Annotated in this window: 179 protein-coding genes, 5 tRNA genes, 2 other RNA genes and 13 pseudogenes (1 of these 199 cut by a window edge); 100 read left to right on the top strand and 99 right to left on the bottom strand. The window is 61.7% G+C overall.

The window, feature by feature from the left end:
- The first annotated feature begins 82 nt into the window (after window positions 1-82).
- Window positions 83-577, top strand: a complete 495-nt coding sequence (locus E5E96_RS19875) for a hypothetical protein (protein WP_171282930.1) — start codon at window positions 83-85, stop codon at window positions 575-577.
- Here E5E96_RS19875 and E5E96_RS19870 read toward each other — a convergent pair.
- A complete protein-coding gene (locus tag E5E96_RS19870; protein ID WP_011706314.1) occupies window positions 540-2,180 on the bottom strand; it encodes an EAL domain-containing protein in 1,641 nt (546 codons plus the stop codon). The two genes, E5E96_RS19875 and E5E96_RS19870, sit on opposite strands and share 38 nt — an antisense overlap.
- 188 nt (window positions 2,181-2,368) lie before the next feature.
- On the opposite strand from E5E96_RS19870, the gene glgC reads away from it, so the two are divergent.
- Window positions 2,369-3,643, top strand: coding sequence for a glucose-1-phosphate adenylyltransferase (gene glgC, locus E5E96_RS19865; protein WP_011706313.1), 1,275 nt, complete (start codon window positions 2,369-2,371; stop codon window positions 3,641-3,643).
- A 77-nt stretch (window positions 3,644-3,720) separates the two neighbouring features.
- Here glgC and E5E96_RS19860 read toward each other — a convergent pair.
- Window positions 3,721-5,720: pseudogene (locus E5E96_RS19860) on the bottom strand (hypothetical protein).
- Window positions 5,721-5,865: 145 nt separating this feature from the next.
- Window positions 5,866-6,417, bottom strand: coding sequence for a lipoprotein (locus E5E96_RS19855; RefSeq protein ID WP_024944003.1), 552 nt, complete (start codon window positions 6,415-6,417; stop codon window positions 5,866-5,868).
- A 325-nt stretch (window positions 6,418-6,742) separates the two neighbouring features.
- On the opposite strand from E5E96_RS19855, the gene amoC reads away from it, so the two are divergent.
- From amoC to amoH, 7 genes and pseudogenes are all read left to right on the top strand, one after another.
- The gene (gene amoC / locus E5E96_RS19850) at window positions 6,743-7,936 is read left to right on the top strand and encodes an amonabactin biosynthesis isochorismate synthase AmoC (protein WP_216368098.1); all 1,194 of its coding nucleotides are present in this window, start codon (window positions 6,743-6,745) and stop codon (window positions 7,934-7,936) included.
- Between the two features lie 76 nt (window positions 7,937-8,012).
- The gene (gene amoE / locus E5E96_RS19845; RefSeq protein ID WP_171282929.1) at window positions 8,013-9,674 is read left to right on the top strand and encodes an amonabactin biosynthesis (2,3-dihydroxybenzoyl)adenylate synthase AmoE; all 1,662 of its coding nucleotides are present in this window, start codon (window positions 8,013-8,015) and stop codon (window positions 9,672-9,674) included.
- 23 nt (window positions 9,675-9,697) lie between these two features.
- Entirely contained in the window at window positions 9,698-10,621 is a 924-nt protein-coding gene (gene amoB / locus E5E96_RS19840; RefSeq protein WP_171282928.1) for an amonabactin biosynthesis bifunctional protein AmoB, read from the top strand.
- Window positions 10,618-13,722: an amonabactin biosynthesis non-ribosomal peptide synthetase AmoF gene (amoF, locus tag E5E96_RS19835; protein ID WP_171282927.1), complete on the top strand. Its 3,105-nt coding sequence runs from the start codon at window positions 10,618-10,620 to the stop codon at window positions 13,720-13,722. The genes amoB and amoF overlap by 4 nt, the downstream gene beginning before the upstream one ends.
- A 20-nt stretch (window positions 13,723-13,742) precedes the next feature.
- Window positions 13,743-14,492 (top strand): amonabactin biosynthesis protein AmoA, encoded by a 750-nt coding sequence (gene amoA / locus E5E96_RS19830; protein WP_171282926.1) that lies wholly within the window; start codon window positions 13,743-13,745, stop codon window positions 14,490-14,492.
- Window positions 14,493-14,506: 14 nt separating this feature from the next.
- Window positions 14,507-20,807: pseudogene (amoG, locus tag E5E96_RS19825) on the top strand (amonabactin biosynthesis non-ribosomal peptide synthetase AmoG).
- Window positions 20,804-22,348, top strand: coding sequence for an amonabactin biosynthesis glycine adenylation protein AmoH (gene amoH, locus E5E96_RS19820; protein ID WP_171282925.1), 1,545 nt, complete (start codon window positions 20,804-20,806; stop codon window positions 22,346-22,348). Before amoG ends, amoH begins: the two are co-directional and overlap by 4 nt.
- Window positions 22,349-22,423: 75 nt before the next feature.
- Here the strand turns inward: amoH and E5E96_RS19815 are convergent, their stop codons facing one another.
- Complete coding sequence (locus E5E96_RS19815; RefSeq protein ID WP_029302861.1) at window positions 22,424-23,368, bottom strand: amonabactin ABC transporter substrate-binding protein; 945 nt, start codon at window positions 23,366-23,368, stop codon at window positions 22,424-22,426.
- A gap of 156 nt (window positions 23,369-23,524) precedes the next feature.
- Here E5E96_RS19815 and amoD point away from each other — a divergent pair, with 156 nt between their 5' ends.
- On the top strand, window positions 23,525-24,310 hold the full coding sequence (gene amoD / locus E5E96_RS19810; protein WP_171283261.1) for an amonabactin biosynthesis phosphopantetheinyl transferase AmoD: 786 nt from the start codon (window positions 23,525-23,527) through the stop codon (window positions 24,308-24,310).
- Window positions 24,311-24,371: 61 nt separating this feature from the next.
- Here the strand turns inward: amoD and E5E96_RS19805 are convergent, their stop codons facing one another.
- The 5 genes from E5E96_RS19805 to E5E96_RS19785 form a co-directional block, all read right to left on the bottom strand.
- Complete coding sequence (locus tag E5E96_RS19805; RefSeq protein ID WP_016350955.1) at window positions 24,372-25,175, bottom strand: amonabactin ABC transporter ATP-binding protein; 804 nt, start codon at window positions 25,173-25,175, stop codon at window positions 24,372-24,374.
- Between the two features lie 43 nt (window positions 25,176-25,218).
- Window positions 25,219-26,286 carry an amonabactin ABC transporter permease subunit 1 gene (locus tag E5E96_RS19800; protein WP_171282924.1) on the bottom strand — a complete coding sequence of 356 codons (1,068 nt, stop codon included), beginning with the start codon at window positions 26,284-26,286 and terminating at the stop codon, window positions 25,219-25,221.
- A 13-nt stretch (window positions 26,287-26,299) separates the two neighbouring features.
- Window positions 26,300-27,316, bottom strand: coding sequence for an amonabactin ABC transporter permease subunit 2 (locus E5E96_RS19795; RefSeq protein WP_011705838.1), 1,017 nt, complete (start codon window positions 27,314-27,316; stop codon window positions 26,300-26,302).
- A gap of 67 nt (window positions 27,317-27,383) precedes the next feature.
- On the bottom strand, window positions 27,384-29,357 hold the full coding sequence (locus E5E96_RS19790; RefSeq protein ID WP_171282923.1) for a siderophore amonabactin TonB-dependent receptor: 1,974 nt from the start codon (window positions 29,355-29,357) through the stop codon (window positions 27,384-27,386).
- A 57-nt stretch (window positions 29,358-29,414) separates the two neighbouring features.
- Window positions 29,415-30,644 carry a siderophore amonabactin export MFS transporter gene (locus tag E5E96_RS19785; RefSeq protein ID WP_171282922.1) on the bottom strand — a complete coding sequence of 410 codons (1,230 nt, stop codon included), beginning with the start codon at window positions 30,642-30,644 and terminating at the stop codon, window positions 29,415-29,417.
- 251 nt (window positions 30,645-30,895) lie between these two features.
- Between E5E96_RS19785 and E5E96_RS19780 the strand changes: the two genes are divergently transcribed.
- Window positions 30,896-31,648: a hypothetical protein gene (locus E5E96_RS19780; protein WP_171282921.1), complete on the top strand. Its 753-nt coding sequence runs from the start codon at window positions 30,896-30,898 to the stop codon at window positions 31,646-31,648.
- 13 nt (window positions 31,649-31,661) lie between these two features.
- Here E5E96_RS19780 and E5E96_RS19775 read toward each other — a convergent pair whose 3' ends face one another.
- The 3 genes from E5E96_RS19775 to E5E96_RS19765 all read right to left on the bottom strand — a co-directional run bounded on the left by E5E96_RS19775 (window position 31,662) and on the right by E5E96_RS19765 (window position 35,278).
- Window positions 31,662-32,132 (bottom strand): DUF2919 domain-containing protein, encoded by a 471-nt coding sequence (locus E5E96_RS19775; RefSeq protein ID WP_041218541.1) that lies wholly within the window; start codon window positions 32,130-32,132, stop codon window positions 31,662-31,664.
- A 141-nt stretch (window positions 32,133-32,273) separates the two neighbouring features.
- Window positions 32,274-33,221, bottom strand: coding sequence for a magnesium/cobalt transporter CorA (corA, locus tag E5E96_RS19770; protein ID WP_011705843.1), 948 nt, complete (start codon window positions 33,219-33,221; stop codon window positions 32,274-32,276).
- A gap of 413 nt (window positions 33,222-33,634) precedes the next feature.
- Entirely contained in the window at window positions 33,635-35,278 is a 1,644-nt protein-coding gene (locus E5E96_RS19765; protein ID WP_171282920.1) for an electron transfer flavoprotein-ubiquinone oxidoreductase, read from the bottom strand.
- Between the two features lie 124 nt (window positions 35,279-35,402).
- Between E5E96_RS19765 and E5E96_RS19760 the strand changes: the two genes are divergently transcribed.
- The 5 genes from E5E96_RS19760 (at window position 35,403) to aroG (ending at window position 41,215) form a co-directional block, all read left to right on the top strand.
- Window positions 35,403-36,152 (top strand): electron transfer flavoprotein subunit beta/FixA family protein, encoded by a 750-nt coding sequence (locus E5E96_RS19760; RefSeq protein ID WP_171282919.1) that lies wholly within the window; start codon window positions 35,403-35,405, stop codon window positions 36,150-36,152.
- 100 nt (window positions 36,153-36,252) lie between these two features.
- Window positions 36,253-37,179 carry an electron transfer flavoprotein subunit alpha/FixB family protein gene (locus tag E5E96_RS19755; protein ID WP_171282918.1) on the top strand — a complete coding sequence of 309 codons (927 nt, stop codon included), beginning with the start codon at window positions 36,253-36,255 and terminating at the stop codon, window positions 37,177-37,179.
- A 223-nt stretch (window positions 37,180-37,402) separates the two neighbouring features.
- Window positions 37,403-38,491: a 3-phosphoserine/phosphohydroxythreonine transaminase gene (gene serC / locus E5E96_RS19750; RefSeq protein WP_171282917.1), complete on the top strand. Its 1,089-nt coding sequence runs from the start codon at window positions 37,403-37,405 to the stop codon at window positions 38,489-38,491.
- Between the two features lie 171 nt (window positions 38,492-38,662).
- The gene (gene aroA / locus E5E96_RS19745) at window positions 38,663-39,946 is read left to right on the top strand and encodes a 3-phosphoshikimate 1-carboxyvinyltransferase (RefSeq protein WP_010633771.1); all 1,284 of its coding nucleotides are present in this window, start codon (window positions 38,663-38,665) and stop codon (window positions 39,944-39,946) included.
- A gap of 213 nt (window positions 39,947-40,159) precedes the next feature.
- Window positions 40,160-41,215, top strand: a complete 1,056-nt coding sequence (aroG, locus tag E5E96_RS19740) for a 3-deoxy-7-phosphoheptulonate synthase AroG (RefSeq protein WP_171282916.1) — start codon at window positions 40,160-40,162, stop codon at window positions 41,213-41,215.
- Between the two features lie 104 nt (window positions 41,216-41,319).
- Here aroG and E5E96_RS19735 read toward each other — a convergent pair whose 3' ends face one another.
- Window positions 41,320-42,915, bottom strand: coding sequence for a methyl-accepting chemotaxis protein (locus tag E5E96_RS19735; protein WP_043123356.1), 1,596 nt, complete (start codon window positions 42,913-42,915; stop codon window positions 41,320-41,322).
- A 262-nt stretch (window positions 42,916-43,177) separates the two neighbouring features.
- Here E5E96_RS19735 and hutW point away from each other — a divergent pair, with 262 nt between their 5' ends.
- Window positions 43,178-44,548, top strand: a complete 1,371-nt coding sequence (hutW, locus tag E5E96_RS19730) for a heme anaerobic degradation radical SAM methyltransferase ChuW/HutW (protein WP_171282915.1) — start codon at window positions 43,178-43,180, stop codon at window positions 44,546-44,548.
- Between the two features lie 72 nt (window positions 44,549-44,620).
- Here the strand turns inward: hutW and xseA are convergent, their stop codons facing one another.
- From xseA to E5E96_RS19700, 6 genes are all read right to left on the bottom strand, one after another.
- A complete protein-coding gene (gene xseA / locus E5E96_RS19725) occupies window positions 44,621-45,985 on the bottom strand; it encodes an exodeoxyribonuclease VII large subunit (RefSeq protein ID WP_171282914.1) in 1,365 nt (454 codons plus the stop codon).
- Between the two features lie 107 nt (window positions 45,986-46,092).
- The gene (locus E5E96_RS19720) at window positions 46,093-47,022 is read right to left on the bottom strand and encodes a DMT family transporter (RefSeq protein ID WP_171282913.1); all 930 of its coding nucleotides are present in this window, start codon (window positions 47,020-47,022) and stop codon (window positions 46,093-46,095) included.
- Window positions 47,023-47,176: 154 nt separating this feature from the next.
- Complete coding sequence (locus tag E5E96_RS19715) at window positions 47,177-47,596, bottom strand: biopolymer transporter ExbD (protein WP_044800135.1); 420 nt, start codon at window positions 47,594-47,596, stop codon at window positions 47,177-47,179.
- Window positions 47,596-48,351: a MotA/TolQ/ExbB proton channel family protein gene (locus E5E96_RS19710; protein WP_171282912.1), complete on the bottom strand. Its 756-nt coding sequence runs from the start codon at window positions 48,349-48,351 to the stop codon at window positions 47,596-47,598. The genes E5E96_RS19715 and E5E96_RS19710 overlap by 1 nt, the downstream gene beginning before the upstream one ends.
- A 2-nt stretch (window positions 48,352-48,353) precedes the next feature.
- Window positions 48,354-49,157 (bottom strand): energy transducer TonB, encoded by an 804-nt coding sequence (locus E5E96_RS19705; protein ID WP_171282911.1) that lies wholly within the window; start codon window positions 49,155-49,157, stop codon window positions 48,354-48,356.
- Window positions 49,158-49,407: 250 nt separating this feature from the next.
- Window positions 49,408-51,276: a potassium transporter Kup gene (locus tag E5E96_RS19700; protein ID WP_216368097.1), complete on the bottom strand. Its 1,869-nt coding sequence runs from the start codon at window positions 51,274-51,276 to the stop codon at window positions 49,408-49,410.
- A 465-nt stretch (window positions 51,277-51,741) separates the two neighbouring features.
- Here E5E96_RS19700 and guaB point away from each other — a divergent pair, with 465 nt between their 5' ends.
- From guaB to E5E96_RS19670, 6 genes are all read left to right on the top strand, one after another.
- Entirely contained in the window at window positions 51,742-53,205 is a 1,464-nt protein-coding gene (gene guaB / locus E5E96_RS19695; protein ID WP_011705859.1) for an IMP dehydrogenase, read from the top strand.
- An 83-nt stretch (window positions 53,206-53,288) separates the two neighbouring features.
- The gene (guaA, locus tag E5E96_RS19690; protein ID WP_016350936.1) at window positions 53,289-54,878 is read left to right on the top strand and encodes a glutamine-hydrolyzing GMP synthase; all 1,590 of its coding nucleotides are present in this window, start codon (window positions 53,289-53,291) and stop codon (window positions 54,876-54,878) included.
- A gap of 378 nt (window positions 54,879-55,256) precedes the next feature.
- Window positions 55,257-55,529 carry a hypothetical protein gene (locus tag E5E96_RS19685; protein ID WP_010633780.1) on the top strand — a complete coding sequence of 91 codons (273 nt, stop codon included), beginning with the start codon at window positions 55,257-55,259 and terminating at the stop codon, window positions 55,527-55,529.
- A 580-nt stretch (window positions 55,530-56,109) separates the two neighbouring features.
- Complete coding sequence (locus tag E5E96_RS19680) at window positions 56,110-56,412, top strand: WYL domain-containing protein (protein WP_080602591.1); 303 nt, start codon at window positions 56,110-56,112, stop codon at window positions 56,410-56,412.
- A 235-nt stretch (window positions 56,413-56,647) separates the two neighbouring features.
- Window positions 56,648-57,289: a hypothetical protein gene (locus tag E5E96_RS19675; protein ID WP_171282909.1), complete on the top strand. Its 642-nt coding sequence runs from the start codon at window positions 56,648-56,650 to the stop codon at window positions 57,287-57,289.
- Window positions 57,290-57,446: 157 nt separating this feature from the next.
- On the top strand, window positions 57,447-58,247 hold the full coding sequence (locus tag E5E96_RS19670) for a DUF6602 domain-containing protein (RefSeq protein ID WP_171282908.1): 801 nt from the start codon (window positions 57,447-57,449) through the stop codon (window positions 58,245-58,247).
- A 487-nt stretch (window positions 58,248-58,734) separates the two neighbouring features.
- On the opposite strand, the gene E5E96_RS19665 is transcribed toward E5E96_RS19670, so the two are convergent.
- Together E5E96_RS19665 and E5E96_RS19660 are read right to left on the bottom strand one after the other, a co-directional pair.
- Window positions 58,735-59,562: a bifunctional transcriptional activator/DNA repair enzyme AdaA gene (locus E5E96_RS19665; RefSeq protein WP_171282907.1), complete on the bottom strand. Its 828-nt coding sequence runs from the start codon at window positions 59,560-59,562 to the stop codon at window positions 58,735-58,737.
- Between the two features lie 51 nt (window positions 59,563-59,613).
- On the bottom strand, window positions 59,614-60,378 hold the full coding sequence (locus E5E96_RS19660) for an SDR family oxidoreductase (protein ID WP_171282906.1): 765 nt from the start codon (window positions 60,376-60,378) through the stop codon (window positions 59,614-59,616).
- Between the two features lie 312 nt (window positions 60,379-60,690).
- Here E5E96_RS19660 and E5E96_RS19655 point away from each other — a divergent pair, with 312 nt between their 5' ends.
- The gene (locus tag E5E96_RS19655; RefSeq protein WP_171282905.1) at window positions 60,691-62,040 is read left to right on the top strand and encodes a leucine-rich repeat-containing protein kinase family protein; all 1,350 of its coding nucleotides are present in this window, start codon (window positions 60,691-60,693) and stop codon (window positions 62,038-62,040) included.
- Between the two features lie 215 nt (window positions 62,041-62,255).
- Complete coding sequence (locus E5E96_RS19650; RefSeq protein WP_171282904.1) at window positions 62,256-62,909, top strand: thiopurine S-methyltransferase; 654 nt, start codon at window positions 62,256-62,258, stop codon at window positions 62,907-62,909.
- Window positions 62,910-63,217: 308 nt separating this feature from the next.
- Here E5E96_RS19650 and E5E96_RS19645 read toward each other — a convergent pair whose 3' ends face one another.
- Window positions 63,218-65,992 (bottom strand): insulinase family protein, encoded by a 2,775-nt coding sequence (locus tag E5E96_RS19645; RefSeq protein ID WP_171282903.1) that lies wholly within the window; start codon window positions 65,990-65,992, stop codon window positions 63,218-63,220.
- Window positions 65,993-66,154: 162 nt separating this feature from the next.
- Between E5E96_RS19645 and sixA the strand changes: the two genes are divergently transcribed.
- The 3 genes from sixA to E5E96_RS19630 all read left to right on the top strand — a co-directional run bounded on the left by sixA (window position 66,155) and on the right by E5E96_RS19630 (window position 68,081).
- Complete coding sequence (sixA, locus tag E5E96_RS19640) at window positions 66,155-66,622, top strand: phosphohistidine phosphatase SixA (RefSeq protein ID WP_011705868.1); 468 nt, start codon at window positions 66,155-66,157, stop codon at window positions 66,620-66,622.
- A 133-nt stretch (window positions 66,623-66,755) separates the two neighbouring features.
- Entirely contained in the window at window positions 66,756-66,962 is a 207-nt protein-coding gene (locus tag E5E96_RS19635) for a DUF1107 domain-containing protein (RefSeq protein ID WP_016350921.1), read from the top strand.
- A gap of 201 nt (window positions 66,963-67,163) precedes the next feature.
- Window positions 67,164-68,081, top strand: coding sequence for a DMT family transporter (locus tag E5E96_RS19630; RefSeq protein ID WP_045789645.1), 918 nt, complete (start codon window positions 67,164-67,166; stop codon window positions 68,079-68,081).
- Between the two features lie 49 nt (window positions 68,082-68,130).
- Here E5E96_RS19630 and E5E96_RS19625 read toward each other — a convergent pair whose 3' ends face one another.
- Complete coding sequence (locus E5E96_RS19625; protein ID WP_171282902.1) at window positions 68,131-69,747, bottom strand: peptide ABC transporter substrate-binding protein; 1,617 nt, start codon at window positions 69,745-69,747, stop codon at window positions 68,131-68,133.
- A gap of 384 nt (window positions 69,748-70,131) precedes the next feature.
- Here E5E96_RS19625 and fbp point away from each other — a divergent pair, with 384 nt between their 5' ends.
- The gene (gene fbp, locus E5E96_RS19620; RefSeq protein WP_024943968.1) at window positions 70,132-71,166 is read left to right on the top strand and encodes a class 1 fructose-bisphosphatase; all 1,035 of its coding nucleotides are present in this window, start codon (window positions 70,132-70,134) and stop codon (window positions 71,164-71,166) included.
- Window positions 71,167-71,253: 87 nt separating this feature from the next.
- Here fbp and mfd read toward each other — a convergent pair.
- Both mfd and E5E96_RS19610 read right to left on the bottom strand, forming a co-directional pair.
- A pseudogene (gene mfd / locus E5E96_RS19615) lies at window positions 71,254-74,717 on the bottom strand (transcription-repair coupling factor).
- A 9-nt stretch (window positions 74,718-74,726) separates the two neighbouring features.
- Entirely contained in the window at window positions 74,727-75,302 is a 576-nt protein-coding gene (locus E5E96_RS19610; protein ID WP_011705874.1) for a hypothetical protein, read from the bottom strand.
- Between the two features lie 76 nt (window positions 75,303-75,378).
- Here E5E96_RS19610 and E5E96_RS19605 point away from each other — a divergent pair, with 76 nt between their 5' ends.
- The 3 genes from E5E96_RS19605 to lolE all read left to right on the top strand — a co-directional run bounded on the left by E5E96_RS19605 (window position 75,379) and on the right by lolE (window position 78,630).
- Window positions 75,379-76,614 carry a lipoprotein-releasing ABC transporter permease subunit gene (locus E5E96_RS19605; RefSeq protein WP_016350916.1) on the top strand — a complete coding sequence of 412 codons (1,236 nt, stop codon included), beginning with the start codon at window positions 75,379-75,381 and terminating at the stop codon, window positions 76,612-76,614.
- 76 nt (window positions 76,615-76,690) lie between these two features.
- Window positions 76,691-77,389, top strand: a complete 699-nt coding sequence (gene lolD, locus E5E96_RS19600) for a lipoprotein-releasing ABC transporter ATP-binding protein LolD (protein ID WP_020480138.1) — start codon at window positions 76,691-76,693, stop codon at window positions 77,387-77,389.
- Entirely contained in the window at window positions 77,389-78,630 is a 1,242-nt protein-coding gene (gene lolE, locus E5E96_RS19595) for a lipoprotein-releasing ABC transporter permease subunit LolE (RefSeq protein WP_171282901.1), read from the top strand. Before lolD ends, lolE begins: the two co-directional genes overlap by 1 nt.
- An 85-nt stretch (window positions 78,631-78,715) precedes the next feature.
- Here lolE and yfbR read toward each other — a convergent pair whose 3' ends face one another.
- Window positions 78,716-79,306, bottom strand: a complete 591-nt coding sequence (yfbR, locus tag E5E96_RS19590) for a 5'-deoxynucleotidase (RefSeq protein ID WP_011705878.1) — start codon at window positions 79,304-79,306, stop codon at window positions 78,716-78,718.
- Window positions 79,307-79,379: 73 nt separating this feature from the next.
- A complete protein-coding gene (locus E5E96_RS19585; RefSeq protein WP_011705879.1) occupies window positions 79,380-79,814 on the bottom strand; it encodes a YccF domain-containing protein in 435 nt (144 codons plus the stop codon).
- Between the two features lie 428 nt (window positions 79,815-80,242).
- Here E5E96_RS19585 and tig point away from each other — a divergent pair, with 428 nt between their 5' ends.
- The 6 genes from tig (at window position 80,243) to ppiD (ending at window position 88,758) form a co-directional block, all read left to right on the top strand.
- The gene (tig, locus tag E5E96_RS19580; protein WP_016350912.1) at window positions 80,243-81,553 is read left to right on the top strand and encodes a trigger factor; all 1,311 of its coding nucleotides are present in this window, start codon (window positions 80,243-80,245) and stop codon (window positions 81,551-81,553) included.
- A gap of 86 nt (window positions 81,554-81,639) precedes the next feature.
- Complete coding sequence (gene clpP / locus E5E96_RS19575; protein WP_171282900.1) at window positions 81,640-82,263, top strand: ATP-dependent Clp endopeptidase proteolytic subunit ClpP; 624 nt, start codon at window positions 81,640-81,642, stop codon at window positions 82,261-82,263.
- Between the two features lie 146 nt (window positions 82,264-82,409).
- Entirely contained in the window at window positions 82,410-83,684 is a 1,275-nt protein-coding gene (clpX, locus tag E5E96_RS19570) for an ATP-dependent protease ATP-binding subunit ClpX (RefSeq protein ID WP_005301524.1), read from the top strand.
- Between the two features lie 141 nt (window positions 83,685-83,825).
- Window positions 83,826-86,180, top strand: a complete 2,355-nt coding sequence (gene lon / locus E5E96_RS19565) for an endopeptidase La (RefSeq protein ID WP_011705882.1) — start codon at window positions 83,826-83,828, stop codon at window positions 86,178-86,180.
- A 240-nt stretch (window positions 86,181-86,420) separates the two neighbouring features.
- Window positions 86,421-86,693: a nucleoid-associated protein HU-beta gene (gene hupB, locus E5E96_RS19560; RefSeq protein WP_005315375.1), complete on the top strand. Its 273-nt coding sequence runs from the start codon at window positions 86,421-86,423 to the stop codon at window positions 86,691-86,693.
- Between the two features lie 151 nt (window positions 86,694-86,844).
- The gene (gene ppiD, locus E5E96_RS19555) at window positions 86,845-88,758 is read left to right on the top strand and encodes a peptidylprolyl isomerase (protein WP_043123304.1); all 1,914 of its coding nucleotides are present in this window, start codon (window positions 86,845-86,847) and stop codon (window positions 88,756-88,758) included.
- A gap of 227 nt (window positions 88,759-88,985) precedes the next feature.
- Here the strand turns inward: ppiD and E5E96_RS19550 are convergent, their stop codons facing one another.
- The 5 genes from E5E96_RS19550 to E5E96_RS19530 form a co-directional block, all read right to left on the bottom strand.
- A complete protein-coding gene (locus tag E5E96_RS19550; RefSeq protein WP_011705884.1) occupies window positions 88,986-90,578 on the bottom strand; it encodes an ABC-F family ATPase in 1,593 nt (530 codons plus the stop codon).
- 235 nt (window positions 90,579-90,813) lie between these two features.
- Entirely contained in the window at window positions 90,814-92,469 is a 1,656-nt protein-coding gene (locus E5E96_RS19545) for a cation acetate symporter (protein WP_017408234.1), read from the bottom strand.
- Window positions 92,466-92,777, bottom strand: coding sequence for a DUF485 domain-containing protein (locus E5E96_RS19540; RefSeq protein ID WP_011705924.1), 312 nt, complete (start codon window positions 92,775-92,777; stop codon window positions 92,466-92,468). The genes E5E96_RS19545 and E5E96_RS19540 overlap by 4 nt, the downstream gene beginning before the upstream one ends.
- Window positions 92,778-92,886: 109 nt before the next feature.
- Entirely contained in the window at window positions 92,887-93,513 is a 627-nt protein-coding gene (locus tag E5E96_RS19535) for a 3'-5' exonuclease (protein ID WP_171282899.1), read from the bottom strand.
- A 2-nt stretch (window positions 93,514-93,515) separates the two neighbouring features.
- Window positions 93,516-95,303, bottom strand: a complete 1,788-nt coding sequence (locus E5E96_RS19530; protein ID WP_171282898.1) for a putative nucleotidyltransferase substrate binding domain-containing protein — start codon at window positions 95,301-95,303, stop codon at window positions 93,516-93,518.
- A gap of 177 nt (window positions 95,304-95,480) precedes the next feature.
- Between E5E96_RS19530 and E5E96_RS19525 the strand changes: the two genes are divergently transcribed.
- Window positions 95,481-96,287 (top strand): crotonase/enoyl-CoA hydratase family protein, encoded by an 807-nt coding sequence (locus tag E5E96_RS19525; RefSeq protein ID WP_065477274.1) that lies wholly within the window; start codon window positions 95,481-95,483, stop codon window positions 96,285-96,287.
- A 165-nt stretch (window positions 96,288-96,452) separates the two neighbouring features.
- On the opposite strand, the pseudogene E5E96_RS22870 reads toward E5E96_RS19525, so the two are convergent.
- A pseudogene (locus E5E96_RS22870) lies at window positions 96,453-96,527 on the bottom strand (capsid protein); the annotation flags it as partial.
- Window positions 96,528-96,702: 175 nt separating this feature from the next.
- Between E5E96_RS22870 and E5E96_RS19515 the strand changes: the two are divergent.
- Window positions 96,703-96,953 (top strand): annotated as a pseudogene (locus tag E5E96_RS19515) (ogr/Delta-like zinc finger family protein).
- Window positions 96,954-97,092: 139 nt separating this feature from the next.
- Here E5E96_RS19515 and E5E96_RS19510 read toward each other — a convergent pair.
- The 6 genes and pseudogenes from E5E96_RS19510 to E5E96_RS19485 all read right to left on the bottom strand — a co-directional run bounded on the left by E5E96_RS19510 (window position 97,093) and on the right by E5E96_RS19485 (window position 102,587).
- Window positions 97,093-97,656 (bottom strand): DUF6680 family protein, encoded by a 564-nt coding sequence (locus E5E96_RS19510; RefSeq protein ID WP_171282897.1) that lies wholly within the window; start codon window positions 97,654-97,656, stop codon window positions 97,093-97,095.
- 77 nt (window positions 97,657-97,733) lie between these two features.
- Window positions 97,734-98,090, bottom strand: coding sequence for a hypothetical protein (locus tag E5E96_RS19505; protein WP_139740417.1), 357 nt, complete (start codon window positions 98,088-98,090; stop codon window positions 97,734-97,736).
- 72 nt (window positions 98,091-98,162) lie between these two features.
- Window positions 98,163-99,170, bottom strand: a complete 1,008-nt coding sequence (locus E5E96_RS19500) for a hypothetical protein (RefSeq protein ID WP_171282896.1) — start codon at window positions 99,168-99,170, stop codon at window positions 98,163-98,165.
- A gap of 252 nt (window positions 99,171-99,422) precedes the next feature.
- Window positions 99,423-99,800 (bottom strand): hypothetical protein, encoded by a 378-nt coding sequence (locus E5E96_RS19495; protein ID WP_253264669.1) that lies wholly within the window; start codon window positions 99,798-99,800, stop codon window positions 99,423-99,425.
- A 208-nt stretch (window positions 99,801-100,008) separates the two neighbouring features.
- A pseudogene (locus E5E96_RS19490) lies at window positions 100,009-100,995 on the bottom strand (replication endonuclease); the annotation flags it as partial.
- 92 nt (window positions 100,996-101,087) lie between these two features.
- Complete coding sequence (locus tag E5E96_RS19485; protein ID WP_011705934.1) at window positions 101,088-102,587, bottom strand: sodium:alanine symporter family protein; 1,500 nt, start codon at window positions 102,585-102,587, stop codon at window positions 101,088-101,090.
- A 314-nt stretch (window positions 102,588-102,901) separates the two neighbouring features.
- Here E5E96_RS19485 and E5E96_RS19480 point away from each other — a divergent pair, with 314 nt between their 5' ends.
- A complete protein-coding gene (locus tag E5E96_RS19480; protein WP_171282895.1) occupies window positions 102,902-103,339 on the top strand; it encodes a GNAT family N-acetyltransferase in 438 nt (145 codons plus the stop codon).
- Between the two features lie 18 nt (window positions 103,340-103,357).
- The gene (locus E5E96_RS19475) at window positions 103,358-104,167 is read left to right on the top strand and encodes a zinc-dependent peptidase (protein WP_065477287.1); all 810 of its coding nucleotides are present in this window, start codon (window positions 103,358-103,360) and stop codon (window positions 104,165-104,167) included.
- 82 nt (window positions 104,168-104,249) lie between these two features.
- Here E5E96_RS19475 and E5E96_RS19470 read toward each other — a convergent pair whose 3' ends face one another.
- The 9 genes from E5E96_RS19470 to E5E96_RS19430 all read right to left on the bottom strand — a co-directional run bounded on the left by E5E96_RS19470 (window position 104,250) and on the right by E5E96_RS19430 (window position 116,336).
- Window positions 104,250-104,846 carry a GPR1/FUN34/YaaH family transporter gene (locus E5E96_RS19470; protein WP_011705937.1) on the bottom strand — a complete coding sequence of 199 codons (597 nt, stop codon included), beginning with the start codon at window positions 104,844-104,846 and terminating at the stop codon, window positions 104,250-104,252.
- A 685-nt stretch (window positions 104,847-105,531) separates the two neighbouring features.
- Window positions 105,532-108,432: a DUF748 domain-containing protein gene (locus E5E96_RS19465; RefSeq protein ID WP_171282894.1), complete on the bottom strand. Its 2,901-nt coding sequence runs from the start codon at window positions 108,430-108,432 to the stop codon at window positions 105,532-105,534.
- 48 nt (window positions 108,433-108,480) lie between these two features.
- Entirely contained in the window at window positions 108,481-109,242 is a 762-nt protein-coding gene (locus E5E96_RS19460; RefSeq protein ID WP_171282893.1) for an ABC transporter substrate-binding protein, read from the bottom strand.
- Window positions 109,243-109,279: 37 nt separating this feature from the next.
- A complete protein-coding gene (locus tag E5E96_RS19455; protein WP_016350898.1) occupies window positions 109,280-109,702 on the bottom strand; it encodes a MerR family DNA-binding transcriptional regulator in 423 nt (140 codons plus the stop codon).
- Between the two features lie 11 nt (window positions 109,703-109,713).
- A complete protein-coding gene (locus tag E5E96_RS19450) occupies window positions 109,714-110,670 on the bottom strand; it encodes a hydroxymethylglutaryl-CoA lyase (RefSeq protein WP_124252547.1) in 957 nt (318 codons plus the stop codon).
- On the bottom strand, window positions 110,667-112,631 hold the full coding sequence (locus E5E96_RS19445) for a biotin carboxylase N-terminal domain-containing protein (protein WP_171282892.1): 1,965 nt from the start codon (window positions 112,629-112,631) through the stop codon (window positions 110,667-110,669). Before E5E96_RS19445 ends, E5E96_RS19450 begins: the two co-directional genes overlap by 4 nt.
- 109 nt (window positions 112,632-112,740) lie before the next feature.
- Window positions 112,741-113,580 (bottom strand): enoyl-CoA hydratase-related protein, encoded by an 840-nt coding sequence (locus tag E5E96_RS19440; RefSeq protein ID WP_171282891.1) that lies wholly within the window; start codon window positions 113,578-113,580, stop codon window positions 112,741-112,743.
- A gap of 9 nt (window positions 113,581-113,589) precedes the next feature.
- Window positions 113,590-115,191: a carboxyl transferase domain-containing protein gene (locus E5E96_RS19435; protein WP_171282890.1), complete on the bottom strand. Its 1,602-nt coding sequence runs from the start codon at window positions 115,189-115,191 to the stop codon at window positions 113,590-113,592.
- Window positions 115,188-116,336: an isovaleryl-CoA dehydrogenase gene (locus E5E96_RS19430; protein ID WP_171282889.1), complete on the bottom strand. Its 1,149-nt coding sequence runs from the start codon at window positions 116,334-116,336 to the stop codon at window positions 115,188-115,190. Before E5E96_RS19430 ends, E5E96_RS19435 begins: the two co-directional genes overlap by 4 nt.
- Window positions 116,337-116,582: 246 nt before the next feature.
- Here E5E96_RS19430 and E5E96_RS19425 point away from each other — a divergent pair, with 246 nt between their 5' ends.
- The 11 genes and pseudogenes from E5E96_RS19425 to E5E96_RS19375 all read left to right on the top strand — a co-directional run bounded on the left by E5E96_RS19425 (window position 116,583) and on the right by E5E96_RS19375 (window position 128,233).
- A complete protein-coding gene (locus E5E96_RS19425; RefSeq protein WP_171282888.1) occupies window positions 116,583-118,094 on the top strand; it encodes a CoA-acylating methylmalonate-semialdehyde dehydrogenase in 1,512 nt (503 codons plus the stop codon).
- A gap of 65 nt (window positions 118,095-118,159) precedes the next feature.
- On the top strand, window positions 118,160-119,317 hold the full coding sequence (locus E5E96_RS19420) for an acyl-CoA dehydrogenase family protein (RefSeq protein WP_171282887.1): 1,158 nt from the start codon (window positions 118,160-118,162) through the stop codon (window positions 119,315-119,317).
- 138 nt (window positions 119,318-119,455) lie between these two features.
- A pseudogene (locus E5E96_RS19415) lies at window positions 119,456-120,267 on the top strand (enoyl-CoA hydratase).
- Between the two features lie 59 nt (window positions 120,268-120,326).
- Entirely contained in the window at window positions 120,327-121,430 is a 1,104-nt protein-coding gene (locus E5E96_RS19410; protein WP_171282886.1) for an enoyl-CoA hydratase/isomerase family protein, read from the top strand.
- A gap of 27 nt (window positions 121,431-121,457) precedes the next feature.
- Complete coding sequence (gene mmsB, locus E5E96_RS19405) at window positions 121,458-122,378, top strand: 3-hydroxyisobutyrate dehydrogenase (RefSeq protein ID WP_171282885.1); 921 nt, start codon at window positions 121,458-121,460, stop codon at window positions 122,376-122,378.
- 56 nt (window positions 122,379-122,434) lie between these two features.
- Entirely contained in the window at window positions 122,435-123,196 is a 762-nt protein-coding gene (locus E5E96_RS19400; protein ID WP_171282884.1) for an SDR family oxidoreductase, read from the top strand.
- 389 nt (window positions 123,197-123,585) lie between these two features.
- Window positions 123,586-125,022, top strand: a complete 1,437-nt coding sequence (arcD, locus tag E5E96_RS19395; protein ID WP_011705952.1) for an arginine-ornithine antiporter — start codon at window positions 123,586-123,588, stop codon at window positions 125,020-125,022.
- 89 nt (window positions 125,023-125,111) lie between these two features.
- Window positions 125,112-125,900, top strand: a complete 789-nt coding sequence (locus tag E5E96_RS19390) for a sulfite exporter TauE/SafE family protein (protein ID WP_029300700.1) — start codon at window positions 125,112-125,114, stop codon at window positions 125,898-125,900.
- A 102-nt stretch (window positions 125,901-126,002) separates the two neighbouring features.
- Window positions 126,003-126,099, top strand: an RNA gene (gene ffs / locus E5E96_RS19385) — signal recognition particle sRNA small type.
- 84 nt (window positions 126,100-126,183) lie between these two features.
- Complete coding sequence (locus E5E96_RS19380) at window positions 126,184-127,302, top strand: site-specific integrase (protein ID WP_171282883.1); 1,119 nt, start codon at window positions 126,184-126,186, stop codon at window positions 127,300-127,302.
- 88 nt (window positions 127,303-127,390) lie between these two features.
- Complete coding sequence (locus E5E96_RS19375; RefSeq protein ID WP_171282882.1) at window positions 127,391-128,233, top strand: OST-HTH/LOTUS domain-containing protein; 843 nt, start codon at window positions 127,391-127,393, stop codon at window positions 128,231-128,233.
- Between the two features lie 159 nt (window positions 128,234-128,392).
- Here the strand turns inward: E5E96_RS19375 and E5E96_RS22640 are convergent, their stop codons facing one another.
- The gene (locus tag E5E96_RS22640) at window positions 128,393-129,973 is read right to left on the bottom strand and encodes a phage/plasmid primase, P4 family (protein WP_253264668.1); all 1,581 of its coding nucleotides are present in this window, start codon (window positions 129,971-129,973) and stop codon (window positions 128,393-128,395) included.
- A gap of 1 nt (window position 129,974) precedes the next feature.
- Entirely contained in the window at window positions 129,975-131,009 is a 1,035-nt protein-coding gene (locus E5E96_RS22635; protein ID WP_253264667.1) for a toprim domain-containing protein, read from the bottom strand.
- A gap of 815 nt (window positions 131,010-131,824) precedes the next feature.
- Here E5E96_RS22635 and E5E96_RS19365 point away from each other — a divergent pair.
- From E5E96_RS19365 to E5E96_RS19350, 4 genes are read left to right on the top strand one after another with little or no spacing between them, the layout of a single operon-like run.
- On the top strand, window positions 131,825-133,813 hold the full coding sequence (locus E5E96_RS19365; RefSeq protein WP_171282881.1) for a class I SAM-dependent DNA methyltransferase: 1,989 nt from the start codon (window positions 131,825-131,827) through the stop codon (window positions 133,811-133,813).
- On the top strand, window positions 133,810-135,207 hold the full coding sequence (locus E5E96_RS19360) for a restriction endonuclease subunit S (protein WP_171282880.1): 1,398 nt from the start codon (window positions 133,810-133,812) through the stop codon (window positions 135,205-135,207). Before E5E96_RS19365 ends, E5E96_RS19360 begins: the two co-directional genes overlap by 4 nt.
- Window positions 135,204-136,466: a PD-(D/E)XK nuclease family protein gene (locus tag E5E96_RS19355; RefSeq protein ID WP_171282879.1), complete on the top strand. Its 1,263-nt coding sequence runs from the start codon at window positions 135,204-135,206 to the stop codon at window positions 136,464-136,466. The genes E5E96_RS19360 and E5E96_RS19355 overlap by 4 nt, the downstream gene beginning before the upstream one ends.
- Window positions 136,467-136,471: 5 nt before the next feature.
- Window positions 136,472-139,657, top strand: a complete 3,186-nt coding sequence (locus E5E96_RS19350) for a type I restriction endonuclease subunit R (RefSeq protein WP_216368096.1) — start codon at window positions 136,472-136,474, stop codon at window positions 139,655-139,657.
- Window positions 139,658-139,919: 262 nt separating this feature from the next.
- Here the strand turns inward: E5E96_RS19350 and E5E96_RS19345 are convergent, their stop codons facing one another.
- Window positions 139,920-140,255: a hypothetical protein gene (locus tag E5E96_RS19345; RefSeq protein WP_171282878.1), complete on the bottom strand. Its 336-nt coding sequence runs from the start codon at window positions 140,253-140,255 to the stop codon at window positions 139,920-139,922.
- A gap of 271 nt (window positions 140,256-140,526) precedes the next feature.
- Here E5E96_RS19345 and radC point away from each other — a divergent pair, with 271 nt between their 5' ends.
- The 5 genes from radC (at window position 140,527) to E5E96_RS19320 (ending at window position 143,468) form a co-directional block, all read left to right on the top strand.
- On the top strand, window positions 140,527-140,994 hold the full coding sequence (radC, locus tag E5E96_RS19340) for a DNA repair protein RadC (protein ID WP_171282877.1): 468 nt from the start codon (window positions 140,527-140,529) through the stop codon (window positions 140,992-140,994).
- Window positions 140,991-141,359 (top strand): DUF2787 family protein, encoded by a 369-nt coding sequence (locus tag E5E96_RS19335; RefSeq protein WP_171282876.1) that lies wholly within the window; start codon window positions 140,991-140,993, stop codon window positions 141,357-141,359. The genes radC and E5E96_RS19335 overlap by 4 nt, the downstream gene beginning before the upstream one ends.
- 5 nt (window positions 141,360-141,364) lie before the next feature.
- A complete protein-coding gene (locus tag E5E96_RS19330) occupies window positions 141,365-141,505 on the top strand; it encodes a hypothetical protein (protein ID WP_164470740.1) in 141 nt (46 codons plus the stop codon).
- A 578-nt stretch (window positions 141,506-142,083) separates the two neighbouring features.
- Window positions 142,084-142,635, top strand: coding sequence for a recombinase family protein (locus tag E5E96_RS19325; protein ID WP_042650354.1), 552 nt, complete (start codon window positions 142,084-142,086; stop codon window positions 142,633-142,635).
- A 26-nt stretch (window positions 142,636-142,661) separates the two neighbouring features.
- Window positions 142,662-143,468, top strand: coding sequence for a hypothetical protein (locus E5E96_RS19320; RefSeq protein ID WP_171282875.1), 807 nt, complete (start codon window positions 142,662-142,664; stop codon window positions 143,466-143,468).
- Between the two features lie 278 nt (window positions 143,469-143,746).
- Here the strand turns inward: E5E96_RS19320 and E5E96_RS19315 are convergent, their stop codons facing one another.
- Window positions 143,747-143,929 carry a hypothetical protein gene (locus tag E5E96_RS19315; RefSeq protein WP_021230269.1) on the bottom strand — a complete coding sequence of 61 codons (183 nt, stop codon included), beginning with the start codon at window positions 143,927-143,929 and terminating at the stop codon, window positions 143,747-143,749.
- A 268-nt stretch (window positions 143,930-144,197) separates the two neighbouring features.
- Here E5E96_RS19315 and ffs (E5E96_RS19310) point away from each other — a divergent pair.
- Window positions 144,198-144,291: signal recognition particle sRNA small type (gene ffs, locus E5E96_RS19310), an RNA gene on the top strand.
- A gap of 766 nt (window positions 144,292-145,057) precedes the next feature.
- Window positions 145,058-145,225: pseudogene (locus E5E96_RS22630) on the top strand (aldo/keto reductase); the annotation flags it as partial.
- A 14-nt stretch (window positions 145,226-145,239) separates the two neighbouring features.
- On the opposite strand, the gene E5E96_RS19305 reads toward E5E96_RS22630, so the two are convergent.
- Window positions 145,240-146,754, bottom strand: coding sequence for a sensor domain-containing diguanylate cyclase (locus E5E96_RS19305; RefSeq protein ID WP_253264666.1), 1,515 nt, complete (start codon window positions 146,752-146,754; stop codon window positions 145,240-145,242).
- A 306-nt stretch (window positions 146,755-147,060) separates the two neighbouring features.
- Complete coding sequence (locus E5E96_RS19300; protein ID WP_171282874.1) at window positions 147,061-147,963, bottom strand: LysR family transcriptional regulator; 903 nt, start codon at window positions 147,961-147,963, stop codon at window positions 147,061-147,063.
- Window positions 147,964-148,120: 157 nt separating this feature from the next.
- On the opposite strand from E5E96_RS19300, the gene E5E96_RS19295 reads away from it, so the two are divergent.
- Window positions 148,121-149,554, top strand: coding sequence for a glycoside hydrolase family 1 protein (locus tag E5E96_RS19295; RefSeq protein WP_171282873.1), 1,434 nt, complete (start codon window positions 148,121-148,123; stop codon window positions 149,552-149,554).
- Window positions 149,555-149,664: 110 nt separating this feature from the next.
- Here E5E96_RS19295 and E5E96_RS19290 read toward each other — a convergent pair whose 3' ends face one another.
- Both E5E96_RS19290 and E5E96_RS19285 read right to left on the bottom strand, forming a co-directional pair.
- Complete coding sequence (locus E5E96_RS19290; protein ID WP_171282872.1) at window positions 149,665-151,587, bottom strand: bifunctional diguanylate cyclase/phosphodiesterase; 1,923 nt, start codon at window positions 151,585-151,587, stop codon at window positions 149,665-149,667.
- 2 nt (window positions 151,588-151,589) lie between these two features.
- A complete protein-coding gene (locus E5E96_RS19285) occupies window positions 151,590-152,075 on the bottom strand; it encodes a molybdopterin-dependent oxidoreductase (protein ID WP_024945295.1) in 486 nt (161 codons plus the stop codon).
- A gap of 302 nt (window positions 152,076-152,377) precedes the next feature.
- Between E5E96_RS19285 and E5E96_RS19280 the strand changes: the two genes are divergently transcribed.
- A complete protein-coding gene (locus tag E5E96_RS19280) occupies window positions 152,378-153,667 on the top strand; it encodes an HD-GYP domain-containing protein (RefSeq protein WP_171282871.1) in 1,290 nt (429 codons plus the stop codon).
- A 45-nt stretch (window positions 153,668-153,712) separates the two neighbouring features.
- On the opposite strand, the pseudogene E5E96_RS19275 reads toward E5E96_RS19280, so the two are convergent.
- A pseudogene (locus E5E96_RS19275) lies at window positions 153,713-154,467 on the bottom strand (SDR family NAD(P)-dependent oxidoreductase).
- A gap of 126 nt (window positions 154,468-154,593) precedes the next feature.
- Between E5E96_RS19275 and E5E96_RS19270 the strand changes: the two are divergent.
- From E5E96_RS19270 to E5E96_RS19260, 3 genes are all read left to right on the top strand, one after another.
- A complete protein-coding gene (locus E5E96_RS19270) occupies window positions 154,594-155,547 on the top strand; it encodes a LysR family transcriptional regulator (protein ID WP_171283259.1) in 954 nt (317 codons plus the stop codon).
- 164 nt (window positions 155,548-155,711) lie between these two features.
- A complete protein-coding gene (nfo, locus tag E5E96_RS19265; RefSeq protein ID WP_171282870.1) occupies window positions 155,712-156,557 on the top strand; it encodes a deoxyribonuclease IV in 846 nt (281 codons plus the stop codon).
- Between the two features lie 33 nt (window positions 156,558-156,590).
- Complete coding sequence (locus tag E5E96_RS19260; protein WP_171282869.1) at window positions 156,591-157,580, top strand: Gfo/Idh/MocA family protein; 990 nt, start codon at window positions 156,591-156,593, stop codon at window positions 157,578-157,580.
- A gap of 115 nt (window positions 157,581-157,695) precedes the next feature.
- Here E5E96_RS19260 and E5E96_RS19255 read toward each other — a convergent pair whose 3' ends face one another.
- Window positions 157,696-158,604: a LysR substrate-binding domain-containing protein gene (locus E5E96_RS19255; protein WP_065477327.1), complete on the bottom strand. Its 909-nt coding sequence runs from the start codon at window positions 158,602-158,604 to the stop codon at window positions 157,696-157,698.
- A 99-nt stretch (window positions 158,605-158,703) separates the two neighbouring features.
- Between E5E96_RS19255 and E5E96_RS19250 the strand changes: the two genes are divergently transcribed.
- The 4 genes from E5E96_RS19250 to E5E96_RS19235 all read left to right on the top strand — a co-directional run bounded on the left by E5E96_RS19250 (window position 158,704) and on the right by E5E96_RS19235 (window position 163,114).
- A complete protein-coding gene (locus tag E5E96_RS19250) occupies window positions 158,704-159,687 on the top strand; it encodes a TDT family transporter (RefSeq protein WP_171282868.1) in 984 nt (327 codons plus the stop codon).
- A 267-nt stretch (window positions 159,688-159,954) separates the two neighbouring features.
- Window positions 159,955-160,944 carry a lauroyl-Kdo(2)-lipid IV(A) myristoyltransferase gene (gene lpxM, locus E5E96_RS19245; RefSeq protein ID WP_171282867.1) on the top strand — a complete coding sequence of 330 codons (990 nt, stop codon included), beginning with the start codon at window positions 159,955-159,957 and terminating at the stop codon, window positions 160,942-160,944.
- 172 nt (window positions 160,945-161,116) lie between these two features.
- On the top strand, window positions 161,117-162,112 hold the full coding sequence (locus E5E96_RS19240) for a lipid A biosynthesis acyltransferase (RefSeq protein ID WP_060389247.1): 996 nt from the start codon (window positions 161,117-161,119) through the stop codon (window positions 162,110-162,112).
- Window positions 162,113-162,253: 141 nt separating this feature from the next.
- On the top strand, window positions 162,254-163,114 hold the full coding sequence (locus E5E96_RS19235) for a PA4780 family RIO1-like protein kinase (protein ID WP_043161761.1): 861 nt from the start codon (window positions 162,254-162,256) through the stop codon (window positions 163,112-163,114).
- Between the two features lie 55 nt (window positions 163,115-163,169).
- Here the strand turns inward: E5E96_RS19235 and E5E96_RS19230 are convergent, their stop codons facing one another.
- The 3 genes from E5E96_RS19230 to E5E96_RS19220 form a co-directional block, all read right to left on the bottom strand.
- A complete protein-coding gene (locus E5E96_RS19230) occupies window positions 163,170-163,688 on the bottom strand; it encodes a GNAT family N-acetyltransferase (RefSeq protein ID WP_171282866.1) in 519 nt (172 codons plus the stop codon).
- Entirely contained in the window at window positions 163,688-164,926 is a 1,239-nt protein-coding gene (locus tag E5E96_RS19225; RefSeq protein ID WP_171282865.1) for a GGDEF domain-containing protein, read from the bottom strand. The genes E5E96_RS19230 and E5E96_RS19225 overlap by 1 nt, the downstream gene beginning before the upstream one ends.
- Window positions 164,927-165,133: 207 nt before the next feature.
- A complete protein-coding gene (locus E5E96_RS19220) occupies window positions 165,134-165,625 on the bottom strand; it encodes a prolyl-tRNA synthetase associated domain-containing protein (protein ID WP_171282864.1) in 492 nt (163 codons plus the stop codon).
- A gap of 214 nt (window positions 165,626-165,839) precedes the next feature.
- On the opposite strand from E5E96_RS19220, the gene E5E96_RS19215 reads away from it, so the two are divergent.
- Complete coding sequence (locus E5E96_RS19215) at window positions 165,840-168,269, top strand: DNA polymerase II (protein WP_171282863.1); 2,430 nt, start codon at window positions 165,840-165,842, stop codon at window positions 168,267-168,269.
- Between the two features lie 134 nt (window positions 168,270-168,403).
- Here the strand turns inward: E5E96_RS19215 and E5E96_RS19210 are convergent.
- The 7 genes from E5E96_RS19210 to E5E96_RS19180 form a co-directional block, all read right to left on the bottom strand.
- Window positions 168,404-168,480, bottom strand: a tRNA-Val gene (locus E5E96_RS19210).
- A gap of 37 nt (window positions 168,481-168,517) precedes the next feature.
- A tRNA-Val gene (locus E5E96_RS19205) sits at window positions 168,518-168,594 on the bottom strand.
- 121 nt (window positions 168,595-168,715) lie between these two features.
- A tRNA-Val gene (locus E5E96_RS19200) sits at window positions 168,716-168,792 on the bottom strand.
- 17 nt (window positions 168,793-168,809) lie between these two features.
- Window positions 168,810-168,886, bottom strand: a tRNA-Val gene (locus E5E96_RS19195).
- 12 nt (window positions 168,887-168,898) lie between these two features.
- Window positions 168,899-168,975, bottom strand: a tRNA-Val gene (locus E5E96_RS19190).
- Window positions 168,976-169,135: 160 nt separating this feature from the next.
- Window positions 169,136-170,515, bottom strand: coding sequence for an MATE family efflux transporter (locus E5E96_RS19185; protein WP_139392196.1), 1,380 nt, complete (start codon window positions 170,513-170,515; stop codon window positions 169,136-169,138).
- A gap of 146 nt (window positions 170,516-170,661) precedes the next feature.
- The gene (locus E5E96_RS19180; protein WP_005301307.1) at window positions 170,662-170,868 is read right to left on the bottom strand and encodes a YaeP family protein; all 207 of its coding nucleotides are present in this window, start codon (window positions 170,866-170,868) and stop codon (window positions 170,662-170,664) included.
- A 130-nt stretch (window positions 170,869-170,998) separates the two neighbouring features.
- Between E5E96_RS19180 and E5E96_RS19175 the strand changes: the two genes are divergently transcribed.
- Complete coding sequence (locus E5E96_RS19175) at window positions 170,999-171,616, top strand: riboflavin synthase (protein WP_045526759.1); 618 nt, start codon at window positions 170,999-171,001, stop codon at window positions 171,614-171,616.
- 89 nt (window positions 171,617-171,705) lie between these two features.
- Here E5E96_RS19175 and E5E96_RS19170 read toward each other — a convergent pair whose 3' ends face one another.
- From E5E96_RS19170 to E5E96_RS19155, 4 genes are all read right to left on the bottom strand, one after another.
- A complete protein-coding gene (locus E5E96_RS19170) occupies window positions 171,706-171,909 on the bottom strand; it encodes a CPXCG motif-containing cysteine-rich protein (RefSeq protein ID WP_005301298.1) in 204 nt (67 codons plus the stop codon).
- Between the two features lie 138 nt (window positions 171,910-172,047).
- Window positions 172,048-172,707 carry a hexitol phosphatase HxpB gene (hxpB, locus tag E5E96_RS19165; protein WP_171282862.1) on the bottom strand — a complete coding sequence of 220 codons (660 nt, stop codon included), beginning with the start codon at window positions 172,705-172,707 and terminating at the stop codon, window positions 172,048-172,050.
- A 128-nt stretch (window positions 172,708-172,835) separates the two neighbouring features.
- Complete coding sequence (gene purT, locus E5E96_RS19160; RefSeq protein ID WP_171282861.1) at window positions 172,836-174,014, bottom strand: formate-dependent phosphoribosylglycinamide formyltransferase; 1,179 nt, start codon at window positions 174,012-174,014, stop codon at window positions 172,836-172,838.
- 85 nt (window positions 174,015-174,099) lie between these two features.
- A complete protein-coding gene (locus E5E96_RS19155) occupies window positions 174,100-174,990 on the bottom strand; it encodes a DMT family transporter (RefSeq protein WP_042006472.1) in 891 nt (296 codons plus the stop codon).
- A 225-nt stretch (window positions 174,991-175,215) separates the two neighbouring features.
- On the opposite strand from E5E96_RS19155, the gene E5E96_RS19150 reads away from it, so the two are divergent.
- Window positions 175,216-175,803, top strand: coding sequence for an FMN-dependent NADH-azoreductase (locus E5E96_RS19150; protein WP_171282860.1), 588 nt, complete (start codon window positions 175,216-175,218; stop codon window positions 175,801-175,803).
- A 96-nt stretch (window positions 175,804-175,899) separates the two neighbouring features.
- On the opposite strand, the gene E5E96_RS19145 is transcribed toward E5E96_RS19150, so the two are convergent.
- From E5E96_RS19145 to E5E96_RS19130, 4 genes are all read right to left on the bottom strand, one after another.
- The gene (locus tag E5E96_RS19145; RefSeq protein ID WP_017408281.1) at window positions 175,900-176,079 is read right to left on the bottom strand and encodes a hypothetical protein; all 180 of its coding nucleotides are present in this window, start codon (window positions 176,077-176,079) and stop codon (window positions 175,900-175,902) included.
- Window positions 176,080-176,242: 163 nt separating this feature from the next.
- Window positions 176,243-176,431, bottom strand: a complete 189-nt coding sequence (locus E5E96_RS19140; RefSeq protein WP_016350843.1) for a DUF4250 domain-containing protein — start codon at window positions 176,429-176,431, stop codon at window positions 176,243-176,245.
- Window positions 176,428-176,898 (bottom strand): MarR family winged helix-turn-helix transcriptional regulator, encoded by a 471-nt coding sequence (locus E5E96_RS19135; protein ID WP_016350842.1) that lies wholly within the window; start codon window positions 176,896-176,898, stop codon window positions 176,428-176,430. Before E5E96_RS19135 ends, E5E96_RS19140 begins: the two co-directional genes overlap by 4 nt.
- 168 nt (window positions 176,899-177,066) lie before the next feature.
- Window positions 177,067-178,281 (bottom strand): UPF0149 family protein, encoded by a 1,215-nt coding sequence (locus E5E96_RS19130; protein WP_171282859.1) that lies wholly within the window; start codon window positions 178,279-178,281, stop codon window positions 177,067-177,069.
- Between the two features lie 212 nt (window positions 178,282-178,493).
- On the opposite strand from E5E96_RS19130, the gene E5E96_RS19125 reads away from it, so the two are divergent.
- Entirely contained in the window at window positions 178,494-179,366 is an 873-nt protein-coding gene (locus tag E5E96_RS19125) for a S1 RNA-binding domain-containing protein (protein WP_253264664.1), read from the top strand.
- Window positions 179,367-179,678, top strand: coding sequence for a DUF1289 domain-containing protein (locus E5E96_RS19120; RefSeq protein ID WP_024945319.1), 312 nt, complete (start codon window positions 179,367-179,369; stop codon window positions 179,676-179,678).
- A 41-nt stretch (window positions 179,679-179,719) separates the two neighbouring features.
- Here E5E96_RS19120 and E5E96_RS19115 read toward each other — a convergent pair whose 3' ends face one another.
- Window positions 179,720-180,043, bottom strand: coding sequence for an HI1450 family dsDNA-mimic protein (locus E5E96_RS19115; RefSeq protein ID WP_016350838.1), 324 nt, complete (start codon window positions 180,041-180,043; stop codon window positions 179,720-179,722).
- 145 nt (window positions 180,044-180,188) lie between these two features.
- On the opposite strand from E5E96_RS19115, the gene E5E96_RS22780 reads away from it, so the two are divergent.
- Window positions 180,189-180,323 (top strand): hypothetical protein, encoded by a 135-nt coding sequence (locus tag E5E96_RS22780; RefSeq protein WP_257119698.1) that lies wholly within the window; start codon window positions 180,189-180,191, stop codon window positions 180,321-180,323.
- An 18-nt stretch (window positions 180,324-180,341) separates the two neighbouring features.
- Here the strand turns inward: E5E96_RS22780 and mtgA are convergent, their stop codons facing one another.
- The 5 genes and pseudogenes from mtgA to minC form a co-directional block, all read right to left on the bottom strand.
- The gene (gene mtgA, locus E5E96_RS19110; protein ID WP_171283258.1) at window positions 180,342-181,049 is read right to left on the bottom strand and encodes a monofunctional biosynthetic peptidoglycan transglycosylase; all 708 of its coding nucleotides are present in this window, start codon (window positions 181,047-181,049) and stop codon (window positions 180,342-180,344) included.
- A gap of 59 nt (window positions 181,050-181,108) precedes the next feature.
- The gene (locus E5E96_RS19105; protein WP_016350836.1) at window positions 181,109-181,435 is read right to left on the bottom strand and encodes an HI1450 family dsDNA-mimic protein; all 327 of its coding nucleotides are present in this window, start codon (window positions 181,433-181,435) and stop codon (window positions 181,109-181,111) included.
- Window positions 181,436-181,618: 183 nt separating this feature from the next.
- Window positions 181,619-181,885 carry a cell division topological specificity factor MinE gene (gene minE / locus E5E96_RS19100; RefSeq protein WP_011705991.1) on the bottom strand — a complete coding sequence of 89 codons (267 nt, stop codon included), beginning with the start codon at window positions 181,883-181,885 and terminating at the stop codon, window positions 181,619-181,621.
- A gap of 2 nt (window positions 181,886-181,887) precedes the next feature.
- Window positions 181,888-182,700 carry a septum site-determining protein MinD gene (gene minD / locus E5E96_RS19095; RefSeq protein ID WP_011705992.1) on the bottom strand — a complete coding sequence of 271 codons (813 nt, stop codon included), beginning with the start codon at window positions 182,698-182,700 and terminating at the stop codon, window positions 181,888-181,890.
- Between the two features lie 18 nt (window positions 182,701-182,718).
- Window positions 182,719-183,440 (bottom strand): annotated as a pseudogene (gene minC, locus E5E96_RS19090) (septum site-determining protein MinC).
- 107 nt (window positions 183,441-183,547) lie between these two features.
- Here minC and E5E96_RS19085 point away from each other — a divergent pair.
- A complete protein-coding gene (locus E5E96_RS19085; protein ID WP_011705994.1) occupies window positions 183,548-183,829 on the top strand; it encodes a YcgL domain-containing protein in 282 nt (93 codons plus the stop codon).
- Window positions 183,826-184,785: a lytic transglycosylase domain-containing protein gene (locus E5E96_RS19080; protein WP_171282857.1), complete on the top strand. Its 960-nt coding sequence runs from the start codon at window positions 183,826-183,828 to the stop codon at window positions 184,783-184,785. The genes E5E96_RS19085 and E5E96_RS19080 overlap by 4 nt, the downstream gene beginning before the upstream one ends.
- 161 nt (window positions 184,786-184,946) lie before the next feature.
- Here E5E96_RS19080 and E5E96_RS19075 read toward each other — a convergent pair whose 3' ends face one another.
- The 3 genes from E5E96_RS19075 to E5E96_RS19065 form a co-directional block, all read right to left on the bottom strand.
- The gene (locus E5E96_RS19075) at window positions 184,947-186,317 is read right to left on the bottom strand and encodes an L-serine ammonia-lyase (protein ID WP_024945324.1); all 1,371 of its coding nucleotides are present in this window, start codon (window positions 186,315-186,317) and stop codon (window positions 184,947-184,949) included.
- Window positions 186,318-186,594: 277 nt separating this feature from the next.
- Window positions 186,595-187,977, bottom strand: a complete 1,383-nt coding sequence (locus tag E5E96_RS19070) for an L-serine ammonia-lyase (RefSeq protein WP_102988676.1) — start codon at window positions 187,975-187,977, stop codon at window positions 186,595-186,597.
- Window positions 187,978-188,179: 202 nt separating this feature from the next.
- A complete protein-coding gene (locus tag E5E96_RS19065; RefSeq protein ID WP_026080125.1) occupies window positions 188,180-188,464 on the bottom strand; it encodes a pyrimidine/purine nucleoside phosphorylase in 285 nt (94 codons plus the stop codon).
- 269 nt (window positions 188,465-188,733) lie between these two features.
- On the opposite strand from E5E96_RS19065, the gene E5E96_RS19060 reads away from it, so the two are divergent.
- On the top strand, window positions 188,734-189,972 hold the full coding sequence (locus tag E5E96_RS19060; RefSeq protein WP_011705999.1) for a dicarboxylate/amino acid:cation symporter: 1,239 nt from the start codon (window positions 188,734-188,736) through the stop codon (window positions 189,970-189,972).
- Between the two features lie 60 nt (window positions 189,973-190,032).
- On the opposite strand, the gene E5E96_RS19055 is transcribed toward E5E96_RS19060, so the two are convergent.
- Window positions 190,033-190,428: a MerR family DNA-binding transcriptional regulator gene (locus E5E96_RS19055; protein ID WP_016350830.1), complete on the bottom strand. Its 396-nt coding sequence runs from the start codon at window positions 190,426-190,428 to the stop codon at window positions 190,033-190,035.
- 121 nt (window positions 190,429-190,549) lie between these two features.
- On the opposite strand from E5E96_RS19055, the gene E5E96_RS19050 reads away from it, so the two are divergent.
- On the top strand, window positions 190,550-191,713 hold the full coding sequence (locus E5E96_RS19050) for an acetyl-CoA C-acyltransferase (RefSeq protein WP_171282856.1): 1,164 nt from the start codon (window positions 190,550-190,552) through the stop codon (window positions 191,711-191,713).
- On the opposite strand, the pseudogene E5E96_RS19045 reads toward E5E96_RS19050, so the two are convergent.
- The 11 genes and pseudogenes from E5E96_RS19045 to E5E96_RS18995 form a co-directional block, all read right to left on the bottom strand.
- Window positions 191,710-192,932, bottom strand: a pseudogene (locus E5E96_RS19045) (EAL and HDOD domain-containing protein). The gene E5E96_RS19050 and the pseudogene E5E96_RS19045 sit on opposite strands and share 4 nt — an antisense overlap.
- 129 nt (window positions 192,933-193,061) lie before the next feature.
- Window positions 193,062-194,318 (bottom strand): OmpP1/FadL family transporter, encoded by a 1,257-nt coding sequence (locus E5E96_RS19040; protein WP_171282855.1) that lies wholly within the window; start codon window positions 194,316-194,318, stop codon window positions 193,062-193,064.
- A 253-nt stretch (window positions 194,319-194,571) separates the two neighbouring features.
- Window positions 194,572-195,870 carry an outer membrane protein transport protein gene (locus tag E5E96_RS19035; RefSeq protein ID WP_024945328.1) on the bottom strand — a complete coding sequence of 433 codons (1,299 nt, stop codon included), beginning with the start codon at window positions 195,868-195,870 and terminating at the stop codon, window positions 194,572-194,574.
- A gap of 410 nt (window positions 195,871-196,280) precedes the next feature.
- On the bottom strand, window positions 196,281-197,024 hold the full coding sequence (locus E5E96_RS19030) for a DUF3379 domain-containing protein (protein ID WP_171282854.1): 744 nt from the start codon (window positions 197,022-197,024) through the stop codon (window positions 196,281-196,283).
- The gene (locus E5E96_RS19025; RefSeq protein WP_017408325.1) at window positions 197,017-197,607 is read right to left on the bottom strand and encodes a sigma-70 family RNA polymerase sigma factor; all 591 of its coding nucleotides are present in this window, start codon (window positions 197,605-197,607) and stop codon (window positions 197,017-197,019) included. Before E5E96_RS19025 ends, E5E96_RS19030 begins: the two co-directional genes overlap by 8 nt.
- Window positions 197,608-197,640: 33 nt before the next feature.
- Entirely contained in the window at window positions 197,641-199,107 is a 1,467-nt protein-coding gene (locus E5E96_RS19020) for a BatD family protein (RefSeq protein ID WP_171283257.1), read from the bottom strand.
- Between the two features lie 50 nt (window positions 199,108-199,157).
- Window positions 199,158-200,657, bottom strand: a complete 1,500-nt coding sequence (locus E5E96_RS19015; RefSeq protein WP_171283256.1) for a tetratricopeptide repeat protein — start codon at window positions 200,655-200,657, stop codon at window positions 199,158-199,160.
- Window positions 200,657-201,670 (bottom strand): VWA domain-containing protein, encoded by a 1,014-nt coding sequence (locus E5E96_RS19010; protein WP_171282853.1) that lies wholly within the window; start codon window positions 201,668-201,670, stop codon window positions 200,657-200,659. The genes E5E96_RS19015 and E5E96_RS19010 overlap by 1 nt, the downstream gene beginning before the upstream one ends.
- Window positions 201,667-202,263, bottom strand: a complete 597-nt coding sequence (locus E5E96_RS19005; protein ID WP_171282852.1) for a DUF4381 domain-containing protein — start codon at window positions 202,261-202,263, stop codon at window positions 201,667-201,669. Before E5E96_RS19005 ends, E5E96_RS19010 begins: the two co-directional genes overlap by 4 nt.
- Complete coding sequence (locus tag E5E96_RS19000; protein ID WP_171282851.1) at window positions 202,248-203,138, bottom strand: DUF58 domain-containing protein; 891 nt, start codon at window positions 203,136-203,138, stop codon at window positions 202,248-202,250. The genes E5E96_RS19005 and E5E96_RS19000 overlap by 16 nt, the downstream gene beginning before the upstream one ends.
- A 34-nt stretch (window positions 203,139-203,172) precedes the next feature.
- On the bottom strand, window positions 203,173-204,123 hold the full coding sequence (locus E5E96_RS18995; RefSeq protein WP_171282850.1) for a MoxR family ATPase: 951 nt from the start codon (window positions 204,121-204,123) through the stop codon (window positions 203,173-203,175).
- A 193-nt stretch (window positions 204,124-204,316) separates the two neighbouring features.
- Here E5E96_RS18995 and fadI point away from each other — a divergent pair, with 193 nt between their 5' ends.
- From fadI to E5E96_RS18935, 12 genes are all read left to right on the top strand, one after another.
- On the top strand, window positions 204,317-205,627 hold the full coding sequence (gene fadI / locus E5E96_RS18990) for an acetyl-CoA C-acyltransferase FadI (RefSeq protein ID WP_024945337.1): 1,311 nt from the start codon (window positions 204,317-204,319) through the stop codon (window positions 205,625-205,627).
- Window positions 205,627-207,774 (top strand): fatty acid oxidation complex subunit alpha FadJ, encoded by a 2,148-nt coding sequence (fadJ, locus tag E5E96_RS18985; RefSeq protein ID WP_171282849.1) that lies wholly within the window; start codon window positions 205,627-205,629, stop codon window positions 207,772-207,774. Before fadI ends, fadJ begins: the two co-directional genes overlap by 1 nt.
- 295 nt (window positions 207,775-208,069) lie before the next feature.
- Window positions 208,070-208,210, top strand: coding sequence for a TIGR02808 family protein (locus E5E96_RS18980; RefSeq protein WP_005301193.1), 141 nt, complete (start codon window positions 208,070-208,072; stop codon window positions 208,208-208,210).
- Between the two features lie 192 nt (window positions 208,211-208,402).
- Window positions 208,403-208,960 (top strand): YaeQ family protein, encoded by a 558-nt coding sequence (locus tag E5E96_RS18975; RefSeq protein ID WP_016350817.1) that lies wholly within the window; start codon window positions 208,403-208,405, stop codon window positions 208,958-208,960.
- 11 nt (window positions 208,961-208,971) lie between these two features.
- A complete protein-coding gene (locus E5E96_RS18970) occupies window positions 208,972-209,856 on the top strand; it encodes an AEC family transporter (RefSeq protein WP_171282848.1) in 885 nt (294 codons plus the stop codon).
- Window positions 209,857-210,071: 215 nt separating this feature from the next.
- Window positions 210,072-212,006, top strand: a complete 1,935-nt coding sequence (locus E5E96_RS18965; protein ID WP_171282847.1) for a sigma 54-interacting transcriptional regulator — start codon at window positions 210,072-210,074, stop codon at window positions 212,004-212,006.
- 428 nt (window positions 212,007-212,434) lie between these two features.
- Window positions 212,435-213,622, top strand: coding sequence for a knotted carbamoyltransferase YgeW (gene ygeW, locus E5E96_RS18960; protein WP_171282846.1), 1,188 nt, complete (start codon window positions 212,435-212,437; stop codon window positions 213,620-213,622).
- Between the two features lie 127 nt (window positions 213,623-213,749).
- Window positions 213,750-214,949 (top strand): diaminopropionate ammonia-lyase, encoded by a 1,200-nt coding sequence (gene dpaL / locus E5E96_RS18955; RefSeq protein ID WP_171282845.1) that lies wholly within the window; start codon window positions 213,750-213,752, stop codon window positions 214,947-214,949.
- A gap of 123 nt (window positions 214,950-215,072) precedes the next feature.
- The gene (locus E5E96_RS18950) at window positions 215,073-216,290 is read left to right on the top strand and encodes a YgeY family selenium metabolism-linked hydrolase (RefSeq protein WP_005301172.1); all 1,218 of its coding nucleotides are present in this window, start codon (window positions 215,073-215,075) and stop codon (window positions 216,288-216,290) included.
- 118 nt (window positions 216,291-216,408) lie between these two features.
- Window positions 216,409-217,833 carry a dihydropyrimidinase gene (gene hydA / locus E5E96_RS18945; RefSeq protein WP_171282844.1) on the top strand — a complete coding sequence of 475 codons (1,425 nt, stop codon included), beginning with the start codon at window positions 216,409-216,411 and terminating at the stop codon, window positions 217,831-217,833.
- Window positions 217,834-217,928: 95 nt separating this feature from the next.
- On the top strand, window positions 217,929-218,861 hold the full coding sequence (arcC, locus tag E5E96_RS18940; RefSeq protein ID WP_171282843.1) for a carbamate kinase: 933 nt from the start codon (window positions 217,929-217,931) through the stop codon (window positions 218,859-218,861).
- Between the two features lie 184 nt (window positions 218,862-219,045).
- Entirely contained in the window at window positions 219,046-219,969 is a 924-nt protein-coding gene (locus E5E96_RS18935) for a DMT family transporter (protein WP_171282842.1), read from the top strand.
- 68 nt (window positions 219,970-220,037) lie between these two features.
- On the opposite strand, the gene yqeB is transcribed toward E5E96_RS18935, so the two are convergent.
- On the bottom strand, window positions 220,038-221,630 hold the full coding sequence (gene yqeB, locus E5E96_RS18930; protein WP_171282841.1) for a selenium-dependent molybdenum cofactor biosynthesis protein YqeB: 1,593 nt from the start codon (window positions 221,628-221,630) through the stop codon (window positions 220,038-220,040).
- A gap of 19 nt (window positions 221,631-221,649) precedes the next feature.
- Window positions 221,650-222,498 carry a selenium cofactor biosynthesis protein YqeC gene (gene yqeC / locus E5E96_RS18925; RefSeq protein ID WP_168754760.1) on the bottom strand — a complete coding sequence of 283 codons (849 nt, stop codon included), beginning with the start codon at window positions 222,496-222,498 and terminating at the stop codon, window positions 221,650-221,652.
- On the opposite strand from yqeC, the gene mocA reads away from it, so the two are divergent.
- The 5 genes and pseudogenes from mocA to E5E96_RS18900 all read left to right on the top strand — a co-directional run.
- Window positions 222,479-223,132 carry a molybdenum cofactor cytidylyltransferase gene (gene mocA / locus E5E96_RS18920; RefSeq protein ID WP_171282840.1) on the top strand — a complete coding sequence of 218 codons (654 nt, stop codon included), beginning with the start codon at window positions 222,479-222,481 and terminating at the stop codon, window positions 223,130-223,132. The two genes, yqeC and mocA, sit on opposite strands and share 20 nt — an antisense overlap.
- 420 nt (window positions 223,133-223,552) lie before the next feature.
- Window positions 223,553-226,663, top strand: coding sequence for a putative selenate reductase subunit YgfK (gene ygfK / locus E5E96_RS18915; RefSeq protein WP_171282839.1), 3,111 nt, complete (start codon window positions 223,553-223,555; stop codon window positions 226,661-226,663).
- A 30-nt stretch (window positions 226,664-226,693) separates the two neighbouring features.
- Window positions 226,694-228,022: a putative aminohydrolase SsnA gene (ssnA, locus tag E5E96_RS18910; RefSeq protein ID WP_171282838.1), complete on the top strand. Its 1,329-nt coding sequence runs from the start codon at window positions 226,694-226,696 to the stop codon at window positions 228,020-228,022.
- An 80-nt stretch (window positions 228,023-228,102) separates the two neighbouring features.
- A pseudogene (gene ygfM / locus E5E96_RS18905) lies at window positions 228,103-228,878 on the top strand (molybdopterin-dependent oxidoreductase FAD-binding subunit).
- Window positions 228,875-230,686, top strand: a pseudogene (locus E5E96_RS18900) (molybdopterin-dependent oxidoreductase Mo/Fe-S-binding subunit); it runs 1,085 nt beyond the window's last position. Before ygfM ends, E5E96_RS18900 begins: the two co-directional pseudogenes overlap by 4 nt.

Below are 230,686 nucleotides of genomic sequence, written 5' to 3'. Positions count from 1 at the left end.
AATACTGAATGAAAAGGCGATTTGGCTTTGCACCCGCCAGAGGGATGGTCCATCATCAACCTTTTGCCGAGCGGGAGGAGCCATGTTTGTATTCGACGTCACCGGCGTTGCAGGGGCACGAGCCGAGATCCGGGTTCAGGCGCTGGACTGGGGGCAGAGCGGCCCCGTCACCTTCCGCTGTGATGACGATCAACTGGCGGTGCTGCTGCTGACCGACTGCCGCTGTGATGCGGTGGGCTTCTTCAATCTGCTGGCGGGCTGCAAGCCGCTCTACCTGGAGCAGTGGCTCAGCTATCTGCAGGAGACCGGCCGCATCGCCAAGCAGAGCTGCCAGCTGGAGAGCCCGGCCCAGGAGGATTACCTCGCCAAGGCCGGTCTTGAACACGAAGAGCTCAATACTCTGCTCGGGCAGGTCTATCAGGTGGCGGGTTTCAACCGGCTGCAGATCAACCGTTACCTCAAGAATCGCCACAATCCCACCACCCTGGCGACCCGTTACGATCAGAAGGAGCTGGAGCGCTATCGCCAGCTCAACGACATCATTCTGACTCTGTTGAAGTTGAAGCATCCTCAGTAAACAGCCCGAGCTGGCTGATATCCGGCCGCAGCTGCTGGGGCTTGGCGATGAGATAGCCCTGCAGCCCGTCCACATACATGCCCTGCAGCAGCTGCTTCTGACCCAGCTGCTCCACCCCTTCCGCAATCACCTGACAACCCATCCGGTGTGACACGTCGACGATCATCCGCACGAACTGCTGGTTGGTCAGATCCTGCTCCAGCCCGGTGATGAGGGCCGGATCCAGCTTGATGTAGTCGGGCTTGAGCTCGCGAAACAGGTTGAATGACCCTATCCCCTTGCCGAAGTTGCAGATGGCGGAGCGACTGCCGTTGCGCCTGAGCAGCTCGAACACCCGCTTGGCCCCGGTCAGGTTGCGCTCCAGATGCTCCTCATCCAGTTCGAACACCAGGTTGGCGCTGGTGTTGGGGTCGTTGAGCAGCTGTCGGTCCAGCCAGATCAGAAAGGCGCTGTTTTGCAGCAGGTTGCTGGAGAGGTTGATGCCCCAGCGACTCTGATTCGAGCCAAAGGCCCGGTACTGGCGCATCACGTGGGTCACCAGCATCTGTTCCAGCCGCATCACCATGTCCAGCCGCTGGGCCATGGCGAACAGGGTGTCGGTGGGCAGCACAGTGCCGTCGGCACTGCTGAAGCGGGTGTAGATCTCGTTGTAGGCCAGCATGCTGCGGTGCATGGGCTGGATCGGCTGGTAGGTGAAGCTGATGCGCTCCTGCTCCAGCAGCTCGGTCAGCACCAGCTTCCAGTGATGCTGCCCCTGCAGCTCCACCACGCTGTCATCCTGCTGGATGGCCCAGCCGTTGACCGTCTCGGTCTGGGCGCGGGCCAGCGCCAGATCCGCCCTGGCCAGAATGGCCTCTATCTTCTGGCCGCTGCTGAGCCGGGTCAGCCCGGAGTAGGCGGCGCTCTCCAGTTCATGCTGCTGCTGATAGTGATCGAAGGCGATCTTCAGATCCCGCCCGAGCAGGGGGGGCGGGATGTTGGCGACCGGCTGCACCAGCACCGCGAAGTCGGCCCCCGAGATGCGGTAGACCTGATGGCCGGGGAAGCGGCTCACCACCCTGGTGATGATATTGGCGATATCCTTGATGTAGGCATCCCCCGACTGAAAGCCGCGCTGGGCATTGAGCTTGCCAAGCTCGGTGGCGCGGATCAGCACCAGGGTGGCGGTCTGGGTGTCCTGATCCCGCTGCAGCAGCTCGGTCATGTCGCGGCGAAAGGCGTGGCGGTTTTGCAGCTGGGTCAGCTCGTCCTGGGTCGCCTGGTTGTGCAGCTCGCTGATCTGGCGGTGGGCGTCGCGCTCGGCCTCGTTGAAGTGGGCGAGCAGTTGCTGCAGGGCGGCCTGGGCCTCGGGGGTGGTGAGACAGGTGGGGTCCCGCAGCTGCAGTGCTCGGCACCACACCTGCTCCTGATGGCTGCGCTCGGCCTGTTGGAGGCGCAGGGTCAGCATGCTCAGCAAGCCGAAGCCGAGCAGGCTGGTGGCGAGGATGATAAGCAGGGTCAGCAGCGTGCTGGTGAAGGCGAGCCAGAGCCCCTGCAACAGCAGCAGGGGAGCACAGAGGAGAGCGATCACCAGCAGCTGGTTGCTCCCGAGCTTGTTCAACATGGTGTCATCCTTGATGATGTCGTTGATGTTGAAATTCTAACCAAGCTCGCGCCGCAAAGCATGAGATCCCGCTCAACTCCTGGAAAAGGGCCAATTGAAATCAGTTAAATGTGAGTGAAACCACTTTCATGGCGCCGGAAACAGGCGAAGATGAATCGAAAATGGACCAAAACAAGGCAGAGGTAATTATGTTGTTAGAACCCGTAAATACTGCCAAAGCACGGCAACTATTGAACCAGAGTATGGCCTTGGTGCTCGCGGGGGGACGGGGCAGTCGCCTGAAGCAGTTGACCGACAACCGCGCCAAGCCTGCCGTCCATTTTGGCGGCAAGTTCCGCATCATCGACTTCGTGCTCTCCAACTGCATCAACTCCGGCATCCGCCGGGTCGGGGTGGTGACCCAGTACAAGTCCCACAGCCTGCTGCGTCACCTGCAATCCGGCTGGTCCTTCCTGCGCTACCAGATGAACGAGTTCATCGACTTGTTGCCCGCCCAGCAGCGGGTGGACGAGGTGCACTGGTATCGTGGCACCGCCGACGCCATCTACCAGAACGTCGACATCATCCGCGACTACGGCCCCAAATACATAGTGGTGCTGGCGGGGGATCACATCTACAAGATGGACTACGCCGCCATGCTGCTCGATCACGTGCGCCTCGGCGCCAAGGTGACGGTGGCCTGCATCGAGGTGCCGCGCGCGGAGGCCTCCGCCTTCGGGGTGATGGACATCGACGAGCAGCGCAAGATCCGCGCCTTCGTGGAGAAGCCGGCCAATCCGCCCGCCATGCCGGGCAACGAGAACGTCTCCCTGGCCTCCATGGGCATCTACATCTTCGAGGCGGAGTACCTCTATCAGCTGCTGGAAGAGGACATCCACAACCAGGAGTCCAAACACGATTTCGGCATGGACGTGATCCCGCGCATCGTGGGAGAGGGCAAGGCGTTTGCCCACCCGTTCACCATGTCCTGCGTGGGGGCAAAAGAGGGGCAGAAACCTTACTGGCGCGACGTGGGTACCCTGGATTCGTTCTGGGAGGCCAACATGGATCTCGCCTCCGTGGTGCCTGAGCTCGACATCTATGACGAGAACTGGCCCATCTGGACCAGCCAGACCATGACGCCGCCGGCCAAGTTCGTGCAGGACAGAAACGGCCAGCACGGCATGACCATCAACTCCATGTTCGCGGGCGGCTCGATCGTCAGCGGCTCCTTCGTGCTCAACTCCGTGCTGTTCACCCATGTGCGGGTGCACTCCTTCTGCACCCTGGATCAGGCCATCATTTTCCCCGGCGTCGAGATTGGCTCGGGTTGCCGGTTGCGGCGGGTGGTGGTGGACAAGGGCTGCAAGCTGCCCGACGGGCTGGTGGTGGGGGAGAACGCCGACGAGGACAGCCGCCGCTTCTATCGCTCCGAGCAGGGTATCGTGCTGGTGACCAAGGAGATGCTGGCCAAGCTGGGGTGATGTCACGCCCAACGCCAGACGCCACAACTAAAAAGGGAGCCGATATGGCTCCCTTTTTCTATTCAGCGAGTGGCTGATTACTTTTCGGTGATCAGCGCCTTGGCGGCCATCACCATGGCGGTGCCGTGCTTGCCACCGGCTGCGGTCACTTGCGGGACGCCATCTTCGTCGGTGTCACCACCGGCCCTTCGATGACGTTCTCGCCGGAGTCGCCGATCCACTCGGCCATCTGCATGCCGCCGTTGACGGTGCCACGGAACCAGCTCACATAGCGCTGGGTCAGCTGGGCCAGCTCCAGCGCCGGGGCTTTCTCGCCGCCTTCGTTGCGCAGGTTCAGCATGGCGGAGCGCAGGGCGCCGGAGATGGCGGCCTGGGTCCAGGGGGTGTATTCACCCTGCTTGCCGGCGAGCCAGGTACCGGCCTTCTGGTTGAAGTAGGCCTTGTCGGCGGCGATGAACAGCTCGCGCGCCGCCGTGCGGTACTTGGCATCCGAGGTCGCCAGGAAGGCGGCGGTCAGGCCGCGGATGGCGGCAAACTGGGCGTCGATGGACTGGCTGGCATCAAGCTTGCCACCCAGGGTGACTCCATCGTGCACCAGCCCATTTTTGCCCTTGAGATTGGCGAGGATGAAGTCTGCCTGCTGGCGGATCAGCACCAGTGCCTGCTGGCCCTGGGCGGTCTTCAGGTTCAGCTCGCCATTGTCACCAGCGGCGTAGCCGACTGGCAGCGCATCCTGGGCGCGCTGGAAGATCTGCAGGGCGACCAGACTGTAGGCAGCGTCAAAGGTGGTGACGTGCTTGCCCTGTTTGCCGGCCTGCCAGCTGTCGACCAGGGTGCCGGCCTTGGGCTCGAAGTGCAGGGCATTGAGGTTCTTGAACACCATGCCGGAGAGGTTCAGCGCCAGGGAGAAGGCATCGTCACCCGCCACCAGCTTGGCGGCATCGCTGCCCTTGTTGGCGGCCGGTGCGGCGGCGAACGGGGCACCGTCGAACACGGCGTGGAAGGCCGGGTTCTGGTTGGTGTTGGCGCTGCGCTGATCGGTAAAGGCGTAGAACTCGGAGAGCGGCCACAGCATCATCCAGGTGTCGCGCAGCTGGGCGGAGCCGTCCACCACCTCGAGCTTGCCGATGGCGCCGACGTCATTCTTGCCGGTCTCGGTCACTTTCACCTGATGGGGGAAGTAGACGATCCCCTTGGCCGGATCGTACTGCGGGGTGATCTTGGCGCCCAGCTGCTTGCCGTCAAAGCCGAGCTGACCCTGCAGGATGGCCAGCTTGTCGATGGACTGCTCGGTCAGCATCATGCCGTTGAAGCCGTCGGCGGCAGAGACGCCCAGCTTGTGCTTGCCGTCCTGATCCATGGTGGCGGACGAGGCTTCCACCTCTTCATCGGTGTCGGCCACGTGCATGCCGCCGAGGAAGTCCTGGGACCACATCACCTCTTTGAGCAGGATGCCGCCCACGGCCGCCGGCACCAGCAGGTTGTCACTGCCGCTCCAGCGCAGGGTGGCGTAGTCGCGGAAGTAGGCCGGCACCTGGGTCTTGACGCTCTTCTCGTTGTCCTTGGCGGTCTTGATGGTGATCTGGTCGCCGTTGACCGGGGTGGCGTTGACGGCTTGCGCGAACTCCGGGTTGGCGGAGGAGTAGGGCAGGGAGAGGGGATACATGCCCTGCGGCACTTCATCGGCCGGGAAACCGACCGCATCGGCCATGGCCAGCACCCGCTGGCCGAGGGAGGCCATGGTGCCACCGCGAGCCTGGTTTTGCGGCCCGTTCACCAGATGGGGGCCCATGCCGGATTGGTAGTTGAGGGCGTACATCGCCTCTTCGGAGTATTCGTAGGATTCGATGCCGGCGGCGAAGTCGAACGGCGTCGGCTCATCGGCGCGGTTGGCGTCCAGCACATCCAGATCCAGACCGAGGGCCTCGGCCAGCGGCTCGCCGGAGAGCTCGAACTCGGTGTAGGCCAGCATGTTGGCGGCGGTGTTGAATGTCTTGTCTTCTACCTTGACGGCGGCGTGTGCGGCGCCGCTCAGGAGCGCGCAGGCGATCGCCTGGACCAGTACGGTTTTTCTCATGTCCCTTCTCACCATATGTTTGATTTTATTATGACGCTTCTCATGAATCTAAATGAGAATGGTGTGCATTATGAGGCAAAGGGGGGAGCTTGAGAAGAAAAAACCGCGCCCCTGGAGTTGAAGAGAAGAGGGGCGCGGTTGGGGGTCAGAGCAGCTTGAAGGGAATGACCAGCCGGCCGGGCTCCACCTTGAGGGCTTCGACTTTATCCTTGATCCTGGCTTCGTTCTTGCGACTGCCATCCAGCCGGTAGACGGGGGTCTGGGAGAGGAACAGCGAGAGCGACTGGTTGAAGGTGGGCAGCAGCGGGGTGAGAGCGGTACCCACGTCGGCCGGCTCGGTCTTGACCGAGATGAGCTCGAGATCGCGCAGGTAGATGGCGCCCTGCTCGGCCACGTAGTCGGGGCGGGCGCTCAGGGAGAGGCGGATCTTCATCTGCTGGCTGCCAAGGGGGCTCGCTACCTGCAGATCGCCGGCGGCATCCAGTTCGACTCGGTCGGCCTGGCGGCGACCGATGCGGCTTTGCATCTCATCGAGGCGGATCTTGCTCGACATGATGCCGGGGATCCCCAGCTGCTTTTCGAAGGCGACCCTTTCTTTGAGGTATTGGTTGATCTCCCCTTCGCTGACGTTGTACTGGGTGAGTGAACAGGCGGCCAGCAGCAGGCTGAGGGGGAGCAGAAGCAGGTGCTTTAACATCGAGGATCCCGTGGGTTGAGACAATGGTCATAAAGATGGCGCCATCTTAGGGGGAAATGGCGTTCGCTGCCAGCGTGGGCGGCGAGCCCGCATTTTTTGTCGCAGCCTCATATGGGGGGTTGGCTGCGGAGCTCATACGGACAAGGCTGGCCGGACCTGCACGGTGGGCCGCAGCAGCCGTGGCACCCGCCATATCCACAGATAAGTTCCAGTTTTATCGGCATAAAAATCCCATTGACCGGGGGATTTCAAAGCGAGTATTTTACCGCCGCACAAATACAAACTGATAATCATTATCATTTTGAATCATATTTGAGGGTGTAACGTGGATACTCTTGTGATGGAAAATAGCGCGCCTGCCCAGGCTGCGTCTTCGCCCGAATTCTTGTTTACCTCGGGTCAGGGCACGCTCAGTGCCACTGATCTGGGCCAGCCTATCACCACCCCCGCCTGTGAATGGCCTTTGCTAGAACAACAGATTGCCGATGCGCTGGCCGCGGCCAGCGCCGCCGGCCAGGCCAACCCCCTGCTGATCGGTGCCTTCGCGTTCGACCCGGCGGAAGCCTCCTGCCTCTATGTGCCCGGCCGCTATGAGCGGGGCGATCGCCCTGTCCCGCCGGCACAGGCGCCGGGAACAGCGGCGATGACAGAGCAGGCCCTCGAGGCCAACCGGGTCATCTCGGTGCAGAGCACCCCGCCGGCCAGTGAATTCCAGGCCTCGGTCAGCGCGGCGCTGGATGCGTTTGCCGAGGGCCGGCTCGCCAAGGTGGTGCTGTCGCGCAAGCTCACCCTTACCCTGCACCAGCCTGCCGACCCTAAGCAGGTGATGGCCCGTTTGATGGCCCAGAATCCCCACGCCTTCCACTTCTCCCTGCCGCTCGGCCAGGACCGCCGCCTGCTGGGCGCCAGCCCCGAGCTGCTGCTGCGGGTCAGCGGGGGAGAGGTGTTCACCCACCCGCTGGCGGGCTCCGCCAGACGGGCGAGCGAGCCGGCGCAAGACGAAATGGTGGCCCGGGATCTGCTGGCCTCTCGCAAGGATCAGCATGAGCACCGTCTGGTGATCGACGAGATCCGCCGGGTGCTGACGCCCCACTGCCGCGAGCTGGCGATCCCGTCCAGCCCCTCGCTGATGAGCACGGATACCCTCTGGCATCTGGGCACCCCCATCGCCGGGCGGCTCAATGGCGGCGAGGCGTCGGTGCTCTCCTTGGCCTGCCAGCTTCATCCCACCCCGGCCCTGTGCGGCTATCCCACCGATCTGGCGCGCCAGTTCATCCGCGAGCAGGAGCCCTTCCGGCGCGCCCTGTTCAGCGGCATCGTCGGCTGGTGCGACAGCCAGGGCAACGGCGAGTGGGCCGTGGTGATCCGCTGCGGGGTGCTCGATGGCCATCAGGTCGAGCTGTTCGCCGGCGCCGGTATCGTCGCGGGTTCGGACCCCGCCATGGAGTGGGCCGAGACCGGCACCAAGCTGGGCACCATGCTCAAGGCCCTTGGCCTGGATTTGGAGGTGGCGCAATGAGCCAGCTTCAATATCTGGGCTGGCAGAGTGGGCAGCCGGATCTGAAAGCCCTAGGCCTGAGTCCGGAGGTGGCGCAATGACCCAGTCCAACCGCTTCCTGCCCTATACCCGCTGGCCTGACGCATTGGCCCAGCTGTACCGCGCCAAGGGCTATTGGCGCGGCGAGCCGCTGACCGCCATGCTGGCGCGTCAGTGCGAACTGGCCCCCGACGCCGAGGCCATCCTCTGTGGTGAGCGCCGCTTCAGCTATGGCGAGCTGGACGCGGCCTCGAGCCGGCTGGCCGAAAATCTGGCCCGCCATGGCCTGGGGGTGGGGGACACCGCGCTGGTGCAGCTCCCCAACGTGGCCGAGTTCTATCTGGTGTTCTTTGCCCTGCTCAAGGCCGGTATCGCACCGGTCAATGCGCTCTTTAGCCACAACCGGCTGGAGCTCCTCTCTTATGCCGAGCAGATCACACCGCGCCTCTTTATCGGTTCGCTGGCCCATCCGCTGTTTGCAAGCAAGGGTCGCGAGAGCGAGCTGCTGACAACCATCGGCACCGAGCTGGTGCTGCTGGATGGTGACGAAGGGGAGCTGGGGCTGACCCATTGGTTGGCGAAGGTGGCTGAGAGTGAGCCGGTGAAATCTGGCCCGACTCCGGCGGACGAGGTGGCTTTCTTCCAGCTCTCCGGCGGCAGCACCGGCACCCCCAAGCTCATCCCGCGAACTCATGACGACTATTACTACAGCGTGCGTCGCAGCAACGAAATTTGCGGCCTCGGCCCCCATACCCGCTATCTGTGCGCCCTGCCGGCGCCCCACAACTTCCCCCTGAGCTCCCCGGGCGTCCTGGGGGTGTTCGAGGCGGGCGGCACCGTGGTGCTCTCACCCGACCCCAGCCCCATCAGCTGTTTCCCGCTGATTGCCCGCCATCAGATTAACCTCACCTCGTTGGTGCCGCCGGCGGTCTCGCTCTGGCTGCAGGCAGCGGAAGCGGATCCCACCGCGCGCACTCAGCTCGAGAGTCTCGACTTGCTGCAAGTGGGCGGCGCCAAGCTGGGGGAGGCGGTGGCCAGCAAGATTGGGCGGTTGCTCGGTTGCCGGCTGCAGCAGGTGTTCGGCATGGCGGAAGGGCTGGTCAACTACACCCGGCTGGACGACCCCGACGAGAAGGTCATTCACACCCAGGGCCGCCCCATGAGCCCGGATGACGAGGTGCGCATCCTCGATGAGGCGGGCAACCCGGTCGCCCCCGGCGAGCCTGGCGCCCTGCACACCCGCGGCCCCTACACCTTCCGCGGTTACTACCAGAGCCCGGCCCACAACGCCCGGGTGTTCGATGCCGAGGGTTTCTACTGCTCCGGCGATCTGGTGGTACAGGATGCCGATGGTTACCTCACCGTGGTCGGGCGGCAGAAGGATCAGATCAACCGGGGCGGCGAGAAGATCGCGGCGGAAGAGGTGGAAAACCAGCTGCTGCACCACCCGGCCATTACCCAGGCGGCCCTGGTCTCCATGCCCGACAGCGCCATGGGGGAGAAGAGCTGCGCCTTCATCGTCAGCACGGATCCCGCCCTGAAGCCGCTGGCCTTGCGCAAGTTTCTGCGCGAGCGCGGGGTGGCGGACTTCAAGCTGCCCGACCGTTTCGAAACCCTGGACGCCCTGCCCATGACGGCGGTGGGCAAGATTGACAAGCAGGGGCTGCGGGCGCGCATTGCGCACGCCATCGCCGCCAACCAGTCCCTGACAACAGCATAAAACTAAAAAGGAATCATGACGTTATGGCTATCCCAACCCTGAACAATTACGCCATGCCCAGCCAGTGGAAGGCCAACAAGGTCGACTGGTCTCTGGATCCCAAACGCGCCGCCCTGCTGATCCACGACATGCAGGAGTACTTCACCGCCTTCTATGGCGAAAACAGCCCGCTGATCGCGGCGCTCATCGAGCGCCTGGCCGCCGTGCGCAAGCAGTGCAAGGCCCTCGGCATCCCGGTCTTCTACACCGCCCAGCCCAAGGATCAATCCCCTGAAGATCGCGCCCTGCTCAACGACATGTGGGGCCCGGGGCTCAACAAACGGCCCGAACAGCAGCAGGTGGTGGCAGCACTCTGCCCGGAGCGGGACGACACCGTGCTGGTCAAGTGGCGCTACAGCGCCTTCCAGCGCTCCGAGCTCGAGCAGATGCTCAAAGCGCTGGGACGGGATCAGCTGATCATCGGCGGCATCTACGGCCATATCGGCTGCATGATGACCGCCTGCGACGCCTTCATGCGCGACATCCAGCCCTTCTTCCTGGCGGACGGGGTGGCGGACTTCTCCCAGGCCGACCACCAGATGGCGCTCGACTACGTGGCGACCCGCTGCGGCAAGGTGATCCGCTGCGAGGAGGTGCTGGCCCTCGCCCCGGCCTCCGCTTCTGCCGCCCAGACCAGTCCGCTGCCCACCAATCCGTTGCTGACGTATGAGGGGCTCAAGGCGCGGCTGCTGAGTCATATCGACGAGGACGAAGGGGAGTTTGACCCCGACGAGAACCTCATCGACTACGGTCTGGATTCGGTGCGGATCATGGCCCTGCTCACCGAGTGGCGCGCCGCCGGGGTGGAGCTCGGCTTCGTGGATCTCGCCAAGCTGCCGACCCTCAACGGCTGGTGGCGCCTCATCGAGGCCAAGCTGGCAGCCCAGGCGCTGGAGGTGACCCCATGAACCGCTTCCCCTTGACCATCCCCCAGCAGGGGCTCTGGTCCGGACATCTGCTCAACGATGACAAGGCGATGTTCAACACCGCCGAGTGCATCGCCTTCGACGGCAAGGTGGAGGCGGCCGTACTGGTGGCGGCCCTTGCCAAGGCAGTGGGGGAGTGCGAGGCGCTCAAGGGCCACTTCGAAGACGATAAGGAGACGGTCTGCTTCGTCTCGCATGAACTGCCCCTGGCCTATGAAGAGGTCTCCCTTGAGCGCGATGACGAGACGCTGGCCCGCGCCTGGGCCTGGGCCGATCTGCGCCGCCCGTTCGAGCTGAGCCAAGAGGCGCCCTGTCGTTTCGCCCTGCTGCGCGGCCCTGGCCGCGATTACCTCTACAGCTGCGTGCACCACATCGCCCTCGACGGCTTTGGCACCACCTTGCTGTTCCAGCGCATCGCCGAGCTGTATGCAGAGGGGCTGACCGGTGAGATGAACTCCCCATCCCCCTTCGGCTCTTTGGCTGAAGTGCTGGCCGAAGAGGCGAGCCGCGAGCAGAGCGGCAAGAACGCAGCCGCTCGCGCCTTCTGGCAGGAGCAGCTGCAAGGCTGGCCCGAGGTGAAGTCCTTTGGCGAGATCCGCGCGCCCATCGCGGCCGAATTTATCCGCGAGAGCCGTCCGCTGCCGGCGGTGCTGTGGCAATCCCTGACCGGCTTTGCCGACGAGCACAAGCTGGGCTGGCCCGATCTGCTGCTGGCCGGCCTCTCGGCCCAGCTGTCGCTTTCGAGCGGCCAGGGCCAGACCCTGCTCGGCCTGATGATGATGAACCGCATCGGCTCGGCGTCGCTGACCGTGCCCTGCATGCAGATGAACATTACCCCGCTGGCGCTGACACTGGGTGAAGAACTGGATCTGGCGGGAGCCGCCGGCGCCGTGGCCAAGGCCAAGCGCGGGGTGCGCAAACACCAGCACTACCGCTACGAGCTGCTGCGCCGCGACCTTGGCCTGGTGGGGGGCGACAAGCGCCTGTTCGGCCCGCTGGTCAACATCATGCCGTTCGATCACGCTCGCCGCTTCGGGCCGCTATCTGCCCATATTCTCAACATCAGCGCCGGCCCGGTGGAGGATCTCACCATCGAGGTGCAGGTCGGCGTCGATGGCCAGCCCAGACTGGATCTGGACGCCAACCCCGGCTGCTACCGGCAGGCCGATCTGGCCGCCATCGCCGATACCCTGTTTGCCCTGCTGGAACGCTGGCTGGCCGAGCCCGCCCAGACCCTGGGGACGCTCAAGGCCGACTGGCTGGCCGAGCAGCGAGTCAGCGCCCTGATCGCCGGCCCCGCCCATGAAGTGATCAAGACGCGGCCGGTGCTGGAGGCGCTCTGCCACTTCGCCGCCCAGACCCCGGACAAGATTGCGCTGGAGCAGGGGGAGGCCCGCTTCAGCTACGAGGCGCTGCTGGCCAGAGCCGAACAGATGGCAGCTGCCCTGCAGGCCGCAGGCGTCGCCCCCGGCGACAGGGTGGGGGTCATGCTGGCCCGCACCCCCCAGGCCATCTTCGCCCAGCTGGCGGTGCTGCTGGCGGGCGCCGTCTACGTGCCGCTCGACCCCGAGCAGCCGCTGGAGCGCCAGGGCCATATTCTGCGGCTGGGGGAGGTCAAGACCCTGATCACCCAGGCCGAGTACCGTCACAAGCTGGCCAGCCTGTTTGAGGGGCGTACTCTCTTGGTTGGGGGTCTGCTGGCGGGGGATCTGGTGAGCGATAACCGCTTGAACCAGCCGGCCGCCGGCCGCGCGGTCGCCTACCTGATGTTCACCTCGGGCTCGACCGGCCTGCCCAAAGGGGTGGCGGTCAGCCACGGCGCGCTGGATCACTTCGCCGCCGCCGCCCGCTGCCGTTATCACCTGGATGAAGACGCGCGGATGCTGCAATTCGCCCCCTTCAACTTCGACGCCAGCATCGAGGAGGTGTTCGCTACCTTGAGCGCCGGCGCGACTCTGGTGCTGCGCACCGATGCCCTGCTCGAATCCATGCCCGCCTTTGCGGCCGGGGTGGAGCAGATGGGGATCACTCACCTCGACCTGCCCACCGCGTTCTGGAACGAATGGGTGGTGGCGCTGACGGCGGGCCAGGCCCACATTCCGGCCAATCTGGCCACCGTCATCATCGGCGGCGAGGCGGTCTACCCCGAGCAGCTGGTCCAGTGGCAGCGCCAGGGGCGCTCCGATGTGCGCCTGTTCAACACCTACGGCCCCACCGAGACCACAGTGGTAGTGACCACCCAGGAGCTGCAACAGGAGGACCCGAGCCAGGCCCAGTTGCCCATCGGCCTGCCGCTGCCCGGCATGCAGGCGCTCATCCTGGGGGCGGGGGAGCAACCCGCCAGCGAGGGTGAACTGGTGCTGCTCGGCCCGCAGCTGGCCAACGGCTACGTGGGGGGCGTGCAGGGGAGCTTTGGCACCCTGCGTGTCGGGGCGAAGCAGATGCCCGTCTATCGCACCGGCGATCGCGTGCGCTTGGTGGCCGGCCGACTGGTCTACCTCGGCCGGCGCGACAACGAGTTCAAGATAAGCGGCTATCGTATCCAGCCCGGTGAGGTGGAAGCCCAGCTGCTGGCCCTGCCGGGAGTGGACGAGGCGTGCGTGCAGGGGGTGAGCATCGGCAGCGTGCGCCGGCTGGTGGCCTTCGTGGCGGGGTCGGAGCGCGACAGCCGGGTCATCAAGGTGCAGCTGGCCAAGGTATTGCCTGCCGCCATGATCCCCACCGATTATCGCCACTATGACCAGCTGCCCCGCACCGGCTCCAACAAGCTGGATCGCAAGGCCCTGCTGGCCGCCTACCAGGCGGGTGGCGAGGCGTTGACCCTGGGCAGCGAGACCGAGAACCGGGTCGGCACCATCTGGCAGCAGATCCTGGGGCTCGCCACCATGGCGCCTGCCGACAACTTCTTCGAACTGGGGGGCCAGTCCCTGCAGACCATCCAGATCGTCAACCGGCTCGGCGCCGAGTTCGGGGTGCAGGTCAAGGTCTCCGATGTGTTCGATCACCCGCGCCTCGATGACTTCTGCCGTTTCCTCGACGGCCTGCTTGCCGAGGACGAAGAGAGCGTGGAGATGGTGTGGTGATGAGCAAGGAGCAACATGCAATGGCCTTTGATTTCACTGGCAAGCGGGTCTGGGTGACTGGAGCCGGGCGCGGCATCGGCCGCGAGGTGGCAACGCAGTTCGTGGCAGCCGGCGCCTGTGTGGTGGGGCTGGATCTGGCGTTTCCCGAAGCAGGCTACCCCTATGCCACCCGGCTGCTCGATATCGGCGACTCGAAGGCGGTCAACGCCTGCTGCGCAGCGCTGCTGGCAGACGGCGGGCTCGATGTGCTGGTGAACGGGGCCGGGGTCTTGCGCCTCGGCTCCACCGAAACCTTAAGCGATGACGACTGGCACGACTGCATGACGGTCAACGCCAGCGGCGTCTTCTATCTGCTGCGGGCCCTGGTGCCCCACTTCAAGGGGCAGCGGCGCGGCGCCATCGTCACCATCGGCTCCAACGCCGCCCATGTGCCGCGCATGCAGATGGCGGCCTATTGCGCCTCCAAGGCGGCGGTCACCAGCCTGACCCAGACGTTGGGGCTGGAGCTGGCCCCCTTCGGCGTGCGCGCCAACCTGGTGTCGCCGGGCTCGACGGATACCCCCATGTTGCGCGGCATGCTGCCAAGCGAGGAGGCCATGGCCCGCACCATTGCCGGGCTGCCGGAGCAGTTCAAGCTCGGCATCCCCCTGCGCAAGGTCGCCACCCCGGCGGAGATCGCCCATACCGTCCTCTTCCTGGCCTCGGATCTGGCCAGCCACATCACGCTGCAGGATCTGGTCGTCGACGGCGGCGCCACCCTGAGTGCCTGAGGCTTGAGAAACAGATGAACAATATGATTTTGCTGTTGAAACAGCTGGAACGGCAGGGGGTGAAGCTGGCGCTGAACGACAAGGGCCAGCTTATCTCCCAGTCGAGCAAGGAGGCGGTGACGCCTGCCATCGGCGCCACCATCAAGGCCCACAAGGATGAGCTGGTGCGCTGCCTGGCGGCCCGTGCCGCCTTCGAGGCGCCCATAGTCGCCGAGGGCGCCCGGCAGGGGCCGCTTTCGTCGTCCCAGAGCGGGCTCTGGTTTATCGAGCAGTACGAGGAGGCCTCCCACCTCTACAACATGCCGGTCTATTTTCGCGTCAAGGGAGAGCTGGACACGGCGGCGCTGGAGTTTGCCTTCGACCACCTGTTTGCCCGCCACCCCAGCATGCGCACTCGCTTCATCAAGGACGAGGCGGGCAGGGGGGCCCAGGAGATCCTGCCCCACACGCCTTTCAAGTTGCAGATTGAGGACGTGAGCGCAGAGCCCGCTGCCGAGCGCGAGGCCTATGTGGCCCGCCGGGTGCGCGAGGAGATAGGCCGCCCCTTCTCCCTGACCCAGGGGATCTCAGCCGGGTGCACCTGATCCGGCTCGGCAGCCGCGAGCACGTGCTGCTGATCACCCAGCACCACATCATCTCCGACGGCTGGTCGGTCAAGAACATGTTCGCGGATCTCAAGCGCGCCTTTCTTGCCCATCAGAACCGCGAGCCCCTGCAGGTGAGCGAACTGCCGCTCACCTACATCGACTATGCCCGCTGGTTCAACTCACCGCGTTTTCTCGATTATCACGCCGAGTTCAAGCCGTTCTGGGTCGACCGGCTTGGTGGCAGCCCCGAGGTGCACGGCCTGCCGCTCGACAAGCCGCGCCCGGCCCATCAGGACAGCGGCGGCGAGCTGGTCTTCTCCACCATTGACAACGCGCTGTGGGAGAGCTTCAAGCGCCTCTGTCAGCGCCACAGCACCTCCAACTTCATCGGTCTGCACGCCCTGTTTGCCCTGCTGATGGTGCGCCAGAGCGGCGAGACGGAAGTGGTGATCGGCACCCCGCTCGCCTATCGCGAGCGCCACGAGATCGAGTCGCTGGTGGGCTTTTTTGTCAACACCCTGGTGCTGCGCACTCAACTCAGCGGCAAGCCCAGCTTTGTCGACTATCTGCAGCAGTGCCGGGAGGAGGATCTGGCGGCCTTCGATCACCAGCTCTACCGTTTCGAGGCGCTGGCCGAGGCCATCGGCGCCGATCGCACCACCGCCATCAACCCCATCTTCCAGATCATGCTGGTCTATCAGGCCAAGGTGGACTTCAACGATCTCATCCCCGGTTGCCAGCTGGTGGAGGAGACCTCGCCGGTGCTGCCGGCCAAGACCGACATCTCGGTCAAGGTGACCGAGCTGATGGACTCCGTTCGGGTGGACTGGCTGTTCGCCACCGCCCTGTTCGAGCGAGAGACCATCCAGGCCTACGCCGATCGCCTGCTGCACCTGATGCGCGCCGTGGTGGCGGCCCCCGAGACCGACATCTGGCAACTGCCGCTAGAGGCGGGCACCGACCAGGCAGCGCTGGCCGCACAGCTTGCCGATCTGCCGCCGGACTACCCGAGCCGCGACACCCTGCTCTGCCATATCGAGCGGCGCGCTATTCAGTTGCCGGATACGCTGGCGGTCAGCGACGGCGTGCAATCGTTGACCTATGGCGAGCTGGAGGTGCGTGCCAACCGGTTGGCCCACTGGCTGCAATCCTGCGGCATTACCCCGGGCGCCGCCATCGGCATCCAGGCCAGACGCGATGTTGCCTTCGTCATCGCCCTGCTCGCCTGCTGGAAGGCGGGGGCGGCCTATGTGCCGCTCGACCCTGCCTATCCTGCCGAGCGGCTGGCCCATATCTTAGGCGATGCATCCATCAGCCTGGTGTTGGGCGGCGTGCCGGATCCGCGGCTTGGCGAGGCGCTGGCGGGCACGACTGCCGAATATCACGATCTGCACCAGCTGGCGCTGGACAAGATGCCAACCAGCACGCCCGCCCTGCCTCGGGACGCTGCCATGCTGGCCCAGATCATCTACACCTCCGGCAGCACCGGCCTGCCCAAGGGGGTCATGGTGGAGCAGGGCAGCCTGGTCAACCTGATGGCGGATCACGGCGATCGCATCGCCCTTGATCAGAATGGCGCCATGTTCAACTGCATGTCCCTCTCGTTTGATGCGGGCAACATGACCAGCTTGCTGCCGCTGTACTGCGGCGCGGCCCTGCACTTCGGCGAGCCGGGCGAGGGGGTGATCGGTGCCGCGATCGCTTGCGGCGCCAGCCATATGATTTTGCCGACTGCCCTGCTCGCGAACCTGCTGCCACCGGCGGAACTCGGTTCCCTCAAGGCCATCGGTTTTGGCGGCGAGGCGTGCCCGAGCAGCCTGGTGGAGCGTTGGGGAGAGCGGGTGGCCCTGTTTAACATGTACGGCCCGACCGAGTGCACCGTCACCGCGCTCTGCGCGCGGCTCACCCCGGGGGCACCCATCACCATAGGCCGACCCGTCAACCACCTGAAGGCGCTGATCCTGGATGAGGCGGGCAACCTCTGCCCGGTGGGGGTCCCCGGCGAGCTCTGCCTGGCGGGGTTGGGGCTGGCCCGCGGCTACCTCAATCTGCCGGAGCGCACCCAGGAGGCTTTTATCGAGCTGGCGCTGGCGGATCGACCCCATCGCCTCTATCGCACCGGCGATCGGGCCCTGCTGCGCCGCGATGGCAACATCCAGTATCTGGGCCGGATAGACGAGCAGATCAAGCTGCGCGGCTATCGCATCGAGCCGGGGGAGATAGAGACCCGGCTCGCCGAATTGTGCCCGGCCATTCGCCAGATCAAGGTGGTGGTGCAGGAGGGGCGCCTGCTGGCTTACGCCTGTTTGCAGGCCGGAGCAAGGGAGCCCGACGGCGATGCCCTGCTGCAGCGGGCCGGCGAGTGCCTGCCCGAATACATGGTGCCGGCGCGCCTCTGCTGGCTGCCCGAGATGCCGCTCACCCCCAACGGCAAGCTGGACTTGCGCCGCCTGCCCGCCATCGTCTGGCAGCAGAGCAAGGGCGAGCCGCAAAACGAACTGGAGCAGACCGTGCTCGCCATCTGGCAATGGGTGCTAAAACAACCGCTCGGGGTGGAGGATGACTTCTTCCGCTTAGGCGGTGACTCCATCCTCAGCATCCAGCTCACCACCCGGTTGCGGGATGCGGGACTGCACTGCAGCGTGAAGGACGTGTTCGAAGCCAAGACGGTGCGCCGCCTCTGCCGCCAGCTCGGCCAGCAGCAAGCCGTCAGCCACAGGAGCGAGCAGGGCAGCCTGACCGGCGAGTTCCCGCTCCACCCCATTCAGCACTGGTTCTTCGAGCAGGGCTTTGCCAAGTCCGGTCACTGGAACCAGGGGGTGATCCTGCGCCTGCCGGCCGGGGTGGACGATGAGGCCCTGCGCGGCTGGCTGGATGCGTTGCGCCAGCACCACGATGCCCTGCGCCTGGCGGTGACCCCGACCGGCCAGCGCTACCTGGCCGAACTGCCATTGCCGCCGTTGCCGCTCCTGGATGCCGCCAATTTCGATGAGGTCGAGCTGCAGGCCCGCCTGACCGAGCTGCAGGGAGATTTCGACCCTGCCAGCGGCCACACCCTGGCCTGGGCCCGCCTGCGCAATCTCTCTCTGGAAGGTGAGCGGGAGGGCGAGACGGTGGAGGGGCTCTTCCTCGCCTTCCATCACCTGGTGATCGATGCGGTCTCCTGGCGCATTCTGGCCGAGGATCTGGCACGAGTGAGCAGGGGCGAGCCGCTGCCCGCCAAGGGCAGCAGCTATCGCCAGTGGGGCGAGGGGCTTGCGGCCTACGCCAAACGGGAAGAGGAACAGCTTGGCTTCTGGCTGGCTCAGGGGGAAGGCAGCCAGGGTCACCTGCTGGAAGCGGCGCGCGCCGCCGATGGCCGCGCCGCCGCCAGCCTGCTGCAACTGAGTCAGGAGACCACGGCCCGTCTCATCGACGCCGCCAACCAGGCCTACTTCACCCGGGTGCCCGACCTGCTGCTGGCGGCACTGACCCGTACCCTGAGCGAGCAGGGTTACGGCAGCCGTCACTGCGTGATGTTGGAAGGGCACGGCCGTGAGGCCATCGATGCGGAACTCGACGTGAGCCGTACCCTGGGCTGGTTCACCAGCACCTACCCGCTGGCGCTGGCGGATGCCGGGGCGTGGGATGCGCTGGTGTGCGCCACCAAGGAGCAGCTGCGCGCCGTGCCGGACAAGGGGGTGGGCTTCAACGCCCTGCGGCTGCACCACCCCGTGGCTGGGCACTGCCCGAAGCCCTGGTGGTCTTCAATTACCTGGGGGTCAGCCATCAGGGCGAGGCCGCTCAACCTTGGCAACCCCTGCCGCTGGCGCCAGGGGCCCCAACGTCCCCTGACAACCTGCCGCGCGAGCTGGTTAGTCTGCACGGTGGCGTGTTTGATGGCCACCTCACCTTGCGCCAGGTGGGTGCCCTCAACCAGCAGGCGAGCGACGCCCTGATGGCGCGGCTGGCGGACAACCTGACGGCGCTGGTGGAACACTGCTGCAACCTGAAGGCCCCACGCCATACCCCGAGCGACTTCCCGGGGCTTGGCCTCTCGCAAGCCGCGCTCGATCGGGTGCTGAGCGGGCGCGAGGTGGAGACCCTGCTGCCCATGACCTCGCTTCAGCAGAGCATGTTCCATCACAGGGCGCTGCTGCCCCGGGATCACGCCTATCACCTGCAGACCGAGATGGACTATCACCAGCCGCTGGACGTGGCGGTCTACCGTCAGGCCTGGCAGGGGCAGATTGCCCGCTGGCCGGCCCTTCGCAGCGAACTGGTGCTGGCGGATGGGGTTACGCTGCAGCGCATCCTCAAGCATGCCGAGTTGCCATTCCACTATGAGGACTTGTCTGAAGTGGGAAATGCAGAGGCACGGGTCCAGGCCTATCGCGAGCAGGATCTGGCCCGCCCGATCCCGCTGGAGCAGGCGCCCCTGCTGCGCCTTGCCTGCTTCAAATTGGCCCCCGATCACCACAAGGTGATCTTCAGCGCCCATCACGGCGTGCTGGATGGCTGGAGTGGCCCCGTGTTGCTGGGTTCCTTGCATCGCGGCTATCAGGCGCTGATGAATGGCCTGTTGCCGCAGGGCGAGCCGGATACCGCCTGGCTCGAATTTGGCCGCCATATCGCGAGCCAAACCCGCAGCGCCGACGCCTACTGGCAGGGGCGGGGCGAGCTCTTGGCCAAGCCTAACGATCTCGCCTGCCTGTTCGGGGTGACGCTGGACGCAGGTTCAAGCGGGCGCCATACCCAGCAGCGACCGGCGGTGTGCGCCACGGCGCTGCCGGCCGAGGTGGCGACCTTGCTCGCCCATCGTGCCCGAGACCTTGGGGTGACTGCGGGCCTGTTGGCTCAATATGCCTGGCACCGTCTGCTGGCACGCCGCTCTGGCGATGCCGTCACCCTGGTGGGCAACGTGACCCCGGGTAGGGATTACCCCATCGAGGGGATCACCGCGAGCGTCGGGCTCTACATCAACAGCCTGCCGTTGGCCCTGGTGTGGCGCACCGAGCTGACCCTGGCCGAGCATATCGACCGGTTGCAGACCGACCTGATGGCGCTCAACGAGCACGGCACCCAGTCGCTGGCGGCACTGACCAAAGGCCGGGCGCGCCTGTTCCAGAGTCTGTTCGTGTTCGAGAACTACCCCATGCCGGCGGCCCCTGCCGCCCCCGAACCCCACCAGCTGGTGCCGCGCTTTGGCGCCGTGGTGGAGAAGGTGGAGCTGCCGCTCTCCTTGGTGGTCAGCAGCCGGGGTGAGACGCTCCAGCTGCGCCTCGAGTTTGACGGCGAGCAGATCCCCGAGGCCCGGGCCGAGGCGGTGCTGGCTGACTGGCTGGCCGAGCTCGCCTGGCTGGCGCAGGCGGATCTGGGCCAACCGGCCAGAGTGGCAGCGGCCGCGCCGTTCCCAGCACAAGGGGCAGCCACACTATCGGCAGCCACAGCAGCGACAGCCACACAAGTGGCCGCCACCAGGGCTGAGCCCGGCCTGGCTCAGCCACCGGCCGAGGCCCGCGCGCTGGTGGCCCTGTGGGAGCGCCAGTGCGGCGTGCCCGGCATCTGGCAGCAGACCTTGTGTGAACTCGGGGTGGATTCGGTACAGCAGCTCGCCCTGCTGGCGGCCCTCAACGAGGCATTTGGCCAGGAGCGGGCGCAGCTTACCCTGCAGACGCTCAAGGCCCATCCATCCCCCAGCCGGCTCTATCGGCACTGGCTGGTGCGCCAAACGGAGGCCGTGCTATGACGGTGACCATCAAGCATGAGGCTCCGCTCATGCAAACCCGGCCTGCCCCCCGTGAGGGGGCGGCCAACCTGGGCGCGCGGCTGGCAGCCTGTCTGGCCGCCACCCCGCTGGCCCCCGCCATCCGTATGGGCGGGGAGGGTATCAGTGAGGGCGGATCAGATGAGCAGTGGCTTAGCTATGGCGCGCTCAATGATCGGGTGGCCCGGATTGCCGCCCGCCTGCAGGGGCTGGCGGTGGGGGAGCGGGTCGGCCTCTATCTTTCCCGCAGCCCCGATCTGGTGGCCAGCCTGCTGGCCTGCCTGCGGCTCGGTCTCACCTTCGTGCCCCTTGAGCCGGACTTTCCGGTGGAGCGGCTGCAGGGGATCGCCCGTCAGGCGCGCCTGTCGGCGGTGATCTGCGACGGCGACAGGCCAGCTCCCGCCTTCGGCTGTCCGCTGCGCACCCTCGATGGGCCGGCAGCGGCTGGGCCCGTCTCCTGGCCCCAAGTGGATGATGCCCTGGCTGCCTACATGATGTTTACCTCGGGCTCTACCGGCGAGCCCAAGGGGGTGGTCATCAGCCGGCGGGCCCTGCTCTGCTTCCTCGACGGGATCCGCGAGCGGCTCGGGCTTTCACCTGGCTGCCACTGGCTCTTTATCACCACCCCGGCCTTCGACATCTCGCTGCTGGAGATGCTGGGGCCGCTCTGGGGCGGGGGCAGCTTGACGGTGGCCGGCGGCAAGCACAACAAGGATCCGCTGGGGATGCTGGCGCTGCTCGAGGCCGACCCCTCCATCAACTTCCTACAAGCCACCCCGGCCTGCTGGCGCATGCTGCTCAAGGCGGGCTGGCAGGGACGCGAGCGCCTCACCGCCCTGTGTGGTGGCGAGGCGCTGGACTCGGGATTGGCCGAGCAGCTCTGTGTCCGCACCCGGCGACTGTGGAACTGCTACGGGCCGACCGAGGCCACCGTCTGGTCGCTGGTGAGCGAGGTGATCTGGCCACCGACTGATGGCCAGATCACCATCAGCCACAGCCTGCCCGGCTATCGGCACTGGGTGCTGGACGAAGCGGGGCAACCGGTGGCAGAGGGGGAGTGCGGGGAGCTCTGCATCGAGAGCCCGGCCCTGTGCGAGGGGTACTGGCGCAAGCCTGCCTTGACCAGCGCCGCCTTCCTGCGCCTTGCCACCCATCGCCTCTATCGCACCGGCGATCGGGTACGACGGCTGGGGGCGGACAGCTTCCTCTATCTGGGGCGACGCGACGATCAGGTCAAGCTGCGCGGTTTTCGCATCGAGCTCGGCGAGGTGGAGGCGGGACTGCGCCGCCAGGTCGGGGTGCAGGAGGCGGCGGTGCGTCTGGTGGGCGAGGGGGACGAGGCCATGCTGGTGGGCTACGTGGAGGCGAAAAGCGGGGTGACCCTCAATCGCCTCGCCCTGCGCAAGGGGCTGCAGGCGACGCTGCCGCACTATATGGTGCCGGCGCGGCTCATCCTGCTGGATGCCCTGCCCAAGACCGGCAGCGGCAAGCTGGACAGAAAGGCGCTGCCCTTGCCGGAATAAGTTGGACGTCAAAAGCCATGGATAAAAAAGAAGCCCGCAAATGCGGGCTTCTTTGTGGGCGCTGATCACGAGAGCTTATTGGGTGATGGGGGCCGCATCGGGTTTGGCCAGCAGCTGCTCGACGTCGTCGATCACCTTGAGGGCCGCCTGGGGGCCGCCGGTGGAGGTCCACAGGGATCCGTCCACGGCGCCGAAGCGCTTGCTCTTGATGGCGCCGAGCTGCTGGAAGGCCGGGGTCTGCTCGGCCTGCTTCATGGCATCCACCGCGTCGCCGCTGGCGCTGAGGGTGCCGATCACCAACCAGTCGCCGTCCAGCAGGTTGAGGGATTCGAGGCTCAGGGCCGGGGAGTGGGGGGTCTTGTCACCGATCTGGTGGGTCGGCCGGGTCAGCCCCATCTCTTCCACCACGCTGCTGGCGAAGGTGCCGCCGTGCATGTAGCTCGGGCCCTTGGGGTTCCAGCGCACTATGCTCAGGCGCTCACCCTGATGCTTGGCGAGCTTGCTGCGGGCTTGCTGCAGGCGGGCGTCATACTGGGCGAGGAAGGTCTTGGCTTCGGCGTCCCGGTTCAGCACGTGGGCGCTGCGATTGAAGATCTCCTTCCAGGAGTCGCCCCAGTTGCCGGTGACCACGGTGGGAGCGATCTCCTTGAGCAGGGCCAGCAGCTCGGGCTTGGTCTGGCCGGTGAGGATGAGGTCGGGTTCCAGATCGATCAGCTTCTCCAGGTTGGGGTTGTCCAGATCGCCGACCACGGCGATCTCCTTGCCCGCCTGTTGCAGCAGGTAGCGGGGCAGGGTGGACTGGCCGCGGCCATTGACGGTGCCGACCGGTTGTAGCCCCAGGGTCAGGGCGCTGTCCAGATCGATTTCGCTCAGTACCACCACCCGCTTGGGCTGGGCCGGTACGACCTGGGTCTTGCCGTCGGCATCGGTCACCTGACGGGTCTCGCTGCCGGCCTGTGCCTGGAAGCCGACCAGGCTGGCCAGCATCAGCACGGCAGCCAGGGGAGAGGAGATCTTCATCGTTACATCCTTCTTGGTGAAATCAGTGGAACACTGGGTCCCAAACGGGCGAACTCATGCTACCACAAATTCAAATGATAAGAATTGTCATTTGTGTTTGTGGCATAAGGAACGGACGGTTTGCTACCATGCTGGCTCATCCACCAAGGGCTCTTCGTGATGTTCATTGCCACTGCGCCAGCCTGTTCACTGGACCGCTTTATCGTGCAGGCCGACAGCCTGCCGCTGCCCGGCGCGGCGCATCTGGCGCTGCAACGGGTCTGCTTTGACCCCGCCGCCTTCACCCCGGCCTGTTACGATGCGGCCGGCATGGTGCTGCCCGCCAGCTTGCAGCGCGCGGCCCCCAAGCGGCTGGGGGAGTTTCTGGCCGGCCGGCTGGCGGCGCGCCGGGCCTTGCACCCCTTTGGTCTGGGCCAGCAGCAGGTGAGCATAGGGGCAGCTCGCGAACCCTGCTGGCCTGCGGGGTTTGAGGGCAGCATCAGCCACAGCCTGTTGCAGAGGCGCGGCATGGCGCTGTGCGCGGTGCGCCCCGGCCGGGCGGGGATGGGGCTGGATCTGGAGGGCTGGCTGGCAGAGGGGCAGGCGAGCGAGCTCTGGCCCGGCATTGCCAGCGGGGAGGAGTGGGACCGGCTGGCGGCCGCTGCCCCTGCCATTGGCCTCAGTAGGGCTGAGGCGCTCACCTTGATCTTTTCGGCCAAGGAGAGCCTGTTCAAGGCGCTCTACCCCAGGGTGGGGCGCTATTTTGACTTTCTCGATGCCCACTGGCTGACCATGACGGAGCAGACCCTCACCCTCGAACTGGTGGGCGGGCTGACCCCAGATCTGCCCGCCGGTTGGCGCTGCACGCTCTACTGGCAGCCAATGTCCTGGCAGGCACTGCATTGGCAAACAGGGCACTGGCAAACACGGCCGGGCGGGGTGCTCACCTGCCTGCTGCTGTGAGTGGCGGCGCGCCGAGACACAAGCATCAAAAAACCGCCTCTCGGCGGTTTTTTGATGGGGCTCAGGCCGGTTGGCGCATGGCAAAGGCGTGCGGTCTGCGGCGGGGCACTATGATGGGGGCGCCGTCGCCGGGGGCGTGCAGTATGTCCACGTCGGTCTGGTAGAGGCGGTCGATGAGGGACTTGGTCACCACCTCGCGGGCCGGCCCCATGGCCTGGATGCCGCCATCCCCCAGCGCGATCAGCTCGTCGCAGTAGCGGGCGGCGGTGGCGAGATCGTGGATGACGATGAGCACCGTCTTGCCCTCGGCGGTGATCTGGTGGATGGCCTCCATCACCTCGGTCTGGTGGCCGATGTCGAGGGCGCTGGTGGGTTCATCCAGCAGGATGATGTCCGCATCCTGGGCCAGCACCATGGCGAGCCACACCCGCTGGGCCTGACCGCCGGAGAGGGAGCTGGCGCTCTGCTGCAGAATGTCGCCCAGCTGCATCCGCTCGCAGGCCCAGCGCACCATGCGCGCATCTTCCTCACTCCACTGATTGAACCAGCCCTGATGGGGATGGCGGCCGTACTGCACCAGCTGCTCGACCTGGATGCCGGCGGGCACCAGCGGACGCTGGGGCAGGTAGGCGAGCTCACGGGCCAGCGCCTTCTTGCCGTAGCTTGCCAGCGGCTTGCCCTTGAGCAGGATCTCGCCGGCTTGCTGCTGCTCCTGGCCTGCCAGGAGTTTGAGCAGGGTGGACTTGCCGCCGCCGTTGGGGCCGACGATCCCCACCAGCTTGCCCTGGGGAATGGTGAAGGAGATGTCGTTGAAGACGGGCTTGTGCTGATAGCCAAATTGCAGGTGATTGATGGTGAGCGTCATCAGGCGGCCCTCGGTCTGTCTTGAAAATGGATGAATGGCATCGTCAGTCGGCCTTCTGGCGGTCTTTGAGCAGGATGAACAGCAGCAGCAGGCCGCCGAGAATACGGGTCATGATGCCGGTGGCCACCTCGTGGGGGCTGGCCAGCACCCGCACCAGGGTGTCGCTGGCCAGCAGCAGCAGGGCGCCGCACAGGGCGGCAATCCACAGCGGCACGATGCGATCCCGGCTGAGCCAGGAGGCGAGCACCGGGGCCGCCATGGCGATGAACACCACGGGGCCGCCGATGGCGGTGCCGAGCGCCGCCACGACGATGGCCTGGGCCAGCACGCCGAGCTGCACCCGGTTGACGTTCACCCCCAGACTCTGGGCGGTGACGGGGCCCAGACGCAGTACGCCCAGGGCCCGGGAGAGATAAATGATCCAGGGGCAGACCAGCAGGATCAGGATCCCCACCGGCAGCACGGTGCTGTAACCCTGGCCGACGAAGTTGCCCATGTTCCACAGGTAGAGGCTGGTGAGGTGCACCAGCGACTGGGTGGACATCACGAACTGGCCGATGGCGTTCATCAGCTCGGAGACGCCGATGCCGATCACCACGAACAGGTAGCCCTGCTCCCCCGGCTTGTTGCACAGGGCATAGAGCACTACGGCGGCAAACAGGGCGCCCAGTGGGGCGGCCCACCAGGGCCAGCTGCCGAGGGTCAGGTAGAGGGAGAAGGCGATGATGGCCAAGGAGGCCCCCTCGTTGACCCCGATCATGTCCGGGGTGGCGAGGCGGTTGCGAATGAGGGTCTGCACCAGGCAGCCGGAGAGGCCCATGGCCGCGCCCGCCACCAGCACGGCGACGATGCGTGGCAGCCGGATCTTGAAGACGGTCACCTCGCTCAGCCGGTTGCCCTCGCCAAGCAGGGTCTGGATCACCCCCAGCATGGTGAGCTTGCCGGAGCCCAGGGTCAGCGCCAGCAGGGAGAGCAGCACCAGGGCCACCAGGAGCCCCAGCGTGATGAGCCAGGCGCGGCGGTGCAGCAGCAGGGTGCGGCTGCCAACGCGCAGGCAGACGGTGCCGGTGGGAAGCGCCGTGGTGAGGGAGGGATGGATGGAATTGTTCATGAGGCAGGCAACCTTATTTGACGGCCAGCAGGGAGCGGAAGCCGCCGCTGCGTACCACCAGGATGAGCACGGGGGCACCGATCAACGCCAGGATCACCCCGTTGGGCAGTTCGAACGGCTGGATCAGCCAGCGCGCCAGGATGTCGGCGCCGAGCAGGAACAGCACCCCGAACAGGGCGGAGAAGCGTACCTGGATGGCGAGGCGTACCGGCTCCACCAGACGGGCGCAGTAGGCGGCGAGAAAACCGACGAAGCCGATGGGGCCGGCGATGGCGATGGCGCAGGCGGTAAACAGGGTGGCGGCCAGGAGCACGCCGATGCGCACCCGGGTCGGCCGGATGCCGAGTGCCAGCGCCTGGTTGTCACCCATCTGCATCAGGGTGAGCTGACGGCAGAGCGCCAGGGTCAGCAGCAGGCCGAGCAGGGCAAAGGGCATCACGGTGAGCACCGCATCGAGATCCGAGGCGGCCAGCGACCCCAGATTCCAGAAGCGGAACTGTTCCAGCACCACCTGGTTGGAGAGCAGCAGGAAGTTGGAGAGGCCGCCGAAGGTGGCGGAGAGGGCAACCCCCACCAGGATGAGCTTGAGGGGGTTGGAGCGCCCCACCATCAGGCCGAGGCCGAGCACGATGAGGTTGCCGAGCAGGGCCCCCATGCCGGACCAGAGCAGGTAACCGTAGGCGGATTCGACGCCAAAATAGGTGAGGCCGATCACCAGGGCGAACACGGCGCCGGCGTTGACCCCGAGCAGGCCGGGTTCGGCCAGCGGATTGCGGGTGGCGCTTTGCAGCATGGAGGCCGCCAGCGCAAGACAGACGCCCACCACCAGGGCACACAGGGTGCGGGGCAGACGCAAGGTATGAACGATCATGGCGAGCTTTTCATCGGCCATGAGGGCGGGATCGCCCAGCAGAAATCCGGCGACCTCGCGGCCACCATAGACACCGGCGCCGGTGGCCAGTGAGAGACAGATGAGCAGGAACAGGAGAACCACTCCCAGCCAGAACAGGTGTGTTTGGTGTCTGTGCACCCGGCTACTCCTTCACGTCGAGGCAATAACAGCAGAAAAGGGAGCCCTGACGGGCTCCCTGCGGGGTTTACAGCTTGTAATCCACGCCGGCGTAGACGGTACGACCTTCCAGAATGAAGTCGGCGTCGGTGGCGACCTGGTCACGCTTGGTGTTGGTGAGGTTGGTGATGCCCAGCTTGAAGTCGAGCGCCGGGGTGACCTTCCACTTGGTGTTGACGTCCAGGGTCTGGTAGCTGTCGGACTTGAGTGCCTGGGAGTTGTGCATCGGCACCTTGATGAACTGGCTGCCCACGTACTGCCAGGCCAGGTTGGTGCTGATGATCTCGGTGGCTTGCCAATCCAGGCTCAGGTTGCCGGTGTGATCCGGGGTCTTGGCCAGATCGTCGCCCGTGCTCTTGTCTTCGGAGTCCAGCATGGTCCAGTTGCCGGTCAGCTTGACGTCGTCCATCACATCGACCCAGCCGGTCAGCTCCAGCCCCTTGACCCGGGCCTTCTTGACGTTGAGGTAGGTCATCACGGTCGGACGGTAGCCCGGGCCCCACTGATCGCTCTGGATCAGATCCTCGATGTCGTTGTGGAAACCGGTGAGGCCGGCGCCGAAGCGATCGGCTTCATAGGCGGTGCCCAGCTCGTAGCTGACGGCAGTTTCCGGTTTCAGGTCCGGGTTGCCGATCACCTTGCAGGCGCCGCGGCAGGCTGTGGTGGCGAAGCCTTCGCTGGACTGGGCCAGGGTCGGGGCCTTGAACGCCTTGCCGGCGCCGCCCTTGATCACCCACTCGTCGCTCAGCTTGTAGAGCGCATAGGCGCGCGGGCTGAACTCGTTGCCATAGGTCTCATGGTGATCCAGACGACCGGAGAGGGTCAGCGCCAGATCCCCCAGGCTGAATTCATCCTGCAGGTAGAGGGCGCTCTGGCTGGCATCCACGCTGCCGCTGGTGATGCTGCGGCTGTGCTCCAGCTCGGTCTTGCGGAATTCCGCGCCTGAGGTCAGCAGGTGATCCCCCAGGTAGCCGCTCAGCTGGCCGTCGACAGTGTGGTTGGTCTGGGTGACATCGGCCGCGCCGCCGTTGAGCTGGGAGTCATCCATCAGATCGGTCTGCTCGAAGTAGTAACGAGCGCGGCTGTCGAAGTGTTCCCAACGACCGTTGTGGGTCAGCCCCAGGCTCAGGCGATCGAGTTTTTGCACGTTGTGCGGGGTGGCCGGGGCGGTGGGGGCGCGCGGCACGTTGTTGAAATAGCTGTCCATGTCGTTCTGGTTGTAGCCCAGATCGAACTCCACATCCTGGTTGTCGGTCACCAGCCACTTCAGGCTGGAGAGCATGTTGACCACTTCCCGTTTCTCCAGTGCATCGGCGTCCAGGTTGTTGGACTGATCGCTGTGCCAGCGGTCGCGCTGATAGCCTTCTACTACCAGGCTGCCGAGCAGCTTGTTGTCGATCAGGGCACCGGAGACGAAGGCGTTGCCACGGTTGGCATCGCCACCATCACCCTTGGTGGGCATGGTGTGGGTGTAGCCGAAGGCCGCCTCGGTCTGCTCCTTGGCCTGGCGCAGGATCACGTTGACCACGCCGCCGAGGGCGTCGGCGCCATAGAGGGAGGAGACGGGGCCGCGGATCACCTCGATGCGCTCGATGGCGGCCATGGGGATGGAGCTCAAGTCGAAGTCATTGCCAAACGAGCTGCCCAGGGTTTCGCGGGCGTTGACCCGCTTGCCGTTGATCAGCAGCAGGGTGTAGTCGCCGCCCATGCCGCGGATCTTGATCTCGCTGCGGCCGGTGGGGTTGGTGCCGATGATGTTGACGCCGGGCACGTGCTTGAGCGCTTCGCCGACGTTGTTGGCGTTCATCTTGTCCAGATCGGCGCGGGTCACCACAGAGACGCTGGCCGGGGCGGAGAGTTCGGTGTGCTGGGTCTGGGTGGCGGTAACCACCATGGTCTCGTTGGCCTTGACCGCTTCGGCCTGGGCAAGGCCCGGCAAGGCAAACAGGCCGAGGGAGAGCAAAATCGGGTTCAAGCGAAATACGCCAGGCTGCAACTGCATAGTCAAAACTCCATGAATAAAACAGAGGTTATGGGGTCCGGCTCTGGGGCCGGTGGCTCACTGACTTCCTTGTCTGGCGGTGCCAGACTCGGGGTTATTGTTATTCCTTGTCTGTGCCAGCCCCTTGAGCAGGAGCCAGACACCGCCGCAGGCCAGCAGGCCGCAGCCGATATTGATCCAGGCCAGATGGGCAAATCCGTGCAGGACGCCGCTCTGATCCGACACCAGCAACCTGGCGGAGAGCAGGCTGCCGAGCCCGGCCGCTACATTGGTGACCGTGCCCTGAAAAGACATGAAGGCGGCGCGCTGATGGGGGGCCGGGATGGAGGCCGTGATGGCGAGGGTGGTGCTGGAGCGGGCCGAGCTCAGCGCCATGAACAGGGTGAACAGCAGGTAGACGGGCACGCCGACCGGCATGGCAAAACCGAGCAAAGTGATCAGCGCTAGCAGCAGGCTGGTGATCAGGATGGCGGCCTGGGCCCGGCCCTGATCAATCCAGCTGCCGCATAGGCGCATGGTGGCCATGCTGGCGAGGCCGCCGCACAGATAGAGGGCGGCGATCTGCTCGCGGGGGAAGCCCAGGTTGAACTGGAAGTAGTTGGCAAAGTGCGGGATCAGCAGGAAGTGACCGAACATCTGCAAACAGAGGATGAACAGGGCGCCCTGGCAGAGCGGGGAGGCCAGCAACTGGCGCAGGCCGCTGCCGTGAGGGGCGCGGCTGACCGGCAGCGAAGGCAGCAGGGTGGCGCAGAGCAGGGCCAGCAGCAGGCCGCAGACGCCAAACAGCAGGAAGGGGCTCTGCCAGCCAAACCACTGGGCCAGCACCAGGGCGATGGGCACCACCAGGATGGCGGCCAGCGAGAACGCCATGCCCACGTAGGCGAGGCGACGGCCCCGCTCGGCAGGCGGTACCAGATCCAGCACGGCCGCCATCAGGATGGCGGCGAGCGGGCCGGCCACACAGCCCGACAGGACGAACAGCACCAGCAGTTGCTGGCTGTTTTGCACCAGGGCGCAAGCCATCAGCAGCAGAAAACGCAAGGTGAGCAGCACCAGCAGGGCGGGTTTGCGGTTGACCCGATCGAGCCAGGGTGCGGCGATGAGCCCCATCAGGGCGGCTCCCAGGGTGGCACCACCGCTGAAGTAGCCGGTCTGTTCCGGCTGCATGCCGAGGCTGATGACCAGATCCGGCCCGAGCGGCATCACCATCATCATGCTGCCCATGGAGAGCATGTTGACAAGCAGGGCCAGGTGGATGGCGGCGGGGGTGGTGGTCACTGGCTTCATCGACGGCAAGCTCAAAAAAATGAGACCGAATTGTATCCGAGCGATTTTTTCGTGACAACAAATGGTAATCATTTTTATTTGTGTTATTTGATCTGTCTCCGCTCTTTTCATAGAAAAATGAAGGACCTGACCTTCATGACGCTCATTGCTCACGGGCAAAATCATTGAAAAGTGGGGCGGATGGCCCATGATGACGAGGTGATGAGCAGACCATTATGTAGTTGGTTGCCGAGTGGGACGGGAGGAAGAAGATGAGAAGATGGCGCGGGTTTGGACTCTGGCTGCTGTGGGGGCTCTGGTGCCTGCCGCTGCGGGCCGAGGTGAAGGTGATCCCGGTATTCGAGACCCAGGCGGCTGTGCAGACCCTCAAGGATCTTTATCCGGATCTCGGGGTGAGTGCCATGGGCAACCAGCTGGTGCTGAGCGGCAGCGCCGCCCAGCTGCAGGAGGCCGAAGCGGCGCTGGCCAAATTCAACCAGCCGCCCCAGAGCCTGCTCATCGAGTGGCGGGTGGATGGCGCTTCCAGCAGTCAGCAGGCCGGTGTGGGGCTGGGCCGGGATGCCGCCAAGCGACAGTGGTTGCTGGAGGGCAATGCCCAGCAGTACCAGCGCAGCCAGAACGACAGCTGGCAGGTACGCGGCCTGTCGGGTCGGCCGGTGCTATTGCAGATGGGCACCTATCAGCCGGTCACCTTCTATCAGTGGAATGGAGGGGCAGTGGTGGGAATGATGCCGCTGGTGAACGGCCTCTATGCCACCGCCACCCTGATCGGCGACAGGGTGCAGATAGCGCTCAGCAGCGAGCAGGCCAGGCTGGAGCAGGGCACCATCAACCGGGGACAGAGCGCCACCGAGGTGAGCGGTGCCCCCGGTCAGTGGCTGACGGTGGGGGAGCTCTCCACCAGCGCGGCGCAGCAGGGCAGCAGTCTGGGCACCCAGTTGCAGGGGGGACGTGGCAGTCAGAGCGATCGCCAGACCCTGCAGATCCGGGTCACGCGCCAGTGAGGCGCCTGGCTGATCAGTTGCCGGCGTGGGGCTGATCGGCTGCGTATTCACGCAACTGGCGGCTGCGCAGCAGATACCAGAGTGACCAGAGGGTGGCGACCAGCACCAGCGCGGTGGGCCAGCTGAACGACCACTTCTGCAGATTGAGGCTGTGCAGTTGCATCAGCAGGCCGCTGACGGCAGAGCAGAGCAGCAGCAATGGACTGTGACGCCTGAGCCAGGCCCGGATGCTGCGGGTTTGTTGATAGGTGCCGCCACAGGCGAGCAGCGCCAGTATGGCGGGCACGTCGGTCAGCAGGCTGATGTAGAGGGCGAGCCGGTCCGGATAGAAGAGGGTCAGGATGGCGCTGCCGCTCTCGCGGGTGACGCCGGCCATCAGAAACAGCCAGACCGAGCGGGTCAGCAAGAGGGCGATGGGCCAAAACCAGAGCGGGGGGCGCAGCTGGCCGTGATCGTCATATCTGTGTTCGGGGTAGAGGGTCATGGTCGCCCGGGGTCGTCTGTGCAAAGGATGAAGGGGATATGGGGCGAAGGGGGGCCCTTTGCAAGGCGGGCGAGGGGCGGGAATTAATCGGGGGGCCATGCCCCCAATCCGCTTATCTCTTTTCGTGCCGGGCCGCCGGCGTCACAGCCAGCCTTTTCGCTTGAAGAACAGACCGGTGCCGAGCGATGACATCACCATCAGCACCAGGGAGAGCGGATAGCCGTACTCCCAGGCGAGCTCCGGCATGCGGCCGAAGTTCATGCCGTAGATGCTGGCGATCAGCGTCGGCGGCAGGAAGATGACCGCGGCCACCGAGAAGATCTTGATCACCTTGTTCTGCTCCAGGTTGGTGACCCCCATGGAGGCCTCCAGCTGGAAGTTGATCTTGTCGAACAGGAACTGGGTGTGGGGCAGCAGGGACTCCACGTCGTGCAGCATCTCGTCGATCCACTTGTTCTGCTCGTTGCTCATCCGCTGGCGCAGGCTGCGTTTCAAGAAGCGCAGGGCGCGACGGGTATCGTGCAGGGAGAGACGGATCTGGCCGTTGGCCTCTTCCTGAGCCATCAACTCCTTGAGCATGGGATTGATCTGATCCGGCTCGAAGATCTGATCGGCGGTGTTTTCCAGGGTCTTGTAGCCATCTTCGATGAGATCGGAGAGGTATTCCACCTTGAGGTTTTGCACCTCCAGCAGGATGTCGAGGGCGTCCTCCACCTCCAGCCGATCCTGACGCATGTAGTGGCGCAGCAGGCGCACCAGGCCGATGTCATCCTCGCGGATGCTGATCAGCAGGTTGTTGCGCAGGGTAAAGGAGACGTGGACACCTTTGGTGTCACGGCCGATCCGCTGGGGAAACAGGGAGTGAATGTGCAGACCGTCGGTATCCCAGTAGAAACGGGCGGATGCTTCGATGTCATCCAGTTCCTCCTTGTCGGGCACCTCTTCCAGAAACAGGCCCGTCAACCATTCTCGTTCCGCCGTGTCCGGCTTGTAGGCATCCAGCCAGACGGTGTTGTCAGGCACTATGTCGTCAGGCCCGAGCGTGACTATGTCCAGTACCTTGTTATTGAGAATGTAGGCGGTGATCATCTGTCCCCCCTTAAGAAGTCATGGGTAATCAGGGATGGTTGCACAGGTCATGCGGCCTTAGAGCGCGTAGAAAGCGATCCCGTGGACAAGCTGAACGGGCCGATGGAAAACCTGAATGCGGCGAACTATACAGGGGCGGGCCGCGCTTGTCAGGGCCTATTCATCGGAGGTTCAGCCTGTTCGCTCAAAAAAACAGCGAGGTCGGAGCAGCCACGCCGACCTCGCAACGGGTGATCCCGGCGTCGCCTCCTTCATTCCCCCTGGTAGGCGGGAGGAGTCGGGCTCACCGGCCAGGATGGCGGGCTGCCGAGCGCCCTGCGACAGCCCCCGGCCACGCGCCGGAAACTGCCTCTTTTTGATGTGTTGGGGCTGTGCATCCTTGTTGTCTGCGCAGGTCTGCATGGGCAAGCCTGTTACATGTTGGGATAGTTGGGGCCAGAGCCGCCCTGCGGCGGCGTCCAGACGATGTTCTGGCTCGGATCCTTGATGTCGCAGGTCTTGCAGTGGATGCAGTTGGCCGCGTTGATCTGCAGGCGGGGCAGGCTCTCCGAGCCCAGGATCTCGAACACCCCGGCCGGGCAGTAGCGCTGAGCCGGTTCGGCCCAGGTGGGCAGGTTGACCGCCACCGGGATAGTCTCATCCTGCAGCTTGAGGTGGCAGGGTTGATCCTCGTCGTGGCTGGTGTTGGCCAGATAGACAGACGAGAGCTTGTCGAAGCTGAGCCTGCCGTCCGGCTTGGGGTAGTCGATGGGCTGGCAGCGGCTGGCCATGCGCAGCTGGCGGTAGTCCGGCTCCTTGTCCAGCAGGGTGAACGGCGAGGTGCGAGCAAACAGCCGCTGCTCCAGCCAGTTGAAGGCGCCACCGATCCAGGGGCCCCAGCGGTGCAGGGCGGCGCCGAAGTTGCGCGCCGTTTTTAGCTCATGGGCCAGCCAGCTCTGTTGCAGCGCATCGCCGTATTCGGCCAGATCCCGGCCCCCTTCATCGCCGCCGCGCAGACTCATGGCGACGGTCTTGGCCGCCAGCATGCCGGACTTCATGGCGGTATGGATCCCCTTGATGCGGGAGAAGTCGAGGGTACCGGCATCACAACCGATGAGCAGGCCGCCGGGAAAGTGCATGCGGGGCAGGGAGTGCCAGCCCCCCTTGGCGATGGCGCGGGCGCCGTAGCTGATGCGCTCGCCCCCCTGCAATGCCGCGGCGATGAGTGGGTGGTGCTTGAGGCGTTGAAACTCGTCAAACGGGCTGAGCCAGGGATTGCGGTAGTTGAGATCGACGATGAGACCGACCGCCACCTGATCCTGCTCAAGATGATAGAGATAGAAGCCGCCCTGGCTCTTGTCTTCCTTCCCCTCAGAGAGCGGCCAGCCGCTGCCGTGCAGCACCCGGCCCGGTTTGCCCTGGCCGGGGGGGAGCTGCCACAGCTCCTTGAAGCCGATGGCGTAATGCTGCGACTGGGCGGTGTTTTCCAGCTGAAAGTCGGCGATCAGCTGCTTGCCGAGATGGCCGCGCGCCCCTTCGGCAAACAGGGTGTAGCGACCGAGCAGCGCCATGCCGGGCACGTGATCCGCTTTCGGATTGCCCGCCCGATCCAGCCCGAGATCGCCGGTGATCACACCCTTGACCCGTCCCGCTTCCATGATGAGTTCGCTTGCGGTAAAACCCGGGTATATTTCGACTCCCAGCTGCTCGGCCTGCTGACCGAGCCAGCGGCAAAGGTTGCCGAGGCTGATGATGCGGCTGCCCTCGTTGTGCATGCGCGGCGGTACCGCCCAGTTGGGCAGTTGCAGGGCGCGGCTGTCGCTTTGCAGCAGGTGCACCTGATCGTCGTTGACCTCGACCCCGAGCGGGGCCTGTTGCCAGCTCTCTGGCAGCAGCTCCTTGAGGGCGACGGGATCCAGCAGGGCGCCGGAGAGCAGATGGGCGCCGATCTCAGCCCCTTTCTCCAGCAGGCAGACCGACAGCTCGGCATTGTGTTGTTTGAGGGCGATGGCGGCACTGAGTCCCGCCGGGCCGCCACCGACGATGACGACATCAAATTCCATTGCTTCGCGTTCCATCTTGCCTCTGTGCTCGACTTGGCCTAGGGTAATGCTGGTAGTTTACGTAAACGTAAAGTAAATGTAAGCAAAAAAATGTGAGGGTTTTCATGGATTCACTCAACAGAAGCGAGGGATGCGCGTCATGAAGCTGCTGGTCGCGGTCAAGCGGGTGCTGGATTACAACGTCAAGGTCCGGGTCAAGAGCGATGGCTCAGACGTGGAGCTGGCCAACTTCAAGATGGGGATCAACCCGTTTTGTGAAATTGCGGTGGAAGAGGGGGTCAGGCTGCGCGAAGCCGGCGTGGCGAGCGAGCTGGTGGTGGTGACCTTCGGCCCCGAGGCGGCGGCTGAACAACTGCGTCACGCCATGGCGCTGGGGGCGGATCGGGCGCGTCATTACCTGACTGGCGAGACCCTGACCCCGCTCACCGTGGCGCGCGCCCTGCAACAGGTGTGCGAGCTGGAGCAGCCCGATCTGGTGCTGCTCGGCAAGCAGTCCATCGATTCTGACAACAACCAGGTGGGCCAGATGCTGGCCGCCCTCAATGACTGGCCGCTCGCCACCTTCGCCTCCGCCATCAAGCTGGTGGAGGGGGAATTGCAGGTGACCCGCGAGATCGACGGTGGCCTCGAGACCCTCGGCATGCCGCTGCCGGCGGTGGTGACCGTGGATCTGCGTCTCAACGAGCCGCGCTTTGCCTCGCTCCCCAACATCATGAAGGCCAAGCGCAAGCCGCTCGAGAGCGCGGCCTTCGCCGACCTCGGCGTCGAGCCGGCCGGTCAGACCCGGCTGCTCGGGGTGATGGCCCCCGCGGCCCGCAGCGCCGGCATCATGGTGAGCTCGGTGGACGAGCTGCTGGACAAACTCAAGCACGAAGCGAAGGTACTCTGATGCTGCCAGCAATCAACAGAACCCCGCCCGCCGGCGACAAGCTCGGGGGCGTGATGGACGCACAGGCAGGGACATCAACGGACGATAGCAAGGGGCAGTCATGAGCGTATTGATCATTGCCGAACATCATCAGGGTCAGTTGGCCGACAACGTGGCCCGTCTGGTCACTGCCGGGAGCCAGCTGGGCGGCGAAGTGCATCTGCTGTTGCTGGGGCAGGGGCTGACCGAGGCGGGCGAGCAGGCCGCCACCCTGCAGGGGGTGAGCCGGGTACTGCTGGCCGAGCACCCCATGCTGGCGGAGGGGCTGAGCGACGGGGTCGATCCGCTCTTGGCCCATATCGCGCGGGATTATCAGCACTGCCTGATGGCCGCCAGCACCCAGGGCAAGGATCTGCTGCCGCGGGTGGCGGCCAGGCTCGGGGTGGAGATGCTCTCCGAGGTGACCGGCATCGAGAGTGGCGACACCTTCCTGCGCCCCATCTACGCGGGCAACGCCGTGGCCCGGGTGGCGAGCAGCGCCCCCATCAAGGTGCTGACCATCCGTCCCACCGCCTTCGCCAAGGCGGCGAGTGGCGGCCAGGCTCAGGTAGCGCGGTTGCCGGTGAGCGAGGTGGCTTGCCGTACCCGCCTCATCGAACGGCGCGCCGTGCGCTCCGCCAGACCCGAGCTCGCGGCGGCGCGGGTGGTGGTCTCCGGTGGGCGGGCACTGGGCTCCAAGGCGCAGTTCGCCCTGATCGAGGCGCTGGCTGACAAGCTGGGCGGGGCGGTGGGGGCATCGCGGGCCGCAGTGGATGCGGGCTTTGTCGCCAACGATCTGCAGGTGGGCCAGACCGGCAAGGTGGTGGCCCCCGAGCTCTACATTGCGGTCGGTATTTCCGGCGCCATCCAGCATCTGGCGGGGATGAAGGAGTCCAAGGTGATCGTCGCCATCAACAAGGACAGCGAGGCCCCCATCTTCCAGGTGGCCGACTACGGGCTGGTGGGGGATCTCTTCACCTTGCTGCCGGAGCTCACCGCCAAGCTGTAACTTGGTGAAAAAGGGGGCCGGTGGCATTGAGTACCGGCAAGCGCCCGTTTCCACGCATGTTCTCTGCAAGCCCTGACCCGTTCAGGGCTTTTTTCTGTCAACTGCGCTGGCGGCGGGTCGACAAAAGGTTGAGCCAGCTCCCAAAAAGCCTTTGATCCGGGGGCTGCACTTGTGTAAAACCAGACAAGTCACCGATCACACTCATCCACTCACGGAAAGCGTCATGAGCAAACAGATTTACAACTTCTGCGCCGGCCCCGCCATGCTGCCGGTCGAAGTCATGGAGCGCGCCCAGCGCGAATTTTGTAATTTCCAGGGGCTGGGAGCCTCGGTCATGGAGCTTTCCCACCGCGGCAAGCCCTACATGGCGGTCGCCGCCAAGGCCGAAGCCGATCTGCGCGAGTTGCTGGCGGTGCCGGACAACTACAAGGTGCTGTTCATGCACGGTGGCGGCCGTGGCCAGTTCTCCGCGGTGCCCATGAACCTGCTCGGCGGCGCCAACAAGAAGGCTGACTATCTGCTGACCGGTGTCTGGGCGGCGAGTGCCGTGGACGAGGCGCGCAAGTACGGCGATATCCAGACCTTTGACGGTGTGGCCAAGAGTGCCGAGGGCATCTCCCACCTGCTGCCGACCCCGGCGTTTCGCGCCGATGCGGCCTATGTGCATTACTGCCCGAACGAAACCATCGACGGCATCGAGATGTTTGACATCCCGGCTACCGGCAAGGTGCCGCTGGTGGCGGATCTCTCCTCCACCATCCTCTCCCGTCCCATCGACGTGAGCCGCTTCGGCATCATCTATGCTGGCGCCCAGAAGAATATCGGCCCGTCGGGGCTGGCCATCGCCATCGTGCGCGATGATCTGCTGAACCAGGCTCGCGCCGATGTGCCGTCGATCTTCGACTACCAGCTCACCGCCAAGAACGACTCCATGTTCAACACCCCGCCCACCTACGCCTGGTATCTGGCCGGGCTGGTGTTCGAGTGGCTGAAAGAACAGGGTGGCCTCGAGGCGATGGAAGCGCGCAACAAGGAGAAGGCCGATTTCCTCTACGGCTATCTCGATCAGTCGAGCTTCTATGGCAACCAGGTGGATGCCAGCTGCCGTTCGCGGATGAACATCCCGTTCCAGCTGAAAAATGCCGAACTGGACAAGCTGTTCCTGGCCGAATCGGAGGCCACCGGCCTGCTGGCGCTCAAGGGACACCGTATCGTCGGCGGCATGCGCGCCAGCCTCTACAACGCCATGCCGCTGGAAGGGGTGAAGGCGCTGGTCAGCTTTATGGACGGCTTTGCCAAGCGCCACGGCTGAGGCGTTTTTCCCCGATTGCCGACGCCGGGGACTCCCCGGCGTCTGTTTTTTCCGTGATGCCGGACCGGCCGTAACCGCGGCCTGCTTTTGTGCCACCCGCAGTCTTGCCGAGCAGGGCGCGGGCTGCTAACGTCCGGTCAGGTCATTTTTTTGAGATCGTACAGGAAGTCTATGAATTCGTTGCGTTTGGAACCTATTTCTCGTGTGGCCGGTGAGGTCAATCTGCCCGGCTCCAAGAGCGTGTCCAACCGGGCGCTGCTGCTGGCAGCCCTGGCCCGTGGCACCACCCGGCTCACCAACCTGCTCGACAGCGATGACATTCGTCACATGCTGGCGGCGTTGACCCAGCTCGGGGTCAAATACAAGCTCTCCGCTGACAAGACCGAGTGCACCGTGCACGGTCTGGGTCGCAGCTTCGCGGTGAAGGAGCCGGTCAATCTGTTCCTCGGCAACGCTGGCACCGCCATGCGACCGCTGTGTGCCGCACTGTGTCTGGGCTCCGGCGAATACACCCTGGGCGGGGAGCCGCGCATGGAAGAGCGCCCCATCGGCCATCTGGTGGATGCCCTGCGCGAAGCGGGCGCCCATATCCAGTACCTGAAGAAAGATGGCTATCCGCCGCTGGTGGTGGATGCCAAGGGGCTGTGGGGCGGTGATGTGCACGTCGATGGCTCTGTCTCCAGCCAGTTCCTGACGGCGTTTTTGATGGCGGCGCCGATGGCGGCGGGTGACACCCGCATCCACATCAAGGGGGAGCTGGTCTCCAAGCCCTACATCGACATCACCCTGCACATCATGAAGCAGTTCGGGGTGGTCATCGAACACGACAACTACAAGCTGTTCTACATCAAGGGCAACCAGAGCTATGTCAGCCCGGGTGACTTCCTGGTGGAAGGGGATGCCTCCAGCGCCTCCTACTTCCTGGCGGCAGGCGCCATCAAGGGCAAGGTGCGGGTCACCGGCATCGGCAAGCACAGCATTCAGGGCGACATCCACTTCGCCGACGTGCTGGAGAAGATGGGCGCCCGCATCACCTGGGGCGATGACTTCATCGAGGCCGAGCAGGCGCCGTTGCACGGCATCGACATGGACATGAACCACATCCCCGATGCGGCCATGACCATCGCCGTGGCCGCACTGTTTGCCGAGGGGCCCACCTCGATTCGCAACATCTACAACTGGCGGGTGAAGGAGACCGACCGCCTGCACGCCATGGCGACCGAGCTGCGCAAGCTGGGTGTCGAGGTGGAGGAGGGGCGTGACTTCATCACCGTCACCCCGCCAGCGCAGCTCAAGCATGCGGCCATCGATACCTACAACGACCACCGCATCGCCATGTGCTTCTCGCTGGTGGCGCTGTCCGATACCGCCGTCACCATCAATGATCCGGGTTGTACCTCCAAGACCTTCCCGGACTACTTCGACAAGCTGGCCAGCATCAGTCAGCGCGCGTGATGAATCCAGGCCCGCCTCGCTGCGGGCCTGTTTCTTTGGGCTGTCCCGCTCTGTTATTCCCCTCTTTTCATCCTCACCTAGCAGCATTATTAAAACTTGCAAGGCAGGATAGGAAAATTCCCTCCATGATAATGTAATTTTCTATTTACACCGCTGCCCGTGCGGGCTAGATTGAAGTTTCTTTATCGCAGTCATCTAGCAGGAAGCCTTGTCATGCAGCATCAAACCGACGACGTTCGTATCAGTGAAATCAAAGAGTTATTGCCCCCGGTTGCGGTGCTTGAGAAGTTTCCGGCCACCGAGACCGCATCAAGTACCGTCTTTGAATCCCGTCAGGCCATCCATCAGATCCTGGCTGGTGAAGATCAGCGCCTGCTGGTGGTGATCGGCCCCTGTTCCATTCACGACCCCGCCGCCGCACTGGAGTACGGCAAGCGCCTCAAGGTGCTGCGTGACGAACTCAAGGGCCAGCTGGAGATCGTGATGCGGGTCTACTTCGAGAAGCCGCGTACCACGGTGGGCTGGAAGGGGCTGATCAACGACCCTTACCTCGACAACAGCTGCCAGATCAACGACGGCCTGCGCATCGGTCGCAAGCTGCTGCTGGATCTCAACGACATGGGGCTGCCGACCGCCTCCGAATTCCTCGACATGATCACCCCGCAATACGTGGCGGATCTGATGAGCTGGGGCGCCATCGGGGCCCGTACCACCGAATCCCAGGTGCACCGCGAGCTGGCCTCCGGTCTCTCCTGTCCGGTGGGCTTCAAGAACGGCACCGACGGCACCATCAAGGTGGCCATCGACGCCATCGGGGCCGCCAGTGCGCCGCACCACTTCCTGTCGGTGACCAAGTACGGCCACTCCGCCATCGTCGCGACCCGGGGCAACCCGGACTGCCACATCATCCTGCGCGGCGGTCGTGAGCCGAACTACAGCGCCGCCCACGTGGACGAGGTGGTGAAGGGGCTGGACAAGGCCGGTCTGCCGCAGAAGGTGATGATCGACTTCAGCCACGCCAACAGCAGCAAGCAGTTCAAGAACCAGATGCTGGTGGCCGAGGACGTGGCCGGTCAGCTGCGTGCCGGCTGCCGGGCTGTGTTCGGCGTCATGGTGGAGAGCCATCTGGTGGAAGGGCGTCAGGATCTGGTGGAAGGGTGTGAACTCACCGTCGGTCAGAGCATCACAGATGCCTGCATCGGCTGGGCCGACACCGAAATCCTGCTGCGCAATCTGGCCGATGCGGTGGCCACTCGCAACGCAGGCTGATCCCGGCTTGGCGGCGCCGCGTGGCGCGCCTGAGCTACGGCACAAAACAAAAGCGCGACCCTGGGTCGCGCTTTTTTATTGGCCAGAGCGGGCGGCAGGCATGATCACCAGCGGTAGGTCTTGAGCAGTTGCTCGAGCTTGCGGCACTGCTCTACCAGCTGAACGCTGGCGAGATTGGCGGCGTGAGCCTGGCCCAGGGTGTCGTTGGAGGTGTTGCGAATGTCGCTCACCGAGCCGTCCACCTCGTTGCAGACCCTGTCCTGTTCCTCGGCGGATTGCGCCATCTGGGCGTTGAGATCGTTGATGCTGCTGATGCGGCCGATGATGTTCTGCATGGCGGCCAGGGTCGCCTCTGTCTTGTGGATGCTCTCGTCCGCCTTGGCCTTGGCATCCCCGATCACCGACACCGCGCTCTGGGCCTCGTTCTGCAGGGCGGCGATCATCTGGGAGATCTCCTCGCTGGCGGCGCGGCTGCGGTTGGAGAGGGCCCGTACCTCGTCGGCCACCACCGCAAAGCCGCGGCCCTGTTCGCCTGCCCGGGCCGCCTCGATGGCGGCGTTGAGGGCCAGCAGGTTGGTCTGATCCGCGATCCCCTTGATCACCTCCAGCACCCCGTCGACCGCCAGACAGCGGTTGTCGAGCTGCTGGATCACCCTGTCGACCCGCTCGATCTCCGCCGACATCTCGCCCATGTCGTTGATGGAGTGCTGGGCGAGGCGACTGGTGTTGGCCGCATCCTGGTTGGTGAGGGCGGAGAGCTCGGCGCTCTTGCGGGCGTGCTCGCGCACCTCGTGGGAGCTGGCGGCCAGCTCGCTCACGGCGGCGGCCACCTGTACCGTCATGCTCTCCTGCTGGCGGGCCGAGCCTTCGGTCTGGGTCGCCACCTGGCGGATCTGGTTGGACTCCTGATAGAGCTGGTGGGTGGCACTCTCCACCTCCTGCAGGCTGTGGCGAAACCCTTGCACCATGTCGCTGACGGCGCGGGTCATCTCGCCCAGCTCATCCCGGTTGGGATTGATCAGAGGCAGGGAGAGATCCCGCTCCTTGGCCATGCGGGTCATGGCCAGCTGCAGATGGCGTACCGGCCGCTTGATGTAGCGCTGCAGCACCCAGCCCAGCAGGCCGAAGCCCAGCCCAAACACTGCCACCAGGCTGCCGCTCAGGATCAGGTTGTTGCGATGGATCTCGCCAAAGGTGTGGCTGAGATCGTAACTGATGCGCACCGCCCCCATGACGGTGCCTTCCGCCACCTGGTGGCAGGTGGTGCACTGGGTGCCGCGGTACTCCTTGTAGGCCTTGAAGGGTTTGATCAGGGTGAGCTGGTTGCCTTGTTGCTCGAGAATGGTCTCGCCCTGGTTGATGGCGCGCTCATCCAGCTTGTCTTCAATCTGCTGATCCGGGTGGCCGGGGCCGAACAGGCTGGTCACCGCCGGGGCACGGATCAGGCGGGCCTCGACGATGCCGGCCTCGCTCTTGAGCTTGGTCTGCACGATCTGGCGGTTGGCGATGGCCCCCGTCATCATCAGCACGTTGAGCTGATCCATGTAGGTGTTGGCGGCGCTCTCCACCTTTTCACCCGCCAGCCGGATGGCGAGATCCCGTTGCAGCCAGGCGGAGAGCTCGAAGCTGAGGGCGAAGGTGCAGCCGATGACCAGGGCGAGAGGGAGAAAGATTTTCCAGTTCAGAGACAGATTTTGCATCGTTGGCAGGTCCATGCGCAGGTGAGCGATCGTCAATGGTTGATGACTCTCCCCGCGCTCGCTCATCAGAACGGGGGAGATGGTTCTCTATCGGCACACCCTACCTCATCTTGAGTAAATTATCTGTTAACTGGATCCGTGTTGAAGGTTAATGGTGCGTAGCAAACGAGAGCTGTTCGTCGTTGAGTTGATCCAGCACAAACTTGGCATTTATTGATAGTGGTTATCATTTACATTATTTCACCTGATAACCTTGCCTGCCATGACACCACAGCTGACCCCGACCATGACCGGTCTTGCCACCCCGGATCCCCTCAAGTTCGCCTTTGGCGCCAAGACCTCGACCCACGCCAGTCGCGGCGGCATGCGCCCGCTCACCCTCGACCATGCCGACTGGCAAGCCTGGTGGCGCCGCGAGAGCGAGGCGGATGAGCGGGCGCTCTATATCCACATTCCGTTTTGCCGCAAGCGCTGTAGCTTCTGCAATTTCTTTGAAAATGGCGCCAACCCGGCCCGCATCGCCCGCTATGTCGACGTGCTCTGTAGCGCGCTTGCCCGGGCCGCCGAGACACCCTTCACCCAGAGTCGCCCCTTCTCGGCCGTCTATGTGGGGGGCGGCACGCCGACGGACATGAGCGCCGACGAGCTGGCGATGCTGGCCGCCGCCATCCGTCGTTTTCCGTTGACTTCGGATGCGGAGGTGACCCTGGAGGGGCGCCTCAACGGTTTTGATGATGCCAAGTGGCACAGTGCGCTGGCGGGCGGCTTCAACCGCTTCTCGTTCGGGGTACAGAGCTTTGATACCGAGGTGCGCCAGGAGGCGGCCCGCTTCGACGACCGGGAGACCCTGTTGACCCGGCTGGAGGAGCTGACCCGTCACGACGACGCCGTGATCGTGGCCGATCTCATCTTTGGCCTGCCGGGCCAGGATGATGCCGTGTGGCGTCAGGACATCGCGGATGTGATGGTGAGCGGGGTACACGGGGTGGATCTCTATCAGCTCATCGCCATGGCTGGCACCAATCTGGCCCGTGCCGAGGCGAAGGGCAAGCTCGGCTGGGCCGCCGACGGTCAACAGCGGGCCGCCATGTATGCCTATGGCGCCCAGACGCTGGAGCAGGGGGGCTGGCAGCGGCTCTCCTGCAGCCACTGGCGGCGCGGTGAGGCCGAGCAGAGCCGCTACAACCAGATGGCCAAGCGCGGCGCCGAGATCCTTCCCTTCGGGGCCGGGGCGGGCGGCAGCGTGCATGGGCACGGCCTCATGTATGGCCGGGATCTGGCGCTTTGGCACGAGGCGCTGGCGGCGGATCAGCGGGCCCCCGGCATGGTGATGGGGCGCAATCCCAATGGCCGCCTCGATGGTCTGCTGCGCGGCGCGCTCGACAGCGGCTGGCTGGTGCTGGCCCGTTTGCCGACGTCGCTGCGGGCACATCTGCAACCCTTGTTCGAGGCCTGGCAGCAGCACGGGCTGGCAACGCTGAGCGAGGCGCGGCTTGAGCTCACCCTGGCGGGGCGCTTCTGGAACGTCAATCTGCAGGCCGGGTTGTTTGAATACTTGCAGCTCAACCCGCTGGCGGGGTCGGGTACGGCGCCTGCCGATCCGGCGCAGGCGGTGCGCCATTCGCTCGTGTGAGTGCACTGGCCGAGAGGGCCTGACAAAGAGAGGATGATAAACAAGGGGGCACCTGATGTGCCCCCTTGTTCGTTATGGCTGGTGGACCTCTTCCACCCGCACCCGCAGCTGCCCCTCTGCAAGCTGGGTGACCAGCGTCTGGCCGGCATCCACCTGGGCGGCGCGGCTAATGACTTCACCACGCGCGGTGCGGGTGATGGAGTAGCCGCGACCCAGGGTGGCGAGCGGGCTCACCCCGTCGAGGCGGGCGCTGAGCATGGCGAGGCGGTGGTCGGCCAGATCCCGGCGTTTGGCGATGAGGGCATGGAGGCGCTCCTCGGCCAGCTGGTGGCGACGCTTGCCGGCGGCCAGCAAGCGCTCCGGGCTCTTGCCCTGCAGGCGCAGCTCCAGGTTGGCGAGGCGCCGTTCTCCCTGATGCAGTCGGTGATTCATCAGTTGCTGCAAACGGGCGGAGAGCTCGTCGAGGCGCTGGGATTGCTGCTCCAGCCGCCGCTTCGGATCCTGATGGTCGAGCCGCTTTTGCAGCAGGATGAAATCGTGGCGGGCGGCGGTCTGCAGGCGTTTCATCGCCTGCAGCAGTTGCTGCTTGAGATGGGCGAGGCGCTGGGCGCGGGCGCTCTGATCCGGCGCCACCAGCTCGGCCGCCGCCGACGGGGTCGGGGCGCGCAAGTCGGCGGCAAAGTCGCTGATGGTGACATCCACCTCGTGGCCCACCGCGCTCACCACCGGTATGGCGGAGTGGGCGATGGCGCGCGCCACCGCCTCTTCGTTGAAGCACCAGAGATCTTCGAGCGAGCCGCCGCCGCGCCCGACGATCAGCACATCCACCTCGGCGCGGCGGTTGGCCAGGGCAATGGCAGAGACGATCTGGCCGATGGCGGCGCTCCCCTGCACCTGGGTGGGGTAGATAAACACCGGCAGATCCGGTGCGCGGCGTTTGAGCACCGTCAGCATATCGTGCAGGGCAGCGCCGGTGGCTGAGGTGACCAACCCCACCGCGCGCGGTTCGCGCGGCAACGGCCGTTTGCGCCCTTCGTCGAACAGCCCCTCGGCGCCAAGACGACGCTTGAGCTCCTCAAAGCGCAGCGCCAGCACGCCGTCGCCCGCCGGCTGCATCGATTCGATGATCAGCTGGTAGTCGCCGCGCGGCTCATAGAGGGAGACCCGCGCCTGCACCAGTACCTGCATGCCATCCTGCGGGCGAAACGCCACCCGCCGGTTGTTGCCCTTGAACATGGCGCAGCGCACCTGGGCCGACATGTCCTTGAGCGAGAAGTACCAGTGGCCGGAGCTTGGCATCGCCAGGTTGGAGAGCTCGCCGGTCAGCCACACCAGCCCCAGATCCTGCTCCAGGATCATGCGCACGGCGCTGTTGAGGCGGGTGACGGTAAAGACCTGCTGTTGTCTGCTTTGACTCGGTTCGTTGCGGTAGTTCAAGGCTGGTCCTGCACTGTGTGCCCCGCCTTGGGGGCGGGGGCATAAATCAATGGCGCCATCTTAACGCAGTTCGGGGCGAACGCCGAGCGGCGCTGGCCCTGTCGGGTTCAGCGTGCGTCCGGATCCTGAGGTTGCGTCCGGGCCTGAACGGCCGGCGTGCTGGTCTGGCTGGTCACCAGCCAGACCGAGAGGCAGACGACCAGGCCCCCCAGCACAAAGCCCTGGTTCAAGGTCTCGCCCAGCACCAGCGCGCCCCACAAGATGCCAAAAGGGGGAATGAGGAAGGTGACGGTGAGGCTGCGCAGCGGGCCGATATCTGCGATCAGTCGAAAATAGAGCAGATAGGCGAGGGCGGTGCAGACCACGCCGACCGCCAGTACGCTGGCCCAGGCGGTGGGCACGGCCCAGTCTACGGCGGGGCCGGCCGCCAGCTGGTAAGCGAAAAAGGGCAGCAGGAACAGGCTGGCACCCAGCTGGCTGCCAAAAGCCACCAGCTTGGCGTCGAGCCCGCCGCGATGGGTGATCCAGCTGCGGGTGAGAAAGCCGGCGAGGCCGTAGCAGGCGGTGGCAAATAGGCAGGCCAACACCCCGGGCAGCAGATGCCCACCGGCACTCACCTCGCCGGTGGTGGTGATGAGGCTGATCCCGATCACCCCCAATACCACCCCCAGCCATTTGCGCCGGTCAAGGCGCTCGTTGAAGCAGGAAAAGCCGATGAGGGCCCCCATCAGCGGCGTGGTGGCGTTGAGGATGGCCGAGTAGCCGGCCGGCAGCCAGAGGGCGGCGATGGCGTACATCAGAAACGGGATGGCGGAGTTGATGACGCCGAGCAGCATGGCGGACTTGAGCTTGCCCTGAAACCCCATGGGGGCGCGCAGCAGCAGGAGCATGACGGCAAGCCCGATGAGGGCGAACAGGACCCGCAGGAAGGTGGTGTTGACGGCGCCAAACGCCGGGGCGGCGATGCGCATGAACAGGAAGCTGGCGCCCCAGATGGCGGCCAGCAGGAGCAGGCGCCCATAATCGGCAGGTTTCATGGTGTCGTCCTTGAGGTGATGGTGGCCAATATTGGCGCTGCATCGGCATGATGCCGACAAGGTGCCTGTGCTGGCAACTGCCTGGATGGCTGCAGGGCTGCAGGGCTGCAGGGCATCCATGCCCTGGCGTACCGGTGTGTGGGTGACGGGAGCGTTACGGCTCCGGCTGGCTCACGAAGGCAATCTTGTGCAGGCCGTGCTGGGAGGCCTGGGCCATCACCCTGGCGATGATGCCGTACTCCACCTTGCGATCGATGCGCAGCTGGATCTCGGGCAGCTCCCCCTCGGCCTGGCCGGCGCTCTCCATCTTGGCGAGCAGGGCGGCTTCGTCGACCTGCTGATCGTTCCAGTAGATCTTGCCGGCCCCATCGATGGCGAGATTGATGTCCTGCTTGTCTGGCTGGTTGAGCTGGCTGCTGGCCTCTGGCAGCTCCAGCTTGACCGCGTTGGTGAGCAGGGGGGCGGTGATCATGAAGACGATGAGCAGCACCAGCATGACGTCGATCATCGGGATCATGTTGATCTCGGAGAGGGGTTGATCGTCCCCCTCGTCCGACAGTTTGCCAAATGCCATCAGCCGCGCCCCTGTCTGGTTTCCCGCTCGACCAGCGGGGTGACGTTGTTGGTGGGGGCCTGCTCGAAGCCGGTCACCAGCAGGGTGAACAGATCGTGGCCAAACTCCTCCAGCGCCGCGAGTCTGAGGCGATTGCGCCGCACGAAGAAGTTGTAGATGAGCACGGCCGGCAGGGCGACTGCGAGGCCGAAGCCGGTCATGATCAACGCCTCGCCCACGGGGCCGGCAACCTTGTCCAGACTGCTCTGGCCGGCGGCGCCAATGGCCAGCAGGGCGTGGTAGATGCCCCAGACGGTGCCGAACAGCCCGATGAAGGGGGCTGCCGAGCCCACCGAGGCGAGGAAGGCCAGCCCCTGCTCCAGCCGTACCCGCTCCTGGGTGATGGCACGGCGCATGGCGCGCAGCAGATATTCATCCGGCGAGCCCAGCTTGCAGCTGACCGCACGCTCCTCAGCCCGGTTCAGCTGGGCCACGGCCGCCAGCGCGGCGCCGGTCAGCCGGCCATAGGCTTCCTGCGGCGGCAGGTGGGCCAGCTGGCGCTCCATCTCCTGCACGCTGTCGTGCTGCCAGAAATCGGCGATGAAGCGGGCGTTGAGGCGTTGTTCCCGCTGTGCGAGGTAGCCCTTGAGCAGGGCGTAGTAGCAGGTGCCAAGGGACATCAATACCAGCAGGATGAAGGGGATCAGCCCCACACCGCTGTTCTGGCTGAGCAGGTGGGCGATGCCCATGCCGTTGCTTGCGATTTCAGGATCCATGTTCAAGCCCTTAATTTGAAAATGATGGTGACTTTTGCCGAGGCCTCGACGGCCACGTTGTTCTGTTTGGCAGGAATGAATTTCCAGCGGCTGACGGTCTTGCGGGCCGTCATGTCCAGCCGCCGATAGCCGCTGCTCTTGTCCACCTCCACCGAGGCGGCGGTGCCCTCGGCCGTCACCCGCACATTGAGGATGACCCGCCCCTCTTCTCCCCGTCGTCTCGACTCATAGGGATATTGGGGCTCGGGGTTGTTGAGCCGGGCATCGCGGGCGATGGGGGCGCTGTTGCCCGCGCCGCCACCAGCCTTGTGGGCAGGGCTCTGACTGGCACTTCCGCCGCTCGCCTGTGCGGCCGTTGTTGCCGCTGCAGGGGCGGGCGCGGTGACCGGCGGTTGCGGACTGCTCACCGGCATGACCTTGGCGGACTGTACCGGCGGCGTACGGTTTTTAAGCGGTTTGACCACCGGCTTGACGCTTTTCTTGACTGGCTTGGCCGGCGGTTTTTTGGGTGTCGGCAACGGCTTGGCTTTTTGCGGCACTTTTTGTACTTGCTGCACTTTTTGTACGTGCTGCGCTGTGGGAGCAGGGGCGGGGGCCGCCTTGGCAGGCGCGTCATTGGTCGTCGCCTCGCCAACCCAGCGGGCCGACAGGGTCAGCGGCAAGGGCGGGGTAATGGGCGCAGGCTGGTGCGCATAGAGCCACCAGAAGGCGGCAAGATGCAGGGCGATCGCGATGGCAAGGCAAGCGAGACGGGCGGCGTCGGGATCGTTGGCGGGCAGTGTTGGTCTCGGGCTGCAGGAGTCCATCACTTGTCTCCCTTCCTGGTCTTCATATTGATACTCAAACGGCTAGTGTGAAGGCGCCAGAACAGGCGTCAGGCAGCTAGCATGCCTGATAATCAGAATTACAAACAACAACCATTATCAATCGTATTTTAATCGTGGTGAGACCGGCTCCCAGAAAATAAGAAGCCGGGCCGGGCAGCGGCGTTCCCGGCTGGCAACGGATTGAGCGGTGTGCGTTCGCACCGGTCTTGCCCCCTGTTGGCTGGCGGCGTCACAACTCCAGCAATACCCCCAGCTCCACCACCCGGTTGGCGGGAATATGAAAGAAGTCGGTCGCCTTGAGGGAGTTGCGGTTCATCCAGACGAACAGGCCCTCTCGCCAGCGCGCCATGCCGGGCAGATCAGTGCTGACCAGGTTCTCGTGGGAGAGGAAGAAAGAGGTCTTGGCCATGGTGACCTTCAGATCCTCCTGGGCGCAGGCCTGGAAGATTTCCTCCATGGAGGGCACCTCCTTGTAGCCAAAGTGGGCGACCACCTGCCAGAACCCCTCGCCAAGGTGGGTGAGCTCGATGCGCTCCTTGAAGGAGAGCCAGGGTTCGTCCTTGATCTGAACGGTCAGGAAAATGACCCGTTCATGCAGGATCTTGTTGTGTTTGAGGTTGTGCAGCATGGCGTGGGGCACCACCTGCACCGACTTGGAGAGAAACACGGCGGTGCCGGGTACCTGCAGCGGCGGGTGCGCCAGCATGTTGTCGACAAACCCCTTCAGCGCCAGTGACTTGTGCTCCAGCTTGTCGAGCACCAGTTCCCGTCCGCGCTTCCAGGTGGTCATCACTATGATGGCCAGCAGCGCAAACAGGATGGGGAGCCAGCCACCGGCCAGAAACTTGGTGGTATTGGCGGCAAAGAAGGTGACATCGACCAGCAGCAGCGGCGCGCACACCAGCGCAATCAGCCAGCGCGACCACTTCCAGCGGCGGGCGGCCACCACCATCAACAGCAGGGTGGTCAGCGCCATGGTGCCGGTCACCGCGATGCCGTAGGCGGCGGCCAGGTTGCTTGAACTCTGGAACCAGAGGATGACGATGACGATGCCCCCCAGCAGCAGCCAGTTCACCAGCGGCAGGTAGATCTGGCCTATCTCGTGCTCCGAGGTGTGGCGGATCTCCTGGCGCGGCAGGTAGCCGAGCAAAATGGCCTGGCGCACCACCGAGTAGGTGCCCGAGATCACCGCCTGGGAGGCGATGACGGTGGCCAGGGTGGCGAGGATCAGCAGGGGAAAGGCCAGCCAGGAGGGGGCGAGCAGGTAGAAGGGGTTTTCGATGGCGGCGGGATTGCGCAGCAGCAGGGCGCCCTGGCCGAAGTAGTTGAGCTGCAGGGCGGGCATCACCAGGGATCCCCAGGCCAGCTGGATGGCACCACGGCCAAAGTGGCCCATGTCGGCGTAGAGCGCCTCCGTCCCGGTGACGCAGAGCACGACGGCCCCCAGGGTGATGAAGGCGACACCCGGTCGGTTGACCATGAAATCGAGGGCGTAGAGCGGGTTGACGGCCTGCAGGATGGCGGGGTTTTGCGCGATCTCATAGGCCCCGAGCGCTGCCAGCACCCCGAACCAGATCAGCATGATCGGGCCGAACAGGCGACCGATGCCGGCGGTGCCGTAATGCTGGGCCCCGAACAGGATCACCAGCACGGTTAGGGTGATGGGCAGCACGAACGGCGCCAGCTCCGGGGTGATCACCTGCAACCCTTCGACCGCCGAGAGCACCGAGATGGCGGGGGTGATCACCGCATCCCCGATGAACAGCCCCACGCCGACCAGACCGAGCAGCATGAGCAGGGCGCGTGGCCTGGCCGGGAGGCGGCGGGAGGCCAGCGAGGCGAGGGTGAGGATCCCCCCTTCTCCCTTGTCGTCGGCCCTGAGCACCAGCAGCACATATTTGAATGAGACCACGATCATGATGGTCCAGAAGAAGAGGGAGACGATGGAGAGGATCCCCTCCGGGGTGGGCTGCAGACCTAGGTGTCCGGCGAAGCTCTCCTTGAGGGCATAGAGCGGGCTGGTGCCGAGATCGCCATAGACGACCCCCAGTGCTGCCAGGGTAATGGCCATGCGCCCTTGCTGGTGTCCGTGGCTCATCATGAAATTCCATTTCAATTCAGACTGTTAATCATGATACGCAGGCACAGGCACAAAGGAAACCCGCACCACGAAAAGGTCCCTGCGTTTGGCGTGTCGGGTTGGGTGAAACAGCCCGGATGTTGCCCCGCTGGATTTTGTGTTTGAAGGGGGCGGCCAAGCGCGCATGAGCTTGTTGTCGAGTGTGCTCGAGCAGGGCCAAACAGTCTGCGACGGGGGAGGGGAAGCGGGGCTGCCTGAAAAAATGAAACGGGAACAATTTTGCATAAAACCGCAATGAGACAACTCTTTTGTCCCCAAAAGACTGTTTTGCGACTGAAAATGTTGGTTTTTTAGCGGCTTGGCGGCTGAAAAGGCCAAAACGCCATAAAAAATTCAAAAAACTTCTTTACCAGTGACCAATGCGTGAGTAAACTTCGTCGGCAATATTTTACACCCCCACTTCCTCAACGGTGAGATATTGCCATGCTCAGGATTGCCAAAGAAGCGTTAACCTTCGACGATGTACTGTTGGTTCCCGCCCATTCCGAAGTTCTTCCCAATACTGCCGATCTGCGTACCAAGCTGACCTCTGCCATCAGCCTGAACATCCCCATGATCTCCGCTGCCATGGACACAGTGACCGAAGCCCGTCTGGCTATCGCACTGGCCCAGGAAGGCGGTATCGGCTTTATCCACAAGAACATGTCCATCGAGCAGCAGGCTGCCGAAGTGCGCAAGGTCAAGAAGTACGAGAGCGGCGTGGTCACTGACCCCGTCACCGTACGCCCCGACATGACCATCGCCCAGATCAAAGAGCTGAGCCACAAGAACGGTTTCGCCGGTTATCCGGTGGTGACCGAGGGCAATCAGCTGGTGGGCATCATCACCGGTCGTGATGTGCGCTTCGTGATCGATCTCTCCCAGACTGTCGAACAGATCATGACCCAGAAGGATCGTCTGGTCACCGTGCGTGAAGGCGCCCCCCGCGAAGAGGTGGTTGGCCTGATGCAGAAGCACCGTATCGAGAAGGTGCTGGTGGTCAACGCCGACTTCAAACTCAAGGGCATGATCACTGTCAAAGACTTCCAGAAAGCCGAGCGCAAGCCGAACGCCTGTAAAGACGACAAGGGTCGTCTGCGGGTGGGTGCTGCCGTCGGTGCTGGTGCCGGCAACGAAGAGCGCGTCGCCGCCCTGGTGGAAGCCGGTGTGGATGTGCTGCTGATCGACTCCTCCCACGGCCACTCCCAGGGCGTGCTGGATCGCATCAAGGCGACCCGCGAAGCCTATCCTGATCTGCAGATCATCGGCGGCAACGTCGCCACCGCCGCCGGTGCCAAGGCGCTGGCCGCTGCCGGCGTCAACGCCGTCAAGGTCGGTATCGGTCCGGGCTCCATCTGTACTACCCGTATCGTGACCGGCGTGGGCGTGCCCCAGATCACCGCCATCTCCGACGCCGTCGATGCGCTGGAAGGCACCGGTATCCCGGTGATTGCCGATGGCGGTATCCGCTTCTCCGGTGACGTGGCCAAGGCCATCGCCGCTGGCGCAAGCTGCGTCATGGTCGGCTCCATGTTCGCCGGTACCGAAGAGGCACCGGGCGAGATCGAGCTCTATCAGGGTCGCTCCTTCAAATCCTACCGTGGCATGGGTTCTCTGGGCGCCATGTCCAAGGGCTCCAGCGACCGCTACTTTCAGACCGACAACGCCGCCGACAAGCTGGTGCCGGAAGGGATCGAAGGCCGCGTGCCGTACAAGGGCCGCCTCAAAGAGATCATCCACCAGCAGATGGGCGGTCTGCGCTCCTCCATGGGGCTGACCGGCAGCGCCACCATCGACGACATGCGCACCAAGGCCGAATTCGTGCGCATCTCGGGCGCCGGGATGAAAGAGTCCCACGTTCACGACGTGACCATTACCAAAGAAGCCCCCAACTATCGGATGGGCTGATAAAACGGGGCTGCGGCCCCGTTTCTCCACCGCTTTTTTATCCCGTGCTTTTTGTGACAACAGCAGCCTGATGCAGGAATAAAATGACTAAAGACATTCACCAGCACCGTATCCTTATCCTCGACTTCGGTTCCCAGTACACCCAACTGATCGCTCGCCGCGTGCGCGAAATCGGCGTCTACTGCGAACTGTGGGCCTGGGATGTGACCGAAGAGCAGATCCGCGAATTCAATCCGAGCGGCATCATCCTCTCCGGCGGCCCCGAGTCCGTCACCGAAGCGGGCAGCCCGCGCGCCCCCGAGTACGTGTTCAACGCCGGCGTGCCGGTGTTCGGCATCTGCTACGGCATGCAGACCATGGCCGAGCAGCTGGGTGGCAAGGTGCAATCCTCCACCGAGCGTGAGTTCGGTTACGCCAAGGTGGAAGTGCTGGGCAACTCCGGCAAGACCAGTGCCCTCTTGCGCAACATCGAAGATGCCATCGCCGACAACGGCAATGCGCTGCTGGATGTGTGGATGAGCCACGGTGACAAGGTCACCACCATCCCGGCCGACTTCACCACCATCGCCCAGACCGCCACCTGCCCGCACGCGGCCATGGCCAACGAGGCCAAGCGTTTCTACGGCGTGCAGTTCCACCCGGAAGTGACCCACACACGTCAGGGTGCCCGCATGCTGGAGCACTTTGTCAAAGACATCTGTGGCTGCGAATGCCTGTGGACCCCGGCCACCATCATCGACGACGCCGTTGCCCGCATCCGCGAGCAGGTGGGTGACGACGAGGTGATCCTGGGCCTCTCCGGCGGCGTCGACTCCTCCGTGGTCGCCATGCTGGTGCACCGTGCCATCGGCGATCGCCTGACCTGCGTCTTCGTTGACAACGGTCTGCTGCGCCTGAACGAAGGTCAGCAGGTGATGGAGATGTTTGGCGATCACTTTGGTCTGAACATCGTCAAGGTCGACGCCGAAGAGCGCTTCCTCTCCGCCCTGGCGGGTGAAGATGAGCCGGAAGCCAAGCGCAAAATCATCGGCCGCGTCTTCGTCGAAGTGTTCGACGATGAAGCGAAAAAGCTGAAAAACGCCCGCTGGCTGGCACAAGGCACCATCTACCCGGACGTTATCGAATCCGCTGCCAGCAAGACCGGCAAGGCCCACGTCATCAAGTCTCACCACAACGTCGGCGGCCTGCCGGAAGAGATGAAGATGGGTCTGGTGGAGCCGCTGCGCGAGCTGTTCAAGGACGAAGTGCGCCGCGTTGGTCTGGAGCTGGGTCTGCCCTACGATATGCTCTACCGTCACCCGTTCCCGGGCCCGGGTCTGGGCGTGCGGGTACTTGGCGAAGTGAAGAAAGAGTACTGCGATCTGCTGCGCAAGGCCGATGCGGTCTTTATCGAAGAGCTGCGCAAAGCCGACCTCTACAACCAGGTCAGCCAGGCCTTCGCCGTGTTCCTGCCGGTGCGCTCCGTCGGCGTCATGGGCGATGGCCGCAAATATGACTGGGTCATTGCCCTGCGCGCCGTCGAAACCATCGACTTTATGACCGCCCACTGGGCCCACCTGCCGTACGACTTCCTCGGTCACGTGTCGAACCGCATCATCAACGAGATCAACGGCATCTCCCGCGTGGTGTACGACGTCTCCGGCAAGCCGCCTGCAACCATCGAATGGGAATAAGCGGCTAACGCCCTTTCGCCCTTCAAGCATAAAAATGTAAAAAAGACGCCCTTGCGGCGTCTTTTCTTTTTCCAATCGTTTGCGCCTCACTTTTCCCCTCGTTAGCCGCTTTCTCACCTCCCTGCCTCTGTCATATCTGACAGGGGGTGTTTTATGGATCTCGCACTAGGCTCAGCCATGCCAATTGAGACCGACTCTGTGAGGCGGCGGTCGTGGCAGCAGGGGAGGGTGACGACAGCAACGCCTTCATGTGCACTGTCGACACCGGACATACCAAATCTGGTATGGCACCCGGTGGAGTCCGGACACCACTTGAATAAACGGGGCGGAACCCGAACAGCCAAACGAGTAGGGACAAGAGATCACGGAGGGTTTGTTATGTCAGAACAAGCAGTGTTGTTGGGCGGATGGACTGCCTACCACAAGCTGAGCGCCAAAGATCAGGCCGTATTCAACCAGGCGCTGGAAGGGTTTGTCGGGGTGCAGTACACCCCCTTTGAAGTCTCCACCCAGGTCGTCGCCGGCACCAACTACCGTTTCAAATGCAAAACCACAGTGCCGCTGCCCAACCCGATCCACGGGGAAGCCGTGGTGCAGATCTTCCAATCCCTGGATGGCTCGGCCCATATCACCTCCATCACCCCGATCTGATTTGGCTACGGGGCAAGATGGGGAGGGGAATAGCCCCTAACCGGTTTGACCCACATCTCAGTGATAAGAAAGACGCCTTAGGGCGTCTTTCTTTATCTACCATCTAGAGCGTCTGATGCGTGGTCAGCATAGAAACTTATCGATTAATTTGTTGATCTTGCTCAGGAAATCATCATCATCATCTTCTTTTGTTTATCTGCCATCCTCGCTAGGATAGTCATTTGGAGATGACCTCTTTGGAGTTATCTATGAGTCAGGTCAGACCAACGGCGCGGGTCAAAGACAGCAAATGGGGGCTGTCATGCGGTAGCTTTCAAATCAAGCGGTCGAGCCCTTTCCCAAACGGCGGCAAAACAGACGTAGGATATTGGAATGTTTTGCGGGTCATTTGAGAATGCCAATTTGTGGAAACGCAAGTACTCTATGCATTAATCGACGTACTCGTAACTGGCGTAGTCAAAGCAGTTCTCGCATGGCTGGTATCGAAATTGGCTAACCCATCATTTCACTGGATCTGCAAAAAATCCATGTAGATCGGTGAGTTCAGGCATTAGGTATTATTAGATAGAGAGGGATTTCTATGAATGAACAAATTATTGATCGTGCTATCCGAGAAAAATCTATAGTCGAGTTTATCTACGGTGGACACCCTCGCAAAGTAGAACCTCATGTGCTCGGCATTAGCGGTGGATCTCTCCAGTTTCTTGGGTACCAGATAGGTGGTTCCAGCAGCTCAGGAGGTGCGTTGCCCGAATGGCGTCGTTTTGATTTAAATCGAATTGTTAGCCTAAGTATTACTACGGGAAAATTTCCAGGCCGTCGCCCATTTCCTTCTGGAAGGCACAGTTATTGGGACCGGCAAATACTTATTGTTGGTGCCTAATAAATGTTAACATTGTTGATGAAAGAGCTACGGAAAGTACAGTTATTATAAGTTAAGGGTGTGGAAAATTGTTGCCTCCGAGAAAGTTACTTACGACACTTTTTCTTTAAAGTAAGAGGTGTGTCATGTTGCTCTATAATATTTAGGTTTTGTTGTGGTTTTTTTGAAATCCATATAAGTTTTCTCGTATGGCATGTTTAAACCAAGAACGTCATTTTAATATTTTGGATGTGCTATGACATATACACCGTTACGGAAAGACTTAACAGAGACAAGTGAAAAGTGTAATTTTTGCTCCAAACACCTGAGATCTTTGAAGGTATATGTTTTAAAAAATATCAAAACAGGTGCAATCGTATTTTCTGGGCCAGAGTGTGCTAGAAGAAACTTGGCTGAGGGTTTCTCGCTAAAAGGAATTCCAGACCTTACAAAATACACTAGTGCAGCTGGATTGAGGAGTGGTGGTGGTACAGGTGGTGGCAGAAATTACTCTACCGAGAGTTCTGATGAAAAAAGAGCTATTGAATATTTAGAGCTAAGAGAGCGGAAACTAGCCAATGAAATTAATTGTTCTTGGGATGTTCTAAGTAACCTTTACAAGGCTTACCTTGACGGTAACCTTACAGAACAAAATGTTCGTTTAATAAATAATATTGAGAAAAAGGCTCCAGATGTTTTGAGGTTGGATTCACTACAAAAATGTTATAATTACTTATTCTGGATTGATGTTGGTATCGAAAAATTAGACGAAGATAAAAAACAGTTTTTAAAAAGCATTCGAAATATTGTTCGTGCTAGAAAGCAACTCACTCCAAAACAGTTTGAAGCAATGAATAAATGGTTGGGTAATATTGATGGTGTTCCTCAGTTAAAGTAATCACCTAATCGTCCAGAGCATAAATCTCTCTTCAAGAGAGGCTATTAACGCATGGTGTTTATAGCACAAATCGACAGTAATGGTTGTTGTGTTTGATTTTAGTGGTAGTGGATTGCCGGACACTTAGATTTATTTTATTAATATTTAGGAGAGTTCATTGACTAGTAAAATATATGAGGCATTAGTTGACCATAAAATTAAAATTTTCAAAGAGCATTTTTCGACTCAGTCTAAGGCTTTGTTCTGGGATGATAAAAGTAAAAAATTAATTCATGCGGGTGAATACGGTCGTTATAGGGAGGATTTGACGTCTGAATTATTAAAACAGTTTACTCCAAAACATATTGAGTTTTCGACTGGATTTATCGTTACACCTCAAGATAATGTGAGTACGCAGTGTGATCTCATTCTATATGATAAAGACTTTACTCCGGCATTATCTGACGGAGAACTAAATTACTTCTTCCCAGTCGATAGTGTAATCTCGGTCTGTGAAGTTAAGTCAGACATTAATACAAGGGCAGACCTTGAAAACATTTTAATTAAATTGTCTAACGTTAAAAAGTTGTCACATGAACGTTCACAAGAATCAGCACCAACTGATGGGCGTACATTTGACTATGAGAATGGATGTAATGATGTTTTTACTTTTGTAGTATGTAATAAAATGGAATTTAAATTAAATGAATTACCCAGGATAATTGATGATCTTTACATTAAAAATAATATAAACCACAGGTATAGGCACAATTTAATATACAGTTTAAATGATGGCTTGGTTATTTATAAAGACATTTCATCGAACCAGTTATGCAGCTATCCAGTATTCTCTGGTGTTAATGGTATTACTGTTCATCAGCAGTCAAGTGATAAGGTTGATCGTATGTTTTTAAGTCAGGTTTATACAGCTCTATCATTTATTCAGCGAGTATGTGTAAACTTGACAGCATACTTATAATGTGAATAAGAAAATGCTTTTTGTTGAGAAATTCTTATTCCATAATATACTTAATTAAGTTGGTGGCGCTTGTTTGAATTGCCTTTACAGAATAGGATGTTTCATATTAACAAAGTTGTTGGTTTTGTTTTTTCATAGGGAATGGTTGTATCCTGTCCCCTCCTTGTAAATAGTTGCTGGGGTAAACTTTGCTCAAGTGCCGTAGCATATAATTAGATTGCAACACTAATTTGGTCCCCCCAAAGCTTGCGATAAAGCAGAACTACAGAATGGTATAGCACTGTATTTATTCCACCATGGAAGGGACTCATAAACCCCATGGACGACAGTGTGGTTCGCCATAGTTTTCGTCACCAAAAGAAGAAAGGGGGGGGGAGTTTAGCCCCGATTCTTCCATTTAATCCCTTTTTCATCGCAGGACAGTTATCTGGTATGACCTGATGGTCTGTTGCTCCATGCTCAGTTTCTCTCTATCAGACCGGCCAGTTCACTCATACCTCGCCGCTTCCCAGGCGTGTATCGCCTGTTTGCGGGTTTCGCCCCAGTGATAACCGCCGAGTTTGCCGTTTTGCTGGATGACCCTGTGGCAGGGGATCATCAAGGCGACGGGGTTGGCCCCCACCGCCAGCCCCACGGCGCGGGCGGCCTTGGGGTTGCCGACGGCGCTCGCTACCTGGGCGTAGCTCACTACCTTGGCGGGGGGGATCTGCAACAGCGCCCGCCAGACACTGATCTGGAAGTTGGTGCCGCTCACGTGCAAGGAGATGGGGCGATCCTGTGTCTTGCTGCCATCGAACATGGTGTGGATGACCCCCTGGGTGCGTGATGGCGCCTCCCTCAGTTCTGCCTCGGGCCAGCTCTGGGCGAGGGCGGTCAGCGGCGCCTGTGGCGCCTGGTCATTGAGAAACGAGAAGTTGCACACCCCTCGCGGGGTCAGGGCGACGAACGCCTGGCCGAAGGGGGTGTCGTGCACCCCGTGATCGATAACCAGCCCGGCCCCGCGCTGTTTGTACTCGCCCGGCGTCACCGCTTCGAGCTGCACGAAGTGATCGTAGAGCCGCGAGCCGCTGCTCAGGCCCAGGGTATCGGCTACCTCCAGCAGCGGGCGCGACTCCTGCAACAGTGCCTTGGCCCGCTCCAGAGTCAGCACCTGCAGATAGCGTTTTGGCGTCACCCCGGCCCAGCGGCTGAACAGCCGCTGGAAGTGAAAGGGGCTTAAGTGCACGTGCGCCGCTATCTCGTCCAGAGTGGGCTGGCGCGCCACCTGGCTGGCGATAAAACGGATGGCATCGGCGATGCGGGCGTAATCAGACATAAGGCGCTCTCACGATAGGTTTGCAGCCGCAGGATCTTGGGTGCGACAAGGTCATGTGCGACAAATAGATACCCCACCATCGGCCAGCAGGGCAATGCCGGTGGTAAAGCTGGATGCATCGGACGCGAGATAAAGGGCCGAGCGGGCGATCTCCTCCGGTTGGGCCAGCCGTTTGAGGGCATGCATATTCTGCACAAAGGCGAGGCTCTCCGGGGTATCGGTAAAGGCCCGCCCCATGGGGGTGTCGGTGCCCCCCGGCAGCAGGGCGTTGACCCGCACCCCTTGTGCCCCATATTCGGCAGCCAGCACCTGGGTCAGGCCAATCAGGCCGGCTTTGCTCGCGGCATAGGCCGCCATGCCGGGCAGCCCCAGGGTATGGCCGACGAAGGTGGAGGTAAAGATAAGCGAGCCGCCGCCACGTGCCTGCATGGCGGGGATCTGGTACTTGGCCCCCACAAAGGCGCTGGTGAGGTTGGTATCCAGGGTCTCCTGCCACTGCGCCAGTTCAAGCGCCGGCACGCTGCCCGGTGTCCCCGTGGTGCCGGCGTTGTTGAAGGCGATATCGAGCCCGCCGAAACGGGTCAGCGCGAGATCCACCAGGGCGCGGGCATAGGTTTCGCTTTTCACATCTCCCGCCAGGCTCACCGCCTGGCCCCCCTCATGGCGGATCTCCTCCACCAGCAGATCCAGCTCGCTCTGGCGGCGGGCGCCGACGACGACGCTGGCGCCTTCCCGAGCAAACAGGATGGCGCTGGCGCGGCCGATGCCGGAGCTGGCGCCGGTGATGATGGCGACCTTGTTGGACAGTAATGACATGGCAGTTCCCTCGCAGATGTGTTGTGCGGGCGCACAGGGTTGGCAGTGGGTTGGAGCCTCAATAGGCTCGAACCCACTCTGGTTCGGCTCCACTATGGCAACCGGCCCTCGCAGACACGACCCGGATCTTGCTCTCTTTGCCCCCCTATCACGACACCGTGCGCCGATGCAGACCCTCGCGGCAACAAAACAGGGGATCTTCGGCCGTCATTCTCTATAATGCCCCCTCTTTTTTTGACTGCCGGTTTGACTGCGGGCCAACCACCGGCGGCGCCGTTGGCCGTGAGCCGGCCACCCGATAGAGACGATGTCATGCATACCCTGGAACAGCTGCGCGCAGGTGAACTCTGCGGCGCCCGCCACCTCAAACTCGCCGAAAACCTGATGGTGTTTCCACCCGAGATCTTCAGTCTCAAAGAGACGCTGGAGGTGCTGGATCTCACCGGCAACCAGTTGAGTCGGCTGCCTGACGAGCTGGCCGGGTTCAGCAAGCTGCGCATCATTTTCTGCTCCGAGAACCGCTTTACCGAGCTGCCCGAGGTGCTGGGGCGCTGCCCGGCGCTCACCATGGTGGGCTTCAAGGCCAACCGGATCGCCACTGTGCCTGCCGCGTCGCTGCCGGCGGGGCTGCGCTGGTTGATCCTGACCGACAACGCCATCGAGCGGCTGCCCGATGCGCTGGGTCAGTGCGGCGCCCTGCAAAAGCTGATGCTCTCGGGCAATCGCCTGCGCGAGCTGCCGGCAACCCTCGCCAACTGCCAGCGTCTGGAGCTGGTGCGCATCGCCGCCAACCAGCTCGAGGCGCTGCCGGATTGGCTGGTGAGGCTGCCGCGCCTCGCCTGGCTGGCGTATGCGGGCAACCCCCTCAGCGACAAACAGGAGCAGCGGTTGGGCCAGTGTGCCTCGGTGGCCGACATCCCGTGGGCTGCGCTGACGGTGGGCGAGCTGCTGGGGCAGGGGGCATCCGGTGTCATCCATCGCGCCGAGCTGGCAACGCCGGCGGGGCCGCGGGCGGTGGCGGTCAAATGCTTCAAGGGGGCCGTGACCAGTGATGGGTTGCCCCGCTGTGAGCTGGCGGTGTCGCTTGCGGCTGGCCGTCATCCCCATCTGGTCGGGGTCGAGGGGCGGGTGGGCGATCACCCCTCCGGCATTCCGGCACTGGTGATGGCGCTGATAGACCCAGATTTTATCAACCTGGCGGGGCCGCCGAGTCTGGACTCCTGTACTCGCGATATCTACCAAACCGATGCCCGCTTCACCCCGGCTGCGCTGCTGGCCATGGTGCAGGGGGTGGCGGGCGCTGCGCTGCATCTGCACGGGCGCGGCATCCTGCACGGCGATCTCTACGCCCACAACATGCTGCACTCCTTGCAAGAGGAGGGGCGACTGCTGCTCGGGGATTTCGGCGCCGCCTCCTGTTATGAGCGAACCGATGGTGAGCTGGCCGGCTTGCTGGAGCGACTGGAGGTGAGAGCCTTCGGCTGCCTGCTGGAAGAGCTGCTGGCCCGCTGCGTCCCCTGTGATGGCCGGCTGGATGCCCTGCATGCGCTGGTGGATGAATGTCTTGCCGAGGCGGTGGCGGCGCGCCCAGATTTTACCGAGATTGCGGCCAGGCTTGCTGCGGTGGCGCCGGTCATCTGCGCCGAGCCAGTTTTGCTCTGATCCGGCCCGCCCTGCCGTCGCGGTAGTAGCAGGCGCAAAGCAGGCGAAAAAGAGCAGGAGTGGATGACAAAAAGATGTCAAAAGGGGGCCTTGGGGCCCTTTTTTGTTTTGTTCCGCTTTTTTGGGCAAAAGTTGCGGCTGCCGCCTTGTTGGTGCTTGCGTGCAGCGGGCTAAGTTGTGATATTGAGTCATCTTTACATGACAGGGGTGACTGGATGGAAGCGGCTTTTTGGCATCAGCGTTGGGAAGAGAACCGGATCGGCTTTCATCAGGCGGATTTCAATCGCTGGCTGCAATCCTGGTGGTCGGCCCAGCAGCAGGGCGAGCCCGTGCTGGTGCCCCTGTGCGGCAAGTCCCGCGACATGCTCTGGCTGAGCGGGCAGGGCCATCCGGTCGACGGGTTCGAGCTCTCGTCCGTCGCCATCAACAGCTTTTTTAGCGAGAACAATTTGAGCGACACTGTGAGTGCAGAGGGGCCCTATCAGTGCCATCAGCACGACAGCCTGCGCATCTATGAGGGAGATTTTTTCGCCGCCCCCGAACTTGGCCGCCGCTATCGGCTGGCCTACGACAGGGCGGCCCTCATCGCCCTGCCGACCGCCATGCGCCGTCAATATGCCGAGCTGATGAGCCGGCTTATCGAGGCGGGTGGTCAGATCCTGCTGGTGACCCTGGAATATCAGCCGGAGCAGCAGCGCCAGCCGCCCTTCTCGGTGGGGGAGATGGAGGTGCGTACCCTGTTCGAGCGCCACTTCCAGGTCGAGGTGCTGGGGCGAGCGGCCGAGCTCGATCACCCCAGGGTGCTGTCGGGCCAGCTCTCCTACTTCGACGAGGTGGCCTATCGGCTGGTGCGTCGTCCGCTGGCCTGACCAAAAGTGTGAGCTGAGGCGATAAAATTCGCCATAAAGCTGCAGCTGGTTGACTCTTTATTACCTCTTTTGACATAGATCAACGTGACAAGGGAGGGGAGTGCCTAAGATGAGCCTGTTTCTCAATCACTGTTGTCATCGGCAGGCGCGCTCTGGTTTGGGACTGCCCGCCGACCATCAACTCAGTGTCTGATTTTCACGCTCATGTTCACTTTTGGCGGCTCTGGTCGCAATTGATTATGGTTTTTCCAGCCGACCCCACGGGGTCGGCTTTTTATTGGCTGCAAGAAGGGAAACAGGCGGTCTGATCAGGCCTCGAAGGTGGCGGCATTGAGCCTAAACGCACGCGGGTCGTCGATGAACTGGCCGGTGATGCGCTCGTCGTGCTCGTGGCCCTGGCCATAGCTGCAGAGGATCAGCCGATCCGACGTTCTCGATCTCAGCTGGGTGATAAAGCGCACCAGATCGGCGCGGCTCAGGTTGCCCACCTCCTCGCACACCCTTTCGCGCTGATCAAAGCCGAGATCCTTGTTGCCGATGCTGACCCACAGCCGCTGGCCGCGACTGCGCAGGTTGGCATCCCGCTCGCTCAGCTGGGCCTGCAGGCCCGCCTTGCTGTCCTGCCACTGGCGGGCGGTGAGTTCGAGCATGGCCAGCGGAAACAGGTCGATGAACTCCTCCACCGCATCCAGCAGGATCTGCGGTCCGGCCACCGGCGACTGGATATAGAAGATGAGGCCGGGATGGCGGTTGAGGGGCAGGTTGCCGGCCCCCACCACGTAGCCGAGCTGCTGACGGGTACGCAACTCGTGAAAGAAGGTGGAGGACATGATGTGGTTGGCCAGGGTGAAGCAGGCCAGATCCCGCGCCCGGGTGGTGCGCGACTGGTAGTAGACCAGCAGGGCCGAGTCTTCATGCTCGCAGCCCTGTTCGCGAATGAGGGTGCCCCTGTCCTGAATGGAGATGAGCGGGCGACGGGTCTCGGCACTGGGCTGGCTGTTGACGCCGAGGTGGCGCTCCAGCAGGGCGGCAAGCTCGAGGGCCTCGGCGGCGGTCCAGTCGCCGTGCACCAGGGTCTCTACGTGCACCTCGGCAAAGAGGCTGGCCACGAAGGCAGACATCTCGCCCAGCTCGACGCTGCGCAGGTGGCGCAGCAACTGCTCGAACGGGGGATTGTTGGGCTGCAGCAGGCTGGTGAGCTGGTTGAACAGCTGGGAGATGGGGCGCGCCTTGGACTGGTTGTCCCAGTTGCGAATGAGCTGCTCTTTGATCTCGCTAAAGCGGGCCGGATCCGGGTAACCCAGGGTGCGGTTGCCGAGGATCATGTCGAGCAGCAGCGGCTGCTTGTCGGCAAAGCCGCTCAGGTTGATGGTAAAGCCACCCTGGTGGGCATAGATCTGGTAACCAAGCCCCGCCAGCTCCGCCGGGTAGGTGAGGGCGTTGAGGTGGTCGGTGAGCAGCTCCACCGCGAGGCGAGCCATGGCGATGTGGCGCGGGCTCTTGACCGCATGCTCGCTGTCGATGGAGATGTAGAGGTTGCCCTTGGGCACGCTGAACTGATGCTCGTGCAGGTGCCAGAGCCGAAAGCCGGGCCGATCAATCAGGCAGGCGGGCATGTCGGCGGTGAGCTCGGGCGTGCGCACATCGAGCCGGTTGCTGATGAAGGGGTTGGGCAGCGGCAGGGCCAGCGCCGGATCCGGTTCGCTCTGCTGCCAGCGGATCTTCTCCGCCTCGGTGATGGTGGTCACGCTGTAGGGGGTCTGATACCAGCGGGCCAGCCGGTCCGTGCCGAGCTCCGGCGCCGTGATGGTCAGGCGCAGGTTGTGGGGGGTGAGCTTGGCGAGCAGGCGGCGAATGAGCGGCTCGTCGTATGCGCGCATCATGTAGTCGCCGTAGAGCAGGTCATCGGGAGCATAGCTGAACAGGTTCAACACCAGCCCGGAGACGGTGTCGAGCGCCCGGCCCCGCTCCTGGAAGCGGAAGGCGGATTCAAGCACGGTGCGCTTCTCGTCATAGCGCCAGGCTTCCACCCCGCCGCGCTCGATGAGCTTCAAGTAACCGAACAGGGCCGCCACTATCTCGTTGACGTGTTCGAGCCCGAGCGGGGTCAGCCCGAAGTTGACGCCAAAATCCTTGAAGTTGGCGCCGCTGATGCCACCGCCGGCGGAGAGCTGATTGACCCAGCCCTTCGCCTTGAGCAGGGAGAGCAGGCTGCCGTCCCCTTCGTAGCCGATGAGGTGGCTCAGGAAGGTGAGGGGTTTCTTGTCGTAATACTCGTCCACGTTGGGCAACGGGAAGGTGAGCGCAAGCTTGCGGGTCTCCTTGACCGGGTTGATCTGGATGCGAATGCCCAGGTCATCGAGCCGATAGAGGGGCATCTCGAGGGTCGGCGTTCCCAAATTGCGATTCAAAATGGGAGCGAAAAAGCGATCACACCAGCTGAGCTGGGTCTCGATGGTGGCTGGCGAGATCATCACCAGCGCCATGCGATCCGCGCTGTAGTGGGTTTCGTAAAACCGGATGAGGTCGGAGCGCAGATCCCGACCGGGCAGATCGGCCAGGGTATCCAGGTTGCCCACCGAGAATTTGGCGAAGGGGTGAGCGGGATTGACTGTCTCCTTATGCACCTGGTAGCTGCGGCGCACGTCGTCCTGCAGCTTGAGGCGGTATTCGGAGTCGACCGCGTTGCGCTCCTTGTCTACCCACTCGGGATCGAAGGTGGGGCAGATGAAGAACTGGGAGAAGCGGTCCAGCCCGGCCTCGAAGAAGCCGTTGTCGATCTCGAAGAAGAAGTTGGTGAACTCGGTGCCGGTCCAGGCGTTGTTGCTACCGCCATGACGGCTCATAAATTGCTGGTATTCACCTGGTTTGGGATAGGTGCAGGTGCCAAGGAACAGCATATGCTCAAGGAAATGAGCCATCCCCTGCCGGTCCGCCGGATCGTCGAAGTGGCCGGTGTTGACGGCCAGGGAGGCGGCAGACTTGTCGGTGTCGGGATCGCAGATCAACAAGACCCTGAGCCGGTTTGCCAGCTCCAGATAGTGGTACTGCCGATGGTCGTTGGGACTGGCATATGGGCTCATTGGCGCGTGACTCTTGTTGGATTTATTTGAATTTAAACATGATTATCGACCCCGCTACCCGGTGAGGCAAAACCTTTTCTGAGAGGTAGCGCAATTGTTTCCCCCGGCATGGCGGGGTAAGATCCCCCCGCTATCAAAACAGGCCCGTTGGGCGAGGTTGTAATGAAAATCTACATCATGCGTCATGGCCAGGCTGGCATGAATGCGAAAACAGATGAACAGCGTCCACTGACCGAGCAGGGAATCGAAGAGTCCATCCACATGGCCCGCTGGTTGGCCCCCCAGCTTGGCGACAAGCTGGATCGGGTGATCCACAGCAACTATCTGCGCGCCAAACAAACCTGGCAGAGCATATGCAGTGAATTACCCAAGGCTGGGGCCGTCGAAGAGAGTGGTGACATCACCCCCTATGGCGATCCGGCCTTCGTGGCGAGTTACCTCACCGCGCTGGCGGCCAAGCACGACAGCATCCTGATGGTGAGCCACCTGCCGCTGGTGGGATATCTGGTGCAGAGCCTCTGTCCGGCAGCCGGTGCCCCCATGTTTGCCACCTCAGGTCTGGCCTGTATCGAGTGGCAAGATGGCAAGGGGGTCTTGCTCTGGTTGGAAGGACCACATACAATACGCTAAAAGTTAATAAAAAGTTATAGATTGGTTTTTTGGGGAAGAGAGTCGCGATTTTTCCGGATTTTTATACAGAATTTACGGAATTATTTCGCAGAAGCTGCTGTCATACGGATACAACTGCAAGAGGTTGCAAACGATGAGAGTGTTCAAGAAGTACCTGCCGCTGATGGTGGCAAAACATGTCAAAACCTTCTTCAAGGGGCGGATTTACATCCACGGCAGAGGACGCTTTGACTTCCAGTCCGGCCTGCTGATGATGCCCACGTCGGCGGACATTCCCCACCGTCAGACCGTGGTCGAGGTCAACGAGTTGATCTCGAGACTGCACATGGATGCGGCGTGATTGCTTCGTCACCTCGCTGATCCGCGTCATGCCCGCCACCGTGCGGGCATGACTGTTTTTGGGCTACCTCCGGCCTCTTCAGCGCTGTTCGAACCCCCTTTTTGTCAGGCTGTTCTGGCTTGGCGGCGCGGTGCTTGCTAATCCTGTTGACCCCCCTATACTGCCGCCAGAAATACCCGCTGCTTTTTTCTGGATATAGCGATGCCACTTGCCTTCTTGTTTCCCTTCTCCTGCATGGCCATCTGGGCCGGCAACGCCATCGTCAGCAAACTGGCGGTGGGCGTGCTCTCGCCGGCGGCGCTGGCCTGGTCGCGCTGGATGGTGGCCGCCATCATCTTGACGCCGTTCCTTGCGCACCGGGCCTGGCGGGATCGCGCCAAGCTGCGCGCCGGCTTCTATCAGCTGGCGGCGCTGGCCCTGCTCGGCATGGTGCTCAACCAGACCTTCGGCTATTACGCGGCGCAGACCCTGGGGGCCACCGAGATCGGTCTGATGATGGGGCTGACTCCGCTGATGACGGTGCTGCTCAGCATCTGGTTGCTGCGTGAGCGTCCCACTTGGGGGGCGCTGCTTGGTGGCGTCATCTCCATCCTGGGGCTGGCGATTTTGCTGGGGCAGGGGGATCCCGCCCGCCTCTTTACTCAGGGCATCCACATCGGCTCCGTCTACATGCTGCTGTCGGCGGGCACCTATGCGCTCTACAGCGTGTTGCTCAAGAAGTGGGATCTGGGGCTCGACAACTGGTCCATGCTCTACGGCCAGGTGCTCTGCAGCCTGCTGTTTCTCACCCCGTTCTACCTGCTGGTGGACGGGCAATGGCCGGACGGCCGGGCGCTCTGGTTGATCCTCTATGCGGGGATCCCGACCTCGGCCTTGTCGCCCTGGCTGTGGATGCAGGGCATCGCTCTGCTCGGGGCAAGTCGCACCGCCATCTTCATGAACCTGTTGCCGGTGATGACCGCCGCTCTGGCCATCAGCTGGCTTGGCGAGAGATTGACCAGTTATCATCTGATCGGTGGCGGCATGACCCTGTTTGGGGTACTGCTGGCCCAGTTGCTGGTGCAGCCTGTGGTGCTGCGCCGGCGCAGGGTGGCGTTGGCCGCCTGCCAGGACGAGTGAGAAAAAAGACCGCCGAAAGGCGGTCTTTTTGTCTGCGGGATGGTGAACCTTATTGCGCGGTCAGATAGAGGTCTTTCGAGTAGACCAGATCCTGCGGGTTCTGATAGGGGTAGCCCTTGATGTTGGGTTTGAGCAGGCGGGACTTGACGTAGAAATAGACCGGGGCGATGGGCGCTTCTGCATCGATCAGGGCCTCGGCCTGCTGATAGAGCTGGTTGCGTTCGGCCGGATCCCTGGCGTCATGGGCCTTGGCCAGCAGGGCGTCGTACTGCTTGTTGAACCACTTGCCGCTGTTGGCGCTGCTGCTGGAGGTCATGATGTCGAGGAAGGTGGAGGCATCGTTGTAATCCCCGTTCCAGGCGTAGCGGCTGACCCCGAAGTCCCCTTCGTTGAGGGCCGACACCATGGTCTTCCACTCCATGTTGTTGAGCTTGGCCTGCACCCCCAGGTTGTGTTTCCACATGGAGGAGATGGCCAGTGCTATCTTCTTGTGCCCCTCGTTGGTGTTGTAGAGGATATCCACATCCAGCGGCTTGCCCGGGCCATAACCCGCTTCGGCGAGCAGCGCCTTGGCCTGCTTGATCCGCTCCTCCTTGCTCATCTGCTCGCTGGCCGGTCGCTTGAGCTCGAAGCCGTCCACTATGGGTGGTGTCAGGCTGAAGGCGGAGATCTGGCCCTGCCCCAGGATCTTCTCGGTGATGGTGTCCCGATCGATGGCCAGGGAGAGCGCCTTGCGCACCTTGGGGTTGTCGAACGGTTTTCGCTGGGTGTTGAACACGTAGTAGTAGGTGGCCAGGGTCGGCACGCTCACCAGCTCCTGCGGGCTCTGCTGCTTGAGCTGCTTGTACTGCTCGAGCGGATAGCTGGTGTAGTGCAGCTCGCCGGCGCGATAGCGGTTGTAGGCGGCGGTGTCGGAGACTATTTCCAGATAGAACACCTTGTTCAGCACCGTATGCTGGTTGTCCCAGTAATAGGAGTTGCGCTCGGAGATGAGACGCTCGTTGGGGGTCCACTCCTTGAGCACGAAGGCCCCGTTGGAGACGATGTTGCCAGGCTTGACCCACTCATGACCGAACTTCTCGATGGTTGCCCTGGGCGCCGGGAAGGTGGTGTAGTGGGAGAGGGTCTTCAGGAAGAAGGGCACCGGGTTTTTCAAGGTGATCTGCAGGGTATGGGCATCGAGCGCCTTGATGCCCAGCGTATCCGGGCTCTGCTTGCCCTGAATGACCTCGGCGGCATTGGTGACGCCGGTCAGCTCGATGAACCAGGCGTAGTTGGAGGCATTCTTGGGATCCGCCGCCCGCTGCCAGCCATAGACGTAATCGGCCGCCGTCACCGGCTCGCCGTTGGACCATTTGGCATCGGGTCTGAGCTTGAAGGTGTAGACGGTACCCGTGGGATCGAGCTCGTAGCCAAGGGCGCCGGCAAGCTGCAGCTTGCCGTCCCCGTCCAGGGTGTAGAGCCCCTCGAACAGGTCGTTGACGATTTCGCTGCCCGCTGTCTCTTCCACCATCTGGGGGTCGATGGAGGCGGGTTCGGTACCTATGTTGCGGATGAAGGTTTGCTGTTCTGCCGGCAGCAACTGGGTACCGGCCGGTACCTGGGCTGCCAGGGCGGGGAGTGCGAACAGGGCGGCAACCGTGCCGGCAATGAGTGTCCTTTTCATTGAATATCCTTATGTTTTTTTGCTTCCAAAGCCGGGCCAGTGTGCGGGATTGATGGTGAGATCTCAAGAGGCAGACAGGTCTCCCATGGCATGTGTCCCAGATAGGGGGCATGGCGGGGATCTTGCCACCCTCATGGCGACATCTTCGTGAGTTTTTGCCACGAATTAACATCGAAAAAGTTACCGATTGAAACCAGTTTGAGGGCGATTTCGGGCGAAAAAGGTGGGGGGGATGTGCGTTTATTCAGCGGCTTAATTCGCTGCAAAAACAAAAAACAGGCGTTACATTAGGTTACAAAACAAGGCTGCCGAGGATCGGCACTTTTTTTGTCTATGCGTGCAAACGTTTTCAAAGCCAACGGAAACGATCTTAAAGGAACAATAATGCGAAACATGATCACCATGGGCGAGTTCATCGTCAAAAAGCAGGCGGATTATCCCACCGCGACCGGCGAGCTGACCTCGTTGCTCAGCTCCATCCGCCTGGCCGCCAAGGTGGTGAACCGGGAGATCAACAAGGCGGGGCTGGCGGACATTATCGGCTCCATGGGCGCTGAAAACGTGCAGGGCGAGGTGCAGCAGAAGCTGGACGTCTACGCCAACGAGCGCTTCAAGGCGGCGCTGGAAGCCCGTGGCGAAGTGTGCGGCATGGCCTCCGAAGAGGAGGAAGACTTCGTCTCCTTCGATTCCGAGCTCTCCCGTCACTCCAAATACGTGGTATTGATCGACCCCCTCGATGGCTCCTCCAACATCGACGTCAACGTCTCCGTCGGCACCATCTTCTCCATCTACCGCCGGGTCAGCAAGCCGGGCGCCGGCGTCACCCTGGAAGACTTCCTGCAGCCAGGCAACCGCCAGGTCGCCGCCGGTTACGTGGTCTACGGCTCCTCGACCATGCTGGTCTACACCACCGGCTTTGGCGTCAACGGCTTTACCTACGACCCTTCCATCGGCTGCTTCTGCCTCTCCCACGAGAACATCCGCATTCCGGAGGAGGGCAAGATCTACTCCATCAACGAGGGCAACTACATCAAGTTCCCGGACGGGGTAAAGAAGTACCTGAAATATTGTCAGGAGCGGGACGAGGCGACCCACCGTCCTTACACCTCCCGCTACATCGGCTCCCTAGTCTCCGATTTTCACCGCAACCTGCTCAAGGGCGGCATCTACATCTATCCGTCCGGCACCAACTCGCCCAACGGCAAGCTGCGCCTGCTCTATGAGTGCAACCCCATGGCGTTCCTGGTGGAGCAGGCCGGTGGCAAGGCATCAGACGGCTTTGGCCGCATCATGGACATCCAGCCCACCGCGCTGCACCAGCGTACCCCTTATTTCGTGGGTTCCACCAAGATGGTGGATCGGGCCGAGGCCTTTATGCGGGAGTTTTCCGCCCACGAGAACCCGGCCAATCAGGCATGACGGCCAGCGTCACGGGATAAAAAAACGGGAGCCATCAAGGCTCCCGTTTTATTTGGGCGAGCGGCTGGCCGCTCCATCACCGTCCCCTCAGGGGCTGGCGTGGTTGGCGAGATCCGCCAGCAGGCCGTCCACCAGCTTGAGGCGCATGGCCCTGTCCTGGGTGGGCACCTGGAAGCGCAGCCGGGTCGGCCCGTCCATCTTGTAGATGCGCGGCTGCTCTGAGAGGAGTTTAACCAGATAGGCAGGGTTGACCCTGGTCTCCTGGGTAAAGTCCAGATAGCCGCCACGCTCGCTCATCTCCACCCGGCGAATGCCCAGCGCCGTGGCGCGCTGGCGGAAGGCGGCCAGCTCCAGCAGGGTTTTGGTCGGCTCCGGCAACAGGCCGAAGCGATCGATCAGCTCCACTTTCAGTTCGCGCAGCTCCTGCTCGTCCGCCGCACTGGCGATCCGCTTGTACATGGAGAGGCGCATGTTGACGTCCGGGATGTAGTCGTCCGGTAACAGCGCAGGCAGGCGCAGCTCCACCTCGGTGTGCTGGCTCATGAGTTGTTCGAGCGACGGCTCTTTGCCCGATTTCAGCGCCTCGACCGCCTGCTCCAGCATCTCCATGTAGAGGGTGAAGCCGACCGATTCAATCTGGCCGCTCTGATCGTCGCCGAGCAGTTCGCCGGCGCCGCGGATCTCCAGATCGTGGGTCGCCAGCGCAAAGCCGGCGCCGAGATCTTCAAGGGACGCAATGGCCTCCAGCCGCTTGGCCGCATCCTTGGTCATCAGCTTGGGATGGGGGGTGAGCAGGTAGGCATAGGCCTGGTGGTGGGAGCGGCCGACCCGGCCCCGCAGCTGGTGCAGCTGGGCCAGACCGAGATGATCCGCCCGATCCATGATGATGGTGTTGGCGCTCGGCACGTCGATGCCGGTCTCGATGATGGTGGTGCAGACCAGCAGGTTGAAGCGCTGGTGGTAGAAGTCCGACATCACCAGCTCGAGCTCGCGCTCACGCATCTGGCCGTGGGCGATGCCGATGCGCGCCTCCGGCACCAGCTCGGCAAGATCTGCCGCGCACTTCTCGATGCTCTCCACGTCGTTGTGCAGGTAGTAGACCTGGCCGCCACGCTTCAATTCCCGCAGCACTGCCTCGCGGGTGACCGCCGGCTCCTGCTGGCGCACGAAGGTCTTGATGGCGAGCCGCTTGGCGGGCGGGGTGGCAATGATGGAGAGATCCCGCATGCCCGACATCGCCATGTTGAGGGTGCGTGGAATGGGGGTGGCGGTGAGGGTGAGGATGTCCACGTCGGCCCGCAGCGCCTTGATCTTCTCCTTCTGGCGCACCCCGAAGCGATGCTCCTCGTCGACGATGAGCAGCCCCAGATCCTTGAAGGTGAGCTCGGCGCCGAGGAGCTTGTGGGTGCCGATGATGATGTCGACCTTGCCCTCGGCCAGCTCTTTCATCACCGCGGTCTGCTCCTTGGCGGAGCGGAAGCGGCTCAGTACCTCAACCCGGACCGGCCAGTTGGCGAAGCGGTCGCGGAAGTTGTCGTAGTGCTGCTGGGCGAGCAGGGTGGTGGGCACCAGCACGGCCACCTGCTTGCCGCCGTGCACTGCCACGAAGGCCGCCCGCATCGCCACTTCGGTCTTGCCGAAGCCCACGTCGCCGCACACCAGCCGATCCATGCTCTTGGCCTGGCACATGTCGCCGAGCACCGCATTGATGGCGTTGAGTTGATCATCGGTCTCCTCGAACGGGAAGCCGGCGGCAAACTGGCGATAGGCCTCGCGGTCGTGCTTGAAGGCAAAGCCGTGACGGGCTGCCCGCATGGCATAGACATCGAGCAGCTCGGCCGCCACGTCGCGCACCTTTTCGGCCGCCTTGCGCCGGGCCTTGACCCAGGCCTCGCCGCCAAGCTTGTGGCTGGGCGGGTTGTCCGAGCCGGTATAACGGCTGATCAGGTGCAAACTGGTGACCGGCACGAACAGCTTGTCGCCGCCGGCATATTCCAGAGTCAGAAACTCGGTGGGCAGGCCGCCGGCATCGATGGTTTCCAGCCCCAGATAGCGGCCGACCCCGTGGTCCAGGTGCACCACCGGCTGACCCTGGGTCAGCTCGCCGAGGTTGCGGATCACCGCATCGGAGCTCAGGTTCTTGCTCTTCTCCCGTTGCCGTTTGCTGCGGATCTTGCCGCCCAGCAGTTCGGTCTCGGTGATGAGCGCCAGCTCCTCTTGCCCCGGCTCTCGCAGCAAGAAGCCGCGCTCGAGCGGTGCCACCAGCAGGCCGTGACGGGCCTTGCTGGTGATGAAGGCATCCAGTGACGCGAACTCCTTGGGCTGCAGCGCGATGCGGGCCAGCAGATCGCCCAGCACCTCGCGCCGCCCCTCGGACTCCACCGCAAACAGGGTGCGGCCGGCAAAACCTTGCAGGAACTGGTTGAGGGCTAGCAGCGGCTGCTCCTTGCTGTGATCGAGCTGCAGCTCGGGCAGCGCCGAGATCGGCAGGTTGTGCTGGCCCGCATCACGGGCGGTGTGCGCCTCCTGCAGCCGCACGGCCGCGTACTGGCCGAGCGCCGCAAACAGCTGTTCTACCGGCAGATAGATCTGCTGGGGGGGCAGCAGGGGACGGGTATTGTCCCAGCGCCTGTCCTCGTAGCGTTGAGCGATGTCGTTCCAGAAACGCTGGGCGGCGGGGTAGATCTCCCCCACGGTCAGCAGCAGGGTGTTCTCTGGCAAGTGGTCAAACAGGCTGGCGGTCTGCTGGAAGAAGAGCGGCAGATAGTACTCGATGCCGGCGGGCCAGCGCCCCTTGCTCACCTCCTGATAGACGGAGCCCTCGGCGCGGGAGATCTCGAACTGCTCGCGATACTGGCCACGAAACAGCTCGATGGCCCCCTCGTCGGTGGGAAACTCCCGGGCTGGCAACAGGCTGACGCTCTTGACCGGCTCGCTGGAGCGCTGGGTCTCGGGGTCGAACGGGCGGATGGAGTCCACCTCGTCGTCGAAGAAGTCGATGCGATAGGGGCTGCTGCTGCCCATGGGGAAGAGATCGAGCAGGGAGCCGCGGGCGGCAAATTCGCCGTGCTCCAGCACCTGCTCCACCGCCACATAGCCCGCCTCGGCGAGACGCGCGCGCAGCTGCTGCAGATTGAGGCGCTGGCCGCTTTTCACCATCAGGCTGTATTTGTCGAGATAGACCCGGGGGCCGTGCGCAGCATCAGGGTGGAGATGGGCACGATCAGCACGCCGCTGCTCATCTGCGGCAGCTTGTAGAGGGTCTCGAGCCGCTGGGAGATGATGTCCTGATGGGGGGAGAAGGTGTCGTAGGGCAGGGTCTCCCAGTCCGGGAACAACAGCACCGGGCAGCCGGTGTCGGCCAACAGGTATTGCAGTTCCTGTTCGAGGCGCAGGGCGCTCGGGGTATCGGCGGTCACCAGCAGGACGGGGCGATGAGCCTCCTGGGTGAGGCGGGCGGCCATCAGCGAGAGGCTGCTGCCTGTCAGCTGGCCGAGCGTTAACTTTTGGCCCGCCTTGGCGGGCAAGGCAGGAAGCTTCATTGGCATCATTCGATTCTTTTAACGTTGACGGTCTTGCGCACGAAGTTTGAGTTGTTTGGATTGGATATGCAGGCTGGCACGCACCAGCAGTTCGCGGTCATCCTCGCGGATCCGCACATAGTCGAGCATCACGTGGGTGCCGTGTTCGCTCGGTTCCAGCTGCTTGACCTGGCCGTAGCAGTAGATGGCGGAGGCCTCTTCGCGCAGGAAGATCTTGAGCCGCACTATCTGGTGCAGGTGCGGCACCTCGCCGTGGCCCTGGCGCGGATGCAGGTAGGTCAGCTGGCCGGCGCCAAAGCGCAGGGTGTGGAAGCGATGTTCCGGATGATCCTGCACCGACAGCACATAGCCCATGATCATGTCGATCTTGCGCGACTGCTGGTTGATGATCTCCACCAGATCGTGCATCGAATCGTTCTGATTGCGGATCAGGCGGCTGGTCACCATGTCGATGGAGGTAATGGCGGAGGCGATGCGAAACGGTTCGGGCAGCTCGGCCTCCAGTGCTTCCAGCGAGGGCAGATGAAAGTCACCGGGCATGGGGATCACATTGACCGGTGTGGCATGGGTGACACTGAAGAACTGTTCCTGCATGGAGGCTATCCCTTGTTGTCATAGACGGTTTCCCTTTATTATCCGGTATCTTATTTTGTTGGCAATGTAGATATCCTTGAAGACTGGACTTTTTCAGCCACTGTCGCTGGCCATCGGCCTGCGTTATGCAGGCTCGCGACGCAGCAATCGCTTCGTTTCATTTATCTCCCTGTTTTCCACTTTCGGCATCGCCATCGGGGTCGCCGCCCTGATGGTGGTCATCTCGGTGATGAACGGTTTTGAAGGGCAGCTCAAGGGGCGCATCTTGGGGGTGATCCCCCATGTGGTGGTGACCAGCCCGGCGGGGCGCATCGATGCCGCGCCGCAGGGCCTGCCCGACCTGGCCAGGCTGCCGCACGTGATTGCCCACGCCCCCATGCTCGACAGCGAAGGCATGTTGCAAAGCCCCGGTCAGCTCACCGGCGTCAGCGTGCAGGGCATCGATCCCGCCCAGTGGCCCAAGGACGACATCCTGCACGCCCAGATGCAGATGGGGCGTCTGGATAGCCTGCAGGCGGGCGAATACCACATAGTGCTGGGGCAGGGGGTGGCCAATCGCCTCAAGGTCTCCATGGGCGACCAGGTCCGTCTGATCCTGACCGAAGGCACCCGCTTCACCCCGTTTGGCCGGGTGCCGGCCCAGCGCCTCTTTACCGTCTCCGGCATCTTCGGGGTCGGTGCCGACGTGGACAGCCAGGTCGCCCTGATTGCGCTGGGGGATGCCCAGCGCATGCTGCGGTTGCCTGCGGATCAGGTGGGCGGCATCCGCCTCTGGCTGGATGACCCCTTCGCCGCCGACGAGGTGGTGAAGACGGCGCTGCCGGACGGGCTGGAGTGGCAGGACTGGCGCCGCGAGCGCGGCGAGCTGTTCCAGGCGGTGGCCATGGAAAAACGGATGATGGGGCTGATGCTGGTGCTGATCATCGCGGTCGCTACCTTCAACATCCTCTCCGCCCTGGTGATGGTGGTGACCGACAAGGAAGGGGAGGTGGCCATCCTGCGCACCATGGGCATGAGCGAGGCCGGCATCGTCAAGATCTTCATGGTGCTGGGGGCCTCCAGCGGGGTCATCGGCGCCCTGTTCGGCGGTCTGGCGGGACTGGCACTCTCCATGGGGCTCAACCCCTTGCTCGATGCGGTGGGGCTCAACCTCTACATGACGGCCGGCGGCTCGGGCCTGCCGGTCATCGTCGAACCCGCCCAGGTCGTGACCATTTTGCTGGGCGCCGTGCTGCTCAGCTTCAGCGCCACCCTCTACCCGGCGGCCCGTGCGGCCCGGGTCAAACCGGCCGAGGCGCTGCGTTATGAATAATTCATCTTCTGTTGTTACTGGTGCCGGTGTTGCTGCCGGCGCCAGCGTTGTTACAGGTGCAAGTGGAGCCTCCTTTATGAATCAATCCGTCTCCTGCGAGCCGCTGCTGCGCTGTCAGGCCCTCAACCATGTCTACAAAGAGGGCGATCTGGAGACCCAGGTACTCAAGGGCATCGATCTTAGCGTGGCGCCCGGCGAGATGCTGGCGGTGGTGGGCAGCTCGGGCTCCGGCAAGACCACCCTGCTGCACCTGATGGGAGCGCTCGACAACCCTTCCAGCGGCGCCGTGCTGTTCAAGGGGCAGGACATCCATCGCTGGGACAGCCGTACCCAGGCGAAGTTTCGCAATCAGGAGCTGGGTTTCGTTTACCAGTTCCACCACCTGCTCTCCGAGTTCACCGCGCTGGAAAATGCCGCCATGCCGCTGCTGATCGCCGGTGAATCGGTGAAGAGCGCGACCGACAAGGCGAGCCGGATGCTGGGGCGGGTAGGGCTCTCCCACCGTCTCAACCACCGACCGTCCGAGCTCTCCGGTGGCGAGCGCCAGCGGGTGGCCATCGCCCGTGCCCTGGTCAACGAACCCAGCCTGGTGCTGGCGGACGAGCCCACCGGCAACCTGGATCACGCCAGCGCCACCGCCGTCTATGAGCTGCTCTGCGAGCTCAACCGCGAGCTCGGCACCGCGTTCGTGGTGGTGACCCACGATCTCAGCCTGGCAGCCAAGCTCCATCGCCGGGTGACCCTGGTGAGCGGCGTGATGGCGGAGGTCGCCTGATGTTCAAACCGCTGCCCCTGTTTCTGGGCCTGCGTTACAGCCGCTCCCGCCGTCGCAACGGCTTCATCGCCTTTATCTCCGCCTCCTCCCTCATCGGTATCGCCCTCGGGGTGATGGCGCTGATCCTGGGGCTCTCCGCCATGAACGGCTTTGAGCGGGAACTCAAGAACCGGGTGCTCTCCGTGGTGCCCCACGGCGAGCTGATGGGGATGGAGGCACCACTCCCCAACTGGCCCAAGCTGCGGGACTACCTGCTGGCCCAGCCCGGAGTGGAGGCTGCCGCCCCGGTGATCCGGCTCGACGGCCTGCTGGAGCACGGCAGTGCTCTCAAGGGGCTGCAGGTGCGCGCCGTGCTGCCGGAGCTCGAAGCCAATCTGTCCGATGCGGGCAACTACATGACGGGCCGCGGTCTGCGCGAGCTGGAAGCCGGCGAGCATGGCCTCATCCTTGGCAAGACCATCGCCGACAAGCTGGGGGTCAAGATAGGGGGCACTGTCACCCTGCTGCTGCCCCAGGGCGGCGATGCTGCCGGCATCAAGAACCCGAAGCGCGAGTCTCTCACCGTGGTGGGGCTGCTCGAGATTGGTGGCCAGCTGGACGGTGTGCTCGGCTTCATGCATCTGGCGGATGCCCAGGCCATCACCGGCATGGGCAGCGCGGTGGAGGGCTTCAGCCTCAAGGTGAACGACGTGCTCAAGGCGCAGTCCATCACGGTGGCGGCCGCCCAGAAGTTCCCGCACTACGTCTACATCAGCAGCTGGATGAGCCGCCAGGGTTATCTCTATCAGGACATCCAGATGGTGCGCACCGTGATGTACGTGGTGATGCTGATGGTGGTAGCGGTGGCCTGTTTCAACATCGTCTCCACCCTGGTGATGGCGGTGAACGAGAAACGCAGCGAGATCGCCATTTTGAAGACCATGGGGGCGAGCCCGGGCCAGATCCGGCTTACCTTCGTCATTCAGGGGATGGTGAACGGGGTGGCGGGTGCCTTGCTCGGCGCCCTGCTGGGCGGCCTGCTCTCCAGCAAGCTGACCCAGATCCTGGGTGTCATCGAGAAGCTCATTGGCCATCGCTTCCTCAACCCGGACATCTACTTCATCGACTTCCTGCCGACCGAGCTGCACATGCAGGACTTGCTCATCGTGACCGGCGCCGCCATCCTGATGAGCCTGCTGGCCACCCTTTACCCCGCCTGGCGGGCGAGCGGGCTGGTGCCGTCCCGCGAGTTGGGGCACTGATAGGCGGCATCTTGCTGCTGATAAAAATGAAGGGCCCGCCGGTGCAAACCGGCGGGCCCTTCTGTTTTTGGGGGGTATGTCTGGTTTAGTGGGCGTTGAGTTCATCCAGCGGCAGCGAGAAGCTCGCCACGAAGATGTCGATGAAGTAGCGCATCTCGTCGCTCATCCGGGCCGCCAGCATCTGCTCGAGGCGCTTGCGCGCCGGCTCGAACTCCCGGTTGCCGGCGTTAATCTCTTCGAGACACTTGGTATAGGCGCAGAGGGTGTCGGCATCCTTCACCAGTCTGGCCAGCTCGCCATCCTGGGCTGCCGAATCAAGCAGTGGGCGAAAATCCTCGACCAGCTCCGGCGGCAACATGCCGAGCAGGCGCTGCTCGGCGGCCAGCTCAATCTTCTTGTATTCGCGGGCAATCTCGGGATTGAAGTACTTGACCGGGGTGGGCAGATCGCCGGTCAGCACCTCGCTGCTGTCGTGATAGAGGGCCATGACGGCGGCGCGATCGGCATCCACGCTGCCACCAAAGAGCCGGTTTTTGATGAGGCCGAGGGCGTGGGCCACCATGGCCACCTGCAGGCTGTGCTCGGCGATGTTTTCGGGCTGGATGTTGCGCATCAGCGGCCAGCGGTAGATGAGCTTCATGCGGGCGAGATTGGCGAAGAAGTGGCTGGGCAGCATGGATGACCTCGAAGATAGCAATGAAAAAGGGCAGACCCTAGTCTGCCCTTTTTTACGGCTGGCGGCATCGCCTTCAGCGAATATAACGGCCGGATTCGGCCTCCTGATTGGTGACGATCATCTGGCCGATGGGGGCCAGGCTGATGAGCGCCAGCTTGAGGTGCTGGATGCCGAACGGGATGCCGACGATGGTGACGAAGCAGGCTAGCGCCGAGGCGATGTGGCCGATGGCCAGCCAGATCCCGATCAGCACGAACCAGATGATGTTGCCAATCAGCCCCATGGTGCCGGTGCCCATGTCGCTCAGACCGGTCATGGTCTTGCGGTTGACCGCCTGCTTGCCGAACGGGAAGAAGGTGAAGGTGCCGATGACGAAGCAGGCGCGTCCCCAGGGGATCCCGATGAGGGAGATAAAACAGATCAGCCCGGCCAGCCACCAGGCCAGCCCCATGAAGACGCCTCCCAGTACGAACCAGAGCAGATTGAACAAGAAGCGGAAAAAGGCCATGTCGGTGACTCCAGACTTATCAAGATGGCTGCCACCATAACGAGCGATGGTCATAGACGCAATGGTTGAAGGGGCGGGGTGGACAATTTGGGTCGCAGGGGGTGAAAAGAGACCGCGATGGAGAGATATGAGGTGAAAAAGTAGGCTCTTGCACGAAAAAAGGTGAGCAAGTGCAAATTCTTGCGGCTTGTGTGCTTGAAGTCGGCCCCGCTATTCCCCATATAAGGGGCAGTTTGGCGGGAATTGTGCCATCCCCTGCCCGGTTGGGGGACGTGTGGCTCGACTCGATCAAAGTGCGCCGCTATAATGTCGCGTCATATTTTCTCATCACAAAGACAGTCGTTGTCTTTATAAACAGGAAGACTCCGGGCTTTGCCCAGGGGCAATAAAGGGTCAGCACGCAGTGCTGAGTTGAACGAGGTAGAAGAATGCAAGTTTCTGTAGAGACAACCCAGGGTCTGGAACGCCGTCTTACCATCACCGTACCGGCCGCTACCGTTGACGCCGCCGTGCGCAAAGAATTGAACGGCCTGGCCAAAACCCGTCGCATCGACGGTTTCCGTCCTGGCAAGGCTCCGGTTGCCATCATCAAGAAGATGTTCGGCGCCATGGCTCATGCTCGCGTTGCTGACGAAATGATGCAGAGCAACTTCATCAAGGCCATCATCGAAAACAAACTGAGCCCGGCCGGTGCCCCGACCATGGATCCGAAAGAGATCCAGGAAGGTCAGGACTTCGAATTCACCGCGACCTTCGAAGTGTACCCCGAGTTTGAAGTGGCTGGCCTCGAGACCATCAAGGTCGAGAAGCCGGTTGCTACCGTGAAGGATGAAGATCTGGCCAACATGATCGACACCCTGCGCAAGCAGCACGCTACCTGGAGTGAAGTGGACGCCGCCGCTGCCGATGGCATGCGTGTGACCATGGACTTCGTCGGTTCCATCGACGGTGAAGAGTTCGACGGCGGCAAGGCCGAAGGCTTCAACCTGGTTCTGGGTGCCGGTCGCATGATCCCGGGCTTCGAAGACGCCATCATGGGCAAGAAAGCAGGCGACGAGTTCACCATCGACGTGACCTTCCCGGCTGACTACCACGCTGAAAACCTGAAAGGCAAAGCCGCCAAGTTCGCTTCCAAGCTGAACAAAGTTGAAGAGCAGATCCTGCCTGAGCTGACCGAAGAGTTCGTCAAGCGTTTCGGTATCGAGAGCGGCAACGTTGAAGAGCTGAAAGCCGAAGTGCGAAAGAACATGGAGCGCGAACTGGCTCAAGCCCTGAAAAACAGCGTGAAAGAGCAGGTTCTGAACGGTCTGGTTGAAGCCAACCAGATCGATCTGCCGAAGGCTGCCGTTGCTCAGGAAATCGATGCCCTGCGTCAGCAGGCGCTGCAGCGTTTCGGCGGCTTCCAGGGCGGCAACGCTCCTGAACTGCCGGCCGAGCTGTTCCAGGGTCAGGCCGAGCGTCGCGTACGCGTAGGTCTGCTGCTGGGCGACGTGATCCGTACCAACGAGATCAAGGCTGATGAAGCGCGCGTCAACAGCATCATCGAATCCATGGCCACAGCCTACGAAGATCCGAAGGAAGTGATCGAGTACTACCAGAAGAACGAACAGATGCTGAACGGCGTTCGCAACCTGGCAGTTGAAGATCAAGCCATCGACCTGATCCTGTCCAAGGCCCAGGTGACCGAGAAGGAAGTTGCATTTGACGAAGTGATCAACAAGTCCGGTGCCGCTGCCTAAGAACATTTGACTTAAGGTCAAGACTGTTAAGTATAATGGCTCGTGTGATCTCCACTCGGGCCATTTTATTTTAGGGACAATGCCTTATGTACAAGAACTATAACGATGTGACTGAATCCCCACGCAATGCGCTCATCCCGATGGTGGTAGAGCAAACCGCGAAAGGGGAGCGTTCCTACGACATCTATTCTCGTCTGCTGAAGGAGCGGGTGATCTTCCTGACCGGTCAGGTTGAAGATCACATGGCGAATCTGGTGGTGGCTCAGCTGCTGTTCCTGGAGTCTGAAAATCCGGATCAGGACATCAGCATCTACATCAACTCTCCGGGTGGGGCCGTCACGGCCGGTATGTCCATTTATGACACCATGCAGTTCATCAAGCCGGATGTCAGCACGGTGTGCATGGGGCAGGCCTGCTCCATGGGTGCCTTCCTGCTGGCCGGTGGTGCCAAGGGCAAGCGTTTCTGCCTGCCCAATGCCCGCGTGATGATCCACCAGCCGCTGGGCGGTTTCCAGGGCCAGGCATCTGATATCCAGATCCATGCCCAGGAGATCCTGAAGATCAAGAATACCCTGAACGAGCGTCTGGCCTTCCATACCGGTCAGGACATGGCCACCATCGAGCGTGACACCGACCGTGACAACTTCATGTCGGCCGAGCAGGCCATGGCCTATGGCCTGGTTGACGGTGTCCTGAGCCGCCGCGGCTGAGCCACGAGCTAGCCCGTACCATCGTCGAAGGCATCATCTGGTTTGATGATGCCCTCAATCGGCAGATCAGGCATGGGCAGGGTGTTCCGGACTGTTGTAAACTCAACAGGACAATCCATCCTCTATTGATAAAACGAGGTTGCTGAATGACAGAAAAACGCAAGGGTGAGGGTGATAAGCTGCTCTACTGCTCTTTTTGCGGCAAAAGCCAGCATGAAGTGCGCAAGCTGATCGCTGGCCCTTCCGTCTACATATGTGATGAGTGTGTCGAGCTGTGCAACGACATCATCCGCGAAGAGATCCGCGAGATCTCGCCCAAGCGCGATGGTAGCGAGCTGCCGACCCCTCATGAAATCCGCGCTCATCTGGATGACTATGTGATCGGGCAGGAGTACGCCAAGAAGGTGCTGGCGGTAGCCGTCTACAACCACTACAAGCGGCTGCGTAGCGGCAGCGAGTCCGGTGGTGTGGAGCTGGGCAAATCCAACATCCTGCTGATCGGTCCGACCGGCAGCGGCAAGACTCTGCTGGCTGAAACCCTGGCTCGTCTGCTGGACGTTCCCTTCACCATGGCCGACGCCACCACCCTGACCGAAGCCGGTTATGTGGGCGAGGACGTGGAGAACATCATCCAGAAGCTGCTGCAAAAGTGCGACTACGACGTAGAGAAGGCCCAGCGCGGCATCGTCTACATCGACGAGATCGACAAGATCTCCCGCAAGTCGGACAACCCCTCCATCACCCGCGACGTGTCCGGGGAAGGGGTGCAGCAGGCCCTGCTCAAGCTGATCGAAGGGACCATTGCTTCCGTGCCGCCGCAAGGTGGTCGCAAGCACCCGCAGCAGGAGTTCTTGCAGGTCGATACCTCCAAGATCCTGTTCATCTGCGGTGGCGCCTTTGCCGGTCTGGACAAGGTGATCGAGCAGCGCTCCGTCAAGGGCACCGGCATCGGTTTTGGTGCCGAGGTCAAGTCCAAGAGCGCCAAGGCGACCTTGAGCGAGAGCTTTGCCAAGGTGGAGCCGGAAGATCTGATCAAATACGGTCTGATCCCCGAGTTCATCGGCCGTCTGCCGGTGGTAGCGACCCTGACCGAGCTGGACGAGGCTGCCCTCATCCAGATCCTGAAAGAGCCGAAGAACGCGCTGACCAAGCAGTATGCCGCGCTGTTCGATCTGGAAGGGGTGGAACTGGAGTTCCGTGACGACGCGTTGAACGCCATTGCCCGCAAGGCGATGGAGCGTAAAACCGGCGCCCGTGGTCTGCGTTCCATCGTGGAAGCCGTGCTGCTCGATACCATGTATGACCTGCCGTCGCTGGACGGTGTCAGCAAGGTGGTGATCGACGAAACCGTGATCAAGGGGGACTCCGCGCCCTTGATGATCTACGAAAATCCCGAGACCCAGGCCGCCGCATCAGAGTAAATGTCTGATTTTTAATCAAATGAAAGGGGCTTTTTGCCCCTTTCATGCTTTTTGCGGTTTCGGCGATTGAATCTCATCTAAGCGCCCCCATATACTCAGCCAAGCGCTTTGCCAACGGTATAACAAGCCGAGAGGACATATATGAACCTAGAGCGTTCAGAACGCATCGAGATTCCCGTCCTGCCTCTTCGTGACGTGGTGGTTTACCCCCACATGGTCATTCCACTCTTTGTGGGGCGGGAAAAATCCATTCGCTGTCTGGAAGCGGCCATGGAGCAGGACAAGAAAGTTCTGCTGGTGGCCCAGAAGGATGCGTCAACCGATGAGCCGACGGTGGAGGAGATCTTCTCCGTCGGGACAGTGGCCAATATTCTACAGATGCTCAAGCTGCCCGATGGCACCGTCAAGGTGCTGGTGGAAGGGGGCCAGCGTGCCCGTCTTGAGCGGATGATCGACGACCGGGACTTCTTCGTTGGCGAGGCGCAGTACATCGCCTCCAAGGCGATTGAGGAGAAGGACCAGGATGTGCTGGTGCGCTCCGCCATCGGTCAGTTCGAAGGCTATATCAAGCTCAACAAGAAGATCCCGCCCGAGGTGCTCACCTCGATTTCGGCGATCGACGATGCGGCGCGCCTGGCCGATACCATGGCCGCCCACATGCCGCTCAAGCTCGAAGACAAGCAGAAGGTGCTGGAAATCGCCTCCGTGTCCGAGCGCATCGAGTTTCTGATGGCCATGATGGAGTCGGAGATTGACCTGCTGCAGGTCGAGAAACGCATCCGCTCCCGGGTCAAGAAGCAGATGGAGAAGAGCCAGCGCGAGTACTATCTCAACGAGCAGATGAAGGCCATCCAGAAAGAGCTGGGTGAGCTGGAAGACAGTCCGGATGAGTTCGAAGCCCTCAATCGCAAGATTGAAGAGGCCGGCATGCCGGAAGATGCCCGTGAGAAGGCGCAGGCCGAGCTCGCCAAGCTGAAAATGATGTCGCCCATGTCGGCCGAGGCCACCGTGGTGCGCAGCTACGTCGACTGGATGGTGCAGGTGCCGTGGAAGGCGCGCTCCAAGGTCAAGAAAGACCTGGGCAAGGCGCAAGAGGTGCTGGATGCCGATCACTATGGCCTGGAGAAGGTCAAGGATCGCATTCTCGAGTATCTGGCGGTGCAGGCGCGCGTCAACAAGCTCAAGGGGCCGATCCTCTGTCTGGTAGGGCCTCCCGGTGTGGGCAAGACCTCGCTCGGTCAGTCCATCGCCAAGGCCACCGGTCGCAAATATGTGCGCATGGCGCTGGGCGGGGTGCGCGATGAAGCGGAGATCCGCGGTCACCGCCGTACCTACATCGGTTCCATGCCCGGCAAGCTCATCCAGAAGATGGCGAAAGTCGGCGTGAAGAACCCGCTGTTCTTGCTCGATGAAATCGACAAGATGAGCTCGGACATGCGTGGCGATCCCGCCTCAGCCTTGCTGGAAGTGCTGGATCCCGAGCAGAACAACAGCTTCAACGATCACTACCTGGAAGTGGATTATGACCTGTCGGACGTGATGTTCGTGGCCACCTCCAACTCCATGAACATCCCGGGTCCGCTGCTGGACCGGATGGAAGTGATCCGCCTCTCCGGTTACACCGAAGATGAGAAGCTCAACATCGCCAAGCAGCATCTGGTCTCCAAGCAGATCCAGCGCAACGGCCTGAAAGAGTCCGAGATCACCATCGAGGATTCCGCTCTGGTTGGGGTGATCCGCTACTACACCCGCGAGGCGGGGGTGCGTAGCCTGGAGCGCGAGATCTCCAAGATTTGTCGCAAGGCGGTCAAGCGCATCCTGCTGGACAAGAGCATCAAGCATGTTCAGGTTAATCAGGCCAACCTCAAGGAGTTCCTCGGGGTGCAGCGCTTTGACTACGGCAAGGCCACCGACCAGAACCAGGTGGGTCAGGTGTGTGGCTTGGCGTGGACCGAAGTGGGGGGCGATCTGCTCACCATCGAGACCACCAACATGCCGGGCAAGGGCAAGCTCACCTACACAGGTTCCCTGGGTGACGTGATGCAGGAGTCCATCCAGGCCGCCATGACGGTGGTACGGGCCCGTGCCGAGAAGCTGCGCATCAATGCCGACTTCTACGAGAAGCGCGATATCCACGTGCACGTACCGGAAGGGGCGACCCCGAAAGATGGTCCGAGCGCCGGTATCGCCATGTGTACCGCCCTGGTCTCCAGCTTGACCGGTAATCCGGTTCGTGCTGATGTGGCCATGACGGGGGAGATCACCCTGCGCGGCGAAGTGCTGCCGATTGGCGGTCTCAAAGAGAAGCTGCTGGCCGCCCATCGCGGTGGCATCAAGCGTGTGCTGATCCCGAAAGAGAACGAGCGTGACCTTGAGGAGATCCCGGACAACGTCAAACAAGACCTTGAAATCTATCCGGTTCGCTGGATTGACGAGGTGCTGGAACTGGCGTTGCAGGACAATCCGCAAGGGTTTGAGCGCGTTTCTGTCGTGTAAATGTTGATGCGCCGCAAATTTGGCGCATTCGGGGGGTGGTTAAGGCTTGCATGCGCCGGATAACGGAAGTAGCCTTGACCACCGATCGGGTACTCATGATGAGTCGCAATGCGTGATGTGGCGCGGGTTTGCGCTAGATTGTCACTTGCAACTGATCAGGAGGCTTGCTATAAAACCTCCACTTGTTGTGGCCAGGGAAATCGGCGCCGCAGCGATGTTCGATAAAAGGGGAATATAAGAGTGAATAAATCTCAACTGATTGACAAGATTGCAGACGGTGCTGATATCTCCAAAGCCGCTGCTGGCCGTGCGCTGGATGCTTTCATTGACGCCGTGGGTGAAGCCCTGAAAGAGGGTGACCAGGTTGCTCTGGTAGGTTTCGGTACTTTCGCCGTGCGCGAGCGTGCTGCCCGTTCTGGCCGTAACCCGCAAACTGGCGCGACCATCGAAATCGCCGCTGGTAAAGTTCCTGCCTTCAAAGCCGGTAAGGCCCTGAAAGACGCTGTCAACTAAGCCGGGCGCTGATATCACATCGGCCACCGTCCTTGGTCACAGACCAGACAAGTGAGAGGGCTCTCCCTCATACTGATTGACCAAGGCGCATCGCAATCGGTGCGCCTTTTCATTATTTACGCCCATCGAGTTCGGGAGCATAAGTACAAACATGATGTTGGATAAACTACGCGAAGGGGCGCAGGGCAAGGTAGCCAAGGTTATCTTGGGCCTGATCATCCTCTCCTTTGCCTTGGCCGGTGTAGGTAGCTACCTCAACGGCCCGGCTCGTACCGCCCCCGCCACCGTCAACGGCAATGACATCAGCTCCGCTGCGCTGGAAAATGCCTATCGCAACGAGCGGGCCCGCATGGAATCCCAAATGGGGGAGTCTTTCAGCCAGTTGGCCGCCAATCCTGACTACATGAAGCAGTTCCGCCGTGGCGTGCTGGACCGTCTGATCGATCAGGCTCTGTTCGACAGCAAGGCCCGTGAACTGGGTCTGCGCGTCAGCGATGAGCAGATCAAGCAGGCCATCGTCGCCATGCCCGAGTTTGCCGAAGATGGCAAGTTCAACAACGATCGCTATCTGCAGCTGATCCGCCGCGCCGGCATGACCCCGGAGATGTTCCGTGACTCTCTGCGCCAGGACATGGTTCGCCAGCAACTGATGGGCGCCCTGCTGGGCACCGAATTTGCACTCAAGGGTGAAGCCGAGCAACTGGACAAGCTCTACAACCAGACTCGCGATCTGCGTCTGGTGCGCCTGGCCGCATCTGCCTACCTGGGGGACGTGAAAGTCTCCGATGAAGAGGTGGAGCAGTACTACAAGGCCAACAGCAGCCACTTCATGAATGATGAGCAGGTCAAGGTTGACTACCTGCTGCTGGACGCTGCCACCCTTGGCAAAGACGTCAAGGTGAGCGAGCAGGATGCCCAGGATTACTACGATCAGCACCAGGATCTGTTCCAGCGTGCCGAGCGTCGTCATGTGGCTCATATCCTGATCCCGTTCGGCAAGGACGAGAAAGCCGCCGAGCAGAAGGCCGAGGCCGTGCTGGCCAAAGCCAAGGCCGGTGACGATTTCGCCGCGCTGGCCAAGGCGGACTCCTCCGATACCTTCTCCGCCAAAAAAGGCGGCGAGCTGGACTGGTTCGAGAAAGGGGTGATGGATCCGGCGTTCGAGAAGGCCGCGTTTGCGCTGGCCAAGGCTGGCGATCTCTCTACCGTGGTGAAGAGCCCGTTCGGTTTCCACGTCATCAAGCTGCTGGGGGTTGAACCGGCCCAGACCAAGCCGTTTGCCGATGTGAAAGCAGAGACCATCAGCCGTCTGCAGGCGGACAAGGCCAAGGAGCTGTTCTTTGCCGAGCAGCAGAAGATGGCTGACAGCAGCTTCGAGAACCCGGATTCGCTGGACTTGACCGCCGACACCATGGGTCTGAAGGTGCAGTCCACCGGTTACTTCAGCCAGGCTGATGCACCGGCACCGCTGAACGATCCCAAGGTGCTCTCCGCCGCCTTCTCCGAGCAACTGCGCGATGACAACACCAACTCCGATGTGATCGAACTGGCAGATGGCAAGGCGCTGGTCATGCACATCACCGGTCACCAGCCGAAAGCGGCCAAACCGCTGGCGGAGATCAAGGAGCAGGTGATTGCAGCCATCAAGCACGACAAGGCCAGTGAAGTGGCCCGTGGCAAGGCGCAGGGTCTGCTGGACAAGCTCAAGGCTGGCGAGAATATCCAGGCCGAGCTGACCGCGCTGGGTCTGAAGGTGGAGAATCATGACGGGGTAGCCCGCTTCGCTCAGGATCTGGATCAGAACCTGGTGGCGCAGGCCTTCCGCATGCCTCATCCGATCGACGGCAAGCCGAGCGTCGAGCTGGTGACCGAAGCCAACGGCGACCGCGTAGTGGTGGCGCTGGACAAGGTGACTGTCGCCAAGGAGCCGTCCGGCATGGCCAAGTTGCTGCAAGGTCAGCTGGGTCAGGGCAAGGCTCAGGTGAGCTACAAGTCTCTCATCGACGAGCTGCGCAAGTCTGCCAAGATCGAGTACTTCACCGATGTGGAAGCCACGGTCGAATAAGTCGAGCCGACTCCAATCGATGTGAAAACGGCCCCTTGATGGGGCCGTTTCTTTATCCGCAAGGTGGTATACGGTCTCCTTTCTGGCGGGATGACAACCCGGCCCTGGCAGGGGGAAGGATATATGGCACACGGGATGATCCGCATCGTCCGGCAGATATCGCAGGCATAAAAAAACCGGCACTGAGGTGCCGGTTTTCATTGACGGGATATGCGGGCAGGAGGGGGTTACACCACACCCTGAGTACGCAGGTAATCCTCGTAGGTACCGCCGAAGTCGCGGATGCCATCTTCGGTTAGCTCCAGGATGCGGGTCGCCAGGGAGGAGACGAACTCACGGTCGTGGGAGACGAAGATCAGGGTGCCCTTGTACATCTCCAACGCCAGGTTCAAGGATTCGATGGATTCCATGTCCAGGTGGTTGGTCGGCTCATCCATGATCAGGATGTTGGGGCGCTGCATCATCAGCTTGCCGAACAGCATGCGGCCCTGCTCGCCACCGGACAGCACCTTGACCGGCTTCTTGATGTCGTCCTGAGAGAACAGCAGACGGCCCAGTACGGAGCGTACCGCCTGCTCGTCTTCGTTCTCCTGTTTCCACTGGGCCATCCAGTCGAACACGTTGAGATCGGTGTCGAAGTCCTCGGCGTGATCCTGGGCGTAGTAACCGATCTGGGCGTTTTCGGACCACTTGATGGTGCCGGTGTCCGGTGCCAGCGCGCCCACCAGGGTTTTGATCAGGGTGGATTTACCGATCCCGTTGGTACCCAGAATGGCGACCTTCTCGCCCACTTCCAGCATCATGTTGAGGCCCTTGAACAGCGGAGCCTCGCCATAGCCTTTGGATACGCCTTCGATCTCCAGTATGTTGCGGTAGAGCTTCTTCTCCTGCTCGAAGCGGATGAAGGGGTTCTGCCGGCTGGAGACCTTCACTTCCTCAATCTTGATCTTGTCGATCTGCTTGAGGCGGGAGGTGGCCTGGCTGGACTTGGAGGCGTTGGCGCTGAAACGCGACACGAAGGATTGCAGATCGGCGATCTGGGCCTTCTTCTTGGCGTTGTCGGCCAGCAGGCGCTCACGGGCCTGGGTGGCGGCCGTCATGTACTCGTCGTAGTTGCCCGGGTAGACGCGCAGCTCGCCGTAGTCCAGATCCGCCATGTGGGTGCAGACGGAGTTCAGGAAGTGACGGTCGTGAGAGATGATGATCATGGTGCTTTCACGATCGTTAAGCACCTGTTCCAGCCAGCGAATGGTGTTGATGTCCAGGTTGTTGGTCGGTTCGTCCAGCAACAGAATGTCGGGGTTGGAGAACAGCGCCTGTGCCAGCAGCACCCGCAGTTTCCAGCCCGGCGCCACTTCGCTCATCGGGCCGTTGTGCTGCTCGATGGGAATGCCGGCACCCAGCAGCAGCTCGCCTGCGCGGGATTCGGCGGTATAGCCGTCATACTCGGCGACCAGGCCTTCCAGCTCGGCGGCCTTCATGTAGTCGTCGTCGGTCGCTTCCAGGTTGGCGTAGATGGCATCGCGTTCGGCGATGGCGGCCCACAGCTCGGTGTGACCCATCATGACCACGTCCAGTACGCGCATCTCTTCGTAGGCGAACTGATCCTGACGCAGCTTACCGATACGTTCGTTGACGTCCAGGCTCACATTACCGCCAGTGGGCTCCAGATCGCCGCCGAGGATCTTCATAAAGGTGGACTTGCCACAGCCGTTGGCACCGATAAGGCCGTAGCGGTTGCCGCCGCCAAACTTGACGCTGATGTTCTCAAACAGCGGCTTGGCGCCGAACTGCATGGTGATGTTGTTACTCGAAAGCACTGGAATGTCCCGGTTGATCTGTCAAATGGCGCGCATTATGGCACAGATCCCCCGAAAGTTTTAGCAAGAACTGTGATCCGGGCCTATTGCAGGGGGGATAGAGAGGGTAGTGCTGTGCGCTCGCGCACCCTGGCGGCCATGGCCGCGTCGATCCGATTGCAACGGGTGCTGACTACTGCCTGTCGACATGAAAAAAGCCGGCCTAGGGGCCGGCTTGCAACCGTCAATCGAAGGTTCAGTGGGAGCTGGCGCTGGCTGCCCCCAGTCCGGTCTGGGAGCGGACGAACTGCGGGAAGAACTTGGCGTGCTCGTCGAGCGCATTTTGCGACTTGTCGGTGACCGAGAACAGCCAGATCCCGACGAAGGCCACCGCCATGGAGAAGAGGGCGGGGTACTCGTAGGGGAAGATGGCCTGAGCATGGCCCAGCACCTTCACCCACACGGTCGGGCCCAGGATCATCAGGCTGACCGCGCTCACCAGCCCCAGCCAGCCGCCGTAGACGGCGCCGCGAGTGGTCAGGCGAGACCAGAACATGGAGAGGAACAGCACCGGGAAGTTGCAGCTTGCGGCGATGGAGAAGGCGAGCCCCACCATGAAGGCGATGTTCTGCTTCTCGAACAGGATGCCGAGACCAATGGCCACCACTCCCAGCACCACAGTGGTGTACTTGGAGACGCGCAGCTCGTCGGCTTCGTTGGCCTTGCCCTTCTTGATGACGCTGGCATAGAGATCGTGGGAGACCGCAGAGGCACCGGCCAGGGTCAGCCCGGCCACCACCGCCAGGATGGTGGCAAACGCCACGGCGGAGATGAAGCCGAGGAACAGGCTGCCGCCTACCGCATCGGCCAGGTGGATGGCGGCCATGTTGGTGCCGCCCAGCAGGGCGCCGGTGGCGTCCTTGAAGTCCGGGTTGGTGCTGACCAGCAGGATGGCGCCAAAGCCGATGATGAAGGTCAGGATGTAGAAGTAGCCGATGAAGCCGGTGGCATAGAACACGCTCTTGCGCGCTTCCTTGGCGTCACTCACGGTGAAGAAACGCATCAGGATGTGGGGCAGGCCGGCGGTACCGAACATCAGGGCCAGACCCAGCGAGATGGCGGAGATGGGATCGGCGACCAGGCCACCCGGGCTCATGATGGCGATGCCCTTCTCGTGCACCTTGACCGCTTCACTGAACAGGGTGCCGATGTCGAAGTTGACCGACTTCATCACCATGATGGCCATGAAGCTGGCACCGGAGAGCAGCATCACCGCCTTGATGATCTGCACCCAGGTGGTGGCCAGCATGCCGCCGAACAGCACGTAGAGCACCATCAGAATGCCGACCAGCACCACGGCCACATGGTATTGCAGGCCGAACAGCAGCTCGATCAGCTTGCCGGCGCCCACCATCTGGGCGATCAGGTAGAGGGCGACCACCACCAGGGAGCCGCTGGCGGAGAGGGTGCGCACCTCGGTCTGCTTGAGGCGGTAGGAGGCCACGTCGGCAAAGGTGTACTTGCCGAGGTTGCGCAGCCGCTCTGCGATCAGGAACAGGATGATGGGCCAGCCCACCAGAAAGCCGATGGAGTAAATCAGGCCATCGTAGCCGGAGGTGTAGACCAGCGCGGAGATGCCGAGAAAGGAGGCGGCGGACATGTAGTCACCGGCGATGGCCAGGCCATTCTGGAAGCCGGTGATGCGCCCGCCGGCGGCGTAGTAGTCAGAGGCCGAGCGGTTGCGTTTGGAGGCCCAGTAGGTGATGAACAGGGTGGCCGCCACGAAGATCACGAACATCACGATGGCCGAGATATTGAGCGGTTGGCGATGCACCTCGCCGGTCAGCGCATCGGCTGCCAGCAGGGGAGAGGAGGCCAGCGTGGCCAGCAACAGCAGAGACTTGCCTTTCATGATTGGGCTCCCTTGAGGATCTTCTGGTTCAGTTCGTCAAACTCGCCGTTGGCCCGAAACACATAGATGCCGGTCAACACGAAGGAGGAGAGGATGAGGCCGACGCCGACCGGGATGCCACGGGTAATGGTGGACCCTTCGCTCAACGGGGTGCCAAGCCAGCCGGGGGCGAAGGCGATGAGCATGATGAAGGCCAGATAGAGCCCCAGCATCAGGATGGAGAGGGACCAGGCAAAGCGCTGGCGCTTGGCGACCAACTCCTGGAAGTTGGGATCTTGCTGGATCCGAAGATACGGTTGCTGTTCCATTGCAGTGCTCCATGACATTGAGTGTCGGCGGTGAATGAAGGGAGGTCCCTACCGAGCAGTAGGGCTGCTCATGTAAGCAAAATGTGAATCAAATGTTGTTTGTGGACAATTAGACTTTGGGATAAGCCAGTGGCCCGCCCCGGGTGAGGCGCAAGAAGATGAGGGCGGCGGTGATGGCATCGCTCAGGGCGTCGTGGGCGGGCAGGGCTGGCAGGCCCAGGTGGTTGCTGATGGCGGCCAGATGCAGATCGATGGCGGCATCGGGATAGCGGCGATAGAGGTGATCGTGGTAGAGCCGGCTCACCTCTATCCCCCGTTGCGCCAGGGTCAGCCCCCAACATCGCTGGCAGGCAAGATTGAGGATCCGCAGGTCGTAGGCGATGTGATACCCCACCAGTTCGCGCGGGCCGATAAAGGCGAGCAGCAGGCGTAGCGCGGCCTCCAGCGTCATGCCCTGTTGCAGATCCTGATGGCGCAGACCGTGGATCACCACCGAGTGTTCGCTCAGGCTGGCCGGCGCTTGCACCCGGATGGACAGCGCCTCGCCGGTCAGTACCCGGTTGCCCTGGATGCGCACCGCGCCGATGGCGACGATCTCGGCCTGGGCGGGATCCAGGCTGGTGGTCTCGAAGTCGAGGGCCACCCACTCGTCGGCGGGCGGGTCGGCATAGAGCGGGGCAAACGCCGGGTCTTGAACGCGGCGGCCATGCCAATGACGGCGCAGGCGGCTCAACATGGCTATTGCCTCAGACGAAAGTGCAAGGTGAGCCACTGCTGGAACTTCTTCACCTGATGCAGCGCCTGGCGCAGCAGATCCCGCTCGCCGTGGCTGAGGTTATTGACCTGCACCCGGCTCTCCCCCTCCTTGAGCTGACTGCGCAGCCGCAAGCGGACGAACAGCCTGAACGCCTCCGCCAGATTGTCGCCAAAACCGGTACTGAGCCGCCCGGCCGCCACCAGGGCCTCGATCCGTGCCAGGGTAGAGGTCTCCAGAATGGCGGCTTCCAGCGCCAGCATGCGAATGCCGTGTACCAGCGGGAAGAGGCCACCGCGTTTCAGATCCAGTCCCTCCGGCGCCCGCTCCAGACGGCCAAACAGGGTGAGCGGCGCATGAAACGCCACCGCCGGTCGCACCATCTCCGCCAGCAGATCTCCCCGCTCGGCCAGTTGCTCGCGCAACTTGCGCGCGAGAGGGGGGAGCAGGGCGCGATCGCCGGCGATGGGGTGGGCGTCGGCCAGGGTAGCGAGCCAGAGCAAGTCTGCTTCACTGGCCTCGACACAGGCCCGCTCGATCTCCTGCTGCCAGAGCGCCAGGGGCTTCACCCAGGCCGGATTGTTGACCATCACCCGGCCGGGGCAGGGCGGGTAGCCGAGCCGGGCCAGCAGCTCGCTGAAGGCGGCCAGGTCGGCCTGCTGGGTCGGCCAGTGCAGGTCGGCGGGCAGGATCAGGGCATTGTCCTGATCGGTTTTGAGGATCTGCTCGCCGCGCCCCTCCGAGCCCAGCATCAGCAGGCAGACACGCTCCTGCACCGCGGGCGGGATCACCAGCGCAAAGGCCTTGGCGATCAGCTGCTCGTTGATGGTGGCGATGAGCTTCATCAAAAAGGCGGTGTGGATCCCCTGGCCGAATAGGGAGCGGGTCAGCTGTTGCTGCTCCCGGGCCACCGCCTCCAGCGCCGGCAGGGTGTCGGCGCGGGCGATGCGCAGGGTCAGCACATGGGAGTGGGTGGAGAAGAGACCGAGCACCTGGGTCAGGTGCAGGATCCCCGCCACCTCTTGCCCCTGCCAGACCACCAGCCGCTTGATGCGATGGCGGGTCATCAGCAGCAGGGCGTCGAACAGATAGCTGCCCAGCGACAGGCCGATGAGCGGGGTCGGATCCAGCACCGCCAGCGGCGTCGTCAGCGGCAGTCCCTTGAGCGTCAGGGCGTGCAGCAGGGTCTTGCGGGTGGCCAGACTCAGGCTGCCATCCGTGGCCGGGTAGAGCAGGCAGTCGGTACCTTTGGCCACCATGGCCTCGGTGGCGGCCAAGAGCGACAGGCGGCTGTCGACGATGAGCGCCGGCTGCAGATGGCCGGGCTCGATGCGGGTCAGGATGAACTCCGCCAGATTTTTCTGTCCCAGCTGGGCGCGCTGCTCCTGCTGTTGTTGCCGCTGTGCCAGGCTGGCGGTGAAGTAGCGGGCGAAGGCGGGATTGCCCTCGCACAGCTCGATGAAGGTGGCTCTGGGGATCAGTTGGCAGAGCAGATCTTCCAGCGCACTGAACTGGTGGCGGCAGTGGCCGTCGAACTGGGCGCGCACGTCGAACAGATCCCCCTCGCCATAGTCGCCAAACTGATGATGAGGGCTCGACTCCTCCACCGCCCCCTTGAGGACGAGATAGAGGCCGGGGGGCACATCACCGGCCTTGAGCACTGGCTGGCCGGCGCGAAAGTAGCAGATGGAGAGGTGCTGCTCGAGCCGTTGACGCTCCTCTGCGCTCAAGCAGTCAAACGGTGGGCGGGCAAAGTTGAACAGGCTGGTCATGGCAATCCTTGGCCGGTGGCGTCAAGCCAGTCTGACAAAGCGGCGTCTGGCCAGCCAGCCGACTTTAGTCGCACGTGCCTCGGCAGTGGGGAAACCGGGCTCCTCGCTGTACCTGACGATAACACTCTGATAACGTGGTGGTATGACCAGTGCGAACTCAGGAGAGGACAGGGGAAAATGGAAAAACCAAGGGTCAAATGCGAGATCCGGGACGGCATCGCCGAGGTGATGCTGGCGCGGGGCGACAAGCTCAATGCGCTGGACAGGGCCATGTTCAGCGCCATCGACGGGGTACTCGACCAGCTGCGCCAGCACAAGGGGCTGCGGGCGGTGATCCTGCACGGGGAGGGGCGGGCCTTTTGTGCCGGGCTGGATGTGAAATCCATGCTCAAGCAGCCGGTGGCGGCGCTCGAGATTTTAAAACGTGAGGCGGATGAAGCCACCAACCTGGCCCAGCGGGTGGCTTATGGCTGGCATGAGTTGCCGGTACCGGTGATCGCCGTGACCCAGGGGGTCTGTTTTGGCGGCGGGCTGCAGATCGCGCTCGGCGCCGACTTTCGGTTCAGCACCCCCGATTGCCGCTTCTCGGTGATGGAGATCAAGTGGGGCATCATCCCCGACATGAGCGGCAGCGTCACCATGCGCAACCTGATGGGGGTGGATACCGCCATGGAGCTGGCCATGAGCGGGCGCGAGCTGCCGGCGCCGGAGGCCAAGTCCCTCGGGCTGGTGAGCCGGGTCTGCGACGATCCGCTGGCCCAGGCGCGGGAGTTCGCGAAGACCCTCATCACCAAGTCGCCGGACGCGCTGGCGGGGATCAAGCAGCTCTACAACCAGGCCTGGGCGCGCAGTGATGAGGCGATGCTGAAGGAAGAGACCCGGCTGCAAAAGCAGATCCTGGGGCGCCCCAACCAGTGGCGCGCCACCCTCAACAGCCTGTTTCGTTGGCGCCTGCCGTTCGGGCCGCGCCGCAACGCGCTCTGACCGGTAGGGATAAATAAGAAATGGTATCGATCTGGTGCCAAGGCCATTGAGGGCCCTCAGCATCTGATCGAACCGTTCTGGTTCCATTTCCTTAATCCTAGGGTTGGGCTTATCGGTGAGGCCGAGGCCCAGCAGATAGGTATGCCCCAGGTAGGTGAAGCTTTCGAAGGGTTCGATGGAACAGAACCGATACTGGCCGCTCTGGTTGTAGGAGATGAGATCCCGATTCGGGCAGAGGATGGAGAACAGCTTGAGCTTGCCATCGACCTCTTCGGTTTTGAGCGCTTGTACGGGGTGCCGTCGCTGGACCAGCGATCGTGATCGGGCCAGATGACGGCGGTGTAATAGGTCGGATCGCAGGCCTCAGCGTTTGCTGTGGCAAGACAGGCTGTTGATTTGGATAGCAAAGGGGGCTATGCGGGTTTATTGCAAAGTTTGTGGCCAGCGGGCCGCATTACCAAGACCAACCGACTGAGCGATGATGTCTCGGATCTCTACTGCCAGTGCACCGATGCCGAGTGTGGCCACTGTTGGATGGCCACCTTGTCGTTCGCCCACACCCTAAGCCCCTCGGCCAAGACCACGAACCAGCTGGTACTCAGCCTGATGGGATCGCTGACGCCAGAGGGGCGGCAGATGGTATTGGAAGGACTGGAGGCGCAATAGCTCCCCTAGTTGTTATATTCTATTCCTGCTGAGCCGATATATTTGATCTAGTCGGGATCTAACCAGCACCGTGAAAAATTTGAACGTAGACTTGTATACTACCTCCGTCAAATTATCTCTGCTCAGATATTTGCTGCTCCTAAGTGGTTGGAAGGTTTACAACGTACATGGGCAAAGGACGCCCTTTATTTACCACTTGATTGAGACCATCAAGGATGGCCAGTTGTGTATTTTCAAGGTTGCCATGAGCGATTGGGCGATAACAGTCTCTTTGCAGTTGGACTTTGTCGTAGTCATAGTCAAGACATTGTGCGATTGCGTATAGTAAATTGGTGAATAGCTCATCTGATTTTTTTGCCCAAAGATCAATAGACTCATAATCGTCTTTTTGATTTAGATGACTGTTGTAGATTTTCCAAGCGTGCGTTACTGCCTGTTCATGAGATGATTGATAGCGAGTTCTAATAAAAGGTAGCGTTCGACCATAAAACTCAATATCAATCATGTTTAGAGCCTTTACATGATCTCGATTGAGACGCTCTGCTCTGGTCGACATTAGAGTTTGAAAAAGAGACATCCTACGATTTTTCTTTTCCTTAAGTGCTTCTATTATTTTTTGAGCTTGTACAGCAAAAATTGGCCCCAGGATCACAGCAATTGTCATGATCACATCTTTGGAATTCATGTCTATGTTTTCGAGCATGTAAACATCCCTTTATTTCATCACAATTAGTCTAAGCGGGCGCTTAGTCCGCCCCAGTAAAATAAATAAACGTATTATTAGCCTTCAATTCCAAGAAGCTTGGGGATGCTGGCTGCTATGGCGCCTATAAGTACCCATGCTAACTGCATTGCTGCCTTACCAAATTTATACCAAAGAGTTTGTTGCGAAAGATAATCTGACCATTCAAGAAGTGCGGATGCCCCCGCTGGGGTTAGTGTTATCTCGCTGACAATAGACATGGTTCCTATTGCTTGTCGGCCATCTGAAAGCAAACCAGCATCGATAAGCTCTTTCACTATACGGCGTAGAATTTTGTCTTCTGTAATTTTGTGGAGATTAGGAATATTGCCTTTGGCAGCTCCATGCAGTACGGAAACATACGCTTTGAGTGTTATTTTTTCCGGTAAGTCCATACAGATACTCTCTTTTAAGGCTAAGTTATACTTAAATGTCGGAATGTAGTGATATCCAGTTTGAACACTTCATCATGTGTTTTTTATGAGTTTAGTTATTATTAATGGTGCTTGTGCATTATAAGAATAATCCTGTTCCCATCTGGCAATGTCAATGTTGAGTCCATCATTAATATAAATCAAGAAGATCAAAACTTTGATGTTACCATTCTGTTTGTAAAAGTCAGACAGTCCAGAAAGTGTTTTCAGAGTACTAGCAACCTCACTAGTAGTTCTAATATGCTTCATTTCAATAATTATCTGGCTGTGAAAAAAACTAAAGTCAGAGAGTTTTTTACTGCCATCATAGGTAATCGTAACCTCTTCTCTCGCCATATTAGGGATAAATGGCCTGCATACAATTTCGAATAAATCTTGGAAGTCATATTCTGTTTTTAAACTAGTTATCCATGAGTTTTTAGCCTGCCCACGAGAACTAGAGAATTTATTTTTCTCGAAAACCATTCGTTCAGCTACGTTCAATAAAAAATGGGCTGCAGTACGTAAATCCTCACCAATTATTGGTAGCGTAGGTAGCCCAATTTTTTCTATTTCTTTTAGCTTGTCTTCATAGCTACTTGCTTTGTAAAAAGATGAAGGTAGGCAGCTCATTTTAAATCCAATATCCGACCTAAATACAAAGAAAGGTTTGATGTTAGCTGGTTCAATAAATCCAGTTTTTTTATCCCAAATTAAAGTCGCATCCAATCTTTCTATTAACTCTTGCTGTGTGCTGTACGATATATAACTTTCATTTGCACAACTCGTTGCTGTGCCACCTGATACCGTAAATAAATCTAATGTTGGTTCACTCTCGATGGCAGTTCGTAGATCGGCAGGTCTAATATAGTCAGATGTTATAAGCAATAAATCGATGTCTGATCTAAGGCTTTGGTAAGGATATCGCCTCGAACCAAACAAGTAAATTTGTTCGATAGTACTGAAACTATCAGTTAAAGATTCTAGATCGGTTAGAAAAAATATACTTTGATCATGGTTTTCTGTTATGTCTTCAATTTCTTTTTTATATTTTTCGTACATATATACGCCTTGCTAAAATAGAGTTTTAATTAAACTGAATTAAGTGTTGATACTGTTGGCACAGTCTTTTTTAATGCATCCTTCTATTAAGGTGACGGAAAAGGTGATTTAAAGTGATGGTATTACTTAACCATATCAATTGTCTAGGCTCATTCGCTTTATTTCTTGATTCAGCGATAATAGCAAGGCGGCGAAACAAGAGAAGGGAAAGGAGGATATCTGGTTGCTACATCAGTTGGCTCTGAACGGTATTTACTTCAAGTGATTTGGCGGCGGTTTCCAAATCTGACAGTGGCCCGCCACTACCTGGTGCACTGCTGGCCTGTAATTGGGGTTGAGCAGTTCGGCGGCCCCAGAGTTGGCGCGATCTGTCGGGCTACCCGGTGCTATCCAGAGGGTGCGGCCAGTGGTGGCACAACGGATGGTGCCAATCTGGTCGATGTTCACCGGCACTAGGCTATCCACAAAGTGGCGCTTGCCCACGGGGCGGCCATCGGCGGAGAGCAGAGGGAGCATCGGCTGGGATGGGGGGCGTTTAGCATTCTGCTTGGGGGCTTTCTGGCGGCCGGGAATGGCTTGAGGTGGGGGAGGGATCCCCACCTGCTCCAGCCGGTATACCCAGCGCATCATGGTGAGGGCCACCCCTCTTATATGAGGCGGTTGCTGTTGCAGCCATTCAAGCATCTTCTCAGGCGGCCATGCTGGGGTGCCGTCAATCTGGGGCCCCATCCTGTATATTTGGCTCTTCAGTGCCTCAAACTGTGGCGCCGTCAACGGCCTGTAGGTATGGGGTGTGGCGGGCAGCTCGCCCTGCAGGGCTTCCAGCCTAGCAAAGAGATCAGTCACACACTACCTCGTTCATCAGTTCGTCAAAAAGATGGCCTTCTACTTCTAGCCGATCGGCACGGTCTATTTTATCCAGCACTCGCCAGAGTTCGCAGCGATAGGGATTGGGCTGTGTTTCGATCCACTGCTGGCATGCCGCAAATCCGCAGGCGTCGAACAGCTCGTAACAATCCATCACTAGTGCAGGCCAACGTTCATCATCTGGATCAATGGTATCTGGTTCTGCCTGCGGATCCGATTCTGCTGTCGGCAACCAATCCGGCTCGCTTGGTAGCGATCGGCACGATTGCAGTTGTCCGTTCTCCAGCCAGAGGGTGAAACCGTCCGTGCTGACACTGGCACCAGCCCTCAAACACTCAATGGATAAGGGTGATAACCCCCATTGCTCCCTCATGACCTGGTCTGCGAAGGCATCAGGATCTGGCCGCGTACAGTTATTGTCAGAGCTCCAAGGTGCCGGGCTGTCGCCCGTCTTAACCCCAACCCCCCTCGCTGCAGCTTCGGCGGCTTTCCTGGCTTCATGGGTGCCGGCGGGCACAATTTCCCACCCTTGCAGGCGGGTTTTGATGCCAAGGCGAGCGGAGGTAATGCCCATCAGGCGCTTGATGTCTTCGCCTTGAGCATTGGCCTGCTCCTCGATGAGGTGGGCCAGCTTGATGGGGTGTTCGGCACGGGTGGCCAGTGCACCGCCCATGGCGTGCAGGTAGCAGCGGAAAATGCCGTTATCAGCGGCAAAGCGGGCTGCCTCAAAGCATGGGTCTTGCAGCACGGGCTTGGGTGGGCCCACCAGATCGGCATGCTGCTTGGTATTGCTGATACAGCGCAGCTCGCGCCATACCCCGACTGGGGCGCCGCCGATCTGCTGGAAGGTGCGAATGCCCCACCAACTGGCCCAGGCCACGGCATGCAGGGTCCCTTCATCGGCGGCAGTGCCAGCCTCTTCGTCATCATCCTGGTAGGCGCCGTCGATGCTTTTGGCACGCAACTAATTGATATTAATGCAAGGTATTGAATTTAAATAAATAAAAATGGCAGCCTCGGCTGCCATTTTTGTTGGGGAGTGGTGCGCGATCAGGAGATCTTGCGATCCTGGTCCGGTTCGAAGGGGTGACCGGATTTCTCCTGCTCCAGGTTGTCTTCGGAGCGGTGGCCGGCCCAGTAGTCGGCGTTCTTGATGCCGAGCTTCTCCGGGTGGAACACCGGATCCAGCCCCTTGGCTTGTTGCGCTTCATAGTCGCGCAGGCAGGCAAAGGCGGTCTTTTGCAGCAGCAGGATGGCGATGATGTTGAGCCAGGCCATCAGCCCGACGCCGATGTCACCCATGCCCCAGGCGAGTTCGGCGGTCTTGACAGTGCCATAGACGGTGGAGGCCATCAGGGTCAATTTCAGCACGAAGGTCAGCCAGGGACGATTCACCTTGCGGTTGATGTAGGCGATGTTGGTCTCGGCGATGTAGTAGTAGGCAACGATGGTGGTGAAGGCGAAGAAGAACAGCGCGATGGCCACGAACATGCTGCCAAAGCCGGGCATCATGCTCTCCATGGCGGTCTGCACGTAGCCAGGGCCCGCGGCCACGCCGGCGATGCCGGTGTAGAGGGCGGCGCCGTCCGGTCCCTGCACGTTGTAGAGGCCGGTGATGAGCAGCATAAAGCCGGTGGCGGAGCAGACGAACAGGGTGTCGATATAGACCGAGAACGCCTGCACTAGGCCCTGTTTGGCCGGGTGACTCACTGCGGCGGCAGAGGAGGCGTGCGGCCCGGTACCCTGACCCGCTTCGTTGGAGTAGACCCCGCGCTTGACCCCCCACATGATGGCCAGACCCAGAATGGCGCCGAAGCCGGCATCAAAGCCGAAGGCACTCTTCCAGATCAGCAGGATCACGCCGGGCAGGGCGTGGATGTTGAGGGCGATGATGACGCAGGCGACGATGATGTAGCCGAGCGCCATGAAGGGCACCACGGTACTGGCGAAGTTGGCGATGCGCTTGACGCCGCCGAAGATGATGAAGCCGAGCAGCAGCGCCAGACCGGCGGCGGTGACATTCGGATCGATATCAAATGCGGTTTGCAGGCTGGCGCCGATGGAGTTGGCCTGCACCCCCGGCAGCAATACGCCGCAGGCAAAGATGGTGGCGATGGCGAACGTCCAGGCGTACCACTTCATGCCGAGTCCCTTCTCGATGTAGAAGGCCGGGCCGCCGCGGTATTCGCCGTTGATCTTCTCCTTGTAGACCTGGCCCAGGGTGGACTCCACGAAGGCGGAGCTGGAGCCGAGGAAGGCCACCATCCACATCCAGAACATGGCTCCCGGGCCGCCAAAGGTGATGGCGGTGGCGACCCCGGCGATGTTGCCGGTACCCACCCGGCCGGCCAGGGTCATGGCCAGCGCCTGGAAGGAGGAGACCCCCGCATCCGTGCTCTTGCCATCAAACATCAGCCGGATCATCTCCTTGATGTGACGCAGTTGCAGGAAGCGGCTGCGCAGGGAGAAGTAGAGGCCTACCCCCAGACACAGATAGATGAGCGCCGGGCTCCAAATCACACCATTGATGGCATTGACGATCTCATTCATGTACAACAACTCCTTTGTTGTGCTGTCTTGTTGGCGGGGTCTGTGCCCCGCTCCCTCAAATAGGTGGTGACCCTCGGGTCACTCGTTATGGTGTGGGACGGGTCGGTGGATGTTTCCACTGGCCAGTCCGCGGGTTTTAACATATCGATTTGTGTTGGGGCTTCCCAGCGAAATATGTTGTCATCTTGTTAATTTGTGAATTGACATTAACAAATGGCCGGTGCAACTGGACAGAATGCGGTGCCAGCCCGGTATCATCTCCTCTTTCGTCGGCGCTCTGCGGCGGGAGAGGGAGAGCAAAATCAAGGCCAAGGATGAAGATGGAGCAAGAAATAGCGATGATCCGCCCGGCGTGTGCCGAGGATACGGCCGCCATGGCCGACCTGTTCGGCCAGCTGGGTTACCCGGTCAGCCCGCAGGTGCTGGGCGAGCGGTGGCTGGCGCAAGATCCGGCTCGCGAGGTGCTGGTGGCCTGCCTGGGGGAGGAGATAGCGGGCGTGCTGGTGTGGCACTGGCTGAGCCCGCTGCACGTTGCACCAGCGTGGGGCCTGATCTCGGCGCTGGTTGTCGATGAGGGTGCAAGGGGACGCGGCGTTGGCGCCGCCCTGCTGGTGGCGGCAGAGGAGCGGGCGCGAGGGCTGGGTTGCAGCCAGCTGGAGCTCTCCAGCAGCCTCAAGCGGGAAGGGGCCCATCGCTTCTATCTGGCGCAGGGGTATGTCGAGCGTCCGAAACGGTTTGTGAAAACAGTCTGATCAGCAAGAGGAGTCTGCGTGTTCTGGTCCCGCTTACGAAGTGTGTTTGGTGGTGCGTCCCGGCAAGATGACAATGGGCCTGGCGCGCTGGAGTGGCAGCAGGCCCTGGCCGCGGTGCCCATTTTGCAGGGTTTTTCCCGGGAGGAGGAGCAGACCCTGATCGGGCTGGCACAGCAGCTGCTGGCCCGCAAGACCCTGACCCAGATCGGGGTGTCGCTCACTCCCCGTCAGCAGGCGGTGCTGGCGTTGCAGGCGGCGCTGCCCATTCTGCACCTGGGGCTCGACTGGTATCGGGGCTTTCACGAGATCATCCTGATCCCCGAGCCGGTGGTGCGCCGGCAGCAGGTGCAGGACGAGTTCGGGCTGGTGAGCGAGGTTGAAGAGGAGAACGCCGGCGAATCCTGGCCGCAGGGGCCGCTGGTGCTGGCCTGGAGCGAGCTGCAGCAGGACGGGGACTGGGACGGCTTCAATCTGGTGATCCACGAGCTGACCCACAAGCTCGACATGCTGGGAGGGGAGGCAGACGGGGCGCCGCCACTGCCGGCGGGCATGGATCCGCGCCAGTGGAGCGGTGCGCTGCAGGCGGCATTCGATGACATGCAGGCACAGCTGGATCGCCACGAGCCTACCGCCATCGATCCTTATGCCGCCTCGCACCCGGCCGAATTTTTTGCGGTGTGCAGCGAGTGCTTTTTTACCGATCCGCTGCGCCTGCGCGACACCTATCCGGCGGTGTACCAGCAGTTCACCCGCTTCTTCGGCCAGCAACCGGCAGCGCGTTTTCCTGCCACCCGGCTGCTGGCGGGGGAGCCCGAGTATCACGGCTAGCCGGGCGATCCTGACAAATCGCGCCCAACAAAAAGGCACCCCGCGGGGTGCCTTTTTCGTGACAGCTGTGTCGGCCGGGTGCTTAGGCAGCGGCTTTGAGCTGAACGGCGGCGGCTTTCTTGTGATCGCCGATCGGCATCACGGTGCGGCCGAACTGCTCGTTGATCACGGTGGCCATGGCCAGGTAGATGGCGCTGGCGCCACAGATGATGCCTTCGAAACCGGCGATGGTGCCGATCAGGGTGCTGCCGGTGAAGTCACGGGCGGCCAGCAGGAAGAACAGCACGGTCAGGGAGGCGAACACGAACTGCTTCACGCGCGGGTAGTTGACGGTCCCGATCAGCATGAACAGGGTGAACATGCCCCACATCAGCAGGTACCAGCCCATGTAGGCGTGCGGGGTGGCTTCGGCCAGGCCCATGGTCGGCATCACCAGCAGGAACACCAGGCTCCACCAGAAGGTGCCGTAGGAGATGAAGGCAGTCACACCGAAGGTGTTGCCGCGCTTGTACTCCATGATACCGGCGATGATCTGGGCCAGACCGCCATAGCACAGGCCCATGGCCAGGATCATGGCGCTGATGGGGAAGAAACCTGCGTTATGGATGTTCAGCAGAATGGTGGTCATACCGAAACCCATCAGACCCAGAGGGGCAGGGTTGGCCAATTTTTCGCTCACGTGGCGTTCTCCAAAAATAGAGGTGGGGGTTGATAAAAGACGCGCGATTTTAGGCAGGCTCTTGGCGCTGGGCAAGGGGGGGAATGGTCGAAACGGTAAAAAAATAACGGGATTTTTTACCTGACTGACCATTCGTGCGATCCAGGTAGATGGCAGGTGAATGAATGGTGCGGACAAGGTTGATAAATTGTATTGAGCAGCACGATTCTGAAAGTTTCATACAAATCTGGCCGATGGGCTGAGCAGTGCCGTCAACGGGATGCCTATTGCCAAGCCCGAGCACATTAGAGGCTCAAAAACACTCTCATATGCCATCAGACAAGAGGCGTTTATTGCTTGATTAAGGCAAACGGCCAAGCTGTCTGCTCGCAGCATCGACAAGGCTGAGCAGGGGCCTTTGAGTCGGACTGGTTAGGCGCCGGACTGGTTAGATGAGACGGTTGAGGGCTTAAACGACCGAAGGCTAGGGGGCTGAGTGAGAAAATCCTGGCCGATAAGTGGCTGTGTCATCGCGCGCAGGCTTGACCGTGCGGTGGTTGAATTGCCGAGAGAGCCAGTGGCTGGTGCTGCAAGACTGCGGCGTTTGCATATGGCGGCAGGCGCCAGGAGGAGACGAGCGTGCCACGTGCAGGATGTGGAGGGATGGGAGGGATGGCATCCCCCTCATCCTGTTGATGTCACCGGCTCAATCGTCCAGGGTCAGCACCACCTTGGCCTCCTTGTCGGCCTCCTTGACCTGGCTGTCCAGCACGAACAACCGCTCCGGCGCGATCCCCTGGTGGTCCACCAGAAACTCCTTGGTGTTCTGGGCGCGGCGCATGGCCAGATTGCGCAGGGACTTGGCGGTGATGAGCTGCTGATCCCGCAGCAGGAGCACCGCTTGGGCGCGCAGAGCCGGGCTCTCTTCATCGAGTTTCAGCCGATCGGCCAGATCCCCGAGATTTTCGTTGAAACGGGCCTCATAAGCTTGTGCCAGCGCCGATTGCATGGCGGGGTCCTGCTCCAGCAGTTCGAGGTCCACCGGGCCGCCGGTGATCTTGGCCAGCGCTCGCTCGAGCTTCTGGCGCTGCAGGATGGGGCGCTCTTCGTTGAAGTTGACCTTGCCACGAATGTTCATGCTGAGCTTGGGCCTGTCCTTGAGGGCCTGCGCCAGTTTGGCCAGCTTCTCCTGCTGGGTGGGGGTGAGATCCGGCTCACCGGGCAGGAAGGGCAGCTCATCGAGATCCTCGCTGCCGCCCGCCAGGGAGGCGAGCAGCGAGAAGGGGGAGGTGACCGCCTTGCGCAGGGTGTTGCCGAGCACATCCCAGAAGATGTTGCCGAGGCTGAAGTCCGGCTGATCCAGATTGCCCTTCACCTTCAGGTTCATCTGGATGACGCCGTTGGCATCGCTCAGCAGGGCGACCGCCAGTCCCAGCGGCAGATCCTTGGCCTGCTCGCTTTTGACCTTTTCCCCCAGCTGCAGCTTCTTGATGGTGATGTCGTTGTCCCCCTCCAGCCGGTTGCCCTGCAACTGGTAGTTGAGCTTCATGGAGAGCTGGCCCTTGTCGATGGCATAGCCGGCGTAGGTGCTGGAGTAGGGGGTGAAGGTGGTGAGCTCCAGATTGTTGAAGGTGACGGCCACGTCCAGCACCGGCTGCTCGATCAGCAGGTTGGTGCCGCCGCGGATGGTCACCGGGGCGTAGCGGTCCACCTTGCCGTTGAAGGCCAGCTCGGAGCGCTGGCCGGGGATATTGCTGATGTGGCGGCTCTGGCCGCTGAGGGCGGCGATGTCCACCACGAATTCCGGGCTCAGGCTGCGATCGGCAAAGCGCAGGTTGCCCTGCTCGGTGCGGACCTGGGCAATGCTGACGCGGGGGGCCGGCCCGCTGCTGGCGGACTTGGCAGTGGCGGGTTGCGGCAGCAGCAGTTGCTGCACGTTGGTGACCCTGTTTTCGTTGATCTCGATGCGGGCGAAGGGTTTGCGCAGCAGGATGTCGTCGATCTTCACCTGCTGGCTGATGCCGTCGTAGTGCAGGCCGCTCAGCTGCAATTGCTCAATTTGCAGCAGGCGCTGATTGTCGGCCCGATCCAGCACGTTGAGCCGCTCGATATCGAGCCCGCCGCTCAGCTCCAGCTTGCTCAATGCCCCCTTGGCATCGGTGGCCAGCACCAGCTTGGTGCGACTGGCAAGCTGGCCGTCGCGCACGCTGATGCGCAGCAGATCCTGCAGATAGGGCTGGGACCAGCTGAGCGGCAGGCCCTGTTGCCTGATCTCGCCGTTGAGGCTGAAGGGGGTGAGGGCGAGGTCGCCGTCAAAGTCCAGTTTCGCCTGGTTGTTGAGCGCCCCGCCCAAGGTCAGCGGGCTGCTCTGTCCGCTCTGGCTGCCCAGCGGACCCAGCGCCAGCGTCAGGGCGGAGAGCTCGCGCAGCAGCGGTTTGCCGCTGCTCGATTCGGTCAGCTTGAGCTGGCCCTGCTCGATGCGAGTCTGCTTGAGGCTCCAGCGCCAGGGTTGGCCCGGCGCCGCCGGTTTGGCCGCTTTACTGGTGTTGACCGGCGGCTGGGGGATCAGCAGGGTTGCCAGATCCAGCTGTTGGTTGGCATCGAGCACCGCGCTGACGGCCGGGGCCTTGAGCGCCAGCCGGTCGATCTGCAGCGCCTGCTTGTTGCCGTCGAGTGCGATGCCGGTCAGCGCCAGCTGCTTGAAGCGGGCAAATTCGCCGCCCTTGCGGCGCTGGAGCTGCCAGTCATTGAGGGTCAACTTGCCCTTGGAAAGCTGCCAGCTCAGCCCTTGCTTGCCCTCGGCTATCTGGTAGGCCAGCTCGGCGTTGGCCTCGCCCTTGGCCAGCTTGACGTCGAGATAAGGGGCCCAGAGCGGGGCGAAGGGGGCGAGCGCCAGCTTGCCGAGGCTGATCTTACCCTTGCCGGCGCCGCTCATGATGTTGAGCTCACCGCTCGCTTTGAGCGGGCTCTGCTGATTGAGGGTGGCGGCGAGCACGAAGGGGTTGACGCGGCCAGGGGCGGTGGAGAAGGTCGGCAGTTGCAGGTCGAGCCCGCTCAGGGTCAGGCTGGGCACCCAGCCGGGGCTGCTCTGCTTGCGGCTGTCCTGATAGGCGATGTGACCCTGTTCTGCCGCCAGTTGGTTGATCTGCACCAGCAAGGGGGCACCGCTGTCGGTGTCCGTGGTTTCACTCGGGGTGAGCAGGCTGGCCAGCGCCTCGGTCAGGTTGAAACGGACGGTTTTGCCTTGATCCGAGAGCCGCACCAGATTGACGGTTGGCTTGACGAGACGTGCCTCGCCGAGGATCAGGGCGCGCTGGCGCCAGCTTTCTCCTAACAAGGGGGTGAGCTGCAGGCGCTCGAAGGCGACGAGGGGTTGCTGCTGGTCATCGAACAGGGTGGTGGGGCCGATGGCGAGGGAGGGGTGGCGCAGGCCGACGTCGATCTCCCCCAGGCTCAGGTGCAGGCCGTAGTGTTTGGCCAGCCAGGTCGGCAGGTGGCGCTGGGTCAGCGTGGGGGCTTGCCATAACAGAATAAGCAGGGAGATCAGTAGGGCGGCGCAGAGGTAGAGGGCGTAGCGCAGCAGACGGGCACGCAGAGGCTTGGGCATGAGGGTCTCCAATTGATGCGCATAGGGTAACAAACTTTCAGGTCATGATCATGGTGCCACTTGATGCTGTACGCCGTACTTTGTCCAAAGGCTTGCCAATTTCCCGCTCTCTTTCAGCCGGGCCAGCCACTGCTCCAGCTGCTGTACCGAGATCCCGGCGTCCGGACTGAGCAGGGCGCGCAGCTCATACTGCTGATCCCACCGGTTGGAGCGCAGCAACTGGACGGCCTGCTCGGGGTACTCTTTGTCGAACTGGTTGAGGTAGGAGAGGTTGAGGATGGCCACCTCGCCGCGCCCCTTGAACAGCCCCTGCAGGGCGCTGATGTTGTCCTTGACCAGGGTGATATTGAAACGCTGCTTCAGGGTGCTCGCGCTGGCGTCGAAATCGGCGATGCCGTAGTGATAGCCGCTGACCCCGATCAGCTGGCGTTGCGCCAGGTTGTCAAAGAAGGATTGATCCCGCCCCGGCGCCTTGAGGGCGACGTAGCGTTCGCCACCCAGCAGCAGCGGACGGGTGATGCGCACCTGATCGGCATTCCAGTCCCAGCGGATATCCTCGAACAGCATCAGCGAGAAGCGGCCGAGGGCCAGGGCCTTGTAGCGGTGGGGGGCCGAGGTGGGCACGAACACGAAGTGTACATCCTGCTGGATGTCGTTGAGCAGGGCGATGAGATCCAGGGTCAGCCCGCGATAGTGGCCGCTGTCGTCCTTGACGACGAAGGGGGCATAGGGGTAGCCACCGACCCGGATCAGCGGGTGGCCCCATGCCGTACAGCAGAGCAGCAGCAACAACCAGCACCAGCGTTTCATGGGGTCTCCCAGCAGGCAGAGATGATCCCAGATTCGGTTAATCTGCGCTGGTTTTCAAGCTGTTAAGGGAATTAACGCAGCGCTGCTCGGCCGCCTCCAGCTCGGCCATCACCATCTGGATATCCTCCAGCTGCTGGCGCAGGGAGTGACGCTTGGCCTCGATGAGCTGGATCATGGAGTTGAGCTGGGTCTTGCTGGAGCGGTCGGTGTCATACATGTCGAACAGCTCGCGGATCTCCGCCAGGCTGAAGCCGAGGCGTTTGCCGCGCAGGGTCAATTTCAGGCGGATCTTGTCCTTGTGGCTGTAGATGCGGGTCTGCCCCTCCCGGGTCGGGGTGATGAGCCCCTCGTCCTCGTAGTAGCGGATGGTGCGCGGCGTGATGTCGAACTCGTGGGCCAGCTCGGAGATGCTGTAGGTCACCTCCTTGCCGGCGAGCCCGTGGGCGAGGGTATTGGACATGGCAGGGCTCCTTATTGCGGGGATGGCTGGCACAGCCGGGTGCGCAGCCGCTCGGCATTGGCGTGCAGGGCCCGGCCGACCCGCGAGCCGTTGGGGCGGCCGAGCTGCTCGCTCACCCACTGGCCAGTGGCGGCCAGCTGGTCGAGATCCACGCCGGTGCTCATGCCAAGGCCGTGCAGCAGATAGACCACCTCCTCCGAGGCCACGTTGCCGGAGGCGCCGGGGGCATAGGGACAGCCGCCGAGCCCGGCCACCGAGCTGTCGATGGTGCGGATGCCGCGCTCCAGCGCCGGCAGCAGGTTAGCCAGCCCCTGGCCATAGGTGTCGTGAAAATGGACCGCGAGCCGGCCGGCCGGGATCTCGTGCAACACCGCATCAAGCATGGGGGCCACGGTGCCCGGGGTGCCGACGCCGATGGTGTCGCCGAGCGATATTTCGTGGCAGCCCAGATCCAGCAGCCGCTCGGCCATGGCGGCGACCCGTTTCGGGCGGGTCGGACCATCGAATGGGCAGGCGATTACGGTGGAGAGGTAGCCGCGCACCTTGATGCCGAGGCTGCGCGCCTCCTGCACCAACGGGGCGAAGCGCACCAGCGACTCCTCCACGCTGATGCCGATGTTGGCCCGGGTAAAGCCGTCGGAGCAGGCAGTGAAGAGGCCTATCTCGTCGGCGCGGGCGGCAATGGCGGCCTGCAGACCCTGCAGATTGGGCACCAGGGCGCCATAGCGGGTCGGCCCCCTGCGCGGCAGGGCGTTGAACAGTGCGGCGGAATCCGCCATCTGCGGTACCTTCTTGGGCGACACGAAAGCGCCGACCTCGATGCGCTGCAGCCCGCTCTCGGCCAGGCGGGCAATGAGCTCCAGCCGCTGCACCAGCGAGAGGGTGGCGGCTTCATTTTGCAGGCCGTCCCGCGGCCCCATCTCCACCAGGCTGACCTTGTCGTCCCGGCTCTCCTGTGCTCGGCTCATGAGCGCTCCTCCTGCGCGGTATGCTGCTCGGCAAAGCGCACCAGCAGGGCGCCCTGACTCACCTGTTCGCCCTGGCGGCACTGCAGCGCCTCGATCACCCCATCCCGGTCGGCCTTGAGGACGTGCTCCATCTTCATCGCCTCCAGCACCAGCAGGGGTTGCCCCTTGCTGACCGGCTGGCCGGCCTCGACCTGCAACGCCACGACGATGCCGTGCATGGGGGCCAGAATGCCAGGGGTATCGCCTGCCTCGTGATCATGGTGCAGCTGATGATGCTGATCATCGGCCGAAAAGCGGATGCGCCTGCCCGCCAGGTGCAGCAGATAGTCGCCCTCGCCGAGGGTGTGCAGCGGGTAGCGCCGCCAGCTGCCGGCCTGCTGCAGACGAATATGATCCGCCCCGAGCTCGAACGGGATCTGCTCCCCCTGCCAGAGCAGGCTGCCGGCCCGTTCGGCGAGGGTCAGCACGCGGGCCTCCTCGTCGATGCGCACCGCTGCGCTAAAGCTGCGGGTGGGGCCAAGCCGAAAGCCTGCGGCCTGCTGCCAGGGGGAGGCGCCGCGCTCGCGAGTTGCGAGCCAGAGCGCGGCGAGCGGCCAGGCCAGCGCCGGGACGGGCAGAGTGTCGGTGGGAATGGGCCACTGGGTGTGGTGGCCCATGGCCAATACTTCTGGCTCTTCGCACAGGCGCAGCAAGAGCGGGCCGTTGTGCACCAAGGGGCCGAGTTCCAGCGCCGCCAGCGCGTCGGCCAGGCTGGCAAAGGCTTCGCTGCGGCTCGGTGCGTGGGCGATCAGCTTGGCGATCATGGGGTCGTAATAGGGGCTCACCGCATCGCCAGCGCCGACGCCGGTGTCGATGCGCACGCCAGCCGGCCAGTGGAGCCATTGGATGGGGCCGCTGGCGGGCAGAAAACCGGCGGCCACGTCCTCGGCGTAGAGGCGCGCCTCCACCGCGTGACCGTGCAGCACCACTTCATCCTGGGTGAGCGGCAGCGGCTTGCCTTCGGCCACCGCCAGCTGCCAGGCCACCAGATCCTGGCCGGTGACGGCCTCGGTGACCGGGTGCTCCACTTGCAGCCGGGTGTTCATCTCCATGAAGAAGAACTCCTCCCCGCACAGCAGAAACTCGATGGTGCCGGCTCCCCGATATGTGATGGCCCGCGCGGCGGCGACGGCGGCCTCGCCCATGGCACGGCGCAGCGCCGGTGCGATGTCGGGGGCGGGGGCCTCCTCGATCACCTTCTGGTGACGGCGCTGTAACGAGCAGTCCCGATCCCCCAGATAGATGGCGTTGCCAAGGGTATCGGCAAACACCTGTACCTCCACGTGGCGGGCGTGGGCGAGATAGCGCTCCAGCAGCACGTGGTCGTCACCGAAGGCAGAACTTGCCTCCCGCTTGACCGCCGCCAGGGCGTCGTCAAAGTCGGCCAGCTGATCGACCCGTCGCATCCCCTTGCCACCGCCGCCACTGGCCGCCTTGATAAGGAGCGGGAAGCCCACCAGGCTTGCCTGATCACGCAAAAAGTCGGGGTGCTGATCCGCGCCGTGATAACCGGGCAGCACCGGCACGCCCGCTGCCTGCATCAGCGCCTTGGCGCCCGACTTGTCGCCCATGGCGAGGATGGCGGCGCCGCTTGGGCCGATGAAGCGCAAGCCCCGCTGCTCGCAGGCGGTGGCAAAGTCGCTGTTTTCGGACAGAAAACCGTAGCCCGGGTGGATGGCGTCGGCGGGGGCCTGCTGGGCGATGCGCAGTACCTTGCCGGTGTCGAGGTAGCTCTCCCGGGCGGGGGCAGGCCCCAGATGCCAGGCTTCGTCGGCTTCTCGCACATGCATGGCGCGGGCGTCGGCGTCCGAGTAGAGGGCGATGGTGTGAATGCCGAGGCGCCGGGCTGTCTTGATGATGCGTACGGCGATTTCGCCGCGGTTGGCGATCAGCAGGCGCTTGATTGGAGTGTGATGGGTCATGCTGACTCCCTGTTGTTCAAGGCGCATAAGTGCGAAGCGTGTTGATCCACACTCCCGTTATCTTGACCACAGTTGGCGATCAGCAGGCGCTTGATGGGGTGGTATTGAGTCATGCTTCGTCCTTGAAACGGGGGCGCCAGGCGGGGGGGCGTTTGTCGAAGAAGGCTTGCATCCCCTCCTGGGCTTCGAGACCGACCCGTACCCGGGCGATGGTTTCGACGGTTTTCTCTTCGTGCAGGCTGGCGCCGTGGCTCTCGAGGGCAGCCAGCAGCCGCTTGGTCTCTTTCATCGCCTCTGGCCCGTTGCGGCACAGGCGCAGGGCCTGCGCGCGTCCTTCGGCCAGCAGCTGATCCGGCGGGCAGCGCCGGTGCGCCACGTTGAGGCGGCAGGCGGTTACCGCATCGAACGGTTCGGCGCAGAGCATCAGGGCGCGGGCCTGGCGCATCCCCATGGTGCGCACCACGTAGGGGCTGATCACCGCGGGTACCAGCCCGAGGCTCACCTCGGAGAGGCAGAAACGGGCGTCATCGGCGGCCAGCACCAGATCGCAGGCGCAGATGAGGCCCAGTGCTCCGCCGTAGGCGGCGCCCTGCACCAGCGCCACCGTGGGAAAGGGGAGCTCGTCCAGGGTTTGCATCAGCCGGGCCAGCACACGGGCGTCTTCCCGGTTGTGCTCGAAATCGGCGTGAGCCAGGTTGCGCATCCAGTTGAGGTCGGCGCCGGCGCAAAAATGCTTGCCTTCGGCCCGCAGCAGCAATGCGTGGGGGCGATCGGCGAGGGCCTGGCCGTGGGTGTGGGCAAGCTCGTCGAGGCAGTCGAGCAGTCCCAGCATCAGGTCGGCGTCAAAGGCGTTGTGGCGGGCCGGGCGGTCGAGCACCAGCTCGGCCAGCGGGCCGTGTTGCTCCAGCCGAAAACCGGGCTGGAGAGCGTGACTGAGTGGATCGGACATGTGAACTCCTTACATCCGGAAGATGCCGTACTGTTCCGGGCCGGTCTCGGCCCCCTGACAGGCCGCCAGCGCCAGCGCCAGCACGGTGCGACTCTGGGCCGGGTCGATGACGCCGTCATCCCACAGGCGAGCGCTGGCGTAGTAGGGGTGACCCTGGCGCTCATACTGCTCTATGACCGGGGCACGGATGGCGGCAGCTTCCTGCTCGCTCAGGCTCTTGCCCTCGGCCGCCAGCTTGTCCTTACGCACCTGCACCAGCACCCCGGCCGCCTGCTCGCCGCCCATGACGGAGATGCGGCTGTTGGGCCAGCTAAAGAGAAAATCGGGTTCATAGGCGCGCCCGCACATGCCGTAGTTGCCGGCACCGAAGCTGCCGCCGACGATCAGGGTGATCTTGGGGACCCGGCTGCAGGCCACGGCGGTGACCAGCTTGGCGCCGTGCTTGGCGATTCCATCGCGCTCAGCTTGGCTTCCCACCATAAAGCCGGTGATGTTCTGCAAAAAGAGCAGCGGGATGGCGCGCCGGTTGCAGAGCTGGATAAAGTGGCCCCCCTTTTGGGCACTGTCGCTGTGCAGCACGCCATTGTTGGCGAGGATCCCCACCGGCATGCCGCAGATCCGGGCAAAGCCGGTCACCAGTGTGGTGCCGAACAGCGCCTTGAATTCGTCAAAGTCCGAGCCATCTACCAGCCGGGCGATCAGCTCCCGTGCGTCATAGGGGCGCTTGAGGCTGGTGCCCACCAGGCCGTAGAGATCCTCGATGGGGTAGCAGGGGGGCTCATAGCCGGGATTGGTCTCTACCGGCTCGTTACCCAGGTGGGTCACCAGGGTGCGGGCGATGGCCAGGGCGTGGCCATCGTCGCGAGCCATGTGATCCGCCACCCCGGAGTGGGCGCAGTGCACCTCGGCGCCGCCCAGCGCCTCGGCGCTGATCTCCTCGCCGGTGGCGGCCTTGACCAGCGGCGGGCCCGCCAGAAAGATGGTGGCCTGCTCCCTGACCATGATCGACTCGTCCGCCATGGCGGGCACGTAGGCGCCGCCGGCAGTGCAGAGCCCCATCACCACCGCCAGCTGGGGGATGTTCTGGGCCGACATGCGGGCCTGGTTGTAGAAGATGCGGCCAAAATGATCCCGGTCGGGGAACACCTCGTCCTGCATCGGCAGGAAGGCACCGCCGGAATCCACCAGATAGAGGCAGGGGAGGCGCAGCCGCTCGGCGATGGCCTGGGCGCGCAAGTGCTTTTTCACCGTGAGTGGGTAGTAGGTGCCGCCCTTCACGGTGGCATCGTTCACCACCAGCATGCAGAGCCTGCCCGAGACCCGGCCGATGCCGGTGATGATGCCGGCGGCGGGCACCGGCTCGTCATAGACCTGCCAGCCGGCCAGCGCCGAGAGCTCGAGAAAGGGGGAGCCCGGGTCCAGCAACTGGTTGATGCGCTCGCGGGGCAGCAGCTTGCCACGGGCCTGATGGCGGGCGTTGTTGGCAGCGCCCCCGCCCAAGGCTATCTCCTCCAGGCGGGCATTGAGATCGTCGACCAGTGCCTGCATGGCGGCCCGATTGGCCTCATATTCCGGACTCACCGTGTCGAGGCGGGAGTGGATCCTGCTCATGCTTTATCTCCCATCAGCTCGCGACCGATGAGCCAGCGGCGGATCTCCGAGGTGCCGGCGCCTATCTCGTAGAGCTTGGCGTCCCGCAGCAGGCGGCCGGTGGGATATTCGTTGATGTAGCCGTTGCCGCCGAGCAGCTGGATGGCATCGAGTGCCATCTGGGTGGCATTTTCGGCGGCAAACAGGATGGCGGCGGCGCAATCCTTGCGGCTGGTGCGGCCCTGATCGCAGGCGCTCGCCACCGAGTAGACCAGCGCCCGGCTGCTGGCGAGGCGGGTATACATGTCGGCAAGCTTGCCCTGTACCAGCTGAAACTCGCCGATGGCTTGGCCGAACTGCTTGCGCTCGCGCACATAGGGCAGCACCACGTCCATGCAGGCCTGCATGATGCCAAGGGGGCCGGCCGCCAGCACCACCCGCTCGTAATCCAGCCCGCTCATCAGCACCTTGACCCCCCCATGCAAGGGGCCCAGCAGGTTTTCCTGCGGCACCCGGCAGTTGTCGAACACCAGCTCGCAGGTGCTGGAGCCGCGCATGCCGAGCTTGTCGAGTTTCTGGGCGGTGGAGAAACCGGGAGTGCCCGCCTCGACGATAAAGGCGGAAATTCCTTTGGGGCCGGCAGCGGGATCGGTCTTGGCATAGATGACGAAGGTGTCGGCATCGGGCCCGTTGGTGATCCACATCTTGTTGCCATTGAGCACGAAGTGATCTCCCTCACACACCGCGCTGAGGCGCATGCTCACCACGTCGGAGCCGGCGCCCGGCTCGCTCATGGCCAGCGCCCCCACATGCTCGCCGCTCACCAGCGGGGGCAGGTAGCGCGCTTTTTGCTCCGCCGTACCGTGGCGGTGGATCTGATTGATGCAGAGGTTGGAGTGGGCGCCGTAGGAGAGGCCGACCGAGGCGCTGGCGCGGCTCACCTGCTCCATCACCAGCACGTGGGCCAGATAGCCGAGGTTCACCCCGTCATACTCCTCCGCCACCGTGATGCCGTGCAGACCCAGCTCCCCCATGCGGGGCCAGAGATCGCGGGGGAAGACATTGCTCTGATCGATGTCGCCAGCCCGCGGCGCAATCACTTTCTGGCAGAAGGCCTCGACCTGCTCGGTCAGGGCGCACAGGGTCTCGTCCATCACTGCATGCATCCTTGCTCTCCTCATAGGAAGGGGATGACAGCTTGGCGGCCCAAGCTGAAGCAGGGGGCCAAACTGGTCAGTCCATTTGTGATTTAAGTTTACGTTAGCGTAAACGTAAATTGATTGTTAGTCTAAGGTAAATTTGTTGCGCCATGACGGCAAGGGCGATTGCCCGGTCGTGATGGCCCCCGTCACAGGAGTGCCCATGGTCCGTCCGCAAACGGCCCATGATGTGCCAGCAAGGAGAGAGTGCCCATGAACAACCATCAGACCCGGTTCGGCGACGTGCCACTGCACATCGGCGGGGAGGCGTACCTTTCCGCGAGCGGGCAGTGGATCGAGGTGACCGACCCGGCGGATCAGAGCCTGCTGGCGCGGGTGCCGAAGGCCACCTCGGCGGAAATTGAACTGGCGGTGCGCACCGCTCACGACGCCTATCTGCTGTGGCGGGAGGTTCCGGCCTCCGAGCGAGCCCGGGTGATGTTCAGCTACCAGCATCTCTTGAAGACGCATCACGACGAGCTGGCGGCCCTGCTGGCCCAGGAGACCGGCAAGAATCTGGCGGATGCCAAAGGAGATGTGTGGCGCGGCATCGAGGTGGTAGAGCAGGCTTGCGCCATCGCCAGCCAAACCCTGGGGGAGACCATGGGCAACGTGGCACGGCGGGTCGACGGTCACTCCTGGGTGCAGCCGCTCGGAGTCTGCCTTGGCATCACTCCTTTCAACTTTCCGGCCATGATCCCGCTCTGGATGTTCCCGCTGGCGGTGGCCTGCGGCAACGGCTTCGTGCTCAAGCCCTCCGAGCAGGATCCGCTCACCCCCATGCGGCTAGCCGAGCTGTTTGCCGAGGCGGGGGCCCCCAAGGGCATTTTGTCGGTGGTGCATGGCAGCGCCGAGCAGGTGGATGCGCTGCTGGCCCATCCCGACATCAAGGCGGTCAGTTTCGTCGGCTCGGCCCGGGTTGGCGGTCACGTCTATCGCAGCGCTACTTCCCAGCTCAAGCGTGCCCAGTGCTTTGTCGGTGCCAAGAACCACATGGTGATCATGCCAGATGCCAACAAGGCGCAGGTGCTGAGCAATCTGGTGGGGGCCGGGGTCGGCGCCGCCGGTCAGCGCTGCATGGCCATCAGCGTGGCGGTGTTCGTGGGCAGTGCCCGGGAGTGGATCCCCGAGCTCGCCGCCGAGTTCGCCAAGGTGAAGCCCGGTGTCTGGCACGATCCCGAGGCCGCCTACGGCCCCCTGATCAGCCCGGAGGCCAAAATCAGGGTGGAGGGGCTCATCGAGGCGGGGATCGCCGAGGGCGCCGAGTGCCTGCTGGACGGCCGTTTTTGCGACGTGCCCGGCTACCCGGTGGGCAACTGGGTGGGGCCGACCCTGTTTCGCGGCGTGACCCCCGAGATGCGCATCTACAAGGAAGAGATCTTCGGGCCCGTGCTGGCCTGTCTCGAGGTGGCGAGCCTCGATGAGGCGCTCGCCCTCATCAACGACAACCCCTACGGCAACGGCACCTCCATCTTCACCGGCTGTGGCGCTGCCGCCCGCAAGTTTCGTCACGAGGTGGCGGTGGGCCAGGTGGGGATCAACGTGCCCATCCCGGTACCGCTGCCGTTTTTCTCCTTCACCGGCTGGCGCGGCTCCTTCTACGGGGATCTGCACGCCTACGGCAAGCAGGCGGTGCGTTTTTACACCGAGACCAAGACAGTCACCGAACGCTGGTTCGACGAAGACATTCCCAGCGGCCCCAACATGACCATTCAGCTGCGCTGATGGCAGGTTGCCCGGGCGTACCCACTGACAGCAACGGATCGAACAAGTACAAGGAAGCGAACAAGATGGATTTTACGTTGACCCCGGATCAGCAGGCCTATGTGGAGGCCGCCAGCGCCTTCGCCGAGGAGGCGCTCAAGCCCCACGCCGCGCGCTGGGACAAGGAGCATGAGTTCCCCATCCCTACCATCAAGCAGGCGGCGGCACTCGGCTTTTGTGGCCTCTACACCCCGGAGCAGTACGGCGGCCTCGGCCTGCCGAGGCTCGATGCCAGCCTCATCTTCGAGCGCCTCGCCATGGGCTGCACTTCCACCACCGCCTATCTGACCATCCATAACATGGTGAGCTGGATGCTGGGCAGCTGGCTGCCTCCCGAGGTGGCCGAAGAGTGGGTGCCAAGGCTTGCCGGCGGCGAGCTGCTGGGCTCCTACTGCCTCACCGAGCCGGGCGCCGGATCCGATGCCGCGGCCCTCAAGACCTGCGCCGTGCGCGATGGCGAGGATTACGTCATCGACGGCAGCAAGGTGTTCATCTCGGGCGCCGGCAGCACCGACGTGCTGGTGGTGATGGCCCGCACCGGTGGCGAGGGGGCGAAGGGGATCTCCGCCTTCATGGTACCGGCCCAGACCCCGGGCGTGAGTTATGGCAAGGCGGAGGAGAAGATGGGCTGGAACAGCCAGCCCACCCGGGAGGTGAACTTCAGCGCCGTGCGCATTCCCGCCCGTTACCGGCTGGGGCAGGAGGGGGAAGGGTTCAAGTTCGCCATGCAGGCGCTCGATGGCGGGCGCATCAACATCGCCACCTGTTCTGTGGGCACCGCCCAGCAGGCCCTCGACGATGCCCTGGCCCATGTGCAGCAGCGCCAGCAATTTGGCCACCCGATCAGCGAATTCCAGAGCGTGCAGTTTCGCCTGGCCGACATGGCCACCGAGCTCGCCGCCGCCCGGCTGCTGGTGCGTCAGGCGGCCGCCAGGCTCGATGCCGGGGCGCCGGACAAGAGCGCCTGGTGCGCCATGGCCAAGCGTTTTGCCACCGACGTGGGGCACCGCATCTGCGACGACGCCCTGCAACTCTTTGGCGGCTATGGTTATATCCGCGAGTACCCGCTCGAGCGCTACCTGCGCGATACCCGGGTCCACCGCATTCTGGAAGGGACGAATGAAGTGATGCGGCTCATCATCGCCCGCCGCCTGCTGGCGGAGCCCGGGCTGGCGCTGGAGTAGCGGGAGGGCCGCCGTGCCCGGCAGCCCGCCCTGACGACGGGGCTGGCGTGACTCGTCGTCAGGCTTTGTGAGCTAGCCGCAGGTCGGCTCCATTCAACCCTGTCATCATGGGGCAGGTTTTTTGACAAGGACAACGCAATGACAAGGATCAGGCTCGAATATCACGGTCATGTGGCCTACATCACCCTCGACCATCCTCCCGCCAACACCTGGACCCTCGCCAGCCTGCAGGCCTTCTTGCAGATGATGGTGGAGCTCGACAGCCGCCCCGACGTGGTGGCGCTGGTGATCCGCGGTGCTGGGGACAAATTCTTCTGTGCCGGCGCAGATCTCAACATGTTTGCCGACGGCAACCTGGAGCACGCCCGCGAAGTGGCCGAGGCCTTTGGCCGCGCCTTCGAGGCGCTGGCCCGCTTTCACGGGGTCAGCATCGCCGCCATCAATGGCTATGCCATGGGGGGGGCCTGGAGGTAGCGCTGGCCTGTGACATCCGCATCGCCGAGCAGCAGGCCAAGCTGGGCCTGCCGGAGGCCTCGGTGGGCTTGCTGCCCTGCGCCGGCGGTACCCAGCGCCTGACTGAACTGGTGGGGCCGGGCTGGGCCAAGCGGATGATCCTCTGCGGCGAGAAGGTGAGCGCGACCCTGGCCTACGAGATGGGGCTGGTGGAGGAGGTGGTGAAGGAGGGCCACGCCTGGGAGGCGGCGCACCAGATGGCCCAGCTGGTGGAGCGCCAGAGCCCGAGCGCCCTGCGCGCCTGCAAGCTGCTTATCAATCAGGGGCGCAGCGGCCATCGGGACGCGGCGCTGCCGCTCGAGCGCAGCCTGTTCCTCACCCTGTTTGACGATGCCAACCAGCGTGAAGGGGTGGCCGCCTTCCTCGAGAAGCGAGCTCCGCGCTGGCATTACGACCAATCCAAGCCGGTAAAGAGTGAGGGAGTGAAGGATGAATGAGGTAATGATGGCGGCCCGCCATGCCGCAGGGACTGATACCCGGTCTGCGGGGGCTCGCCATGAGTGAGCCTGTGCGCATCGAGACCCACCCCACGGCGGATGGTCGCCACATCGGCATGCTGACCCTCGACAGCCCCGCCTCCCTCAACGCCCTGAGCCTTGAGATGATCCAGTTGTTGCAGGTGGCGCTGACTCGCTGGGAGCAGGATCCGGCCATCGTCTGCGTGCTGCTGCAGGGGACCGGCGAGAGGGCGTTTTGCGCCGGTGGCGACATCCGCTCCTTCTACTACCGCAAACAGGAGGCGAGAGAGTCGGCACTGTTTGGCTATGCCCGCGACTTCTTCGAGCAGGAGTACCGGCTCGATCATCACATCCACTGCTACAGCAAGCCCCTCATCTGCGTGGCGGACGGCATCTGCATGGGCGGCGGCATCGGTCTCTTTGCCGGGGCTGGTTTTAGAGTGGTGACCGAAAAGAGCCTGTTCGCCATGCCGGAGGTGACCATAGGTCTCTATCCGGATGTGGGGGCCAGCTGGTTTTTGAGCCGCATGCCGGGGCGGCTCGGGCTCTGGCTCGGCCTCACCGGGGCCCGCTTCAACGGGGCGGATGCCATCGGCCTGGGTCTGGCGGATCACGCCATGGCGAGCCGTGAGCGGATGGAGTTGCCGGCGCGCCTCGCCGCCCTCGACTGGTCTGACTCTGCCGATACTGGCGAGCAGATCGAGGGGCTGCTGGCCAGTTTGCAGCGATCCCTTGGCCAGACGCTGCCTGCCCCCGTGCTCTTGCCCCACCAGGCTTGCATCGATGCGCTGTTGGCTGGCCGCTCCCTGCAAGGGGTGTTGGCACGCCTTGAGGGCACCGAGCTGGATGAAGCGGCGCTGGCCCAGGCGCGGGAGACCTGCCAGAGCGGCAGCCCCATTAGCCGCGCCATCCTCTGGCGTCAGTTCTGGCAGGCACGGCGCCAGTCGCTGGCCGAGGTGTTTGCCGACGAGCTGGCCCTCTCGGTCAACTGCGTGCTCAAAGGGGATTTCGTGGAAGGGGTGCGGGCGCTGCTCATCGACAAGGACAAATCACCCCGCTGGCAGGCCCCGCAGGCGGGCGAGGCCTGGCTGGATGACTTCTATCGCTGGCCCGAGGGGAATAACCCCCTGCGTCCCTGCTGACGAGCGATCACACACAAGGAACAGACCATGACAAGGATTGGATTTATCGGGCTTGGCAACATGGGTGGCCCCATGGCCGCCAACCTGGCCAGGGCGGGGCACACGGTACAGGTGTTTGATCTGGTGGCCGACAGCCTGACCCGCGCCATCGAGGCCGGCTGCATCGCCGCCGGCGATGCCCGCGAGGCGGTGAGCGGCTGCGAGCTGGTGATCAGCATGCTGCCGGCGGGCGAGCATGTGCGCAGCCTCTGGCTGGGCGAGAGTGCCGGTGAGCGGGGTGGGCAGGATCTGCTGGCGGCCTTGCCACTCGGCGCCCTGGTCATCGACTGCTCCACCATCGATGTGGCCTCGGCCCGTCAGGTGGGGGCGGCGGCGCAGGGGCGCAGCATCCGTTTTCTCGATGCCCCCGTTTCGGGGGGCGTGGCCGGCGCGGCGGCGGGCACGCTCACCTTCATCGTCGGTGGCGAACAAGCGGATTTTGAGGCGGCCAAACCCGTGCTCGCCTGCATGGGGCAGAACCTGTTTCACGCCGGGGCGCTCGGCGCCGGCCAGATCGCCAAGATGTGCAACAACATGTTGCTAGCCATCCACATGGCGGGCACCGCCGAGGCGCTGGCGCTCGGGGTCAAGGAGGGACTGGATCCGGGCGTGCTCTCCACCATCATGGGCAAGAGCTCGGGCAACAACTGGAGTCTCGAGCGCTACAACCCCTGGCCCGGGGTGATGGAAAACGTACCGGCGTCGCACAACTATCAGGGGGGCTTCATGACCCGGTTGATGGTCAAAGACCTAGGGCTCGCCATGGCCCTGGCCGAGCATGCCCACAGCGCCGTCCCGATGGGGGCGCTGGCCCGCAACCTCTTCAACCTGCACGCGAGCAAGGGGCAGGGGGCTCGGGATTTTTCCAGCATCGTCGAACTTTATCTGGACAAGACAGAGCCGGGTTAAGCGTCGCTGCCCGCTTTTTTACCCGATATTGACCTGCCATCTCACCAGGAGCATTTATGGATATCACACAGAAAGTCATCGCCATTACGGGGGCGGGCAGGGGGCTGGGCCGCGCCATCGCCCTGAGTCTGGCGGAGCAGGGGGCGCAACTTGCGCTCATCGATGTCAACCGCACCGATCTGGAGGTGACCGAGGCGGAAGTGCGCAGCCGTGACGGCCAGTGCACCCTGTTCGTCTGCAACGTGGCGAGCGAGCCGGAGGTCGAGGCGACCTTCGCCGCCATCCAGGGGCAGTTCGGTGCCCTGCACGGCCTCATCAACTGCGCCGGCATTCTGCGCGACGGCATGCTGATCAAGGTGAAGGAGGGGGCGCTGACGGAGAAGATGAGCCTGGCCCAGTGGCAGAGCGTCATCGACGTCAACCTCACTGGCACCTTCCTGTGCGGGCGCGAAGGGGCGGCGCTGATGGCCACCGGCGGGGAAGGGGGCGTCATCATCAACATCTCCTCCATCGCCCGCGCCGGCAACATCGGCCAGAGCAACTATGCCGCAAGCAAGGCGGGGGTGGCCTCGCTGGTGGTCACCTGGGGGAAGGAGCTGGCCCGCCACGGCATCCGGGTGATGGGTATCGCTCCCGGGGTGTTTGCCACCGACATGACGGCGGCGATGAAGCCGGAGGCGATGGCCCGCATGCAGCAGGCCATTCTGGTGGGTACCCTCGGGCAGGCTGCGCAACTGGCCCAGACGGTGCATTTTATTCTCGCCAATGACTATCTGTCGGGGCGGATGATCGAGTTGGACGGCGGCCTGCGCCTCTGAATATCGGCGCTCTGTTGCAGATGCCCCTGGCCCTCGGCGCAGGGGCATTTTTATTGAAACGTTTGTCAGCAGCCGGGTTTGTCGACCTCGGCTGCAAGCTGCATTCTCATGCAGGTCTGATCCGTAAAAACGGGGCTCAGGTCATGGAAAAATGTGAAATATCAACGGGTCTTTCTTAATTTGAACCAGCTCACAGGCCCCCGGGGTCAGTGCTGTAAAATTGCGCGCGGTCAAGACGGTGCATGATTGACGGTACGAGGGATTGCGGTCGGAATAGTCATGCAATATAGTTGCCGCCTTTTTCACGGGGTACGGATTTTTCGCCCCTCCCATATTGCGCGCAGTATGAATACGGACGCTCTGCCGCCGCCTAATTAAACAGGATTGAGATGGACAAGAAACTGGGGCTTGGTGCCCTCATCTCGCTGGTGATCGGCTCCATGGTCGGTGCCGGAGTCTTCAGTCTGCCGCAAAACATTGCCGCTCATGCCAGTGCCGGGGCCGTCGCGCTGGGATGGGCCATCACCGGTATCGGCATGATTTGCCTCGCGCTGGTGTATCAGAACCTCTCCATGCGTCGCCCGGATCTCGATGGCGGCATCTTCAGCTATGCCAAGGCCGGTTTCGGCGATTTCATCGGCTTCAACGCCGCCTGGGGCTACTGGCTCTGTCAGCTGCTGGCCAACGTCTCCTACGCCATCGTGGTGTTCAGTGCGCTGAGCTACTTCTTCGACACGCCGGACAAGGTCATCTTCGGTGACGGCAACACGCCGGTGGCCATCACCCTGGCGTCCATCCTGATCTGGTCGGTGCACGCCCTGGTGCTGCGCGGCATTCAGGTGGCGGCGCTGGTGAACATCGTCACTACCATCGCCAAGATGGTGCCGCTCATCGTGTTCTGCGTGGCCATCCTGCTTGCCTTCAACATGGAGACCTTCACCCTGGATATCTGGGGTCAGGGCACCCCTGAACTGGGTTCGGTGATGGATCAGGTCAAGTCCACCATGAAGGTGACGCTCTGGGTCTTCATCGGCATCGAGGGGGCCGTGGTGGTCTCCGCCCGCGCCCGTCATCGCAAGGACGTGGGCCGTGCCACCGTGCTGGCGCTGCTGGGGGCCCTGGCGCTCTACGTGATGGTGACCCTGTTCTCGCTGGGGGTCATGAACCAGCCGCAACTGGCGGCCCTCAAGAACCCCTCCACCGCCATGATCCTGGAAGCCGTGGTCGGCCCCTGGGGCGCCTGGCTCATCAACATCGGCCTGGTGATCTCGGTGATGGGAGCCCTGCTGAGCTGGACCGTGCTGGCGGCGGAAGTGCCCTACATCGCGGGCAAGACCGGCGTGTTCCCCGGCTGGTTTGCCAAGGAGAACAAGAATGGCTCGCCGCAGGTGTCGCTCTGGTGCTCCACCTGCCTGGTGCAGACCTTCCTCATCATCATCTACTTCCAGAGCAGCACCTATCTGGCGTTGGTGAACATCGCCACTTCGGCGGCGCTGGTGCCCTACGTCTTCTCCGGTGCTTACGGCCTCAAGCTGGCGCTGAAAGGGGAGACCTACGCGGGTCAACCCCATCAGCGCAAGCGCGACCTGTTCCTGGCGCTGGTGGCCACCGGCTACGGCTGCTGGCTGGTCTATGCCGCCGGGGTCGAATACCTGCTGCTGGTGGCGCTCCTCTACAGCCCCGGCATCTTCATCTACTGGAAGGCGCGCCAGCACCACGGGCTGCGCGGCCTCAACCGGCTGGAGCAGGGGATGACGGCGGCCCTGCTCGGTTGCGCCGTGCTGGCCTTCTACAAGGTGATGGACGGTACCATTCCCTTGAGTTAACCGGCACAATAAAGAGATGGCCCTTGGGCCATCTCTTTTTTTATGTGCAGCGCGCTTTTGTTCGCTGCACCGCCTCGGAAGGAATTTTTATGCTGTTTATGGGTTATCTGCTGCTGGGGGCGTTTGCCGGCATGCTGGCGGGATTGTTCGGCATCGGCGGCGGTCTCATCATAGTGCCCGTGCTGGTGCTGAGCTTTCACGCCCAGGGCGTTGCGCCCGACATCATTACCCATCTGGCACTCGGTACCTCGCTGCCCACCATGATCTTCACCGGCTTCAGCTCGCTGCGTGCCCACCAGGAGGCCGGTGCGGTCGACTGGGTGATGATCCGCCGGCTCGGCGCCGGCATGCTGGTCGGTGCCTGGCTCGGCGGCATGACCGCCAACCTGCTCAGTGCCAGCACCCTCAACATCATCATCGGCTGCTTCGCCTGGACCATGGCGCTGCAGATGGGGCTCAACCTCAAGCCCAAAGCGGAGCGTCATCTGCCGGGGGCGCTCGGCACCGGCATCGCCGGCACCGTCATCGGCTGGATGTCGGCCTTGTTCGGCATCGGTGGCGGCTCGCTGACCGTGCCTTATCTGAGCTGGAACAGCGTGCCGATGCGCAACGCCGTGGCGGCCTCCGCCGCCTGCAGCATGCCCATCGCCCTGGCGGGCAGCCTCAGTTACCTCTACGCCGGCTGGAACCATCCAGACCTGCCAGAGTGGAGCCTGGGGTTCATCTACCTGCCGGCGCTGCTCGGCATCGTGCTCACCAGTACCCAGTTTGCCCGGGTGGGGGCCAAGCTGGCGCACCGGCTCTCTCCCCAGCGGCTCAAGCAGGCGTTCGCCCTGCTGATGCTGCTGGTGGGCGCCAAATTCATGCTGTTTAGCTGAACCCTTGGCCAGATTGTTGAAAAATAAGGCGAACAGTACAAGCGAGGGCAGAAAGCCGTTGCATTGAGAGGCCAGTTTGCCTATTCTCCTCGCCGGTGGTCCTATTGGTCCTCTCGCATTGATAACTCGTCGACCTGGTCAGGACCGGAAGGTAGCAGCCAAGGCGGGGGACTCGAGTGCCGGGATGTGGCTGGTAGGGCCACCACTTGTTTCTGCAATTCAATAAGTTAGCCTCCTAAAGCCCTTGGTCATCCACTTTGTGTGGACGACGAGGAGCTCATCGATGAATCTCTGGCTCAGTCCCCACGGCATCTGGTATTACCGGAAAGTCACCACGCTCCCCTGTGGTCGTCGTAAAGAGATCAAAAAATCCCTGCATACCCGAGACAAACTTTGTGCACGTCACAAGGTGACTCAGCTGCTTGCCTGCGTACGTTCCAGACCCAAGCCCATTCAGTTGCCTGTAGACGTCAATGCTGCCCCACATGAGCAATCGGTAGCCCAGCCGATGACTCCGGCGGCCAAACCGCGTGCTCCGCTCCTGTCGGTCCTGAGTGACCGCTATCAGAAAGAGAAGGCCCTCTCCTGGGCACCCAAAGAGCGAAAGAACCAGAAAAACTATCTCGGTTCCTTTATCGAGGCTCTCGGCGACAAGCCAGCGGCAGGCTACAGCAAGGCTGATGTGGTCAAGTTCAAGGAGGGGTTGCTGAACTCTGGCAAGAGCCCAGCCACCATCAACAAGTATCTGCAGAAGCTATCCCTGTTATTTAGCTGGCTGGTTAACCATCAGGAGGGGATCGTCAACCACTTTGCTGGGCTCAAGTTGCAGCGGGTCAAAGAGACAAAGGCCAGAAGTGGTTACACGATGGAGGAGAGGCAGAGGTTCGTCCAATGGGCGAAAAGGCAGGAGCCCTATCGCCGCTGGATAGCCCTGTTGGGGCTCTACACGGGGGCTAGAGCCAACGAGATCTGCCAGCTCTATGCCGATGATGTGGTGCTGGTGGATAACATCTGGTGTATCAAAGTACAGGCTGGTAGACCCGACCAGAAGCTCAAGACAGACAACAGCAAGCGGCTCATTCCGATCCATTCGGAGGTGCTGGATGCTGGCTTCCTGGCGTTTGTGCAAGAGAGGGTGGGGGGAAGGCTCTTCGTCGAACTGCCCCATCGCCAAGATGGCTACAGCCACCTTTGGGGGCAGTGGTTCAGCCGCAACCGGCCGGTGCCTAAAGATTTCCACAGTTTGAGACATACGGTAGCGACAATTCTGAAAGATAAAGGTATTCCTCTTCAATTTGCTGCCGCGATCTTGGGTCATACCAACGGAGCGATCAGTTATGACCGATATGGTGGTGGGGTAGCAGTCGAGAAGTTACAAGCAGCTATCGAAGCTGCACTATGAACGCGTTACATTGGTGAACATCTAATAGGTACTTCAACTCAAATAGCCACTATTAGCTGGATGTTAATGAGCACAAGGAAGAGCTCCGTTGGAACACAATAGGCCTGACACGGCACAATCTGATTTGAATGACTTGAAAGAGCAAATTGCGTTGGAGTACGGGCGATGTCTCCTTCAGCTACAGCAGTTTGAATTGATGCTCAAAGCAGCCCTGCCCACTATGAAGGTGAGCGGATTTTCGGATGAGCTGGTTGGCAACATTGAACGCTATCGCCAGTTTTTAGTTGGAAAGACGCTGGGACATTTGGTTGGTCAGTGGAGCCAGAGAATTACGCTGGGCGATGAGCAAGAAATTGATGATGCCCTACACAACCGAGCGTACATCAGCGTCAGCGTTGGTCTGGAAGACGGGGAATGGATGAGCGAAAAGCTCAAACAATTGGTCGAGTTGCGAAATGAGCTGGTGCATCATTTCCTGTCACGCTTTACGTTGAACTCGGAGGCCAGTTGCCAAGAGGCAATCAGTTATCTGTCTACTGCAGCAAGCACCATCAAGAGCAATAGGGATACGCTACAATCCCTCCTGATCGCTTTTGAAGAAAGTAAGAAGAGACTGCTTGAATTTATTAACTCACCTGTCGGAGAGAGTCTCTATTTGTACGGCATCATCCCGGGTGAACCTGTCGAGAATTGGGAAAATACCACCATTATCCAACAGCTGAAATTTGCAGAGCATTCCTTAGCCAAGAACGGCTGGGTACAGTTAAACGAAGCCATTTATAGCATTGGTCAACGGTGGCCAGATTTATCTCCAAAGCTGTACGGATGTAGTAGTTGGCGGGAGGTCATTCATTGTTCCCAGCTCTTCGAAGTAGACAAGCGGCTATCTCCCACAGGTGGAGTGACTTGGTATCGCACACGCCGAACCTAAATTGATACAGCAATGATGGTTTAGCAAGCATCATTCCATCGATACAGATTTCCACAGCTTACGTTATGACGTTGAAGGAGCACAGAGTACCGCCTCAGTATGGGGTAGTGATGTGTGCCATAACCGACAACGAAAAGGGGCCCGCAGGCCCCGAAAATGTTACTGATTTGATGCAAGACGGAGCGTGGGGGATGCACTTGGATAAGCATCAAATGCATCATCCCGTAACACAATCCCAATAATTGCAGCCTTGTTACGGTGGCGTGTTGCTTCGAACCCCTTATCCACAAGTTTTTTCTTGAGGATGATTTTACTCATGGTCCACTCTCCGTTCTGCTGAGCCCAGCGGCTAAAAGCAGCGTAGATCTCGTCCATGGTGCATTTGTAGTTACTGCTTGGCTGAGTGCACTCTTCCAAAAAGCTTCCCACTAGATCGGATTCGGCACGGTAGCTCTCGACATCGGCCTTGATGCTTGCTGGCATCGACCGTTTCAGCCCTTGTGCCAACCACATCTGGGTGCCTTGTATGGCCCAGTTCAAGATACCTGGCAGTTCATCCTGAAGCTTCTGCATCAAGTACGGGTCTAATTGCTCTCCCGTAAACGCTGCATTGAAGGGGATCATCATCATCCGTCGCCACATGCCGGGACTGGTATCCCGGATCAAAGGCTTGTGGTTCCCCACCATTGCAAGTGAGAAGCGGGGACGGAACTCCATCTCGCTCTTGGCATAAGGGGCCCGAGCGACAATGATGTCGTCACCCGTCATGGCTTTCACTAGGTTCTCATCCATGCGAGAGCCCTCTGGTAGCTCATTAGCTACTACCAGTCGGGCGTCCACCAGCTTGGTCAACGATGGGTTCGGGCCGGTACTGGCATTTCGGTTAAACAGCAAGACGTTACTGTTGATCTGCCGACTATAGTCCCCGAGCAGTTGCTGGATGACCGACATGAAGGTGCTCTTACCATTACAACCATTACCATAGAGGAAGAACAACAATTGCTCGTCGGTACGGCCCGTTATCCAGTAGCCCACACAGCGTTGCAGGAAGGTGGCCAGTTCGGTATCTCCACAGGTGATTTCACTGATGAATTGCTCCCAGCGTGGGCAAGTGGCCCCCGAGATATAGACAGCAGGGCTGGCACTGGTCAGCAAATGGGCTCGACGAGCAGCAAGGAAACATCCAGAGTTCAGATCGATAACCCCGTTACCGACACCAAGTAGCATGGGGTTGGCGTTGAGCTCGGCGAGTTTTATCTGCAGCATCGGTTTGGCTAACTCCAGCATGTTCTGGATGCTCGCCCGACTGAGGCAACGGGTGCCATAGCTGCGAACCATCTTGCCCCATTCCATGGCCTTCTCGTCATCCTTCTCTTTGGCAGTATCGAGTAGCTGCTTTGCAATCTGGTGGAGTTCTTCTCCTACTTGTTTGGCCATCAGCAACGGGGTTTGGTTGTCCAGTTCCCAGTAGGTTCCATTGAAGCAGAGGAAGCTGCCAAATTCGGGCACATACTTGAGGTCATGGCCGCATAGTTCAACAAGCCGTTCAGCGTTTCGGCTGTCGTGGAACTCGACTGCCAAGATGGACTGACGGGGGACAATTGTGACGGATTCTGGTTGCAGATCATCATCTTGTGTACCCGTGGCTTCAACTACAAGTTCTCTCAGAGTAAATGCTGCTACCAGCTCCTGCAGAGGGAGTGGATTGTCGCCGTGCAGATACTCGTCGATGTCCTTCACACTATCTGGCAGCTTGACCTGAGTCAGTTTGAGGCCGAGCCACTTTGGTGCGGTATTTGTCGCCAGCTTCGTCAGTGTCGAAGAAGGTCATGACGTCTCGGTCGGCCAGTTCACGTCCAAGCCACTCCAACTGGGCCTGTGACAGTGTCCCGATGGTTGCTAGTGCTGGACCTGGCCAACCGGCATCGACCAGCGACAGGCGGTCATTCTCTCCCTCTACCAGGGCGACAGGGCCGGGGGCATTTAGACTCTCTTCCCCGTAGAACTGAACCCCGTTAAGCCAGTTGCGGCTCGGCAGTTGGAACTGGTGCTGCTTGTTTGGGTCCTTGAAGGTGAAGCGACTTACTTGTCCGTTGCGGTCGAAGTGCGGGAACACATAGACACCGCTCGGAAAGAAGTCACGAAGTTGGTCTGGGGCATCCTTGCGGGGCTTGACCAGACCGGATGCCAGCCGTTCTTCTTGGGAAAAGCCAGCATCCCGCAACGCTTTGTTCAGACCACCGGAGAAACCGATGTCCAGCCCTACTAGCACCTCCTCAGAATGGCCACGGAGTTCCACCAGCTTCTCAATGTCCAGACGAGTTTGATAGTGGCGGGCAGCTAGATTGAATAGCTCCTGCAGGCGAGCAGGTGGGGCCATGTAGACCGGTTGCTCCAGCTTCACCACCTTGCGAATGGTCGGGGTGACTGCCAGTTCTCCTAGCAGGAGCAGACGAGCAGCATCGTAGGCGTTACTAGCCAGACCGTTCTTGACGATAAGCTCGAACACATCCCCTCCCTCCTCACAACTGAAGCAGTGGAAGCTATTGTCGTCAGGGTCAGGATAGAGGGTGAAGCAGTCGTTATGACCGCACAGTGGGCAACTGCGATCATCCAGTCGATAGATCTCACCAAGTTGTTCTACGTCTTGCCCTGTAAGGGCTGAAGTGACATCAAGAATAGAGAATTTAGCCTTGATATCGGCAAGTTCGAAGTTGAGCGGGTAGCCAGCTTCGGCCAAAGCGAACTCGAGATCGCAATTTGTATGTTGAGACATGATTTCTCTCCAGTTTGACAATCAATTAATAACTCATTGTTTGACTGGCTAGATCTGCCATCTCAAAGGCTGATCGGCGGTCCGTCTACGTTCGAACAAAGGGTTGCCAGATGCTGAGGTAGTGGCCACCAGGAATCCATCATGGGAGCTGGCTTCATGGCCACGGGGACGTAAATTACCCAACACAAGGTCGAAATATACTCAGGGATGGATGCACAACAAGAGTGAAAGCATTGCTTTTTCTGCTTTTATACTATTTTTGAGATCAAACATCCGAAACGGAGGGTTTGCAATTTGAGGTCAGATTTGATAATCCTAGCCTTCTTCGCTCGGCTTCAAAAAAGCTGCATATACAAAAACGAGATGCAGCGTTCTAGTTAGGGTAAGGGTTTAGCCGTAGAAGCCCCTCAACTTACACCTATGAGTCCCTTCTGCTTTTTCCATGTATTCGACACTCTCTCCGTGCCAAAACGAGATGTAAGCCCTCAGGTTCACGTGCCAGTTTTTAAGCATATTTCTTAACTTTTTCATGTGGTTAACTAAATGAAAGGTTCTCTTGATCAGCCCAAAAATCGGCAGAGGGTATGTCTTTTAAGGCTGATTTCGCTTTGTTAATGGGGATGTAGGTCAGCACAAAATCGGCGTGTCAGTATGAAAATACGGCAGGGTATTCGGTTTGGTGGCCAAAGTGGGGAAGAAAGGGTTGAGGATAACGGTTGGGATCACGCCCATAGCAAGTCCCCTGTGGTAAACTGCCCGCATTTCCGTTTGGTTCTGAATATGCCTCGGCAGTTCCCCGTATTTTGAGAATCTCAATGACCACCAATATCTCTTCCCTGGCTAGCCTGATCTGGTCGGTTGCCGACCTGCTTCGCGGTGATTTCAAACAGTCCCAGTATGGCCGCATCATTCTGCCTTTTACCGTACTGCGTCGTCTTGAGTGTGTGCTGGCTCCAAACAAGGTCAAAGTGTTGGCTACAGTTGAGAGCAATAAGGTATTGCCTGACACAGTAGCCGAATTGGCTAAAGATAAGCTGTTACTAAGTGCAGCAGGCCACGCCTTCTACAACAGCTCACCGCTGGAACTGGCCAAGCTGGGTGAAACCCATGTTGGTGATAACCTGGATGCCTACGTGCGGGCTTTCTCCAAGGATGCTCGTGAGATCTTCGAGCACTTCAACTTCGATGCCAGCATCAACCTGCTGGAAGATGCCGACCTGCTCTACAAAGTGGTTCGCTCCTTTGCCAACGTGGATCTCTCGCCCGAGGCGGTAGACAACTACCACATGGGTCTGGTGTTTGAAGAGCTGATCCGCCGCTTTGCGGAAAGCTCCAACGAAACCGCCGGTGAACACTTTACCCCTCGCGATATCGTGCGGCTCACCACTTCCCTGGTGTTTGCCGGTGATGACGAGGCACTCGGCAAGCCGGGCATTGTGCGTTCCATCTATGACCCCACTGCGGGGACTGGTGGCTTTCTCTCTTGCGGCATGGAGTATCTGCACGAGCTGAACCCCGCCGCACGGTTGGCCACCTTCGGTCAGGAGCTCAACCCCGAGTCCTACGCCATCTGCAAGGCCGACATGCTGATCAAGGGGCAGGAGATCAGCAACATCAAGCTGGGCAATACCCTCTCCGATGATCAGTTGCCCTACAAGACCTTCGATTACTGCCTCTCTAACCCGCCATTCGGGGTGGACTGGAAGAAGGTCGAAAAGCAGGTACGGGATGAAGCGAGCAAACTAGGCTTTAACGGCCGTTTTGGCCCAGGCTTACCCCGTGTATCTGACGGCTCCTTGCTGTTTTTGATGCACCTCATCGCCAAGATGCAGCAACCCACGGCCGAGTGTACGGGTTCCAAGATCGGGATTATCCTCAACGGCTCACCGCTCTTTACCGGTGGGGCAGGCAGTGGCGAGAGCGAGATCCGTCGTTATATCCTCGAGCACGACCTGCTGGATGCGCTGGTGGCCCTGCCCACCGATATGTTCTACAACACGGGCATTGCCACCTATATCTGGGTGCTATCCAACCACAAACCGGCCGAGCGTAAGGGCAAGGTGCTGCTGATCAACGCCAGCGATATGCACAGCCCGATGCGTAAATCATTGGGCTCCAAGCGCAAGCAGCTGAGCGACGAGGCGTTAAGTGAGATCGTCAGCCTCTACAGCCGCTATGAAGAGAGCCCGATCGCCAAGATTTTTCCCACCACTGCTTTTGGCTATCGTCGTCTGACCATCGAGCGGCCGCTGAAACTGGCATTCTACCCGCAGGATGCCGAGCGCCTCGCCAGCCTCACTGCCGATAAGGGCTGGGCCAAGCTCGATGGCACCTTGCAATCCTCCATCCTGAATGCCTTGGGCCAGTTCGCTGAGGCCAAGTTGCTCTCTCGCGACAAATTCAAAAAGCAGCTGACCAAGCTGCTGGGGGAGGTCAAGCTGCCTGCTCCGGCCTTCAAGCTGTTGGTGAACCATCTGGCTGAGCAGGACGATGCCGCCGAGGTGTGTAAAACCAAAGGTGAGCCGGAGGCTAATGCGGACCTGCGGGATAACGAGAATGTGCCGTTGGGGGAGGATATCTATGGCTACCTCAAGCGGGAGGTGCTGCCCCATGTGCCGGATGCCTGGATCGACACCAGCAAGACCGATCCGCTCGATGGTCAGGTGGGCATCGTGGGCTACGAGATCCCCTTTAACCGCCACTTCTACCAGTACCAGCCGCCCCGCGATCTGGCGGCCATCGACGCCGATCTCGATGCTGTAGCCAAGGAGATTATGCAACTGCTGGGGGAGGTGCATTCATGAGTCAAGCTGAGGCATCCCAGTTGCTAGGACTGGCGGGTAAGTATCGTCCCTATCCGGAATATAAGGGGGCAGGGGTGGAGTGGGTTGGTGATGTACCAGAACATTGGCGAGTTGGCCGCCTTGGATCGTTTGGTTATTTCATCGCTGGTTGTGGTTTTCCTCATGAAGATCAAGGGCGTCAAGATGAGATTTACCCTTTCTATAAAGTGAGTGATACAAACCATGTTGGGAATGAAAAATATTTATCAAAGGCTGATAACTACGTAAGTAAAGATATAGCTAGTAAATTGGGTGCTCGTATATGTTCTGCCGGGGGGATTATGTTTCCCAAGGTCGGGGCTGCGTTGCTTGGAAACAAGAGGCGAATTCTTACTCAACCATCCATCACGGATAATAACACGATGGTATATTTTTCATACGAAGGAGACTCATCGTATTGGTATTATTGGCTAAGCCTGTTAGATTTTGGTCAATTGAGCAACCCTGGCCCAGTCCCATCTATTAACGAATCACAGCTTAAAGATTTTGTTGCTATCTGTCCTACTCAAGGCGAGAGACAACAGATAGCAGCCTTCCTCGACTACGAAACCGCACGGATTGATCGGCTGATTGCCCAGCAACTGCGGTTGATCGAACTGCTGAAAGAGAAGCGGCAGGCAGTGATCTCCCACGCTGTCACCAAGGGCCTCAACCCCAATGCCCCTATGAAAGACTCTGGCGTCGAGTGGCTCGGCCAAGTGCCGGAGCATTGGATTGTCTGCAAAATTAAAAATCTTGCTGCTGTTATATCCAAAGGCACCACACCGAGCACAATTGGAGCTGAATTTATAGATGAAGGCGTTAGATTTTTAAAGGCAGAAAATATCGGGAAATCAAATGTTGTAAGCATTGACCCAGAGTTTTTCATTTCTGAAGATGTTGATAGGCAAATATCAAGAAGCCAGTTAAAAGAAAATGATGTTCTTGTTATTATAGCTGGCGCAACGACTGGGCTTGCATCTGTTTTGCAAAAGGAATTACTTCCAGCGAATACAAATCAAGCAGTTAGCTTTATACGATTGTTTGAGCCATTGCACTCTAAATGGGTTCTACATTGGTTATCAACAACGCCTGTGCAAAAAACAATCTGGATGGGGGCTGTTCAGGCAGCTCAACCAAATCTTTCGATGGAAAACTTAGGCAATATTCCTATAGTAATCCCTCCAATAAATGATATTGCTGCTCATTTGAAGCATATTGAAAACAAAATTGTTAATTTTGATAATTTGGCAGAAAAGGCTGGAGTGGCTATTCAACTGATGCAAGAACGTCGCACCGCCCTGATCTCCGCCGCCGTGACCGGCAAGATCGATCTACGTGGCTGGATGCCGCCAGCCGAAGAGGTTGCCGCATGAGTGTAATGCCGCAAACTGAGACGACTGATGCTATTGCTCCCGCCAGTAATGACGAGCAATACCGCTGGCTGACCGAGCTGATTTTCGATAGCAAGGAGCTCGATAAGCTGGGGGGGATGGTCTCGGAGTTCAACCTGTTTGAAGCGATGGGGATGGTGCGTCAGGAGATCCGCCACTCCCATTTTCTCGGCACCCTCTTTAATCCCCGCGAGCCCCATGGTTTGGGCTCTCGCTTCTTTGAGTCACTGCTTTCTAGGTTGCTCTATGACTTGCCGGATCGGCGTAGTGGCGAAGTCTCTCTGCTAGATATCGATCTCTGCGATTACGACGACCTGCAGGTATTTCGCGAGCAAGATCGTATCGATCTGCTGCTGGTGAGCGAGCAAAACCGTCAGGTCTTTGTTATCGAGAACAAGATTGATGCCGGTGAGCACGGCAATCAGCTGGAACGTTATGAACAGACCGTACAGCGACGCTACCCCGAGCATCGCAAGGTCTTTGTCTTCTTGACTCTCGACGGCAGCGAGGCCAGTCGCGATGGCTGGTTAAACCTGAGCTATGCCCAGGTAATTGAATGCCTGAGCGAACTGGTCACTGATTATGGCCACCAGATCCCGCCATCAGCCCGTATCGGCATTGAGCACTATATCACCCTATTCAAGCGATATTTTATGGAAGATACCGAGATTGCGGAGCTCTGCCGCCGCATCTACAAGAAGCACCAGAAAGCCCTGGATCTGATTTTTGAGCACAGACCTGCTGATGGCGATGGCCGGACCGAGCGCCGGGATTGGGCGAAAGAGGTTATCGGTCTTGTCGCAGAGCAGCACGGTTGGGAGACCGATAGTGAGACAAGAACAATGGTTCGCTACGCCCATTTACCGTGGGATGACGGGAAGGGGATGCGTTCTTCAAACTGGACCAAAAGTGGCCGCGTTGTATTGTTTGAAATCCAGAGCAATACCGACAAGCTGGAGCTGAAACTGCTGATTGGCCCTAGCAGTGACGCTTCATTGCGTGACCATCTGTTTGGCTGTGTTGAACAGAGTAAGGTCGCCGCTTTGTCGACGAGAAAACTGCGGCAAAGCCCGCAATGGAGCCAGGTCTACTCATTGCGTCTGCTCGATAAAAAACACACTGTCGATGAGCCTGACGAAGAGGCGTGCAAAAAACAGATCGACAAGAAGCTACAGCACTTCTGGTTGCAAGACTGGCCCCTTCTGAAAGATACCATGAACAAGGCGATTGAGACCTTGTAGCGAGGATGGCGATAACAATGGATAACAAAGCACGGGAAAAGGCGTTTCAAGATCATATTATCGAGCAGCTGGCTGCTTCGGGCTGGCTGGTGGGTGAGTCGTCTCACTACGACAAAGAGCGAGCTCTCTACCCGGAAGACTTGATCGCCTTTGTGCAAGAGAGCCAACCTGATGGGTGGCAGAAGTTCAGCAAATTCTATGACGAGCAGCCGGAACGCCATCTTCTGGATGGAGCTGTACGCCAGCTGAAACGCAGTGAAGGGGGAACCCTGTGGCTGCTGCGTAATCAGATTGAAGATCGCGGCCATCGACTCAAGGTGGCCAGCTTCAAGCCTGATCATGACTTGAATCCCGAACTGCTGGCTCGTTATCAGGCCAACCGGCTGCGGGTTGTACCCGAGTTAGTCTATAGCCCCCATGGCTATGATGGCCGCATCGATCTGACCCTCTTTTTGAACGGCATCCCGGTGGCAACACTGGAGCTCAAATCTTGCTTCAAGCAGTCGCTGGAGAATGCCAAGAAGCAGTATCGGGAAGATCGCTTACCCAAGACCAATGGCCGCGATGAACCACTGCTGAGCTTTCGCCGTGGGGCATTGGTGCATTTTGCGGTAAACCAGTTCGAGGTGGCGATGACCACCAAGTTGGCGGGTGACTCGACCTTTTTTCTGCCATTCAATCAGGGCACCCGTGAGGGTGGGGCGGGCAATGATCAGCCCTTGCCAGTGAATGGTGAGGAGGGCATTGCTACCGGTTATCTGTGGCAAGAGATCCTGCAACCGGATAACTTCTTGCGGATACTGAGCCGCTATCTGCACCTTGAGGTCAAGGTGGAAGAGGATGAGCTGGGGCGGCAGAAGAAGAAAGAGACGATGATCTTCCCTCGCTATCACCAGTGGAAAGTGGTTCAGAATTTGTTGGCCACGGTGGGACAGGAGGGGGCTGGTCAGAAGTACCTGATCCAGCATTCGGCGGGGTCTGGCAAGTCAAACTCCATTGCCTGGCTGACCCATCAGCTGGCCTCGCTCTACCTGGATAAAGGGGAGAAACTGTTCAATTCGGTGATCGTGATTACCGATAGAACGGTGCTCGACAGCCAGTTGCAAGAGACTATCGCCCAGTTTGACCATGCTGATGGGGTGGTGAGCCGCATCAACCGGGAAGAGGGAGATGGCTCCAAGTCGGCACAACTGACCGAGGCACTGGCCAGTGGCACGCCCATCATCATCGTCACCATTCAAACCTTCCCTCACGTACTCAAGGCCATTCAGGAGTCGACCACGCTGAAAGGCTCTCGCTTTGCGGTAGTTGCCGATGAGGCGCATTCAAGCCAGACCGGCAGCACGGCTCGCCAGTTGCGTGAGGTATTAATGGCCGAGCAGCTGGATGGGGAAGAGGAGCTCAGTGGCGAAGATGTGATGAACATGACGCTGGCCGCTCGTGGCGGCAGCCAGAACATCAGCTATTTCGCCTTTACGGCAACCCCGAAGGGTAAAACGCTGGAGCTGTTTGGCCGCCCAGCAAACCCGGCGATGCCGCTTGGCCCGGATAACAAACCCAAGCCATTTCATGTTTACTCCATGCGTCAGGCTATCGAGGAGGGTTTTATCCTCGACGTGCTGAAGAACTACACCAACTATTCGCTTGCCTACAAACTCGCAATGAAGGCAGAAGAGGCGGATAAGGAAGTGGATGCCAAGAAGGCTCGCATCAGGCTATCCAAGTGGGTGAGGCTACACCCGCACAATATCGGCCAGAAAGTGGCGATCATCGTTGAGCATTTCCGCACCAACGTGGCCAATCTCCTGGGAGGGCAGGCCAAGGCGATGGTCGTGACGTCGAGTCGGCTGGAGGCGGTTCGCTACAAGCTGGCGTTCGACAAGTATGTAACAGAGCAAGGCTATGGTGCTATTCGTGCCATGGTGGCGTTCTCTGGCGACATCGAAGAGGAAGGGCAGAGCTTTAACGAGCGGAACATGAACCCCGAGCTTAATGGGCGGGACATGCGTAAGGCATTCGATACCCAGGACTATCAGGTGATGCTGGTGGCCAACAAGTTTCAGACCGGTTTCGATCAGCCCAAGCTGTGTGCCATGTATGTGGACAAGAAGCTGACAGGAGTGGATTGCATCCAGACCCTTTCTCGCCTCAACCGCACCTATCCCGGCAAGGAGAGCACCTTTGTGCTCGATTTCGTGAATGATCCGCAGGATGTGCTGGAAGAGTTCCAAAAATATTTTGAGACAGCCACCCTCGATACCGTCTCCGATCCCAATCTGGTCTATGACCTGTTCCACAAGCTGAAAGCGACGGGCATTTTTACCTGGAGCGAGGTGGAAGCGTTTAGTGATGCCTATTTCGATCCCAAGCGCGGGGCAGAAGCCTTGCCCGGTTATATCAAACCGGCTGTCGAGCGGTTCACCAAGCGTTACAAGCTGGCCAGTGAGGCTGTGCGGGAGTGCCGCCAGATGCTCAAACGAATCGAGCGTGAAGGCGGTTCTGCGACTGACAAGGTAAATGCCGAACGGCGGGTCAAAGAAGCGACCGAAGCCCGGGGTGAGCTGGATCTCTTCAAGAAAGATCTCAACAGCTATGTGCGGTTCTATGAGTTTGTCTCCCAGATCACCGCCTTTGATGATGAATCATTGGAACGGCTCTGCGTGTTCGCCCGCCACCTGCTGCCGATGTTGCGTCAGGAGGTACTGGAGGAGGATGAGATTGACCTCTCCCAAGTGTTGCTGAGCCATTACAACCTCAAGGCCAAGCGAACTCAGGATCTCAAGCTCAAAGCTGATGCAAGCGGCAATGGCTTGCAGGGCATTTCGGCGCTTGGCAGTGCTAAAGCAAAAGAGGAGAAGAAAGACTTCCTCTCTCACATCCTGGAGCAGTTGAACGATCTGTTTGGTACAGAGGTGACTGATGGTGACAAGCTGGATTGGCTACAGGGGATGGCCAGCAAGATTGCGGAAAACCAACCCTTGATGGATCAGGTGCGAAATAATCCCCGTGACGCCATCATGCTGGGTGACTATCCCAAGGCGGTTGATGCGGCCGTGATCGAGCGGATGGATATCCAGAATGGCATGTCGCTGGACTACCTCTCTCGACCCGAGGCGGCCAACCGTATCCAGAGCCTACTCCTGGATATCTTGCTCAAAGGCTTGCAGGGGGGATTGAGCCATCAGAATTAAGTGGGGTTAATTGGCACCATTGTTCCCCAGCCTAATAACAGGAGAGGGAAGAGGTGATTATGGTCAACTGCCGATTTTGAGGCATATCTATGAACTTTTCTTATCATCGGTAGCATAGAGAAGATCGTATTAATGCATAGAAATCGGCAGATTAATTACCTCGCTTGGTGTTGCAATCGGTTGGGTAATCTTAACTGTTGAATGAACAAGGGGTCCCGAAGGACCCCTTGGGGTTATAGCAAGCAGCTCAAGTAATTTGGCGTTATCTGACGCAATGATAGATAGTATCTGCAACGCATCTCAATACCGGTAATGGAGCCATATCGGTAGCCATCGTATTCTGGGCAACACCGCTATCAACGCCATAAAAGTCCATAATTTCATGGATTTTGGCAATCTGCTGCGGTGTTACGTTTAATTCACCGAATAGACGGCCCTGAATCGGATTTTCATCACAAGGCACAATCCACAATGCTTGTGTGCCAGCATGGTCACAATCTGAAAAAAGAATATTCAGCTTGTGTTGGCCGGGCAAACTTTGCGCCAGTGTGCGACTCATTAACAAATAGCTGCTGTGTGCTTCGTGTTGATAACGCATAGGTGTTTCCTCATGGTTGGTTTCGTTTGGCTTATATCGATTGCCGTAAGTCGAATGTGTTGCCAAACACCATGTGGATTAAACAGATCCCTGTTTACCTGGAATTATCAACCCAAGTAATTAATAACATTGCTTGAGGTATATTGACAATAGGGTGCTGGGTGAGTCATCACTGGGCTTATACCTGAATGTCCAGTATTTAATTTATCAATAATGTGGAGTGTTCTTGGCATAAGTAACTCGTGAACCCAAACGACGCGAGGTTACTGTTATGACACACCACTATGATGATCACCCCGGACAGGGCGATCACATCATCAATCAAGCTTTGGCCATTCTGGAGAGCCGACAGCGGCATCTGGGCCATGCCTTCACTCAGCCCAAAGCGGCCGCAGACTTCCTTCGGCTCAAGATGGGTGAATACGAGCGGGAAGTGTTCGCCGTCATGCTGCTCGACAATCAGCATCAGCTACTCGATTACCAAGAGCTGTTCTTCGGCACTATCAATGCTGGCACCGTTCACCCCCGTGAGGTGGTCAAGGCGGCTCTCAACAAAAACGCCGCAGCGGTCATTCTGGCCCATAACCATCCCTCTGGTATGGTCGATCCCTCGGATGCCGACAAGGCTGTCACAGCTCGTCTCAAGGAGTTGCTCGAGATGGTTGACGTGCGAGTGCTCGACCACTTTGTGGTGGGACAGCACGACATCGTCTCGTTTGCCGATAGGGGGCTGCTATGACCCCATCCAAACAGCTACAGGCTCTGTTCGACATGATCATCGGCAGCTACCCCGATGCCACTGCCCTGACCCTCAACTTCCGAAGTCCCGATTATTCCGCCGACACTGGTGGTTACCGTCCGGTCGAAATTCGTCTGGAGAAACGGGCTGGGAGTTGGGGGCTCCTCTATGTGACGGAGTTCTGCTATGTCACCGATGAGCTGACTAAGTCGCTGGATTTCGACTTCGCCGCCGGGGTGTTCTACGACCCCTGGTGTGGAGAACGGCCGTTGGCCACAACCATGGACCTCTACCGGCTCTGGGAGAGGAACTTTCTCACCTATTACCGGATGGAGGTTTACCACTTGGATATTTCCCAAGAGTGACTGTTATGAACGACTTCACGAAAGCCCTGCTGCTCGATGCCTTGAAAGCGGCATTGACGGCATTTGCATCGGTCATCGTCAACGCGATGATGGCTCGCTATATGCCACCACACTTCTACAACATGAATGGAGATGAATACCAATGAAGAAGATGATCCTGAGTTCCTTGGCCCTGGCAGTATTGACCAGTGGCACTCTGTTTATTCACCAGCAACGTAAGGTCAAGAAGGCTGAATTGGCTAAGGTATTGCGGATGCCTGGTAGCACAACACATCATTAAGTCGAACCTGCAACCTACATATGTACCATTCAGATCATAACGAGTCTGTTAATTCGTCATGATGGTGCGAGACTACCTGCATGGTACATATGTACCATTCAGGTCATAACGAGTCCGTTGATTCGTTAGGATGGGGTGACGCTACCTGCATGGTACATATGTACCATTCAGATAAAAATGAGTCCCTTTGTCATTAGACTCCTCGGCGAGTAGCTCTAACATATGTAGTAAACAGATATCTCTGGCCCTTGATGGGCACCTAAAAACCCCTGCGGGCCCTCCATCACGGAGCGGCCCGTTTTCATTTGTATCACTGGCACAGGTCAATAGACCAAGCCCGTGTGACGCGAGCGAAAGTGCCACTTTTTGCCAGTCATATGGGTTCCTTTCGACCTTCTGACCGGTCGCGTCAGTGTACCTTGCCCTATTGACCAGGAGGAGACCATGGCACTGGTGGGATATGCACGTGTCAGCACTGTGGGGCAGAGCCTGGATGCCCAGCTTCAGGCACTGGCCGAGTGCAGCAAGATATTTCAGGAGAAGGTGAGCGGGGCCAAGGATGATCGCCCGCAGCTCTCGTTGATGCTGGATTTTGTTCGTGAGGGAGACGTGGTGATGGTGACCAAGCTGGATCGCTTGGCTCGCAACACTCGCCACCTATTGGAGATCTCGGAGTACCTGCACGCTAAGCGGGTTGCTCTGAGGATTTTGAATCTGGGTATCGATACCTCGACACCTACCGGAAAACTGATGTTAACCATGATCGGAGCCATCGCCACGTTTGAGCGGGAGCTGATGCTGGAGCGTCAGGCAGAAGGGATTGAGCTGGCTAGGAGGCGTGGGGTCTACAAGGGCCGCAAACCGACAGCCATGGCCAAGGGAGACGAGGTGCAAGCACTGGCGGCAAGAGGACTCGCCAAGGCCGAAATCGCACGTCGGACGGGGATCAGTCTCTCCAGCGTGCAGCGGATCTTGCGTGGCCTCTCCGGTGAATGAATAGTTTTGACAACAAGGAAAACAACATGGAACAAGAGAAGAAAAAACAAGAGTCCGTCCGGTTCTTCGAGCAGCGGGAAACTGCATCGGCACAGGTCGCGGGCAAATGGGCTCGTTATCGCAATTGGCTAAAGCAATCTGTGCGACTAGAAATTCCGTCCAATTCAAGCGAGGTCAACAACAACCCTTATCTGCGGGGCGGGATCTGCAGTTATAACGCCTATCTCTCGGGCATGCTGAGGGCTCATCTGTGGGGATTGTGGCTGACGGCACTTCTCGTGCTCGCCTGGCAGTTTCTGCTGCCTCGAATGGAGTTAAGCATTAACTACAAAGCAGGGCTATGGCTCATCATGAGCACAGTTGTAGTTGGGACATTACACTGGGCCATTCTGGTCTTTATTGGCTACGAGAAACGCCTCCAGGCAGCCGCACTCACAGACCCACTTAGCCGCATGATTGGTGTGGCGACCGTAGCGATGACAGCAGCAGGGGTGATCCTTGGGTGGTTCATAAGTATTGAGCGGTCAGCATGGTTCACATTATTTGCCGAACATTCGAAAATTAATGCAGAGGTCTATGGGCGGGGCTTTGATGTTAAAGCCAAGACGGCAGAGCAGCTGTCCTCAATGGGTTACGATTCATGGATATTGGCAGGCCAAGTGATGGTCTACGTTGGCTTGGCTCTGCTCTTCTTGATCCCAAGTTACCGCAACAGCGATAACCTTGCAGAGGAGACGAAAGAGGAGATAGAGAAGGTGCAGGGATATCCTACCCAGATCTTGTTATTGTTCCATTTGCTACTGCTGTTTCCGGCAGTGGCGATTCTGGCCTAGTAGACTTGAAGGAGCTCACATCAGAGCTCCTTTTCTTTAGCAGGTATGCAAGGCATCAAGTCGGTAGCGGTGCTTGGCTCGGCAACCACGGCACCATGATTGTATCCTGGTTACACCAGCCATCCGCCTGAATCCGAACTCTCCTGCTCGATAGAACACATGAACGCCAGCCTGTTCTGAACAGTTCGGGCAGCTTTTGAGTTTCTGCCCATTTTGATGGAACACAACAGAATGATTGAGGGGCTGGCCACAAGAGCACTGGTCGGTCATCGATGAACTCACTTACGGCGGTTGTCGGTTTCTTTGGCTACCCCTTTGAAGGGCTCCCCACCTTGTTTCTGCTCGATAAACTTGCCGCTATCCGTATCGCGTTTCGTCCAGTTCCCGTTAACTGGGTTCTGAACTTGGGTACGGTCGTTGACGGAACCTTGTCGATAGCCTTTGCCTGTGTTCGTAGCCATATGTCACCTCGGGTTTAAGTGAGCCCCAAAATTACCATTAGATTTCATTTTGCTCAATATTGGGTTGATTGTTGAGCTGTCGAGGGAGGGGATGGGGTCTGTAATGAGGTGCTTGCAGGGTACGGGGGAGGCGGGTAGGATTGGCCTGTTTGTTACCAATTTAAGCATGTCCACTTGATGTGGATGACCGTACTTCCGGCGGATTCTCGCTTGTTGAGGTTTCAGAACACTGTGATGGCAATCAGTTGCATCCCCAAGTGCCTGATTTATTTGGGCTCGCATTGATAACCCGTCGACCTGGTCAGGACCGGAAGGTAGCAGCCAAGGCGGGGGACTCGAGTGCCGGGATGTGGCTGGTAGGGCCACCACTTGTTTCTGAAATTCAATAAGTTACAGCTAGTACCCATCTTCAGACCGCTTGGTAATCCACTTTGTGTGGATGGATCAGGAGTCTTCTCTATGAATCTCTGGCTCAGTCCTCAAGGTATCTGGTACTACCGCAAGGTGCCCTGGAGTCTGGTGCAAACTTCCCCTTGATCTTCAGGGCAGGCACCTTACGCGAGCATTTTCCCTTCAGTCACTTTCCGTGGCCTCTATTGCCATTTCATCCCCTTTATCCTCACTACTCTACGACCCTTTTTCGAAAGAGAAGTGCTTGCCGTGCGCCAACGCCCAAGCCCGGAAAGCACTCATTCGGTAATCAGTAACCCCGAGCGCTTGTCTGAGGAGGCGCATCAACTACTTGCTGGCTGACGTGCTGGCAACGGCATGCGCAGGGTTATCAGGTCAAGAGTGCTCGCTTCTCTATCAAGCAATCCATCAACGCCCGCATCTTGGCCGGCGTGCGTGCCCGCGATGGCAGACAGAGATAAAGCCTTGGGGAAGAAACGAGCACCCAGCGACCCATCTTCAGGTGCTGGCGTACCCGCAGATCCTGGTATTTGACCAGCCCCACCCCCTGATCGCCTGCAACATGCTGTCGTCGTTGAACATGGCGCTGTCCTTGGGAACGACGTTTTGGATGCGCTGGTTCTCATCGGGTGAGGTGGCGTTATGTCAGTTGCAGTGACCCCGTGCCGGCCCGATGGGCCTGTGCCAATTCATCCATATCGAGCACATAATCGCGCTTTCGATCAGCAGCTGCATACCGTGCCATGGAGGCAGCGTCGATACATACAGCCGCAGGCGTGGGGCCCTTTCGCAAAGGACAGAAACGGATTGTTCCGGCATCCACCGCTGACAGCCATCGGGGCTAGTCACGGAAAAAATGTGGGGCAGGTAGTGCTGTGTTGGCTGCCAGCTGACGTTGCCTAGCCGTGCTGCACGCGCTCGGGGGCATCCTCGGGCGGTGGCAGGGCGCCGTCGGGGGCACGTTGCTGGTCACGACCGGTCTGTACGGTGCGATTGCGTCCCCGTCGCTTGGCTTCATAAAGTGCCTGGTCGGCCTGCTTCAGGACGACGTTGAGATCGTCATCGCTGCCGGGCCAATGGGCGACCCCGAGCGAGATGGTGATGTGGCCGGCGCCGGGCATGGGGTGCGCGGCGACCCGCTGGCGCAGCCGCTCGGCGATCTCGAAGGCGAGAGGGAGCGACAGCCCGGGCAGCAAGATCAGAAATTCTTCACCGCCGCTGCGGCACACGGCATCGGCCTGCCTGGCACCTTGCTGCATCAGGGTGGCGAGGGTGGCCAGCACCTGATCCCCGACATCATGGCCGAAACCGTCGTTGATCTGCTTGAAATGGTCGATATCCAGCGCAATTACGGCGAGGGGTTGATCCAGTGTCTGATAGCTGTCGAGCACCTGCTGCATGCCCCGGCGGTTGAACAGGCCGGTCATGGCGTCGGTATGGCTGTCATTGTGCAACTGGGTGATCCGGGTATTGAGCAGCCCCAGCCCCTTGAGCATGGCCTGCTTGAGCTGCGCCGCCTCGAAGTACCAGGCCCAGATCCTGGCGAGGTTCTTGAGCGATTCTTGCTGATCCATCAGCTTGGCCTTGTGGGCCAGTTGCCACAGCGGCCTGGAGATGAAGATGGCGGAAATCCAGATGAACAGCAGGATCAGCAGGTTGATGGGAATGATCTTGAGCAGCACCCGCATCATCTGCTGATCCAGCCCGGTCAGGGTGGCGGCACGGGGGCGCTGCGCCACCACTCCCCAGTGGGTCTGCCGGATGGGGGCAAAGCCGGCCAGCATCTCGGTGCCCGTCTCGTCGGTCAGCGCGAGCGCCCCCTCTTCGCCGTTCAACACCCGGTCGACCACCCCGTTGTCACGGATTTTTTCACCGACCCTGGCAGAGTCCGGATGATAGATGCGGGTTCTGTTGCGATCGACCACATAGAGGGAGGATCCATCCTGGTAGTAGTGCTGGCCCAGCATGCCGGAGAGCAAATTGGGTGACTGGAGATAGATGGTGCCTGCCACATAGCCGAGATAGTTCTTCTCCTTGTCGAAGATGGGGCTGGAGAGGCTGATGAGATAGTTGCCGGATAGCGAGATAAACGGATCCGTGATCACCGGCCGCCGGGTCTTGATGGCGGCTCTGGAACCGGCGGAGGTGAGCTTGGCGCCCTTGATCTTGAGGGTATCCGGGTAGACGCTCACCACCACGGCGTCGGCATTGACCACGGCCACCGAGTTGAAGGTCGCGGTCTGTTGTTGCAAGCGTCGGACTTCGCCCAGCAGGACGTCGTCATCGGCCATGGCTGGGGCGAGCAGGGTGGCGCTGTAGGCCAGCTGGCTCTGGCTGGACTGGATCATGGTATTGGTCATGTCGGCCAGCTTGGCGGCGTAGACGCGGTTGGCATCCAGGGTATTGGAGATCAACAGCTCCCGCTGCGCCTCGTAGGTGGCATAAAAACTGTTGCTCAGGGTCGCCGACGCCGACGACGGCCAGCGCCAGGATCAGACGACGCAGATCAATTTTCAATAACCGGTGAAGCAGCATGGCAGTGTGGCGTCCGCGATGAGGGTGAGTGGTCGTAAAGTGATTGATTCTAATGGAGCCAACTGCCGAAAAGCTATCACTATCCAGCCTCCTGGTTCACCATAATGGCTTGATCGGCAAAGGAATGTCAGCGCTATCACCAAGCGGCAGCCTGCCAGGCGGGAAGAGAGAAGCGCCGAGCAGGCTCATGGCTGCTCTGAAAAAGGCCCTGCTTGCAGCGCGGGAGCCGGCTCACTCAGGTCGGCGACAATCTGCCAGAAGGCGTCGATGAGCGGGCCCTTGCTGTGGGGCGGGCGGATGAGGCCGATGATCCAGCTCGCCTCGGTATCACGCAGCGGCAGGGTCAGCACATCCGGGTGCTCTATGGTGGTGGAGGAGGGCACCAGGGTCCAGGCGATGTCGGCGGCGGCGGTGGCAACGCCGGCGGCGAAGTCGTTGACGTACTGGATATCGCGAAAGCGCAGCCCGCTCTGGGCCAGATAGTTCATCAGGTGATCATAAAACGAGGGGGCCTTGTCCCGGCGCAAGATAGCCAGCGGCTTGTCCACCAGATCCGCCAGTTCCCCCACACCGGCGTAGCTGGCCGGCAGCACGGCGACAAAGTGCGCCCGCACCACCGGCAGACAGTGCCACCCCTTGGGGGCAGGCAGGCGGCAAAAACCCAGATCCAGCTTGCCCTCGCTCAGGGCCAGCAGTTGGTGGTGAGTAGAGAGATCGTTGAGCTCTATGGTGACCTGTGGGCGTTCGGTGCGAAAACGGGCGATGGCGGCGGGCACCAGGATCTTGGTGGCAACTCCGAAGCCGATGCGCAGGGTGCCGCTGTTGCCCGCCAGCACGTCACGGGCGGTGCGACCGAGTTGCTCGCTGGCCGCCACCAAGGCGCTGGCATCCTGGTAAAGGGCCCGCCCCAGTACGGTGAGGCGGGTACTGCTGGCATTGCGCTCGAACAGTTCGCCGCCCAGCGCCTCTTCCAGCCGCCGTATTTGTTTGCTCAGGGCCGACTGGGTGACGTGCTGGCGCACCGCTGCCTGACCGAAGTGCAGCACTTCTCCCAGGGTGACGAAGGCTTTCAGATCCCGTAACTCCATCCCGGCTCCCATGATTCCTTTTTGGAATGTTGAATGGTTTGATTTGTCATTGGACGGAATTTTATAACTGTTCGATGCTTATGCCAATTCCATTGGGCGCCGCCAGTCGGCGCGATAAAGGTGGCAGGTGCCACCGCCGCAGAAGGAGCAACCCCAGATGCATCACCACAAATTCAACGACTTCCCCGCCGATTTTCTGTGGGGCGCCGCCTCCGCCGCCTACCAGGTGGAAGGGGCCTGGAACGCCGATGGCAAGGGCCCCTCGGTGTGGGATCTGTTCACCAAGCTGCCGGGCAAGACCTTTGAGGGCAGCAACGGCGACGTGGCGGTGGATCACTATCACCGCATGGAGGAGGACGTGGCGCTGATGGCGGAAATGGGGCTCAAGGCCTACCGCTTCTCGGTGAGCTGGCCACGCATCTACCCGACCGGTCGCGGTGAGGTGAACGAGGCGGGGCTGGCCTTCTATGAGAAACTCATCGACACCCTGCTGGCGCATCAGATAGAGCCGGTGCTCACCCTCTATCACTGGGATCTGCCCCAGGCGCTGCAGGATGAATACGGCGGCTGGGAAGACCGACGCATCATCGAGGATTTCGAGCGCTACTGCGTGACCCTGTATCAGCGCTTTGCCGGCAAGGTGAAGTACTGGGTGTCGCTCAACGAGCAGAACTACAACCTGACCAACGCCTATCAGCTCGGCACTCACCCGCCCGCAGTGCAGGACCGCAAGCGCTTCTTTGCTGCCAACCACATCGCGTTTCTGGCCAATGCCCGGGTCATCAAGACGTTCCGCCAGCACGTTCCGGGTGGCCTCATCGGCCCAAGCTTTGCTTACTCGCCCGCCTATCCGGCGTCGTGCGATCCCAAAGACATGCTGGCGTTTGAAAACGCCGAGGAGTTCACCAACCTCTGGTGGCTCGACGCCTACTGCTTCGGCCGCTATCCGCAGGCGGCGCTTGCCTACCTGCGGGAAAACGGCGAGGCGCCCGACATCCTGCCGGGCGATTTGGAGCTGCTGCGCGAAGGCACACCCGACTACATCGGCGTCAACTACTACTACACCCTGACTTTCACCGACAATCCGCTCGGTGGCCAGACCCTGCAGCGTATCAACACCACGGGGCAGAAGGGCACCACCCCTTCGAGCGGCATTCCCGGCCTCTACAAGACGACCCCCAACCCGCACCTTGAGACCAGCAACTGGGACTGGGCCATCGACCCGACCGGGATGCGCATCGCCCTGCGCCGGCTCTCTTCCCGCTACGGTCTGCCGCTGATGATCACCGAGAACGGCCTCGGCGAGTTCGACAAGCTGGCAGCGGGAGATCGGGTACACGACGACTACCGCATCGACTATCTGCGCAGCCACGTCAAGGCGTGCCAGGAGGCGCTGCAGGACGGGGTGGAACTGCTCGGCTATTGCGCCTGGTCGTTCACCGACATTCTGAGCTGGCTCAACGGCTACCAGAAGCGCTACGGCTTCGTCTTTGTGGAGCGTGACGAGCAGGGCGGCTCCCTGCGCCGGCTCAAGAAGGACAGCTTCTACTGGTACCAGACGGTAATAAGCTCGGGCGGCAAAACGCTCTAAGCAAATCGAGCAGAAGTACTTTGACAGGCTCCGCCCACCGGCGGGGCCTGTTGTTTTTGGTGGGAAGGATACGGTGAGACGAAAGAGGGGGGCCGCAATGGGATGTGGGGTCAGTGATAGCTGACGTCCACGCTCTCTTCCGTGTTGTGGGCCAGATGGGTCATGGCATAGATGAAGAATTCGGCAGGGGAGAGCGGCTTGGAGTAGTAGTAGCCCTGGATCTCGTCCACCCCGATATGGGCCAGCTGCTGCAGTTCATGCAGGCTCTCCACCCCCTCGGCCACCACTACCAGCCCCAGCTGATGGGATAGCTTGGTGATGGACTCGACGAACATGAATTGCCGCGGGTCGGTCTCGATGTTGCTGACGAAGGACTTGTCAATCTTGAGCTTGTCAAAGCTCAGAGACATCAGATAGGAGAAGGAGGACCAGCCGGTGCCGAAATCATCCAGTGCGATGCGCACGTGGATGTGTTTGAGCTCCTTGAAGATGCGCTGGCTGAGCGGCAGATCGTCGAGGGCTATGGTCTCGGTCAACTCCAGAATGAGCTGTTCGGCGCGCAGCGGGCTCTGTTGCAGCATCTCGTTGACCTGGTGGAACAGGGCCGGGGTGAACATGGAGTTGGAGAGGTTGATGGCCAGCTCCAGCTTGTCCACGAAGCTGGCCGGCAGCTGCGACATGTCGTGGTTGACCCGGCTGAAGATCCATTTGCCGAGCAGCTCGCCGAGGCCGTTCTCCTCCGCCATGGCGATGATGTCCAGCGGGTTGATGAAGCCGTATTCGGGGTGGTGCCAGCGGATCAGCACCTCGGCCCCCATGTTGTAGGCATTGCCGGGTTTTATCACCGGCTGATAGTGCAGATAGAGGGTGCTGTTGGAGATGATATTCAGATGTTCACGCAGTTCGGCGGCTAGTTTCCGGTTGCGGCTGTAGTGCTCGAACATCCGGTGGTTGAACACTTGCAGGTGGTTCTCCTTGAGCTTTTTGGCATTGGCGAGGGCAATGTCGGCGAACAGGATCAGCTCCTCGATCTTGTGGGCCGTGATGGGGTGCTGGCTTATTCCCATGCTGACGCGCACCCGATGCGCCGGATCAGCCTGAAAGACGGTGGGCCTCAATTCATCCAGCAGCCGGACAAGATAGGGAACACGGTGCTCGATGGGCATGGCGCCATAGATGAAGAGGGCAAATTCATCGCCGCCCATGCGGGCGATGAAGGCCTGGTCATGGGCATACTCTCTGATCTGGTTGGCCACCATGGTGAGCAGTTCATCCCCGGCGGCATAGCCCAGGCTGTCGTTGACCTCCTTGAAGTTGTTCAACTCGACCAGGCAGATGGTCAGGGTACAGTCGGCAGGCTGTTTGCCCTTAGCCAGCCGCTCCAGTCGGGTCATGAAGGCGGCCCGGTTGGGCAGCAGGGTCAGCGGGTCGTTCCAGGCCAGGAAGTATTGCAGCTTCATCTCCCGGGAGACCACGAACAGGATGAGCAGGCCGATGGCCAGCAGAGCGACCAGTACCAGTACGTGCCCTTCCTTGGACTGCTGCAGCTCCTGACGCTGCTTGATGGCGGAGGGGCCGGTGAAGTTCATCACCATCAGATCCCGGATGGAAGGCAGCAGCTTGTTCATTCTGCCTTCCATCTCGGCCAGCCGGGCTGAATCGGGGGTGGGGTTGACCACGTCCTGCTCATACTCCTTGAGCACCTCAAAGAAGGCGCTGACTCTCTCGCTGGCCTGGTAGCGGGAACGAATAAGCGCGGTCTCTTGTCCGGTCAAGAAGATGTCCAGCCGGTTCCAGGCGATGTCATAGGCCTTGTTCAACTGCCCGGCATCGGTCTGGCCGCTGCGATACAGCGACAGCTGCTCGTCAAAACCGTGCAGCTCCAGTTCCAGCTGGGCCAGAGACCAAGCGGAGAGCTGGTTGTATTTGACCATGTCATTGAAGGTGCGATCGTAATTGAAGAGTGACCAGATGGTCACCCCCAGAAAGGAGACCATGATAAAGGCAAGGGAGAGGAACTTGCCCTTGATCATCGTTACATCCCTTCAAGCTTGAGAACTTGCCACACCATCAGGCTGTGATATTGCTCTATATTGAGCTCGGGGTGGTCCGACAGGGGGTAGATGACCCAGACTGGGCCCTTGTTGCGCAGGGTCAGTGCCTTGCCATCTTCCTCGATGGCCAGCAGCACGGGGTATTTCTCGACATCTTGCCGCGGGATCACCGCAAAGTAGTCGTTCTGGGCCATCACTTTTATCTTGTCGGCAGTGACGCCGAGGGTATCGAGCACCGTCTTGAGCAAGACGCCGCGATAGACATGGGAGCCCTTGGTCCAGGGAGTGGTAGTGGTGACGCTGGCTTGCGGCAGCGCCTGCAGCTGGGCGCGGCTGTACTCCATCTTGCCGGCGTTGTTGCAGCAACCCTTGGCGGCGACGCTGAGGATGACCTCATCGGCACTGTAGGCCTGACCGCAGAAGAGTAAAGACAAGAGGTAAAACAGGGGTAAGGTTAGCGCTTTCATGGTTGGTTCCTTATGGGCAACTTATTGATATCCAGCCTGTTGAGGCCGTTTCGCTCTAACCATAGACCATTTCCGAATGACTATTGATGATGGTTTCAGGTAACCACAAGGCCTCATTTTCTTCACATCCATTACACAACCGGCACGTGCCTTGCCAAATTGATCCAACTCATCTTTTTATCAATTAGATGAGGGGTATCTGGGTGAGGCTACCACCAGAGTTCATATTCTGATTTAAATTCAATGTGTTTACCCGGCCCCAGACACGGGATGTTTCACGTTGGCAGATGTGGACACGCATCATGAACAGCAACACCCCATACACCCGCAGCGGTGAGCACGTTTCCCAGCAGGTTGATTTGCGCCAGGTGGTATACGCCTTGTCGGCGTCGCTGGATCTGGTCGGCATCGGTGATGTGGCGCACGGCAAGCGGGTCGGCATCATGGCCGCCGAGTGCGGCAAGGCGCTGGGAGCAAATGCCAGCGAGCGAGCCTGCCTGTTCGAACTGGGGGTGCTGCACGATATCGGCGTCTCCTCCACCTTCATCCACTGCCATCTGGTCAGCGAGTTTGACTGGGAGTCCTCCCAGTTCCACTGCGAGGTCGGTCATGACCTGCTCAAGGACTTTCCGCCGCTGGCGCCGCTGGCGGAACCCATCCGTTATCACCACACCCACTGGCACCGGTTGGTACAACCCCCTGGCCTGGCGGCGGGCGTGATGCGCCAAGCCAATCTTATTTTTCTGGTGGACCGGGTGGATGCCCTGGCGGCACCTCACTACGGTGACGGCTCCCTGTTGATGCACACCCACGAGATCAGGCAACGAATCGAGGCGTGCGCCGGCGAGTTTTTCGATCCCGAGCTGGTGGCGGCCTTCCTCTTGGCATCCCGCTCGGAGGCGTTCTGGCTGCAACTGGAGGGGCGTGCCATCAGCGACTACATGCACGACATGTTGAGCGAGCGGGAACCCTGTCTCACCAGCAACGGCGAGCTCAAGCAGCTGGCGCGGATCTTCTCGGCCATCGTCGATGCCAAGAGTCCCTTCACCGTGGCCCACTCCCTTGGCGTGGCCAGACTGGCCCGGCTGCTGGCCGAGCTGATGGGCATTGAAGAGGGGCACTGCGAGCAGCTGGAGATTGCCGGGTTGCTGCACGATCTCGGCAAGCTGCGGGTGCCTGACGAAATCCTCGACAAGGCGGGGTCACTCGATGAGCGGGAGCGGGCCATCATCAATACCCACAGTTTCGAGACCTACCAGATCCTGCGCCACATCGACGGCTTCGAGGCCATCGCCCTGTGGGCCTCCTATCACCATGAAGAGCCCAATGGCTGCGGTTACCCTTTCCACCTGACCGCCGAGGCGATGCCGCTGGAGGCGAGGATCCTGCGGGTGGCCGACATCTTCCAGGCCATGGTGCAGAACAGACCTTACCGGGAGGGGTTGAGCGCCGGGCAGGCACTCGGCTTTTTGCAGCAACTGGCCAGCCAGCGCCGGGTCGATGTGGAAGTGGTTGCGACCCTGGCCGCCCATCTGCCGCAGGCGCTGTGTGCCGCCTGCGGGCAGGTGCCTGACGTCAGCTCAAGCCACTGACGGGCTGCCCCTGTTGGTAGCGCCGTATCCTCTGCGGGGACAGGTCTAGAGGAACATGCCGCCCGAGGCTTCGATGCGCTGGGCATTGATCCAACGGCTGTCAGGGGAGAGCAGGGCGGCAATCACGCCGCCGATGTCTTCCGGCTGGCCCACCCGTCCCAAGGCGGTCTGACTGGCGATGAAGTCGTTGACGGCCTGATTGTCCCGCACCACCCCCCGCCAAAGTCGGTTTCAATGGCCCCCGGCGCCACCACGTTGACGGCGATGCCGCGCGGCCCCAGCTCCTTGGCCAAATAGCGGGTCAGCACTTCGACACCCCCCTTCATGGCCGCATAGGCGGCATAACCGGGCAGTGCAAAGCGGGTGAGCCCGCTCGACAGGTTGAGGATGCGCCCGCCATCGCGGATTAGCGGCAGCAACTGTTGCGTCAGAAAAAACACCCCCTTCAGGTGAATGTTGAACAGGGTATCGAACTGCTGTTCGGTGGTCTGCTCTATGGTGGCGTGAATGCCGATGCCGGCGTTGTTGACCAGAAAGTCGATCTGCTGGCGCTGCCATGCGCTCAGCAGCTCCTGTACCTGGCGGGCGAAGGCGGCAAAGCTGCTGCTGTCGGCCACATCGAGGGGTAGGGCGTGGGCCTGGACGCCGAGTGCGGTCGCCTCGGCCACCACGGCCGCCGCTTCATCGGCCTGACTGCGATAGGTGATGATGAGATCGACGCCGCGGGCGGCGAGGGCCAGCGCCGCCTGTTTGCCAAGGCCGCGGCTGGCGCCGGTGATGAGTGCGATGGGGTGGGCCATGTGAGGACTCCTGTCTGTGGGTAATGCGCTCGGGATGAGCCGGTGTGATCACTCTATTGTCCGTTGTTGATTGGATAAATAAGGTGATAATGAATGCACTGTTCCAATTGGCGAGACAATGGCGGCATGGATCAACTGGATGCGATGAGGATGTTTGTGCGGGTGGCGGAGCTGGAGAGCTTTACCCGCAGTGCCGAACAGCTAGGAGTCCCCAAGGCGACGTTCTCGGCGACCATTCGGCGACTGGAGGAGCAGATGGGCACCCGCTTGCTGCAACGCACCACCCGGCGGGTGCAGCTGACCCCGGATGGCAAGCTCTGTTACGCCCGCTGCCAGGATCTGCTGGCGGACATGGAGGAGTTCAACGCGCTGTTTCGCCAGCAGGGGCAGCTGAGCGGCCAGCTGCGGGTGGACATGCCGAGCCGGATGGCCCACCATCTGGTGATCCCGGCGCTGCCCGCCTGGCTTGCGGCCCACCCCGACCTGCAACTGCTGCTGAGCAGTACGGACCGGCGGGTCGATCTGGTGCGGGAGGGCTTTGACTGCGTGATCCGGGTCGGGGCACTCGAGCCCTCCAGTCTGGTGGCGCGCCCCCTCGGCCACTACCGTCAGATCAACTGTGCCAGTGCTGGCTACCTGGCCCGCCATGGAACACCGCACAGCCTGAGCGAGCTGAGCGATCATCGGCTGGTGCACTACGGCGGTGGCAGCGGACCCAGGGAGAGCGGTTTCGAGTATCTGCAGGCGGATGGCTCTCGCGCCGTGCTGGCGATGAGCGGGGCGCTCACGGTGAACGACAGCGAATCCTATCTGGCGGCGGCGCTGGCCGGGCTTGGCATCATCCAGCTGCCGCGGGTCGGGGTGGAGCCACTGCTGGCCAGCGGCGAGCTGGTGGCCATCCTGCCAAAGTGGCAGCCACCGCCGCTGCCCATTCACGCCCTCTATGCCCATCGCCGTCAGCTGGCTCCCCGGGTGCAGGCGTTCATCCTGTGGTTGAGCGGCATTCTGGCGTCGGCGCTGGAGCCTGACGGACTGCGCGATGGCGGGCAGCCAAGCATCGGGAGCGACGCGGCCGATTGACTCGTTGACATTACTCTCATCGGCGGCCGGCACTGCGGGCCTCTCTATGGTTGCCATCGACAATCCCGGTTTGGCGCAAGGGGCGGGCTTGGGCATAATGACGCCCCATGTTGGCCGCCCTTTCGCTGAGCGGCTAGACCCAGCAACAGTGCAGAGGAGATGAGATGAAATTTATCGGAGCCCACGTCAGTGCGGCCGGCGGGGTGGAGAATACCATCGCCCGCGCCCAGGCCATCGGCGCCAATGCCTTCGCCCTGTTTACCAAGAACCAGCGCCAGTGGCAGGCGGCGCCGCTCTCCGAGACCAGCATCCGCGCCTTCAAGCTGGCCTGCGAGAAGGGGGGCTTTCGCCCCGAGCAGATCCTGCCCCACGACAGCTACCTCATCAATCTTGGCCACCCGGATCCCGATGGCCTCGCCAAGTCCCGCGACGCCTTTCTGGACGAAATGAAGCGCTGCGAACAGCTGGGGCTTTGCTATCTCAATTTTCATCCGGGCAGCCACCTGAAGCAGATCCCGGAGGCGGCCAGCCTCAAGCTGGTGAGCGAATCCATCAACTGGGCGCTGGAGCGCAGCCAGGGGGTGACGGCGGTGATCGAAAATACCGCCGGCCAGGGCACCAACCTCGGCTGGTCGTTCGAGCATCTGGCCACCATCATCGACGGGGTGGAAGACAAGAGCCGGGTCGGCATCTGCTTTGACACCTGCCACGCCTTTGCCGCCGGTTATGACCTGCGCACCGCAGAGGCTTGCGCCGCCGTCTTTGCCGAGTTCGAACAGACGGTGGGTTTCAACTATCTGAAGGGGATGCACATCAACGGCGCCAAGTGCACCTTCGGCAGCCGGGTCGATCGCCACCACAGCCTGCGCGAGGGGAACCTGGGGGAGGCGGTGTTCCATCACATCATGAATGACGATCGCTTCGATGGCATTCCGCTGATCCTGGAGACCATTGACGAGTCTATCTGGGGCGACGAGATCCGCTGGTTGCGCAGCCTGGCAAAGGCATGATGACCGACCGGCAGACAGCATAAGGAAACAGGGATGCAAGATAGATCAAGCGACCAGCCGCTGCGCTGGGGGATTGCCGGCGCGGGGGCCATTGCCCGCCGTTTTTGTCAGGATGTGAACGGGCACGCCAGTGGCAGCCGGGTGGTGGCGATCGCCGCCCGTGATCAAGCGCGGGCGCAGGCCTTCGCCGACGAGCAGGGCTTGCCCCACGCCCATGGTAGCTATCAGGCGTTGGCGGCCAGCCCCCAGGTGGAGGCGGTCTATGTGGCGGTGATCCACCCGGAGCACGCCGCCCTGATCGAACTCATGCTGCTGGCGGGCAAGCACGTGCTGGTGGAAAAACCGGCGGTGACCCGGGTGGCGGACTGGGATCGGCTGGTGCGGCTCGCCGCTGAGCGGGGCCTGCTGCTGATGGAGGCGATGAAGGTGATGTGCTTCCCCGCCATGCGCGAATTGCTGGGACGGCTTGCCGCCCTGCCGGCCCCCGACAGGCTGCGGGCCGCCTTTGGCTCGGTGCAGGCGCGGGACGGCAAGCTGTTCGACCCGGCGCTGGCCGGCGGCGCCGCCTGGGATGTGGGGGTCTATCCGCTCTGGCTCTATGCCGCCCTGTGTCACCAGCTCGGGCTGGCGGCGGGTGAGCCCGAGGTCACGCTGTCTCGTCAGGCGGGCGAGGTGGACGAAGCCGCCCGCTTTGATTTTGCCGGCCCGCTCAAGGCCGAACTTGCTGCCTCCATCGTCGTAGATCTCGACAAGTCGGCCTGGCTGTCCGGGCCCGGCTGGGCGCTGGAGCTGGTGGGCAAGTGGTGGAATCCCCAGCAGATAGCGTGGCGTGGGGGCGACCCCCTGCCAGCCTGGCCGCACGACATCGCGCAGCCGATCGGGGGCGGCGGCATGCAGCACGAGGCGGATCATTTTGCCGCCTGCGTCAGAGAAGGATTGAGCGACTCGCCTTGGGTACCGCAGGCGCTGAGCAGACAAGTGCTGGGCTGGGTCGAGCGGGGATTGCAGCCCGCGAAACGCTGAGTCACAAGGCTGAATGACAAAGAGGGAGAGTCTGGGCTCTCCCTCTTCTATTGCTGCCGATACTCCGGCGGCAAGGGCAATGCCGGGCAATAGGCTGCCCGATCATCCCATTGGCTCAAGTGTGGCTGGCATCGCTGTGCAACACATCCTCCTGGGCGCGGCAAAATTGCAGAAAGCGGCGCAGGGTGGCGGAGTGATACTTCTGCCGGTGCCAGATGAGGGAGAGCTGACGGGGGAAGCGACGGGTCAGGGGCAGGGCCACCAGACGGCCGGCCTGCAACCGATCCGACACCGCCAGGTGGGAGATGAAGGAGATACCGAGCCCCTTCTCGACCGCCAGCATCACCGCTTCCAGGGTGTTGAGCTCGAGCCCCGCCTGCCAGCGCGGCAGTTCGGGCTGGATCTGCTGCTCGAACTGCTCGCGGCTGCCGGACTGGGGCTCGCGCAGCACCCAGGTCTCATCGCTCAGTTGGGCGAGGGAGAGACGGCTGCGGCCAGCGAGGGGGTGAGCGGGCTGGGCCACGATCAGCATCTCGTCGTGGAGCCAAGGCTCGCTGACCAGATCCGGGTGGTGGTTCTCCCCCTCGATCAGCGCCAGATCCAGCTCGAAGTTGGCCAGCAGGTGGCAGAGCTGGTGGGTATTGGTGATGGTGACCCGGGGCGGCTGCCCCAGCTCCTGCTTGCTGGTGGCGAGCAGGGCCGGCAGCAGGTAGTTGCCGATGGTCTGGCTGGCGCCGAGACGCAACTGGCCGCTCGGTTCGGCATCCGGGCTGAACAGGGTTTCGATGTCCTGCATCCGGGTCAGCAGCTCCTCGGCCGCCGGTTGCAGCAGGCGTCCCTCGTTGTTGAGCTGCAATCTGGGGTGAATGCGATCGAACAGCGGGGTGGCGAGCTGGCGTTCCAGCTCCTGCAACGACTGGGAGACGGCGCCCTTGCTCAGGCACAGTTCATTGGCGGCCAGCCCCAGATTGCCGTAACGGGCGATGGTGGCAAAGACCTTGAGTTGTTGCAGGGTCAGCTTCACGTTTGGATATCCTGAACGATTGATTTAATTCATTTAGATATCGTAAACGATAAGGGGCCATTATCCTATGCCCATCGTCTCTCATCAGAGGTTTCAGACATGATCGCAAGAACCCGTCAATCCTTAGGCAAAGCCCCGACTCCCATGGCAGGGCTGGCGCTCGGGATCGCCAGTCTCGGTTGGTGCTGGGAAAATGCCGGTCACTTCGATGGCCGCCTGCAGTTGCTGGGGGCAGCCATTGCCGCCGTGCTGCTGGTGATCCTGACCTTCAAGTTTCTGCTGCACCCACGCCTGTTGTGGCAAGATCTGGCCCACCCCGTGGTCGGCAGCGTGGTGCCTACCTATGCCATGGGCACCATGGTGGTCTCCAAGGCGGTCGGCATGCTCGACGCCGGTCTGGGTGAGGGGCTCTGGCTGTTTGCCGTGCTGCTGCACCTGGCGTTCCTGGCCACTTTCGTCTGGCATCGGGCCAAACAGTTTGAAATCCACCACATGGTGCCGAGCTGGTTCGTGCCGCCGGTGGGGATCATCGTCGCGGACGTCGCCTTCCCGGGCGGCCAGTTTGCGGCGCTGGCCAACGGCCTGCTCTGGTTCGGCATGCTCTGCTATGGCCTGATGCTGCCGCTGATGCTCTATCGCCTCATCTTCAGCCATGAAGTGCCGGATGCCGCCAAGCCGACCATCGCCATCCTAGCGGCCCCCGCCAGCCTGTCACTGGCCGGTTACCTGACCGTGAGCGAGGAACCCTCCCTGCTGCTGGTGGCCGTGCTGCTGGGGATTGCGGTGCTGATGACCGGCATCATCTATCTGGCCTTCATCAAGCTGCTGCGTCTGCCGTTCTCACCGGGCTACGCCGCCTTCACCTTCCCGCTGGTGATCGGCGCCACCGCCCTGTTCAAGGTGAGCCACCTGATCGAGCAGTGGCCCCAGGCTGCCGAGTATGTCGAGCAGATCCGGCTGCTGGCCCACTTCGAGCTGGGCGCCGCCACCCTGATCGTCGGCTATGTGGTCCTGCGCTACCTGATGTTCTTCCTGCCGCTCGACGGCAGCGACGAGGTGACGCACGGCATGGTTCGTCGCTAAGAAGAGGACGGCGAGAGCCGAGATACGGGGCGTTGATGAGCAACCTTGCAGCAGACAGGGGCCATCAACCGGATAATGACCAAGCGCTTCACCCTCGGGTGAAGCGCTTTTTGTACCGGTTCTGGCAGCGAAAGGTGCCATTCATGCCCGTTGGCGCCCCATTTTTTGCGCCAGCGCCCAGCCTGGGGGGACAATGATGAATTTCACTGGTATTACCTGTCAGGACGAATACAATGCAGCTCCATTTTCTTAGCTTGATCCCCATCCATGTCTTCCCATGATCCCGTGTTTGACACCCGCTTCGAGGCCAGATTCCTGCATCCACGCTATTGGCTCAGCTGGCTGGCGCTTGGCGTACTGATGCTGCTGGCCTTCGTGCCGGTCCGTCTGCGCGACCGTTTCGCCGCCGCCCTGGCTCCGCTGGTGTTCCGTATTTCGAAAAAGCAGATCTATATCGCCAGAACCAACCTGGCACTCTGTTTTCCGCAAAAGAGCGAGGCCGAACGCGACGCCATCCTGATGACCTCGATCCGGGTCGGTCTCAAGAGTCTGCTCGGCTTTGGCGAGTTCTCCGTGCGCAGCCCCGCCTATCTGATGAGCCGGATGCAGGTCAGCGGCTGGGAACATATCGAGGCGGAGCAGGCCGCCGGGAGACCGGTGATCCTAGTGGTGCCCCACAGCTGGCCGGTGGATGCGGCCGGTTACTACTTCACCCGGCGCGGGGTGCCCATGTGCACCATGATGAAGCGGGCACGCAACCCGGTCTTTGACTGGCACCTCAATCGGGCCCGGGCCCGCAACGGTTGCCGGGTCTATGAGCGCAGTGCCGGCATCAAGGCGGTGATCCGTACCATCAAGGGCGGTCGCAGCTTCTTCTATCTGCCGGATCAGGATCATGGCCGCGAGAAGAGCATCTTTGCCCCCTTCTTCGGTCACCCCAAGGCGACGCTGCCGGCGTTGCCACGGCTGGTGCAGGTGAGCGGCGCCAAGGCGGTGCCCTTGCTGGCCTGCTATGACGAGGCCAAGCACTGCTACCGGCTGGAGATCGACGCGCCGTTTGACAACTATCCCACCGAGGACGTGATGGCCGACACCTGCCGGATGAACGACATGGTGCAGCAGCAGCTCTGCCGCGACCCCGGCCAGTACATGTGGTTCCTCAAGATCTTCGATACCCGCGAAGATCAGGTCGGCCTGGATGGTCGCTACGAGGCGGGGATCCAGCGCATCCGCAGTGGCTTGCAGCCGCTGCCCTGAGGCGGCACGCCTTCATGTCATATGGCCCTGCGGGGCCATTTTTATTGGCGATGGTGACCCGGCATGGGATGAGGTGCTCCTTGTCTGCCAGCCCGGTGGCCGGGGGGCGTGGCCGCCAAAGTGGAAAAATCTGTCAGGATAATTAAAATAACCGTTTATTTTCTATGACTTGATGGCGGCCATGTCCTCACACGATCCGGTTTTTGACACCTCATTTCATCCCCGTCTGCTGCATCCGCGCTGGTGGGGCAGCTGGCTGGCGCTCGGTCTGCTCTGTCTGCTGGCGCTGGTGCCCCATGGTCTGCGCGACCGGCTCGCCAACCGTCTGGCGCCCACCCTGCTGCGGATTTCTAAGAAGCAGGCCTACATTGCCGAGACCAACCTCAAGATCTGTTTTCCCGAGCTGGACGAGGCTGGCCGTCAGGCCCTGCTGCTCAAATCGATCCGGGTCGGTCTCAAGACCTTCATGGGCTTTGCCGAGCTGACCCTGCGCAGCGCCGCTCATCTGGCCAGCCGGGTCAAGGTGCGTGGCTGGGAGCATATCGAGGCAGAGCGGGCCGCCGGCCGGCCGGTGATCCTGGTGGTACCCCACACCTGGGCGGTGGACATGATCGGCCGCTACTTCGCCATTCGGGGGCTGACCATGTGCACCATGATGAAGAGCCCGAAAGATCAGGTGTTTGACTGGTACATCAACCGCGAGCGGGCCAAGGGCGGCAAGGTATATGAGCGTAGCGTCGGCATCAAGCCGGCCATCAAGGCGATCCGCAGCGGCGCCAGCTTCTTCTATCTGCCGGATCAGGATCACGGCCGCGAGGCCAGCATCTTCGTGCCTTTCTTCGGCCATCCCAAGGCGACTCTGCCGGCCCTGCCCAAGCTGGTGAAACTGACCGGCGCCAGGGCGGTGCCTATTCTTGCCTGTTATGACGAGGAGGAGGGCTGCTACCGGCTGGAGATCGAGCCGCCTTTCGACCCTTATCCCGGTGCGGATCTGGTGGCCGATGTCTGTGCCATGAACGCCATGGTGGAGCAGCAGCTGCGCCAGCATCCCGAACAGTACATGTGGTTTCTCAAGATCTTCGAGACCATGGAGCACCAGCAAGGATCGGATGGGTTCTACGAAGAGGGCATTAAGCGGATCCGTGGCGATCTCCCTCCCGGGGAGTGAGGCCGGCCGACCCGGCGGCGCGGGTTATCGCACCGGGATCATCGCGGTTGCCGGCACGCCGGGCGCCGTCAGGAAACAGGGATAGGCAAGTGGCCCGGGAGGGGCTATCTTCTGATGCGCAAATAGGGTAAAAGGGCGGCCATGAAAATTCCAAATCGAATCCAACCTCTGGTTGATGACGGCCTGGTCGATGACGTCATCAGCCGGCTGATGAGCGGCAAAGAGGCCGACGTCTATGTGGTGCGCTGCGGCGACGAGATCCGCTGCGCCAAAGTCTATAAAGAGGCGTCCAAGCGCAGCTTCAAGCAGGCAGTGGTCTATCAGGAAGGGCGCAAGGTGCGCGGCAGCCGCGATGCCCGCGCCATGGAGAAAGGCTCCAAATACGGTCGCAAGCAGCACGAAGAGGTGTGGCAGAACACCGAAGTCGATGCCCTGTTCAAGCTGGCGGCGGCCGGGGTGCGGGTGCCCAGGCCCTATGTCTGCCTTGATGGCGTGCTGCTGATGGAGCTCATCACCGACGAAGAGGGCAATGTCGCCCCCCGCCTCAACGACGTGGCGCTCTCTGCCGAGCAGGCGGTCATCGACCATGGCAAGGTGATCCGTTACGTGGTGCGCATGCTCTGCGCCGGCCTCATCCACGGCGATCTCTCCGAGTTCAACGTGCTGGTGGATGAACAGGGCCCGGTCATCATCGACCTGCCCCAGGTGGTGGATGCCGCCGCCAACAACCAGGCCAGGGCCATGCTGGAGCGCGACGTCAACAACATGCGCAACTACTACGGCATGTATGCCCCCGAGCTGCTCAAGACCCGCTACGCCCGGGAGATGTGGGCCCTGTATGAAGATGGCAAGCTGACCCCCGACAGCGAGCTGACCGGCTTGTTCGAGGAGAGCCGCGAGCAGGTGGATCTCGACTCCGTGCTGCACGAGATCGAGAGCGCCCAGGAGGAGGCACTGGCCCGTCAGGCCAGGATGAAGGCCGAAGAGGAAGACAGCTACTGATCTTGCTGCGGGTGGCCGTGGCCAGTGAACAAAGAGCGCCTTGTGGCGCTCTTTTTTATTGTCTGCCGCTCGGCGGGGCCAGCCGGTAAAACCGGAGCCAGCAGCGATCGCCGGCATGGTAGCGGCGATCCAGCCATTGCCCGCCGGCGGCGGCAATGACCTTGAGCGAGGCCGGATTTGCCTCGTCACAGCTGATGAGCACAGGCTCGCTCAGCACATGGTGCTGCAGCCAGCCGAGCAGGGTGCGGGCGACGCCTTCCCCCCGGCGGGTGGGACGGGTCTCGTAACCGATGTGGCCAAGCCACTGGCGGGTGGTGGGGTTGTCGCCGTGACGCAGGCGCAAGGTGGCGAGGATCTCCTCCCCTTCGAGGGCAAAATAGGTGGTGGTGGGTGGGTAGCCTGGCGGCAGATGCAGCCCATCGGCATGGGCGAGCAACTCCTGCAGCCACTGATCCGGGTCGAATTGCGCCACCTGATAAAGTGGCAACCCGGCGGCGCCACATTCGGCCACGTAGCGACGGTAGGCGGGGGCGTCGGTCAGCCGAGCGGCCCGGCACTCGATGGGGGGTTGCATCAGGTCTGGGTGGCCAGGGGCCACAGCGGCCTGGGCTCGCTGTGGTGTGGCTCCTGGATGCAGGCGCGCTGGCGGCCGGCCTGTTTGGCGGCATAGAGTGCCCGATCCGCACGCGGATAGGCCTGCTCGAAGCTCTCACCCTGCTGCAGCGAGGTCAGCCCGATGCTGAGGCTGATGGGGCCGCCGGCCAGCGGCCGGGTGGCGTCTGCGACCCGTTGCTGCAGGGTCTGGCAGCAGGCCGGCAGGGTCTGCGATGTCTCCATCACCAGCAGCGCCAGCTCGTCGCCGCCAAGGCGCCCGGCCAGCCCCGCCGGCGGCAGGCTCTCCCGGATCACCCGGCCCACCACCCGCAACATGGCGTCGCCGGCGGGGTGACCGTGGCGGTCGTTGATCTGCTTGAAGTTGTCCAGGTCGATCAGCAGCAGTTGCCAGGGGCGGGCACTGCGACAGGCGCGCGCCGCCAGCTGCTGCTCGAAATGGTGGCGGCTGTCCAGCCCGGTCAGGGCATCCAGGTTGGCGCGTCGCTCCAGCTCGCGCTGGGTGGCGAGCAGCGCCTGCTGCTGGCGAGTGTGCACCAGGCTCAGCAAAATGAAGCTGCGGGCGATGGTAAAGAGCAGGCTGAGCAGGATCACCGGGCCGAGCAGGGGATCGGTGAGGCTGGAGGCGGCCGACTCTGGCCACCACTGATGCTTGGCCATCCTGACCAGCTGCAGGGCCAGTTGCAGGGCGAGCAGCAGGATGGCGAAGCGTAGCACCCGGTAGGCGGGGGCCAGCCGCTGATAGCGCCAGAGCTGCCACAGCAGCAGGCATATCTGCAGCGAGATGGCCCCGGAGAGCACCACGATCCGGCTGTGTATGTCATCCGGTGGCAGCTGCGCGGCGGTGACGGCGAATAGCAGGAAGCCGGAGAGGGCGAGGAGCGGGCAGAGCCAGCCGAAACGGTCGGCCTCGCGCCGGAAAAAGTGGCGCAGCCCCCGCTCATAGAGCAGCGGGGTGGCGATGATCAGCAGGTTGGTAAGCAGGATGTTGGCAAGGGAGCTATCCCCCGTGAGGGTTCGCAGCAGCAGGCAGCCAAAGGCGGCTGCGATGGCCAGTTCGCTGGCCGACCAGTAGAGCAGGGAGCGCAGCGGTCGCTGGGTATGCCACAGGTAGGCGAAAATGGCCGCGACCCCGATGTGCGACAGGCTGACGAACAGCACCAGACTCAGCAACTGGGCCGAGGAAAACAGACTCTGCATCAAGGGTGTGGGCTCTTCCTGCCGGGAACGGCGCAGCGACCTCAGGGCCGGGTGACTGGGCCGGATCACAGCATGAATTGTGCCGCTGAGCAATGGTTTAAGTGATCCGGGCACGATCGCGGCAACAACCGCCACAAGAGGGCTGCTGACTCGATTAATCAGGGGCGGGGCATGACGCCGGGGCGTTTATGCTTCCCCCCTCTTGGGTCAGTCGCTCACGACCGGCAGCCGCATGACGGTGGCCTCCCGGCCGAGGTGGACCAGCAGGCGGCGCACGTCGTCGAGGCGGATAAGCAGGGTGGCGGTATTGACCAGCGGGTGGCACTGCACCCGCTCGGCCTGCCAGATCGTTTCATCCACCACCAGTTCCACCGCTTTTTCCCTGTCGCGCACCATGGCGAGCAGGGTGACCGAGCCCGGGATGAGGCCAAGCACAGATTCCAGGCGCTCTGGCGAGCCAAAGCTCAGCCGTTTGACGCCAAGGGCGGCAGCCAGGCCTTTGAGATCGACCCGGCTCTCTTCCGGGGTCACCACCAGAAACAGTCGCTCGCTCTTCGGGTCGCGCAAAAAGAGGTTCTTGGTCTTGGCGGCGGGCAGCTTGGGCAACAGCCGGCTGGCCTCCTCGCAGGTGAAGACGGGGGCGTGATCGATGCGCTGATAGGGAATGGCCAGCTGATCCAGCAGAGAGTAGAGCGCCACATGACCTCCTGATGTCGGGTGAAGAGTGGGGTGTTGGGTGAATGGAGTGGCGAATAAAGCCGCCACCGGCAGTGGCTGCCAGTCTGGCCGAGCTTACCAGTTTGCGGCGCGACTCGCAGCCTGGCGTGGCCATGGCGGCTGGGCGTGCCGATTGCAGCAAAGCACTGTATGAACGTACAATGATTCCATCCCAGCGTTGACCCCAGTAGCCTGCATGACCGAGATCCAGCCTGTTCCTCCCGTTACTCTGCCACTCGATGGCTTCATCCTGACCCGTCACGGGCGGGATGTGCGTGGTCGCAACGGGCATGGCGAACGCACCGAGATCGTGATGTGGCTCTGGAGCGCGCAGGGGCCGGTGCGACTGGTGGTGCCGGGACAGGAGCCGGTCTTCTTCCTGCCACAGAGCCACATGGAAGAAGCCGCCGAGCTGTTCAAGGGGGCGGGGGTGAGCGGGCGGTTTCGCCGCTTGCCGATGCACACCTTCGATGGCCGCGCCGTGGTGGGCTGCTACTTTGCCACCTTGAGCGCCTTTCACCGCGCCATCGAGCTGCTGCTCATCCGCGGGCTGGAGCACTTCGAGGCGGATATCCGGCTGCCGGAGCGCTACCTGATGGAGCGTTTCATCACCGCCGGCGTGCGCTTCGAGGGGCGCACCCTCAAGAAAGGGGGCAAGCACGGCTACTGGGAGGTGAACGAGGCGCGCTGCGCACCGCAGGCGGTGACGCCGACCCTTTCCTGGGTGTCGCTGGACGTGGAGTGCGCCATGGACGGGGCCCTCTTCTCGGTGGGGCTCTACAGCGAAGGGGATGCGCGGGTCATCATGATCGGTACGCCGGAGGCGGATGCCGACAGCTGGGGTACCCAGGTCGAATGGGTGGCGGACGAGAGCGCCCTGCTGAGTGCGCTGGAGCGCTGGTTTGTGCGGCATGACCCGGATCTGGTCATCGGCTGGAACGTGGTCAACTTCGACTTTCGCCTGCTGCTGCGCCGCGCCGAGCTCAACAAGCGGCGGCTGCGGCTGGGGCGCGGCCACGAGCTTTGCTTCTGGCGATCGTCGCGCAATGACCCCCAGAGCGGCAGCGTCATCATCCCCGGGCGCATGGTGCTGGATGGCATCGACACGCTGAAGAGCGCCACCTGGCAGTTTGCCAGCTACAGCCTGGATGCGGTGGCGAGCGAGCTGCTCGGCCGCGGCAAGGATATCGAAGACGTGGCCAACCGGGGGGAGAAGATCACCGAGCTGTTCCACTCCGACAAGGAGGCGCTGGCCCGCTACAACCTGGAAGATTGCAGGCTGGTGTGGGAGATCTTCGATTTCTGCCACCTCATCCCCTTTGCCATCGAGCGTGCCTCCCTCACCGGCCTTGAGCTGGACCGGGTCGGTGGCTCGGTGGCGGCATTTACCAACCTCTACCTGCCGCGGCTGCATCGCGGCGGCTACGTGGCCCCCAATCTGCCAGCCGACGGCGGACTGGCGAGCCCCGGCGGCTATGTGATGGACTCCAGACCCGGCCTCTATCGCCACGTGCTGGTGCTCGATTTCAAGAGCCTCTATCCCAGCATCATCCGCACCTTCTGCATCGACCCCATGGGGCTCATCGAGGGGCTGCAGCATCCCGAGCACGCCATTCCTGGCTTTCGCGGCGCCCTGTTCTCCCGCGAGCGGCACTTCCTGCCGGATCTCATCGCTACTCTGTGGGCGGCGCGAGATCGGGCCAAGGCCGCCAGCAACAAGGCGCTCTCCCAGGCCATCAAGATCATCATGAACTCCTTCTACGGGGTGCTGGGCTCGGGGGGATGCCGCTTCTACGACCCGCGGCTTGCCTCCTCCATCACCTTGCGCGGTCACGGCATCATGCAGCAGACCCGGGAGTGGATCGAAGGGGAGGGCTTCGAGGTGATCTATGGCGACACCGACTCCACCTTCGTGCACCTGGGGCGGGATGCCAGCCCCGAGCAGGCGGACGAGATTGGCCGGCGGCTGGCGAAGATGATCAACGACAACTGGGCCGCGCTGATCATGCGCGAGTTCAACCTGCCGAGCTATCTGGAGATCCAGTACGAGACCCACTATCGCCGCTTCCTGATGCCCACCATTCGTGGGCTGGAGAAGGGGAGCAAGAAGCGCTATGCAGGGCTGGTGGCGGGCCATCAGGCAGGTGAAGAGGAGCAGCTGGTGTTCAAGGGGCTCGAATCGGTGCGCACCGACTGGACGCCCCTTGCCAAGGCGTTCCAGACCCGCCTCTATGAAATGGTGTTTCACGACCAGGATCCCAGCGGCTATGTGCGCACCATGGTGGACGAGACCCGGGCCGGCCAGCACGACGAGCTGTTGGTCTATCGCAAGCGGCTGCGCCAAAAACTCGAGGAGTATCAGAAGAACGTGCCACCCCATGTGCGGGCGGCGCGTCTGGCGGACGAGGAGAACCTGCGCCGCGGCCTGCCCCAGCGCTACCAGCACAGGGGCTCCATCGCCTACCTGATGACTCTCAATGGCCCCGAGCCGCTGGAATACCGGCGCAGCGCCATCGACTACGAGCACTACATCGACAAGCAGTTGCGGCCCATTGCCGATGCGATCCTCCCCTTTATCGGCGAGTCGTTCGAGCGGATCTGCGGCCAGCAGCTCGATCTCTTTTAAGCGGCGTGGAGCGGGCGGGGATGTTGACCTGCCAGGCATGGTTGAGCGTATGGTGGGTTCAGCCGTGAGGATGCCGAGAGAAGCTGGAAAGGGGAGATGCAAAAAGCCCGCTCGAGGAGCGGGCTTTTCTAATCTGGTGCGTCCTAGTGGATTCGAACCACCGACCCCCACCATGTCAAGGTGATGCTCTAACCAGCTGAGCTAAGGACGCAGGGTGCGCAAGGCGACTTTATCTGATTGCAGGGGAGTGGTGGGTTTAATTGGATTCGAACCAACGACCCCTACCATGTCAAGGTAGTGCTCTAACCAACTGAGCTATAAACCCACATCTGTATTCAATTGGATTCGAACCAACGACATCGCCTACGCCATGTCAAAGTACTGTTCTAACCAACTGAGCTATAAGCCTGTATCAAACTTATATCTGCAATATATTCAAGCTGTTATGGTGCGTCCTAGTGGATTCGAACCACCGACCCCCACCATGTCAAGGTGATGCTCTAACCAGCTGAGCTAAGGACGCATAACAGGTTTCCATGATGGTGCGTCCTAGTGGATTCGAACCACCGACCCCCACCATGTCAAGGTGGTGCTCTAACCAGCTGAGCTAAGGACGCATCACGGAAAAGTGGTGGGTTTAATTGGATTCGAACCAACGACCCCTACCATGTCAAGGTAGTGCTCTAACCAACTGAGCTATAAACCCACTTTGCAAACCGGGTCAGAAACCCGTTTCACCACACCAGCACTGCTGGCGTGGTCGGCATACTACCCATGCCCCCCAAGGCTGTCAACAGGCCGCACGCACAAAGCAGACTGTTTGCCCAGTTCTTGCGCAGCCTGTTGATTTTGCAGGCGAGTTTGCCCTATTGCGCCTTGGAGAGGGCGCTGCAGGCCTCCGGGCTGGCAAAGCGGCCATAGATATGACGCAGGCGGGCGCCCAGCATCAGGGCGGCGCCGGTGAGGCCGACGATGAAACCGATCCAGAAGCCCTGCGGCCCCATGCGCGGCACCAGCCAGTCGGTCAGCCCCAGGATCATGCCGGTGGGCAGCCCCAGTCCCCAGTAGGCGACGATGGTGACGTAGAAGATCGCCTTGGTGTCCTTGTAACCGCGCAGGGCGGCTGCGGCCACCACCTGCACCGAGTCAGAGATCTGATAGATGGCGGCGAAGAACAGCAGTATGGCCGCGAGGGTGATCACTTGCAGGTCGTCGGTGTAGATACTGGCGATATGCTCACGCAGCAGCACGGTGAGGGCGGCGGTACCGGCAGCTACCGCCATGCCCAGCATCAGGCCGGTGCGGGCGGCGACGCGGGCGTGCTCGGGCTGACCCTCGCCGATGCTGTGGCCGACCCGGATGGTGACACCCACCCCAATCGACAAGGGCAGCATAAACACCAGGCTGGAGAAGTTGAGGGCTATCTGATGGCTCGCCACCGTCTCTGCACCGAACGGTGCCAGCATCAGCGCCACAACGGTAAACAGGGTCACCTCGCAGAAGATGGCCATGGCGATGGGGAAGCCCAAGCGGAACAGGCGCCAGATCCGGCTGCCATTGGGGCGTGCGAGCCGGGAGAACAGGTTGATCTCCTTGAAATGAGAGGAGAGCTTCACATAGACGATCATTGCCAGCAGCATGGCCCACAGCACGATGGCGGTGGCCACGCCGCAGCCCACGCCACCGAGCTTGGGCATGCCGAAGTGACCGTGGATGAAGACATAGTTGGCGGGAATGTTGACCGCCAGCCCCACGAAGCCGATCACCATGGTCGGCATGGTGTGGGAGAGTCCCTCGCTGAAGTTGCGCAGCACCTGGAACAGCACGAAGGCGGGCAGGCCCCACATGATGGCGTGCAAAAAGCCGGTGGTCTTGGCGGCCATGACGGGATCCACCTTCATCAGGTGCAGCGCCAACGGGCTGAAATAGAGCGCCAGCATGGCGATCGGGATCACCATCAGCGCCAGCCAGAAGCCCTGATGCACGGCGGGGCGTACCTCGTCCCGTTTGCGGGCCCCGTTGAGCTGGGAGACGATGGGGGTGAGCGCCATGATGATGCCCTGGGTCAGCAAGATGATCGGCAGCCAGAAACTGGAGGCCACCGACACCGCAGCGAGATCCACGGCGCTGACCTGGCCTGCCATCACGGTATCGACGAAGCTCATGGCGACTTGAGCCACCTGGGCCACCAGAATGGGACTGGCTAGACGAACGAGTTGCCTCGCCTCGGACCAATAACGTTGCACTGACACCTCCGAGTGGATCAGATAAAGCGTAAAAAGAGCGGGTAACGGGAAGAGCCTTTGCACTCCCGAAACGGGAATGCAAAGTGCGGGGGGGTCATTCTAGCCTGAAATTCATCCGGGACGAAACGTTTGGCGCAAGGGCCGGATCAGGCGTCTTCGTGATCGCTGATCAGCAGGTTGGCGGCGGCGTAGGCGGCCTGTTCGCGCAGATCCGCCGGTACCCGCTCATCCGATGCCACGGCGTTGAGCGCCCTGATGGTGGCGGCAATGGCCTGTGGCACATAGCCCTGCTCCCCGGAGCCAATCTGGTTGTAGGCGATGCGAATGGCCTCACAGCATTGATATACCTGCATTTTTATTTCCTTGTCAGCGCTGGTTTGAATGCCGTCACTATAGCGATCGGCTGCCCGCTTGTCAGCCAGCGCGCTTGTCTGGGGCGCGGGGCGAGGTTACCCTGCCTTTTTTCGTAGCAGGAGACGAGACATGTTCACCGGCATAGTACAGGGGACCGCCGAACTGGTGGCCATCGACGAGCTGCCCAACTTTCGTACCCACGTGATCCGCATGCCGAGCCCGGCCTGGGGCGAGGGGCTGGCGCTGGGTGCCTCCGTGGCCCACAACGGCTGCTGCCTGACCGTCACTCGGGTCGAGGGGGAGCTGGTCAGCTTCGATCTGATGCAGGAGACCCTGCGCCTCACCAACCTCGGCCAGCTGCAGCCGGGGGACAAGGTCAACGTGGAGCGGGCCGCCCGCTTTGGCGACGAGATTGGCGGCCACGCCATGTCCGGCCACATCATGGGCACCGCACAGGTCGTCTCGGTCATCGACACTCCCAACAACCGGCAGGTGTGGTATCGCCTCGCCCCCGAACTGATGAGATACGTGCTGACCAAGGGTTACATCGGCATCGACGGCATCAGCCTCACCGTGGGGGAAGTGCGCAGCAACGAGTTCTGCGTCAATCTCATTCCCGAGACGCTGGCTCGCACCAACCTGGGTTGGGTCAAAGCCGGCTGGCACACCAACATCGAGATCGATCCCCAGACCCAGGCCATCGTCGACACGGTGGAGCGGGTACTGGCGGCCCGTCAGCCGGGGTAAGCTGACCAACGCGCCCTCAGGGATTTGCAATTGAAAAGGGCCTGCATCATGCAGGCCCTTGGCGATCTTGTGGGTGCGTTCACTCGCAGTCAGAACATCTGTTCGTCGTCTGCGTCCACAAACAGTTGCAGGCAGTCGCGTGCCTCATCCCGATGCAGTCGCAGGTGGATGGGGTTGCAGCAGGCCATGCAATCCTCGTAGAACTCCTGATCCCCCTGGCTGGCATCCAGCTCGACCCGGGTATGATGGCCACAGTGGGGGCAGACGATGCGCTTGCTGGTGTACTCGATCATGATGACCTCCTCGGGCCCGTGGGCCGCCTATCTCCCCTGATTCTAGTTGGTTCGCTCTGTCCTGACCGCGAGCAAGCGCACGTTTATGACCGGGATCAAGGGAGGCAGAAGGTCAGTCCGACAGCACCTGCCTGTTGTTTACTTGACCCAGCTGGCCAGCATCTCGGCATCCAGCTCGGTGAGCGAGCGTAGCTGATGATCGGCAATGGCCAGACGGGGATCGCCCACCAGCGCGGGGTCCGGCACGATCAGCGCGGTCATGGAGGCCGCCTTGGCCGCCAGCAGGCCGGTGAAGCTGTCTTCGATGGCCAGGCAATGCACCGGCTCCACTCCCAGCTTCTCGGCGACGTGGATATAGACATCCGGGTGTGGTTTGCCGAAGCGCTCCACCTCGGCGGAGTGAACCGCCAGGAAGCGATCGCGAATGCCGAGCTTGCCGAGCACCGCTTCCACCATGGCAAAGGGGGAGGAGGTCGCGAGACCCACCTTGAGGCCGCGATCCTCGATAAGATCGAGCGCCTCCAGCACACCGGCCTTGGCCTGACCTTCGGAGAGGATCAGCGCGTTGACCCGATCCAGGATGCGCTGCACCACCTCTTCCTGGCTGGGGCCGCTCCAGGGGCGCAGTCGATACCAGTGGGCCACCAGCTGATCGATGCGCACGCCGATGGTCGATTCGCAATCTTCCACCGTGTGGGGGTGACCCAGCTCGGAGAACACGGCCATCTGGGCCCGTTGCCAAAAGGGTTCCGAGTCGATCAGAACACCATCCATATCGAAGATCACGGCAGTTAACATCTTGTACTCCTGACATAGGTGAAGGGGGGATTATAAGCGAGGCGCCTCAATGCAAAAGGGGCATTGCCATGCCCCTTGCGCCGGATCACGCAGGCAAACGTTTGTTTGCGCGAGACAAAAAACAGCGGTCAGAAGAGCACGTCCACCCTGGCGGCCACCGCTTTGGCCTGCTCGACGGCGGTGGGGCAATCTTCAGCCCGGGCCAGCGCCACGCCGAGTCGGCGGCGACCGGCGATCTCCGGCTTGCCAAACAGCCGCAACTGGGCACACGGCACCAGGGCCAGCGCTTCGCCAATCCCCTGATAGCGGATGTCCTGGCTGTGCCCTTCTCGCAGCACCACGGCAGAGGCGCTCGGCCCGTACTGTGTGATGGTGCCGATGGGCAGCCCCAGAATGGCGCGCACGTGCAGGGCGAATTCGGAGAGATCCTGAGAGATGAGGGTCACCATGCCGGTGTCGTGTGGGCGCGGCGAAACCTCGCTAAACCACACCTCGTCACCCCTGATGAAGAGCTCGACCCCGAACAGACCGTAACCACCGAGCGCCTCGACCACCTTGGCCGCCACGGCTTTGGAACGGGCCAGCGCCAGCTCGCTCATGGCCTGCGGCTGCCAGGATTCGCGGTAGTCGCCATCTTCCTGCCGATGGCCGATGGGCTCACAGAAGTGGATGCCATCGACGGCGCGCACCGTGAGCAGGGTGATCTCGTAATCGAAGGGGACGAAGCCCTCGACGATCACCTTGCCGCGGCCGGCGCGACCGCCCTCCTGGGCATAGGTCCAGCTCTCGTCAAGCTTGGCGAGATCGCGCAGCACGCTCTGGCCCTTGCCGGACGAGCTCATCACCGGCTTCACCACGCAGGGCAGGCCGATGGTGTCAACGGCGGCAACGAACTCCTCCTTGCTCTGGGCAAAGCGGTAGGGGGAGGTGGGCAAGCCCAGCGTCTCGGCGGCGAGGTGGCGGATCCCCTCCCGGTTCATGGTGAGCTGGGTGGCGCGGGCGTTCGGCACCACCTTGACCCCTTCCTGCTCCAGGGCGGCCAGGGTATCGGTGGCGATGGCTTCAAGCTCGGGAATGATCAGGTCCGGTTTGACCTCGTTGACCAGGGTGCGCAGGGCGTCGCCATCCAGCATGTCCAGCACATGGGCTCTGTGCGCCACCTGCATGGCGGGGGCATCGGCATAGCGGTCGGCGGCGATCACCTCGATGCCGAAGCGTTGCAGCTCGATGGCGACCTCCTTGCCAAGTTCGCCGGAGCCCAGCAGCAGGGCGCGGGTGGCGCCGGGGCGGGTAGCGGTTCCAAACATGTGATCTCTCCTGATGTCGTGAGTGATGGTTGATGGCCGCTATCGCACGAATAGCGGGCAAAAAAAGAGGCACGCATGGCGTACCTCAGGAAACGGATTTGTGGGCTCGCTGCTCCAGATGGGTGAGCAGGGTGATGGCGCCGATGATGATGGCGGCCCCGAGCCACAATCGGCCGGGCGGCGCCCAGCCAAACACCAGCCAGCCGGCCAGCACGTTCATGGGCAGCTTGGCAAAATCAAAGGGTTGCACGAACGAGGCCTCGGCCACGCTGTAGGCGCGGGCGATGGACATCTGGGCCAGTGCCGACAGCACGCCGGAGGCAGCTACCAGCAGCCATTGGGTTTCGCTCGGCCACTGCCACTCCGGCAGCGCCAGCATGGCGTTGAACGGGGTGCTGAAGATGAGCAGGTAGACGACGATGGTGTGGGACGACTCGCTCGCCGCCTGATAGCGCACCAGCAAGGAGTAGCCGGCCCAGAACAGGGCCGCCGCCACCGGCAGCAGGGAGGCCCAGCTGAAATCGTCGGTCCAGGGGGCCAGGATCAGCATGGCGCCGACAAAGCCGGCCAGGGTCGCCAGAATGCGGGCCCGGCTCACCTGCTCTTTGAGAAAGAGCGCCGACCCCAGGGTGGCAAACAGCGGCGACGTCATCAGTAGCGCGATGCCCTGCCAGATGGGAACGGGCACCGCCAGCGCCCACAGCCAGAACTGGATGCCGACCACCGCGAGAGCGACCCGCAGCAGGTGCAGCCGTAGCTGGTTGGTCATCAGCGATTGGCGCAGACCGTGCCGAATGAGCCAGGGCAGCAGGCAGACCAGGGCAATCAGATATTGATGGAAGGCGACCTGGGTCGAAGGGAGGCCGAGCTTGAAGCTGACATACTGGCTCAGGCTGTTGACGGCGGCGAAGCAGAGGCCCGCTACCATCATCCAGACTGCACCGGCAAAGGGAGAGTGCCTGCGCGAGGGTGTCATGGGATCCGGAACGCTGAAAAAAGTGCGGCGGATCATAACGGCAATCGTTTGTTCTGCCAAGCCTTGGCGGGGTGGGGGAGCGGTGGCTGGCGAGAGAGTGAGCTAACATCAAATATTTTGAATAAGTTGAGCATCTATTTTCGCTATCTGTATAGAAGCCCAATGTTTAGAGTGACCTCCATCGACAGCACCGCTGTTCAACCGACAACCAAATGGAGTTTCACCATGGCCAATATCCTCGTACTCAAGTCCAGCATCCTGGGCCAATATTCCCAATCCAACGCCCTGATCGACGGCTTCCTGGCCGACCATGCGTCCGACACCGTCACCGTGCGTGATCTGGCGTCCCTGAACCTGCCGGTGCTGGATGGCGAGCTGGCCATGGGCCTGCGCGGTGGTGAGAACCTCAATGAGCGTCAACTGGCCGTGCTGGCCCAGTCCGACGAGCTGGTTGCCGAATTGAAGGCAAGCGACCTGGTGGTGATTGCCGCCCCCATGTACAACTTCAACATCCCGACCCAGCTGAAGAACTGGATCGATCTGGTGGCCCGCGCCGGTGTCACCTTCCGTTACACCGAAACCGGTCCGGTCGGCCTGGTGGAAAACACCCGCGCCCTGGTGATCAGCCCCCGCGGCGGCATGCACGTCGGCAGCGCCACCGATCTGGTGACCCCCTACATGAGCACCGTGCTGGGTTTCATCGGCATCAAGGACGTGGACTTCATCTACGCCGAAGGCATGGGCATGGGCCCGGATGCCCAGGCCAAGGGCATCGAGCAGGCCAAAGGCCAGCTGGAAACCCTGGCACTCTGATCAAGACGGCAATTTGCCAGACGTCAGAAAGCGACAACGCAGCCCTCGGGCTGCGTTGTCTGTTTTGGGGCCTTGTGGCGAATGGGGCCGGGCAGGTCAATCCCGCAGAAAGCGGCGACAGCCGCTGCCGACCATCAGGCAGACCGCCACCAGGGAGCCCAGCAGCAGGGTGGTGAGCCACTGCTCGGCGCTGTCGGGCAGGCGCGGTGAGAAGAGGCTGATCATCAGCAGGGCACAGAGGGTGATCAGGCTGGTCGGGCGGGTCAGGAACATCATGGGTCATCCTTGGCTGCGGCTGGTGAGTAGAAGGCTAACCGCGGTCTGTGACAGCAAGATGTATCCGTACCTCTTGCCGCAGGTCAGTTGACCGGGGTAGCCATCACCATAGCAGCTTTTGCCGCCGGAGCCAGCGGCATGGGCCGGGTTGTGATCCGGATCCCTATCTGAACTGCTTCTGATCTTCCTGATAGTGGAAATCACCGCTGGCCAGCCTGGCGACCAGCGCCGCCTTGTCGAGATCCTGCGCCTTGCAGAGATCATCGAGATCATCGAAGCGATCACGCAGCTGCATGTTGACCAGGCTCAGCAGCATGTTGACGTCCATGGTGGCAAAATTGTTCAGGTTCATGAGGGTCGCTCGCTATCCAGCAGGTGAAGTTGTTCGATGGCGTCGCTGACGCTTTGCAGGTGCAGACGAATGGATTGACGTGCCTCGGCCGGCAGGTAGTCGGTGAGGGTGTGCTGCCAGCTGCCCGCTTCGGTCTTGAGCTGCTGGAACAGGGTGAGCCCCGCCTGGGTGAAGGAGACCAGGCTGACCCGCTTGTCGTGTTCGCTGCTCTCGGTGAACAGGATCCCTTTCTCCACCAGCCGGTGAATTTCGCGGGAGATCCGCACCTTGTCCATCCCGCTCGCCTCGACCAGCTCTTTCTGGCTGATGGGGTAGTTGGGGCCGAGCACCATCATCAGGCGCCATTGGGGCACCGTCAGCTGATAGCGCTGCTGGTAAAACTGCTCAAAGGTGTCGCGCACCATCTCGGCGGCGTGAACCAGCTGATAGGGGGGATAGTGGGCAAGCAGCTCTATGATCTTTGACATATGACATCCTGCTGTGACGGCTGCATCGGGTGCAGTTTCTCTTGATACTTTGGCCTTGATGATACGTAACACAAGGCCGTTTGTCTGAACATGCACCAGAGAAATGTGCGGTTGCGCACGTCATCCGCCGCAACCGGGTCTGTTCGAGGCTGGTTTTGTGGCTGCGGCTCAGCCTTTGCGCAGCCAGATCAAGGCGTTGTGCTTGAGCCAGGCCTCGCGGCTTTGCAGGGTGTAGAGCGCGGCCTCGTCGCGACTGCCCGCCTGCCAGCTGTGGGGCTCCTGTTTGGGCAGCTTGCGCTGGCCCAGCAGACAGGCCGGCACATGGGCGTTGGCCTTGATGGCGGCGCTCAGCAGCGGCTGCGCGGCCTCGGCACCCGCGCAGACGAAGGTCATCAGCGCCTTGTTGTAGAGCAGCCAGCTGGAGGCTTCATCAAAGCGCACCAGCAGGTCCTGCAGCGCCTGCCACTCCCCTTGCAGGGCATAGAGGCTGGAGAGGGGATAGCGGCAACCCAGCTCGTCGGCCACGCACAGCTCGAGCAGCGCCAGATATTCGTTGCGCGCCTGTTCCAGCTGGCCGAGGCGCAGCAGGCAGTCGGCCCGTCCGGCCCGGGCGGCCAGCAGCGGGCGCGCTTCGTGGGCACTCCAGCCGTGGCCGGCAATCTGCTGCCAGAAGGCGGCGTCGAACAGCGGCTCGGCGTCGGCGATCACCTTGTCGAACCAGCCGAGGCGGCTGTGCGGATCGCGGCTGGCATCGGCCAGTTCGAACCACTGCTGCCACTGCTCGGCCTGCTGGCTGTCCAGCGCCTGCTCCGAGCTTGGCACGGCCTGATACTCGTCCAGTTGCAGCAGCTGGTTGAGGGCGGTCTTCATGTTCTGGCGCTGGCGCTTGCAAAACTCCATGAAGGGGAGGTCGCTGCCGGCGGCCGAGTGCAGCATCTGCGCCATGGGCTTGTCGCGAAACAGGCTCAGCTCGGCGGCCAGGCTGAAACGATACTGGGTGGTCGGGTCGTTCAGATCCTTGGGCTTGGGCCAGGTGGCAAAGCCCTGGCTGAAGCCGTAGCACCACTGACCGAGCGGGTGACTCTGCTCGAAGACCTGCTCCGGGCTCTCGGTGGAGAGGCGGCACTGGCTCGGCAGGGCGAGCTGGGCCTCATCGGCCTGGGCTTCCAGCTCGGCGATCAGATGGTGCAGCGCGTCGCTGCTCTTCTCATCCAGCTCGGCGTCATGGGGCAACAGACCGGCCAGCGGGGCCTGCCAGTCAGGGGCATCCGGCCCGACCAGGCGGGCGCACAAAAAGCCGTGCAGCGCCGGGTAGGTCATGTCCTGCCCACTGTGGGTCTGGATCCATTGATTGAGATGACGGGTACGAGTGGATGGATTCATCGACAGTTCCTCTGGATTTTGACAGCGGCGAAGTCTACCCAAAAGTGGGGTTATTTGCAGCTAAAGGGCGGCTGACTGGCGATTATATCGCCGTAATGTGGCCAAAAGGCCCTGAAAATCACCCGCGAACAGGGCAAGGGACTAGGCCCTGTTACCGCTCTTGGGGTAACATGCGCGCCCATACGGACAATGAAAAATTGGCCATCCGGACAATGAAAGAAGAGAACACCATGCTACAGATTGGCAAGATGAACACCCTTACCGTAGTCGAACTCGAAGAGCGCGGCGCCTGGCTTGCGGCCGACGAATATGGCGAGCTGCTGCTGCCCAAACGCCAACTGCCGGAAGGGGTGGCCGAGGGCAGTGAGGTCAAGGTCTTCCTCTATCTGGATGCCGACTGCGAGCCGGTGATCACCACCGACAAGCCGTTTGCCATGGTGGACGACATCGTCGGCCTCAAGGTGGTCAATGCCAACAAGATCGGCGCCTTCCTCGACTGGGGCATGAAAAAAGATCTGTTCGTGCCGACCCGTGAGCAGAACAAGCCGATGCAGGTGGGCCACGTCTATCTGGTGCGGCTGATGCTCGATCACGAGGGGCGCATGGTAGGCACCAGCCGCCTCGAGCGCTTCCTGCGCACCGACAAGCCCCCCTTCAAGGCGGGTGACGAAGTGACTGCCCTGCCCGGTGAGCGCACGCCACTCGGCATCAAGGCCATCGTCAACGGCGAATACGCCGGCATGCTGTTCAAGAACGAGGTGTTTGGCCGGGTGACCACGGGCCGGCCACTGACCGCCTGGGTCAAGCAGGTGCGTGACGACGGCAAGCTGGACCTGACCCTGCAAAAGCCGGGCATGGCGCGGATGGACGATGCCGGCGAGCTGATCCTGGCCCGTCTCAAGAAGCTGGGCGGCAGCCTGGCGGTGGGTGACAAGAGCGAACCCGAGCTCATCTACAAGCTGCTCGGCATGAGCAAGGGCACCTTCAAGAAGGCCATCGGCGGCCTCTACAAGCAAGGCAAGATTGTGCTCGAGGACAACTGCATCACGCTCGTGGCTGCTGATAGCACGCCGGATGGCGAATAAGTGCCGAGCCCCTGCATTGGCCATTGTCAGGCGAAGGACGGCCTTTGTCTCGGCTGTGGCCGTACCCTGACCGAGATAGGTCGCTGGTCCGCCATGGACAGTGATGCCCAGCTGGCGGTGATGGCGCAGCTGGACGGTTCAACCAGCACCCATCGCTGCCCCGGCTGCGGTGAACCGGCCTTCTGCGCCGTGTCAGCCGGCGCGCCCATCGCCGAGTGCTGGTGCAGCCAGTTGCCGGCCCTGCCCATGGGGGAGGCCAGCGCCTGCTGGTGCCGCCGCTGTCTGGTCAAGGCCATTGCGGCCCGCCCCTGAAGGGCTTTGCAGAAAAGAGAAAGGCGCCGAGGGCGCCTTTTTCATGCCTGTTGCTGGCGGTGCCAGCGCACGTGGACATCGTGCTCATTGAGATGGCGGGGCAGCAGGAAGGTGGCAAAAATCACCTCAAACTCCTCCTGATGATCCAGCAAGCCGACCCACACCTCGACCCAGCGCTCCATGTCGACCGGCACACCGAGTTCGGCTGACCAGTCGGCGTTGGGCAGGGTCGCCTCGACGGCGCCACGCTGTTCGAACTCCAGGGTGATGTCGACGATTTGTTCGGGGGCCAGCATGTCTGCGGCCTGCTCAAGAAACTGATCATAGGCCCATTCGACCAGTTGATCCGGGGTACGCTGTTCCATGAAATCACTCCAGATACATCGAGGTTCGCTACTGTAGCAATTATTGGCGGTGGCGGCCAGACCAGTGGCCATGGTGCGCCGGGTCTGGGCAAGGGCGCCGGCAAAGGGGTATGGTTGAAGGGGGAATGGCCAAGGGAGAGGTGCCATGAAACGACGGACAAGGCGACAGCAGATCAAACGGCGGCGAGAGGCCTGGTGGTGGCACTATCTGCCGCTGCATCGGGGCACCGTCGGCGGCCATCTGGGCCCGCCGGCAGACGATCCGGCCGCCAGTAGTTGAGCCTTGGCGGCCGGCTCGTCAATCGGCCTGATGCACCTTGTTGAGGGTGATCTGACCCAGCTGGCCCATCTGACGGCGGATCCAGGCCGAGCGCTGCTGGACGTAGGGTGAAGGAGGCTTGACCCGGTAGCGCCAGGGATTGGGCAGGGCGGCGGCCAGCAGGGAGGCCTCGTAGCGGGTCAGGCGGGTGGCCGGTTTGCCGAAGTAGTGTCTGGCTGCGGCCTCGGCGCCGTAGATGCCGGGCCCGAACTCCACGATATTCAGGTACATCTCGAGGATGCGGGACTTGTCCCAGCCCAGCTCCATCAGCAGGGTGAACCAGGCCTCGATCCCCTTGCGCAGGAAGCTGCGATCGCTCCACATGAAGAGGTTCTTGGCGGTCTGCTGGCTGAGGGTGCTGGCGCCGCGCACCCGCTCGCTGTGCTGATTGTGCTTGAGCGCCGAGCTGATGGCATCCATGTCGAAGCCGTTGTGCTCGGCAAAGCGTTGATCTTCGGCGGCGATCACCGCCAGTTGCAGCTCGCGGGAGATCTGCTCGAGCGGTACCCAGTCGTGCTTCACCTCGGCCACCTTGGCCGGTGGAAACAGCGCCCGCTCGAGGCGCCAGGTCCACATGGGCGGATCGATGAAGCGCAGCAATGCCACCGAGACGATGGTGCTGAGCAGTGCCGCCAGCAGCAGTTTGCCGAGCCCGCTCAGCAGGCGTCTGGCGAGGGCGGGACGCACGGGGTCGGGCTCCGGTTCTGGCTCCCAGACGTAGTGGCTGGGATCATCGGGATCCGGAATTATTGGGGCAGCCATTCGATGTGGCAGAACTTCTCGTCAACACGGCGGGAGAGCAGCATGCGGGCGAACAGGTGCTCGTACTCTTCCTGTTCGTTGCCAAGCCCGATCCAGACTTCGGCATAGTCGGCGTCGCTGACTTCGAACCCGACATCCGCTTCCCAGTCATCGGCCGGATCGGTTTCCGCCAGCAGGCCGCGATCGTTGAACTCCTGATTGAAGCGGGCAATCTCCTGCTCCGGCAGGTTGTCGGAGGCCAGCTCCATGAAGAGTTCCAGAGCGGTGTCGAGCAGTTCCTCGACGCTGTGCATTTCGTCATTCAAAGACATAAGCGGTCTGTTCCAGCTGAAAATAAAAAAACCGTCGGCAAGGCCGGCCGGTGGCGCGCGGTATTCTAGCTGGCCCCTGCTTGCTTGGCGAGTACGGCTGGCGGTGCCGTGGCAATAAAAAACCGGATCCTGGCACAGGATCCGGTCTTCATTGGGGGAAGGGGTCACGCATAGGGCGTCAGCTCATCCCTTCTTGTCATCGGCGAAGGTGATGTTGAGCTCCAGCACGGACAACTCATCACTCTTCTTGTCCAGCTGGACCGTGATCTTGTCAGGGTCGATCTGCACATATTTACGGATCACGTCGAGGATATCCTGCTTGAGCTGGGGCAGGTAATCCGGCCCCCCTCTGGATGAACGCTCGTGAGCCACGATGATCTGCAACCGCTCTTTGGCCAGTTGTGCGGTGCTCTGTTTCTTGTTGGAACGAAAATAATCCAATAATGACATGCTTAACTCCCGAACAGTCGGCTAAAGAAGCCCTTCTTTTCTTCTTCCAGAAAACGAAAATCCTTGGTGTCGCCCAGCAGACGGGCAACGGCATCCTCATAGGCCTGACCGGCATCGGACTCCTTGTCCAGGATGACGGGCTCCCCCGAGTTGGAGGCACGCAGCACCGCCTGGGACTCCGGGATCACCCCGAGCAGTTTGATGGCCAGGATCTCCTGCACGTCCTGCACGCTCAGCATGTCGCCACGGTTGACGCGAGTCGGGCAGTAGCGGGTGAGCAGCAGGTGTTCCTTGATCGGGTCTTCGCCACGCTCGGCGCGGCGGGACTTGGAGGCCAGGATGCCGAGGATGCGGTCCGAGTCGCGCACCGACGAGACTTCCGGGTTGGTGGTGACGATGGCCTCGTCGGCGAAGTAGAGCGCCATCAGGGCACCCGCTTCGATCCCCGCCGGGGAGTCGCAGACGATGTAGTCGAACTTCATCTCGGTCAGCTGATCCAGGATCTTCTCGACCCCTTCACGGGTGAGGGCGTCCTTGTCCCGGGTCTGGGAGGCGGGCAGGATGAACAGATTTTCGCAGCGCTTGTCCTTGATGAGGGCCTGGTTGAGGTTGGCCTCGCCATTGATGACGTTGACGAAGTCATACACCACGCGCCGTTCGCAGCCCATGATGAGGTCCAGATTTCTCAGACCAATGTCAAAATCGATGACCACGGTCTTGTGGCCACGCTGAGCTAAACCGGTACTCAGGGCCGCGCTGGTTGTGGTCTTGCCAACGCCACCTTTACCCGATGTAACGACTATGATTCGCGCCATTCTCGCTTCCTTGTAACTCTATTTGATACGGTCTATACGGAGTTGTTCGTTATCCAGCCGGACATGAACCGGCTGCTGGATGAGGCCGGCCGGCAATGCATCGCTCAGCTGGAATGTGCCTGCGATGGAGAGCAGCTCGGCCTGCAATTGCTGGCAATAGATCCGTGCCTGGGGTTGCCCTTGGCACCGGCAATGGCCCTGCCGCGCAGAGTGCCATAAATATGAATACTGTCGTCGGCGATCACTTCGGCGCCCGGACTGACCGAGCCCAGCACCACCAGCGAGGTGCCGGCGGCATAGAGCTGCTGACCGGATCGCACCGGGCCCACATGTACCTTGCTCGCTATCAGCGGAGCCGGCACGGCTTTCACCTCGACGATGGGGGCCGGGGCTGGAGCCGGCTCTGGCTGGGGTTGCGGCTCGGCTTTGCGGCTCTTGCCGGAGGCCATCACCGCCAGTCCGGCCGCCTTGGCCGCTGTCTTCATCGCCTCGCTCTGGGCCCCCGTGATCCCGACCAGCACGAAGTCTTCCGATTCCACCAGCTCCTTGAGCTGTTCGAAGTCGGGGATATCGGTGAGCCGTTCCACATTGATGACGAGGGGGGCACAATTAAAAAACTGGGGCGCCTGAGCCACTTTGGCCGCCAGCAACTGGCGGATCCGCTCAGGTTTGCCATCGCTGATATGCAACACAGAAATAGTGAAGGTGGTCCCTTTCAATTCGTTATCGCGCTCAACCATGAATCTTCCCCGAGACAGAGACGGTAATCCGTTATTGTTATTCAATTCCCGATGTTATAGTTTGCCATCCTCAGAGGCAATAAACCGGTTGGATTATATCAATTTCCATGTTGTGTGCAGTCTATAAAAGTCGCAAAAAAGCCGAGACCTATCTTTTTGTTGAAAGAAGAGAGGATTTTTCCCGCGTACCCGAGGTGCTGATGAGTGCATTTGGCCGTCCCGAACTGGTATTGATGACCAAACTGGACCCAGCCAAGCCCTTGGGGATCGCCTCCACCAGCCGGGTGATGGAGGCGCTGCAGAGCCAGGGCTTCTATCTGCAGGTGCCACCGCCACCGGAAAACCTGCTGGAACAACACAAGGCCCAATTAAAGGCCGAGCGGGAATGAAGGGTCGGCTGGCTCTGTTGTTGATAAGCGGGATTGTCAGTTACCCGCTGCAGGCCAGCCCCGATTTTGAACATTATGTGACGGGTCTCAAACAAGAGGCCCTGGCCGCCGGGATCTCGCCAGCGACGGTCACCGCCGCCTTCGCCGATATTCACCTGATCGAGGTCGCCATTCGGCACGATAAAAATCAGCCGGAATTTAAACAGACCCTCGCCACTTATATTCCTCGCGCCGTGCCGCAATGGAAAGTCAATCAAGCCAAACGGCTATATCGTCAGTATTTGCCGCTGCTCACAAAAATAGGGGCGGAATATGATGTGCAACCTCGTTTTATTGTTGCCCTGTGGGGCATTGAAACCAATTTCGGCAAATTGACCGGCAAATATCCGCTGGTGTCGTCGCTGGCGACCCTGGCCTGGGAGGGGCGCCGTGAAGCCTTCTTCAAGGGGCAGTTGTTCGACGCCTTGCGCATTCTGGAGCAGCAGAAAATGGCGCCAGCCGATCTCAAGGGATCCTGGGCCGGCGCCATGGGGCAGGTGCAGTTCATGCCCTCGTCCTATCTCAAATATGCGGTCGATCAGGACGGGGACGGCAAGCAGGATCTGTGGGGCAATCTGGCGGATGTGTTTGGTTCGGCAGCCAATTATCTGCATCAGAACGGCTGGCACGGGGATGAAACCTGGGGTCGTCGGGTGAGGGCACCAGCAGGGCTGGATCCTGCGCTGGTCGGGCTGGAGGAGACTCGGGTGCTGTCGGCATGGCAGGCCCTCGGAGTGCGCAAAGCGGATGGAGCAGACTTGCCGCGGGCATCGCTGCAGGCCTCGCTGGTGCAGCCCGATGGGGAGGGTGGGGCTGTCTATCTTGCCTATCCCAATTATCGGGTGCTGCGCGACTGGAATCGCTCCCACTATTTCGTGGTGGCGGTGGGCACCCTGGCCGATCGTATCGTGGAATAATCGATCTCTTTAGCGCCGGATTTGTCCTTAGGGACAAGCCGTCAGCGTGGGAATAACGGTCGGATGCGGCGGACTCGCCGGGTGAAACGGGGCGCAATATCCAAACGACAGGCAATAAAAACGGCGGGAATTCCCGCCGTTTTTATTGTTGCCACGCCGACTTATTCGCAGGCGACTTGCATCACCTTGATGGCCAGGCCACCGCGGGAGGTTTCACGGTACTTGGAGTCCATGTCCTTGCCGGTGATGTACATGGTCTCGATGACCTTGTCCAGCGAGACGCGCGGCTTGGAGGTGCGACGCAGCGCCATGCGGGAGGCGTTGACCGCCTTCATGGCGGCGATGGCGTTGCGCTCGATGCAGGGCACCTGCACCTGACCGGCGACCGGGTCACAGGTCAGACCCAGGTTGTGTTCCATGCCGATCTCGGCGGCTTCACAGACGTGCTCCGGGCTGCCGCCCATCAACTCGGTCAGACCGGCGGCGGCCATGGAGCAGGAGACGCCCACTTCACCCTGACAGCCCACTTCGGCGCCGGAGATGGAGGCGTTCATCTTGTAGAGCATGCCAACGGCGGCGGCGGCCAGGTAGAAACGGGTGTAGTCGTCGCGGCCAACCGGCTGGATGAACTTGTCGTAGTAGGCCAGCACGGCCGGGATGATGCCGGCGGCACCGTTGGTCGGCGCGGTCACCACACGGCCACCGGCCGCGTTCTCTTCACTCACCGCCAGGGCGAACATGTTGACCCAGTCCACGATGTTCATCGGATCGTTGGAGAGGTTCTCGTTGGTGGTCAGCTGACGATAGAGCGGAGCGGCGCGGCGCGGTACGCGCAGCGGGCCGGCGAGGACGCCTTCGGTGCGGCAGCCACGCTCGATCCCTTCACGCATGGTGGTCCAGATCTTGCCGAGCTTCTTGTAGATCTCTTCCGGGGTATTGAAGCACTTCTCGTTCTCCATCATCAGGGCGGAGATGGAGAGGCCGGTCTGGCTGCAGTGGGCGATGAGCTCGGCCGCGCTCTTGAACGGGTAGCTGACGGACATGTCGCCGCTGTCGGCCTTGCCGAAGTTCTCTTCGTCAACGATGAAGCCACCGCCGATGGAGTAGTAGGTCTTGCTGTAGACGGCGGTGTCTTCGATGAAGGCGGTCAGCTTCATGCCGTTTTCATGCAGCGGCAGGGCTTCGTCATGGAACACCATGGCGTCGCGCGGGAAGCTGACGGTGTGGCAGTGCAGGCCGATGGGCAGACGACCGGTCTGCTCGACGCGGGAGATGAACTCGGGGATGCCGTCGATGTCGACATTCTCCGGCAGGTTGCCCGCCAGACCCATGATGATAGCGGTATCGGTGTGGTGACCTTTGCCGGTCCAGGAGAGTGAGCCGTAGACATCGACCTGGATCCGGGTGATGTCACGGATCTTGCCGCCTGCACGCAGTTCATCCACGAACTGTTTGGCTGCTTTCATCGGGCCGACAGTGTGGGAAGAGGAGGGGCCAACACCGATTTTGAAGATATCAAAAACGCTGATCATGTAACAATTACCTCAGGATAGAAGGGGGCGCCATGCCCACTCGCAGAAACGGGGTGATCCATGGGACGAGGGCGTCGTCGCCGAGGTCAATGAACCAGATAACCACAGTGTAACGGCTCAAAGCCCAAAAAAAGTTGAAATAGATCTATTTTTGTTGAATCAGAGCGGGCGAGTATAAAATTTATTTTGATGCTTATCCATTTTGTTAAGCGTTTGCCCATAAAAATACCCGACAATGCCGGGTATTTAGGAACCAAATGGAGCAAGTTACCGATTTTTAACACTCGGTAATGTTAACCGCCAGGCCACCGCGGGCAGTTTCCTTGTATTTGGTCTTCATGTCGTTGCCGGTTTCCCACATGGTCTTGATCACCTTGTCCAGCGACACCTTGTGCTCGCCGGTACCGCGCAGGGCCAGGCGAGCGGCGTTGATCGCCTTGACCGCGCCCATGGCGTTGCGTTCGATGCAGGGCACCTGCACCTGGCCACCCACCGGATCGCAGGTGAGCCCCAGGTTGTGTTCCATGCCTATTTCGGCGGCGTTTTCGACAATCGCCGGGCTGCCGCCCAGGATCTCGGTCAGCGCCCCCGCCGCCATGGAGCAGGCGACGCCCACCTCGCCCTGGCAGCCCACCTCGGCGCCGGAGAGCGATGCGTTCTTCTTGTAGAGGATGCCGATGGCGGCGGCGGCGAGGAAGTAGCTCAGCAGCAGCTCGTCATCCACCTTGCGGACGAAGCGATCGTAATAGTGCAGCACGGCGGGGATGATGCCGGCGGCGCCGTTGGTGGGGGCGGTCACCACCCGGCCGCCGGCGGCGTTCTCCTCGTTGACGGCCAGTGCGAACAGATCCACCCATTCCATCACCATCAGCGGATCCTTGTTGAAATTGGTCTCGCAGCTGAGCTGGCGATAGAGCGCCGGGGCTCGCCGTTTCACCTTGAGGCCGCCGGGCAGCACCCCCTCGCTGCGACAGCCACGCTCTACACAGCCCTGCATGGCCTGCCAAATCTTGCGCAGGCCCGCCTTGATCTCGGCTTCGGTGCGAAACACCTTCTCGTTGGCCAGCATCACGCCGGAGATGGAGAGGCCGCTCTCCTGGCAGTGGGCCAGCAACTGGGCGCCGCTCTCGAACGGGTAGGGAATGGGGTGGGCCGCATCGAAGCGGGCGGCCTCCTCCTTGGCGTTGGCGAAGTGGCTCTCCTCGATGATGAAACCGCCGCCGATGGAGTAGTAGGTCTGGCTAAACAGCAGCTGTTCCCCGGCAAAGGCGCGCAGGGTCATGCCGTTGGAGTGGGCGGGCAGGGTCTTGCGCCGGTTGAAGATGATGGCGCCGCTGCGGGCAAACTGGCTCGGTTGTTCACCCGCCAGCAGCAGCGACTGGCTGCGCTCCACCTCGGTCAAAAAGGCGGGGATGGCTTCGATGTCCACCGACTCGGGTTCAAAGCCGGCCAGTCCCAGGATGATGGCCTTGCCGGTGCCATGGCCCTTGCCGGTCTGGCCGAGCGAGCCGTAGCACTCCACTTCTACCCGTTGGGTGCTGGACAGCACTCCCTGTTGCTTGAGCGCGGTGACAAAGGCGTAGGAGGCGCGCATCGGCCCCACGGTATGAGAAGAAGAGGGACCGATCCCGATGGAAAACAGGTCGAAGACACTGATCATGACACCACTCCGATTATGGGTTTCGTCTAAATATTGTAAATTTTTTGTAGTCGATGGAAAGCGGGAAAACCGAGGGGTGTGATGGCGGCACGCAAATGAAAGCAAGGATGGGCAGCCAAGAGGAGGGCAGCTTGCGCCAAAAAAGAAGGAGCGGCCTGGGGGCAGCTCCTTTGTGCGTGTTCAGGCAAGGGTTGCCGGCGGTTTAATCGAGAAACTCGCACAGATAGGCGGTGGGGGTCTTCACTTCCAGCTTGAAGGAGGAGTGGCCGGCCACGTCGAAGGATTGACCCTGCTCATAGGTGTGCCATTCGTCTTCGTCGGCCAGCTGGATGGTGAGCGCCCCCTTGACCACCGTCATCCGCTCGGGGGCGGCGGTATTGAACTGGTAGTCACCGGCTTCCATCACACCCACGGTTGCTTTGTCGCCTTTTTGCTCGAAACCGATGGATTTTACATTTCCATCAAAATACTCGTTAACTTTCAGCATGTTTTCATCCCTGTATGCACGTTTGCCCAGCCAAAGTAGCACAATCTTTTGCCAGTTGTCATGAATAAAGAGGGGAAAATCGCCGTGAGCCTTTTGAATCTTTACTTTGTTGCAAACTTATCAATAACTCCCGTTAACGATTTGACGATTTAAAACAGCGAATAAATATGAGATAAAGCGCGCGCTCAGGGGAATGGACAGCTGTTCATCCCCTGTTTGGTTGATTGCACTGGGAAAGTGCGAATATTTGCTACTTAAAGGAACATTCTGTGTTAACAAAAGGACTCATTAAGAACGTTGGCTTCCAGGTTGTGGTCGCCATGGTGCTGGGGGCACTGGTAGGGGCGTTCATGGGTGAACAAGCCACCGTGTTTGCACCGCTCGGTACTCTCTTCATCCAGCTGATCAAGATGCTGGTGATCCCGCTGGTGGCGGTGGCCATCCTGTCGGGGGCGGCCAACCTCGGCGCCAGCCCGGCGGCGGGCAAGATTGGCGTCACCACGCTGGCCTTCTTCCTCGGTACCTCGGCGCTGGCGGTACTGCTGGCCCTGGTGATGGGGCAGATCTTCAAGCCCGGTGTCGGGGTCGAGTTCGGCTCCATGGCCTCCATGTTCTCCGGTGACTATGCCGACAAGGGCGCTCTGCCCGATGCGGTCGCCACCCTGCTCGGGATGATCCCGACCAACGTGTTCCAGTCGCTCAACGAAGCCAACATCCTGCAGATCCTGGTGTTCTGCATGTTCCTCGGCATCGCCCTGGCCAAGCAGCCCCGCGAGCGGGCCAAGCCGCTGGTGGACGGCCTCAACACCCTGGTGGATGCCTTCGTCTGGATGATCAACAAGGTGATGCTGATCGCGCCGCTCGGCGTGTTCGGCCTGATGGCCGATGCCATCGGCACCTACGGTTTCGACGTGCTGACCCTGGTGCTCAAGCTGTTCGTGGTCTATCTGGCTGCCATCCTGATCTTCGCCTTCGTGGTCTATCCGCTGCTGATCGTGCTGTTCTCCAACACGCCGGTACGCAAATACCTGTCTGCCATGAAGAAGCCGCAGATCGTCGCCTTCTCCACCGCCTCTTCCATGGCGACCCTGCCGGTCAACATGGAGACCTGCGAGGAGGAGTTGAAGGTGACCAATGCCACGGCCTCTTTCGTGCTGCCGCTGGGCGCCACCATCAACATGAGTGGCAACGCCATCTATTACGGTCTGGTTGCCATCTTCTTCGCCCAGGTCTACCAGATCGATCTCTCCATGGGTGCCTGGGCCGCCATCATAGTGACCGCCACCCTGGGGGCCATCGGCCAGGCCGGCGTACCGGGCCCGAGCTTCCTGGTGGTCGCCGTGCTGCTGGCAGCCGGGATCCCCATCGAGGGGCTGCCGTTGTTGTTTGCGCTGGATCGCCTGTTCGACATGATCCGTACCGCCCTCAACATCACCGGCGATGCGGCCTGCGCCGTCATCGTCGACCGCTACAGCCCGGATTACGATCCGGATCGCTGGAACAAATAATCCAGCTGCAATGAACAAGGGGCCCGCGGGCCCCTTTCTTTATGTTTGTTGCTGTGACCGTCAGCCGAGCTGAGCGAGTGCCTGCTGGCAGCGCTGCTCGGCGGCGTCCAGCTCCAGCAGCACCATCTTGATGTCTTCCAGCTGCTGCTGCAGGGTCTCCCGCTTGTCGGCCACCAGCCCCAGCATGGTCTGCAGCTGGGTACGGCTGCTCTTGTCCGCATCATAGAGATCGAACAGATCGCGGATATCCGCCAGGCTGAAGCCCAGTCGCTTGCCGCGCAGGGTCAGCTTGAGTCGCACTCTGTCCTGCCGACTGTAGATCCGGGTCTGTCCCTGACGGGCAGGATTCAAAAGTCCCTGATCTTCATAAAAACGAATACTTCGGGTCGTAACATCAAATTCACGGGCCAGTTCGCTGATGCTGTAGGTCCGCGTGTCATCCTTGGTTCGGTTCATGGCGCTGTCTTGACTGTCAATCCTGGCTGGCACCTTACCCAAACGTCAACTGCCCCGCAAGTCTTGTTCCTGCGGCGGTGGCAGCATATGTTATTTCAATGTAACAAGGAGAGTGCAATTGATGGATATCGTGATTGTTGCGGCCAAACGTACCCCCATGGGGGCCTTCCAGGGAGCCCTGGCCAACCTGACGGCTCCCGAGCTGGGTGCCTGTGCCATTGCTGCGGCCATGGCAGAAGCGGGGCTCAGGGGAGAGGAGATCGATGAAGCCTATCTGGGCAACGTGCTGAGTGCCGGGGTCGGCCAGGCACCCGCCCGTCAGGCGGTGCTGAAGGCGGGCCTGCCGGACAGCATCCCCTGCACCACGGTCAACAAGGTGTGCGGTTCAGGCATGAAGGCGGTGATGCTGGCGGCCGATGGCTTGCGGCTCGGCGACACGAACGTGGTGATCGCCGGCGGGATGGAGAGCATGAGCCGTGCCCCCTATCTGCTCGACAAAGCGCGCAGCGGTTTTCGGATGGGGCACCAGAGCGTGCTCGATCACATGTTCCTCGACGGACTGCAGGATGCCTACGAAGGGCAGCTGATGGGGCATTATGCCCAGCTGAGCGCCGATCGCGCCGGGTTGACCCGTGCCGACATGGATGCCTTTGCCATCGCATCGCTGGAGCGGGCGCTGGCGGCCCAGCGCAGCGGTGCCTTTGCGGCGGAGCTGGCGCCGGTGATGGCCGCAGATACCTTGCTGCTGGCCGAGGATGAGCAGCCTGCCAAGGCTAGGCCCGAGAAGATCCCCCAGCTCAAGCCTGCCTTCAGCAAGACGGGCACCATCACGGCAGCCAATGCCAGCTCCATCTCGGACGGGGCGGCGGCGCTGATCCTGATGCGTTCCGACACTGCCGCGCAGCTGGGGTTGCCGGTGCTGGCGCGACTGGTGGGTTATCAGAGCCACGCGGCCCTGCCTGCCGAGTTTACCAGCGCGCCGATCGGGGCCATCAAGGGCCTGCTGGCCAAGGTGGGTTGGCGGGTGGAGGAGGTGGATCTGTTCGAGGTCAACGAGGCGTTTGCCATGGTCAGCCTGCTGGCGATGGCCGGTTGCCAGCTGCCTCATGACAAGGTCAACGTGAACGGCGGCGCCTGCGCGCTCGGTCATCCGCTGGGGGCGAGCGGTGCCAGGATCCTGGTGACCCTGATCCATGCCCTGCGCGAACGCGGTCTCACACGCGGGGTGGCCAGTCTGTGTATCGGCGGCGGGGAGGCGACGGCGGTCGCCATCGAGCTGGGTTAATCTGTCTCCGCCATCGCCTGGAGTTGCTGGTTGACCCAGGCGGTGGCGGTCAGATAGAGCTGGCTGACCTTCTCTTCATTGAGCCCGAGCCGGGCCGTTCTGGCCGTGATCCGCTGCCAGTTCGCACTCTCGTAATCCTCGCAAAACGACAGATAGAACCCCAGGTTACCCTTGCGTTCCAGCAGGGCGACCCGGATCTCCTCGATCAGCGGAATGGTGCCGAGCAGCTTGTCCATCGGCTGTTCCATCAACACATCGAGCAGGGAGAAGAGGCCGGTGATGAAGGCCTGCTGGGCTTCCTGGGTTGGCGCATGGGTGTGGGCCAGCAGTTCGCAGAAGCGGGCCCGGATCATCGACATCTGATAGAGCTCGGCACTCTTGCCGTGGCCGGCGCTGGTGGCGGCGACCAGGGTCACGAAGCGTTTGAGCTGGGTGTGGCCGAGATAGACGGCGGCTTGGCGAAAGGAGGAGATGGGGTTGGCGTGGCTCTTGAGGTGGTTGACGTAACGCAGCAGTTTGAGGGACAGGGAGATATCCTGACTCAGCAGTTGCTCGATGCGGTTGAGGTCGGGCTCGGGCTGGTTGACCACGTTGAGCAGTTGCATCACCACCACCTGGGCCGGCTCCATGGTCGCCTGTTTGACCATCTCGGGTCGACTGAAGAAGAAGCCTTGGAACAGGTCGATGCCAAGGCGCTTGACCCGTTCAAACTCCGCCTTGTCTTCTACCTTCTCCGCCAGATAGGTGAGCTTGAGCTGCTGATGCTGCTGGATGAACACCTTGATCTGCAGCAGCGACGTGGCGCGCAGATCGAACTTGATGATGTGGATGTAAGGGAGGAAGCGCTCCCAGTCCGGCGACAGGGTGAAGTCGTCGAGGGCGAGCTGATAGCCCAGTCCGTGCAGCTGTTTCACCTTGGCCAGCAGCGCATCGTCGGGATCGGCATCTTCCAGGATCTCGATCACCACCTTCTCCGGCGGCAGGCACTCGGCCAGCCCTTCCAGCAGCAGCGAATGAGGGAAGTTGATGAAGCAGGGGCGACCGCCAAGCAGCTGATCGATGTTCTGTTGCAGGAACTGTTCGACAACCAGTCTGGCGGTGGCTTGCTGGGAGGAGATGGGGGGAACACGTTATCCAGACTGTCGCGAAACAGCAGCTCATAGGCGTGGGTGTTCAACTCCCGATCCAGGATGGGCTGCCTTGCTACGTATGAATACATGCATCTCTCCAGCGTGTGTACTGGATTGATTTTATTGTGAAGCCGCGCACTATGCCAGCGCTTGGAGGCCAGAAACGGTCAATAACTGGCATAGTGCTTGAGTGAGCGGGCAGGGGATGCCCGCCCGCGTCAGAACAGGTAATTGAGCTGCAGACCGGCTAGCCAGGCGTCCCCTTCCGAGGTGCCCTGGAAGGTGGAGGTGGTCTGCGGGATGCCGGGTTTGAGCTGCATGGTCTCGCTCACGTCCACTTTCTTGCCATCGATGAGCGTCACCCCCAGATCCAGCGAGAGATTGCGATCGATCTGATAACCAACCCCGGCGCTGTACCAGACCCGATCCGAGTCGGGGATGGAGATGGTGCGGCGATCCGCCGGGACCGGGCTGCGGTCGTAGGCAAGGCCGGAGCGCAGCTGCCATTGCGGTGCCAGCTGGTAGGTCAGGCCCAGCGCGTAGCGCCAGCTGTCTTCCCAGTGCTCGTCCTTGATGTGCATGACACCGTGGTGATCGAGCTCGGATTCCAGCTGCACGAACTTGCTCCAGTTGGTCCAGTTGATGCTCGAATGCAGGGCCAGCGCCGGCGTCAGCTGATGGAACAGGGCCAGCTCGGCGGTGGCGGGCAGCGGCAGATCCAGGCTGCCGGTATCGGTGAAGGGCTGCCCGTTCTGGTCGATGCCGATAGCGTCGCCGGAGAGTTTCAGGGTGACGTCGTGGCGGTAGGAGAGGCCGATGCGGGTCGCTTCCGAGAGCTCCAGCAGGGTGCCCAGGTTCCAGCCCATGGCCCAGCCATCCCCTTTCAGGTGCTTGGCGATCTGGTTGTTGGACGGGAAAGTGCCGCCCACTTCCCCTTCGCCCTGAATGGCGGAGAGGCCGGCGCCGACGGACCAGACGCGGTTGACGCGGTAGGCCAGCGACGCACCCAGATCCACGGTCTTGATGTCGGAGACATTGCCGAAGTGACCGGCATTGTAGTTGTCCGGCATCTTGACGCCGAGCCCGTAATAGGAGGTGGCAGCCAGCCCCAGGCGCCACTGATCGTTGAGCGGCACGATGAGGTAGGCGTTGGGCACCCAGGCATCATCGGCGATGTCGTGGGCCGCCGCATCCAGGCTGACCGGCCCCTTGGGGGTCGGCACCCGGGTGGTGCCCTCGATGTTGACGTCGGGGTGCACATAGATGAAGCCACCGGAGAAGGCCATGGTATCGAAACGGGTCATGGCAGCGGCGTTGCGGGAGAGCACACTGGCATTGTCGGCGATGGCGGCTTCGCCGGCGAAGGCGCGGCCCATGCCGGTGGCGGATTGTTCGGCCAGCTGAAAACCGGCCGCCTGGGCCTGGCTCGACAGCACCAGCAGGGTGATAAGAGACGGCTTCATGATGGAGTGCATTGCATTGTCCTTGAAAATGAACCTGAAGTTCGATCGTTCTTATGGTTGGAGGCAGGATTTTATATGGTATGACCAGTAAGGCAACGGGCGCGGGGGCGAGGGGATGAAAACGGGATTAAATGCTGGGGGATGTGCTGCTAATAGCTTGATAAAAAAAGAAAAGCGTACAGTTGTTTACTACAGATGTACGCTGAAACATGAATTTGGAATAAAAAAAGAGCGCCCGCAGGCGCTCTGGTCAATTCGCTGATTATCAGAACTTCATGTTGAACTGAGCGGAAGCGAGGAAGGCGTTGCCGTGGGAGGTGCCTTTCCAGCGCAGCGCTTCATTGCTTTCGACCAGCTTCTCGTTGACGTCCACTTTCTTGCCGTCGAGATAGGCCATGCCGAAGTCGACGCTCATGTCCTTGTCGATGTGGTAGGTGGCGCCAGCGCTATACCATACGCGGTCGGAATCCGGGATGCTCAGGCTGCGGTATTCCGGCTCGATCGGGGTGTTGTCGTAGGCAAAGCCGATACGAGCTTCCCAGGACGGGTTGACGTACCAGGTACCGCCCAGAGAGTAACGGGTGGAGTCCTTGAACTTCTCCGGCTTGTAGAGGCAGACGCCGGCACCGTCGGTGCTGTTGCACTGACCGCTGGTGGCCTTGAGCTCCTGGAAGGCGCTCCAGTCGGTCCAGTTGACGGAGTAGTGCACGGCAAACTGCTGGTTCAGACGGTGGTAACCGGCGAACTCGGCCTGGGCCGGCAGATCCAGCGGCAGTTCACCACCGACGGTCTTGAAGCCGGAAGAGGTGCCCTGATAGTCACCCTTGAACTTCAGGTCTACCTGGGAGCGATAGGTCAGCGCGAAGCGGTTGTTCTCGTTCACTTCATACATGGTGCCCACGTTCCAGCCGTAACCCCAGTCGTCGCCCTTCAGGTGGCTGACGATGGTGTCCTTGCCGATACCCGGCACGCTGCTCAGCGGCGGCACGGCGGCCAGTACGCCGGCGCGGCGGTTCAGTTCAGCCTTGGCATAGACCAGGTTCAGACCGGCGCCGACGCTGAAGTGCTGGTTGACGCGGTAGGCGATGTTCGGGTTGATGTTGAAGGTGAGCAGTTCGGTGTTGCCGGCAATGGAGCCACCGTTGAAGTTCTCGGTGTACTCGGTCGACAGACCGTAGTTGGAGAACAGGCCGATACCCCAGGCCCACTGGTCGTTCAGCGGCTGGATGAAGTAGGTGGCAGGCACGAAGGCGCTCGGCGCGATGCCGCTTTCGCTGGCACCGGCCATCTTGGCGGAGCCTGCATAGATGTCACCATTTACATCCACGTCCGGCTTGATATAGGTACCGGAGACAGAGAACGCCATCTTGTCAAACTGGGTCATGGCTGCCGGGTTGCGGGACAACACGGAGGCGTTGTCCGCCACGGCGGCTTCCCCTGCATACGCACGGCCCAGGCCGGAGGCTGAGTGTTCGTTCAATTGGAACGCGGCGGCGAAGGTTTGGGTACTGGCCAGGGTGACGGCGGCAGCGATCAGGCTCTTTTTGAAAAAGGCAGTTGTCATAGTGTTCTCTCTTGTAGGCAGATTTTCCGTCGGCATCAGGGCTATTTTGCCTCTGTATGTGACAAGATCTGTTGTTATTTCAGCTTCTTCCCATTCAATTCTGGCGTGATTCTATGGATCTGGTAGGAGGTAAGAAATCAGACCAGTGACAGCAGAATACATAAAAGTTTCCAGAGTGTTAATCATTTGTTTGAATTCGCCGCTTAAATAGTCTCTTTTACCATTAATTGGATAAAAAACACCCACATACAGCGATCTGCATCACAAAAATATTTTTGGGTATTTGCGGGGAATGAGCGGCGAATAGGGGAGAATCGTGACGGGAAAGGAGATAAACGGGCAGCCAACCGGATTGGTCTGCCCGTTGGCTTGACCCGCTACGAGGCGAGTCAAGATTGGGTTAATGCCTGTTAAATCGACCAGTGCAACCGGGATTCCAGCTGCTCTGCCACCGGCGCCAGCGGCTCCTCCATCCCACCGATCAGCACCATGTTGGCCCCCTTGAGTTGCAGGATCTCGCCCTTGAGCTGGCCATCTTCAAAGGTGGGCTGCAGGGTGAGTGGCACGTGCTTGGGCACCAGGAAGAGAGTGACCGGGCCCATCTTGCCCTGCAATACCATGTGCAGCGCCGGCCCCTGATAGAAGGAGCAGTGGTTGACATAGGTGATCTTCAGCCCCTGCATGCCCATCAAGGTCGCGCCATATTTCTCCATCTTGGCGTTGATGGTGCGCAGGCTCACCTGCTCGTCCACATCCTTGATGAAGGGCTCCTCGCCATAGACGTGGGCCATGGCGACCTGGGCCAGCGAGAGCTCGTCGGGAGCGGCCAGCGGCCAGCTCAGCCAGCGGGTGCTCATGCCGAGCAGAAAAGCAACCGAGGCAGCCATCGCTAGCGCACGCCAGTTGCTGCGCGGGCGCACCGGCAGGGAAACCACCTGCGGCTGATCGGCTTCCAGCGCCTGTCTGAGCAGGATGCGCTCGGCCAGACCGGCCGGCACCTCGACCTCCATCGCTCGCTGCAGGCTGCGATCGAGCTGCTTCATCTCGTCCAGATGCTTGCGATTGGCGGGGGAGCGCTGGGCCTGCTCGAGAAATGCGGGATCCTGCTCATGTGGATGGGCTATGGCCCGACGGCGAAATTCCAGCTCATCCATTGGTGTGTCCTCTCTGTTGGGTCGTTGACTCCATGGCCTCTTTTATCTGGTTGCGGGCCCGAAACAGGCGAGTCATGACGGTGTTCTTGTTGAGCCCCAGCTGCGCCGCTATCTCGTCGCCGCTAAAGCCCCCCAGCACCTGCAGCAGCAGGGGTTCCTGATATTCGGCCGGCAGGCGGGCGATGTGGCGTCTGAGCCACTCGTTCTCCATCTCCTGCTCGCTGTGTAGTGCCTCCTGATCGCTCTGGGGATGCTCGTCGAGATCGACGAGGTCAAACTGCTTGCGCTCGAAGCGGCGTGCATTTTCCCGCCGCAGTATGGTGATAAGCCAGGCCTTGGCGGCCTTGTCGTCGAGCAGGGAGTCGATGCTCTTCCAGGCGCGCAGAAAGGTCTCCTGCACCAGGTCTTCCGCCACTTGCGGATCCCGGCACAGCCAGTAGGCGTAGCGGTAAATGTCCCCGTGCAGGGCATGTACCAAGGCTTCGTATTTGGTTTGTTTGTCTGCCATGCCTCCATAGACCGGGGAGGTCGTGGGATCCTTTCCGACCGTGGCACCTTTTTTTCTGAAAAAACCTAAAGCCATCGCTGGGCTTCCTTATTTGAATGAAGGCCAGGATCAACCGATCCTGGCCAGTTGCCTGAGGCCATAGGCTATCGCAAAAGTTTCGTGACCGCATAGGGTGCTGGCAAAGTCCGCCCAGGTTTGCGGGTGGCTCTCAGCAGGGGAAGCGGCGGCAAAACACGCGCGCTCCAGAGTGGCGAAGTGGGGCGCAAGGGCGGGATCGCGGCGACAGGGCAGGGCATCGAGGTGGGGATGGGGCAGTGACCAGCGCAGGCGGGCCCATGCCAGCAAGCGGGCCCGGATCTGCTCGGCATTGGCCCGACACAGCGCCTGTTGCAGGCGATAAAAGGCGTGCCAGCGCGGCCCGTGGCGCCAGCAGGCGCGCAGCAGCAGAGCCCAGATGACCCACAGCAGGCTCTCGTCATTCGGCCCATCCTGCGCCGGCTGCGCCTGCGTGCTTGCGGCGATGTGCAGGGGCGTGGTGGCCAGCCGAGCGTATTCGATGCGCCCGCGCTGGGTGTTGAACCAGGCCAGCTCGATGGCGGGCAGCAGGTAGTCACCGGGTTCGTCCATGGTCAAGGCCTGGCGCCACTCGCGCTCGAAGCGCAGCGTCCCCTTGGCGAGATAGCGCTCCTGCTGCTGCTCCCCATCCGGTCTGGCCCTGATGCCGGCGGGCAGGCCGGATGAGCCGAGCAGACGTGCCAGATTGAGGCGGTTGCCATCACCCCCCTCCAGTGTGAGAGTCAGGGTGCGGATCACCGGCTCACCCGCTCTGGCTGCCGTCGGGGGATCCAGCCGCTGGCTCAGGGTGAGCTGGCTCGCCACCGGTTGCAGCGGGGGCTCGTCGATCTGCACGAACAGGGTGGCTGCCCGGGCCGAGAGCGGGTCACTGCCCCCGTCATCTTGCGGCAAACGCCCCTGAAAGCGGGGAGACTCCAGTGGATGGCGCCCCGCTTCTTTGGCCTGCAGCAGCCAGCTGCGGGTCAGGCGGCCGGGCAGGCCGGGGCTTGCCGGTGGTTGCCACTGATCGTTGCCGAGGCGGCGAATGGTGAAGTCATCGCTGGCCGGCTCGGTGAGGTTGGGGGCCTCCATGTTGGCCGGCAGCCAGAGGCTGAGCTGATAGACAAACGGCTGGCCGGGGTAGAGCGGCCCCTGTTGCAGCACCCGGGCCTGCAGTTCGATGGGGGAGATGGCAGGTGCTGGCGCCAGGTTGCCGGCTTCGCTGCGTGGTGGAAAGGGGATGGACGGCGTCTGCTCCCCCCCCAGTGGCAGGGCCGGCACCTGCTGCGGACTGGTATCCAGCAGGTGCAGAGGGATCTGCCAGCGGGTCAGGCTCTGCTGCGGGGCGCTGATCCGGCTCATGATCACCTTGCCCACCGCAAACTGGCGCAGCAGGGGGGTGATGGCTAGCTCACTGCTCTGGCGCTCGCCGTCCGCTTCGATGATCAGCAACCAGTCGCGGCGATCGGCCCCCGGCAGCAGCTCGGCCCGGGGCGGGGCGGCAAAAACCTGCGCCGTCATCAGCCAGAGCAGCAACAGGCACAGGGCATGGCAACGAGTGAAGAGGCTGTTCACCAGGGATCCTCTCCTTTCAAGGTGCCAGGGGCGAGGCTGCGGTCGGCCTCCTGCTGGCGCCTGCGTTGATCTTCCTTGCGCAGCCGCTGCTCCAGCAGCAGGACGGGAGGTGACGGAGGCAGGGGAGCATCCGGGGTGGCGGCCTGCTCGGGGGCATCGATGGGCTTGGGATCCTGCGCCTGTGGGGTTGCCTCGGGCGGCTGGGCGCGCAGCAAGGTCAGGTTGTAGTGTGCATCCTGATGGCTCGGCTCCAGCGCCAGCGCCGCCAGATAGGCCTGCTCTGCCGCCGCCAGCTGACCGAGCTGCACCAGGGCATTGCCCCGGTTGTAGTGGGCAGTGGCCGTGCTGGCCCGACCATAGGCGGCGGCCGCCTTGGCGTAGTCGCCAGCCCGATACCAGGCATTGCCCTGCCAGACGGGATCGGCAAAGGCGCGGGCGGCCTCCTGATAGCGCTTTTGCAAGAAGGCCTGCCAGGCCTGATTGTCATGGGCAGCAGGCGGGATGGCCGTCGATAGCGGGCTGGCTTGCAGGGAGGGGGGCGTCAGCAAGAGCGCCCCCACCAGCACCAGCCAGAGGCTGCCAATGCGGGCCAGCAGCGCCAGCGGCAGCAGGGGTAGCAGCAGCCAGGGACCGAGATCCATGGCCTGGTGCGCGCCTGTGGTCTGGCTCATGGGCAGGGGGGCAAAGCGTGGTGCCCCCTGTTGCAGCCACTGCAGTTGACCGCCGAGATCGCCGGCCAACTGTTGCAGGGTGGCCACGTCGGGGGCCGGCAGGGCGCGACCGAAGCCACTGCCCATGGCGGTGGGCAGGCGACTGGCCTGGCCGCTATTGGCCAGCAAGACGTCGAGGCGCGCTTGCACCTGTGCGTGGCAAAAGAGGCTGCCCTGGCAGGGCCACACCGCCTTGATCCGCTCGGCCTGACGGGCGGTCAGGTCATCGGTGATCAGCAGCAGGCGGGCCTGCTGGCCGGCGGGGATCTGCTTGAGCGCCAGTGCCACCGCGCGCTCGGGCGCGCTGCCTTGCCTTGGCATGATGGCCGGGCGCAGGTCGGGTAGCAGCAGGGCGAGGGCCTGGTGATCCCGGGTCGGCGGCATGGCGAGGTAGGCATCCCCGGCAAACAGGATGAGGGCGATGGGATGGGTCGCTTCCTGCTGCGCTCGGTCAGCCAACAGATCCTGCAGCAACACTCGCACCCGGGTGGCCCGGTCTGGCAGCAGATCGGTGGCCAGCATGGAGCGGGAGAGATCCAGCAGCCAGATGTCGAGGGCCGGGCTCGGAACGCTCTGGCTCTGCTGGCGCAGCGCCGGGCCGCTCAAGGCCAGGATCAGCGGCAGGCAGGCCAGCCAGAGCCAGGGAAAGTGGCGCCGCTGCCCCGGCAGCAGATAAGCCTGCATGGCGGGGGCCAGCAGCGGCGCCTGGCGACGACGGCGCCATCCCTGCCACAGCCAGGGCAGCAGGGCCAGCAACCAGAGTGGGCGCAGCAGGGTGAGCTCCATCATGAGGCGCCTCGGGACGGGCTGTCAGGTACAGTGGCTTTGCGGCTCAGCCGTAGCGGCCAGCGTAACCGGGCGGGCCAGCTCAGCAGCAGCCAGGCCAGCGCCAGCGGCCAGGGGTAGAGCTCCTGGTTGGGACGATAGCGGGTCTGCGCGGTGGCGACGGGCTCCAGGGTATCCAGCGCCTGATTGATGGTCTCGAGATCCCCCTGGGTGCGCGCCCGGAAGTAACGGCCATGGCCCACCTCGGCCAGTTGTTGCAAGAGGGCTTCGTCGAGCTCGGCGCTGGGGTCGCTCTGGGCCGGGGCCTGCGCGGGGGTCATCGCCTCGGCAAAGGTATCCGGATCGGCGCCCACTCCCAGGGTATAGAGGCGAATGCCTGCTGCAGCGGCCTGCTTGGCCTCGTTGAGGGGATCGGCGCTGCCGGCGGTGTTGCGCCCGTCGGTGACCAGCAACAGGGCGGTGGAGCGATCGGGGGCCTTGTGCTGGCGAGCGAGCAGGATGGCCTCGCCAAGGGCGGTGGTGCGTCCCACCAGCTCGAAATCGAGCTCGCGGGTCAGACCGAGCAGGGCATTGGTCTCCTGGGTCAGGGGCGAGAGCAGGTAGGCGTGATCGGCGAACACGATGAGGGCGATGCGATCGCCAGGGCGGGCGGCGATGAGCCTGTCTATCTGCTGGCGCACCGCGCTGAGCCGGTCTTTTTGCTCCCCTTCATCCAGCATGTCCTGGGTGCGCATGCTGTCGGAAAGATCCACCGCCAGAATGAGATCCCTGCTGCTCTGGTAGCTCACCTGAGGCGGCTCCTGCCACTGGGGGCGGCAGAGCGCCAGCACCAGGGCGCACCAGCACAGCGCCATCCGCCACAGAGGCTGGCCGGCATGGGGGCGCAGCAGGGGAAAGCCGGCATGGGTCAATACGCCAGGATCATGTGCGCCGCGGGGGCGGGGGGGCAGACCAAAGCGCACCAGCAGCGGCAACACCAGCGCCAGGGCAAACCAGGGCCAGGCGAGGATCATGGCCGTCTCCCTGCGCGCGCGTCGCTGGTGCGAGTTCGCCCCCGCCGCCAGCGAGTGCGCAGGTCCAGCAACCAGGCTGGCGGGCAGATGCAGTGACGTCCCCAGGCGAGGTAGGCCCGGCGCAGCGCCTGGCGTTGCTGCGCATCCGGGCTCTGACCACCGTAGAGCCAGGCAGACCAGTGCGGGGCCAGCTCGCGAAAGCGGCTGCCCCCCAGAGCATCGAGACCCAGAGAATCGAGCCCCAGAGAATCAAGAAAGACGAGCCAGGGCTCGCCTTGCAGTACGGCCGCCTCGGGCCAGCGGGGCAGCACGGCCTCGCGCAATACATCTTGCAGCTGGGGCACCAGATCGGGGGCCTGCCAGTCGAGCTGTCGCCGCCAGCGGTGATAACGCAGCAGGCTCTGCACGCCGAGGATGATCATGGCGCCGACCAGCAGCGCGATCAGCAGCCACCACCAGCCCAGCAGGCGCGGATCAGAGGCCAGCTGCAGCGGCGGGCCGGGGTGAATGTCGCGCAGCTGGGCCGCCAGCGGCGAGGTGGGGACGCTGCTACCCGGCACGACGCTGGCGAGCCAGTTCAGAATTGGCGGCATGCCCCCTCCTGCCACTGGCGTTGCAGCGGCTGGCCGTTGTCGAGCCGGTAGAGACGCTGCACCAGCGGCAGCAGTTGCTGATGGTTCTGGCGGGCCAACTGCTCGGCGGCCGCTTGATAGCGCCAGGCGAACCCCGGTTCGCCGGCCTCGAGCCAGCCGCTCTGCTGGCCGGCGCGCACCGCCAGACGCCCCTGGGCGGGCAGGGCTGCCTCCAGCGGATCCCGAATTTGCCAGCAATGCAGGTCGTGGCGCCGGCCGAGCAGTTGCAACTGGCGGCAGAGCGCCTCGTCGAGGGGGCTGTGGTCGGTGATCAGGGTCAGTCTGGCGCCGTGGGGCAGGTTGAGCCGGGCCAGGGTATGGGCCAGGGCGTGGGGGGGCGGCGTGCGCGCCAACCCCAGCCGGTAGTGGTGGCAGAGGGCCTCCAGCAAGGGCACCAGGGGGCCGCGCTGGTGTTGCAGATGCGGCTCCACGCCGTGGCAGATCAGGGTGTTGGCCTGCTTTTCGCCTTGCCATAGCAGGGCGGCGGCCAGCTCGCAACCCAGGCGCGCCTTGAGCTGGTGGCAAGAGCCGAAGTACATGGCCGGAGAGAGATCGAGCAGCAGCCAGTGGGCCTGATCCTGCTCTTCGCTGTAGAGCCGGGTATAGGGGCGACCAAGACGAGCGGTCACCCGCCAGTCGATATGGCGCACCTCGTCACCGGCCTGATAGGCGCGCAGCTCGCGAAAGGTGAGCCCCGGCGTACGGCCAAGCCGGCCCTGCGCCACTGGTTGAATGCGCGAGCGTGGCCCCTGCCGGGCCCACAGCCTGATCGCCAGCAGTCTGGCGAGCGGCATGGCGATATCGGGATGGGCGAGGGGATCGACGGCGCTCGTCATGGCAGCAGGGCCCGCACAGAGGAAACGAGCGGGCTCAGGGGCATGGGATCGTATCCAGCAGCAGGGTGATGAGCGCCTCGTTGTCGAGGTTGTCCGCCAGCGCCTGATAACTGGGGATGAGGCGATGGCGCAGCACGGCCGGCGCCAGCTGCTGAATGTCTTCGGGCAGCACGAAATCCCGTCCGGCCAGCCAGGCTCTGGCGCGAGCCGCTCTGGCCAGACCTATGCTGGCCCTGGGGCTGGCGCCCACCGCGACCAGGGGTTCGAGTTCCGGACACAGGCCGCTGCCCGGACGGGTGGCGCAGACCAGCTGCACCAGATAGTGCTCGAGGCGCCCCTGCATCTGCACGGCCTGCACCGCGCTGCGGGCCGCCAGCAGATCGGCCTGGCTCAGGGTGAGCGGCGGCGTCGGCAGGGTGTCGCCGCGGGCGTTGAGCTGGAGGATGGCCAGCTCCATGGCGGGGCTCGGATAGTCCACCAGCAGCTTGAGCAAGAAGCGATCGAGTTGGGCCTCCGGCAGGGGATAGGTCCCCTCCTGCTCTATCGGGTTCTGCGTGGCGGCCACCATAAAGAGCGGCGGCAGGCGCCAGCTCTTCTTGCCCACGGTGATCTGATGCTCGGCCATCGCCTCCAAGAGGGCGGACTGCACCTTGGCCGGCGCCCGGTTGATCTCGTCCGCCAGCACCAGGTGGTTGAAGAGGGGGCCGGGCTGAAACACGAAGCTGGCATCCTGGGGATGAAACACCTCGCTGCCGGTGAGATCGGCAGGCAGCAGGTCTGGGGTGAACTGGATGCGGGCGAAGCGCCCCTCCACCGCGCCGGCCAGCGCCTTGACGGCCCGGGTCTTGGCAAGACCGGGGGCACCCTCGATCAACACATGTCCTTCACATAACAGGGCGATCAGCAGCCCCTCGATGAGGGGGCCCTGTCCCAGAATTTGACTACCCAGATAGTCCCCAAGCGCTCTGAACTCGGCCGCTGCCATGCAATAAACCCGTTGTTTTCATAGAAGTTGATCTTTTTATACTCCAGTTGGCGCACAAGGGCGAGGGAGGGGGCCAAGATGGCGGCAATTTAGTTTCAATCAGCCGTATGAAATTTGTGAGTGGATTGTTAAGATGTGGCGCAATGAGGTCAGACCTCTCCCTTTAGTCTTCTCGTTTAACCAAGGAGCCAGGATGAAAGAGCCATTGAAACTGACGACTCGCCAGGGCGAACGGATTGCCGTCGTGGCGGGTTTGCGCACTCCCTTTGCCAAGCAGGCCACCGCCTTTCACGGCGTGCCTGCGGTGGATCTGGGCAAACTGGTGGTGAGCGAGATGCTCGCTCGCACCGATCTCGATCCCAAGCTCATCGACCAGCTGGTGTTCGGCCAGGTGGTACAGATGCCGGAAGCCCCCAACATTGCCCGCGAGATCGTGCTCGGCACCGGCATGAGCGTCAGCACCGATGCCTATAGCGTGTCGCGCGCCTGCGCCACCAGTTTCCAGGCCGTTGCCAACGTCACCGAATCCATCATGGCCGGCACGGTGGACATCGCCATCGCTGGCGGCGCCGACTCCTCCTCCGTACTGCCCATCGGGGTGAGCAAGAAGCTGGCCCGCGCCCTGGTGGATCTCAACAAGGCCCGCAATCTGCAGCAGCGTTTCAATATCCTGCGCCAGTTGCGAGTCAAGGATCTGCTGCCGGTGCCGCCCGCCGTGGCCGAGTACTCCACCGGTCTCTCCATGGGGCAGACCGCCGAGCAGATGGCCAAGAGCCACCAGATCAGCCGCGAGGCGCAAGATGCGCTGGCGCACCGCTCCCATACCCTGGCGGCCCAAGCCTGGGCCGATGGCAAGCTCAGTGGCGAGGTGTTTACCGCCCATGTGCCTCCCTACAAGGCGCCGCTGGAGCGAGACAACAACATCCGCGAAAGCTCGGATCTGGCGAGCTACGCCAAGCTCAAGCCGGTGTTTGACCGGGTGCATGGCTCCGTCACCGCCGCCAATGCCACCCCGCTCACCGATGGCGCCGCCGCCGTGCTGCTGATGCGCGAAGGGCGGGCCCGCGAGCTGGGCCTCGAGCCGCTCGGCTATATCCGTAGTTTCGCGTTTTCTGCCATCGACGTGTGGCAGGACATGCTGATGGGCCCCTCCTACGCCACCCCGCTGGCGCTGGATCGCGCTGGCATCACGCTGGCCGACCTGACTCTGATCGACATGCACGAGGCCTTTGCCGCCCAGACCCTGGCCAACCTCAAGATGTTTGCCAGCAAAGAGTTTGCCCAGAGCAAGCTGGGTCGCGATCAGGCCATCGGCGAGGTGGACATGGACAAGTTCAACGTCCTCGGTGGCTCGCTGGCCTTTGGTCACCCCTTTGCCGCAACCGGTGCGCGCATGATCACCCAGACCCTGCACGAGCTGCGGCGCCGGGGTGGGGGATTGGGGCTTAACACCGCCTGTGCGGCGGGTGGTCTCGGCGTGGCCATGGTGTTGGAGGTAGAGTGATGAGCGAGAAGACTTTTTCCCTGGCGGTGCGCCAGGATGGCATCGGCATTCTCACCATGGATGTGCCGGGCGAGAGCATGAATACCCTGAAGGCCGCCTTCGTGGAAGAGATCCGCGCGGTGCTGGCCGAGGTGAAAGCCAATAAAGAGCTGATCGGCCTGGTGGTGGTCTCCGGCAAGAAGGACTCCTTCATCGCCGGCGCCGACATCAGCATGCTGGCGGCCTGTAGCAGCGCCAAGGATGCCGAGTCGCTGTCGCGGGAAGGGCAGGTGATCTTCGCCGAGATCGAGTCGCTGCCCATCCCGGTGATCGCCGCCATTCACGGCCCCTGCCTCGGCGGCGGGCTGGAGCTGGCACTGGCCTGCCATGGCCGGGTGGTCACCGATCACGGCAAGACGGTGCTCGGCCTGCCCGAGGTGCAACTGGGCTTGCTGCCGGGCTCCGGCGGGACCCAGCGTCTGCCGCGTCTCATCGGGGTGGCCAAAGCGCTCGACCTGATGCTGACCGGCAAGCAGGTGCGGGCCAAGCAGGCCAAGAAACTGGGGCTGGTGGACGACGTGGTGCCGCCCTCCATCCTGCTGGAGGCCGCCATCAAGCTGGCCAAGAAGGGCAAGCCCCGTCACGAGCTCAAGCGGGATCTGCAGGGCAAACTGCTGGAGACCAACAAGCTTGGCCGCAAGGTGCTGTTCGATCAGGCCCGTAAAGGGGTGAAGGCGAAGACCCGCGGCAACTACCCGGCCCCGGATCTGATCCTGGAAGTGGTGCGCATCGGGGTGGAAGAGGGGATGCAGGCCGGCCTTGCCGCCGAGTCCCGCCACTTTGGCGAGCTGGTGATGACCAGCGAGTCCGCTGCCCTGCGCTCCATCTTCTTTGCCACCACCGAGATGAAGAAGGAGGTCACCTATCAGGGGGCCGAACCGCGCACGGTGGGTCACGCCGCCGTGCTGGGCGGCGGTCTGATGGGGGGCGGCATCGCCTTCGTCACCGCCACCAAGGCGGGCGTGCCGGTGAGGATCAAGGACGTGGCCAGCAGCGGCATCGGCAATGCCATGCGCTACAGCTACGACATCCTGGCCAAGAAGCTCAAGCGTCGCCAACTGCTGCGCAGCGAGCTTGAGAAGCAGATGAGCCTGCTGACCGGCACCCTCGACTACTCCGGTTTCCACCGGGTCGACATGGTGGTGGAAGCGGTGTTCGAAGATCTTTCCCTCAAGCACCAGATGGTGAAGGACGTGGAGCGTGAGTGTGGCGAGCATACCGTGTTTGCCTCCAACACCTCCTCTCTGCCTATCCACCAGATCGCCTCGGCGGCGGCGCACCCGGAGCGGGTGGTGGGGCTGCACTACTTCAGCCCGGTGGACAAGATGCCGCTGGCGGAGATCATCCCCCACGCCGGCACCAGTGCCGAGACGGTCGCCACCACCCTGGCCTTTGCTCGCGCTCAGGGCAAGACCCCCATCGTGGTCAAGGACGAGGCGGGCTTCTATGTCAACCGCATCCTGGCGCCCTACATGAACGAGGCGGCGCGCCTGGTGCTGGAAGGGGAGCCGGTGGAGGTGCTGGACGGCGCCCTGCTCGATTTCGGCTTCCCGGTCGGCCCCATCACCTTGCTGGACGAGGTGGGGATCGACGTGGGTGCCAAGATCTCCCCGATCCTCGAAAAAGAGCTGGGGGGCGAGCAGTTCCAGGCCCCGGCGGCCTTTGACAAGCTACTGCAAAACGATCGCAAGGGGCGCAAGAACGGCAAGGGCTTCTACCTTTACGGCAAGGCGGCCCCGCGCAGCAAGCTCACCGGCAAAGAGGGCAAGAAGACGGTGGACGAGAGCGTCTACGGCGTTCTGGGCATCTCGCCCCAGGCCAAGCTGGCCAAGGCGGAGCTGGCCGAGCGCTGCGTGCTGATGATGCTCAACGAAGCGGCCATGGCGCTGGACAGCGGCGTGGTGGCCTCGGCTCGCGACGGCGACATCGGCGCCATCTTCGGCATCGGCTTTCCGCCGTTCCTGGGCGGCCCGTTCCGCTACATGGACAGCCTCGGCATCGAGCATCTGGTGGGGCGCCTTGAGCACTACCAGAAGCGCTACGGCGACCGCTTCGCCCCCTGCGATCGCCTCAAGGCGATGGCGGCGGAGCAGCAGCGCTTCTATTGAGGGCGCGCCGCTCGCGGCAACAGGCCAACCGACAAGGAGGCGACCCCGGGGTCGCCTCCTTCTTTTTGGCGCCGAGATGGAAAATGCGGGGGCAGCAGGCTGACAACTGGTTGAATCCCGTCCATATTTTTCCTCGGCAAGGGATAAATTGTTGATCCAACTCAAACTAGCCCCCTATTTATTACTTTGGTGGCATAGGACTCAGGCGCTGGTTGGGGTCAAATAGCATCATCAGGAACGGGGGGATAACCCCGTCACGAAAGGGACACCCATTTCACTGGATGAAGGACACATAATGAGTCTGCTTGAACAAACCATCTGGACTGTATTGGGATACGGGGCCATGCCCTTTATCTTCCTGAGCGGGTTTGTGGCGGTGGCAGTGACCTGCTGCTTGCTGCTCAATGCCTTCGGGGTCAAGTCCGCCGAGAAGTGATCCGCTTCTTTCGTTCATACCGCCAAATGCCAGTCTTCGGACTGGCATTTGTTTTTTGAGCCTTGGCAGGCAGTTATCTGCGCTCCAGGGGCCAAATGTGTGCTGCTTGAGGTCGAACCGGCCGCCGATTTTGATTACACTGGCGCGCAGTTTTTCGTTTCGGCCCGTTTCCCAAGGTATTCAAGGTTTTCTATGGCTCTCAAGGCAACCGTATTCAAGGCTCAGCTCAGCCTGTCCGACATGGATCGCAATCTGTATCAGGACTTCTCTCTCACCCTGGCCCGTCACCCCTCCGAGACCGACGAGCGGATGATGATCCGGCTGGCGGCCTTCGCCTGGCACGCTGCCGAGCGGCTGGAGTTCACCAAGGGCCTCTCCGCCGATGACGAGCCGGAACTCTGGCGCAAGAACTATTCCGACGAGATTGAACTCTGGATCGAACTCGGCCAGCCCGACGAGCGCCGTCTCAAGAAGGCGTGCAACCGCTCCCGTCATGTAGTGCTCTACCTCTACGGCGGCCGTGGCACCAGCGTCTGGTGGAAGCAGAACCAGGGCAAACTCGGCCTGCACGACAACCTCACCGTGATTGAGCTCTCCGACAGCCAGACCCTGCCGCTGACCGAGATGGTCGAGCGCACCATGCAGCTCACCTGCACCATCTCCGATGGTCAGCTCTGGGTGAGCAACGGCCGCCAGGAAGTGACTCTGGATCCCGTGCTGCTGATGGGAACCCCCGCCCGCGAACTGTAAAGGACTCGCCCATGTTCAGCGCGCTGCTCAATATCGTCATTCCGGTGTTTGCGGTGGTGGGGCTCGGTGCCCTCTACGGCCGGTTGCGTCCGGGCTGCGCGCTGGGTTACGTCAACCGGGCCAATATCGAGTTGTTCACTCCGGCGCTGGTGTTCTCGGCGCTGGTCAAATACCCGCTGGATCTGATGGCTCACCTCTCGCTCATCGCGGCGGGGGCCCTGGTGATCCTGCTGCCGGGGCTGCTGCTCTCCCTGCTCAGGCTTCGCAGCATCAGCCGACCGGCCCTGATCCTGCCCGCCATGTTTCGCAACACCGGCAACCTCGGCATTCCGCTGATGGTGCTGGCCTTCGGCGAGCAGCAGTTGGGCGCCATCATCATACTGTTCGTGCTCTCCAACCTGCTCCACTTCTCGGTGGGCATGTTCATCCTCTCGGCCAACACCTCCCGCTGGCTCTGGCTGCGCAGCCCTGTGCTGTGGGCCGCCCTGGCGGGCCTGCTGGTGGCCAATCTGCACATCCCGCTGCCCGAATACCTGGTGACCAGCGCCTCTCTGCTCGGCCAGATCTCGGTGCCCTTGATGCTGTTTGCCCTGGGTATTCGGCTGATGGAGGGGGAGCTGGATCACCTGGGGCTCGCCCTCAAGTGCAACCTGCTCTATCTGCTGGCCGGCGGCATCTCCCTGGGGCTGGCGGTCTGGCTGCTGCCGCTGCAACCGGCCTGGATCCCGCTGCTGATGCTGTCGGTGGCGCTGCCCCCGGCAGTGCTCAACTACATGCTGTGCGAGCAGTACCAGTGCCAGCCCGAGAAGGTGGCCAGTATCGTGCTCGGCGGCAATGCGCTCTCGGTCCTGGTGATCCCGCTGGCAGTCTGGCTGGCCCTGCATCTGGGCAGCTGAGGCGTGCTTTCTCACCGTTTTCGCGCACAGCAGATGATGTGGGCGGCCTGCTCCTTGGCTTTTCTCTTCCTCACTCTGCGCCAGCTCTCACTCCGGGATGCGGGGTGGGTGCAAGTTCCCTTTTCGTGATCCTCGGCGAAGTCGCTGCCATCGAATTGGCATAGTATCTGGCCAGCATGAATCCCACCCGGGGTGGGAGCCAGGGGATTTACAACATGATGTCCGTCAGTAACCAATGTTTGTTGATGCAGATCCAGCCCACCATTTTGCGCTTTGCCAAGATGCTGGCCAGCGTGCTGCAACTGGAAGTGGAAATCGTGGACGCCAACATGGTGCGGGTGGCGGGAACCGGCCCTTACGGCAAGTTCTTCGGTCGCCAGCTGGAGGGGGACTCCCGCCTGTTGCGCTACGTCATCGAGCATCAGCGCGAGAAGATTGTCACCCACACCAGCGAGGATCCGGTCTGCGAGGGGTGCAGCTGCAAGGAGAGCTGCCGGGAGCGGGCCTTTCTCGGGGTGCCCATCATGGTGGAAGAGAACTGCATCGGGGTGATCAGCCTGGTGGCCTTCAACCCGGAGCAGCAGGCCCGTCTCAACAACAACCTGCAGGAGGTGTGCGACTATGTGCAGCACATCTCCAGCATCTTCGTGGCCAAGCTGCTCGACTCGCGCGGCCTGTCGGACGGGGTCAACAAGGTCTTCCTCAGCCTGATGAACCACATGGATCAGGGCTGCCTGCTGCTCGACGAGAAGAGCCAGGTGCTCTACGCCAACGAGGTCGCGCTCAAGCAGCTCAACTGCCAGCAGGAGGCGCTGCTGGGCTGCGAGATAGGGCTGCGGCCGCTCACCTTTGCCCAGCAGGGGTTGACCGGCCACCTGCAACACATCGTCACCCTGGGGGATCGCCAGGAGCTGATCATCGGCCAGTTGCACCACGTGCAGGGCCAGCAGCTGTTTCTGATGGCGTTTCATCAGTCCCACGGCACGCCGAGTCAGCCGCTGGAGCCCGATGAGGGAGTCAGCATGCTGATCGGGGAGAGCAAGCCGATGCGAGCCCTGAAAAAGCTGCTCCATCGCATCGCCCTGAGCCCCTCCAGCGTGCTGGTGTGCGGCGAGAGCGGCACCGGCAAGGAGGTGGTGGCCCGCGCCATCCACCGGCTCAGCCCGCGCCGCGACAAGCCCTTCATCGCCATCAACTGCGCCGCCATCCCCGAGCAGCTGCTTGAGAGCGAGCTGTTCGGTTACGTGAAGGGGGCCTTCACCGGCGCCTCCAGCACCGGCAAGCAGGGGCTGATCCAGGCCGCCCAGCAGGGCACTCTGTTTCTCGACGAGATAGGGGACATGCCGCTCACCATGCAGGCCAAGCTGCTGCGGGTGCTGGAGCTGCGGGAGGTGACCCCCATCGGCGCCAGCCGGCCGGTGCCGGTGGACATTCGCATCATAGCCGCGACCCATCAGCATCTGGAGCAGTACATCGCCGAGGGCAAGTTTCGCGAGGATCTCTTCTATCGCCTCAACGTCATTCCCATCCACCTGCCGCCCCTGCGCGAGCGGGAGGGGGACGTGGCGCTGCTGACCCACTACTTCCTCAACCTGCACACCAGCCGCATCGGCTTGCTGTATCCGGGGCTCAGCCCGGAGGTGATGGCTCTGCTGGAGGGCTACCGCTGGCCCGGCAACGTGCGCGAGCTCAGCAACCTCATCGAGTACCTGGTGAACGTGGTGCAGGCGGGGGAGGTGATCGAGAGCATCCTGCTGCCCCCCAATATCCTGCGCAACCAGCGCAGCGGGGCGGACGAGCCGTCACGCAGCACGGTGCAAATCGCGCGCATGCCGCTCTCGCCCGACCCTTATTCCCATGGCGTGCTGGCCGACCCTGCGCTCAGCCCTGCCGCTGGCAACCCGGCATCGGCCACGGGGGCGCCTTGGTCATCGCCAGAGGCAAGCCTGCCAGAGCCGGCCGCCGGTCAGGTAGAGCGCGGGTTGGCGCTGCCACTTGGCGAAAACGGGCTGGAGAACATGGAAAAGCAGATGATAGAGGAGACCTTGCTGCGCCTTGGCAACAAGAAGCTGGCCGCCCAGGCACTCGGGATCGGCATCGCCACCCTGTATCGCAAGATAAAGAAGTACGAGATAGCCGTGCAGGCCTGAGCCCGCTTCGGGTCGCCTGGCGGCCCCGCTTCACCGCGCCGCGACCGACAATTGCGGCGTTATCATTATGAGAATGTGACCCCGCTTTCTATCAATTGGCAGGCTCTGGTGATAGCCGGACTGATAATTATCAGGGCCGGCTTGGTCTCTTCTCGCCCTATTCTCGCGCTATTTCAGTGGCGCTCAGTCATCCGCTGGAAAATAAGCCGGCTCACCTGCCTTGGCGGGGCGCCATATAGCTTAAGGCTGTGCGCCGGCTCACATTCAAGACGCCTTTTCTGGTTATTTCCCGCTTATTTATGCGTTGGCACGCTTATTGATTGCCCTTATTTGACGCTGACCGATGAACTCACCCAATGGCCCTTGTTTCGGTGACCTGTGAGTGGAAGGGGAGCAATGCATTTCTCATCAACAGATTGGGGCTAACAATGAAAGCAGTGAACCAGTTAATCAAAGAGATCAATGAACTCAAGTCCAACCTGCATGAAAAAGACTTCCTGCTGACCTGGGAGCAGACCCCTCAGGAGCTGGCGTTGGTGCTCAAACTGGCGGAGGCCCTCAAGGGACTGCGCGCCGAAAACATCGCCACCAAGCTGTTCAATACCGGTCTTGGCATCTCGGTGTTTCGTGACAACTCCACCCGTACCCGTTTCTCCTACGCCTCCGCCCTCAACCTGCTCGGCCTGACCCAGCAGGATCTGGACGAGGGCAAGTCCCAGATTGCCCACGGCGAGACCGTCCGTGAAACCGCCAACATGATCTCCTTCTGCGCCGATGCCATCGGCATTCGCGACGACATGTACCTGGGGGCCGGCAACGCCTACATGCGTGAAGTGGGCGCCGCGCTCGACGAGGGGTTCGAGAAGGGAGTGCTGCCCCAGCGCCCGGCGCTGGTCAACCTGCAGTGCGACATTGATCACCCGACCCAGTCCATGGCTGATCTCGCCTGGTTGCAGGAGCACTTCGGCAGCTTGGAGAACCTCAAGGGCAAGAAGATTGCCATGACTTGGGCCTACTCGCCGAGCTACGGCAAGCCGCTCTCCGTGCCGCAGGGCATCATCGGACTGATGACCCGCTTTGGCATGGATGTGACCCTGGCCCACCCGGAGGGGTATGACCTGATCCCGGACGTGATCGAAGTGGCCAAGGAGAATGCCAAGGCCTCCGGCGGCAGTTTCCGCCAGGTCACCTCCATGGAAGAGGCGTTCAAGGATGCCGACATCGTCTATCCCAAGTCCTGGGCGCCCTATCAGGTGATGGAGCAGCGCACCGAGCTGCTGCGGGTCAACGATCACGCGGGCCTGAAAGAGCTGGAGCAGCATTGCCTGGCACAGAACGCCAAGCATAAGGATTGGCACTGCACCGAAGAGATGATGGCCCTCACCAAGGGGGGCGAGGCGCTCTATATGCACTGCCTGCCGGCGGATATTTCCGGCGTCTCCTGCAAGGAAGGGGAAGTAAGTGAAGGGGTATTCGAGAAATACCGGATCGCCACTTATAAAGAGGCGAGCTGGAAGCCCTATATTATCGCCGCCATGATTGTCGCCCGTAAATTCTCGGCACCGGGCGCCGCCCTCGAAGGCTTGATAAAAGAGGCGCAAAAACGCGTCAAATAATGGCCTGGCCGGGCGGGAAATAAGTCCCGCCCGGCCGTCGTCATCACGCAATTATTGTCACGGGTTCTCTCCCCGGGGCGCTTTTCACTCGATGATCCCCGGCGAGATGACTCTTTGCGAGGTATTCATGTCCCAATTTTCCCTGAAGATGGAGATTGCCGATAACCGTTTCTTTACCGGTGAGTCGCTGCCCCTGTTTTCCCGTGCCGAGGCACAAAAGGCCCGTGCCTTTCATAAAAAACTGGCCGGTTATGAGCCAACCCCCTTGTGTGATTTGAGAGATCTGGCCGCCTATATCGGGGTGAAGAATATTCTGGTCAAGGATGAGTCAAAACGCTTTGGTCTCAATGCCTTCAAGATGCTGGGTGGCGTTTATGCCATCGCCAACCTGCTCTGTGAAAAATACGGGGTGGCGGTGGAGGATTTCACCTTCGATCTCATCAAGCGCACCATCAAGGAGCCGATGACCTTCGCCACCACCACCGACGGCAACCACGGTCGTGGCGTCGCCTGGGCCGCCAAGCAGGTGGGCCAGCATGCGGTGGTCTACATGCCCAAGGGCTCTGCGCAAGAGCGGGTGGACCACATTCTGGCGCTGGGGGCCGAGTGCATCGTCACCGACATGAACTACGACGACACCGTGCGCCTGACCATGAAGATGGCCGAGGAGCGCGGCTGGTACATAGTGCAGGACACCGCCTGGGAGGGGTACACCAAGATCCCGACCTGGATCATGCAGGGTTACGCCACCCTGGCCGACGAAGCGGTCGAGCAGATGCAGGCCATGGGCATCAAGCAGCCCACCCACGTGCTGTTGCAGGCCGGGGTCGGGGCGCTGGCGGGCGGCGTGCTCGGTTATCTGGTGGACTGCTTCGGGGCGAAGAACCTGCACAGCATCGTGGTCGAGCCGGATCAGGCCGATTGCATCTACCGCTCCGGCGTGGCGGGGGAGATGGTCAACGTGGGGGGCGACATGCGCACCATCATGGCCGGTCTCGCCTGCGGTGAACCCAATCCCCTCGGCTGGCCGGTGCTGCGTGGCTGCACCACCCAGTTCATCTCCTGTCACGATAAGGTCTCGGCGCTCGGCATGCGAGTGCTCGGCAACCCCCTTGGCGATGATCCCCGCATCATCTCCGGCGAGTCCGGCTCGGTTGGCACCGGCGTGCTGGCGGCGGTGCGCCACCACCCGGATCGCGCGGCGCTGATGGCCCGGCTGGGGCTCGATGAGCAGTCGGTGGTGCTGGTGATCAATACCGAAGGGGACACCGACGTGGCCCATTACCGGGAAGTGGTGTGGGAAGGCAAGCACCCCGCCTGCGACTAATCCCTGCGAGAACAGAGACACGAATTGAAGAACTGATCGCGCCTCACCAACGGGGCGCGGTAACGGGCACAGGGCGCTGCCGACGAACAGGCCGCGCACTCTCAGTTGTTATGGAGAATCACAATGAGCAAGCAAATTCCGTTTGAAATGGTGTTGGAGAAGGCCTACCAGTACAAGGCCGAGATGACTCAGTTCCTGCGCGACATGATCGCCATTCCGAGCGAGAGCTGCGATGAGGAGCGGGTGGTGCTGCGCATCAAGCAGGAGATGGAGAAGGTCGGTTTCGACAAGGTGGAGATCGACCCCATGGGCAACGTGCTGGGCTATATCGGCCACGGCCCGCACCTGATCGCCATGGATGCCCACATCGATACCGTGGGGGTCGGCAACATGGCCAACTGGACCTTCGACCCCTATGAGGGGATGGAAGATCACGAGATCATCGGTGGTCGCGGCGCCTCCGATCAGGAAGGGGGCATGGCCTCCATGGTCTACGCCGGCAAGATCATCAAGGATCTGGGGCTGGAAGACGAGTACACCCTGCTGGTGACCGGTACCGTGCAGGAGGAGGATTGCGACGGCCTCTGCTGGCAGTACATCATCGAGCAGAGCAAGATCCGCCCCGAGTTCGTGGTCAGTACCGAGCCCACGGACTGTCAGATCTACCGTGGCCAGCGTGGCCGCATGGAGATCCGCGTCGAGGTGCAGGGGGTGAGCTGCCACGGCTCTGCGCCGGAGCGCGGTGACAACGCCATCTTCAAGATGGGCCCCATCCTGGGCGAGTTGCAGGAGCTGAGCCACAACCTTGGCAATGACGACTTCCTCGGCAAGGGGACCCTGACCGTCTCCGAGATCTTCTTCACTTCGCCAAGCCGCTGCGCCGTGGCGGACAGCTGCGCCGTCTCCATCGACCGCCGCCTCACCTGGGGTGAGACCTGGCAAGGGGCGCTCGACGAGATCCGCGCCCTGCCTGCGGTGCAAGCCGCCGGTGCCGAGGTCTCCATGTACCAGTACGACCGTCCGGCCTACACCGGTCTGGTCTACCCGACCGAGTGCTACTTCCCGACCTGGAAGGTGGAAGAGGATCACATCACGGTCAAAACCCTCTCCAAGGCGTACACCCAGCTGTTCAACAAGGCGCCTGTGGTGGACAAGTGGACCTTCTCGACCAACGGGGTCTCCATCATGGGCCGCCACGGCATCCCGGTCATCGGCTTTGGCCCGGGCAAAGAGCCGGAGGCCCACGCGCCGAACGAGAAGACCTGGAAGGAGCATCTGGTCAAGTGCGCCGCCATGTACGCCGTGATCCCCATGCTCTATCTGGCCGAGCTGGACAAGTAAGGGGTCTGCCGGGCGGTGACTCTCATCACCGCCCGGCTGTTGCCTGTGTGGCAAGTGCCCCGTCTTTAGCAGGCGGGGCCTTGCTGTTTGACGCGTTCGGATGTGCGAGGTGGTGGGGATGAAACGGCTGATCAAACAGGGTGTGCTGGTCGACTCACAAGGGGAATATCGTCAGGATCTGCTGATCGAGAACGGGGTGATCCGTGCCCGTGCCGCCGATATCCAGCCCGATGGAGAGACCGAGCTGATCGATGCCAGCGGCTGTTACGTGATGCCGGGCGGCATCGACGTCCACACCCACTTCAACATCGACGTCGGGATTGCCCGCAGTTGCGATGACTTTTTCAGCGGTACCCGTGCCGCCGCCTGTGGTGGCACCACCACCATCGTCGATCACATGGGATTTGGCCCGGCGGGGTGCAACCTGCATCACCAGCTGGCCCGCTATCACGATTACGCCGCCACACAGGCGGTGATCGACTACAGCTTTCACGGCGTTGTCCAGCATGTGGATGACGCCATTCTCCACGAGATGGCCGCCATGGTGCAGGAGGAGGGGATCAGCAGCTTCAAGCTCTATCTCACCTACCAGTACAAGCTGGGGGACCACGACGTGCTGCGCGCCCTGGCCCGCCTCAAGGAGGTGGGGGCGCTTGCCACCGTCCACCCCGAGAACGATGCCGCCATTGCGGCGCGCCGGGCGGCCCTGCTGGCCGCGGGTCACCATGAGCCCTGGTATCACCCGCAAAGCCGCCCGCTGCAGTGCGAAGCCGAAGCGGTGGCCCGGATGATCAATCTGGCGGGGCTCGCGGGCAATGCGCCCCTCTATATCGTCCACCTCTCCAACGGACTGGGGCTGGAGTATCTGAAACTGGCGCGCCGTCAGGGCCAGCCGGTCTGGGTAGAGACCTGCCCGCAATATCTGCTGCTCGATGAGCAGTGTTATTACAAGGAGAACGGGGTCGACTACCTGCTGAGTCCACCGCTGCGCGGGCGCCGCGAGCAGGACAAGCTGTGGGTCGGCATCGCTGCCGGCGACATCGATACGGTGGCGACCGATCACTGCAACTTCTCCCACGCCCAGCGCATGACCCTCTCGGGGGGCGATTTCAGCCGCTGCCCCAACGGCTTGCCCGGGGTCGAAAACCGGATGCTGCTGCTCTTTGCCCACGGGGTGCTGGGGGGGCGCATCTCGCCGTCGCGCTTCGTGGCACTCACCAGCACCAACCCGGCGCGCCTGTTTGGCCTCTGGCCGCGCAAGGGCAACCTGCAACTTGGATCTGACGCCGATCTGGTGCTGATGGATCCCCGCGGTGACACCCTGATTTCTCACCCACTGCTGCACGACAACGGCGACTACAGCCCCTACGAGGGGATGTGCTGCCCCGGCCGGATCAGGATGACCCTGAGCCGTGGCGAGATAGTCGCTCGCGATGGCGAGTTTCTCGGGCGGCGTGGTCACGGCCGTTTTCTGGCCAGAGCGCCCTTTGATCCGGCGTTGGCGCCGGAGCTGCACTCGCCTTGCCCCACAGTGGCAGGCTGACAATCCGTTCGAAACAGGCTGACCCGCAAGCTTATGTGCACAACTAAAGGTGGGCCGGTATCGCGCCGGCTTGTCCCATCACTGGAGATAACAAGATGAAACAGAGAATCGTACTGGCCCTTGGTGGCAATGCGCTGGGCAGCAACCTGCCCGAGCAGATGAAGGCGGTGCAGAGCACGGCGGGCACCATTGCCGACCTGATCGCCCAGGGGCATGAGGTGGTGGTGACCCACGGCAACGGCCCGCAGGTAGGGATGATCCAGCAGGCGTTCGAGGTGGCGGCCCGCCACGACCCCAAGGCGCCCCATCTGCCCATGTCGGTCTGCGTGGCCCTGAGTCAGGGTTATATCGGTTATGACCTGCAAAATGCCCTGCGCGAAGCTTTGCTGGCGCGTGGTATTCACAAGCCGGTTGCCACTTTGGTGACCCAGGTGGAGGTGGATAAAAACGATCCCGCCTTCCTCGACCCGAGCAAACCCATCGGCGGTTTCTTCAGCAAGGAGGAGGCCGAGGCGCTCATGGCCAAGGGCGAGCGGCTCAAAGAGGACGCTGGCCGTGGCTATCGCCGGGTGGTGGCATCCCCCAAACCCGTCGATATCATCGAGAAAGAGACCGTCTCAGCCATGCTGGCTGCCGGTCAGGTGGTGATCACCGTCGGTGGCGGCGGTATTCCGGTGCTGCGCGAGGGCAATCACCTGCGCGGTGCCGGCGCGGTGATCGACAAGGATTGGGCCAGTGCCAAGCTGGCTGAGCTTATCGACGCCGACATGCTGATCATCCTCACCGCGGTGGAGAAGGTCGCCATCAACTTCGGCAAGCCCGATGTGCAGTGGCTCGATACCCTGAGCGTGGCCGATGCCAACAGCTTTATCGCCCAGGGACAGTTTGCCAAGGGATCCATGCTGCCCAAGGTGGAGGCGGCGCTCTCGTTCGCCACCTCCATGGCGGGGCGCAAATCCCTGATCACCCTGCTGGAGAAGGCCGCCGACGGCATTGCCGGCAAGACTGGGACCCTGATCAGCCTGTAGCCTCGCCTTTGATGGTTGCAAACAGGGGGCCCAAGGCCCCCTTTCTGTTGGCCGGTGTCAGGGATTGGCAGAGGGAAGCATGGGCCGGCCAGCTCTTATCCGCGGTGGGCAGGGGGACGGCAGAGGAGTAAGATGGCGCCCCGAATGGCGGACGCACCGACCGCAGCAGCAACAAGGCAGCACAATGAATAGCAAGTTGAACATGGCGGCGCTGGGGGGATTGGTCCTGCTCACCGCCATCTGGAGTTACAGCTGGATCGTGATGAAGCAGGTGATGCTCTATGCGGGGGCGTTCGAGTTCACCGCCCTACGCTGCCTGTGCGGATCCCTGGTGTTGCTGCTGGTGCAGTGCCTGCGCGGCCGCCGTTATCTCAAACCCACCCCGTTTCGCTATACCCTCGCCATCGCCCTGTTCCAGACCTGCGGCATGGTGGGGTTGGCCCAGTGGGCGCTCATCAGCGGCGGGGCGGGCAAGGTGGCTATTCTGAGCTACACCATGCCGTTCTGGGTGGTGATCTTCGCGGCGCTTTTTTTGGGTGAGCGGATGCGCAAGCTGCACTATCTGGCGGTCGGGGTGGCCGCATGCGGCCTGCTGCTGGTGATCGAGCCCTGGCAGCTGCACCTGGATTCCATGAAGAGCGCGCTGCTGGGCATTGCCTCCGGCATCTGCTGGGGGATCAGCGCCATCATCGCCAAGCGGATGTATGCCCGCCACCCCGGGGTGGATCTGATGTCTCTCACCACCTGGCAGATGATCTACGCCACCCTGGTGATGGCGCTGGTGGCGGCGCTGGTGCCGGAGCGACCCATCGACTGGCAGCCCTATGTGTTTGGTGCGCTCGCCTATAGCGCCATCTTCGCCACGGCGCTGGCCTGGAGCCTCTGGCTGTTCGTGCTGAAAAAGCTGCCGGCGGGGATTGCCGGACTCAGCACCCTGGCGGTGCCGGTGAGCGGCGTGCTGCTCTCCTGGTGGCTGCTCGGTGAAAACCCGGGGCCGGTGGAGGGGAGCGGCATTGGCCTTATCGTGCTGGCGCTTATCGTCATCAGCCGCAAGGGCAAGCGTTCCGTGGTGTCGGTGGCGGGGGAGACCCGCATCAAGCAGGGCTGAGTTGATTGTCGGCAACGAAATAAAAAGGGCCCGCCATCATGGCGGGCCCTTTTTGTTGGCGTGCTGGCTTATCTGCGCTGGGCCAGATGCATCATGGCCTCCAGCACGGCGCCGCCGATCGCCCGTGCCTTGTCAGAGACGGTAGTGGGATCGGCCCGCTCGCCCCTGGGGTCGATGTCACCGATCTTGAAGCCGACGGTCACCTCGATGCCATCGCTGAGCAGCCCCCGCACCATGCCCGAGAGCGGCGCGATAATGGGAGCATCCCCCACGTGGGCGATCACGTCCCCCTCCTGCACCAGATCGCCGAGCTTGATCAGGCTCTTCATCACCCCGGCGACGGGGGCGCGCACCACCCGGCGGGCGGAGTGTCCCTCGATCACCCCGGGAATGCCAGTATTGGGCTGGGCAGGGCCCTGATAGATGACCCGCCCCAGATGGTGGCCACGGTTGGTCTCGATCACCGCATCGCAGTCGCGACCCGCCTCAAACCCCGGGCCAAGGGCCACCGTGATGGGGGCCATCTCCCTGTGGGTGCCGAGATTCTGCTTGGCGAGGATGGCATCCACCAGATAGCGGGGCTTGAGTTCGGCGAGGGTGGCGCAGTTGGGGTCAACCAGCAGCGGAATGACCCCCAGATCCAGCTGCTCGAACGCCTGCTCGACGCTTTCCACCCGCTTGGCACGTACCCCCTCGACACTGGTTTCACCGTCGAACATCCCTTGGGCGAAGGCGACGGTGCGGCGGATCACCGTGGGTTTGTCGAGATCCAGCATCACCACCTTGAAGCCGGCATGGTAGAGGCGCAGCGCCACCCCGGTGGCGATATCGCCGGAGCCGCGCATTACCACCAGCTGATCCCGCTTGAGGCGCACGTCATCCTGCATCAGGCCACCCGCTTTACCGTTTTTCACCTGCAGCAGCTCGGCGAGGATGCTGATGGCGATCTCCTCGGGGGTCTCGGCACCTATGTTGTAGCCGATGGGGGCGTGCAGCCGCTGCAGTTGGGCCTGACTCACCCCTTGCTGGCGCAGGGCCTGGGTGAAGGTCTGCACCTTGCGCTTGCTGGCGAGCAGCCCCAGGTAGGCGAGGGGACGGCTGATCAGCCGATCCAGCGCCTCCTTGTCCTGATGGTTGGTGGCGATGATGACGAAGTTGGCGGGCTCGATGGCAAGCTGCTCGATCACCGCGCTCATGGTGTCGGCCTGCTGCAGATGGGTACCGGCCGGGAAGCGATCTGGGCTGAGGCTCCCCTCGAAGCAATCCCCCACGTGGATGTCAAAGCCGAGCGGCGCTGCGGCATGGGCCAGCGCCCGGTTGACGTGGCCGGCGCCGATCAGTACCAGGCGGGGGCGCAGGCCATAGACGTCGATATAGACCGACATGGCGCCGCCGCAATCCGAGCCCACCGCATGTTCGCCGTTGCGGGCCATCCGACCGTGGAAGGTGCGCGGCTTGCGCTCGGCAATGGCCGCCACGGCTTCTTCGATCACCAGCCGCTCTATCATGCCGCCGCCGATGGTGCCGAGGATCCGGCCATCGGCCATCACCAGCATCTGGGCCTGATGGCGCGGGGTGGAGCCCCGGCTCTCGATGATCTGGGCCATGGCAAAGGGGGTGTTCTCCTGCTCCAGTCGGGCAGCGTGTGCAAACAGATTCATAAGGTACCTCGTATCATCCTTAACGGGTCAGTGACTGCGCGGCTTCGGAGGCAGGCCGACAGCAAACATGGTGAATGGCGCCGGGTTCACGCACGGCCCCCTGCCAGATGGCGTGGAGCTCGGGGTGGCGTTGCAGCAGGTTTATCAGGGCGGGCAGCCACTGCTGCTCATTTTGATAATCGCCATTGATAAACCAGACTCGGCGCGCCCCGGGCGGGGTGCCCTTGAACGCCCCCTCGGGGTGGGCGATGAGCCGATCAAACAGGGCCCAGTCGAGCCGTTCACCGGCTGCAATCCCGCACAGGGCCTGGAACTCGGCCCAGCGGTGGATCTGCGCCGGGTCGGCACTGGCGCCCACCATGGCGCCGCCCACCAGGGCGATCACCCAATCACTGTGCTGAGGAATGCAAGGTTCGTGCAAAGCGGGCGCTTTCAATAACTTGTGATGGGCGCCGTCCGCCTCCACCAGGATGATGTCGAAGCGTTGCTGCCCCTTGAGCAGATCGATCTGCTGAGGGCTCGGCCCCACCGCCTTGCCGCTGGCCCGATCGAGGTGGCTGAACAGCACCAGCTGCATCGGCTCATCGGGCAGGGCCTGGCAGCGGGTCAGCTGCCGAATGGGGTCGGCCTCGATCAGCAGGGTGCGCCGAGAGGAGGGGGCGGGCAGAAACATCCGGGTGCTGGTGGTGAGCAGCACCTTCTTGCCCTGTTGATGGAAATAGTCGGCCAGCCAGAAGAGGGTGCTGGTTTTCCCCCCGGCGCCGCAAAGACTAATTAAAGTGGTACGCCCATCAATATTTTCGGTGAGCGGGTTTAATACACTCTCGATATTTGGCGAGGTGAGCAAAATGGGTGATGAAATAGCCATGGCGACGACCGATGAAAATAGAGGCGCGGTCAGTGAGAAGCACTGGCATTCACGCGAGCGGTGCGACTGCCTAATTGCGGCGGCCGGCCTCTCATCACGAATGGGCGCGTGGAAATTGATGCTACCGTATCGCCAGAGCACGATTCTTGATGAGAGTCTCAAAAATGCCCTGGTGCTGTGTGACCGGGTCATTCTGGTGGTGGGGCATCGCGCCGATGAGCTGATCAGCCGCTACGCCAATCACCCCCGTATCCGGCTGGTACACAACCATGATTATGCACAGGGGCTTGGCAGCTCCATCCGCTCGGGGCTCGCCGCCTGTAGCAGCGAACACCTCTTCATAAGCCACGGCGATCTGCCCTGCATCCCCCCCGAGGTGTACCGCTCGCTCTGGCAGGCGCGGGGGGGCGAGACTCTCTTCCCTTCCTATCAGGGGGAAGCGGGCCACCCCGTGCTGTTGCCCAGAGCCCTTGCCACAGCGCTGGCGGCGGCGCCGGTACAGGGTTCGGTGCGCCGCTGGCTGCTGGCGCATCCCCACCGATTCATCGAGGTGCAGAGTGCCGCCATCCTGCAGGATGTGGACACCCCGGAGCGCTATCAGGTGCTGCTGGCAAGCGAAGCATTCGAGCGCTGAACTGGTCGACTGGCAGAGGCTTGCCGGGCCTTGCTTTGCATATTTATCCCTTTGTCTAACCCGTTATCAGGGACCGACAGCGGCCGTTATCATCCTGGCCGGCCTGATAATGGCGGCGGCCTCGCTCTTTATCAAACTGATAGCGCGCCACGCCAAAGTGAGATCATTGTTAGCCGTGAGAGCGGCGTTTCCATTATTTAAATTCGGTGTTGATAGCCACTCTCATTGTCGAAACTGGTATCGGCTTTCGATGTTTTATTAATTGGAGGTGCCTCACGTTTTTATGGCTGAAAAATAAAAAGATCCGGCGCTGGCCTGATTGTTGCTCTTGTCAGTTTCAAGGGGCTTTTTATGCGTGGTTATGGATAGGCCCCATTTATTCACCCTGTCAATGAGCAGTGCCGCTGCAAGGAGATCAACATGGGCGATATTATGCGACCCGTTCCCTTCAAGAACCTTCTGGTCCGTATCTTCTCGGAATATAAAGCGAGTCAATCCATCTTCGGCATTCCCGCCGCGCAATTCTATCGCAAGCAGGACGAGCGCAAGATCAAGGTGTTCGGTGAAACCTGCGAGACCCCCATCGGCCCGGCAGCTGGCCCCCATACCCAGCTGGCCCAGAACATCGTCACCTCCTGGCTGACCGGCGGGCGCTTTATCGAACTCAAGACGGTGCAGATCCTGGACCGTCTCGAACTGGAAAAACCCTGCATCGATGCCGAAGACGAGTGTTTCAACACCGAGTGGTCCACCGAGTTCACCCTGCCGAAGGCGTTTGACGAGTATCTGAAAGCCTGGTTTGCCCTCTATCTGCTGGAGGAGGTGTTAGACCCGCGCCTGGACGGGGAGGCCAAGTCCTTCATCTTCAACATGAGCGTGGGGTACAACCTTGATGGCATCAAACAGCCACCGATGCAGCAGTTCATCCACAGCCTGATGGATGCCGGCAGCAATCCGAAATTTGCCGAGTACCAGCAGGTGGTACGTGACCTCGTGGCCGACGAGCAGTTTAGCGCCGAGCTGGGGCTGGGGGCGCGCCGCGATCGCCTGCAACAGCTGGCGGATCGTATCCCGGCCAATCTGGTGCACGGCGTTACCCTCTCTACCATGCATGGCTGCCCGCCCAACGAGATTGAGGCCATCTGCCGCTACATGCTGGAAGAGAAGGGGCTCAACACCTTCGTCAAACTGAACCCGACCCTGCTGGGCTACCCGCGGGTGCGCGAGATCCTCGATACCTGCGGCTTTGATTACATTGGTCTTAGCGAAGCGTCGTTCGATCACGACCTCAAGCTGGATCAGGCCAAGGCCATGCTGACCCGCCTGATGGCGCTGGGAGCTGAGAAGGGGCTCACCTTCGGGGTGAAACTCACCAACACCCTTGGCACCATCAACTGCAAGGGGGCGCTGCCCGGCGATGAGATGTACATGTCCGGTCGGGCGCTGTTCCCGCTCTCCATCAACGTGGCCGCCGTGCTGTCCCGCGCCTTCGATGGCAAGCTGCCGATCTCCTACTCCGGTGGTGCCAGCAAGTTCAACATCGCCGAGATCTTCGAGACCGGTATCCGTCCCATCACCATGGCCACCGATCTGCTGAAACCGGGTGGTTACCTGCGCCAGATCGAGTGCCTCAACGAGATCGACGCCTCCGACAGCTGGGCCATGGCTCAGGTGGATGTGGCCAAGCTGGAAGCCCTTGCCGCCAAGGCCCTCACCATGGATTACACCCAGAAGGAGTGGAAGTCCGAAGATCGCATCGAAGTGGGCGGTGGCCTGCCGCTGACCGACTGCTACGTGGCGCCCTGCGTCACCGCCTGCGCCGTGCATCAGGATATCCCAGAGTACATTCGCCTGATGGGCGAGGGGGAGTATGTGGCAGCCCTTGAGCTGATTTATCAGCGCAACGCCTTGCCCGCCATCACCGGTCATATCTGCGATCACCAGTGTCAGTACAACTGCACTCGTCTCGACTACGACAGCCCGCTCAATATCCGCGAGCTGAAAAAAGTCGCGCTGGAGCGCGGCTGGGAAGGGTACAAGGCGCGCTGGCACAAACCGGCCGGCAGCGGTGACAAACACCCGGTCGCGGTGATTGGCGCCGGCCCGGCCGGTCTCTCCGCCGGTTACTTCCTGGCCCGCGCCGGTCACCCGGTCACCGTGTTCGAGCGCGAAGCGGATGCCGGCGGCGTGGTCAAACACATCATCCCCGAGTTCCGCATTCCGGCGGAGCTTATCCAGCACGACATCGACTTTGTGGCCGCCCACGGGGTCAAATTCGAGTTTGGCTGCGATCCGGCGCTCACCGTCGACAAGCTGCACGCCCAGGGCTTTACCTATGTCTTCGTCGGCATCGGCGCCGACAAGAATGGCGGCATGCGCCTCGATGGGGGACACGAGCGGATTTACAAGTCTTTTAACTTCCTGCGCAGCTTCAATCAGGGCAAACCGCTGCCGCTGGGCCGCCATGTGGCGGTGATCGGTGCCGGCAACACCGCCATGGACTGCGCCCGCGCCGCCCTCAAGGTGCCCGGTGTCAGCGATGTGACCGTGATCTACCGTCGCAGCGAAAAAGAGATGCCCGCCTATCGCGAGGAGTATCTGGAAGCGGTGGAGGATGGGGTGCGTTTCTGCTTCCTCACCAATCCGGAGCGCTTTGACAAAGATGGCAAGCTCACAGTTCGGATGATGGCGCTGGGGGAACCTGACGAGCAGGGCCGCCGCCGTCCGGTACCCACCGAGCAGACCGAAGTGATGCAGATGGATGCCCTGATCACCGCCATCGGCGAGCAGCCTGACTGCGAGGTGCTCAAAGCGATGGGCATTCCTCTTGGCAGCGATGGCTGGCCCGAGGTGGACAGCCGGACTGGCGAAACCAGCCGTCGCAACGTCTTCCTCATCGGTGACGTGCAAAGCGGCCCATCCTCCATCGTCGGTGCCATCGGTGGCGCCCGCCGCGCCGCGGATCTGGTGCTCTCTCGCGAGCATATCGCCAGCCAGCAGCGTGACGTGACCACCCAGCCGTCGGGCAAAGACGAGATCTACCGCCGCAAGGGAAACATCGCCGTCACCCTGGTGGACAAGGGCGAGCGGGAGGCCTTCGTGGCGCAAGAGGCGCACCGTTGCCTCGAGTGCAACTACCTCTGCAGCAAGTGTGTGGACGTCTGCCCCAACCGGGCCAACGTCGCCATCGCTGTGCCGGGCTTCAAGGACCAGTTCCAGACATTGCACCTGGATGCCTACTGCAACGAATGTGGCAACTGCGCCCAGTTCTGCCCCTGGCAGGGCAAGCCCTATCAGGACAAGGTCACCATCTTCAGCCTGCCCGAGGACTTCGACAACAGCCGCAACCCCGGTTTCTATCTGGCTGATGGCGGTGAGCTGCGGGTACGTCAGGGCGGCGAGACCTATCGCCTGACCATAGACGCCCAGAGCCGGATCCAGGACGCACCAGCAGCCCTTGGCGACATGTGCCGCATCATCAGCCATGTCCACGCTCATCACCACTACCTGCTGGGGGCCGTCGAGGCCTGAGCGAACCACGAATAAGCGAAGGAGCAAACCATGTTTATTCTGAAGAACGTCACCGCCGTCCAGCTGGAGCCGACCCTGGTGCTGGAAGGGGTGGATATCGCCATCGAAGGATCGCTCATCAAAGCGGTGGGGCCCAATCTGCGGGCCCTCTACCCAGAGGCCACCTATCGGGAGATGGGGGGCAAGCTGGTGATGCCGGGCATCGTCTGTGCCCACAACCACTTCTACTCCGGCCTGTCGCGGGGGATCATGGCCAACATAGCCCCCTGCCCGGACTTTATCTCCACCCTGAAAAACCTCTGGTGGCGGCTCGATCGGGCACTCGATGAGGAGTCCCTCTACTACAGCGGCCTCATCTGCTCGCTGGAGGCGATCAAGAGCGGCTGCAGCGCGGTGATCGACCACCACGCCTCGCCCAACTTCATCAAGGGCTCCCTGAACGTGCTGCGCAAAGGGTTTATGGAGGCGGGGCTGCGCGGCATGACCTGCTTCGAGACCACGGATCGCAACGGCGGCCTCGCCGAGCTGCAGGCCGGGGTGGAGGAGAACATATTGTTCGCCCAACAGATCGATGCGGCCAAAGCCAAGGGGAGCGAGCCCTATCTGGTGGAGGCCCATATCGGTGCCCATGCCCCCTTCACCGTGCCCGACGAGGGGCTGGCCATGCTGCGCGAAGCGGTGCAGGTCACCGGTCGCGGTCTGCATATCCATGTGGCGGAAGACCGCTACGACATGGCCCACGGTCACCACCACTATGGCAAGGAGCCCATCGCCCGGCTGGACGAGTTTGGCCTTGTCGACAGCAAGACCCTGATCGCCCACGGCATCTACCTTAGCCCGGCCGACATCGAACTGCTCAACAGCCGTGATGCCTTCCTGGTGCATAACGCCCGCTCCAACATGAACAACCACGTGGGCTACAACATGCACCTGCCGGAATACCGCAACCTGGCGCTCGGCACCGATGGTATCGGCTCCGACATGCTCGAAGAGCTCAAGTTCGCCTACTTCAAGCACAAGGATGCCGGCGGGACCCTGTGGCCCGACAGCTTTGCCCGCTTCCTCTGGAACGGCAACCGCCTGCTGGAGCGCAACTTCGGCGCAAGATTTGGCCGCCTGGAGCCGGGTTACAAGGCCGACCTCACCATTTGCGACTACGCCGCACCGACCCCGCTGGCACCGCGCAATCTCGGCGGCCATCTCGCCTTCGGCATGGGCTCATCCTCGGTCAACAGCGTGATGGTGGAGGGGCGCATGGTCTATCAGGATCGCGAGTTCGCCTTTGACGTCGAGCCCATTTATCAGCAGGCCAGCAAGGTGGCAAGCCGCCTGTGGCAACGAATGGACGCGCTGGCCTGAGGCCACTCTCCGCACGTTTGGACTGGATTGCCCGCCCTGTGGATTTTCCCGGCGGCGGGCAGCAAGAGTAAGGACGACACATGATTGAGCAATTCTTCCGACCCGAGCAACTGGGTCAGGCTTTGGAACTCAAGGCCCGCTTCGGCAACGACGCCGTCTACATGGGGGCGGCAGCAAGCTCAACGCCGCGCCAACCCGCACCGACAAGAAGGTCGCCATCTCGCTGGACAAGCTCGGGCTTGGCCAGATTGAGCAGCAGCACGGTCAGCTCCACATCGGCGCCACCGCTACCCTGCAAGCCCTCAAAGACGACCCCCGTACCCCGGCCGCCCTGTGCGAGGCGCTGGGGTTTGTCTACTCCCGCCATCTGCGCAATCAGGCCACCCTCGGCGGCGAAATTGCCTGCCAGCAGCAGGACTCCCCCCTGCTGCCGGTGCTGCTGGTGCTCGAAGCCGTGGTGGTGCTGGAGAACAACCAGCTGCAACCCATCGATGCCTACCTGGCCGGCCAGCGCAAGGAGCTGGTACTGGGGGTGGTGCTGCCGGAGCCCGAGCTGCGCTGCGCCACTCGTCGCATCAGCCGCAACGCCGACGGTCTGGCGGTGATGACAGCCGCGGTGGCCCTCGACGCCCTTGGCGAGATGCGGGTCGCCCTGGCGGGCGTCACGCCGCAACCGATGCGCCTGCGGGACGTGGAGCGTCATGAGCTGCGGGATGCGGCGCTCGAGGCGGCGGTAAGCGCGCTGATTGCGCCGCGTGCGGATCTCGGTGGCAGCGTGGCCTACAAACGCTATATCAGCGGCGTGGTGGTGGCGGATCTGCTGGTGGAGTGCCAGCAGCAGGAGGTACAGGCATGATGGAACTCAACTTTACCCTGAACGGTGCCCTGCGCACCGTCATCACCCCGGCTGGCGAGAATGCCCAGCGGGTGCTGTTCAACCAGTGCCGGATGCACTCGGTGCGCAACAGCGACGACGGTTTCGGCTTTGCCGGCTCCGACGCCATCCTGTTCAACGGCAAGGTGATCAACGCCTCCCTGCTGATCGCCGCCCAACTGGAGGGGCACAGGTGCGCACCGCCGAGTCGCTCGGCAGCTGGAATCAGCTCAGCCTGGTGCAGCAGGCCATGGTGGACGTGGGAGTGGTGCAGTCCGGCTACAACGATCCGGCCGCCGCGCTCATCGTCACCGACCTGCTTGATCGCCACCCCAACCCCAGCCGTGATCAAATCGACGACGCCCTCTCGGGCCTGTTTCACCGGGACGGCGGCTACCAGCAGTTCTATCAGGCCATCGAGCTTGCCAGCTCGCGCCTCAAGGATCCCGATTACCTGTGCCAGATTGCTCCCGAGTTTCGTGACGATCTGCGCCACATCGGCAAGAGCTGCCCGAAAGTGGACGCCGCCAAGATGGTGCAGGCCAAGCCCTGCTACGTGGAGGACAGGGTCAGCGAGGATGCGCTGGTCATCAAGATGCTGCGAAGCCCCCATCCCCATGCGGTGATCACCAAACTCGACGTGAGCCGCGCCGAAGCCATGCCGGGCGTGGTGCACGTCATCACCCACCTCAACTGCCCGGATGTCTACTACACCCCGGGTGGCCAGAGCGCCCCCGAGCCGTCACCGCTCGATCGCCGCATGTTTGGCCGCAAGCTGCGCCACGTGGGTGACCGTGTGGCCGCCGTGGTGGCCGAGAGCGAAGCCATCGCATTGGCGGCGCTGAAACTCATCGAGGTCGAGTATCAGGTGCTGCCGGCGGTCATGAACATAGACGAGGCGATGGCCCCCAATGCGCCGCTGGTGCATGACGAGCCCATCGTCTACATGGCCGGTGCGCCAGCGGATCTCGAACAGCAGAACGCCTGCTCGGTGCGCCGCGGCGACGAGCACATGATCATCAACTTCCCCATCGGCTCCCGTCCCCACGAGAACCTGGCCGCCAGCGTCCATGGCCAGATTGGCGATGTGGCAAAAGGTTTTGCCGAGGCGGACGAGATTGTCGAGCGCACCTACGAGTCGACCCAGGCCCAGCAGTGCCCGACCGAGCCGCACATCTGCTTCACCTACATGGATGGCGAGCGGCTGGTGATCCACGCCTCTACTCAGGTACCGTGGCACGTGCGCCGTCAGGTGGCGCGCATCGTTGGCATGAAGCAGCACCAGGTGCATGTGATCAAGGAGCGGGTAGGGGGCGGCTTTGGCTCCAAGCAGGATATCCTGCTGGAAGAGGTGTGCGCCTGGGCGACCAGGGTCACCGGTCGTCCGGTTACCTTCCGCTATACCCGTGAAGAGGAGTTCATCAGCAACACCTCGCGCCATGTGGCCAAGGTGAAGGTGAAAGTGGGGGCCAAGAAGGATGGCACCATCACCGCCATCGAGATGGATTTTCGCGCCAACACCGGCCCTTACGGCAACCACTCATTGACGGTGCCGAGCAACGGCCCGGCGCTCTCGCTGCCGCTCTACCCGTGCGAGAACGTGCGCTTTACCGTCAACACTTACTACAGCAACATCTGTCCGACCGGCGCCTATCAGGGTTATGGCGCGCCCAAGGGCAACTTCGCGCTGACCATGGCCATCGCCGAACTGGCCGAAAAGTTGGGGATTGACCAGCTCGACATGGTGGAGCACAACCGGGTGCACGAGGGGGACATCCTCAAGGTGCTGG

Source organism: Aeromonas sp. 1805 (genome assembly GCF_013085525.1).
Classification (GTDB): domain Bacteria; phylum Pseudomonadota; class Gammaproteobacteria; order Enterobacterales; family Aeromonadaceae; genus Aeromonas; species Aeromonas hydrophila.
This window is presented reverse-complemented; position numbering and strand designations above follow the sequence as displayed.

Coding starts and splice junctions, on each gene's coding strand:
- E5E96_RS19875 (WP_171282930.1), top strand. CDS start 83: ATGTTTGTATTCGACGTCACCGGCGTTGCAGGGGCACGAGCCGAGATC.
- E5E96_RS19870 (WP_011706314.1), bottom strand. CDS start 2,180: ATGTTGAACAAGCTCGGGAGCAACCAGCTGCTGGTGATCGCTCTCCTC.
- glgC (WP_011706313.1), top strand. CDS start 2,369: ATGTTGTTAGAACCCGTAAATACTGCCAAAGCACGGCAACTATTGAAC.
- E5E96_RS19855 (WP_024944003.1), bottom strand. CDS start 6,417: ATGTTAAAGCACCTGCTTCTGCTCCCCCTCAGCCTGCTGCTGGCCGCC.
- amoE (WP_171282929.1), top strand. CDS start 8,013: ATGACCCAGTCCAACCGCTTCCTGCCCTATACCCGCTGGCCTGACGCA.
- amoB (WP_171282928.1), top strand. CDS start 9,698: ATGGCTATCCCAACCCTGAACAATTACGCCATGCCCAGCCAGTGGAAG.
- amoF (WP_171282927.1), top strand. CDS start 10,618: ATGAACCGCTTCCCCTTGACCATCCCCCAGCAGGGGCTCTGGTCCGGA.
- amoA (WP_171282926.1), top strand. CDS start 13,743: ATGGCCTTTGATTTCACTGGCAAGCGGGTCTGGGTGACTGGAGCCGGG.
- amoH (WP_171282925.1), top strand. CDS start 20,804: ATGACGGTGACCATCAAGCATGAGGCTCCGCTCATGCAAACCCGGCCT.
- E5E96_RS19815 (WP_029302861.1), bottom strand. CDS start 23,368: ATGAAGATCTCCTCTCCCCTGGCTGCCGTGCTGATGCTGGCCAGCCTG.
- E5E96_RS19805 (WP_016350955.1), bottom strand. CDS start 25,175: ATGACGCTCACCATCAATCACCTGCAATTTGGCTATCAGCACAAGCCC.
- E5E96_RS19800 (WP_171282924.1), bottom strand. CDS start 26,286: ATGAACAATTCCATCCATCCCTCCCTCACCACGGCGCTTCCCACCGGC.
- E5E96_RS19790 (WP_171282923.1), bottom strand. CDS start 29,357: ATGCAGTTGCAGCCTGGCGTATTTCGCTTGAACCCGATTTTGCTCTCC.
- E5E96_RS19785 (WP_171282922.1), bottom strand. CDS start 30,644: ATGAAGCCAGTGACCACCACCCCCGCCGCCATCCACCTGGCCCTGCTT.
- E5E96_RS19780 (WP_171282921.1), top strand. CDS start 30,896: ATGAGAAGATGGCGCGGGTTTGGACTCTGGCTGCTGTGGGGGCTCTGG.
- E5E96_RS19775 (WP_041218541.1), bottom strand. CDS start 32,132: ATGACCCTCTACCCCGAACACAGATATGACGATCACGGCCAGCTGCGC.
- corA (WP_011705843.1), bottom strand. CDS start 33,221: ATGATCACCGCCTACATTCTCAATAACAAGGTACTGGACATAGTCACG.
- E5E96_RS19765 (WP_171282920.1), bottom strand. CDS start 35,278: ATGGAACGCGAAGCAATGGAATTTGATGTCGTCATCGTCGGTGGCGGC.
- E5E96_RS19760 (WP_171282919.1), top strand. CDS start 35,403: ATGAAGCTGCTGGTCGCGGTCAAGCGGGTGCTGGATTACAACGTCAAG.
- E5E96_RS19755 (WP_171282918.1), top strand. CDS start 36,253: ATGAGCGTATTGATCATTGCCGAACATCATCAGGGTCAGTTGGCCGAC.
- serC (WP_171282917.1), top strand. CDS start 37,403: ATGAGCAAACAGATTTACAACTTCTGCGCCGGCCCCGCCATGCTGCCG.
- aroA (WP_010633771.1), top strand. CDS start 38,663: ATGAATTCGTTGCGTTTGGAACCTATTTCTCGTGTGGCCGGTGAGGTC.
- aroG (WP_171282916.1), top strand. CDS start 40,160: ATGCAGCATCAAACCGACGACGTTCGTATCAGTGAAATCAAAGAGTTA.
- E5E96_RS19735 (WP_043123356.1), bottom strand. CDS start 42,915: ATGCAAAATCTGTCTCTGAACTGGAAAATCTTTCTCCCTCTCGCCCTG.
- hutW (WP_171282915.1), top strand. CDS start 43,178: ATGACACCACAGCTGACCCCGACCATGACCGGTCTTGCCACCCCGGAT.
- E5E96_RS19720 (WP_171282913.1), bottom strand. CDS start 47,022: ATGAAACCTGCCGATTATGGGCGCCTGCTCCTGCTGGCCGCCATCTGG.
- E5E96_RS19715 (WP_044800135.1), bottom strand. CDS start 47,596: ATGGCATTTGGCAAACTGTCGGACGAGGGGGACGATCAACCCCTCTCC.
- E5E96_RS19710 (WP_171282912.1), bottom strand. CDS start 48,351: ATGGATCCTGAAATCGCAAGCAACGGCATGGGCATCGCCCACCTGCTC.
- E5E96_RS19705 (WP_171282911.1), bottom strand. CDS start 49,157: ATGGACTCCTGCAGCCCGAGACCAACACTGCCCGCCAACGATCCCGAC.
- E5E96_RS19700 (WP_216368097.1), bottom strand. CDS start 51,276: ATGAGCCACGGACACCAGCAAGGGCGCATGGCCATTACCCTGGCAGCA.
- guaB (WP_011705859.1), top strand. CDS start 51,742: ATGCTCAGGATTGCCAAAGAAGCGTTAACCTTCGACGATGTACTGTTG.
- guaA (WP_016350936.1), top strand. CDS start 53,289: ATGACTAAAGACATTCACCAGCACCGTATCCTTATCCTCGACTTCGGT.
- E5E96_RS19685 (WP_010633780.1), top strand. CDS start 55,257: ATGTCAGAACAAGCAGTGTTGTTGGGCGGATGGACTGCCTACCACAAG.
- E5E96_RS19680 (WP_080602591.1), top strand. CDS start 56,110: ATGAATGAACAAATTATTGATCGTGCTATCCGAGAAAAATCTATAGTC.
- E5E96_RS19675 (WP_171282909.1), top strand. CDS start 56,648: ATGACATATACACCGTTACGGAAAGACTTAACAGAGACAAGTGAAAAG.
- E5E96_RS19665 (WP_171282907.1), bottom strand. CDS start 59,562: ATGTCTGATTACGCCCGCATCGCCGATGCCATCCGTTTTATCGCCAGC.
- E5E96_RS19660 (WP_171282906.1), bottom strand. CDS start 60,378: ATGTCATTACTGTCCAACAAGGTCGCCATCATCACCGGCGCCAGCTCC.
- E5E96_RS19655 (WP_171282905.1), top strand. CDS start 60,691: ATGCATACCCTGGAACAGCTGCGCGCAGGTGAACTCTGCGGCGCCCGC.
- E5E96_RS19650 (WP_171282904.1), top strand. CDS start 62,256: ATGGAAGCGGCTTTTTGGCATCAGCGTTGGGAAGAGAACCGGATCGGC.
- E5E96_RS19645 (WP_171282903.1), bottom strand. CDS start 65,992: ATGAGCCCATATGCCAGTCCCAACGACCATCGGCAGTACCACTATCTG.
- sixA (WP_011705868.1), top strand. CDS start 66,155: ATGAAAATCTACATCATGCGTCATGGCCAGGCTGGCATGAATGCGAAA.
- E5E96_RS19635 (WP_016350921.1), top strand. CDS start 66,756: ATGAGAGTGTTCAAGAAGTACCTGCCGCTGATGGTGGCAAAACATGTC.
- E5E96_RS19630 (WP_045789645.1), top strand. CDS start 67,164: ATGCCACTTGCCTTCTTGTTTCCCTTCTCCTGCATGGCCATCTGGGCC.
- E5E96_RS19625 (WP_171282902.1), bottom strand. CDS start 69,747: ATGAAAAGGACACTCATTGCCGGCACGGTTGCCGCCCTGTTCGCACTC.
- fbp (WP_024943968.1), top strand. CDS start 70,132: ATGCGAAACATGATCACCATGGGCGAGTTCATCGTCAAAAAGCAGGCG.
- E5E96_RS19610 (WP_011705874.1), bottom strand. CDS start 75,302: ATGCAGGAACAGTTCTTCAGTGTCACCCATGCCACACCGGTCAATGTG.
- lolD (WP_020480138.1), top strand. CDS start 76,691: ATGAATCAATCCGTCTCCTGCGAGCCGCTGCTGCGCTGTCAGGCCCTC.
- lolE (WP_171282901.1), top strand. CDS start 77,389: ATGTTCAAACCGCTGCCCCTGTTTCTGGGCCTGCGTTACAGCCGCTCC.
- yfbR (WP_011705878.1), bottom strand. CDS start 79,306: ATGCTGCCCAGCCACTTCTTCGCCAATCTCGCCCGCATGAAGCTCATC.
- E5E96_RS19585 (WP_011705879.1), bottom strand. CDS start 79,814: ATGGCCTTTTTCCGCTTCTTGTTCAATCTGCTCTGGTTCGTACTGGGA.
- tig (WP_016350912.1), top strand. CDS start 80,243: ATGCAAGTTTCTGTAGAGACAACCCAGGGTCTGGAACGCCGTCTTACC.
- clpP (WP_171282900.1), top strand. CDS start 81,640: ATGTACAAGAACTATAACGATGTGACTGAATCCCCACGCAATGCGCTC.
- clpX (WP_005301524.1), top strand. CDS start 82,410: ATGACAGAAAAACGCAAGGGTGAGGGTGATAAGCTGCTCTACTGCTCT.
- lon (WP_011705882.1), top strand. CDS start 83,826: ATGAACCTAGAGCGTTCAGAACGCATCGAGATTCCCGTCCTGCCTCTT.
- ppiD (WP_043123304.1), top strand. CDS start 86,845: ATGATGTTGGATAAACTACGCGAAGGGGCGCAGGGCAAGGTAGCCAAG.
- E5E96_RS19545 (WP_017408234.1), bottom strand. CDS start 92,469: ATGAAAGGCAAGTCTCTGCTGTTGCTGGCCACGCTGGCCTCCTCTCCC.
- E5E96_RS19540 (WP_011705924.1), bottom strand. CDS start 92,777: ATGGAACAGCAACCGTATCTTCGGATCCAGCAAGATCCCAACTTCCAG.
- E5E96_RS19535 (WP_171282899.1), bottom strand. CDS start 93,513: ATGTTGAGCCGCCTGCGCCGTCATTGGCATGGCCGCCGCGTTCAAGAC.
- E5E96_RS19530 (WP_171282898.1), bottom strand. CDS start 95,303: ATGACCAGCCTGTTCAACTTTGCCCGCCCACCGTTTGACTGCTTGAGC.
- E5E96_RS19525 (WP_065477274.1), top strand. CDS start 95,481: ATGGAAAAACCAAGGGTCAAATGCGAGATCCGGGACGGCATCGCCGAG.
- E5E96_RS19510 (WP_171282897.1), bottom strand. CDS start 97,656: ATGCTCGAAAACATAGACATGAATTCCAAAGATGTGATCATGACAATT.
- E5E96_RS19505 (WP_139740417.1), bottom strand. CDS start 98,090: ATGGACTTACCGGAAAAAATAACACTCAAAGCGTATGTTTCCGTACTG.
- E5E96_RS19500 (WP_171282896.1), bottom strand. CDS start 99,170: ATGTACGAAAAATATAAAAAAGAAATTGAAGACATAACAGAAAACCAT.
- E5E96_RS19495 (WP_253264669.1), bottom strand. CDS start 99,800: ATGATGCGCTGGGTATACCGGCTGGAGCAGGTGGGGATCCCTCCCCCA.
- E5E96_RS19485 (WP_011705934.1), bottom strand. CDS start 102,587: ATGAATGAGATCGTCAATGCCATCAATGGTGTGATTTGGAGCCCGGCG.
- E5E96_RS19480 (WP_171282895.1), top strand. CDS start 102,902: ATGAAGATGGAGCAAGAAATAGCGATGATCCGCCCGGCGTGTGCCGAG.
- E5E96_RS19465 (WP_171282894.1), bottom strand. CDS start 108,432: ATGCCCAAGCCTCTGCGTGCCCGTCTGCTGCGCTACGCCCTCTACCTC.
- E5E96_RS19460 (WP_171282893.1), bottom strand. CDS start 109,242: ATGAAACGCTGGTGCTGGTTGTTGCTGCTGCTCTGCTGTACGGCATGG.
- E5E96_RS19455 (WP_016350898.1), bottom strand. CDS start 109,702: ATGTCCAATACCCTCGCCCACGGGCTCGCCGGCAAGGAGGTGACCTAC.
- E5E96_RS19450 (WP_124252547.1), bottom strand. CDS start 110,670: ATGAGCCGAGCACAGGAGAGCCGGGACGACAAGGTCAGCCTGGTGGAG.
- E5E96_RS19445 (WP_171282892.1), bottom strand. CDS start 112,631: ATGACCCATCACACTCCAATCAAGCGCCTGCTGATCGCCAACCGCGGC.
- E5E96_RS19440 (WP_171282891.1), bottom strand. CDS start 113,580: ATGTCCGATCCACTCAGTCACGCTCTCCAGCCCGGTTTTCGGCTGGAG.
- E5E96_RS19435 (WP_171282890.1), bottom strand. CDS start 115,191: ATGAGCAGGATCCACTCCCGCCTCGACACGGTGAGTCCGGAATATGAG.
- E5E96_RS19430 (WP_171282889.1), bottom strand. CDS start 116,336: ATGCATGCAGTGATGGACGAGACCCTGTGCGCCCTGACCGAGCAGGTC.
- E5E96_RS19425 (WP_171282888.1), top strand. CDS start 116,583: ATGAACAACCATCAGACCCGGTTCGGCGACGTGCCACTGCACATCGGC.
- E5E96_RS19420 (WP_171282887.1), top strand. CDS start 118,160: ATGGATTTTACGTTGACCCCGGATCAGCAGGCCTATGTGGAGGCCGCC.
- E5E96_RS19410 (WP_171282886.1), top strand. CDS start 120,327: ATGAGTGAGCCTGTGCGCATCGAGACCCACCCCACGGCGGATGGTCGC.
- mmsB (WP_171282885.1), top strand. CDS start 121,458: ATGACAAGGATTGGATTTATCGGGCTTGGCAACATGGGTGGCCCCATG.
- E5E96_RS19400 (WP_171282884.1), top strand. CDS start 122,435: ATGGATATCACACAGAAAGTCATCGCCATTACGGGGGCGGGCAGGGGG.
- arcD (WP_011705952.1), top strand. CDS start 123,586: ATGGACAAGAAACTGGGGCTTGGTGCCCTCATCTCGCTGGTGATCGGC.
- E5E96_RS19390 (WP_029300700.1), top strand. CDS start 125,112: ATGCTGTTTATGGGTTATCTGCTGCTGGGGGCGTTTGCCGGCATGCTG.
- E5E96_RS19380 (WP_171282883.1), top strand. CDS start 126,184: ATGAATCTCTGGCTCAGTCCCCACGGCATCTGGTATTACCGGAAAGTC.
- E5E96_RS22635 (WP_253264667.1), bottom strand. CDS start 131,009: ATGTCTCAACATACAAATTGCGATCTCGAGTTCGCTTTGGCCGAAGCT.
- E5E96_RS19365 (WP_171282881.1), top strand. CDS start 131,825: ATGACCACCAATATCTCTTCCCTGGCTAGCCTGATCTGGTCGGTTGCC.
- E5E96_RS19360 (WP_171282880.1), top strand. CDS start 133,810: ATGAGTCAAGCTGAGGCATCCCAGTTGCTAGGACTGGCGGGTAAGTAT.
- E5E96_RS19355 (WP_171282879.1), top strand. CDS start 135,204: ATGAGTGTAATGCCGCAAACTGAGACGACTGATGCTATTGCTCCCGCC.
- E5E96_RS19350 (WP_216368096.1), top strand. CDS start 136,472: ATGGCGATAACAATGGATAACAAAGCACGGGAAAAGGCGTTTCAAGAT.
- E5E96_RS19345 (WP_171282878.1), bottom strand. CDS start 140,255: ATGCGTTATCAACACGAAGCACACAGCAGCTATTTGTTAATGAGTCGC.
- radC (WP_171282877.1), top strand. CDS start 140,527: ATGACACACCACTATGATGATCACCCCGGACAGGGCGATCACATCATC.
- E5E96_RS19335 (WP_171282876.1), top strand. CDS start 140,991: ATGACCCCATCCAAACAGCTACAGGCTCTGTTCGACATGATCATCGGC.
- E5E96_RS19330 (WP_164470740.1), top strand. CDS start 141,365: ATGAACGACTTCACGAAAGCCCTGCTGCTCGATGCCTTGAAAGCGGCA.
- E5E96_RS19325 (WP_042650354.1), top strand. CDS start 142,084: ATGGCACTGGTGGGATATGCACGTGTCAGCACTGTGGGGCAGAGCCTG.
- E5E96_RS19320 (WP_171282875.1), top strand. CDS start 142,662: ATGGAACAAGAGAAGAAAAAACAAGAGTCCGTCCGGTTCTTCGAGCAG.
- E5E96_RS19315 (WP_021230269.1), bottom strand. CDS start 143,929: ATGGCTACGAACACAGGCAAAGGCTATCGACAAGGTTCCGTCAACGAC.
- E5E96_RS19300 (WP_171282874.1), bottom strand. CDS start 147,963: ATGGAGTTACGGGATCTGAAAGCCTTCGTCACCCTGGGAGAAGTGCTG.
- E5E96_RS19295 (WP_171282873.1), top strand. CDS start 148,121: ATGCATCACCACAAATTCAACGACTTCCCCGCCGATTTTCTGTGGGGC.
- E5E96_RS19290 (WP_171282872.1), bottom strand. CDS start 151,587: ATGATCAAGGGCAAGTTCCTCTCCCTTGCCTTTATCATGGTCTCCTTT.
- E5E96_RS19285 (WP_024945295.1), bottom strand. CDS start 152,075: ATGAAAGCGCTAACCTTACCCCTGTTTTACCTCTTGTCTTTACTCTTC.
- E5E96_RS19280 (WP_171282871.1), top strand. CDS start 152,378: ATGAACAGCAACACCCCATACACCCGCAGCGGTGAGCACGTTTCCCAG.
- E5E96_RS19270 (WP_171283259.1), top strand. CDS start 154,594: ATGGATCAACTGGATGCGATGAGGATGTTTGTGCGGGTGGCGGAGCTG.
- nfo (WP_171282870.1), top strand. CDS start 155,712: ATGAAATTTATCGGAGCCCACGTCAGTGCGGCCGGCGGGGTGGAGAAT.
- E5E96_RS19260 (WP_171282869.1), top strand. CDS start 156,591: ATGCAAGATAGATCAAGCGACCAGCCGCTGCGCTGGGGGATTGCCGGC.
- E5E96_RS19250 (WP_171282868.1), top strand. CDS start 158,704: ATGATCGCAAGAACCCGTCAATCCTTAGGCAAAGCCCCGACTCCCATG.
- lpxM (WP_171282867.1), top strand. CDS start 159,955: ATGTCTTCCCATGATCCCGTGTTTGACACCCGCTTCGAGGCCAGATTC.
- E5E96_RS19240 (WP_060389247.1), top strand. CDS start 161,117: ATGGCGGCCATGTCCTCACACGATCCGGTTTTTGACACCTCATTTCAT.
- E5E96_RS19235 (WP_043161761.1), top strand. CDS start 162,254: ATGAAAATTCCAAATCGAATCCAACCTCTGGTTGATGACGGCCTGGTC.
- E5E96_RS19230 (WP_171282866.1), bottom strand. CDS start 163,688: ATGCAACCCCCCATCGAGTGCCGGGCCGCTCGGCTGACCGACGCCCCC.
- E5E96_RS19225 (WP_171282865.1), bottom strand. CDS start 164,926: ATGCAGAGTCTGTTTTCCTCGGCCCAGTTGCTGAGTCTGGTGCTGTTC.
- E5E96_RS19215 (WP_171282863.1), top strand. CDS start 165,840: ATGACCGAGATCCAGCCTGTTCCTCCCGTTACTCTGCCACTCGATGGC.
- E5E96_RS19180 (WP_005301307.1), bottom strand. CDS start 170,868: ATGCAGGTATATCAATGCTGTGAGGCCATTCGCATCGCCTACAACCAG.
- E5E96_RS19175 (WP_045526759.1), top strand. CDS start 170,999: ATGTTCACCGGCATAGTACAGGGGACCGCCGAACTGGTGGCCATCGAC.
- E5E96_RS19170 (WP_005301298.1), bottom strand. CDS start 171,909: ATGATCGAGTACACCAGCAAGCGCATCGTCTGCCCCCACTGTGGCCAT.
- hxpB (WP_171282862.1), bottom strand. CDS start 172,707: ATGTTAACTGCCGTGATCTTCGATATGGATGGTGTTCTGATCGACTCG.
- purT (WP_171282861.1), bottom strand. CDS start 174,014: ATGTTTGGAACCGCTACCCGCCCCGGCGCCACCCGCGCCCTGCTGCTG.
- E5E96_RS19155 (WP_042006472.1), bottom strand. CDS start 174,990: ATGACACCCTCGCGCAGGCACTCTCCCTTTGCCGGTGCAGTCTGGATG.
- E5E96_RS19150 (WP_171282860.1), top strand. CDS start 175,216: ATGGCCAATATCCTCGTACTCAAGTCCAGCATCCTGGGCCAATATTCC.
- E5E96_RS19145 (WP_017408281.1), bottom strand. CDS start 176,079: ATGATGTTCCTGACCCGCCCGACCAGCCTGATCACCCTCTGTGCCCTG.
- E5E96_RS19140 (WP_016350843.1), bottom strand. CDS start 176,431: ATGAACCTGAACAATTTTGCCACCATGGACGTCAACATGCTGCTGAGC.
- E5E96_RS19135 (WP_016350842.1), bottom strand. CDS start 176,898: ATGTCAAAGATCATAGAGCTGCTTGCCCACTATCCCCCCTATCAGCTG.
- E5E96_RS19130 (WP_171282859.1), bottom strand. CDS start 178,281: ATGAATCCATCCACTCGTACCCGTCATCTCAATCAATGGATCCAGACC.
- E5E96_RS19125 (WP_253264664.1), top strand. CDS start 178,494: ATGAAAGAAGAGAACACCATGCTACAGATTGGCAAGATGAACACCCTT.
- E5E96_RS19115 (WP_016350838.1), bottom strand. CDS start 180,043: ATGGAACAGCGTACCCCGGATCAACTGGTCGAATGGGCCTATGATCAG.
- E5E96_RS22780 (WP_257119698.1), top strand. CDS start 180,189: ATGAAACGACGGACAAGGCGACAGCAGATCAAACGGCGGCGAGAGGCC.
- E5E96_RS19105 (WP_016350836.1), bottom strand. CDS start 181,435: ATGTCTTTGAATGACGAAATGCACAGCGTCGAGGAACTGCTCGACACC.
- minE (WP_011705991.1), bottom strand. CDS start 181,885: ATGTCATTATTGGATTATTTTCGTTCCAACAAGAAACAGAGCACCGCA.
- minD (WP_011705992.1), bottom strand. CDS start 182,700: ATGGCGCGAATCATAGTCGTTACATCGGGTAAAGGTGGCGTTGGCAAG.
- E5E96_RS19085 (WP_011705994.1), top strand. CDS start 183,548: ATGTTGTGTGCAGTCTATAAAAGTCGCAAAAAAGCCGAGACCTATCTT.
- E5E96_RS19080 (WP_171282857.1), top strand. CDS start 183,826: ATGAAGGGTCGGCTGGCTCTGTTGTTGATAAGCGGGATTGTCAGTTAC.
- E5E96_RS19075 (WP_024945324.1), bottom strand. CDS start 186,317: ATGATCAGCGTTTTTGATATCTTCAAAATCGGTGTTGGCCCCTCCTCT.
- E5E96_RS19070 (WP_102988676.1), bottom strand. CDS start 187,977: ATGATCAGTGTCTTCGACCTGTTTTCCATCGGGATCGGTCCCTCTTCT.
- E5E96_RS19065 (WP_026080125.1), bottom strand. CDS start 188,464: ATGCTGAAAGTTAACGAGTATTTTGATGGAAATGTAAAATCCATCGGT.
- E5E96_RS19055 (WP_016350830.1), bottom strand. CDS start 190,428: ATGAACCGAACCAAGGATGACACGCGGACCTACAGCATCAGCGAACTG.
- E5E96_RS19050 (WP_171282856.1), top strand. CDS start 190,550: ATGGATATCGTGATTGTTGCGGCCAAACGTACCCCCATGGGGGCCTTC.
- E5E96_RS19040 (WP_171282855.1), bottom strand. CDS start 194,318: ATGCACTCCATCATGAAGCCGTCTCTTATCACCCTGCTGGTGCTGTCG.
- E5E96_RS19035 (WP_024945328.1), bottom strand. CDS start 195,870: ATGACAACTGCCTTTTTCAAAAAGAGCCTGATCGCTGCCGCCGTCACC.
- E5E96_RS19030 (WP_171282854.1), bottom strand. CDS start 197,024: ATGGATGAGCTGGAATTTCGCCGTCGGGCCATAGCCCATCCACATGAG.
- E5E96_RS19025 (WP_017408325.1), bottom strand. CDS start 197,607: ATGGCTTTAGGTTTTTTCAGAAAAAAAGGTGCCACGGTCGGAAAGGAT.
- E5E96_RS19020 (WP_171283257.1), bottom strand. CDS start 199,107: ATGACGGCGCAGGTTTTTGCCGCCCCGCCCCGGGCCGAGCTGCTGCCG.
- E5E96_RS19015 (WP_171283256.1), bottom strand. CDS start 200,657: ATGGAGCTCACCCTGCTGCGCCCACTCTGGTTGCTGGCCCTGCTGCCC.
- E5E96_RS19010 (WP_171282853.1), bottom strand. CDS start 201,670: ATGATCCTCGCCTGGCCCTGGTTTGCCCTGGCGCTGGTGTTGCCGCTG.
- E5E96_RS19005 (WP_171282852.1), bottom strand. CDS start 202,263: ATGCCGCCAATTCTGAACTGGCTCGCCAGCGTCGTGCCGGGTAGCAGC.
- E5E96_RS19000 (WP_171282851.1), bottom strand. CDS start 203,138: ATGACGAGCGCCGTCGATCCCCTCGCCCATCCCGATATCGCCATGCCG.
- E5E96_RS18995 (WP_171282850.1), bottom strand. CDS start 204,123: ATGGCAGCGGCCGAGTTCAGAGCGCTTGGGGACTATCTGGGTAGTCAA.
- fadI (WP_024945337.1), top strand. CDS start 204,317: ATGAAAGAGCCATTGAAACTGACGACTCGCCAGGGCGAACGGATTGCC.
- fadJ (WP_171282849.1), top strand. CDS start 205,627: ATGAGCGAGAAGACTTTTTCCCTGGCGGTGCGCCAGGATGGCATCGGC.
- E5E96_RS18980 (WP_005301193.1), top strand. CDS start 208,070: ATGAGTCTGCTTGAACAAACCATCTGGACTGTATTGGGATACGGGGCC.
- E5E96_RS18975 (WP_016350817.1), top strand. CDS start 208,403: ATGGCTCTCAAGGCAACCGTATTCAAGGCTCAGCTCAGCCTGTCCGAC.
- E5E96_RS18970 (WP_171282848.1), top strand. CDS start 208,972: ATGTTCAGCGCGCTGCTCAATATCGTCATTCCGGTGTTTGCGGTGGTG.
- E5E96_RS18965 (WP_171282847.1), top strand. CDS start 210,072: ATGATGTCCGTCAGTAACCAATGTTTGTTGATGCAGATCCAGCCCACC.
- ygeW (WP_171282846.1), top strand. CDS start 212,435: ATGAAAGCAGTGAACCAGTTAATCAAAGAGATCAATGAACTCAAGTCC.
- dpaL (WP_171282845.1), top strand. CDS start 213,750: ATGTCCCAATTTTCCCTGAAGATGGAGATTGCCGATAACCGTTTCTTT.
- E5E96_RS18950 (WP_005301172.1), top strand. CDS start 215,073: ATGAGCAAGCAAATTCCGTTTGAAATGGTGTTGGAGAAGGCCTACCAG.
- hydA (WP_171282844.1), top strand. CDS start 216,409: ATGAAACGGCTGATCAAACAGGGTGTGCTGGTCGACTCACAAGGGGAA.
- arcC (WP_171282843.1), top strand. CDS start 217,929: ATGAAACAGAGAATCGTACTGGCCCTTGGTGGCAATGCGCTGGGCAGC.
- E5E96_RS18935 (WP_171282842.1), top strand. CDS start 219,046: ATGAATAGCAAGTTGAACATGGCGGCGCTGGGGGGATTGGTCCTGCTC.
- yqeB (WP_171282841.1), bottom strand. CDS start 221,630: ATGAATCTGTTTGCACACGCTGCCCGACTGGAGCAGGAGAACACCCCC.
- mocA (WP_171282840.1), top strand. CDS start 222,479: ATGGGTGATGAAATAGCCATGGCGACGACCGATGAAAATAGAGGCGCG.
- yqeC (WP_168754760.1), bottom strand. CDS start 222,498: ATGGCTATTTCATCACCCATTTTGCTCACCTCGCCAAATATCGAGAGT.
- ygfK (WP_171282839.1), top strand. CDS start 223,553: ATGGGCGATATTATGCGACCCGTTCCCTTCAAGAACCTTCTGGTCCGT.
- ssnA (WP_171282838.1), top strand. CDS start 226,694: ATGTTTATTCTGAAGAACGTCACCGCCGTCCAGCTGGAGCCGACCCTG.